Source organism: Pectobacterium carotovorum (genome assembly GCA_016415585.1).
GTDB classification, from domain to species: domain Bacteria; phylum Pseudomonadota; class Gammaproteobacteria; order Enterobacterales; family Enterobacteriaceae; genus Pectobacterium; species Pectobacterium carotovorum_K.
The window spans coordinates 3,229,596-3,460,281 of sequence record CP066552.1 but is presented as its reverse complement, the minus strand read 5'-3'; the positions used below and the strand labels follow the sequence as shown (position 1 = coordinate 3,460,281).

The following is a 230,686-nucleotide window of genomic DNA, read 5'->3' as shown; positions in this document are numbered from 1 at the left end:
CAGGCGGCTTTCCGGCAAGGGGTGAGTCAGCAACATTTCCGGCGGTCTGGACGCATAGCGTGATTGATCGGCCAGCTTCTGTAGGAAATTCGGCATGGCCTGTGGATCAAAGCCCGCGCGCTGCAATACCTGAATGCCGATGCGATCTGCTTCCTGTTCATTTGACTGCGTGAACGTAATCATACCCTGCTGCGCGCCCGCCAGCGTACCGCTGAGCGCCGCCATCCCCAACTGTGGGTTGGCCATCGCCAGCAGAATAGAGCCGAGCGCGCCGACCCAGGTAAGCGGGGCGCTACGCTGCTGTGATTCCATGCTGCGCGCCAGATGGCGCTGGGTAACGTGAGAGATTTCATGCGCTAGCACCGAGGCCAGCTCGCTTTCGCTGTCGGCATAGCGGAACAGCGCGGAATGCAGCACCACGTTGCCGCCGAAGAAGGCGAAGGCGTTGATGTCGTCATTACGGATCAGGTAAAAATGGAACGGCGTACGCACCGAATCAGCCTGTTTGACCAATCTGTTGCCGAGCTGATTAATATAATTGGATAACAGTGGGTCGTTGATAAGCGGTGCACCTGCCCGCAGCTGGCGGACGTAAAAATCGCCCATCGCCAGCTCCTGATTGATACTGAGCGTACCGCCTGCGGTGGTGCCGATATCCGGCAGCCGATCCTGCGTGTCGGCCTGAGCAGGAAGCAGGTTGCCAGCCAGTAATGTCCCAAACAGGACGGACATGACCGTTTTTCTTAACCGAATAGACATAACGGAAGATAACCTTATCAACAGCTAACGTGAAAGTATTCTGCTGACTATCTTAGCCAGCGATGGCAGACAAAGAAATGCCCGAGCGGGAAAAACGTGGTGAAGGTGGAAATCAGCATGGAAGAAATTTCATCTTACAGAGATAAATTCATCAGGACTGAAGCGGTTTCAATGCTTCCAGACGCTGTAGCCAGCCTTCAAAGTGAGGACATTGCCGACGAATCGTATCCAACCCGATATCAGCAGCAATCAGTGGCCCATGTAGCGTCTTTTGATATTCCGGTATTGCCGCAAGAATACGTTTTGACGGAGCCGTTTGTGGGCTATTGTTAATGCATTCAGGAGAATCAAAAGCGAGTTTAACATTATTAAGTTCTGTCACCCGTCTTTTGTCCTCAAGCCAGTCTGCGAATTTTTCTGGTTCGCAAAATAGCAACGCTTCAAATTCATGCAATAAAAAATTGGCGATAAAATTAGGTTGAGCGACATCATCATGAAAGGCGTTTTCTAAATTCGAAATCCATGAGTAAATATCGCCATTAGTTGATTTTCCCTGTGCAAGCAAAGGGAAGTCAGTTGGTAAACCATAATAATCAATTAATGTTGTCACCCAGGCTTTCTTATCTTGCTGACAAAGTTTGGTAATTTGATGTTTCACTTTTCCATAGCTGACAATTCCACCTTTATGTCCCCGGCTGGTTTGTGCCAGAATCGCATTAAGGTAAATACCTTGCCGCACAAAATAGGGGGCCAACGTATCGCGAACAAATGTTTCTTCCGTTTGTCCTTCAACAAAAACATTAATCCTCGTCATGATTATCGTTGTGGCCTCCCGCCAAGTATGTTTTTCTTCCACAGTTCTCCCAGACTGTAATCTTCCAGCCAGTCTTGCAGTGTGTCCTGATCTAAACGTTTAAACGTGGATGCACCAAGATGTTTATCGACGACAATCAGATCTTTGGCCTCAAATTCATTCACTAATTCTACAGATTGTGTTGAAACAATAAGCTGGCGCTGTTCACTGGCACTTCGGATAAGGGCTGCAAGTACGCTGATGGCATAGGGGTGTAGACCTAATTCTGGTTCATCAATAATGATGGTGCTGGGCATATAACTCTCAGGCTGGAGCAACACGGTCGCCAATAGAATGAAACGTAATGTGCCATCAGAAAGTTCATGGGCTTTAAACGGGATATCCTGAGCTTTTTCAACCCATTCGAGCTGAATACTATCGGGATTATCTGGCGTTGCCCGGAGATAAAAATCACCAAAAAAAGGGGCAACCATCTGGATCGTTTTAACGATACGTTGATAGTGCGCGATATGATTTTTTTGTAGCCGGAATAGAAACGCGGCCAAATTTGCACCGTCTTCCCGCAAATAGTCATTATCGTTAATACGGTGGATTTGTTTAACCCTGGCGCTTTCACTCGTGTCATTTAAATGATAAACCTCCACTGTTTCTAACAGAGGAAGTATATCATCAAGTTTGTTTGAGCCATTGTAAGAACGGTATGTCTTATGCTGTGATTCAAAATGACCACTGGTCATCACGGGCCCATGTTGTTGGAATATATCTTCAGATTGAAACATCATCCGGTTATCGTTCGTCGGCACCAAAGAGAAATGGTAGTTTGTGTCTGTAAAGAAGACATTTCCTTCCAAATAAGGGCTATTTTTACGCCCAAAGTGAAGTAGCGCATCAGGCCCACCACTTTTGCCAACAAAAAGTTGTAAGCGCTCAGCGAGTAGGTTCGTTACCAGACGAAAAAATCCCATGAAGTTGGACTTTCCGGCACCATTAGCCCCGATCAGAATGTTCAACGTGCGCATTTCCACATCACAGGCGGCAATAGATTTATATCCTTGAATCACAATACGGCTGATTTGTGTATTGCGAGCTGCTTTTTTTATCATCTGCGCGGTTCACCTCTTAGCGATATGAGCATGGCTATTGTGCATCAATAATATGGCTTACGGTGAGCAAAATTGCAGAGATGAGGGTGGAATGAAAACGACCAAATGGAAAAACGTGATGAAGAGGGAGAATAACAGGGAAAACCGGCACGTATGACGGTGCCGGTGGACGAGCTAAAGACCGCGAATCAGGCGTTTTTCAGATAATCGAGAACGATGTCGTGGTGGTTGCTGGTTTTGAAGTCGTCAAAAACCTTCTCTACCTTGCCGTTTTCGTCGATCAGGAAGCTGATGCGATGAATACCGTCATAGGTTTTCCCCATGAAGGTTTTTTCTCCCCAAACGCCAAATCCTTCTGAAACCTGATGATCTTCATCAGAAAGTAGCGTGAAATTTAAGACTTCTTTCTCGACGAAGCGGGACAGTTTTTCTGATTTGTCCGTGCTAATACCGAGAACTTCAACGCCATATTTTTTCAAATCATCCATATTATCGCGCAGGCCGCAGGCCTGAACGGTGCATCCTGGCGTCATTGCTTTAGGGTAGAAATACACCAACACTTTCTGTCCCTGGAAGTCGGTTAAATTTACTTGTTCGCCATCTTGGTCGGGCAAGCTAAATTTCGGTGCAATATCACCGGCTTTCAGTGTGTTCATCACGACTCTCCGTCTTGTTTCTCTTCATGCTGTGGATATACCCATTCTATTTGCAATAATAATGGCAGCGTTATGCTATTGGGCACAAATACTATTGGGCATAGTTAACGACGCTAATACTGCCTTGTGCGTGCAATTCTGTACATAGCTGATGAAAGGCTGGCTCAATAATTGAGCTATCAAGCGTGGCAGCGCTATGTGCGGCAATCTGAATATACAGCTGCGGCGGCTTGTCACCCTCGGCGGGCTGGGTTTTTGAAACCAGCTCAGCAATGTTTAACTGGTGAGAATCGAACAAATCGGTAAAACGTTCAATGATGTGAGGGGAGTCGGCAACGTCAACCTTCACCCAGACGGTTGAGGGCGTTGGCTGGCTGGCCTGTGACTCCGTTCGTTTCATCACGATCAGCAAATCCATCTCTGCGCCTTTCAGCGGCAGGGTCGATTCAATCAGCGTTATCGCGTTCCAACTGCCGGACAGCAGCATAATGAAGGTGAACTCTTTGCCCAGCATGGCAAGACGGCTATCTTCGATGTTACAGCCACAGCTACTGACGTGGCGGGTAATCGCATTGACAATACCGGGACGATCAACTCCCAGCGCGGTAATAACCAGATAGTGTTCTTGTGAGCTTGGCAACATCATGCTTCCTGTCTTTTTTCCCATTAATCACATGGTAAACATAAAAAATTGCCCGGAGCAATTTTTAACGCCGCTTGCGGCGGCCCGAAGGGCGGCGGGCAGGGATAGCCCGCCGTAAAAAACGGGAGCACTTTTAGCTATCCTTGTCAGCCTATTTCCCCAAAACGTCAGAAGCATTTTTAATTTCGTTTACTGCGTCATAAAAAAACCTGCGTCAAGCACCTACAACGCCCTTGTCCGCTTGCTTTTGCATAGAAGTCAAAAGTACCATGAAGCACTTGTTTGTGGAGGGGATGGCCAATGTTTACGGGAAGTATTGTTGCGCTAGTTACGCCGATGGACGCCAAAGGCGCCGTCGATCGGGCGAGCTTGAAAAAACTGATTGATTATCATGTCGCTAGCGGTACATCGGCGATTGTCTCTGTCGGCACGACGGGGGAATCCGCCACGCTGAGCCACGACGAGCATGGCGATGTCGTGCTGATGACGCTGGAACTGAGCGACGGACGTATTCCTATCATCGCTGGAACCGGTGCGAATGCTACCGCTGAAGGCGTTTCACTGACCAAACGCTTTCATGGCACCGGTGTTGTTGGCTGCCTGACGGTCACGCCGTACTACAATAAACCGACGCAGGAAGGCCTGTACCAGCACTTCAAAGCGATTGCCGAGCATACCGATCTGCCGCAAATCCTGTATAACGTACCTTCCCGCACCGGCTGTGACATGCTGCCGGAAACCGTTGCCCGTTTGTCCGAAGTGAAAAATATTGTCGCAATTAAAGAAGCGACGGGGAACTTAAGTCGGGTAAGCCAGATCCAAGAGCTGGTTAGTGAAGACTTCATTTTGCTGAGCGGCGATGACGCTAGCGGTCTGGACTTTATGCAACTCGGCGGTAACGGTGTGATTTCCGTGACGGCGAACATTGCTGCACGCGAAATGGCGGAACTTTGCAAGCTGGCGGTGCAGGGCAATTTTGTCGAAGCGCGCCGTTTAAATCAGCGCCTGATGCCACTGCATCAGAAATTATTTGTTGAACCCAATCCTATTCCGGTGAAGTGGGCCTGTAAGGAATTGGGACTCATGGCGACCGATACGCTGCGCCTGCCGATGACACCGCTGACCGATTCCGGCTGCACGGTGATGGGGCAAGCACTTAAGCAAGCGGGTTTGCTGTAATCGTTAGGGAGATTTAATGAGTTATTCATTACAAAAGTCGATGGTGGCGAAAGTCGTTGGCATATCACTCATGATGTTGCTTGCGGCTTGTTCCAGCGATCAGCGCTATAAGCGTCAGGTCAGTGGCGATGAATCCTATCTGAAGGCACCGGAGCTACATGCACTGAATACGCCTGCCGGGATGATTTTACCGGTGCAGAACGGGGATTATGATATACCGCCAGTGATCCTGAATGGCGCGGTTGGCAAGGCGCTGGATATTCGTCCTCCTGTGCAGCCATTGGCTTTGTTGAATGGTTCCCGTACCCAGATCTCAGGAGATACGGCAACGCTGTTGTTAGAAAACAGCGCGCAAAACAGCCAGCTCTGGTCGCAGGTTATCCGCGTGCTGCAAGATAAAGCATACACGATTGCCAGCCGTCAGGATGCCAGCCAAACGCTGACGACCGACTGGATCTCATGGCCGCGTGAAGATGAAAACGTACCGTATCAGGGGCGTTATCAGATTTCCGTGCAGCAGCAGGGTTATCAGGTTGCTCTGATTGTGAAACTGCTGGGATTACAGCTGAATGGTCAGCCAGTGACGACGAGCGATCAGGCTCAGCGCTACACTGGTCTGATGCTGAATGCACTCAGTAATGATCTGGATGCTCAGGCAACTGTTCGCGAAAACGCACTGGCAAACCGCACCATCGGTTCGCTGGATGTGCAGAGCGGAGCAGATGACACAGGCTTGCCACTGCTGATTGTGCGCGGCCCGTATACCGTTGTGTGGGATCGTCTGCCAACCGCGCTGAGTAAAATCGGAATGGAAGTTAGCGATCGCAGCCGTCCGCAGGGTTCGGTTTCTGTCAAGTATAGAGCGCCGAGCGGCGGAACCTGGGATGACCTGGGTGCGAAAAATCCTGAACTGCCTAACGGCGATTACAAATTGCAGGTCGGCGATTTAGATAACCGCAGCAGTCTGCAATTTATCGATTCCAAAGGGCATACGCTAACCCAGTCTCAGAACGATGCGCTGGTGGCCGTATTCCAGGCGGCATTCAGTAAATAACGCATAAACCAAGGGTCGGATTATCCGGCCCTTCTTCATTCAACAATCTCTACCCGAATTGACGGGCGCTATCGGCAACCGTTCGGGGAAGCGTTAAATATCGGGTCGTACTTGTTGACCCTCACTGTGTGGAGTAATTAAAGATGCAAAAGCTAGCTGAGCTGTATCGTGGAAAGGCGAAAACCGTCTACACCACCGAAGATCCCGATCTACTGGTGCTGGAGTTCCGCAATGATACATCAGCAGGAGACGGTGCACGCATTGAACAGTTTGACCGTAAAGGAATGGTGAATAACAAATTCAACCATTTCATCATGAGCAAACTGGAAGAAGCAGGAATCCCAACCCAAATGGTGAGCCTGCTGTCTGACAATGAAGTGCTGGTGAAAAAGCTGGAGATGGTGCCGGTCGAGTGTGTCGTGCGCAACCGTGCGGCGGGATCGCTGGTAAAACGTCTGGGTATCGAAGAAGGCATCGAGCTGAACCCGCCGTTGTTCGATCTGTTCCTGAAAAACGATGAAATGCATGACCCGATGGTGAACGAATCTTACTGCAAGACGTTCGGCTGGGTGAATGAAGAGAATCTGGCTCGCATGAAAGAGCTGAGCTACAAGGCGAACGACGTGCTGAGCAAACTGTTTGGCGACGCTGGGCTGATTCTGGTCGATTTCAAGCTGGAGTTTGGTCTGTTCAAAGGGGAAGTTGTGCTGGGTGATGAGTTCTCACCAGACGGCAGCCGCCTGTGGGACAAAGAAACGCTGAACAAAATGGACAAAGACCGTTTCCGTCAGAGCCTCGGTGGCTTGATTGAAGCGTATGAAGAAGTTGCGCACCGTATCGGTGTAAAATTAGACTAATTGCGCAATCGTTTACGTTCAGGTCGCCAGTCGGCGATAGGCTGACGGCCTGAATGTTTTATCTATTTTTCTCTCGAACAACAGCCTTTCTCTTCTCGTCTCTGGCTGAATGGTTTGCTGACCTACCTCTTATTTCGATTCCTGCCCTTGACGCCGATTAATGCTATCATCGCGGTTTGCTTAACGCGCAACCTGACTACTCTCTACAGACTCGCATCCATGGCTTACTTCGATCCGACATTGTTAATTCTGCTCGTCCTGGCGGGGCTGGGTATCATCAGCCACAACATGACCGTCACACTGGCGATTCTGGTTTTGCTGGCGATACGCATCACGCCTTTGAATAGCTATTTCCCGTGGGTGGAAAAATACGGCCTGAGCATCGGTATCGTCATTCTGACGATTGGTGTGATGGCACCGATTGCCAGCGGAAAAATTACCGCCAGCGAAGTGATGCATTCCTTCCTGCACTGGAAATCCCTGCTGGCGATCCTCATTGGTGTTGCCGTGTCCTGGCTCGGTGGACGCGGCGTGTCGCTGATGAGCAATCAGCCCTCCGTTGTGGCCGGGCTGTTGGTGGGAACGGTCATGGGCGTGGCGCTGTTTCGTGGCGTTCCGGTTGGTCCGCTGATCGCCGCAGGGCTACTTTCTCTGCTGATCGGCAAGACCTGATTGATTCGGCGCGTGTGATGATGTTGCGTGATTTTCTCCACAGCCAACGCCAGCAGCAGCGCTATGGTGTCCGGCGATTGCTGGTGCTGAGTGGTGAAGCGAACTGGTGTGAAGAACGGGCGTTGGCGCTCAGTGGTCAATTGTCCGGCGGCTGGCTGTGGGTTAGCGAACACGCGCCTGATTCCGTCACCGCACTGCCAGCCAGTCGAGTGCGGACGCTGCTGGGGCGGGAGTTTCTTCACGCGGTGTTTGATGCACGTAGCGGCGTGGATGTCGAAGCGCTGGCGATGCTGTCAGGCACGCTACAGGCCGGTAGCTGGCTGATTATGCTGGTGCCGTCGTGGCAGGCATGGCCGACACAGCCAGATCAAGACAGCCTGCGCTGGAGCGAACAAGAACAGCCGATTGCTACCCCGCACTTTATTCAACATTTCCAGCGCCAGCTGTTGGCCGATGAGGACGTCGTTCTCTGGCAGCAGGATCAGGCATTCGTGATTCGGCCATTGGCCGCGCGATCGGACTGGCAGCCAGCTAGCGGTGAACCGACCGCGCAACAGCAGCATATTTTGCATGAACTGAACGCCATCGAGTCCGGCGTATTGGTGATTACCGCCCCGCGCGGACGAGGGAAATCGGCGCTGGCGGGAATGCTGACGCAGCGGAGTCTCGGTGCCTGCTGGATCACCGCACCTTCCCGCGCGGCGGCGGATATCCTGCAACAGCATGCGCGTGCCGATGTGCCATTCTGGGCACCGGATGCGCTGCTGGAACACTGCCGCCTTCACGGTGCACCCCGTGTCGACTGGTTGTTAATTGATGAAGCGGCGGCGATCCCGTCTTCCGTGCTCTCCGCGCTGTTACCGTATTTTTCCCGTATTCTGATGACCACGACGGTGCAAGGGTATGAAGGCACTGGACGGGGATTTCTTCTCAAATTTTGTGCGACGCTGCCGCAGTGGCGGGCATTTACGCTGGACGAACCTTTGCGCTGGGCCGTTAACGATCCGCTGGAGCGGGTGTTGGATAAGGCGCTGCTATTCAGCGAGCCCGAAGCGTTTCATTCCCCGCAACAGCCCGATCGGCCTATTCCCTCTTCTGCGTTGGAAAGTCGAATCGAACGCGCTGACGACTGGCTGACACATCCTGACCGCCTGACGTGGTGCTACGCGCTTTTGTGCAGTGCGCATTACCGTACCTCGCCGCTGGATTTGCGCCGTCTGATGGATGCGCCGGGCATGCATATTGCCAGCGCACAGATGGCGGGCGAGATTGGTGGTGTACTGTGGCTGGTGGAGGAGGGTGGACTGTCTGCCTCACTGGCACATGAGGTGTGGGCCGGACGGCGACGCCCGCGTGGTAATCTGGTGGCGCAGTCGCTGGCGGCACACGCCGGGCTATGGTATGCACCAACGCTACGTGCTCGCCGCGTGAGCCGGATTGCGGTGGCATCGTCATATCGCCGACAGGGGATTGGTCGCGCGTTAATTGCTGAACAGATGTGTGAGGCACAGCGACAGGCGCTGGATTACCTGTCGGTTAGCTTCGGCTATCAGCCAGAGCTATGGGCATTCTGGCAGTCGTGTGGGTTTCAACTGGTGCGTATCGGTAGCCATCTTGAAGCCAGCAGCGGCTGTTACAGTGCGATGGCGATACTGCCGCTGAGTGAAGCGGGACATAGACTGGCGGAGCAGGGAAGCCGGCAATTGGCGCGTGACTGGTATTGGTTACAGCGCCTGATTCCGCTGAACCTTGCGCTGCCGCAGACAGAAAATACCGAGTTGGATGAAGACGACTGGCGTGAGCTGGCGGGGTTTGCGTTTGCGCATCGGCCGATGGAGGCCAGCTTCGCTGCGCTTTGCCGCCTGTTGAGTCACACTGCATTGCCACTGCCTGCGTTACGCCTGCTGGCGGAAAAGCCGGGTGAAAGCGAGCAGATAGCCACGACGCTGGGGCTGACTGGTAGGAAAGTACTCTTAAAACGCTGGCGTGAAGAAACCACCAGCGCTCTACATCACTATAATAAAGAGGTTGCTATCGCTGGCATCAATGGATGTTATAATATTTAACTGTAGAATAATAAGTAGGGTTTTCTTTAATTTTTTTCTATCATTTTTCCTTTTTTTCTCGAATTAATAATATATAAAAATGCGATAATAAAGATGCCAATGTCTTTCAAAATCCAGAATGGCAGTGTATTGGAAAAAATTCTCTTTCCGAGTATCAAAAATGGAAGGTTAAGTGCTGCCTGAGAAAGAGAACCAAATGCAATTGCAATTAACCCAACTTTATACCATCCTGATAATGTATATACGCTCCTATTTAGTGCTCCTGTAAAAATAAAAAAAGAAATGATTACGTCGATCAGTGTTAGCGTTAAAAACCCCCACCATTCTATACCCATGTTAGTTTTCCTCCTTTGGTGGATCAGTCGGTGAATTATCAGATGAATGATTATTAGATAGGTTTCCTTTCGTTACTTGTTTCAATTCACTTGCAACGTCTAGAATGTCTTTGTTTTCTCGATGGCTGAAAAAATTAGCTAAAAAAGCGATGAGGCCGACGCTTATTGCTCCAACGAGGTAGCCTAACCCCATTGCTGTATCTACATCACTGGCGTTCATACGGAGAATTTTTGCAGTCATACCTACAAGTGCAAGAGTGGCTGTAATGCTTATACAGCATATAATAACGCCCGCAATAAATGTTCCATACCTATATAATTTCTTTGGTTGCCAAAAAAAAGCAATGCTCAGCCCCCCAAATAAACCTGAAATAGCTGCCAGTAGTTCACTAATAATAAAATTATAAGTGTCTAATGTTACGGTGGAATCCATTTTTTATCCTTTTTTATTTCTTAATTTAAATGAAGTTTGACATGTAATTGATTCCGATTGGTAGCGTTGGTTTGTTTTATATAATTTATTTTTTTATCGAAATTTATTTGTTATGAATATTTTTCTTCGTTTCCATTTTTCTGCAATTATTTTATGTTTTTTTAAATTTAAAGTGTTAGGTTTTTAAAGAGAACCGTGATTTATAGTTTTGAAAATAATGTGTAAAAATTCTGATAGCAAGTTTTTATTACAATAATATAGATGTTCGCCTGTAATTTTTTATGAATATTTTTTCTATACCCAGATATAGTGTTTTTTAAGATATCTTTGGATAATTCTATCAGGTGAACATATCCTAAATTTTATTTTCTGATCGGATCGTGATTCTTAGTTAGCTTTAGCCTTGTCAATTTTTTATCAATCAATGCATAACATACGTAAGATCATGTAAATGCCGTCAAGTATCATCTTCTCCATAATGTGATTTCGATCATATTTTTGTGGCTATTTTATTGATTTATAAAAATAATTATGAATTGATGCATTACATTTTTATTTTTTTATGATGAAGGTACGTTGTGGGCATCAATTAATTTAGAGGTAGTGGATAAAAAAAACATCCGCCATTTGACTGACATTAGGGAGTAAATAGGCCCAGGCTGTTTTTTGATAGATTTTTTTGTAATAATGTTGTTGTTTTTCATATGAATAATGTTTTTACCTACAGGTTTTCTGATCCTAACAGGTACTGATGTCGCTCTTGCTTCTCATGCATACTTGCAAAAAATTCGTCGTCCTTGTGTGTAATTGCAGAAGGCCATTAATGAGATATTGGGCTGGTAAACGGTTCGGGAGGTATTGGTGGAATCCGTAACTGTGGCTATCGCAAGCGCTGGGGGGGCGGGGCTTACGGACAAGGCGTTTCCTCCAATATTTTGCGCAATGTGTTAAAAAAGCAACGAGTGAAATTCACTATGTCTTATGAAATCAATGTGAAAGAGGGGGGGGGGGCGTAAGAAATGTCAAATTGATATGGAATCATCCAAATTTCGCAATATTTCCGAAGTATGTTTTGATTTTTTTAAAATGCTGCGGATTGTTATCTGTTATGAGAACACTACCCAAAATTATCTTTCGATAGTGAAATGAGCCTGTATCCATATCTAATCAGAAGATTATATAACTGAGGGCATCCCTTGGTCCACACGGTTAAATTGGATTGATGGTTATATTTTTAATATTGTCCTATAGATAGTAAAAATGAATTAATGGGAGATGAAACGTACAAAATATAATTTTTTTTTGTCGTTGTCTATATGCCGAATGTCATATGCTGAATGTCGTTTTATGATTCTCCATTATCGTTAATACTCTTTAAGGTAGTTAAGCTAAATGTGGATTTAATTCAATAGACATATGTTTGTCGGGAGAGATGTATGAATGTTATCGTTGACGATAAATTATCAATATTTATTCAGGGTATGTCTTTTAGATTGAACAAGGTTATGCCTGAAATAAGAATGAAAGTTGCAGATGATCTATATGGCATATGGAGGGCGATAGAAAGCATGCCGGATGCTGTGCTATTGCTTGATGGTGATGTTGACTCAAAGACTTTTGTGTCAACACTAGACGAACTTTCATTAGCTAATCCTAATAACCACATTGTTGTTATGATGAATAGTGTAAATAAGAAACAGTTAGAGTTGTACTTGGCACATCGTGCGGTGGCCATTGTTCCTAAAAATCTTCCTGCTGAAATGGTAATTCAAGTCCTGAAAATGGCTGCTGCAGGAATGGTCTGCTTTCCTGAACGCACTTTTTTCAATAAAGATGATAATAAGCCTGATGTTAATAAGGTTGCTAATCTTAGCGATCGACAATTAGAAGTTCTGGAGCTCATTGCTGCAGGGAAATCGAATAAACAAATTAGCCGCTCACTTAATATTAGTGCAGGTACAGTTAAGTCCCATCTCGAGTCAATATTTAGACGGTTAAATGTTAATAATCGCACACAAGCTGCAATTATTTTCTCTAGTAATGATTAGTCTGTAATTTATTTAATTTGATTTAATTTAATTTTTTTTGAAAGGTATTTGTTAATTACTGATGCCAGGGATGTCAAATTTGTGTTGACAAGTTTTCATTTCTAATTGAGTTATATATAATGATATTATTATCATTGGTTATTTTTATCTTGATTATAATTACATGTAATTTGCTTTTTTTGGATTAAATTTCACACTGATGTTTTTCGTTTTTAGAGGTCAAATTTATAACAATATATAAATTTTATTACAGTATTAAGAGGGGCGCGTTTGTGGGTTTCCTTAAATTTTTCCTAAAAAATGTTCTACTTTGCATTGAAATAAGTGGCGATAAAAACAAGACGTATCTATTGATAGATAAATTGTAATTCTCCTGTAAGTGTGAATTACATTGTTCAATAAATTTAGTTTCCATATTTTTATGGAAACTATACGTCCAAACCACAGAGTTATAAAATTTAAGAATGAATGTTGTGAATAAAGTTCATTTACGTGAAAGTGATCCTACTGACTTTAAATGGACACAGCCCTAAGTGAGGTTATTGTTTTGACGCTGTTCCGGGCTGGTGCTACCACATACGTTAAATCCAGTGTGAAAAAAGCAGGCAGCATAAATTAACCTGGAGCGATAACTACCTTGAGGTTTACTTGGTTGACTGACAGAAAAATGCTCCTGAAGCGCTGGCGGGAAGAGGCCACCATCGTGTTGCTCGATCTCGATGCACAACGCTGTGAGTGTTGACGGCAGTGGGGCGTCCTGCCCATTAGATATAGTCTGCGCCTTATCCCTGAGACGCAGGCTGCGGTGTTAGCTCAATTGTGATTTGAAGGTCGGCGCATGGCGAAGCAATTCCCACAGCGTTTCCTGTAAGGGGATTTTCTGCGCTTCTAACAACTGTGGATAGCGCTGATAAAACGCGTCCTCTTTCGCGGAAAAATCCGGGTTCTCCTGAAGCCATTGCTTACGGAGCGCGGTAATTTGCTCATCCGTTAGCTGTTTGTTGGGCGTGGCGTCTTCTTGTTCTTTAAACCAGCGGAAGCGTTTATCCGGCGTTGCGCGTTCTTCTCTGTTCCATCCGTCGTTAATTTGCATGATCTGCGCCAGCGCGAATCCGAGCGTGACACTGATGCTTCGCCAGCTATCCACATCAGATGCGGTTGGAGGCGGCGATAGGCTAGCGAGTATTGCCGCAATATTTTTTTCCAGGCCGAGTTCGCCGGAGGCTTTCTCTTCCCAACTTATTGCCTGCTGATACAGGGTTGTCCATTCGCTTTCTGCCACGGTTTCTCCCGCTAACCGTTGCGAAATCGCACGAATCCACTGTTTGCGCAGCCCGTCTACAGTGCTGTCTGCCAGCCAGTCTGACCACGGATTGCCCGCATCGTCTAACCATTGCTGTAGCCATTGCAGTGCCACCCCTTCTACGGTTTTTCCCGGAGAGAGTGCATCAAAGAGGGCGTCAACCTGTGCAGGTGTGGTGCTCGGTAGTTTTTCCAACAGCAGGCCGAGAGCGGCAGGTAGCCCGGTGACGCGTTCAAAAATGCGAATGTCCTCGCTGTGCGTCAGCACGGCAGAGACAGAGCCTTTGTTGCCCTGCCAATAGGGTGAGAATGCGTGTTCTATATCGCCATCCGCTGCATGTTGACGCAGCCGCTGGTGGAGAAAACGGTGTAGCGACGCATCGCCATAGAACGCTCCCCACGTTACGCGGGGGGCTGCCAACGGCTGTGTGGTGTTTTGTATCGCAATCTGGTGCGATTCCAGCCAGCCGCGCAGCTGTGCCAGCGTTTTCACGCCGATCTGCCGTGAAATCTCCTGTCCGTTTTTAAACAGCAGCAGAGTAGGAATGCCGCGCACCCCAAACCGCTGCATGAATGCCGGATATCGCTCCACATCCAGCTTGACCACCGTCAGGTTATCGGGGGTGTTATCGGCAATGGTGTTCAGCAGAGGAGCCAATGTTTTACATGGCTGGCACCACGGGGCCCACAGGTCAAGCAAAACGGGCTTGTCGCTATGAGTGAGTAACGCATCCAGCGAGGTGTCGCTGGCAGTGATAATGGCATCTGACATGGTGTCTCCGTTCAGAGAAAATCGTGAGTAAATTGAGTAGGTAGCAGGCAATGCACCATGACGAAACGGCCTACTGCGAACCGCCTATGGTCATGTTGTCTATGCGAAGCGTTGGCTGGCCGACGCTGACGGGCAGGGATTGGCCTTCTTTGGTGCACGCGATATTGCCGTTATCCAAAGCCAGATCGTTGCCTACCATCGCGACGTGCAGCAGTGCTTCTGGCCCGTGACCAATCAGCGTCGCGCCCTTCACGGGGCGGGTGACGCGCCCGTTTTCAATCAGATAGGCTTCCGTGGTGGAAAAGACATATTTCCCGCTGCTGATATCAACCTGTCCACCGCCGAAGCCGACGGCGTAGAGCCCGTTTTTGACCGACGCGATCACCTCTTCGGCAGGGTACTGTCCTGCTAACATGTAGGTATTGGTCATCCGTGGCAGCGGCAGCGCGGAGTAGGACGCCCGACGTGCGTTGCCCGTCAGGGCGGTATTCATCAGTCTGGCGTTGAGGCTGTCCTGTAAATAACCGCGTAGTATGCCGTCTTCGATTAACGTTGTGCACTGCGACGGCGTGCCTTCATCGTCTACATGCAACGAACCCCGTCGGTTGGCGAGCGTGCCGTCATCCACGACGGTGATGCCCGGTGCGGCGACGCGCTCTCCCAATAGGCTGGAGAATGCGGAACTGCCTTTGCGGTTAAAATCGCCTTCCAGTCCGTGCCCGATGGCTTCGTGTAGCAAAATTCCGGGTGAACCAGCACCGAGGATCACGCTATAGGTGCCTGCTGGCACCGGACTGGCGTCTAGATTATTCAGTGCCTGATCAACAGCCTTATTGACCCAGTGGCTGACCGTCTCGTCATCAAAGAATCGGTAGTCGAGACGCCGCCCGCCACCGCTAGAACCATTTTCCCGACGGCCCTGCTGCTCGACGACGACATTGATGACCAGATTCACCAGTGGACGAATGTCGGTGGCGAGCTGACCGTCATGTCGAGCGATCAGAATGGTTTCATGTGAGGCATTCAAGTAAGCCGTTACCTGCATCACTCGGGGGTCGCGTGCTCGTGCCTGACGATCGATAGAAAGCAGCAACTGGCGTTTTTGTTCTTCCGTGACGGCAAGTAGCGGATTGTTTGATGGGTAGAGCGCGGTGGTGCCGTGTGGTAGCGATGCGGGTAATGCCACGCTAGCGCTTTGCCCCTGACGGCTGATTTCTCTTACAGTGCTGGCTGCTTGCAGAATAGCCTGCGGGCGGAGGTCATTAGTGTAGGAAAACGCGGTCTTTTCACCGCTGATGGCACGGACGCCAACACCTTGATCGCGGCTGAAACCGGTGGGACGCACAATGCCGTTTTCGATCTGCCAGCCTTCCTGCTGGCGGCGTTGAAAATAGAGATCGGCATAGTCTACCTGACGCTGCATGATGTGGTTCAGCGCGTGTGTTATCCCCGTCGTTTCCAGCGAAAATACCGACAGTGCAGGGGAGACTGGCGCTCTGGAAGCGTGTATTGCCATGATGGTGATCCTGTTTCTATGACGCGGTGTGGGAGGATTACTGCCCAGCGATCTGCATCTCTTCAATCAATAGGGAGCCGCAGGAGAGGTTGCCCTGCGTGTGGATATCCGCACCGAGTGCCACGCATCTCAGGAGCAGCGTTTTCAGGTTGCCTGCAATCGTGATCTCTTCGACTGGATACTGAATTTCGCCGTTTTCGACCCAAAAACCTGCAACGCCTTGGGAGTAGTCGCCCGTCATCGGATTCAGCCCACTTCCCAGCAGCGTGGTCACCAGCAGCCCTTTTTGCATGCTGCGCAGCAGCGCCGGCAAGTCATCATCGGGGCAGTTCTGGCTGCTACTGACGCTCAGGTTATAGGCACCACCCGCATGTCCCGTGGGAGATAACCCTAGCCGCCGTGCGCTGTAGCTTGATAAAAAGTAACCTTGTGCGATGCCGTCGTGAATGACGTGGCGGCGAGAGGCGGCGACGCCTTCGGCATCAAAGCAGGCGCTAGCCAGTGCGCCAGGAATAAACGGGTTTTCGTGCAGGCTCAGATGTGGTGCGGTGATTGCCTCACCGAGGCACTGCCCCAGAAATGACGTGGAGCGATAAAGCGCCGCGCCGCTCAGCGCGCTGACCAGATGGTGAATCAGGCTGTGCGCCATGGGGGCATCAAACAAGACCGGGCAGCGGCGGGTTGAGAGTTTTCGCGCACCTAACTGTGCTACCGCACGTTGCGCAGCGGTATGTCCGATAGCCTCTGGCGGAGCCAGCAGCGACGGCGCTCTGGCGGTGGTGTGCCAAAAACCCTGCTGGCGCTGTGTATCATTACGAGCAATTGTATGGCTCCACAGCGTGTGCAGCGACGTAGGGTAGCCTGCCGAAAAACCGGCAGAGTTTGCCAGAATAAAGTCTCCCAGCTGCGAGGTGATTTCCGTACTCTCGCTATAGCCATACTCATGTGCGGTATTGGCGGCCTGTTCGGCGCGCAGCGCCAGCGACAGCGCTTGTTCAACCGTCAGCGTATCAGCGTTATGCAGCGCAAGATCGTAAATATCACGGGCAAAATACTGCGTTTCCGGCAGGCCGCTACAAGGGTCTTCATCGGCGTATTTTGCCAGCGTGCTGGCGGCACCAACGGCATCCTGCAACGCGTCTTTGCTGAACAAGGTAGAAGAAACGGTGCCTGCGCGCTGGCCGAAATAGACCGTAACGGACAGGAAGCGACTTTGGTTTTGCGTCAGCGTATCAATATCTCCGTTCCTGACGCGGATCGTGCGGCGGTTTCCCTGCGAGACGCTAACGACTGCCTGACTCGCGCCTTTGGCGGCAGCGAAGTCCAGCACGTCTCCGGCCAAAGACTGAAGCGTATCGGTCTGCGGCATAGCAAGAGCGGGGGATTCATCAAGAGAAGGCATTATTCGGTATCCATGCGTGACAGTGTTCTACTCATGATGTGTAACGAAGAAAGAAAAGCGTCACCGTGCGACGAAACTTTTTTACGCAGGGGCTAGATGAGGGAGAGATGATAGGTTCTGGATGATGTGCCCTGATGCTGACAAGGCTGTAAGCATCAGGGAAAAAGAGGATATTAGGGCGTTTTGACGGGTTGCAGGACGAAATCAATCTTGCTCAGGCCGCGCTGTTGGGCGTTAGTCATGACATACGCGACCCGGCCATACTCGACGGCCTGATCGGCAAACAGCCGTATATTCGGGTGAGTGCCGTCGGCTGAGGCCGCATCGAGTTTGGCAATCAGTTGGGCATCATCAACCGCTTCTTTATTCCAGTTAATCTGCCCCGTCGCGGTAATCGCGATATCCACGGCCTGCGGATCTTTCTTGATTTTCTCGACGCTGGCGCGCGGCAGCTCCACTTTAACGGTGTGGTTAATGACCGGCAGGGTAATCATAAACACGATCAGCAGCACCAGCATGACGTCGATAAACGGTGTCATGTTGATGTCGTTAAGCAGCGCGTCTTCCTGACTTTCAAACGGGGATGACATACTCATGGCGGTGTTCCTCTTCAGGCGGAGCGTTCAACGGGGTGAGCCGCTTCATACCGCGTGGGGCTATTCAGGTCGCTAAGGCTGGTATCTACGCGCGCGCCCGTCAGCAGGTAAGCGTGGAGATCGTGTGCAAAGCGATTCATGGCATGCAGGACGATACGGTTGCGGCGGTTAATGGCGTTGAACCCTAATACGGCGGGAATCGCCACGAACAGGCCAAATGCCGTCATGATCAATGCTTCGCCGACCGGGCCAGCCACCTGCGCCAGATCGGGCTGGCCGATGGTGTTGATGGTTTGCAACGCGTGAAAAATCCCCCATACGGTGCCCAACAGGCCGATAAACGGTGCGGTGCTGCCGATAGAGGCCAGCGTTCCGAGGCCGGATTGCAGTTTCCCTGAGTTGGTGTCCAGCGTGTTGCTCAGGCCGCGTACCAGCCAGTCGCTGAGATCGACGTGTCCGCCCAGCGTGGAAGAGAATTTGTGCGGGTGTTTCAGCAGCGCATGTCCTTCGATCACCAGATCGCGGAACGGATTAAAACGCTGTTTGCCAAATTTCTCGACGCTTTCTTGCAGGCTGGTCGCCTGCCAAAAGGTATTGCGGCTGTATTGCACGCTCTTGTTCAATGCAAACAGCTGCCGTGCTTTGAGCAGCATGACCGTCCATGACAGCAGCGACATGATGAGCAGAATGATGGCTACCGAGTGAGTAACAAGATCGCCCTGCTGCCAAAAATGGTGGATATCTAACGTGTTCATGTGTGACCTCTTATGCAATAGCCTGATTCGGGCGTGTCGGCGAAACGGCGGATGCGCTATTTCAACGCGGATTCTTTCTTAATGAGTCAGCCGGAAATTGACTGGCTGAACCGTCATGACGGTAATGGCCTGTCCGTTTTCGCGGTAAGGCGTACAGCGCGCTTGCGCTACGGCGTCAATCGCGGCCTGATCGAGGGCGTCATAGCCGCTGCTGCGGGCAATGTCGTGCCGAATCAAGCGTCCCTCTGGGCTAATGACCAGACGAACCAGCACGTTGCCTTCCTGCTGGAGACGTTTGGCGCGGCGAGGGTAGTCAGGCTGCGGAACGACACAGCCGACGGAAGCGACCTGCTTGGGCTGTGCACCCGGACTGTTCTGCATCAGGTTGCCTTTGCTGGCGGTAGTCAGCGGGCCTGGTGTCGCTTCCGGCGCGGCGGGGGAAGGCTCCGGTGTAGAACGAGCCGCAGGCTGACGCTCGGCGATAGTTTTAGGTCGGACGGGCTGCGGTTTGACTACTGGCTTCACCGGCGGCTGGTGAACTTCTTTTTTGACCGTCGGGGGCGGCGTCTGCTGCTCCTCAACGATGGGCTTTTCAGGGACGGGTGCAATTTCACGTTCCCCCTGTTCTGATGTCAGCACGGGTGGTTCCGGCGACGGCTCGGGAATCGGTTCGGGTTCTGGCGCTTCAACCATCGTGGCCTGAATGCTGATGCTGGCTGCCGGATTAAGCAGATTGATCGGTGTGTATTCGGTGGTACGCGTGATGAGCAACGCGGCGACACCCGCATGGATCAGCGCGACCGTCAGAAAGCTGAGCGCGATCTTCCCCATTTCTCCCCGAACGGGGGCAGCCATCGTCACATTTCGCGACGGCTGTGCGGGGGCGACGTCACGCCGTGCGGCGGGAGCCGCGTCGACGCACGCGTTTAACGAAAGGTGTTGCACGGATGCCTGTTGCACATTTTCCTCTGCTGCTCTGGCTTACGGTGTCGGACGTTTCATCCAGTCCTGAACACGGAACTATGATGACCTCTATTAACGATGTGCAACGAGGCAGAAAAAGTGTCACCATGCGCGCGAAATTTTTTTGTGGCAACCGTCCTTGGTTGCCACCCTGACGGGCCGTCACGTCGTGACGTCAAAAAACGCTCCCGGCGTTTTTTTGTGGCTTACCGTTTATGTCGGTCTGGCGGCGCGGATATGTATCCAGTAATCGGTGGTATGCACAATTGCGATAGGCATGGTTTGCGCCAGCGAATCCAGCGTGTAGTTCAGATTATCGAGCGGGAAATTCCCGCTGACGCGCAGATCGGCGATAGCAGGATCCAGCCGGATGATGCCGGGGGTGTAATCACGTAGCGTACTGATGACGGAAGCCAACGAACGATCGCGTACTTCCAGCCGGCCGTGTAACCAGTCTGTTTCTGATTCCGGCGTAACGGCGACGTGATAGAGTGTGGAACGATCGAACCAGACACCCTGACCCGCGTGAAGGCGCAGGCTTTGTCCGGCGTGGTTGGTAATTTTGGCGATGTTGTCCAACACGCCGACATGGATACCACCGCTTTCATAACGCACGTTCACATTGGCCTGAAGGGCGACGATATCGCCCATACCAGTGGCGATCACGAAGGGGCGCTGCGTATCTGGCTGAATATTGGCGAAGATACCGCCGTTATGTAGCGCAACCTGGCGCACTGGCGTTTCTGGGTGCACATTGATATCGACAGCGGTACGCGCGTTCAACATGAGCATACTGCCGTCACTGAGTGGAACCTGTTGGCGCTGTGCCGTTGCGGTTTTTACGTCGGACAGAAGCGGTGACAGAGGGTAATGCTGATTAAACATCAGGCTGCTTAGCGACGCGACAGCCACCATCCCCAGCCCGTATTGCAGGACTTTCCGTCGGCCTGATGGTGCTAAGAGCGCCTGACGAATCGGCTCATGAGGCAGCGCGGCAAGCAGCGGCTGGAATTTCCCCAGCGTTCGCTCAATGCGTTGGCAGGCTCGCTCGTGCAGCGGGTTTTCGTATCGCCAGCGGCGGTACTCATCGTAATCGGTCTGGGTTGCTTCACCGGAGCGCAGCAGCACCATCCATTCAATTGCCTCTTCGGCAATCGGGTCGTCCATGTGTCGTCTTGCCATGCGGTTCACCTATAAGTCACTGCTGTCCTGCGTGGCCAGATAGCAGTTGGTCAGCGCTTTGGCGATATACTTCCTCACCATGCTGGCGGAGACATCGAGCTGTACGGCAATGTCGGCATAGGTCATGCCGTCAAGCTGGCTGAACAGAAAGGCCTGTCGTGCTTTGATGGATAGCCCATCCAGCGCCTGATCGATTGTGAGCAGCGCTTCCATCAAAAGCTGTTGCTCTTCCGGCGACGGATGGTGAAATTCAGGTTTACTTGCCAGCGCCGTGAGATAGGATTTTTCCAGATCGCGACGACGCCAGTTTTCATACAGTACGCGTTTGGCGAGCGTAGTGAGCATCGCACGCGGTTCTTGTACGTTGGCGAGATTCGGCAGAGACGCTAAACGTAAAAATGCCTCAGAGGCGACATCTTCCGCTTCACAGCCGTAGGCAATACGGCGGCGTAATTTTTCCGTTAGCCAGCGATAATCGCTGCGAAATATCAGCGACAGTAAGTCGGGTTTTTTAACAGCCTCTGTGTACATGGGCATCCTTAAATAGCGTAAATCACAACAATGCTTGAGCCGGGATACCCCAGGGCCGCAGAACAAAAGGAACGATGCGTCCTGTGCTGTTTTTAAGTCAAAATTTGCAGGAGCCAAACCACGTTTTTTTTCTATGGTTAGTTAGAAATGTTCTGTTGCTGATTGGAATGGGGAAATCGCTATTTCTGGGGGGCTTCGTGTTAGCGCTTCATTTTATGCCACTGCCTTAGAAGAGAGAGACGGGGAGCGTGATATGAGGCAAGTAAACTAGGCTGGCAATAAGCTGATTTCTTTTTTATTTAAAAATCACAAATAAAATTTTTATAAAATCAATCTCTTATATTGGTTTGAGAAATAATTACGGGAAAAAATGACTTCCTGCTGTCACTTTTTCATCGTCATTGCACAAATCATACGAAGACCAATAAAAACTGATTTGTTGAAGCAATTGACGAGGGAAAAATGAAAAAACGTAATGCTGCCTCTCCCGCTCTGGGGTTAAGTTTTAAGAAACGCTTATTTTTCACGAATATGCTGGCGATTCATTCTGCGCTATTCATGGGGGCGACGGCCGTTCCTGTTAGCGTCTACGCCGCCGGTGAAAATGACACGATCGCTTTTGCTATTCCGGCGGGCGATCTGCAAAAAGGCTTATTGGCTATCGCCAACCAAAGCAAACAAACGCTCTCTTTTAATCCTGCGCTGGTGGCGAATTACCAGAGTGCCGCGCTGAATGGTAATTATTCGACGCGCCAGGCGATTCTGAGTTTATTACAAGGCACGCCTTTATTACTGACGACGACGGACAATGGCACGCTGACCATTGTTTCTTCTCGTGCCAATGATGCAGAAGTGGCGCAGGCCAGCGACAAAACGCTGCCCGCGATTACGGTCAGTGCGGGGAGTGAAGATGAAACAGTATTGAACCCCAGCACGTCGTCTTCGGCATTACGCACCAGTACATCGTTGCAGCAAACGGCGCAGTCGGTGCAAGTGATCAGTAATAAGCTGATTAACGCCCGTCAGGCAACGTCGCTGGAAGATGCGTTAAAAAACTCAGGTAGCGTGGTCACCATTCAGTCAAACCGTGGCACGCCTACGTACTGGATGCGCGGCTATGCTGTGACGTCCGGTGCGACGGATGGCTTGTCGGGATCCAGCAATGCGGGTATCGGCCAGGGGACGGCGATTGAAGGCATCGAACGGGTAGAAGTGCTGAAAGGGCCGCAGTCGGTGCTGGCGGGGAGCAGTTCCGCCGCAGGGACGATTAACGTCGTGCGTAAAAAGCCGGTCACAGAGCCATTGCATGTTCTCAAGGTAGAAGCGGCGCGTTACGGAGAATTCAAAACGGCTATCGATCTGGGCGGCGCGATTACGGATGACAAATCGCTTAGCTACCGTTTGAACGCCTCAACCATGAAATCTCAGCATTCCTTTCCTGATTACAACGGCAACCACGGCGATTATTTAGCCCCCGCCTTGACCTGGCAGAATGACAAGACGCGGATCACGGTTGGCGCAGAAGTGAATCAGGCGCGTAAGTCGGGGCCAGCCGGGACGATTTACGCCAACGGGAGAATACAGAAGCTGCCGGAATATCGTCTGGGCGATAAAGACGATCATAACAAGACAAAAACGACGAATGCGTATTATGAGCTGGAGCAAAAGCTCGTCGGCGATTGGACGTTCAATAGCAAAGCCGGTTTTCAGAGCGCCGCGTCTCAGATGAAGATGAACGAAACGCTGCTGATTGCCGCTAATGGCGACAAAACCAGCCACCCGCTGGCTTATAAATCCACCAATCAGACGTGGAGCCAACAAAATGACATTCGGGGGAAAATCGAAACTGGGCCAGTCACCCAGACGCTGCTATTCGGTCATGACTATAAGCATGAACGTTATGCCAGCTATGACGGCAATTTCATCCTGATGACTAATGGCAATGTCTATAACCCGGATTCATTAGTGTTCCCCGGCATCGGTGAACCGAACAGCCGGACGTATACCTCCAAACTGATTCAAAGCGGTTTCTTGTTCCAGGATCAGATTGACGTCTTTGACCGCCTGCATTTCCAACTGGCCGTTAAACGTTCGACATGGGACAACAGCTATCTGGTGGGATCGCGTGCCTCGACGTATACCGCGACCAAATGGATCCCCAACTATGGCGTCAGCTTCGATATCACACCGGACGTGACGATTTACGCCAACTTGCTGAATAGCTTTAGCGGCAGTGCGCAGGTCTCGCGCTCTGGTGTCCAGCTTCCGCCAACAACGGGGCAGTCTAAAGAGGCCGGGCTGAAATTCAACCTGCTCGACGATAACCTGACGCTGACGACAGCCGTATTCAGCATTGAGCAAAAAAACCTGACGGTAACGGATAGTAGTGGTTTCCCGATTGCAACAACGGGACGCAAAAGTGAAGGTTTTGACGTGGATCTGAACGGCTCTTTGCTGCCGGGATGGGACGTCACGGCCAGCTATACCTATTCGGATAACAAGGATCCTACCACCGTTCGCAGCACGATTACGCCGCGCCACTCTGGAAACGTGTGGACGTCTTATGAAGTGCAGTCTGGGCGCTATCAGGGGGCGGGTGCCTCAGTCGGTATCAGCGGTTCATCGAAAACGCAGAACGGTCCGAGCAATAACGCCTTCAGTATCGGCAGCTCGGCGTCAACCGATGCATCGGTGTTCTATCGCCAGCCTGACTGGTCGCTGACGCTAGGGGTTAATAACGTCTTCGATCGCGATATCTACTACACCAGCACCACGCCACTGTATATCGGGGTGAAGGAAGGGCGGACGTGGCGTCTCACCGGGACGTATTCGTTTTGATCATCCGTTCGACCAATCCGTTCGACAAATGACGAGAACGGTCATTCACACGAATCAGCAGGTAGAAACGGCGCATGAACGCAAGTGAGACGAGTACGACAAGACCGGGCATCGGTCAGATTCTGATGCCCTATTGGCAGACGCCGGAGAAGTATCTGGCGCTGTTTATTCTGGTGGTGATTATTAGCATCAATTTGGGTACGGCCTACATCAGCGTGGAGGCGAACCGTATATCGGGGAAATTCACCGACGCGCTGATTGGGCTGGATTGGGAGCAAATAAAGCCACTGTTTATCTTCAGTTTCATCCTCGGTTTGAGTGCCATGATGCTGAGATGGGTAAACGTACTCGGTCAAGGCTATCTGGCGTTGCGCTGGCGTACCTGGATGACGCTCCACTATATCCGGCGCTGGACGGGGACATCGGCTTATTACGAAATAGAAAGGGACGGTGCGCTGTCGAATATCGATCAGCGTATTGCCGATGACGTTAATGAGCTGGTGTCCGCCTCGCTGAATTTTTTCCTCAGTCTTATCTCGGTCGTCATCAGTACCGTAACGTACACGGCACTGCTGTGGTCGGTGTCTGGGGTGCTGCGCTTCTCGTTTATGGGCAGCGACTGGGCGATATCCGGCTATATGGTCTATGCCCTTTATATCGAATACTTTCTCCAGATTTTGCTGTCGCACTGGCTCGGTAAGGCTTTGATCAAGCTGAACATGAACCAGCAGAATGCGGAAGGTGACTTCCGCTTTCTGGGCGTTCAATTACGTGAAAATGCCGAACAGATTGCTTTCTATCAGGGAGGGCCGCGCGAAGGCGAACGGCTTGCCCAGCGGTTTGCGCGCGTGCGTGACAATGCGCTGTCCGTGCTGCTGCGCGGCTTCAAGGTGTCGTTTGGTCAGAGCCTGTTTAGCCATTTCCTTTCACCGTTACCGACGCTACTGGCGCTGCCGCAGCTATTGCGTGGAGAGATCTCCTTTGGTGATTTGACGCGAATTCAGATGGCTTACGGCTCTCTTGGTGCGACGCTGAGCTATTTTATGCAGGCGTATCAGGCCTTCACGCGCTGGCTGGCGTTGACCAAACGTTTACAGGATATGGAAGAAGCGCTGAATAAAAGCGAACAGTCGCCATCGCCTATTCGGGTGACGGAACACGATGGATCTGAATTTTCCTGTCAGGGTTTACGGCTGCTCACGCCGGATGGTCGTGCGCTGACGGCATTATACGACTGGCAGGTTTTACCCGGCGAACGCTGGATGATTAACGGCGCGTCCGGCGTGGGTAAGAGCACGTTGCTGCGCGCCTGTGCCGGGCTATGGCATCACGGTAGCGGGGCGATTACGCGTCCTCGCCGCTGCCGCTCTCTGTTTTTACCGCAAAAAAGCTACCTTCCAACGGGATCGCTGAAAGCCGCGCTGTGCTACCCCGCTAACGAGCAGGACTTCACTGACGAGCAGTGTCGTCAGGTACTGATTGACAGTGAATTACCGGACATGGCCTCGCAACTGAATGTCGAAGATCGCTGGCAGCAGCGGTTATCCGGCGGCGAGCTGCAGCGAGTGGCGGTCGCCCGGACATTGCTGCATCGTCCCGACTTTCTTTTCCTGGATGAAGCGACGAGCGCGCTCGATCTTGAGACCGAGCAGCGGGTTTATCAGGCATTGGTCACTGGCTTGCCGGACAGCGCCATTATCAGCGTCGCGCATCGGGAAGCGCTGGCCGCCTTGCATACTCATCACCTGCATCTGACACCGTTAGCTGAAAGTGATAATCATGATGAATGGGAAACGCAAACAGGCTATGACGCGGCGCAGCATCAACGTGCTGATAGGGGTTTTGGCGAGCGTGGCCTTGCCGGGCGTGGCGAGTGATATTTTTAGGGCCCCCTGTCCGATCGGTTAATGCCTATGGTTTATCCACATGGTTACAGGATGCCCGATCGGCGTACCCAATAGGGATTGGATTACTGCGTCTCCAAGAGTCGGAAAACCAGAGGCACTTTCTTCTGTTTATCCGGGTAATCGGCAATGAGTGTGAGGTCGGTTTTTTTCTTTCCAGACCATAACTGGCAATCGACTCTCTTTCGCAGAGGGTCGGTGTCAATCTCGTAACTGCACAGGGGTATCCTGCCCGTTTTATCAGCGGTAAAGGCAACGTCATAAGGTGGAAGTGTCAAATCTGCCAGATTTTCTTGCGCACTATCCAGTTCTTCAAGAATCTCTTCGTAAATCGTGGGGCTTACGCCAAAAGCGAATAGAGCAACGGGATCGCCATGTTGAATGCCCCTCAACAGCTCGCCCACGAGCTGATAAATTTCATCTCTTTCACGTGTCATCTCGCTCTTCCTTATCTTACCCAGATCATCACACTTTACATTCTCGGGGGCGACCTACGAATTTTTGCAGCACATTATCAAAAAACCAAGCGGCATTCTTCCCCTCAAAAAGACGCCGACGCATGATGCCATCGGCGTCATGCGTTATCAGAAGGAAACGTCGACGCCGCCGCGCAGCACTTCTTCGTTACCACGATCGGCAAAGTGTTTGTCAGCACGCAGGAAGAAACGGGCATCCGCCGCTTTACCAACGTCCAGTCTCACGCCCGCCCACTGCGAATCTTTGTCCAGTCGAATGCCCGGAATATCGAGGCGTTCTCCTTCGCGGCCCAGTCCGCTCCAGCGGGCGGAGACATCAAGCGATGGGTTGGTGAACGCATGCTGATACTCGCCGCTCACGCCGACGCTGCTCCACCATCCCTGATTCCATTGCAGCAGGGCGCGCAGGTTAAGCCCTGTCAGGCCTACGGTACGGGAATAATCGTTGCCTTCGCCTGTCAGACCCAATGCGCTGCCGGTATCCGTAAAACCTCCAGTGGACAGGTAGCTGTACTTGAGTCCTGCATAGGGTTGTATGCTAAAGATATCGTTGAGCGCCAACGCGTAGCCGGTTTTGAGCAGGCTCTGCCAGCTATCGCTTGAGGTGCTGCTGGAAACGGCTTCGACATTGTTCAGCAGGATAGAGCGCTTCAGCTTATCGCGGCCGTGCTGATAGCTCAGGTTGCCCTGAACGTACCATTCTGGCGTGAGGTTATAGCGCGCATAGGTCATCACCCCGTGCAGTTCATTCTCACTGCTGCCGCCGCTACCGTCGTAGTCTGCTTTGATCTGGCTGTTGGTATAGGCAATCCCAGCGCGCAGCCCCGGCGTGTTGAAGTCGGTGTCCGTACCGATGGCGGTCAGGGTGATATCGTAATGGCTGCCCAGATAGCCTGATTGATTCAGGTCGCCGCGCAGCTTGCCGGTTTCAATCCACAGCCCGTAGTTTTTCCCGCTTCCTAACAGATCCAGTCGGTTGTTCAGGAGCTGGTTCTGATAATCCAGACTGTTAAACAAAATGGCGTTGCTGGAGGCGTGTGCCTGACCGGATAGCGAATCCAGCGCGGTAGCGGCGGCACTCGCGCTGCCTAACTGCTGGAAGGCGGCAGCTTTCGCCAGCAAACTGGATTGCTGCTCGTTGGTTGAGGACAAAGTTGACCAACGGTCGGCAACCTGTAGCGCCGATTCGATATTGGCAGCGGTCTGCAATTGTGCGGCGCTGTGCAAGCCGCTGCTGGTGGCTGCCTCTACGGTGTTCAGGCGGCTGAATGCGCCTGTGACATCGTTGCTGCCATAAGTCAGGTTCCCCGTCAGGAACAGCCCGAGATCGGTAGTGCGAAACGCGCCGCTGATACCCTGATTGCTGTGCAGCAGTGTTTCCTGCGTTTGGACGATGTAGGTATTGCTGGGCAGGCCAACGCGCAATGTGCCATCCAGTGCTGCACTGCCTTCCACGGTGAACGGATTCGCTAGCGTTACGCTCAGCAGGCCGTTGCTGCCCTGAGTGTAATTGCCGGCGACGGTCAGCCCGCCGTCTGCGGTAGTGGCAACAAGACCCGTGTTACTCACATTACCGCCAATGCGGCCTTTTCCTGCCAACGTGCCGGAGCCGGATACGCTGGCGTTGCCCGCAATGGAGCCGTCAACGTACAGGCTGTTAGCGGTGATTTGCGTATCGCCTTTATAGGTGTTGTTGCCAGTCAAATGCAGAACGCCTCCCGCATTGCTGGCACCGTTAACGATCAGGCCGTAATCGCCGCTGATATCGTTAGCGAACGTATAGTCGCCTGCGGTTAAACGCGCGGTGAAGTTATCGGCATAAAACATGGCCGGGCCTTTTACCGCTTTTTCGACGTTCAGATCGCCCCAGCCAAAGGTATCGTTATAAGGGCGTCCGTTGGCGGTGTCGGCTACCGAAATATAGGCCGGATGGAAAACACTTCCTGTGACGTTGCCGTCGCTGTCTCGGATGATTTCGTAGTAAGAATTCTCTGCGTCGTAGCGAGTATACCCATCGGTGTGGTAGGTCGCGGTAGTGAGCAACGTCTGTTGCAGGTTATATCCGGTCATCCACGGGTAGACGGCCTGTACCCGCGAAGCACCGCCTGCAACGCGTGGAGCCGCGAAGGAGGTACCGTGAGCTCGTTCTGAAGAACTGCTGTCCGAAACGGGATAATCAACATAGCCTGGCGCACTCATGCAATAGGCGGCAGCATTGCCACACTTATCAAAAAGATAAAGTTCAGCAGGGCGTTCAGTGCCTTCCTGCCCGACCCATTCGGGGATGTAGCCCGTAACGGCCAAAATGCCTTTTTGCAGCGAGGTCTCGCCAAAAATCAGTGGGATCTGGACATTGGGTGACGGCGTGGAGGTGGCATTGTTCCCCGTGGCGACAATGCTTAGCGCTTCCGCATCGACGATGCTTTTCAATTCGTTACGGATTAAAAGATAGCCAAAATTGTTTCTGGCGTTGCCCAGTTGTTCGGCGGTTGTCAGACGCTCATCGTTCGCATAGGACATGTTGATGATTTTCACGCCTGAATTGAGCAGCCAATTCACGGCGGAGGTAGTGTTTTGATAGTCAAAGCGGTTGTTCAACGATGTTTGCGCAATATAGAGTTCGCTGTCCGGTGCGACGCCTCCCGCATAGCTTTCCGTCGCCAGACCTGCCAGCGCCAGTGCCACCAGTGTGCCGTGGCCGTTAACGCCCTGATTATCGTTAAGCTGTGAACCGCCGACAAAAGAGGTGAAATGGAGATTGCTGTAATTAAATTCTGGGCGAGCCGCTTCCAGCCCGGAATCAATAATCCCGACTTTAACGGCGGATGCTGTCGGCGTTTCCGGCGTCGTAGGTGTGGTTGGCGTAGTCGGCGTAGTCGGTGTCGTTGTGGGCGGCGATGTTGGCGCGACGCTGGCGGTTTCACCGCCGCCACCTCCACCACTGCCGCAGCCTGCCAACATCAGCAATGCGAGACTGATATTGGCCGCGATGATTGATTGCCTGAATACGTGATTTTTTAATGAAACGGTTCTTTTTAATGAGAATCGCCGCGCTGCTGTCATTTTATTTTCCCTGTATTTTTAGAACATGGAACCGCCTCCCAAAGAAACAGGGATTTGGAAAGCCAATTGCCGCTAATGAGAGGCGTTATTCTGGTGAATAAACGTTATTTGCATGAAGGGCAGTTTCTGGTAGAAAAGAACTTCATTCCCCTTCACTGATCTTTGTGCAATAACCACAGGAAAGTGACAGCGAGAAACCCATTATTTTTGCTGAGTCAGGATAAGCCGATGCTGGAATTACGCCCTAACTGTGAGCACTGCGATTGTGATTTGCCGCCGGATGCAGAAACGTATATCTGTTCCTATGAGTGTACGTTCTGTCCTGACTGTGCGGATTCCGTCTTTCACCACGCCTGCCCGAACTGCGGCGGAGAACTGGTTAAACGGCCGGTACGCCCAGCTCGCTGCCTAGCGAACGATCCGGCCTCAACGATCCGGATTATCAAACCGCACTGACAGGGAGGGGCGAGCATCCCTGTCTGTCGTTGCAAAAAATGGAACATCTCGTTCAGTAATTCCCGATTTCTCCTGTTAGTGCACGGCGTATAGTGAGGATTAACCGTACCTTATGACGAATATCGGCAGGTGACGCCTTCGGCGCATGCCTTCAGGAGAGAAACGTGAGTCAAGATTATGTTGTTGTTCAGCAGCCTTCGGAAGCAAATCGGTTAATCCTGCTGTTTCATGGCGTGGGCGATACCGCCGCGGGTATGGCACAGATTGGGCGCTATTTTGCCGCCGCATTGCCGCAGGCGATGGTGGTCAGCATTGCTGGACCGTTCAGCAGCGGCTATGGCGACGGGCGACAGTGGTTTTCTGTTCAGGGAATCACGGAAGAGAATCGTATCTCCCGCATTGAAGCAAACCTGCCGCGCTTTGTTGATACCGTACGCCACTGGCAGGTGCAAAGCAGTATGAGTGCGGAACACACCGTGCTGGTGGGCTTCTCGCAGGGCAGTATTATGTCGCTGGAGGCGTTGAAGTCTGAATCCTCGCTGGCTGGGCACATTATCGCGTTCAGCGGCCGCTTTGCGGTATTGCCAGAAAAGGCATTTGCCGATGTCTCGGTACACCTGATTCACGGTGAAGCGGACGGCGTGATTGTGGTTGGACATGCTCACGCTGCCGCTCAGCGCTTTCAGGAACTGGGGACGTCGTTTACGTTGGATGTTGCTCCCGCTGTCGGACACGGCATTGATGAGCGGATGTTGAAACAGGCGTTGTCTTACCTCAAATAAAAATCTATCCCGCTATACCCGCCATACTTCAAGCTGCGTGTGCGTTGGTTCCCTTAAATGCCCAGTTCTTTATGGGCTGGCTTTAAAGGATCAACGCCTTGCGCTGTTCAACCCGTTCACGCTTTATCATTTCACTCGAATGACTTAATCTTTATTCCATCAAATTATCTTATTGCTCATTCTTTCACTTCTCTATTCAAAATGGAGACTCTATTTTTAGAAATGAGATTTTATCCATATTAAAAATAATATAGTCCATATTGGGATGTTAAATAATATAGGCAATGTTTTTATTTGTGTTGAGTGTTCAATATTTATCTTATTTTTTCAGATATAAATATCACATCCTTATGGAAAAAGAGGGTGTGCCATGTTTAAGCGTATTAAAGTCATTACCATCCTTGTTATCTTATTGTTTGTTTTGGGGATATCTCAATTCTTAACCGGTGCGCTATCCGTTCGCGCACTGATTAACGACAGAGAGGGATTCCTTGTCTCCCAACGCTCTAACCAGAATGTAGCTGCCTTTACCGATGCATGGATTATGATGAATCAGACGCGCATCGCTATCGGTTCTATTATACAAAACATGATGATGGGGAATGCGGATAAAGAGGCTATGCAGGCTCTTTTACAGCAAGCAAAATCGCAATTGGCCGCCTCAGAGAGTAGTTATAAACACTATTTGTCTCTGCCTAATACGCCTGGGCTGGATGAAGCGTTATCCAAAAAGCTTGAGGCGAGCTATACCGCTTACGACAAGCTACTGAATGATATCGTTGATTCGCTTTCCGGTGGGTTAGCGGGGGCGGCGATGAAATTAAGTAGCGGTGCGACGCCGCTGAACGTGGCTATGCAGGACGCCTATATTACGTGGCGAGCGGCGCAAAACCAGCTGTCAGATGACGGGCTACAGGAAAATCACGCGGCATTTGAAACGATGCTGTGGCTTCTGGGGGCACTCTCTGTGGTTGTCGTGCTGGTGATTATCCTCAGTTGGATCGGGTTGCAGCGTATTCTTTTGCATCCGCTGCGTACGCTCATGCGGCATATCAGCGCGATTGCTGAGGGCAATCTGACACATCCTATCGATGCGACCGGTCGTAACGAGATGAGCCAGCTTGCGGCAGGGCTACATCATATGCAGCAGTCATTAATCCGCACCGTCAGTCTGGTGCGCGACAGTTCCCACTCCATCCACGCTGGGGCCAGTGAAATTTCGGTGGGCAGTAACGATCTGTCTTCGCGCACGGAGCAACAGGCGGCATCGCTACAGGAAACGGCGGCTAGCATGGAGCAACTGACCTCAACGGTGAAGCAGAACTCAGACAACGCGCGTCAGGCTACGCTGCTGGCAAAAAATGCGTCGGAAACAGCCAATAAAGGCGGCACTGTCGTCGATAATGTTGTGAAAACGATGAATGAGATAGCCGACAGTTCACAAAAAATCGCCCACATCACCAGCGTGATTGATAGCATCGCCTTCCAAACCAATATTCTGGCGCTGAATGCGGCGGTAGAAGCGGCGCGTGCCGGGGAGCAAGGGCGAGGCTTTGCCGTGGTGGCGGGCGAAGTACGAACGCTGGCGCAGCGCAGTGCTCAGGCTGCCAAAGAGATCAAAACGCTGATTGATGATTCAGTGAGCCGCGCCAATACAGGGTCTTTGCAGGTGAAAGACGCGGGTGACACGATGAAAGAAATCGTCGGGGCCGTGAGCCGAGTGACGGATATCATGGGGGAAATCGCGTCGGCATCCGATGAGCAAAGCCGAGGGATCGATCAGGTTGGGCAGGCGGTCAATGAAATGGATCGCGTCACTCAGCAAAACGCCTCGTTGGTGGAGGAATCCGCGTCTGCTGCGGCGGCATTGGAAGAGCAGGCCAGATATTTACAGAACGCGGTAGCGGTGTTCAAGATTGACCAGGCCGCAGCGCGGGAACATCGTGCCGAGAGCGCACCTTCTCTTGCTGCATTACCAAAATCATTGTTACCTAAACCCGCTCATGCCGGGTCATCGAATGCGAATTGGGAAACGTTTTAGCAGACGTGAGCGTTTTAACGGAAGGGTAAACATCCAAACCGCCTGCCGCGCGGGGCTTAGCTCGCGCGCAGGCGGTTTGGCGATGATAGGTGTCAGGGTTTTTTCTTCGGCCAGTCTTCGTCTTCTTCCTTGTCCCACTTGTCGTTGTTGTCACGATGCGGGGGCAATTTCGGTTTGTTGAGCAGAAAACGCGTATGGTCAACGTTGCGCAATTCTTTGATGCCGTTAATCAGCATGCCTATCAGGACAATCAAAATTATCCACCAGTAATCAGCCAGCCATGCCATGGTTACGCCTCATCAACATTATGAATATAACGGGTAAACAGCTGCGGCAAGTTCTGGTAAAGCCAGTGGTAGCCTGCAATGTCTTCATTTTGCCAGGCGGCAAGAATGAGGTCGGGTGTCAGCTGTTCTTCCGCATACTGTGCTAGTGGATAATAGCTGATATGCCAGAGTTCGGCTGCGACACCGCCGAGATCGTGCGCATAAGGCCGATAAAAACCGTATTCATGCATGTGTGCACTCAGCCACGCGTTCAGTGCGGCAAAGTAACCGCCTTCTTCATATTCCCACGGCGCCAACTGGAGCGAACGGCCTGCGGGTAATAAATCGGGATCGTAGATATCGAGATCGCTGCCCCAATGGTGGCGGCTGGAACCGGGCATGGCGGACCAGCGCAGAATCGCTTCACAGCGCTCGCCTTCCTCCAGAGATAACACGTCCAGCGGCTGGCTGTTGGCATCCATAACAGGGCGCTCGCCGCGAAATTTGCCATTCCAGATCTGACGCTGGCGCTCGAAATCACGAAACGTACTGGCAGGCTGTAGGTTAAATCCCGCCGTTTTTGCCGCCTGCTGTAGCGCCAGAAACGCGGTTACCGCCTCCGGCTGAAGACGATGGTGGCCGTGTAAAGCGACCAGATGCTGGTCGCTTTTACCGGTTAACGTAGCTGGCGTCATCATGCGATGAGCTGCTCCATAATGCGCTGATACATGCGGCTCAGTAGCTGTAGGTCTGCTGCGCTGACGCATTCATCGACTTTGTGAATCGTGGCATTAACGGGCCCCAGTTCAACGACCTGCGCGCCCATGCGAGCGATGAAACGGCCATCGGAGGTGCCGCCAGTGGTCAGCAGCTCTGGGGTGACCTCGTTGTAATGTTTGACGGCATTCACCACGGCATCGACCAGATCGCCGCGTGCGGTGAGGAATGGCTGGCCGGAGAGCGTCCAGTCGATGGTGTAATTAAGCTGGTGGCGATCCAGTAATTCAGCCACACGCTGCTGGATTAAGACATCCGTCAATTCGGTGCTGAAACGGAAATTGAACTGCACAGACAGCTCGCCGGGGATGACGTTATTGCTGCCAGTGCCTGCCTGAATATTGGCGATTTGCATGGTGGTTGGCGGGAAGAAGGCGTTACCCTGATCCCACTCGGTTGCGATCAGTTCGTTAAGCGCCGGAGCTGCACGGTGAACAGGGTTGTCTGCCAGATGAGGATAGGCAACGTGCCCTTGCACGCCGTGTACGCGCAGATTCGCGGTGATAGAACCACGACGGCCGTTTTTTACCACATCGCCCACAACATGCGTACTGGACGGCTCGCCGACCAGACAGTAGTCCAGCCGCTCGTTGCGTGCCATCAGCGCCTCAACCACTTTTACGGTGCCGTTAACGGCGCTGGCTTCTTCGTCCGAGGTAATCAGGAACGCCAGACGCCCTTGATGATTAGGATGGGCGGCGACAAAGCGCTCGGCGGCAATCACCATCGCAGCCAGTGAAGCTTTCATGTCCGCCGCGCCGCGACCGTACAGCATGCCGTCACGAATGATGGGTTCAAACGGTGGATGCTGCCAGTGGCTTTCATCACCGCTGGGAACCACATCGGTGTGTCCGGCGAAGGCCAGCGTTTTCCCTGTGCCGCGCCATGCCCAGAAATTCTGGGTATCGCCAAAATCCATCGCTTCGACGGTAAAGCCAATCGCCGTCAGGCGTTCAATCATGAGCGCCTGGCAACCCTCGTCATTCGGGCTGAGGGAGGGGCGTTTAATTAACTGTTGAGCGAGTTCTATGACTGGGCAAGACACGTTATTTGTTCTCCGCAATAAATTTCTGGTAGCTATCGATACTGAAACCAAGCAGCGCGTGGCCGTCATCGGTCATCAGTAACGGCCGTTTAATCACCGCTGGTTGCTCCAGCATCAAGTTTTTGGCGGCCTCTGCGCTGTCGCTGGTATCGCTGTTGATCCGTTCACGCCATTCTTCGCTGAGCTTGCGCCATGTCGTTCCGCGCGTATTGAGTAAGGCCTGAAACCCCAATTTGTCGATAAAACGCTGGAGCTGTTGTTCATCCAGACCGTCGGCACGGTAGTCGTGGAAGCGATAGGCTACCTGTTGCTCGTCCAGCCAGCGGCGCGCTTTCTTTATAGTGTCACAGTTTTTGATGCCGTACATGGTCAGCGCCATAGGGATAAAATCCTTTCTGCTTATTGGGTTGCATGACGATTGCTGTTCAGGACAGCACAGCCTGACTGAGCTTAATCGTGCGATAGCCCAGCATGCCGAAAAAAGGCGGGGAGATCTACTGTGAACTGTGTTGCAGAAATGTGAGGAAGTATGATTTTTATACTTTCATAACACTTTTACCTGATTAAAAAGTGTGCATATAATGCGTCGCCGTTAATCACCAAGAGGTTCGCATGGTAGAAGTAGAAGTGAGTACTTGGAAAGATTTTATTGAAGCAATGTTACGTAAATAATAACGAGAAGTACTGTTAGTCATTGCATACCATACCAGGAATAAAATCATACGAATAAAGCAGTGTTGAGTCTCTCAATGCTGCTTTTTTTCTTTGTGAAAAGGGGAAACCTGAGTAAATAAAAGAGGCTATTATTAGTTTGCGTATGAATTTTATTTTATCTAACTAATTCATGACGATGGCTGGCTAAGCGCAAATTTCGCAGCGGCAATCGCGTGGAGCCTGCTGGTATCAAAAAGAGGAACCTTCGCATCCTGGGCACTGATTAATAGCGGGATCTCCGTACAACCCAGAATGATGCCTTCCGCGCCTTGCTGTTCAAGCTGCTGGATAATGTTCCGATAGACCTGCCTTGATGCGTCGTTAATGTTCCCCAGACACAGTTCGTCGTAAATGATGCGATTAACGGCTTCTTTCCCCTTATGGTCAGGAACCATCACCTCCACGCCAAATCGTTCCTGAATGCGCTGGCGATAGAAATCCTGCTCCATTGTGTAGCGGGTTCCGAGCAAACCGACTTTCTTCAATCCATGTTGTTTCAGACTGGTACCGGTAGCATCAGCAATATGCAAAAGGGGAAGCTGGCAGGCTCGTTCAACGTCATCGGCCACTTTATGCATGGTGTTGGTGCAGATGACGATCGCCTCTGCGCCTGCCTGACGTAATCCCACCGCGATATTGCCGAGTACGGCGGCTGATTGCTCCCAATCACCTTGTGACTGCAGCCGTTCGATCTCGTGGAAATCCACGCTGTGCAGGATGATTTTAGCGGAGTGTAGGCCGCCAAGTTGATTCTTCACATACTCGTTGATAATGCGGTAATACGGAATCGTGGATTCCCAACTCATGCCCCCGATCAGACCCAGCGTTTTGTTTACCATGGTGCCTTCCTTCATATCGTAAAAAGTGATGAATCGGCCAGAACTGAACTCTCTGCGTTCTGCATCGGGTTAAAATAGGACAGCGGAGTTGCGGGGTATACATTTTTAGCGACTTTTATCACTTTTTATCCAACTTCAACTGGACAAAAGGCCAATCTATTGCTGTACTGTACCTGACACAGATTTTGTGTCTTTCATTCATGTAAAGGTAAGTTTGATGTCTAAGATTAAAGGTAGTGTTAAGTGGTTCAATGAGTCTAAAGGCTTCGGTTTCATCACTCCTGAAGATGGTAGCAAAGACGTGTTCGTACACTTCTCTGCCATCCAGAGCAATGGTTTCAAAACTCTGGCTGAAGGTCAGCGTGTAGAGTTCGAAATCACTGACGGTGCCAAAGGTCCTTCAGCTGCTAACGTTAACGCTATTTAATTATACCGATTTCGTGAAAAACCCGCCTATGGCGGGTTTTTTTTGCTTCAATTTCCACGTGCTATCAATTTCCACATGACATCAGTGCGTTGTCACCCACGTGACCAGAGTAAACGCCAGTGCGGTCATGAGCAACGAACCCGCCAGATTCAACAACACATGCAACCCCGCCGCCGCTAGCTGCCCGCTTTGTAGGAACATGACGACTTCTGCAGAAAAGGTCGAAAACGTTGTTAATCCGCCGCACAGTCCGGTGGTAATCAATATTTTCCAGTCTTGATCGAGATGAGGATGGCGCAGGAAGAAGGCTAACGCGCCGCCAATAACGAAAGCACCAATCAGGTTGGCAAGCAGCGTGCCCAGCGGCAGCGTTGGATACAGATTGTTAAACTTCACACCCAACTGCCAGCGCGCCACGCTACCGACTCCACCACCAATAAATACCGCGAGTAATGTACTAAACATAGAAACCTTTCTTGGGTTGCTTTTACCTAGATTGTTTTTGCTATCTCGGAGAGTGTTGGGCAGGACGCTACGCCCTCTCTGCGAGGTGGACGTAGACATCATTAGCCGAGTGGCGGTTGTACCCTGTTTTTAAGGCTGTCAGCGTTTTGGCTGCGCGAGGGTAGGGAGGAATGTCATCTCCGCTTTAGTAGGGAAAGTGTACGCCGTCAGACGGGATTTTTGTAGTGATGTCGGGGCGAAAGTTGTAAAGCAATCTGAATGCGGGCGAAAGCACTTTTGCAGCGTCTTACTTTGTTACAGATGCTAATTGTGCCCTGCTGCGTAAGGTTTTACATATACTCGTCATACTTCAAGCTGCATGTGCGTTGGCTGCATTCACTCACCCGAATCACTTACTTGAGTAAGCTCATCGGGATTCCTTCTCTTGCCGCCTTCCTGCAACTCGAATTATTTAGAGTATAAAGCACTGAAGATTTTTTCTACAGCGTGCTTTGTAGAGAAGAGAATAGTCTCGTTTGCTGGCGTCTCCAGCCTCTGTAAATCAGGTAGGTTTGTATGGAAGGTATCAGTATTGCCAAGCTGTTGGTGATTGGCGCATTAATCATTCTGCTGTTCGGTACGAATAAACTTCGTAGCCTCGGCGGTGACTTGGGCGCGGCGATTAAAGGCTTCAAGAAGGCGATGAATGACGATCAACCGGCGAAGACGGATGATACGACAGCGCTGAATGATTCTTCTCGTAAAGAATCCTGATCGCATCTCACACAGCAAAACGGACGGCAATAGCCGTCCGTTTTTTATTCCACACAAAAAATGTGTAAATATGTATGAGCGCTTATTTTACTTCGATGCCCTTTGCCTGTAGGTCGGCATGGTAGGACGAGCGAACAAATGGACCGCAGGCAGCGTGGGTAAAGCCCATCGCCATCGCTTCGGCCTTCATCTCATCGAACTCATCCGGGCTGACGTAGCGCTGTACTGGCAGGTGATGGCGGCTCGGCTGTAAATATTGTCCCAGCGTCAGCATCGTCACACCGTGGCGGCGCAGGTCACGCATCACTTCCACGATTTCAGCATTGGTTTCCCCCAATCCAACCATCAGGCCAGATTTGGTTGGGATATCTGGATGCGCTTTTTTGAAGTTTTCCAGCAGCTTCAGTGACCACTCATAGTTCGCACCAGGACGAACCTGACGGTAAACGCGCGGTACGTTTTCCAGATTGTGGTTGAACACATCTGGCGGTGTGGCGGTCAGGATCTCTAACGCGCGATCCATACGACCACGGAAGTCTGGCACCAGCGTTTCGATGCGGATATTCGGGTTCTTGCGGCGAATAGCGCTAATGCAGTCTGCAAAGTGCTGGGCTCCACCGTCGCGCAGATCATCACGGTCAACGGAGGTGATCACGACATAGCGTAAGCCCATGTCATGGATGGTCTGTGCCAGTTTCTCAGGCTCATTGGCATCCGGCGTAAGCGGGCGGCCGTGGGCAACGTCACAGAACGGGCAGCGACGCGTACAAATGGCGCCCAGAATCATGAAGGTGGCGGTACCGTGGTTGAAACACTCCGCCAGATTCGGACAGGACGCTTCTTCGCAAACTGAGTGCAACCCGTTTTTGCGCATGGCCGCTTTGATTCCCTGAATACGGCTTGAATCCGCCGGAAGCTTAATCTTCATCCATTCAGGTTTGCGCAGAAGCTCTTGGCGTTCGGTGACGACGGTACGTACCGGGATTAGCGCCATCTTATCGGCATCGCGGTATTTGACGCCGCGTTCGATCTGAATCGGTTTACTCATGTTTGCGTAAGTTCCAGTTCTGAATCGTTTCTTTAAATTTGTAATTCAAATTCAAAGGATTATGTTTTTAGTTAAACTTTTTTTTAAAAAACTATAAAAATTATATCATCTTGCCTAACCACAATCAGCCTTTGCGCGATCAAAATGAAGAAATTATGTGAATAAAATGTAATTTATCAAAAAACGATCGTCTAACTGACTGATTTTTATTAACAGGATGAAATGCATTAACCAGGAAGTGGCTCACCCTGAACGTCCAGATTCCACGGGACAAATTCGGGTGCGGAATAGCCGACTAGCTGTAAAAAGGTATTCACCAGCACGGGGGCAGTGTCATCCAGCGTGACGCCCGGCACCAGATCGCTGAGTTGCGCCATCTCCATACCGGCGTAACCACACGGATTAATACGCAGGAAAGGGGAGAGATCCATGGCAATGTTGAGTGCCAGTCCATGGAAAGAGCAGCCTTTACGAATACGCAGCCCTAACGAGCAGATTTTACGTTCAGCCACATAGACGCCGGGTGCATCAGGGCGCGCATGGGCTTCAATCTGGAAATGTGCCAGCGTGCCAATCACGGTGTTTTCGATGGCGGTGACAAGTTGACGAACGCCGAGCTTGCGACGCTTCAGGTCAATCAACACGTACATGACCTGCTGACCGGGGCCGTGGTAGGTTACCTGACCGCCTCTGTCGCTCTGAATCACGGGAATGTCACCGGGCATGAGGACATGTTCGGCTTTGCCTGCCTGACCCTGCGTGAATACGCGGGGATGCTGAACCAGCCAGATTTCATCTGGGGTTTTATCATCACGTCGGTCGGTGAAATTATGCATCGCCAGAGAGACGGGGTCATACGGCTGTACGTCAAATTGGCGTACGATGATCTTATCCTGTAGCAAGTGTGTCATCTTCAGGTTAAGGAAAGGTGGGGGAGATTATAACGGCGGGAAGCGTCAGCGAACAGTCCTATGCAAAACTATGCGGTATAAAACTATGTAGTATAAAATTATTCCGCATTCGCCAATTTTCCCGCCCGTTCTTCTTACAGCTCGATGCTTACAGAACTATATGCCTTACAGAACCATGCGCACGATGTCTATGTTGCCCAGTTCTTCGTACAGCGTTTCCACCTGCTCAATGTGAGTCGCCGTGATGGTGATGGAAACCGAGTGATAATTCCCTTTGCTGCTGGGTTTGATCTGCGGCGTGTAATCGCCTGGCGCATGACGCTGTACCACTTCAACGACCAGATCGACTAACTCTGGTTTTGCCTCGCCCATGACTTTGTAGGTAAAAACACAGGGGAATTCAAGCAGTTCGTTTAATTTGGTTTTCATTTGCGCTCCAGAGAGGGTAATACATCGGTATTAGCACTGACATAACGACATTATACTAAAAAATATAACTCCCGCGTTGTGCGGGAGTTATGGATGGTATTTATATGGGGGCGTTTTGGCCCCATACAAGGGGGGATTAGCCGAACCAGTGATGGAACATCAGTTTGATGTAGTCGATCATGCGGCCAAAGATCCCGCCTTCTTTCACTTCGTTCATGACTACTAGCGGGCGCTGATCGATGGTTTTGCCATCCAGTTGGAAGTTGATAGAACCCACAACCTGATTTTTGGCTAATGGCGCATGCAGTTCCGTATTATCCAGAACATAACTGGCTTTCAGATCTTTCATACGGCCACGCGGAATGGTCAGGTAGGCATCTTTCTCAACGCCCAGCGCAACGCGGTCGCTGTCGCCAAACCAGACGGGCTCAGAAGCGAATTCTTTGCCTGCTTTCAATGGCGCGACGGTTTCAAAGAAGCGGAAGCCCCAGGTCAGCAGTTTCTTGCTTTCTGACTCGCGTCCTTTAGCGTTACGTCCGCCCAGTACCGCCGAAATCAGGCGCATCTGACCTTCTGTTGCCGAGGCGACCAGATTAAAGCCGGCTGATGACGTATGGCCCGTTTTGATGCCGTCAACATTCAGGCTGGAATCCCACAGCAAACCGTTACGGTTAGGCTGGCGAATATTGTTGAACGTGAACTCTTTCTCTTTGTAGGTCGCGTACTCTTCTGGCACATCACGGATCAGCGCCTGACCGATCAGGGCCATATCGCGTGCCGAACTGAACTGGCCCGGTGCATCAAGACCGTGCACGGTTTCAAAATTGGTATTTTTCAGCCCCAGTGCTTTCACGTAACCGTTCATCAGGTTAACGAAGGCATCCTGACTGCCAGCAACGTAGTCGGCCATCGCGACGCAGGCATCGTTACCGGATTGCAGGATAATGCCGCGGTTTAACTGGGAGACAGGAACGCGGTCGCCCGGCTTCAGGAACATCAGGGAAGAACCCTGGAAAGTCGGGTTGCCGGTTGCCCAGGCATCTTTACCGACGGTAACGATGTCATTCGGGCTGATTTTTCCTGATTTAATGGCCTGACCAATCACGTAGCTGGTCATCATTTTCGTTAAGCTGGCCGGATCGCGGCGCGTGTCGGCATTCATTTCCGCCAACACTTTCCCAGAGTTGTAATCAATCAGGATGTAGGATTCAGCATCGATTTGCGGGACGCCGGGGATCATCGTTTTAAGATTGATATCTTCGGCATAGGCAAAGGAAGAGGCGCTAATGGCGAGCAGTGCGCCAAGCGCAGTACGTTTAGTAAAACGAGACGTGTTTACAGTATTCATGATTGGAACAACAACATCCGTGGGTATGAGTTAAAAAACGAGCCACACTATAGCAGATGGGAAATAGGCAGGCATCAGACATTACGTTACGTGATTTTGCAAAAGGGCGGTATGTTCAATGCCATAGCCGCCTTTTTCGCTGCGTGAGTCTGCCGATTATCCGTTACTAGAGGGTGCTGGGTGCGGCGGTAATAAACGACTGCTGCTGAGCTTCGACTGACAAACGTTGTTGAAGTTCAGCGGCTTGCTGACGATTCTGGAATGGCCCCAGTTGAATACGATACAGGCCGCCGCTCGCCGTGACTTTCCCGGCCACGCGGAAGCGTTCGCTCAGGCTGCGCTGCCAGGTTTGCGCGCGCTGCTGATCGCTCAGTGCACCGACCTGAACCACATAGCGACCCGTGGCGGAAGGCGTTGCAGCCACAGGAGCAGTAACCGCAGCCGCTGCTGGCGCGACATTCATTGGCGCAGCGGATGATGATGGCGCTACCGCTGGCGTCACGCTGGATTCAACCACGCCAGCACGCAGAGCGGAAGGCGCACCCAAAAAACCGCCGCTGTGTGATGGTGTGCTGCTCTGCGGCTGAGCATCTTCTGTTGGTGTGCTCAGGCTGCTATTACTGATCGGGCGTACGGCGCTGTTGGGCGTGGGTGACGTCGTTTCCATTATCGGTGTACCCAGCCCGCTGGCGCCGAAGCTCGGGCGTTCCGGCAGGGCGAAGCTTTGCTTGGCGACGGTGGTGCCCACGGTTCCGGGACCGGAGAGCGTGCCGTCTGGCGCGACGTTGATGAAGTCCACTTTTACTTTGGTATTGTTCGAGATGTTCAGCCGATCGCCTGCGGCCTTCGACAGATCGATAATTCTGCCCGGCGTATACGGCCCGCGATCGTTCACACGTACCACCAGACGGCGACCGTTACTCAGGTTGGTCACGCGGACATAGCTTGGCAGAGGCAGCGTCGGGTGGGCAGCGGTTATTGCATTAGGGTCAAACGTTTCGCCGATTGACGTGCGGTTGCCGCTGGCTTCTTCGCCATACCATGCCGCTAAACCTGTCTCGCTAAAATTTTGCGGATTTTTGACAATCTTATAGATCTTGCCTTTGATGTTGTAGTCTTGCAGCGTGCCCTGGTTATAGGGTTCATAACGTGGTTCTGCGCCACCGATCTCTTCCGTCGGTCCGCTGTAAACCTGAGTCACGGGCGGCGTAGGTTGCCGTTGTTCCGTTGTGGTACAGGCCGCAAGCGCCAGAGTTGCTACGCCGACCCAAAGCCAATCCTTACGCATTGCTCACCTCGTGTTATAAATTCTTAGATAGCAGTTTGCGGTGAGTATGTATCGACATGACGATACCGAACCCCGCCATTAAGACGACCAGCGCCGACCCGCCGTAGCTGACTAGCGGCAGCGGCACGCCAACGACGGGAAGTATACCGCTGACCATCCCGATATTGACGAACACATAGAAAAACAGAATCAACATTAGCCCGCCGACCATGACCCGGCCGAACGAAGTTTGCGCATTCGCGGCGATGACTAGACCGCGCATGATCATGAACAGATACATGGCGAGCAGAATTAAGACGCCGATTAACCCGAGCTCTTCTGACAACACAGCAAAGATAAAGTCGGTGTGGCGCTCTGGCAGAAACTCTAACTGAGACTGTGTGCCATGCAGCCAGCCTTTCCCAGACAGGCCACCTGAGCCTATCGCAATTTTCGACTGAATAATATGGTACCCGGCCCCGAGCGGATCGCTTTCTGGATCGAGCAGCATCATGACCCTGGCGCGCTGATAGTCATGCATCAGGAAAAACCAGAGTATAGGAATAAAAGCGGCGAGTAGCAGTACGGCGATGCCAATTAACCGCCAGCTCATGCCTGCGAGGAAAAGCACAAATAACCCTGATAGCGCGACCAGAATCGAGGTACCTAAGTCGGGCTGTGCGGCAACCAGCAGCGTAGGGACAAAAATCAGCACCAGCGCGATTGCCGTATTTTTTAACGACGGTGGACACATATCACGGTTGATAAAACGCGCGACCATCAGCGGTACGGCGATTTTGGCAATTTCTGACGGCTGAAAGCGAATAAAGCCCAGATCCAGCCAGCGCTGTGCGCCTTTACTGATCTGCCCAAAAATATCCACGATGAGTAGCAAAATCACGCAGACGATGTAGAGGTAGGGGGCCCAGCCTTCGTATACGCGCGGGGGAATTTGCGCCATCACGATCATCACCGTAAACCCCAACACGATTTGAACGACTTTTCGTTCCATCATGCCGATGTCCTGCCCGCTGGCGCTCCATAAGACAAATAGGCTATAGCCCAGCAGAGCCAGGATGCAGAGAAGAAACGGGAGGTCGATATGGATTTTCGCCCAGAACGATCCCTTTTGTTGGCTATCGGTCATGACTGTCTGTTACTCACTCTCGCTACCCGGCGGCGCAGGAGGCGCACTAGGTAAATCGGTATTGTTATCACCCAGCAGAATATGGTCAAGGATCTGGCGGGTGATGGTGCCAACGGTCGGGCCTGCTCCACCGTTTTCCAGAATAATCGACATCGCTACTTTAGGGTCTTTATACGGGGCAAACGCAACCATTAATTTATGGTCACGCAGATGTTCTGCGATCTTGTGCGCATTATAGGTTTCGTTTTCTTTCAGGCCGAAAACCTGCGCCGTACCGGATTTGGCTGCAATTTTATAAGGCGCATCCTCAAAGCTTTTGCGGGCAGTTCCGTTAGGTCGATTAGCTACGCCATACATCCCATCCTTCGCCACTTCCCAATAGCCAGAGTGGATGTTGCCAATTTGCTGATTCTCTGTCTGCCGGAAAGGCACAATCTTGCCATTTTCCCGCGAGCTATAAAGCAGATGCGGCGTTTTGACTTGACCGTCGTTGATCAGCGTAACCAGTGCCTTATTCATTTGGATAGGCGTCGCGGTCCAGTAGCCTTGGCCAATTCCTACTGGAATGGTATCTCCCTGATACCAGGGCTTTTTGAACCGTCCTAATTTCCACTCGCGCGTTGGCATATTGCCTTTGCTTTCTTCTGAAATATCGATGCCGGTTTTCTCGCCGTAACCAAATTTGCTCATCCATTCAGACAGGCGATCGATACCCATGTCATAAGCGACCTGATAGAAGAAGGTATCCGCGGATTCTTCCAGCGATTTGGTGAGGTTAAGACGACCATGTCCCCACTTTTTCCAGTCACGGAAGCGCTTTTCGGAGCCCGGTAATTGCCACCAGCCAGGATCGAACAGGCTGGTGTTAGTGGTGATCACGCCAGCTGTCAGGGCGGAAACCGCGATATAAGGTTTAACGGTGGAGGCGGGGGGATAAATCCCCTGTGTTGCTCGGTTGATCAAAGGACGGTCGGGATCGTTTTGTAGTTTGTTATAATTTTTGGTGGAAATACCGTCAACAAACAAATTGGGATCGTAGCTGGGTGTGGAAACCATCGCCAGAATACCACCGTCGCGTGGGTCAGTGACGATCACTGCGGCGCGGCTACCTCCCAGCAGTTTCTCAATGTAGATTTGCAGGCTCAGATCCAGCGTCAGATAAATATCACGCCCAGCCTGCGGCGGCTGTTCGTGGAGCTGGCGGATCACGCGGCCACGGTTGTTAACTTCAACTTCCTCATATCCCGGCTTGCCGTGGAGCAGATCTTCGTAATGGCGTTCAATACCCAGCTTACCGATGTCACGTGTGGCGGCATAATCTGCAATTTTTTCTTCTTTGGTCAGCCGCTCCACATCTTTATCGGTGATTTTGGAAACATAACCTGTGACATGCGTCAGGGCAGAGCCATAAGGATAATAGCGGCGTTGATAGCCTTTAACTTCAACACCGGGGAAGCGATATTGGTTGACGGCAAAACGGGCGACCTGAATCTCATCCAGCCCGCTTTTTACAGGGATAGAGGTAAAACGGCGTGAGCGCTTGCGCTCTTTTTCAAAATTTTCCAGATCGTTATCGGTCAAATCGACGACAGGGCGCAGGGCTTCGAGCGTGTCTTTCAGGTTGTCGACTTTATCGGGTACCAGTTCTAACTGATAGATGGTACGGTTCAACGCCAGCGGGATGCCGTTACGGTCATAGATAATGCCGCGGCTGGGCGCGATCGGAACCAGCTTAATGCGGTTCTCGTTAGAACGTGTGCGGTAGTCATCAACACGCACAATTTGCAGATGATAAAGATTAGCGACTAATACACCAGAAAGCAGCAAAATGCCTAGAAATGCCACCAAAGCACGGCGCACGAACAAGGCGGACTCTGCCGTATAATCACGAAAGGGTTTACGTTCTACTTTCATCCAGCGTTATTTCACAGGTTTCATCGTATCGCCTTACTCCCGATGGTAAGGGTGATTAGTCGTAATGCTCCATGCTCGATACAGGCTCTCTGCCACCAGTACACGAACGAGCGGGTGCGGCAGTGTTAACGGAGAGAGCGACCAGCTTTGTTCCGCTGCGGCTTTGCATTCTGGTGAAAGCCCTTCAGGCCCGCCTATCAACAGACTGACGTCGCGCCCGTCCTGTTTCCAGCGCTCCAGCTGTTGCGCCAACTGCGGCGTCTCCCAGCGAGTCCCTGGAATATCCAGCGTAACAATGCGGTTGCCTTTGCCTACTGCGGCTAGCATCTGTTCGCCTTCGCGCTCCAGAATGCGTTTAATGTCCGCATTTTTACCCCGTTTCCCCGCCGGAATTTCGAGTAATTCGAAAGGCATGTCCTTTGGGAAACGGCGCAGATAATCGGTGAAACCAGTCTGCACCCAGTCGGGCATTTTGGTGCCAACGGCAACCAGTTGCAGTTTCATACTAGCCCCACAGCTTTTCTAATTCGTACAACTGGCGGCTTTCTTCTTGCATGACATGAACCATCACGTCACCTAAATCGACAACAACCCAGTCAGCAGCACTTTCGCCCTCGACACCGAGTGGGATCAGACCCGCGGCGCGTGAAGACTGCACAACGTGATCGGCAATAGACGCGACATGACGCGTAGAGGTTCCCGTACAGATAACCATGTAATCGGTGATGCTGGACTTACCCTGCACGTTAAGTGCAACAATATCTTGGGCTTTTAAGTCATCGACCTTATCAATAACGAAGTCTTGGAGTGCTTGGCCTTGCAAAGGTTCCCCCTCAATGGCGTTTTGTCAGCAACTGACGAACGCGTGTGGCGCTGAATGGTTTAAGAAAAAGGTGAATCACCGAGTAATTGCCGATAATTTCCGCTTTTCCTGGTGATTGAAACCAGCCGCGGAGTATATCACGCACTTTTACCGAGTGGTATAAAGCCCGTGGTTGATGGGCAGGAAAAGCGGCGTTATTGGTACAGGCCGCTTTCGTCGATGTAGCTGAGCACGGCGGGAGGTAATAAATCGTGACAGTCCAGACCTTGCTGGCGACGTTGGCGAATGTCCGTTGCGGAAATGGTGACCAGCGGCGTGTCTGCCAAAAAAATCCGCCCATGCGGTTGCTGATGAAGATCGTCCGGCGTGTGCGTCAGATGATCGTCCAGCCACTGTTGTAGCTCGGGCGTTTCCAGCGTCGAGCGATAGCCGGGCCGAGCGCATACCAGCAAATGACAAACGTTCAGCAGATCTTGCCAGCGATGCCAATGGTGTAGCGTCAGCAGAGAATCTTGCCCGATGATAAAGCCCAGCGGTGCATCACAGCCTTTTTCAGCCCGCAACGCCTCCAGCGTATCGGTGGTATAGGAGGGGGTTTGCCGTTTCAGTTCACGATCGTCCACGGTAAATAGCGGGTTGCCTTCAACGGCCAGCTCAGCCATATGAAAACGCTGTCGGGAACTGGCTTCGGGCTGCTGCCGGTGTGGCGGAACGTTATTGGGCATCAGGACGACTTGAGTCAGCCCCACGAGCTTTGCTAGTGCGGCCACTGGCTGAAGATGACCGTAATGAATGGGGTCGAACGTACCGCCAAAAAATGCGGTCAGCGATGGCGTAGCGGGTGACGTATTCAGATCAATGCCTCCGGCAAGGCTTTGCCGCACAGCAGCATGGCAAGCGATTCCAGTTCAGACCAAACGGACTGACCATAGTCTTGCTTTAAGGTTATTTCTACCTGCGTCAACAATCGTACGGCCTGTTGTAGCTGCTGAAGAGAGAGCCGCTGTAATGCCTGAGTGAGCAGGTCACGTCGGTTTTGCCACACTTTTTGCTGATCGAATAGCGTACGCAGCGGCGTGTCTGACATGCGCCGTTTCAGCGCCAGCAGCTGTAGCAGTTCACGCTGTAGCGTGCGTAGCAAAATGACAGGTTCGCAATCTTCCTGTTTTAGCTGCTGCAAAATGTGCCAGGCGCGTTTGCCTTTTCCTGCCAGTAATGCATCCAGCCAATGGAACGGCGTGAAGTGAGCGGCATCATTAACTGCGCTTTCCACACGCGGTAGGGTCAGCTTGCCATCGGGATAAAGCAGTGCCAGCCGCTCTAACGCCTGAGACAGCGCAAGCAGGTTGCCTTCATAGCAATAGCAAATGAGCTGCGTGGCTTGTTCATCCAGCGTCAACTTCATGGATTTGGCACGCTGGGCGACCCAGCGGGGAAGCTGTGCCTGTTCTGGTGTAAGACAATTGATATAGACGCTGTCTTGCGCCAGCGCTTTGAACCAGGCGCTGTTTTCCTGCGCTTTGGTCAGCTTATGACCGCGCAGAATCAGCAAAATATCGGGGTGCAATAATCCAGAGAGCTTAACCAGATTTTCACCCATCGCGGCATTTGGACCGTTCTCCGGCAAGACCAGTAAGAGCGATTGGCGCGAGGCGAACAGGCTGAGCGCCTGACAGGTGCTGAAAATCGCATCCCAGTCGGTATGAAGATCCAGGATGAAACTGAAATGCTCGCTGAATTCGTGCTGTTGAGCGACCCGTTTGATGCTGTCGAGACTTTCCTGCAGCAGGAGCGGGTCTGAACCAAAGACCAAATAACAACCGCGCAGCCCCTCATGGAGCTGCGCGGTGAGTTGTTCGGGGTAAAGCCGAATCATGAACGCGTGGCGGCAGTAGGTGAATCAGTGGACTGCAACCGATTTTTGACTTCCTGACTACCGTTGATGGTCAGCAATTTACGCACCAACTGCTGGGCAGCCTGCTCGCGCATTTCCTGACGGACGATGTCCTGTTCGGCATCTTTCGCCAGTGCAGCCAGCGGGTTATCAAAGAACGTGCGGAACACCGTCACGCTGAGCGGATAAATATCTTCACCCGGCATCAGCACCTGCGCCTGCAACGTCAGCACCATCTGGTACTCCGCTGTTTTACCGTCCTGAAAAATAGAGACGGTATCGCGCGTTTCGCTTGAGCCCAGTACCCGCAGAGACGGGATATCCTGACGCGTCGCATCGTCAACGATTTTTACATCGCTAAGACGGAGCTGCTCACGTACTGCACGCGTTAGCGGGCCATAAGGATCGCTGCTGTCGAGCACCAGTGTTTGTAACTGCGCAGGCACTTGTGTCGTGCCGCGCAGATGAAAACCGCAGCCCGCGGTGATTAACACCGCCAGCCCCAGCAACAACGTGAATAGACGATGTCGCACAGTTCCTCCTTGCCTTAACCCACAACCAGGTTAAGCAGTTTGCCAGGGACATAAATCACTTTACGAACCGTGACGCCGTCCAGATATTTCGCGACCAGCGGTTCCTGAGCAGCGCGTTCGCGAACCTGTTCTTCGCTCGCGTCAGCGGCAACGGTGATTTTACCACGTACTTTACCGTTAACCTGAACAACGACCAGCTTGGAATCTTCAACCATTGCGTTTTCATCTGCAACTGGCCACGGTGCAGTATCGACGTCGCCTTCACCTTGCAGCGCCTGCCACAGCGTGAAGCAGACGTGCGGCGTGAACGGATACAGCATACGAACGACGGCCAGCAGCGTTTCCTGCGTCAGTGCGCGATCCTGATCGCTGTCCTGCGGCGCTTTCGCCAGTTTGTTCATCAGTTCCATGATGGCGGCGATCGCGGTGTTGAAGGTCTGACGACGGCCGATATCATCGGTCACTTTAGCGATCGTTTTGTGCAGGTCGCGGCGCAGTGATTTCTGATCTTCAGTCAGTGTAGCGATATCCAGAGCCGTTACCGCACCTTTCTCGGTATGCTCGAAGGCTTGTCTCCAGACGCGTTTCAGGAAGCGGTTTGCGCCTTCTACGCCGGATTCCTGCCATTCCAGCGTCATTTCTGCCGGAGAAGCAAACATCATGAACAGACGAACGGTATCTGCACCGTATTTCTCTACCATGACCTGCGGGTCGATGCCGTTGTTTTTGGACTTCGACATTTTGCTCATGCCCGCGTAAACCACGTCACGGCCTTCGTTATCTACGGCTTTGACAATGCGTCCTTTCTCATCACGGTCAACGGTGACGTCGGTCGGAGAAACCCAGACGCGCTCGCCGTTATTACCGAGATAATAGAAGGCATCGGCCAGCACCATGCCCTGACACAGCAGGCGTTTGGCGGGTTCATCAGAGGTAACCAGACCAGCGTCGCGCATCAGTTTGTGGAAGAAGCGGAAATACATCAGGTGCATGATGGCGTGTTCGATACCGCCAACGTATTGGTCAACGGGCAGCCAGTAGTTGGCGGCAGCCGGATCCAGCATTCCCTGATCGTACTGCGGGCAGGTGTAGCGCGCGTAGTACCAGGACGATTCCATAAAGGTGTCGAACGTGTCGGTTTCACGCAGCGCTGGCTGACCGTTAACGGTCGTCTTCGCCCATTCCGGGTTAGATTTCAGCGGGCTGGTGATGCCATCCATCACGACATCTTCCGGCAGGATAACCGGCAACTGATCTTCTGGTGTCGGGATAACGGTACCGTCTTCCAGCGTCACCATTGGGATTGGAGCACCCCAATAACGCTGGCGGGAGACACCCCAGTCACGCAGGCGATAGTTGACTTTACGCTCGCCGATGCCTTTTTCGACCAGCTTATCGGCCATGGCGTTGAACCCGGCTTCGAAATCCAGACCGTCAAACTCACCAGAGTTGAACAGGTTGCCTTTTTCCGTCATCGCCTGAGCGGACAGATCAGGCTCGCTGCCGTCGGCATTCAGGATAACCGGCTTGATGGATAGATCGTATTTGGTGGCGAATTCCCAGTCGCGCTGGTCGTGGCCCGGAACGGCCATCACTGCGCCTGTACCGTATTCCATCAGGACGAAGTTGGCGACCCAGATAGCGACTTTCTCACCGTTAAGCGGGTGAATAGCATACAGGCCAGTGGCCATGCCTTTTTTCTCCATCGTCGCCATATCGGCTTCGGCGACTTTGGTATTACGGCATTCAGCAATGAAATCGGCCAGCGCTGGGTTGGTTGCAGCAGCTTGCGCAGCGAGAGGGTGACCGGCAGCAACGGCAACGTAGGTCACGCCCATGAATGTATCCGGACGTGTGGTATAGACAGTCAGTTTCTCTGCGCTGTCCGCCACGTCAAAGGTGATTTCTACACCTTCGGAACGACCAATCCAGTTACGCTGCATGGTTTTGACCTGTTCAGGCCAGCTTTCCAGCGTATCCAAATCGTTCAGCAATTGGTCTGCATAAGCGGTGATCTTGATAAACCACTGCGGAATCTCTTTACGTTCGACTTTGGTGTCACAGCGCCAGCAGCAGCCGTCGATAACCTGTTCGTTCGCCAGTACGGTCTGGTCATTCGGACACCAGTTAACGGCGGAGGTTTTTTTATAAACCAGACCTTTCTCGTACAGCTTAGTGAAGAACCACTGTTCCCAGCGGTAGTAGTCTGGTTTACAGGTCGCGACTTCACGATCCCAGTCATAGCCAAAGCCCAGCAGTTTGAGCTGGTTTTTCATGTAGTCGATGTTGGCGTATGTCCAAGGGGCAGGCGCGGTGTTGTTTTTAACTGCTGCCCCTTCTGCCGGCAGGCCAAAGGCATCCCAACCGATCGGTTGCAGGACGTTTTTTCCCAGCATGCGCTGATAGCGGGAGATCACGTCGCCGATGGTGTAGTTACGGACGTGGCCCATATGTAGTCGGCCAGAAGGGTAAGGCAGCATGGAAAGGCAATAGTATTTTTCCTTGCCGGGCTGTTCGGTGACTTTAAAGGTCTGCTTCTCTTGCCAGTGAAGCTGGACGTCCGCTTCTATCTCTTCTGGGCGGTATTGCTCTTGCATGGCTGCCAGGGGTCCTGTTTAGTGAAGAATCGCTACGTGAGTAGCCTGTTCTGATTCATAACAAAAGATCCGCATAGCATAGCCGTAAGCGACGCGGGCAACAACACCCAGCGCCCGGCTGAGGAATATTTCTGATTTGTGAGCGATAGACTGCGAGCTGTTGCGCAAATTAGCGACAATTCACCAGAAGAATGGCAAAAATAATCTAAAATAGAGAGAGATAGGCAACGTAGCGGTTTTTGGCCCGGTGTGCCAGACGGCGAATATGCGTTCTTTATCACCCTTCAACCCGCTTATTCAGGAGGAAGCATGAATAAACTAGCCCGCTATTACCGCGAGTTAATGGCTTCAGTGACGGCCCGGCTGAACAACGGTGAACGCGATCTCGACAGTCTGGTGCTGAGCGCCCGTAAAACCTTGCAGGAAAGCTCGGAGCTGACGCAGAAAGAAATAGAGCAGGTGATTCAGGCTGTTCAGCGCGATCTCGAAGAGTTTGCCCGCAGCTATAACGAAAGTCAGGATGAGTTTACTGACAGCGTTTTTATGCGAGTCATCAAGGAAAGCCTGTGGCAGGAACTGGCAGATATTACGGATAAAACGCAGCTAGAGTGGCGCGAGATCTTCAAAGATGTGAATCACCACGGGGTGTACCACAGCGGTGAAGTGGTGGGGCTAGGTAATCTGGTGTGCGAGAACTGCCATCATCATATTGCGTTCTACACGCCGGAGGTTTTGCCACTCTGCCCGAAATGCTCGCATGACCTGTTCCACCGTCAGCCGTTTCAGCCGTAGGCTGTTGGGGCGGCGAGCGGTGGTAATGGGTAGATCGTAAAGACGCTGCAAGTACGTCCCTGTACGCTCGAGCCGCGCGGATATGAATCTCATCCCTGAGATTCACCCTTTCAGGGCCGTCGCAAGCGACGTTCAAAGGCGTTCCTAACGCCTTTGTCCTTGGCGCGGACGCTTTACTCTTCTACCCCATTACCACCGTTCTCGTCCTGCAAAGCATGTCTGCAGATATTAATGCAGGATTTTCGCCAGGAAGTCTTTAGCGCGTTCGGACTGTGGGTTATTGAAGAAATCATCCTTGCGGGTGTCTTCAACGATTTTGCCCTCATCCATAAAGATCACGCGGTGCGCCACTTTACGGGCAAAGCCCATTTCATGGGTGACGACCATCATGGTCATGCCTTCCTGCGCCAATTCAACCATAACGTCCAACACTTCGTTGATCATCTCTGGATCGAGCGCGGATGTCGGTTCGTCGAATAACATCGCAATAGGATCCATGCACAGCGCGCGGGCGATAGCGACACGCTGTTGCTGACCACCGGAAAGCTGCCCTGGGAATTTGTTGGCGTGTGCTGATAGCCCAACACGCTCCAGAAGCTTCTGTGCTTTGGCTTTGGCGTCTTCACGCTTACGTTTCAGCACTTTTACCTGTGCCAGCGTCAGGTTCTCGATAATCGACAGGTGTGGGAACAGTTCAAAGTGCTGGAACACCATCCCGACTTTGGAACGCAACTGAGCCAGATTGGTTTTGTTATCGTTAACGGCAATGCCATTGACGGTAATTTCACCTTTTTGAATCGGTTCCAGACCGTTTACGGTTTTGATCAGGGTTGATTTGCCAGAGCCTGAAGGCCCGCAGACGACCACAACTTCACCTTTTTTTACTTCTGTGGAGCAGTCGGCTAGCACCTGAAATTGGCCGTACCATTTAGAAACATTTTTCAGGGAAATCATCAAACCGTCCTTTTTTTCAGGTAACTGACCAGCATTGAGGCAGTAATGCTGAAGAGAAAATAAATGAACCCAGCAAACAGGATCATTTCAACTTGTGTTCCGTCACGCTCGCCGATGGTTGAGGCGGTACGGAAGAAATCAGCGAGGCTGAGCACGTAAACCAGTGAGGTATCCTGGAACAGAACAATCCCCTGCGTCAGCAGCAGCGGCACCATAGCGCGGAATGCCTGTGGCAGAATAACCAGCTTCATGGATTGCCAGTGCGTCATGCCTAATGCTAACGCTGCGGAGGATTGACCGCGTGACACGCTGAGAATACCCGCACGAATGATTTCCGAATAATAGGCTGCCTCGAACAGCGAGAAGGCTACCATAGCTGAAATCAGTCGAATATCGGTTTTCGGCGATAGCCCAAGCACATTTTGTAATAAGCTAGGAACCACCAGATAGAACCACAGCAGCACCATGACGAGCGGAACTGAACGGAACAGGTTCACATACAGTTTGGCGAACCAACTGATGGGTTTGATCGGCGACAGGCGCATCACCGCCAGAATCGTGCCCCAGACAATCCCGAAGACCACCGCCGTTAGCGTAATTTTGAGTGTGACGACCATCCCCTGAATCAGGTACGGCATGCTTGGCCCAATTGAGCTCCAGTCAAATTCATGCATGATTTATTTGCTCCCCATATTGCCCGGCAAACGGGTTTTTCGCTCAACGACCTGCATAATCAACATAATGATGGCATTGATGCCAACGTACGCCAGCGTGATGGCGGTAAAGGATTCATACGCGTGGGCGGAATAGTCCAGCAGTTTCCCTGCCTGTGCAGCCATATCAACCAGACCAATCGTGGAAGCGATGGCCGAGTTTTTTACCAGATTCAGCATCTCTGACGTCAGCGGCGGAACAATCACGCGGTACGCATTCGGCAGTAACACATAGCGGTAGGTTTGCGGCAGCGTCAGTCCCATCGCCAGCCCGGCCGCTTTCTGTCCGCGTGGTAAAGACTGAATTCCCGCGCGCACCTGCTCACAAACGCGCGCTGCGGTGAAGAGCCCCAGACAAATCATCGATGACAGGAAGAATTGAATATTCGGGTCTAGCTCTGCTTTAAACCACATGCCGATGTTGACGGGAAGCAGCTCGGGGACCACCAGATACCAGGTAAAGAACTGGACAATCAGTGGGACGTTGCGAAATAGTTCGACGTAGCAGGTGCCAATGCCCGCAAGGAAACGATTTGGGACGGTACGCAGGATTCCAAATAAAGAACCAATGAGAAACGCGATAATCCAGGCACAGATAGATAATGTGACGGTGACTTGCAGACCGGACAAAATCCACCCGAGGTAGGTTGTGTTGCCGAAGGGGGCGGCTTGTAGAAATATGCCCCAGTTCCAATCTATTGACATAACGAACTCCGGTAAAAAAAGGGTAGCGAAGCTACCCTGAAGATTGATGAGCGGCCATATTCCCGTTCTGTTTCAAACTACAGGCGTATTGTTTATTTTCCTGTTTATCGAAATTTCTCGGGGCAACATGTGATGGGGAACGACCATCACATGCCTGTCTGTCCTGCCACGAATCAGCAATCAGAGGGCAGATGACTCTGCCCTTATTTTCATTATTAATTAGTTTAGTGCTTTGTCATTTGGCGCTTTGAACAAGGCCTTCATTTCATCTGACAGTGCAAAGTTCAGGTTAAGATCTTTTGGTGGAATTGGCTGTTTGAACCAGCGATCGAACCATTTTTCAGCTTCACCGGAGGTTTGAACTTCGGCGATGGTGTCATCAACCAGTTTCTTGAATTGCGGATCGTCTTTACGCAGCATACAGCCGTAGGCTTCTTCAGACTGTGCTTTGCCGACGATATCCCACTGATCGGCGTTTTTCGCTTTCGCACGTTCGCCCGCCAGCAGTGCATCATCCATCATAAAGGCGACAGCACGGCCGCTTTCCAGCGTACGAAAGGAGTCACCGTGGTCTTTCGCACTGATGATACGCATCTTCAGCTGTTTTTCTTCATTCAGCTTGTTCAGCAGAACTTCAGAGGTGGTGCCGGAAGTCACTACGACGGTTTTACCCGCCAGATCTGGGAAGTCTTTTACGCCGGAATCTTTTTTGGTTAACAGACGCGTACCGACCACGAAAATGGTGTTAGAGAACGCGGCTTGTTTCTGACGTTCCAGGTTGTTAGTCGTTGAGCCACATTCAAAATCAAAGGTACCGTTCTGCAACAGCGGGATACGATTCTGAGAGGTGATAGGGAGTAGCTTGACCTGCAGATTAGGCGCATCCAGTTTTTTCTTAACCGCTTCGACAATTTTGTCAGAGTAGGCTTGAGAGTAGCCGACCACTTTTTGCGTGTTGTCATAGTAAGAGAAAGGCACGGACGATTCGCGGTGTCCAATGACGATCACGCCATTATCTTTGACCTTTTTCAATGTACCGGCCAGATCTTCAGCCTGAGCTACGCTGGCGGCGGTGCCAAGCAGAAGCAGTGATAATGCCAGTTTACGCATTTGCATGTTCTAACTCCTTTGCTGTCGTTGCAGTGCAATAGTTATAGCGCTGTCATTAATAACCGTATGGTTAATGTGCCCGTTATCTTCAAGTTAGCATTGTCTTCAAGGTAAACAGCGTATCGCTGCATCACTCATAATGCTTTGCTACCTCTCAGTGATAACGCTGCACCGTTAAAGCGCGAAATTACTGTCTATACAGTTAAAAAGTAGCTGATTGTAAATAGATTGAAATAGAAATGTTTGTTTTTTGCGATATCCGCCGCACCAAATGGCAGCAATGTCAAAGGGTGGCACCAATTTGGTGCGTCACTTGCCCCAGTAGAGAGCTTTACGCCGACGTAATATCCAAAAAAATACAGAAACAACCATTTACAGGGTAATAAGAGGCAAATACCGTGCCATAAATAAAAAAAGGCATGCAAAAGCATGCCCTTAGGGATGTGAGGAGGGGACGATTATCGGCGACGCAAACCGAAGAAAGCGGCAGCGGCACCGCCCAGTAGCGTAATGATCCAGAGCGGCCAGGAACCGAAGCGCGCATAAGGCGTTATCCCCGTTGCTGGCACGACCTGCGTGCTCAGCACCGCGCGCGTAAACTGCGGCAGGCTAGCGCCGACCTCGCCATCTGGCGTAATGACCCCTGTGACGCCGTTATTGGTGCTACGCACCAGAGGGCGCCCTAATTCCAGTGCGCGCATGCGAGCCATCTGGAAGTGTTGCCACGGGCCGATTGAATGACCAAACCAGGCATCGTTCGAGATGGTCAGCAGCATATCGGTGTCTGGCCGGAAGTTATCACGCAATTGCTGGCCTAAGATAATTTCATAACAAATAGCGGCGTTGAGCTTGAAGCCATGAACAGAAAGCTGGGGCTGAACGTAGTCTCCTCGGCTAAATGACGACATCGGGAGATCGAAGAACGGTGCCAGCGGACGTAACAACGTTTCCAACGGAACAAACTCGCCAAAAGGCACCAGATGGTTTTTGTTGTAACGGTTCGTTGTGGGGTAGTGATATGGATCTTTGTCGCCCAAAACGATCACTGAGTTATAAAAATCGGTTTTATTTCCCTCACGCCTGATATCGACGATACCCGTAATCAGGCTGCTATTTCGGCTACGCAGGATATCGTCAATCTGCTTCAAATAGGCAGCCTGACGGCTTTCAATATCGGGAATCGCGGTTTCCGGCCAGATAACGATGGGCGCTTTGTCCATATAGGGCAGGCTGTTATCCAGATAAATCTTCAGCGTGTTCAGCAGCTCGTCTTGTTCCCACTTCATAGCCTGTGGGATATCGCCCTGTACCAGCGCGACATTGACGGCACGTTCTGTTTGCAGGGTGTACCACTGCACGTTGCGCAGCGGCCATGATAAAACGAAAACGCCGATAGCAATGGCCGCCGGTACGATTTTTCGTTGGCTGATGGCATAAACGAACAGCCCGCTGAGGCTCATCAGCAGGAAGGTAATGGTGTCGATACCCAGAATGGGCGCAATACCTTTCAGCGGGCCGTCAATTTGGCTGTAGCCGAATTGCAGCCATGGAAAACCGGTGAGCACCCAGCCGCGCAGAAATTCAGTTAACTGCCAGAGCACAGGGGCAGCAAGCGTCAGACGCCATAGCGTTGCCTTTGGCCACAGGCGTGAGAGCAAGGCAGAAAACAGCAGGGGATAGAGCGACAAATAGGCGGCGAGCAGGATAACCAGCGCAATATTGACAGGGCCCGGCATTCCGCCAAACTGCGCGATGCTGACGTAAACCCAGTTAACGCCGCTACCGAACAGACCCAATCCCCAGCAAAACCCTATCCAAGCTGACTGACGACTCGTACGGTTGAGCGTCAGCGCCTGTAGGCCCATGAGCGAGATAATCGCCGCGGGCCAGAAATCAAAGGGAGAAAATGCCAGCGTGCCACAGGCACCAAATAAGAGCGCCAGCAGGGCTTTAACCTGCTGGCGTTGTAGAAAAGAAGCGACAACCATTGCCAAATTATTCTTCCAATTTTGGTTGAGGGGCATTGTCAGGGATTCTGACATGAACCTGAATAATACGGCGGCTGTCCGCCATCGCAACCTTAAACAGGTAACCTTCTATGTCGATGGTTTCGCCACGGGCAGGAAGATGGCCGAAAGACTGCATAACCAAGCCGCCAATAGTGTCGACCTCGTCATCGCTGAACCGTGTGCCGAAAGCCTCGTTAAAATCTTCGATATCGGTTAAAGCACGAACGGTGTAGGTCTGGCGATTAAGCTGGCGAATATCTCGGTCTTCTTCATCGTCATATTCGTCTTCAATTTCGCCGACAATCAGCTCAAGAATATCTTCAATCGTGACCAGGCCGGATACGCCACCAAACTCATCGATGACAATCGCCATGTGATAGCGCAGCGAACGGAACTCATTCAGCATCCTATCAACGCGTTTACTTTCCGGCACAACCACGGCGGAACGCAGAACTTTATCCATACTGAATGGCTCGGAATCGCTGCGCATGAACGGCAGCAAATCCTTCGCCATCAGGATGCCTTCAATGTGGTCTTTATCTTCGCTAATGACGGGGAAACGAGAGTGGGCGGATTCGATAATCACGTCCAGACACTCTTCCAGCGTTTGATCGCGCTTGAGCGTAATCATCTGCGAGCGAGGGATCATGATGTCGCGTACACGCTGGTCGGCGATATCCATGACGCCTTCGAGCATATCTCGTGTTTCAGGATCGATCAGATCATTCTGTTCGGAATCACGAATCAGAGTGAGTAAACCGTTACGATCTTTTGGCTCGCCGTGAAAAAGCTGATTAAGAATAAGAGAAAAGAAGCCCTTTTTGGGACTGGGTGCATCGCTGTTTTGAGAATGGTCGTCGCTCATGCGTTTTAATTAACATCACTCTTGTTAAAGGATTATTGCCAGCAACTGGAAGCGGCACAGTGGCTGATATGTGAAGACAAATGCCCGATATCTTCCCGATCTCGAGCTAGACAAAATGTATTTCTATTTATTCGGTGAGGCCATCTTTTTCTGCAAGGTAGGGATCGGCATAACCCATGCCCTGCATAATCTCGGTTTCCAGCGCTTCCATTTCTTCGGCTTCGCTGTCTTCGATATGGTCGTACCCTAGCAGATGCAGGCTACCATGGACAACCATATGCGCCCAGTGCTCTTCTATGGTTTTTTCCTGCTCGGCGGCTTCACGCTCGACAACCTGACGGCAGATGATTAAATCGCCAAGCAAAGGAAGCTCGACTTCAGGCGGTGCCTCAAAAGGAAACGACAGCACGTTGGTTGGCTTGTCTTTACCACGATAGGTGTTATTCAGGTCGCGGCTTTCGGCCTCATCCACGATACGGATGGTGACTTCAGAGACTTCCTGAAACTGCGGCAGAACGCCTTCCAGCCAGCGCTGAAAGTCTTTTTCTTCCGGTAGCCCCTGTGCTTGCTCGCTGGCGATTTGTAAATCCAGAATCACCTGACTCATTTTTGCTCCTGATCTGATGCCGCAGCCTGTGCTTCACGCTTACGCTGTTCTGCTAAGGCGTCTTTACGTTTCTGTTCGGCATTTTCCCACGCTTCATAGGCATTCACAATCCGTGCGACCACTGGATGGCGCACCACGTCTTCGCTGTGGAAAAAGTTAAAGCTGATCTCTTCCACATCAGCCAGCACTTCTATCGCGTGGCGTAAGCCGGATTTCAGATTCTTCGGCAGATCGATCTGCGTGACGTCACCCGTGATGACCGCTTTTGAGTTGAACCCGATGCGTGTCAGGAACATTTTCATCTGTTCGATGGTGGTGTTCTGGCTTTCATCCAGAATGATAAAGGCATCGTTTAGCGTTCGGCCACGCATGTAAGCCAGCGGCGCGACTTCAATCACGTTGCGTTCGATGAGCTTCTCTACACGCTCAAAGCCCAGCATTTCAAACAGGGCATCATAAAGTGGGCGCAAATAAGGATCGACTTTCTGGCTCAGATCGCCAGGCAGGAAACCCAGCTTTTCACCCGCTTCGACTGCTGGGCGCGTTAACAGAATGCGGCGAATATCCTGACGCTCCAACGCATCTACGGCGGCAGCGACAGCTAAGTAGGTTTTCCCCGTTCCCGCAGGGCCAACGCCGAACGTGATGTCGTGATCGAGGATGTTGGCGACATACTGCGCCTGATTCGGTGTACGCGGTTTGATCACGCCGCGTTTGGTGCGGATGTTGACCACTTTGCCATAGTCAGGAACGTGTTCCGCAGACTGTTCCAGCACGCGGGATTCTTTAATCGCAAGGTGAATTTGCTCAGGATCGATATCACCAATGACGCCACGTACCGGGGCCGTATCGACATACAGACGTTGCAGGATATCGGCGGCAGCTTGCGTCAGCAGGCTTTTACCGACCAGTTTAAATTGATTATCCCGGCGGTTGATCTCTATGCCTAAGCGGCGTTCTAACTGTTTAATATTGTCATCAAACGGACCGCAAAGGCTGAGCAGGCGTTGGTTATCGGCGGGTTCAAGGGCAATCTCTTTTGTCGTTACGTTCAAATTATTCCTCTTGAGCGTTACTGTGCTGGCTCCATCCTGCCCGCACAAAGTGAACAGTTGTCAGACGGCCTGATGTGTCCGCCCTATGGATGAATTATTCATCGTGAATGCCCGATGGTGCAAGTCACAATCATGATATTGGGATGCTGCCTCGCAAAAGCAAATGTAAGCAGCATGAAATTGAAACGGATTATTGAATGGATAACCTGCCATAAAAAATGGGTGGCAAAGCCACCCACCATCATGCTGAGACGGGAATGAACGTCGGTTACGGCTGATAGAACCCGACGCCAATCTCATTCTCTTTGCGGGTACGCGCAATCACGGAAGATGGTGATTCATGTACGCGCAGATCCATTTGATCTTCGGTACGTACCACGATGCCGCGCAGCGAGTTGGTATAAACATCAACGATTTCCACATCGACGAATTTACCGATCATATCCGGCGTGCCTTCGAAGTTAACGACGCGGTTATTTTCCGTACGGCCAGACAGCTCCATCACACTCTTACGTGAGGTGCCTTCTACCAGAATACGCTGGATGGTGCCTACCATGAGGCGGCTAAACCGCATTGCCTGCTGAGTGATGCGTTCTTGCAGAAGATACAGACGCTGTTTTTTCTCTTCTTCTGGCACATCATCAACCATATCCGCCGCCGGTGTTCCTGGACGGGCGGAATAGACAAAGCTGTAGCTCATATCGAAATTCACATCGGCAATCAGCTTCATCGTCTGTTCAAAGTCAGCCTGCGTTTCACCAGGGAAACCGACGATAAAGTCAGAGCTAATCAGGATGCCAGGGCGCGCGTTGTGCAGCTTACGGATGATCGCTTTGTATTCCAGCGCGGTATGGCGGCGTTTCATCATCGTCAGCACGCGGTCAGAGCCGCTTTGCACCGGTAAATGCAGGAAGCTGACCAACTCCGGGGTATCTTCATAGACGCTGATAATATCGTCTGTGAACTCAATCGGATGGCTGGTAGTGAAGCGAACACGGTCGATCCCGTCAATAGCGGCAACCAGACGCAGCAGCTCAGCAAAGGAGCAGATTTCACCGTCATAGGTTTCGCCGCGATAAGCGTTGACGTTCTGTCCTAAAAGGTTAACTTCACGCACGCCTTGCGCGGCCAGCTGAGCGATTTCAAACAACACATCATCGCACGGGCGGCTGACTTCTTCGCCGCGGGTATAAGGCACAACGCAGAATGTGCAATATTTATTACAGCCTTCCATGATGGAGACGAAAGCCGTCGGCCCTTCGGCGCGCGGTTCTGGCAGGCGGTCGAATTTTTCGATTTCAGGGAAACTGATGTCAACGATGGGGCTACGCGTGCCCTGAACGTGATTAATCATTTCCGGCAGGCGGTGCAAGGTTTGCGGGCCAAAAATAACGTCAACGTAGTGCGCACGTTCACGAATATGCGCGCCTTCCTGTGACGCCACGCAGCCACCGACACCAATAATCAGGTTCGGATTGAGATCTTTCAGCGTTTTCCAACGGCCAAGTTGATGGAAGACCTTTTCCTGCGCCTTTTCACGGATCGAGCAGGTATTGAGCAGCAGGACATCGGCTTCTTCAGCGATTTCAGTCAGCTCATAGCCGTGCGTACTTCCCAGTAAATCAGCCATCTTCGATGAATCGTACTCATTCATCTGACAGCCCCAGGTTTTAATATGCAGTTTTTTTGTCATCGACTTACCATTACTCAGTGCGGATAAGAAAGATTCCCCTCATTTGGGGGGGTATTGTAATCGCTCGCCGACGTTGTGACCAGCGCCGGAAACCACGCTGATTTGATAACTCCTTACTTTCTATAAAAATGCGGCTTTTCTGAAAAGTTACCCGCAAATCCAGTACACTATTTTCATGCATTTTTACTGGTGTGAATAAACCAGAACCAGAGAGGATAAAGCCAATATGCATTACGATGCGATTGTGGTTGGCGGTGGCATGGTCGGTGCGGCCGCGGCGCTTGGGCTGGCACAGCAAGGATTTCAGGTTGCAGTCGTTGAGCAGGAAATGCCGACGCTGTTTGATGCCGCCAGTCCGCCAGATTTACGGATCTCGGCGATTGGTTATGCGTCGGTTGCGCTATTGAAAGAACTGGGCGCATGGCAGCGGGTACAGCAGATGCGCAGCGCGCCTTACCGTCGGCTGGAAACCTGGGAATGGGCGAATGCCAGAGTCGTTTTTGATGCTGCCGACATTCACCTGCCTGAACTGGGTTTTATGGTGGAAAACCGCGTGCTGCAACTGGCGCTTTGGGAAAGTTTGCAAGAAGAGGATCGCTGCCAATGCTATTGCCCAGCTACGCCGCAGAACTTGCAACGCACCGATGATGGTTGGTGTTTACAGCTTGCTGATGGGCAACAGCTGACGGCTGCGCTGGTGATGGGGGCCGATGGCGCGAATTCTCAGGTTCGCCAGTGGGCGGGGATTGGCATCAGCGGCTGGCAGTATCGTCAGTCTTGTATGTTGATCGGCGTAGAGACCTCTCAACCCCAGCAGGATGTGACCTGGCAGCAGTTTACGCCGAGCGGCCCGCGTGCGTTTTTGCCGCTGTTTGACCAGTGGGGATCGCTGGTGTGGTATGACAGTCCGCAGCGCATTCGTCAGCTTCAGGCGATGCCGCTTACACAGCTGGATAAAGAAATTGCGGCCGCGTTTCCTGAGCGATTGGGCGCGGTCAAGGCGCTCTCCGCCGGATCATTCCCGCTGGTCAGACGCCATGCGCAAACCTATATCAAGCCAGGCTTGGTGCTGCTGGGCGATGCCGCGCATACCATCAATCCGCTGGCAGGGCAGGGGGTTAATCTGGGGTATCGCGACGTTGAGGCGCTGCTGGATGTGCTAATTAACGCACGCAATGCGGGAGAAGAATGGGCTTCTGAGCGTGTTTTACGCCGCTATCAGTGCCGCCGTATGCCGGATAATCTGATGATGCAAAGCGGGATGGATCTCTTCTATAACGCGTTCAGTAATGCGTTACCGCCGCTGAGCTTTGCACGCAATATGGCGCTGATGGTTGCACAGCGCGCTGGCGTGTTAAAACAGCGCGCATTGAAATATGCCATTGGCGTCTGATGAATAATGAGGACGCCGCCCGCTACTGCACGGGCTCGGCGGTGAAGATAATATCGGTGTCCTCATTGGTTGTTGCGGTAAAGCGAACCTTTCCTATCTGCCGAACACTTTTGCCTGAGGCTTGGCTATCCTGAAGCAGGCCGAACATCATCTCGGTCAGCTCAGGGCTTTCCAGATTGTTCTCGCCCAATAGCGCAGAAAATGCGGCTGTGACGATTTGCAGATTCAGTCTTGTTGCTTCGGGGGATTCTGACGCGGCGTTGAGTATCACGAGTCCATTAAGCTGTTGGCCTTTACTCTCTACTGACCCAATTAATCCAACATGCTCGTTAAAAATGTGCTGAAAGTCATCGACGGAGCTTCCCTTTTCCAACTTAATGGTCAATTTAAGGGGGATATTGAGTTTCGTCAGATTGGCATTCATCCGATCAGCGAACGTTTGCGATGACATCTTAAAAGAAGAGACATTGGCGGCATAAGCTGACGTGATGAAGCAAAACAGCAACGCCACGCTGAGTAACAGTGTGGTTAACTGCGGGCGTCTGACAGACCATCGCGATTGACCGATGTTATTCTGCTGTGGCAGCACAACGTGGCTGAAACCATGAGTAACAGAGGATGTAGATAAAACCTTCATGCCCGCCCTTTTAGGAAAATCGAATGATTGGTTTGGATATATTAACACCAGACTATGTTAATACCAGACATAACAAAACGGGGCGACGTCTTTCGACTGTCGCCCCGTTTCTTTGCTGTTTTACCAGCTTTATTTGGCTGGGGTACGAGGATTCGAACCTCGGAATGCCGGAATCAGAATCCGGTGCCTTACCGCTTGGCGATACCCCAAAAATATGGTGGCTACGACGGGAATCGAACCTGTGACCCCAGCATTATGAGTGCTGTGCTCTAACCAGCTGAGCTACGTAGCCAAACTTATTGCTAATGTTACTTCACTTCAACAAATCTTCTACTATCAAGTAGATGGCTGGGGTACCTGGATTCGAACCAGGGAATGCTGGTATCAAAAACCAGTGCCTTACCGCTTGGCGATACCCCAACAGGACAACGAGTTTTCCAGCATATGTTTTGAAATGGCTGGGGTACCTGGATTCGAACCAGGGAATGCCGGTATCAAAAACCGGTGCCTTACCGCTTGGCGATACCCCAATCACTACAAAACACCAACAGGCTTCGAAAAGCGATGTCAGACCGAGAAGATGATAATGGTGCGGGAGGCGAGACTTGAACTCGCACACCTTGCGGCGCCAGAACCTAAATCTGGTGCGTCTACCAATTTCGCCACTCCCGCAAAAAATATGGTGGCTACGACGGGAATCGAACCTGTGACCCCAGCATTATGAGTGCTGTGCTCTAACCAGCTGAGCTACGTAGCCATCTTTTCCGCGTCACCTTCATCGGCGTTGCGGGGCGCATTATGCGTAGTTGGCCTAATTGCGTCAACTAGTTTTTTCCCGAAAAGTGCCCTCAATGTATCGTTTGTTTGGGTTGTGAACAGTATGGTGAGAAAAACGCCAAAAAGCACGCATTCCCAGTCAATTAAGCATACAAAAACGGGCCACGAAAGGCCCGTTGATTGAAGAAATTAAATCGAATTATTTGTAGGCGGACTGGTGTACGCCAACCGCGCGGCCTGATGGATCATCCAGTTTCTTGAAGGATTCATCCCACTCAATCGCTTTCGCAGACGAACAGGCGACGGATGGGCCACCTGGTACGCATTCTGCCGCGCTTGGAACTGGGAACAGCTCTTCGAAGATTTCACGGTACAGGTAGGCTTCTTTGGAGCCCGGCGTATTGTACGGGAAGCGGAAGCGTGCTGTTTCTAACTGTTGATCGGTAACTTGGTTAGCCGCCACTTCTTTCAGTGTGTCGATCCAGCTGTAGCCCACGCCGTCAGAGAACTGTTCTTTCTGACGCCATGCAACGCTGTGCGGCAGGTAGGATTCAAAGCACTCGCGCAGGATGTGTTTTTCCATCTTGCCGTTGCCACACATTTTGTCGCGTGGGTTGATGCGCATCGCGACATCGAGGAAGTTTTTGTCCAGGAACGGTACGCGCGCTTCCACGCCCCAGGCTGACATCGCTTTGTTGGCGCGGGCGCAGTCGTATTGGTGCAGTGCCAGCAGTTTACGCACGGTTTCTTCATGCAGCTCTTTGGCGTTTGGCGCTTTGTGGAAATAGAGATAGCCGCCGAACACTTCGTCAGAACCTTCACCAGACAGCACCATCTTGATGCCCATCGCTTTGATTTTGCGGGACATCAGGTACATCGGCGTTGAAGCACGAATCGTGGTGACGTCATAGGTTTCGATGTGATAAATCACGTCACGAATCGCATCCAGCCCTTCCTGCACGGTGAAGTGAATTTCGTGGTGCACGGTGCCTAAGTGGTTAGCGACTTCCTGCGCCGCTTTCAAATCTGGCGCACCTTCCAAACCGACAGCGAAAGAGTGCAACTGAGGCCACCAGGCTTCACTACGCTCGTCATCTTCTACGCGACGTGCCGCATATTTTTTGGTGATCGCGGAGATAACGGAGGAATCCAGACCACCAGAAAGCAACACGCCGTAGGGCACGTCAGACATCAGGTGGCTTTTCACCGCTTCTTCCAGCGCATCGCGCAGCGCTTCTTTATCCGTTTCGTTGTCTTTTACTGCGTCGTAATCAAACCAGTCACGCTGGTAATATTCGCGAATTTCGCCGTCTTTGCTCCACAGGTAGCTGCCAGCAGGGAATTCTTTGATGGTGCGGCAAACCGGCACCAGCGCTTTCATTTCAGAAGCGACGTAGAGGTTGCCGTGCTCATCGTAACCCATATACAACGGGATGATGCCGAGGTGGTCACGGCCAATGAGGTAGGCGTCTTTTTCGCTGTCATACAGGGCAAAGGCGAACATGCCGCGCAGTTCATCCAGGAATGCAGCGCCTTTTTCCTGATACAGCGCCAGAATCACTTCGCAGTCAGAGCCAGTCTGGAACGCGTAACGGTCACCGTATTGCTGACGCAATGCCTGATGGTTATAAATTTCACCGTTAACGGCCAGAATGTGGGTGCGCTCGGCGTTGTAAAGCGGCTGTGCGCCCGTGTTGACGTCAACGATAGACAGACGTTCGTGAGCCAGAATCGCTTTGTCGCTGGCATAAACGCCAGACCAGTCTGGCCCGCGGTGACGCATCAAACGGGATAATTCCAGCGCTTTCTTACGCAGTTCAACAGGATCGCTTTTCAGATCAAGCACACCAAAAATAGAACACATACATGACTCCCAGTAATGACAGATTCGAACTCAGTGCTATTGATTTAGCATCAAAGTGCCATAGGAATTCAATATTATTTAATGAAAAAAGCCATCGACATGGTTTTTCGTTAATTTATACGTTTTTTTGGTGTTGATTCGTCAAATTCATAGAAGGGAAAGGCCGGATTTTTAGTGATTACATAATCCGGCCAGAAAGGGAATCAGGCGTTTTCGAGCAATTGCTGTAGCAACACACCGTTTAGCATCGCCCGTTTGACCAACGCGAACGCGCTGATAGCAGAAAGATGGTTGAGGCTAGAGACCTCAATCGGCAGATTATGACGAAATTCTTTCAGCACTTGCGTGTTGATACAGCGCTGAATTGCAGGAAGCAGCGTCTTTTCTGCTTCGGTAATTTCACCGGCAATCACGACTTTCTGAGGATTGAACAGATTGATCGCGATGGACAGTGCTTTGCCGAGATTGAGCCCAGCCTGTTCGATAACTTCACGGGCGAGGGCATCACCTCGATTTGCCGCTTTGCAAATCGTAGAAATCGTACAGTTATCGGTAGAAAGCTTGCTGGGGTAGCCCTGACCCAGCAGGTGTCGTACGCGCTGTTCAATGGCTGCGTTGGCGACGACGGTTTCCAGACAGCCGAAATTGCCGCAGTGGCAGCGATCGCCGAGCGGATCGATCTGAATATGGCCGATCTCGCCCACGTTGCCGTTGCTGCCAAGAAAAATTTGCCCGTTGACGAGAATACCCGCGCCTGTGCCGCGATGGACGCGTACCAGAATAGAGTCCAGTGAATCGTGGGTGGCACCGAAATAGTGTTCTGCCAGCGCCAGGCTGCGGATATCGTGACCGACAAAGCTGGTAACATTGAATTGGCGTTGCAGGTTTTCGACCAGTTGCCAGTTATCCACGCTGATGTGCGGCATATAGCGGACGATGCCCGCAACGGGATCAACCAGCCCCGGCAGCACAACGGAGATCGCAATGAGCTCGCGAATGCGGCGTTGATGGCTGGCAATAAAGCCGCCGATGGCCTGAAAGAGTGCGGCTTCCAGCGACGCCTGCGTTTTTTCTTGCAGTTCGTAGTGCGCTTCTTCCAGCGTTTTTCCTTGCAAATCATACAGCGCAATAGTGGCATCGTAACGGCCAAGGCGTACGGCTATGGTATGGAAAGGGCGGTTTTCGGTAATAATCGAAATGGCGCGTCTGCCACCGGTGGAGGCCTGCTGATCGACTTCTTTGATGAGCCCACGTTCCAGAAGCTGGCGGGTGATTTTGGTGACGCTGGCGGGGGCAAGCTGGCTCTGTTCTGCTATCTGAATTCGTGAGATCGGACCCTGCTGGTCAATCAGGCGATAAACCACCGCACTGTTTAATTGTTTAACCAGATCGACATTCCCTATCTGCGCTTGTCCGCCTGTGGTCATTAAGAAGTTACTCGCTTAGGTTTCACTCAACGTTGGGTAAACCTTATCGCAGTTTACCCAACGTATTTCCGCTTTACCCCAAGGCGTTTCTCGTTTTATCCCCAAACAGGATTACCGTTAACAAACGTCTTGAGAATGTGATAGTCACGGTCAAAGACGGTCAGGTTGGCCACTTTACCGCTTTCAATACTGCCTAACTGCTTATCCACTCCGATGGCGCGAGCGGGATAGAGCGTTGCCATCCGAATTGCTTCATCCAGCGCGATACCCGCATGTTCGACGCTATTACGCACGGCTTCGATCATGGTCAGTGCCGAACCACTCAGAGTGCCGTGTTCATCGACACAAATACCATCACGGTAGTATATGGTTTTACCAGCAAAAATGAACTGGTCAATATCCGCACCGGCCGGTGCTGTGGCGTCGGTCACCAACACCAGTTTATCGCCCTTGATGCGTTTACTGTTGCGAATATTGGCCCAGTCAACGTGTCGTCCATCCGCGATAATACCGCAATAGACTTCCGGAGCGTCGTAAATCGCGCCGACCAATCCAGGTTCTCGGCCAGTCAGATACGGCATGGCGTTGAACAGGTGGGTGGCGAAACGAATACCGGCGGAAAAACCCTGCTTAGCCTGTTCCCAGGTGGCGTTGGAATGCCCAGCAGAGACGATAATGCCCGCGGCCGTTAGCTGACGGATAACCGACGGTTCGACTTCTTCCGGTGCCAACGTGATTTTCGTAATGGCATCCGCGTTGGCGCACAGAAAGTCGACCAACTCTTGCGTTGGTTTGCGGATAAAAGCAGGGTCATGCGTGCCTTTCTTTAGCACATTCAGCCACGGACCTTCGAGATGTAACCCAAGCGCCTGATGCTGATTCTGCGCCAGCCAGTCTCTCATCACGCTGATGCTGTGCTTCATAAAGGCATCGCTGGAGGTAATCAGCGTAGGTAAAAAACTGGTACAGCCTGAACGCTCATTTGCCTGCTGCATGATCTCCAATGTTTTGACGGAGATCGTGTCCAGCGAGTCGTTGAACTGCACGCCACCGCAGCCGTTCAACTGGAGATCGATAAACCCCGAGGAGAGGAATGCACCGCCCAGGTCGTGTTGTTCAATGCCGGCAGGAAGTTCGGCAAGTGGGCAGATTCGTTCGATCAGCCCATCGGCAATCACGACGGCGTGATTATCCAGAATCTGATGGCCGGTGAAAATCCGGCTATGGGTTAACGCGTACATCATCGACTCCCGCATCGGTTAGAGATTTTTCATACTTTCCGTTTCTAATTCACGGAAGTATTTAACGGTTTTTACCTTCAGCTCCATTGTTGAAGGCTCGTCACAAACCATGATGGCTTTGGCATGAAGTTGCAGGCAACTGATGGTCCACATATGGTTAACATTGCCTTCTACCGCAGCCTGTAGTGCCTGCGCCTTGTTACGACCGGTCACCAGAATCATCACTTCTTCGGCATCCAGCAGCGTACCGACACCCACGGTCAGGGCAAATTTAGGCACCAGACTGACGTCCCCGCCGAAGAAACGGGAATTGGCGATACGGGTTTCTTCTGTCAACGTTTTGATGCGTGTGCGGGAGGCCAGAGAGGAGGCGGGTTCATTGAAGGCGATATGTCCGTCATTACCCACGCCGCCCATGAAAAGATGAATTTTCCCGTAGGACTTTATTTTCTCTTCATAGCGGCGACATTCTGCTGTGGTGTCTTCTGCGTTGCCGTTCAACAGGTTAATGTTTTCACGCGGAATATCAACGTGATTGAAAAAATTCTGATGCATGAAGGTATGATAGCTTTCTGGGTGGTCGGTCGGCAGGCCGACATATTCATCCATATTGAAGGTGATGACGTGTTTGAAGCTCACCAGCCCCGCTTTGTGCATGGTGACCAGCGATTTGTAGGCCTCCAGCGGCGAACTGCCTGTCGGCAACCCCAGAATAAAAGGGCGCTCTGCACTGGGCTTGAAAGCGTTAATTTTCTCAACGATGTGGCGGGCGGCCCATTTTCCGACGTCGGCGGCGGTGGTTAAAGGAATGAGTCTCATCAGCGCTCTCCTGATTTTTAGTGGAATTAAATATGTTATTGCGCAAATCGCGCCAGCTGCGCGTTTTGTCTATGCATTAAAATTAGTCTACTCCGTTTTTTTTAATCTTGAAATAAGTTGGGGTTTTATTCAGGTATAAACTTTTTGTATGCAGTTTTTTGGTGATTTTTATCACATAATTACGGGGTTTAATTTGTGTAGCGAATTATTTTTCTTACACTCCCCCTAAGAACCACCGCTGCCACATTTTTTCGACAATGGCGTTTTTCGACAGCGATGTTCTTCGGCAGTGAAATTTATTGGCAGGTTTGTTTGCCCCACAACATTTCATTACCTCACAAAGGTAAGAGAGGGAAAAGTGAGTACTCTGAGCTATTTACAAAAAGTCGGTCGGGCATTGATGGTGCCTGTCGCGACGCTGCCTGCTGCCGCTATCCTCATGGGGATAGGTTACTGGATTGATCCGGTTGGTTGGGGAAGCGAGAATGCGTTGGCGGCACTCCTCATCAAATCGGGTGAGGCGATTATCGGGCACATGGCCGTGCTGTTTGCCGTTGGTGTCGCGTACGGTATGTCTAAAGATAAAGATGGTGCGGCGGCATTAACCGGTTTTGTCGGTTATCTGGTGCTGACCACGCTGTGTTCGCCGGCCGTTGTTGCCATGATCCAACGGATCCCTGTTGAACAGGTACCTGCTGCGTTTGGCAAGATTGAAAACCAATTTATCGGGATTCTGGTCGGTGTCATGTCCGCCGAACTGTATAACCGCTTTAGTCAGGTTGAGTTGCCCAAGGCGCTGTCTTTCTTCAGCGGACGCCGCCTGGTGCCGATTCTGGTTTCTTTCCTGATGATTCTGATCGCGTTCATTTTAATGTACGTCTGGCCGGTGATTTACAATGCGCTGGTATCGTTCGGCGAATACATTCAGCAGTTGGGTTCGGTTGGCGCCGGGGTTTATGCCTTCTTTAACCGCTTGCTGATTCCTGTTGGATTGCACCATGCGCTGAATTCTGTGTTCTGGTTTGATGTCGCGGGTATCAACGATATTCCTAACTTCCTTGCTGGCCAACAGTCTATCGACTCTGGCAAAGCTGTCGTGGGGATCACCGGACGTTATCAAGCGGGCTTCTTCCCGATTATGATGTTCGGCCTGCCGGGAGCGGCGCTGGCGATTTATCACTGTGCGCGCCCTGAAAACAAAAGCAAAGTGGCCGGGATTATGCTGGCGGCGGCATTTGCCTCCTTCTTTACCGGGATCACCGAGCCGCTGGAATTCTCCTTCATGTTTGTCGCGCCAGTGCTGTATTTCCTGCATGCGCTGCTGACCGGTTTTTCCGTCTTTATCGCGGCCAGCATGCATTGGATCGCCGGTTTTGGTTTCAGTGCGGGTCTTGTCGATATGGTGCTGTCCTCACGTAACCCGTTGGCTACCCAGTGGTACATGCTGCTTGCTCAGGGACTGGTATTCTTCGTCATTTACTATGTGGTGTTCCGTTTTACCATCACTCGCTTCAATCTGTTAACGCCGGGGCGTGAACTGGCTGTGAGCGGTAGTGAAGCCGATGGCTATGACGTGAGTACGGCATCTGCGGGCGAGAAATCAAGCGATGCAGCGGTGTTGGCGCGGGGCTATTTGCAAGCGCTGGGTGGAAAAGCCAATCTGACGGGCATTGATGCCTGTATCACACGTCTGCGTTTGAACGTGGCTGATTCCTCTCTGGTTGATGATGTTCAGGCAAAACGTCTTGGTGCGGCGGGCGTTATTCGTCTGAATAAGCAGAGCGTACAGATTGTTGTGGGTACGCAGGCTGAATCGATAGCGACCGCGCTGAAAGCCGAGTATGACAAGATATAGTACGACAAGGCGTAATATGACGGCGTTACTTGTTTAACGCGATGTTATGTCGATGAAAGCGGTGGGGCGAGATAGCAATCTCGCCCTTTTTTTTCGTTATGAATAATTAAATGAAACTAACGGTTGTTTCCCAGCGTAGCTTGTTGGATCATTGTCGGTTATACGTCGTTTTAGCATTGAGGAATGAAGAATGAGTGAGGCTGAAGCCCGCCCAACCAACTTTATCCGTCAGATTATCGATGAAGATCTGGCGTCCGGTAAGCATGACCATATTCAGACGCGTTTCCCGCCAGAGCCGAACGGCTATCTGCATATTGGGCATGCAAAATCTATTTGCCTGAATTTTGGTATCGCGCGTGACTATCAGGGGCAATGCAACCTGCGTTTTGACGACACCAACCCGGTAAAAGAAGATATCGAATACGTTGAGTCGATCAAACGTGACGTCGAGTGGCTGGGCTTTTCATGGAGCGGCGACGTTCGCTATTCTTCTGATTATTTCGATCAACTGCACGCTTATGCGGTTGAGCTGATCGGTAAAGGGCTGGCTTACGTTGATGAACTGACGCCCGAGCAGATCCGTGAATACCGCGGTACGCTGACGGCGCCGGGCAAAAATAGCCCTTACCGCGATCGTACCGTGCAGGAAAACCTGGCGCTGTTTGAAAAAATGCGCAACGGCGGGTTTGCGGAAGGTACAGCCTGTCTGCGTGCAAAAATCGATATGGCATCGTCCTTTATCGTGATGCGTGATCCGGTGTTGTATCGTATTAAATTTGCCGATCATCACCAGACGGGCAACAAGTGGTGCATCTATCCGATGTATGACTTCACCCACTGCATTTCCGATGCGTTGGAAGGGATCACGCATTCGCTGTGTACGCTGGAATTCCAGGACAACCGCCGTCTGTATGACTGGGTGCTGGATAACATCACCATTCCTTGTCACCCGCGTCAGTACGAGTTCTCCCGCCTTAATCTCGAATACGCGATTATGTCCAAGCGTAAGCTGAATCAGCTGGTTGTGGAAAACGTCGTTGAAGGATGGGACGATCCACGTATGCCGACCATCTCTGGTCTGCGCCGTCGTGGTTACAGCGCGTCATCTATCCGTGAGTTCTGCGTACGCATTGGCGTAACGAAGCAGGATAACAACGTGGAAATGGCTGCGCTTGAGTCCTGTATCCGTGACGATCTGAATGAGAATGCTCCGCGTGCAATGGCAGTGTTGGATCCGGTCAAAGTCGTGATCGAGAATTTGCCCGCCGAGCATGAAGAGTTTGTCGCGATGCCAAACCATCCGAACAAGCCGGAAATGGGCTCACGTCAGGTCGCATTTAGCCGCGAAGTTTACATCGATCGCGCTGACTTCCGTGAAGAAGCCAACAAACAATACAAGCGTCTGGTGCTGGGTAAAGAAGTGCGTCTGCGTAATGCCTATGTGATCAAAGCAGAGCGCATTGAGAAAGACGAGCAGGGCACCATCACCACGATTTACTGTAGCTATGATGCGGAAACGCTGAGCAAAGATCCGGCTGATGGCCGTAAAGTGAAAGGCGTTATTCACTGGGTTTCTGCGGCACACGCGGTACCAGCAGAATTCCGCTTGTACGATCGCCTGTTCAGTGTGGCCAATCCGGGGGCGGCGGACGACTTCCTGTCGACGATTAATCCAGACTCACTGAAAATTACGCAAGGTTTTGTGGAAGCGAGTCTGGCGCAGGCGGAAGTAGAGAAAGCGTATCAGTTTGAGCGTGAAGGCTATTTCTGTGCTGACCGTGTTTACTCCAGTGCAGAACATCTGGTGTTTAACCGTACGGTTGGACTACGAGATACTTGGGTAGGTTAAGGCCACCGGTAAGAAGACAAAAATAAAACCGCCTAGGCGGTTTTATTTTTTTATGCGGTCGATTTATCGTGTGGAATCATCGTGCAGGGTTTCATCCTCTCGGCAATCCCCTTCACTGCAATGCCCATAGAGATACAGACTGTGGTTGGACAGTTTGATGCCGTGTCTTTCTGCGATCTCGCGCTGACGTGCTTCGATATATTCATCGCGGAATTCAATGACTTTGCCACAGTCGAGGCAAATTAAGTGATCGTGATGATGCTGCTGCGTCAATTCAAAGACGGATTTGCCACCTTCGAAGTTATGACGGGTTACGATACCCGCATCATCAAACTGGTTGAGTACGCGATAGACGGTAGCAAGACCAATCTCTTCGCCCATATCAATCAGTTTCTTATATAAATCTTCCGCACTGACGTGATGGCAGACAGGGTCCTGTAACACTTCCAGTATTTTCAGTCTTGGAAGAGTGACTTTCAGGCCGGCCTTCTTTAATGCGGTATTGTTGTCAGTCATGCGGGTTTAATCCTGTTGCTTACTTATCAATGGAGGCTGCCTAGCCTATGACATCGGTCGGCTCAAAAAATGCAAAAGCGTCTCAATTATAGAACCGCGCATACAAAATGAAAACAAGCGAATGTTAACAATATTGTCCCCATTCACACTATTGGTATACAACGCAATTAGTTGTTGATGAATGAGGAAATGATGATGCACATACAAAGCCGATGGGATTATTGTACAGGTTTACTGATAGAAGTTAAAAAAATGTATCAATTATTATGAAAGGTTTTACCTATCAATGCTAATTTGAGCTCTGATAGGGATTATCAGAGCTCAAATGGCTTAGCCAACCAGTTCTTTCAGGTTCAGCTCATCGCTGATCTGTTTCACCCATGTTGTTACGCGTTCGCTGGTCAGTTCAGGCTGACGGTCTTCATCGATAGCCAGGCCGATGAAGTGATTGTCGTCGGCGAGTCCTTTAGAGGCTTCAAAGTAATAGCCCTCAGTTGGCCAGTGGCCGACAATCGTCGCGCCGCGAGGCTCAATAATGTCACGGATGGTGCCCATGGCATCACAGAAGTATTCTGCATAGTCTTCTTGATCGCCGCAGCCAAACAGGGCAACCAATTTTCCTGTGAAATCCACTTCTTCCAACGACGGGAAGAAGTCATCCCAATCGCACTGAGCTTCACCGTAATACCAGGTTGGAATACCCAGCAGCAGAATATCGAAACCTTCGAGGTCTTCTTTGCTGCTTTTGGCGATGTCATGAACATCAGCAACGTTGGTGCCTAACTGCTGTTGAATCGTTTTGGCGATGTTTTCAGTGTTGCCAGTATCACTGCCAAAGAATATTCCGATGAGTGCCATGAATTGAATAACCTCTTGATTCCTAATGGTATGGTGTAATATTTCACCCACTTATCTGTTAATAATAACAGACACTCACATCGGGAGAAACTCGTATCGATAAGGATGCGTAAATCAAGAGCGTATGAAATGCGAAGGTAAGTAAGAAAATGAAAGCATCCCTGCTGATGCTAAATTCCCTATAATGAATAGGGATTATGTTATCGTCTGAGATTGCACGCACATTTCCTTAATATCGTCGCGGCTATTTATTTATAACGCTGTTTCATTTTTTATGAATGCACTTTTTATTTTATAGTTTGTTTCGATTGTAATTAAAAGCAGGCTTCTGTTTGTGAAGAATAAAAATCACGGAGCGGTACATTGCTATTCGTGGGAATTAAAATGCGTACAAAAAATAATGTTTTTATAGAATTGAAGGTCTGTAACATTTTGCGGGAATATTCTTAATGAATGGAAATAAGAATTATAACCATTTGCAGCTGAAACGATGCGGAAGTGTGAGCGATGATTTTATTTATTTGATGTTAAAGAATAAAATGGAAACTCATCAAAAACTGCTATGCTGCCTGGGCTACTCTCATGCCGGTGCGCATGGTGCGTGGGCTAGCCGCACTTTTTTCGCAATCTTCTGATTAAAGAACTTATATTTATAAAAACAGGTGAGTTTATTCTCAGTCCGAAAAATTATATTAATAAATATAGAGAGAACGCTAAATATTCTCTGTATTTAGCCGATGAGTTAGCGTGGTTTTTGAGTTTTCAACTCGGTGAAATGTGAACGCTAGGGAGAAGTGACCTGTTTCATGGTGTGAATTTTCTGATTCATATCGGTTGATTAGCGATAAAAATCTTTTTAACCATTTTCCTGATTTGGAGTGAGCTATGAAACTTATAAAAAATATTGCCATCAGAACCGCGATGCTGTGGGTGCTGGGCATTTTTTGTGTTCTTTGGGGTGGCGTATCGATATATACCATGTTCTCTTTTAAAGAGATGACGGCGACCTCGAAAACCAGCACCTTGCTGGTCCAGAACATGAATTTTATCAACCAGGGCAACGATCAATATTTCCGTATGGTAACCCGTCTGGCGCGTGCAGTTGACGCTCGTCGCAGCGGTGATAATGCCACCGCAGATAAAGAGCAGGCTTCTGCACTTGTTGCGCTGGATAAACTCAAGTCTGATTTGGTGGCGTTTAACGCTATCGATCATGCGGGTCTGGATGCTGCACTGGTACAGGCCGTCAGTCGTGACTGGAATAACCTAGTTGTTCAGGGCGTTGAACCGCTTTACCAGAAGGCCGTTGCCAATGCGCTGGATGACTACCAAAATCAGGCCAAGAACGTTGTGCCGCCATTGAGCCGCCAGTTTGGTGCCTCTCTCTCCGCATTCAGTAACGCCAGCGCAGAGAAATTCGATGCCGCAGGTGTTCGTTTCGAACAAATCACCACGATTGGACAGAACATTTTGCTGAGCGGGTTGGTTATCGGCCTGATCATGCTGTTCCTGACCGACCGCTATCTGGTGGTGTGTCTGGTTCGTCCGTTAAACGATCTGCGCTATCACTTTAGCGTGATTGCTTCTGGTCACCTGGGCAAGCCGATTCTGGACTTCGGTAACAACTGCGTGGGTCGTCTGTTCCCACTGCTGCGTGAAATGCAGGGGAGTCTGGCTGGTACGGTTAGCACGATCAGAAACAGCACGGATTCCATCTATCAGGGCGCTTCTGAGATTGCTGCGGGTAACAACGATCTGTCATCACGTACCGAAGAGCAGGCTTCCGCACTAGAAGAAACCGCAGCGAGCATGGAGCAACTGACGGCAACAGTGAAACAGAACGCTGAAAACGCTAACCATGCCAGCCAATTGGCATTGCAAGCGTCAACAACGGCGAAAAAAGGTGGAGAGATCGTTGAGAACGTGGTGAAAACCATGGCGGAAATCTCTGGCAGTTCGAGAAAAATTGCAGAAATCACCACCGTTATTAACGGCATCGCATTCCAGACCAACATTCTGGCATTGAACGCAGCGGTAGAAGCGGCACGTGCGGGTGAACAAGGGCGTGGGTTTGCCGTGGTGGCGGGAGAAGTACGCAGTCTGGCGCAGCGTAGTGCGCAGGCGGCAAAAGAGATTGAAGGGTTGATTTCCGAGTCTGTTCGCTGTGTGGATACCGGTTCCAATCTGGTTAGTGATGCAGGAGATACCATGCAGGATATCGTCCGGGCGGTCACCAACGTGACGGATATCATGGGTGAAATTGCGTCGGCATCGGAAGAGCAAAGCAAAGGAATTGCACAGGTGGGTCAGGCCGTGGCGGAAATGGACAGCGTAACGCAGCAAAACGCCGCGTTGGTTGAACAGGCCTCGTCTGCTGCCTTGTCGCTGGAAGAACAGGCCGCGTTGTTGAACCAGACTGTGTCGCTGTTCCAACTGTCCGATACGCAGTCATCACTGCAAGTCACAGCAAAACCGGTGCAGAAAGCACAGGCGATTGCGCCGCGTGCCGGCAAAGCGCTACCACCGAGTAACGATAACTGGGAAAAGTTCTAAGCGTTGTTTTAATCAGAAAGTGAGCGTTCCATCTTAGATGGATGTTCGGGCGGCGTCAGAAATGGCGCCGCACAAGACGTGAATACTGCATTATGTGAATGTCGCGTTACGCCAATCAGGGCTGTTGTTCTGCCAACTGCGCCAGCAGCATCTCTTCAATCAATTCACTGCGGCTAATGTTCCGCTCTTCAGCAAGGCTGTTCAGGATATCGACGGCGTCGCTGTTAATCTTTAATTCAACACGGCGCAACCCACGAACTTTATCGCGACGTAGTTGATTACGCTTGTTAATTCTTAGTTGTTCGTCACGCGTGAGCGGGTTGGTCTTGGGGCGGCCCGGACGACGCTCGTCTGCGAACAGATCCAGTGTGGTGCGATCCGTTTGTTCTTTTGCCATAAGTAATGATACTGCAAGGTATTCGGACCAAAATACACGACCTCTGCCGCCTTGTTCTATAAATAAAACCGATGCCTATTCTCACCCTGCAACAGGATTGTCAGGTTATGGTTTTCCTCATGTGGAACATGCCGGGAAATTATGCGTGCATTTTGATGAAGTGGTTACAATGCTTGTGGCTGAATCAGCCGTCCCTCTACTGCGAGCGCCATCATACCCTAGCCGCACTGGCGGCGACAACGGTTAACTGCTGCCGTTATCGTGAATCCGCCAGTGTCAGTGTCGTCTGGTTAATTCGCATCCAGAAAACGGTGGATAGCGCGCAAAACCGCATCGGGTTTTTCTGAGTGAACCCAGTGGCCAGCACCACTGACAACATACGCACGTGCCGCAGGGAACTGACGCAGCAGCGAATCACGGTAGCGATCGTCCAAATAAGGCGAATCCCCACCGCGTATGAACAGTATTGGTCCGTGCCAGGCAGGAACTTCCTGCCAACCAACGATGTTTTTATACTCATCCCACAAAACCGGCACGTTAAAACGCCATTCTCCCTGCTGGAAGGATTTCAGCAAAAATTGGATCACACCTTCTTCTTTTGTATGCTGACGCATCAATGTTGTCGCTTCCGCGCGTGATGTCACGCCCGCTTCCGTTACGGCCCGCAGCGCGGCGAAAATGGTGTCGTGGCGGCGTATCTGATAATCCACCGGAGCGATATCAATCGCGATCAGTTTGTCTAGTCGTTCGGGAATCAGCGCGCTGAGTGCCATGGCCACTTTTCCGCCCATCGAATGGCCAATAACGATAGCGCGTTCGATGTTCAATTCATCCAGCAGCGCCAGCACATCCTGTACCATTGCAGGATAGCTCATCTGTGATGAGCGTGGCGACAAACCGTGATTGCGTAAATCGATTTGCAGAATGTCATGCGTATTTTGCAAATCCCGGCCCAATACGCCAAGGTTATCCAGTGTGCCAAACAGGCCATGAATCAGCACGACAGGGAGCTGATCTGTGGGCTGGTGCGCATTTTGCCAGCGATGGTTCAATTTCATGGTGAAGTTCATTCAGAGAGACATGGGCTTAGGGTATCATGACTTTAGAATTGATGTTGTCACCGAGGGGACAAGTCGCCACTCGAATGAATGTGAAAGACATTGGGGCATAGTCTGACTTTTGGTATTGTCCCACTATGCCGCTGTTCGATAATGTTTGAACGCCTGTATAATCCTTTTGATTTGAGTCATCTACCCATAGATGTCGGGTTACAGAAGGGGAACGTCTCTGTAATTTGCATGATAATGGGTAAAAACAGCACTGGATAAAGATGAAAACTATTGAAGTCGACGAAGAGCTTTATCGTTATATTGCCAGCCACACACAGCATATTGGTGAGAGCGCATCGGATATTTTACGGCGCATGCTGAAATTTACCGCTGGGCAGCCTGTCGCAACGCCTGCGGTAGAGGCGACGGCAACGGCGATGTCTCAACCTGCCGCTGCGCCGAGCCCGCGCGATCGGGTACGAACCTTGCGTGAGCTGCTGCTGTCGGATGAATACGCTGAACAGAATAAAGCCATCAATCGCTTTATGCTGGTTCTGTCCACGCTGTATACCTTATCGCCGCAGGAATTTGCTGTCGCGACAGAATCCCTTCATGGCCGCACCCGAGTTTATTTCGCGGGCGACCAGCAAACGTTGCTTCAGCATGGCACACACACCAAGCCCAAACATATTCCGGGCACGCCATACTGGGTGATTACCAACACGAATACCGGTCGTAAACGCAGCATGGTTGAGCACATCATGCTGACGATGCAGTTCCCAGCGGAACTGACAGAAAAAGTGTGCGGAACCATCTAATTATTTATCTATACCCTATATCAACCACTTATCTAACTACAGCGTTAGGGAGAAGCGCCAATGGCTAATCACCCAAGGGCCGGACAGCCTGCCCGGCAGAGCGATTTGATTAATGTGGCACAGTTAACGTCACAATATTATGTACTGCGCCCAGAAGTCGGCAACACAGCGCACGCGGTGAAATTCGGTACGTCTGGTCATCGCGGTAGCGCGGGCCGCCATAGCTTTAATGAACCGCACATTCTGGCGATTGCGCAGGCGATTGCTGAAGAGCGTAAAAGGCAAGGCATCAGCGGCCCATGCTATGTAGGTAAAGATACTCATGCGCTCTCCGAACCTGCGTTTATCTCTGTGCTGGAAGTGTTGGCTGCCAACGGCGTGGATGTGATCGTTCAGTTGGATAATGGCTTTACGCCAACGCCTGCGGTGTCTAATGCGATTCTGGTTCACAATCGTCAGGGCGGTGCGCTGGCGGACGGCATTGTGATCACGCCGTCTCACAATCCGCCGGAAGATGGCGGCATCAAATATAATCCACCAAACGGTGGTCCGGCAGATACCAACCTCACTAGCGTTATCGAGAAACGGGCTAATGCGCTGCTGGCGGATGAACTGCGTGACGTGAAACGTATTACGTTAGATCAGGCGTGGAAAAGTGGGCATGTGCACGAGCAGGATCTGGTTCAGCCATATGTCGAAGGGCTGGCTAGCGTGGTGGACATGGTGGCGATTCAGCGCGCGGGGCTGAAACTCGGCGTCGACCCGCTGGGTGGTTCTGGCATTGCCTACTGGCAGCGTATCGCAGAGCACTACAAGCTGGATTTGACGCTGGTTAACGATGCTGTCGATCAGACATTCCGCTTTATGTCGCTGGATCACGACGGTGTAATCCGTATGGACTGCTCGTCAGAATTCGCGATGGCTGGGCTGCTGGCGCTGCGTGACAAATTCGATCTGGCGTTTGCTAACGATCCTGACTATGACCGCCACGGTATTGTTACCCCGACAGGGCTGATGAACCCGAACCACTATCTGGCAGTGGCAATCAACTACCTGTTCCAGCATCGTCCACAGTGGGGGCAGTCTGTTGCCGTCGGCAAAACGCTGGTATCCAGCGCAATGATCGACCGTGTGGTCGCTGATTTGGGCCGTAAGCTGGTAGAAGTACCGGTTGGCTTCAAATGGTTCGTTGACGGTCTGTATGACGGCAGCTTTGGCTTCGGTGGGGAAGAAAGTGCGGGGGCGTCTTTCCTGCGTTTCGATGGCACGCCGTGGTCGACGGACAAAGACGGCATCATTCTGTGTCTGCTGGCGGCGGAAATTACCGCCGTGACGGGTAAAAACCCGCAGCAGCACTATGATGAGCTGGCACAGCGCTTTGGCGCACCGAGCTACAACCGTATTCAGGCTTCTGCGACACATGCACAAAAAGCGGTGCTGTCTAAGCTATCGCCTGAGCAGGTATCTGCCAGCACGCTGGCGGGCGATCCGATTACCGCACGCCTGACCGCCGCGCCGGGCAACGGGGCATCGATTGGTGGCCTGAAAGTGATGACGGAGAACGGCTGGTTTGCCGCACGTCCTTCTGGTACGGAAGAAGCCTACAAGATCTACTGTGAAAGTTTCCTCGGGGTGGAACACCGCGAGCGTATCGAGAAAGAAGCGGTAGAGATTGTTAGCGCGGTTCTCGCAACGGCTAAATAAGTGAAAGGCGCTGCGCTTGCAGCGCCTAAGACTATTAATCAACCGATTTACAGAACCAAAACGGTGGTAACGGAATAGAAGAGTAAAGCGTTTGCGCCAGGGATGGCGCAAGCCGAGCGCACAGGGAGGTGTTTACAGCGTCTTTACGATCTATCCGTTACCACCGCTCAGCGATGTTTGTCAGCAACTTCCGCAGAACGCCTTTATCCCAGCGCGACAAGCAACGCTCCTACAGAAATCAGCGCAACGCCAGCTCCTGCCATCAGCGAAATTTTTTCTCCCAGCAGTATGACCGCTAGCACGACGGCGAAGACCACGCTGAGTTTATCGATCGGCGCGACCTGTGCGACGTTACCGTTCTTCAACGCGACAAAATAAAACAGCCACGACAGCGCACCCGCGACACCGCTGAACACAATGAACAACAGTGCTTTTTTATTGGCGACAACTTCACCGACCAGCGCCAGCTTACCTTGCGCGACCACCACGCCCACCAGAAAAAGTGCCATGATGACGGCACGAATCGCAGTCGCCGTATTGGCGTCCAAATTCTGCAAACCCATCTTGCCAAATATCGCGACCATCGCTGCACATACAGCAGACAGCAAAGCGTAAATTAACCAACTACTCATGACGACGTATTCCTGAAGAAAAGACAAGCGCGTGCAGCGGGAGGGATTCTCCACGGACGTCACCTGATACAGAAAGATGATTTTACGGCATAAAACGGTAGCCGATAGCGGTTTCAGTCAAGAGATGACGCGGCCTTGCGGGATCGCTTTCCAGCTTCTGGCGCAGATGTCCCATATAAATACGCAGATAGTGGCTGTGCTCGACGGCGTTTGGCCCCCAGACCTGCGTCAGGAGTTGGCGCTGCGTTAGTACTTTACCGGGGCTGGCGAGTAATGTTGCCAGTAGACGAAATTCGATGGGCGTCAGGTGCAGTTCCTGACCCTCACGATTGACCTGCCGGTTAAGCAAATCGACAGTAATATTACCGAAGCTCACCAGCGGCGTTTCCTGCTGCGTATTGCTGTGGCGACGCAGCGCGACGCGCAACCGTGCCAGCAGCTCGCCGATGCCGAACGGTTTTGTCAGATAGTCATCGGCACCGGCATCCAGCGCGTCTATTTTATCCTGCTCGTCGGTACGGGCAGACAGCACAATCACGGGCAGGCTGCTCCATTGACGTAAATCGCGGATGTAGTCGATACCGTTGCCGTCCGGCAGGCCCAAGTCGAGAATAATCAGATCGGGTTTGCGCGTGGCCGCTTCCAGCAAGCCGCGCTGCATCGTTTCGGCGTCAAACACGCGACAGCCTTCGCCTTCCAGCGCCTGACGAACAAAACGACGGATCTCTTTTTCATCTTCAACGATTAAAATAGTGGCCTGCAATGGATTCAGTGCTCCTCAATATCTTCTGGTTCGAGATCCGGCGGTGCCGATAGTGGTAGCGTGAAATGGAAAGCGGCACCGCCACTTTCCGCATTCGTTGCCCAGATACGGCCACCGTGAATTTCCACAATTGCCCGACAGATCGCCAACCCCAGCCCCACGCCGGGAATCGATGACTCTTTGTGACCACGGGAAAATTTATCAAAAATCATGCTTTCCTGGCCGTGTTCAATCCCCGGGCCATTGTCCTGCACGATGATTTCCAGCGCGCTCTCCTGTGCATCGGGCTGCGAGGCCGTGCTCTCTGAAATAAGGCTTGCTGAAATCGCGATCGTGGCCTGCTCTCCAGCGTACTTCAGCGCATTCTCCAGCAGATTAATGAACACGCGCTCCACCAGCCCGGCATCACAATAAACCAGAACCATCTCATCAGGTAGATTAACCTGAATGGTGTTTTTTGCCAGTGCGCTTTCCAGCTGTTGCAGGGCACTGCCGATAAGCTCCTCTGGCGTTTGCCACTCTTTGCGCAGGTTAAAACCATCCGACTGAATGCGCGCCATATCGAGCAGATTATTCACCAGTCGCGTGGTGTTCAAAATATGCTGGCGAATCTGGTTGGCCTGTTGGGCATAAGGCGACCCCTCGCTTGCCAGATTCAACGTCAGAATCTCGGCCTGACCAAAAAGGACGGTCAGCGGTGTACGGAGGTCGTGCGAGAGTGCGGCAAGCAGCGAGTTACGCAACTGCTCACGTTCGGCATCCAGCCGGGCATTCTCCGTGCTTTGCACCAGATGCAGACGCTCCAACGCATTGGCAATCAGTACGGTAAAGGTTTCCAACAGGCGCTGCTGTTCGGGAATCATCAACTGCCGAGCGTTATTAGGCTCGATCGCCAGCACGCCGAAGATTTGCTGCGTGGTGGCGAGTGGCAGAATCTGGTACGACACGCCGGGCAGGGTGGATGTTCCCGCTCCGGCTGGCGCGCGGTGATCGAAGCTCCAGCGGGCGATAGCATGATCGACAATCAACTGCTGACTATCCCGTGCGGGCTGCGGTAACTCGGACGAGGTATGATGCAGGCTGTCGGCGAGCAGAACAGCGATTCTGGCCTGAAACGTCGTGCTGAGAAAGTGCTGGCTGGCTTCGACAATATCGGCACTGGACAGGCTGCGGTTCAGCGCTTTGGACATCTCATACAGATGGCGGACGCGCTGCTCGCGATAGCGGGCGACTCTAGCCTGATAGCGTACGCCAGCGGTCAGATTACCGACCAGCAGGCCGACGCCGAGCATCACGGCAAAAGTGACCAGATATTGTGCGTCCGACACGGCAAACGTACCGCGCGGCAGAATAAAGAAGAGATCGAAACTGGCGACGTTGATGACGGCGGCGAACACCGACGGCCAGCGACCAAAGAAAAGCGCAACCACCACCACGGCCAGCAGATAAATCATCACCAGATTGACCGGTTCCAGCATGGCGAACGGCGACCACGAGGCTAGCAGGGTAATAAAGGCGCACAGCAGCGTGGCTAACCCGCAGCCAAACAGCTGCATACGCCATTTTTCTACCAGCCCGCGGGCATCAGGCGTTTTAATCGGTGCGGCTGGCGTATCATCCTGCACGGCCACCACGACCAGATCGAGATCCGGCCCCAGCCTGCCGAGTCGTTCGGCAAAACGCGTGCGCCACCACCAGCCGAAGCGCTGCTCCACATGGCGACCAATGACGATTTTGCCGAGGTTGTGCTCACGCGCATAGCGCAGGACGGCAAGCTCTTCGTCGGGTTCGGACAGCGTAACGGTTTCTGCCCCTAAATCCTGTGCCAGCTTGAGCGCCCGCAAGATGGCGCGCCGCTGCGGTTCGGGCAAGCGGTGCAGACGCGGCGTTTCGACGTAAACGGCGTGCCAGGCGCTGCCCAACCGTGCGGCCAGCCGCGCTGCCGTACGCACCAGTTTTTCATTGCCCGTGCCGTGGCCGATGCATAACAGAATGGCATCGCGCGTATGCCAGACTTGCTCGCGGCCTTTCCCGGCACGCATGGCGCGCATTTGATCGTCAACCCGATCCGCCATGCGCCGCAGCGCCAGCTCACGCAGGGCGATCAAATTGCCTTTACGGAAAAAATTCTCGACGGCACGCTCGGCCTGAAGCGGCAGATACACTTTGCCTTCATTCAGGCGCTGGCGCAGATCGTCCGGCGGCAGGTCCACCAAAATAACTTCGCTGGCCTGATCGAAGATCGGGTCAGGCACGGTTTCCCGTACGCGAATCCCCGTAACGCCGCCGACCACGTCGTTCAGGCTTTCCAGATGCTGAACGTTCACGGTGGTAAAGACATCGATACCGGCATCGAGCAGTTCCTGCACGTCCTGCCAGCGTTTGGGATGGCGAGAGCCGTTGACGTTACTGTGCGCCAGTTCGTCGATCAGAATCAGCGCCGGACAGCGTGCCAGTGCCGCATCCAGATCGAATTCAACCGTGTGGCGACCGTGATGGCGAAAATGCCTGAGCGGCAGTAGCGGTAAACCCTCCAGCAGCGCGGCGGTTTCGCTGCGACCGTGGGTTTCGACCACGCCGACAAGAATATCTAATCCCTGCGCCCGCAGCCGCTGGGCTTCCTGCAACATGGCATAGGTTTTCCCGACGCCCGCGCAGGCGCCAAAAAAGATTTTCAGCTTGCCACGCGGTGGCGCACCGACCTGTGCCAACAGGCTATCGGGATCCGGGCGACGATCTTCACCGTCAATCATGTTCTATCCCTTATTAGCGCGGCCTGAACGGTGGTCAGGCCGTAGCAAAGACGGCGGGGAGTCTGGCTCCCCGTATAATAATTAATAGTAACGCACTGTTGATTACGGCAGAGGCTTTTCCTTATCCAGCGCCAAATTCAGCAACAGAACATTGACTGCTGGCTGCCCAATAAACGCGGGCTTGCTGGTCTCAGTAAAGCGGTCGATTAATTGCTGTACCTGCTGGAGCGACATCCCTCTGGCCTGCGCGATATAGAGTGCCTGATAGCGTGCTGCCTCTGGGGAAATCTGCGGATCCAGCCCGCTGCCGGAGGCCGTCAACAGTTCAACTGGCACCGGCTGCTGGTTGCCGATCGCCTGATGCCAGTGAGCGGCGCGTTCACCGATCAGTTTATCCAACGCCGGATTGCTAGCGGCCAGATTGCTACCGCCGGACGCCAGTGCGTTATACGCGGCATCTGACGTGGCCGACGGACGCCCCTGAAAATAGCCCGCCCGACTGAACGTTTGCCCGATAAGGGATGAACCGACGACGGCATTCTCACGGTAAATCAGCGATCCGTTTGCCTGTGTTGGGAACAGCCACTGTGCCAACACCGTTGTCAGCAGCGGGTAGGCCAGACCGGTAAACAGCAGCAGTAATAAGAATAAAAACAAAGAAGAACGTAAATAGCGCATAGCGTATACCCGTCAGTCCTTAAGCCAGATTCAGCCCGGTCAGTAACATATCGATGAGCTTGATACCGAGGAACGGCACCAGCAGCCCGCCAAGACCATAAATCCACAGATTGCGACTTAACTGTGCCGCCGCGCTCATGGGACGATAGCTAATCCCTTTGAGCGCCAGCGGGATCAGAAACACGATAATCAGCGCATTGAAGATCACCGCTGACAACATGGCTGACGTGGGAGAATGCAGTTGCATTACGTTTAGCGCATTGAGCTGCGGATAGGTGGCAGCAAAGGCAGCCGGGATAATGGCGAAATATTTCGCCACGTCGTTGGCGATACTGAACGTGGTCAGCGAGCCGCGCGTCATCAGCATCTGTTTGCCGATATGCACCACTTCGATCAGCTTGGTCGGATTGGAATCCAGATCGACCATGTTGCCTGCTTCTTTCGCTGCCTGCGTGCCGGAGTTCATAGCCACCGCGACATCGGCCTGCGCCAGAGCGGGAGCATCGTTAGTGCCGTCGCCGGTCATCGCCACCAGCCGCCCTTCGGCCTGATACTGGCGAATCAGCGCCAGCTTGGTTTCCGGCGTCGCTTCTGCCAGAAAATCATCGACGCCGGCTTCTGCGGCAATCGCTGCCGCCGTGAGCGGGTTGTCGCCGGTGATCATCACGGTTTTGATCCCCATGCTGCGCAGTTCGGCAAAGCGCGCCTTGATGCCGCTTTTCACGATATCTTTCAGCTCCACCACGCCAAGCACGCGTTTGCCTTCTGCAACCACCAGCGGTGTGCCCCCGCTGCGTGCGACGTTGGACACCGCTTCTTCGACCTGATGCGGGAAATCGCCATTGTTTGCTTCAATGTAGCGACGCAGGGCATCGACGGCGCCTTTACGAATGGCACGCTGCCCAAAATTGACGCCGCTCATGCGCGTCTGGGCGGTAAAGGGAACAAAGGTGGCGTCCAGCGACGTCAAGTCCTGCTCCGGCAGATTAAAACGCTGCTTTGCCAACACCACGATGCTGCGGCCTTCAGGCGTTTCATCGGCTAAAGACGCGAGGCGTGCGGCGTCAGCCAGCGCCTGTTCGGTCACACCCGGCGCGGGCAGAAAAGCGGAAGCCTGACGGTTACCCAGCGTAATGGTGCCGGTTTTATCCAGCAGCAGAACGTCGATATCGCCCGCCGCTTCGACGGCACGTCCGCTGGTGGCAATCACGTTAGCCCCCAGCATCCGGCTCATCCCAGCCACGCCGATAGCCGACAGCAGGCCGCCGATAGTGGTCGGGATCAGGCAGACGAGCAGAGCGACAAGCACGGTCACGCCGACGACATCGCCACTGTTATTCGCCTGTACGCCGAACCAGGAGAAAGGGTAGAGCGTGGCAGTCACCAGCAGGAAGATGAGCGTAAGCTCGATCAGCAGAATGGTTAAGGCGATTTCGTTCGGCGTTTTCCGGCGCTGTGCCCCTTCAACCATGGCGATCATTCGGTCGAGGAAGGTTTCGCCGGGATTGACGCTGCACTGAATCACCAGCCAGTCGGACAGCACGCGGGTGCCACCCGTAACGGAAGCGAAATCACCGCCGGACTCGCGGATCACCGGCGCGGATTCCCCAGTGATGGCGCTTTCATCGACGGACGCACCGCCTTCCAGCACCTCACCGTCGCACGGAATGGTTTCCCCCGCGCTCACCAGCACGATATCGCCTTTACGCAGGCTGTCTGCCGGTACCGATTCTGAACTGGCATCGTGATTCGGCGCGGAGAGCTTGTTAGCCCAACTGGTTTTCTTGACGCCTTTCAGCGCGTTTGCCTGCGCTTTGCTGCGACCTTCCGCCAGTGCTTCGGCCATGTTGGCGAACAGCACGGTAAACCACAGCCAGAGTGACACCAGTCCTGTAAACACGGCATTCCCTTCCGTTTTGCCTGCCAGAATAGTTAGCCAGACGAGGGTGGTCAGCATACTGCCGAGATACACCACAAACATGACCGGGTTGCGCCCCTGTATGCGCGGGTCGAGTTTCTTCAACGCATCTTTCAGCGCCGAACGGATTAACGTTCTGTCAAACAGCGTTTGCTGTTTACGTTTGCCAACCTGGCGGGAGGCCTCACCCTGTTGGGATGAGGTCGGTTCCTGTGTTGCCTGATGATTCATCGTGTGACGAGTCATAAAGAGTCTCCAGCCTTAGTGAGTCAGGCCGAACTGTAAATGTTCAGCGACTGGCCCTAACGCCAGTGCAGGGATAAACGTCAGCGCACCAATCAGCAGAACGATGGCGATGAGCATGCCGATAAACAGCGGGCTGCGCGTCGACAGTGAGCCTTTGCTTTCCGGCTGGCGCTTTTTCACGACCAACGAACCAGCAATAGCCAGCACGGGCACCATGACGGCAAAGCGGCCCAGCAGCATCGCGACAGCGAGCAGGACGTTATAGAACGGCGTATTGACGCTCAGGCCAGCAAACGCACTGCCGTTGTTGTTTGCGGCGGAAGACACCGCATAGAGCACTTCGCTAAAGCCGTGTGCGCCGGGGTTCAGAATGCCGCTGCGTCCCGCTTCCGTACTCAGCGCCAGCGCGGTGCCGAGCAGCACCAGTGCGGGCGGAATCAGAATCGCCAGTGCCGTCATCTTCATCTCATAGACTTCGATCTTTTTGCCCAGATACTCCGGCGAGCGACCAATCATCAGGCCGGCAATAAAGACGGTCAGAAGCACGAATAACAGCATGCCGTACAGGCCAGAGCCGACGCCGCCGAACACCACTTCGCCAATTTGCATCAGCCACATGGGAACCATGCCGCCGAGAGCCGTGAAGGAGTCATGCATTGCATTCACCGCACCTGTCGAGGTGGCCGTGGTGACAACGGCATACAGGCTGGACGTCAGGACGCCAAAACGCGTCTCTTTGCCCTCCAGATTCGCGGCGCTGTCCGCGCCTAAGGCCAGCAGATGCGGGTTACCATTGATCTCCATTTTCATCACTACGGCAGCGGCGACGATAAAGATCAGCGCCATCGCCCACAGCAGCGCGTGGCCTTGTCGCTTATCGCTGACGGCTTTGCCAAAGGCGAAGCACAGCGCAGTAGGGATCAACAGGATCGCCAGCATTTGCACGATGTTGCTCAGCGCCGTCGGGTTTTCAAACGGGTGCGCCGAGTTGGCGCCAAAGAAGCCACCGCCGTTGGTGCCCAGCAGTTTAATCGCTTCCTGTGAGGCGACGGGCCCCATCGGCAGCGTTTGGGCTGCGCCGTCCAGCGTGGTCAGATGCTGGTAAGGCAGCAGGTTCTGCAATACGCCCTGACTGACGAAAAACAGCGCTAACAGCAGAGACAGTGGCAGCAACACGTACAGCGTGATACGCAATAGATCGAGCCACGCATTGCCCAGCGTATCGACACAGCGGCGGGAAAACGCGCGGATTAACGCGAAAGCCACCGCAATGCCGCTGGCGGCGGAAAGGAAGTTTTGTACCGTTAGCCCGACCATCTGGCTCAGGTAGCTCAGCGTGTTTTCGCCACTGTAAGCCTGCCAGTTGGTGTTGGTCACAAAGCTGATTGCCGTGTTCAACGCCAAATGCCACGACAGTCCCGGCATATTTTCTGGGTTAAGCGGCAGAGCACCCTGCGCCATTAACAGCACAAACAGCACGACAATGCCGATGAGGTTAAGCGTCAGAATGGCCGCCGCATACTGCTGCCAGCGCATCTCCGTCGTATCCAAAGCGAAAAGGCGCGCAGTACCCGCCTCAAATTTTTGCAGGAACGTACTCGTTTCGCCCTCAATCAGACGGGCCAGTACGCTGCCCAACGGCTGGGCTACGATTAGCACCGTGAGCAGCAGACCAAAGATCAGTAAAAAAGCGTCAGCGGCCATCAGAATTCCTCCGCCTTCAACAAGGCATAAACCAGATAGGCCAGTAATAGCAGCACGAGCAGGCCGCCTAAGACGATGCTAAGCGTCACAACACACCTCCAGAACAGAATAGACAGCGTCAGAGTAGGAAAACGTAGGAAAAGAAGGTGCAAATTTCCCGTCTGTGGGCGTAAAAAAAGTATAAAAATGGGATGAAAAGTAGGCGGTGGAGGCCGTAAGGGCGTTGTGGCGCCAGCAACGCTGAAGGCAGTGAGAAGAGAGCATTAAAGAAGAGAGAGTAAAATGATCCAACCTAAAACCATAAATTAACCAATGGTGATTTTATTTTTAACGTCACTGTAACTTAATGACGTAATGACGAAAAAATTGGCGATTATTTCATCTTTTACTGGTCAGATGAGTAGTAAACTTTCAGAAAAGGCGGTAAAATTTTAACCAATGTCACAGTTCTTATTTTATCGTTATGAAAAGCGCCGCTGAACAAGGGTGCTTATCCCAGAGGAGGATCGTTATGTCGCTTTATACTACTTATCCCTTGCACCGTATTCTCCTGCGTCGCGCTGCCGTGGTTGCCATCGGCGTGCTGGCGTTACCAGTGATGCTGTTCCGCCGCGATCGGGCACGTTTTTACAGCTATTTACACCGCGTCTGGCTGAAAACCAGCGATAAACCGGTATGGATGGCGCAGTCCGAAGCCGCCGCCTGCGATTTTTATTAAGAATACCGCGTCAGGTTACCGTTGACCGCTCTGCGCGCGTAGTCGTGAATGTAGTCGTGAAGTGAATGTAGTAGTGAATAGTGACGCCAGTACGTTGTGCATACTGACGCCACGAGTTTGAAATATTCAACAGCACTGATTAAGCGCCATTTCCGCTACGGATCTGGCGCTTATTTTGTTTTTAGCGCATGAAATCGTAATGCCAGCAACATCACCGATAGGCTGATAAATACGGCAACGCTTGCCATCGCCATACCATCCCCGACGGAACCTTGCTCGAACTGACGCCAAACGAAAATGGACACCGTTTGCACGCCCGCAGGTGATAGCAGGAGTGACGTCACCAGCTCGCGCGATGCGACGGCAAAAACCAGCATCATTGCTGCCAGTAGACTAGGGAAGACCAGCGGGAACACAATCAGCCGTAATGCCGCCATTGCGCTAGCGCCGTGAACACGCGCGGCTGACTCCAGATTACTGCCGATTTGCGCCAATGCAGCGCTGCTATAGCGGACGGGGTAGGGTAGCAGCAGGCAACTGTATGACAGCAGCAAAATCACCCAGGTGTTATAGGGCGTGATCGGCCAGAAGCTTTGGTTCCAGGCGAGTATCAACCCTACTCCGACAACGATTCCTGGCAGCGCGGCAGGTAGCATCGATAGCCCATCCAGCACGGCGGCCCCCCGAATACGCTTGGCGACTACAAACCACGATGCGAGAAAGCCGACCGTTCCCGTCAGTAACGCACTGCCGACCGCCAGCCCCAGGCTGGTCGTCAAGGCGGGTAGCGCGTCGTTTTCGTAATCAGCCAACATGGTGAAGTGCTGCCACGTTAAATTTTGCCAGGAAATCGTGCTAGAGATAGTGGCAGAAAACGCGGTAATCAGCATGGACGCCAGTGGAATCCCGACGGCCAGCAGTCCGACGGCGCTAAATAGCATTAATACTGGCCAGCGCCATATTCCTAAGGGACGAGTGACAATGGCGGCGGGTTTGCCAGTGGTGGTTTCCACATTGTTACCAGCGACAATCGCCCGCTGTAGGGTAAATGCGCAGAGCGCGATAGCGACCAACAGCAAAGACAGCACCGCTGAACCGGAGAGATCGATCGGCCAGTCCGCCAGACGTTGCTCTATATTTGTCGTCAGGATCTGAATACCGGCGCGCGACCCCAGTGCAGCGGGTATGCCGTATTCTTCGATCGCCAGCGTGAAGGCAAGCAGCAGGCTGGCCGCTGTCGCAGGTAGCGACAATGGCAGCGTGACTCGCAAGAAGGCCTGCCAGCCGCTGGCGCCGTGAACGCGAGCGACATCCGCCAGACGGTTTCCGCTCGCGGCCATACTGCGCGAAACGGCGAAATAGACGACTGGGAAAATATTCAGCGTCATGACACCAATCATGCCAGGCAGTGAAAACAGGATCTCACCGAGTTGAATGGGGAATAGCTGTTCCGCGTAGCCTCGTGGCTGTAGCGCCAGCATCCACGACAGCCCGGCAATATAAGGCGGGATCAGGAATGGAATGAGAAACAGTAAATCCCAAAACCTTGCCAGCGGCAGCGCAAAGAGCCCGCGTAACGCACCGAGTGGAATAGCAATGACCGCACAGCACAGGGCAACACCCAGCCCAAGCAGCAGCGTATTTTTCAACAGGGCGAACAAGCGCGCCTGCGCGAAGACGTCTGCAAAGGCCGAGAACGGGTTCGCAAGGGAGCCTGAACCCAAATTTGGGAAAATCGCCTGTAGCGCAACGAACAATACGGGAATGCCAACCAGAGTAAAAAGTACTGCCACCGTAAGCAGTGGCAGTAAAGCAAACTTGTTCATCTGATACTCCAGCCTTGCTGACGGTCGTCAGCAAGGCATTATCTCGTGTTCTGTAATTCGAACTATCCAGAGGGTATGGCTGAACAGGCTTAGCGCTGACCAAATAAGGCAGCAAAGCGATCGAGAACGGCGGCACGGGACGCTGAGGCGCTATCGCCTTCTGGCAGTAATGTCAGGCTCTTAAACAGAGGGCGCTTGGCATCAACGTCCTGACGCGCGGGCATCAGCCAGGCTTCCGCCACTGCTTTTTGGCCTTCAGGCGACAACATATAGTTGATGAAGTCTTTTGCCTGCTGCTGGTTTTTGCTGCTTTTCAGGATCATCATCGGGCGAGGGGCAATGACGGTGCCACTGGAAGGGAAAATGACTTTAATGGATTCGCCAGACTCCATGCTGCCGTAAGAAACGTAGTCCACGGCACCAAAAACGGCGGCTTTCGCCCCTTGCTGCACTGGCGTTAATGCCTGGGCGTTCGGGCCGGCGATGATCATACCGTTGGTTTTTAAGCGATCGAACATTTCCCAGGCTTTATCTTTTTCCGCATTTTGCAAACCAATCAGCAAATCGAGTGAGGCACCGGACAGTGCGGGATCTGGCGTGGTGACTTTATCTTTAAATTCAGGCTTGGTGAGGTCGTTCCAGTCTTTGGGTTCTGGCGTGCCGCTCTTGCTGTTCCACACAATGCCCAGCGCGGAAATGCCCTGTGCCACATAGAAAGGCGTTTTGAACTGTGCAGGCACGGTGGCCGCATTCGGGCTATCAAACTCCAGCAGCCAGCCGCGTTGCTGCAAATCTGTCGCGGTATCCCAAGAGGCGGAAATCAGGACATCGGCACGTGGATTGGCCTGTTCGGCTTCCAGTCTGGCCATGACTTTACCGGTTGTTGCCTGAAAGACATCGACTTTCACGCCGGTCTGCTTTTCATAACCCGCCGCCAGTTTTTTTGCCAGTGCTCCCGGTCCGGCGGTGTACAGCGTCAGGGCCTGTGCGCTGCCCGCTACCGCTGCTAATGAGAGAGCTATACCCATAATGATGCCTCGTTGATTCATGGTAAACAGTGTGTTTTTCATTGCATTTTCCCCAACGTTAAAGAGTGGTGATATCAGTAATATGGCCTTGCGACATGTGAACAATACGGTGCGCCAGTATGTTGGCTTCGCCTCTGTCGTGGGTGACATACACGGCGGTGGTACCAAGATGGCGCAAGAGCGATGCCATCTCCTGACAAAGCGATTCACGTAGATCCCGGTCAAGATTGGATAGCGGTTCATCGAAGAGCAGGATGTTCGGTTCTGCGATGATGGCGCGCGCCAGTGCGACTCGCTGTTGCTGACCGCCGGATAAATCGGCCGGTTTGCGATCGGCAAAATCAGCCAGACCGACGCGCGCAAGCGTGACTTCAACGCGTTGGCGACAGAGATCGCGCGGAACCTTCCTCATCAGCAGCGGAAACCCGACATTTTGTGCAACGGTCATATGTGGCCAAAGCGCATAATCCTGAAAGACCATGCCCAGATTGCGCTGCTCTGGCGGCAGGGATAGCTGATGACCGGCAACCTGACGATCGCCAAAATGAATGGTGCCCGCATCCGGCTGTAACAGACCAGCCAGCAGCTTTAGCAACGTGCTTTTGCCGCAGCCGGAAGGCCCCAGCAGGGCCAGAATGGTGCCCTTTGGCACATCGAGGCTGATGGAATCGAGAACCGTTTTGCCTGCGAAAGCGTGGGACAATTTGTCGATCGCAATCGCGGCAGGCGTGGTGAGTTCAGCTGTGGTCATCATCACCTCCGTGCAATAACGGGAGGCGATATCCATTTTGATATCGGTGGATCGGACGGGCGCTTTCGTTCTGCCTGATTGAAGGCCATAGGAAAGCATCCCGCCAGTAAAGCAGGGGAAAAAACATGGGGTATCCTCTTTGGGACTCTATATCGGAATGGGGATTGTAGTGGGGGAATAAGGCTATTTGATGACAGACGAAACGATACCCGCGATGCGCGTTTGGGATATCAATACTGCTCGCAGAGAAAACCGTCTTATTTGATCGACATAATCCATCAATCTCATGATTTATTACTTTATTCTTCGCTGCGACTGCACAGAATCATGGTGAAATCCGCTATGCTGGTCAGAGGGTTTGCAGAATGCCAACGCACGTGCAATTTGAAATATGACGGGTATAAGGATAAATCATGACGCTCGAACTCATCCCTGTTGGTATCAGCGCCTGTTTGCTCGGTAATCCCGTGCGATTTGATGGCGGACACAAGCGTTTGACGTTTGCTGCTGAACAACTGGCACCCTATTTTCGTTTTGAACCTGTCTGCCCGGAAATGGCGATTGGTTTACCGGTGCCGCGTCCGGCGCTCAGGCTGGTGAGAGAAGGGGAAAGCCATATCACGCTGCGTGCCAGCAACGGTTCGCCGCTGGATGTCACCCAGCAGATGGCGGCGTTTTCCGCTGACAAAGTCAGCCAGCTTCAGCACTTATGCGGTTATATCGTCTGTGCCAAATCGCCGAGCTGCGGTATGGAGCGCGTGAAGGTTTACAATGAAACGCAAAAGGATGCGCGTAAAAGTGGTATCGGCCTGTTTACGCAGGAGCTGATGCGGCAAATGCCCTGGCTCCCGATTGAGGAAGACGGGCGCCTGCAGGATCCTGGCTTGCGGGAAAATTTCATTGAGCGCGTTTATGCGTTACACGAACTGAATCAGCTATGGCAAAACGGGCTGAGCCGTGGTGCGCTGATTGCCTTTCATAGTCGCTATAAACTCCTGCTGTTGGCGCATTCCCAGCCAGAATACCGCGAGCTGGGGCCGTTTGTTGCGGGGATCGATAAGTGGGAATCGCTGGAAGACTACATTATTGAATACCGGAAACGGCTAATGAAGCTGTTGTCGAAGCCTGCGACGCGGCGCAACCACACCAATGTGTTGATGCACGTGCAGGGCTATTTCCGACGCCAGCTTAATTCTCAGCAGCGACAGGAACTGGCGCAGCTCATCGATCGCTATCGACAGGGCTTGCAGCCGCTATTGGCACCTATCACGTTGCTAAAACATTACATGGCAGAATACCCCGATGCGTATCTGGCTCAGCAGCGTTATTTTGAACCGTACCCAGAGGCATTACGCCTGCGTTACGGACACTAGTTTGACCGCCCGAGGAATGTCATGACCACGCATGTAGTTACACATCATGTCGTTACGAATGTAGTCTGGCTACGCAACGACCTGCGCGTTACCGATAATCTGGCGCTGTACGCCGCCTGTCAGGATCCGAATGCCAGCGTGCTAGCGGTTTTTATCGCCACGCCTGTGCAGTGGGAAAAGCACGATATGGCACCGCGTCAGGCGGCCTTTCTGCTGGAGAACCTGACGCTGGTGCAGCACGCGTTAGCTGAGAAAGGTATCCCGCTGCATTACCACGAATGTGCTGACTTTGCGGCGTCGGTTGACTGGCTGGTGCAGTTTTGTGCGCAGCAGCAGGCCACCGACCTTTTCTACAATTATCAGTATGAAATCAACGAGCGCCTGCGTGATAAGCAGGTGAAAGATCGGCTGGCGGATAGCGTGGTTTGTCACGGCTATCATGACAGCCTGTTGTTACCGCCGGGTAGCGTGCTGACGGGCAACGGCGAGATGTACAAAGTGTTTACGCCCTTTCGTCAGGCCTTTATCAAACGCCTGCTGGAGTCGGATACGGCGTGCGTACCAGCACCGGATGCGCGCGGTGAGCCGATCGATAACACGGTGGAACTGGCGCCGTTCAGCTATCCGCAGCGCGAAGTGGATAGTGAGGATTTTCCTCGCGGTGAACGCGCGGCATTGCAGCAACTGCGGCGTTTTTGCCGCGAACAGGTGCAGGATTACGATCAGCAGCGTGATTTTCCGGCGCTACCCGGCACCAGCAAACTTTCTCCGTATCTGGCGCTTGGGATTGTATCGCCGCGCCAATGTTTTAACCGCCTGCGTGCCGAATGCCCGGATATGCTGGAACGGCGTGAGGGCGGGGCGTTTACCTGGTTTAACGAGCTGGTCTGGCGTGAGTTTTACCGCCACCTGATTGTCTCCTGGCCGCAGCTGTGTAAACACCGACCGTTCACCGCGTGGACGCAGTGGGTGAAATGGCGGGAATCACCGGAGGATTTAGCCGCCTGGCAGCAGGGGAGAACGGGCTACCCAATCGTGGATGCGGCGATGCGTCAACTGAATGAAACGGGATGGATGCACAATCGCTTGCGTATGATTTGCGCCAGTTTTCTCGTCAAAGATTTACTGATCGATTGGCGCGAAGGCGAACGCTACTTTATGTCGCAGTTGCTGGATGGCGATCTGGCGGCGAATAACGGCGGCTGGCAGTGGGCGGCGTCGACAGGCACCGATGCGGCACCTTATTTTCGCATTTTCAACCCGACAACGCAGGGCGAGCGCTTCGACCCTGAAGGTCGGTTTATTCGTCACTGGCTGCCCGAACTGGCCGCCGTGCCGGATAAAGATATTCATCAGCCCCATCGCTGGGCTGACAAACACCACCATCAGCTGAACTATCCACTGCCAATCGTCGACCATAAAACCGCGCGTCAGAATACGCTGGCGGCGTTTGAGGCGGCCAAAAATATCGGTATGGCGGATAACGATCGAGAAGAGAAAAGTAAGTATGCGTAATGTGGAACTGGAAAGAATCATTAACGAGAAACTGAGCACGGCGACGTTTCAGGACTACGCACCGAACGGTTTACAGGTTGAAGGGCGTGCAGAGGTAAAACGTATTGTGACGGGCGTAACGGCCTCACAGGCGCTGCTGGATGCGGCGGTAGAAAAGCAGGCCGATGCGATTCTGGTTCACCACGGTTACTTCTGGAAAAACGAACCGCAGATTGTCTGTGGTATGAAGCGTAACCGACTGAAAACGCTGTTGCTCAATGATATCAACCTGTATGGCTACCATCTGCCGCTGGATGCACATCCGGAACTGGGGAATAACGCACAGCTGGCGGCGCTGCTGGAGATTCAGGTGCAGGGCGCGATCGAACCGCTGGTTCCGTATGGCGAACTGGCACAGCCCATGACGGCAGATGCCTTTTGCCGCCGTGTAGAAAAACGACTGGGGCGTAGCGTGCTGCATTGTGGGGATAATGCACCGCAACAGATACAGCGCGTGGCCTGGTGTACTGGCGGCGGTCAGGGTTTTATTGAACAAGCGGCGCGCTTCGGGGTCGATGCGTTTATTACCGGTGAAGTGTCTGAGCAAACGATCCATATCGCGCGTGAGATGGGGCTGCATTTCTTTGCTGCCGGACACCATGCCACCGAACGCGGCGGCATCAAAGCGTTGGGCGAATGGCTGGCGGCACAGCATGGTTTTGATGTGACATTTATTGATATTCCTAACCCCGCGTGATGGGGTGAAAGTCTCTGCACCACACAGGAATAATGTCACATTTTTGATATTGGCATCGTTGTTGCTTAGCTGTTGAGAAGAAAATAGAACAGTAAGCCACGCTAATCATTTAGCCATGTTCACCATGACGGATAAAACGCGATTCAGGAGGAAAGATTGCAACGAGCACGGTGTTATCTTCTGGGCGAGAGGGCTGTCGTTCTGGAACTGGAACCGCCAATGTCGCTGGAGAGCCAGCAGCGGATATGGGGGCTTGCCGAGCGCCTGAACCATCATGAAGAGGTGCTGGAAGCAATTCCGGGCATGAATAATCTGACAGTGCTGCTGGCACATCCACAGCAGGTGGCGCTGGATGCGATTGAACGCTTGCAGCGCTGGTGGGAAGAGAGCGAATCGCTGGTGTTTGATCCACGCGATATCGACATTCCCGTCGTGTATGGCGGAGAAGCAGGGCCGGATTTGGTGGAGGTTGCCGCTCACAGTGGCCTGACAGTGAGTCAGGTTGTGGAAGCACACGCAGCCGCACAGTATGTGGTCTACTTTTTGGGCTTCCAGCCGGGTTTTGCCTACCTCGGCGGATTAAACGAGAAACTGCATATGCCGCGTCGCGCTGAGCCGCGCCTGCGCGTGGCAGCAGGATCGGTCGGGATTGGTGGCGCACAGACGGGGATTTACCCGCTGGCGACGCCGGGTGGCTGGCAGCTGATTGGTCGCACCTCGCTGAAATTGTTTAATCCACAAACGATGCCGCCCACGCTGCTGCGTCCTGGCGATAACGTTCGGTTTCTGCCACAGAAGGAGGGCGTATGCTGAAGGTTATCCATGCCGGATTACATACTTCGGTGCAGGACGGCGGCCGCGTCGGCTTTCGCCGTTTGGGTATCAGCCAGTCAGGCGCGCTCGATCTGCCTGCACTGACAATGGCCAACCTGCTGGTGGGCAACGCGGAGAATGCTGCCGCGCTGGAAATTACGCTGGGCAAGTTTACCGCAACATTCACCACTGCCTGTTGGGTGGCGCTGACCGGTGCGGACTGTCATGCCGACTTGGATGGAAAACCACTCTGGACAGGCTGGTGTTTCGCTGTGAAGCCGGGACAAACGTTGAAAATGCGCATGCCGCGTAACGGAATGCGCAGCTATCTGGCGCTGTCCGGTGGCGTGGATGTGCCGGAAGCGCTTGGTTCGCGCAGTACCGATTTGAAAGCCGGTTTTGGGGGCTTTGACGGACGTTTGCTGATGGATGGCGATGAACTTCCGCTGGGAACGCCGACTCGTGAACTGACGCAAGAAGTCGGTATCAAGCAGTTGTTATTCAGCAATCGCGTGCGGGCCTTGCCGGGGCCGGAGTATCAGGAATTCAGCGAGGAAATGCAGGAACTGTTCTGGCGAACTTCTTGGCAACTGAGCCCGCAAAGTAACCGTATGGGTTACCGTTTGCTGGGTGCTGAGCTACAGCGCGCTGCATTGCCGGGCAGCAAACCGCGCGAGCTGCCATCGCATGGGCTGCTGCCGGGCGTGGTGCAGGTTCCGCATAATGGTCACCCTATCGTACTGCTGGCAGATGCGCAGACGACCGGTGGTTACCCGCGTATTGCGACGGTGATTGAAGCGGATTTATTCCATCTGGCACAAATCCGACTCGGCGAGCCGATACATTTTATTCACTGTACGCAGGCACAGGCGCAAAAAGCGGCCGAAGAACAGCGACGTTACCTCGAACAGCTGGCGTGGAGGCTGCATGATTATTGATCTGAATGCCGATTTGGGCGAAGGCAGTGAGAACGATGAAGCGCTGCTCAAGCTGGTGACGTCTGCCAATATTGCCTGTGGGTTTCATGCTGGTGATGCACAAACCATGCGTCAGTCGGTGCGTTGGGGAATTGGCTATGGGGTCGCGCTTGGCGCACACCCGAGCTTTCCCGATCGTGAAAATTTTGGCCGCAAGGAGATGAATGTGCCTGCGGAAATTGTCTTTGCACAGGTGGTGTATCAGCTTGGCGCACTCAGCGCGATCGTCGCTGCTGAAGGGGGCACGTTGTCGCACGTTAAGCCTCACGGCATGCTTTACAATCAGGCGGCATGCGAACCAGCGCTGGCTGATGCGATAGCCAAGGCGGTGAAAGTGGTGAATCCGGCGTTGCGCTTAGTCGGGCTGGCGGGAAGCGAATTAATCCGCGCTGGGCAACGGCTGGGGTTGGAGACGCGTCAGGAAGTGTTCGCCGATCGTTGCTATCTGCCTGACGGATCGCTGGTGCCACGCACTCAGGCGGGGGCACTGATTAACAGTGATGAGCTGGCGCTGGCGCAGACGCTGGAGATGATTCAACGTCAGCGGGTTAGGGCGATCGACGGCTCCTGGGTTAACGTACAAGCGGATACCGTATGTATTCACGGCGATGGACAACACGCACTGCTGTTTGCCCGCAAACTGCGTAACTGCTTTAGCCAGCATCAGATCGCTGTTGCGGCGGCATAATCATTATTTTTGTATGACGGGGATAACCGATGAAAACCGTTTTGATCACGGCGTTTGAACCTTTTGAGGGCGAGGCGATTAATCCCTCATGGGAAGCGGTAAAAGACCTTCATCAGCGGGAAGTTGGCGGTGCGCGCGTGGTGGCCTGCCGTTTATCTTGCGTCTTCGATCTGTCGCTGGAGCAGCTTTACCGCGCGATAGCCGAATGGCAGCCGGAAGTGGTGATCGCGGTGGGGCAGGCGGGCGGTCGTACTGATATTTCTGTTGAACGCGTGGCGATTAATATTAATGACGCTCGAATCGCGGATAACCGAGGTAACCAACCGATTGATACGCCGGTGGTGGAAGGCGGGCCTGCGGCATATTTTTCGACGCTGCCAGTGAAAGCGCTGGTGCAGGCATTACGTGTGGCGGGTATTCCCGCGTCGGTGTCGCAAACCGCAGGGACGTTTGTCTGCAATCATGTGATGTACGGGCTTTTACACCAGTTACATCAGCAGGGCGATGTGGTGCGCGGCGGATTCGTTCACATTCCCTATTCGCCAGAACAGGCTGCACGACACCCCGGTGAACCGAGTATGCCCACGCCGTTAGTCACGGCGGCGCTGGAGGTGATGATCAAGCAATCGCTGGTGCAGCAGGTTGATGTGGCGGTGACTGGCGGCGCCCTGCACTAGTCTAGTTAATCGCACAATACGTCTGATTTTCAGGGAGTAAGGTATGCCGGAAGGACCGGAGATTCGCCGGGCGGCCGATAAGCTGGTTGAGGCCATCGTGGGCAAAACGCTGACGCGTGTCTGGTTTGCATTTCCAGAATTGAAGCTATACGAAGCAGAATTGGTCGGGCAGCAGGTCAGGCAGATTGAAACGCGTGGGAAGGCGCTGCTGACCTATTTTAGCAACGATCGGGTGTTGTATAGCCACAATCAGCTCTATGGCGTGTGGCGAGTCGTGAATGCGGGTGAATCACCGGAAACGAAGCGGGATTTGCGCGTCCGACTGGAAACACAGGATCGCGCCATTCTGCTTTACAGCGCGTCCGATATTGAAATGCTGACGCTGGAGACGCTCTCGACGCATCCTTTCCTGCAACGTATTGGCCCTGATGTCTTGGATCTTTCACTGACACCGGAACAGGTGTGTGAGCGTCTGTTATTACCGCGCTTTCGCCGTCGCCAGTTTAGTGGTTTGCTGCTGGATCAGGCATTTCTTGCTGGACTGGGGAATTACCTGCGCGTCGAGATTCTCTGGCAGGCACAGCTTGCACCCCAACACACGGCAGCGCAGTTGAATGAGGAACAGTTACAGACGTTAAGTCACGCGCTGCTGGAGATTCCCCGTTTGTCCTACAACACGCGTGGCACCGTTGATGAGAATCGACATCACGGGGCGATTTTTTCGTTCAAGGTTTTCCATCGAGAAGGGGAACGCTGCGAGCGCTGCGGTGGGATCGTTGAAAGAACGATGCTGTCATCACGCCCGTTTTATTGGTGCCCGCACTGCCAGAAGTAATAATGTGAGTGATTTATGCGCAAGATGAATACGTTAATTCCAGAAATGATTGTCTCTGACTTACAAAAGAGTCTGGTGTTTTATTGCCACGTTTTGGGATTTCAGATTGAGTACGACAGGCCTGAAGATAAGTTCGCGTTCCTTTCTTTTCATGGGAGCCAACTGATGCTGGAACAGGATTATTTAACCGAATCGCCCTGGCGTGTGGAGCCTTTAGAACCGCCGTTTGGACGTGGTATGAATTTATCGATTGAGTGCCCGGATGCTCAGACGCTGGCGGCGACGATTGAACGTGCGGGTTATACGCTACGCAGACCCGTAGAAACGTGCTGGTATCGCGATCATGAGGTGTACCACGGGGAAAGTAATTTTCTGGTACAGGATCCAGACGGCTATTTATTGCGATTCACGCAAAGTTTAGGTTGTAAGTCATCCCTTTAGTACCGTTATAAAAAAGGCCGGATGTGATATCCGGCCTTTTTGCATGTACTTGAATGGATTATTTCAGATTGGACGTAAAGTCACGTTTGTCGTAGCCGGTATACAGCTGACGTGGACGGGCAATCTTGATGCCGTCGGCGTGCATTTCGCTCCAATGCGCAATCCAGCCCACGGTACGCGCCATCGCAAAGATAACGGTAAACATGGAAGACGGAATACCCATCGCTTTCAGGATGATGCCGGAGTAGAAGTCCACGTTCGGGTACAGTTTCTTCTCAATGAAATACGGGTCGTTCAGCGCGATATGCTCCAGCTCCATCGCCACTTCCAGCAGGTCGTCTTTTCTGCCCAGCTCTTTCAGCACTTCATGGCAGGTTTCACGCATGACGGTAGCGCGCGGGTCGTGGTTTTTGTACACACGGTGACCGAAGCCCATCAGGCGGAAGGAGTCGTTCTTGTCTTTTGCACGTTCGATAAACGCAGGGATGTGCTCCACGCTGCTGATTTCTTCCAGCATACGCAGGCAGGCTTCGTTCGCGCCGCCGTGTGCCGGTCCCCACAGCGAGGCGATCCCCGCGGCGATACAGGCAAACGGGTTCGCACCTGATGAACCTGCGGTACGCACGGTAGACGTCGAGGCGTTTTGTTCGTGATCGGCATGCAGGATCAGAATACGGTCCATGGCACGTTCCAACACCGGATTCACAACATATTCTTCACAAGGGGTGGAGAACATCATGTGCAGGAAGTTACCCGCGTAGGACAGGTTGTTTTTCGGATAAACAAACGGCTGACCCAGAGAGTATTTGTAGCACATCGCTGCAACGGTCGGCATTTTGGACAGCAGGCGGTAGGCCGCGATTTCGCGGTGGCGCTCAATGTTAATGTCCAGTGAATCGTGATAGAACGCCGCCAGTGCACCCGTGACGCCGCACAATACGGCCATTGGATGTGAATCACGACGGAAACCGTGGAACAGACGAGTAATCTGCTCATGGATCATGGTGTGACGCGTCACGGTGGTCTTGAAGGTTTCATACTGTTCTACCGTCGGGGTTTCGCCGAACAGCAGGATGTAACAGACTTCAAGATAATTCGATTTTTCAGCCAGTTGGGCAATCGGGAAGCCACGGTGTAGCAGGATGCCTTCGTCGCCGTCGATATAGGTAATCTTGGATTCGCAAGATGCGGTAGAGGTAAAGCCGGGGTCAAATGTGAAGTAACCTTTAGAACCGAGGGGACGAATATCAATCTCATCATACCCCAATGTACCTGATAGGACATTTAGCTCAATTGGATCTTTACCCTCTAGAGTAAGTGTTGCTTTCTTATCAGCCATTTACAGTCTCCTTAGCGCTTTAATTTTAAAAATTCTCACTGAAGAAATACCGTCATGCCTGTGCACCGGCGAGTGAAGAATGACCGATGAAACTCTGTCGTGACACAGTCGTCAAATAGGATACAGAGTAAGGCGGATAGCCGCATTCAGGATGAAAAATTCGTTCTCCAGGTAATTAACAATCTTCAGGTAATTAGCGATCTTCAGGCAATTAACTATGCTCTGAATAGATTGTAGTCATTACCTATGATTTTTACGTGGACTCTCCCCACTGTTACATAAGTTACGCCAGTGTGGAAGTGTCGCCGTTGTGCTTTAACACATCATAAGGAATTCAATCCCCTAGTTGTAATTGAAATGTTGAACTTTTGTCAAATCAGATAATTAATTTTATATAAATTGTGAAGTTCGTGATCTAAATCACTGTTCGGGGCAAATGTCACCAAACAGTTTGTATGGGAATTGTAATGGGAATGTGAAGTACCTATACTGCCGACAGGTCTCCGGAATCACCCTGCAGTAGGAGCACCCAGTATGAAAGGATCATGCGCTGTTTAGACACCGGAATGTCGATGTTTGAGCGCGTATCGTAAACCCACTTTTCAGGGCCGTAACTTTCATGCTGTCTGACCTCACATCAGGCCCGGAGGAAGAAACAATAATAAAAGCTGTGTGGGCAAATCCGTGAAAAAACAAAGACCTGTCAATCTGGAATTGCAGACGATCCAGTTCCCCGTTACTGCGATAGCATCTATTCTTCACCGCGTCTCCGGCGTTATCACCTTTGTCGCTGTCGGTATTTTACTGTGGCTGTTAGGCACTTCTCTTTCTTCTGAGGAAGGGTTCCTGCGCGCTGCGGAAATTATGGATAGCTTCATCGTCAAGTTTATCGTTTGGGGCATCCTCGTCGCGTTGGCTTATCACATTGTTGGTGGTATACGTCACCTGTTGATGGATTTTGGCTATATAGAAGAAGACTTTGCCGTAGGTAAGCGTTCTGCAAATATCTCCTTTATTATTACTGTCGTGCTTTCAATTCTGGCTGGAGTCCTCGTATGGTAAGCAATGCTTCTGCGTTAGGACGCAATGGCGTACACGATTGGTTACTGATTCGCGCTTCCGCCATCGTCATTGTTCTGTATGTAATTTATATTATTGGTTTTATTGCTACGGCTGGCGACATCACGTATGAAATCTGGCGTGGTTTCTTTGCGATGGCCCTCACCAAAGTATTCACACTGCTAACGTTATTTTCCATTCTGGTTCATGCCTGGATAGGGATGTGGCAAGTGCTGACCGACTACATTAAACCGCTGGCCTTACGCCTGACTTTACAGTTGGCGATTGTGGTAGCGCTGTTGGTGTACGTCATTTATGGAACTATTGTGGTGTGGGGTGCGTGATGAATTTGCCAGTCAGAGAATTTGATGCAGTTGTTGTGGGTGCGGGTGGCGCAGGTATGCGCGCCGCGCTGCAAATTTCCCAAATGGGCCTGTCCTGTGCCCTGTTATCGAAAGTGTTCCCAACCCGTTCCCATACCGTGTCTGCGCAGGGCGGTATTACCGTTGCGCTGGGCAACACCCATGAGGACAACTGGGAATGGCACATGTACGACACCGTAAAAGGGTCGGATTACATTGGCGATCAGGACGCCATTGAATATATGTGTAAAACCGGCCCGGAAGCGATTCTGGAACTGGAACACATGGGGTTACCGTTCTCCCGTCTGGATGATGGCAGCATTTATCAGCGTCCATTCGGTGGTCAATCCAAGAATTTTGGCGGCGAGCAGGCTGCGCGTACTGCGGCGGCGGCCGACCGTACTGGGCATGCATTGCTGCATACGCTGTATCAGCAGAACCTGAAAAATCACACCACTATCTTCTCCGAATGGTACGCCCTCGATCTGGTTAAGAATCAGGATGGCGCGGTTGTCGGCTGTACGGCGATCTGTATCGAAACCGGTGAAGTGGTCTATTTCAAAGCGAAAGCGACCGTGCTGGCAACTGGCGGCGCAGGCCGTATCTACCAGTCCACCACCAACGCACACATTAATACGGGTGACGGCGTGGGCATGGCGCTGCGTGCTGGCGTTCCGTTGCAGGACATGGAAATGTGGCAGTTCCACCCGACCGGTATTGCTGGTGCGGGTGTGCTGGTGACAGAAGGCTGCCGTGGTGAAGGCGGTTACCTGCTGAACAAGCACGGTGAGCGTTTCATGGAGCGCTATGCGCCGAACGCGAAAGATCTGGCCGGCCGTGATGTGGTTGCCCGTTCCATTATGATCGAAATTCGTGAAGGCCGCGGCTGTGAAGGCCCGTGGGGACCACACGCCAAGCTGAAGCTGGACCATCTGGGTAAAGATGTTCTGGAATCCCGTCTGCCGGGCATTCTGGAGCTGTCCCGCACGTTTGCGCACGTTGACCCAGTGAAAGAGCCCATTCCGGTTATCCCAACCTGCCACTACATGATGGGCGGTATTCCGACCAAAGTGAGCGGTCAGGCGTTGGCGGTGAATGAGAAAGGCGAAGATGTGGTGATCCCTGGGCTGTTTGCCGTGGGCGAAATAGCCTGCGTCTCGGTTCATGGTGCCAACCGTCTGGGCGGTAACTCGTTGCTCGACTTGGTGGTATTCGGTCGCTCAGCGGGTATTCACCTGCAAGAGTCGTTGAACGAGCAGGGCGAAAGCCGTGATGCCAGCGAATCCGATATTGAAGCCTCGCTCGACCGTCTGAACCGCTGGAACACTACCCGTTCAGGGGAAGATCCGGTTGAAATCCGCAAGGCGCTGCAATCCTGTATGCAGAACAACTTCTCGGTCTTCCGTGAAGGCGATGCGATGGCGAAAGGGCTGGAAGAGCTGAAAGTGATCCGTGAACGCCTGAAAAATGCGCGTTTGGATGACACATCAAGTGAGTTCAACACCCAGCGTATCGAGTGTCTGGAACTGGATAACCTGATGGAAACCGCGTATGCAACGGCGGTATCGGCCAACTTCCGTACCGAAAGCCGTGGCGCGCACAGCCGCTTCGACTACCCAGAACGCGACGATGAAAATTGGCTGTGCCATTCGTTGTATCTGCCGCAAACCGACAGCATGACGCGCCGTGAGGTGAACATGCAGCCTAAACTGCGTCCGGCGTTCCCGCCGAAAGTACGTACTTATTAATTGCGGAGATCAAACGATGAAACTCGAATTTTCTATTTATCGTTACAACCCGGATGTTGACGATGCTCCGCGGATGCAGGATTACCAACTGGAGGCGGAAGAAGGCCGCGACATGATGCTGCTGGATGCGCTGATGCTGCTGAAAGAGCAGGATCCGACGCTGTCATTCCGTCGTTCCTGCCGTGAAGGCGTCTGCGGTTCCGATGGCGTCAACATGAACGGCAAAAATGGGCTGGCCTGTATTACTCCTGTTTCTGCGTTACGTCGCGGAAACAGCAAAATTGTTATCCGTCCTTTACCTGGATTACCGGTTGTGCGTGATTTGGTAGTGGACATGGGACAGTTCTATGCTCAATATGAGAAAATAAAGCCTTACCTGTTGAATAATGGGAAAAATCCGCCGGCGCGTGAGCATCTGCAATCGCCTGAACAACGTGCCAAGTTGGATGGGTTGTATGAATGCATCATGTGTGCCTGCTGTTCAACGTCTTGCCCGTCGTTCTGGTGGAACCCGGACAAGTTTGTCGGACCTGCGGGGCTGCTGGCAGCGTACCGCTTCCTGATTGACAGTCGTGATACGGAAACCACGCCACGACTGGACGATTTGGACGATGCATTCAGCGTTTTCCGCTGCCACGGCATCATGAACTGCGTCAACGTGTGTCCGAAAGGGCTGAACCCGACCAAGGCTATTGGTCATATTAAATCGATGCTGTTGCACCGTAGTGCGTAATGACTCGTCAGTACGTAACGTGTTATTGCATAAAGATTAAGTAGTAAAACATGTATCTCCCTCTGAAGTTGCTATTCTTCAGAGGGAGCGCAGGAAACCTTTAAAAACCGGCTTACGCGCCCGAACCGGTTTTTAAAGGTTCCTTAGGGGGGATGGATACCCTAAGCGCGTACCGAAGTACGACAAGTGAACCGTTTTTACGGCGAACAATATACGGACACTAATTACATGTTAACCACGGCGAAAACTGAAGCTTATTAGCTTAAGGGATCATAATGCAGAACGGCGCGATGAAGGCCTGGCTGGATTCCTCCTATTTGGCGGGTGCGAATCAGTCCTACATAGAGCAACTCTATGAAGATTTTTTAACCGATCCTGACTCGATCGAACATAGCTGGCGCTCGATCTTCCAGCAATTGCCTACGAGTGGGGTCAAACCGGATCAACTCCATTCCAAAACGCGTGAATATTTCCGCCGTCTGGCGAAAGACTCTTCGCGCTTTACCTCGTCAGTCACCGATCCCGATATTGATGCTAAGCAGGTCAAGGTATTGCAGCTGATCAATGCGTTCCGCTTCCGTGGACATCAGCAAGCTAACTTGGACCCGATCTTCCTGCGCCCGCAGGAACCTGTTGCAGAATTGGATCTGGATTACCACAACCTGACGCAGGATGATCTGCAGGAATCTTTCAACGTGGGGTCTTTTGCCATCGGCAAAGACACCATGAAGCTGGAAGATCTGTATGACGCGCTGAAACGCACCTATTGCGGTTCTATCGGTGCAGAATATATGCACATGACCAGTACGGAAGAGAAACGTTGGATTCAGCAGCGTATCGAATCGGTAATGGGGCAGCCGTCATTCTCTCTGGAAGAGAAACGTCGTTTCCTGCAAGAGTTAACCGCAGCTGAAGGGCTGGAGCGGTATCTGGGTGCCAAATATCCTGGCGCCAAGCGTTTCTCGCTGGAAGGCGGTGATGCACTGGTTCCGATGCTGAAAGAGCTGATTCGCCATGCGGGTGCAAACGATACTCGCGAAGTGGTATTGGGGATGGCACACCGTGGCCGTCTCAACGTGCTGATCAACGTATTGGGCAAAAAATCTCAGGATCTGTTCGACGAATTTGCCGGTAAGCATAAAGAACACTTGGGCACCGGTGACGTGAAATATCACCAGGGCTTCTCGTCTGAATTCGAGACGGCTGGCGGTCTGGTGCATTTGGCGCTGGCGTTTAACCCATCGCACCTGGAGATTGTCAGCCCGGTAGTGACGGGCTCGGTACGTGCGCGTCTCGATCGTCTGAATAGCCAGAGTGGTCCACGTGTTCTGCCAATCACCATTCACGGCGATGCGGCAGTCAGTGGTCAGGGTGTGGTTCAGGAACTGTTGAATATGTCGACGGTGCGTGGCTACGAAGTTGGCGGCACGCTGCGTATTGTTATCAACAACCGTATCGGCTTCACCACGTCTAACCCGCTGGATATCCGTTCCACCGAGTACTGTACCGATATCGGTAAAATGGTACAGGCACCAATTTTCCACGTTAACGCAGACGACCCGGAAGCGGTGGCGTTTGTTACGCGTCTGGCGCTGGATTTCCGTAATGAGTTTAAGCGCGATGTGTTCATCGATCTGATTTGTTATCGCCGTCATGGTCATAACGAAGCTGACGAGCCAAGTGCAACGCAGCCGATGATGTACCAGAAGATCAAGAAACACCCGACGCCGCGTAAGGTATATGCCGATCGTCTGGAGCAGGAAAAATCCATCACGCTGGAAGATGCCACCGAGATGGTTAACCTGTACCGCGATGCGCTGGATGCGGGTGAATGTGTGGTGGAAGAATGGCGTCAGATGGATATGCAGTCCTTTACCTGGACACCGTACCTGAACCATGAGTGGGATGAGCCTTATCCGCACGCCACAGAAATGAAACGTTTGCAGGAACTGGCGAAGCGTATCAGCGAAGTGCCAGAAGGGATTGAAATCCATCCTCGTGTTGCCAAAGTCTATACCGACCGTGCCGAAATGGCTGCGGGCAACAAACCATTTGACTGGGGCGGGGCAGAAACGCTGGCTTACGCCACGTTGGTCGATGAAGGCATTCCGATTCGCTTGTCTGGTGAGGACAGTGGTCGCGGTACGTTCTTCCATCGCCATGCTGTGGTGCATAACCAGAAAAATGGTTCCAGCTACACGCCGTTGAACCACGTACACAACGGGCAGGGCGAGTTCAATGTTTGGGACTCCGTATTGTCTGAAGAGGCGATTCTGGCGTTTGAATACGGCTATGCGACCGCAGAACCACGCACCCTGACCATCTGGGAAGCGCAGTTTGGTGACTTCGCCAACGGTGCGCAGGTCGTTATCGACCAGTTCATCAGCTCCGGTGAGCAGAAGTGGGGCCGGATGTGTGGTCTGGTCATGCTGTTGCCGCACGGTTACGAAGGTCAGGGCCCAGAGCACTCGTCTGCTAGACTGGAGCGTTATCTGCAATTGTGCGCAGAGCAAAATATGCAGGTTTGTATTCCGTCAACGCCAGCACAGGTGTATCACATGCTTCGCCGTCAGGCGCTGCGCGGTATGCGTCGTCCGCTGGTGGTCATGTCACCGAAATCGCTGTTGCGCCATCCGCTGGCGATATCTTCACTGGATGAACTGGCAAATGGTTCCTTCCAGCCGGCGATTGGTGAAGTAGAGGAATTAGATCCGGCAGCCGTGAAGCGTGTCGTGCTTTGTTCCGGTAAGGTCTACTATGATTTGCTGGAAAAGCGTCGCAAGAACGAGCAAAAAGATGTCGCGATCGTCCGTATCGAACAGCTTTATCCGTTCCCGCATCAGGCCATCCAAGCTGCGCTGGAATCGTTTGCCCATGTTCACGATTTCGTGTGGTGTCAGGAAGAGCCGCTGAATCAGGGAGCCTGGTATTGCAGTCAGCACCATTTCCGTGAAGTGATTCCGTTTGGGGCTTCTTTACGTTACGCAGGACGCCCGGCGTCTGCATCACCCGCCGTTGGCTATATGTCCGTACACCAGAAACAACAGCAAGATCTGGTTGATGACGCGCTGAACGTTGATTAAATAAAAGGATAGATAATGAGTAGCGTAGATATTCATGTACCCGACCTGCCTGAATCCGTCGCTGACGCCACTGTTGCTACCTGGCATAAAAAACCAGGCGATAGCGTTCAGCGCGATGAAGTACTGGTTGAAATTGAAACTGACAAAGTTGTGCTGGAAGTGCCTGCCACTGAAGCCGGCATTCTGGATACCGTGCTGGAAGAAGAAGGCGCGACCGTAACGTCTCGCCAGCTATTGGGCCGTATCCGCCGTGGCGATAGCTCCGGTAAAGAAACCAGTGAGAAGTCACAGAGCAAAGAATCAACGCCGTCACAGCGCCATACCGCTGGGCTGGAAGAAGAGAACAGCGATGCGCTTAGCCCGGCAATCCGTCGTCTGATAGCAGAGCACGATCTCGATGCAGCTGCGATCAAAGGCAGCGGCGTAGGCGGTCGAATTACCCGTGAAGACGTGGATAAGCATTTGGCTGCCCAGAAGAAAGAGCCTGCTAAAGCGGCTAAGTCCGAGGCACCTGCGGCTTCTCCGGCACCTGCTCTGGGCGCACGCAGCGAAAAACGCGTACCGATGACGCGTCTGCGCAAGCGCGTTGCAGAGCGTCTGCTGGAAGCGAAAAACAGCACGGCAATGTTGACGACGTTCAACGAAATCAACATGCAGCCAATCATGGATCTGCGCAAGCAGTACGGCGACGCATTTGAGAAGCGTCACGGTGTGCGTCTGGGCTTCATGTCCTTCTACATCAAAGCTGTGGTCGAAGCGCTGAAGCGTTATCCAGAAGTGAATGCGTCTATTGATGGCGAAGATGTGGTTTACCACAACTACTTCGATGTCAGCATCGCGGTATCTACCCCGCGTGGTCTGGTTACACCAGTGCTGCGTGATGTGGATGCGCTGGGCATGGCCGACATCGAGAAGCGTATCAAAGAGCTGGCTGTGAAAGGCCGTGACGGCAAACTGACGGTTGAAGAACTGCTGGGCGGTAACTTCACGATTACCAACGGCGGCGTCTTTGGCTCTCTGATGTCTACCCCGATCATCAACCCACCGCAGAGTGCGATTCTGGGTATGCACGCCATTAAAGATCGTCCGATGGCGGTTGATGGTCAGGTCGTTATTCTGCCAATGATGTATCTGGCACTGTCTTACGATCACCGTTTGGTCGACGGCCGTGAGTCCGTTGGCTTCCTGGTGACGGTGAAAGAGATGCTGGAAGATCCAGCGCGTCTGCTGTTAGACGTGTAGTCCGACAGGTAGACTTTCGGGCGGTAACCCTGACGGTTTCCGCCCGAAATACACAGATTATGTGCTATGCAGGCCGCTTCTTCTCAGCGGCGTTATCCAAATATATCAGAGAGTTAATGGCGCTTTTCTCTACCGAAAGACTCGGTGATGAAAAACCGTCTGCCGACTTATCTCCAAACCTAAATGGATAGAACATCATGAATTTACACGAGTATCAGGCAAAACAACTCTTTGCTCGATATGGTTTACCGGCACCGACCGGCTATGCCTGTACCACACCGCGTGAAGCGGAAGAAGCCGCGTCTAAAATTGGTGCGGGTCCGTGGGTCGTAAAATGTCAGGTTCACGCTGGTGGCCGCGGTAAAGCGGGCGGCGTTAAAGTCGTCAGCAACAAAGAAGATATCCGCGCCTTTGCTGAAAACTGGCTGGGTAAAAAACTCGTTACTTATCAAACTGACGTACAGGGTCAGCCGGTTCATCAGATTCTGGTTGAAGCTGCAACGGATATCGACAAAGAGCTGTATCTGGGCGCGGTTGTTGACCGTGGCACGCGTCGCGTGGTGTTCATGGCGTCCACCGAAGGTGGCGTAGAAATTGAAAAAGTGGCGGAAGAAACGCCGGAGCTGATTCATAAAGCGGCGATCGATCCACTGGTCGGCCCACAGCCTTATCAGGGCCGTGAACTGGCCTTCAAACTGGGTCTGAGCGGTAAGCAAGTGGCTCAGTTCACCAAAATCTTCATGGGTCTGGCGACGCTGTTCCTTGAGCGCGATCTGGCTCTGGTAGAAATCAACCCGCTGGTTATCACCAAGCAGGGCGATCTGATCTGTCTGGATGGCAAGCTAGGTGCGGACGGCAATGCCCTGTTCCGTCAGCCTGAGCTGCGTGAAATGCGTGACCCAAGTCAGGAAGATTCTCGTGAAGCGCATGCGGCGCAGTGGGAACTGAACTATGTTGCGCTGGACGGTAACATTGGCTGTATGGTCAACGGTGCGGGTCTGGCTATGGGCACGATGGACATCGTGAAGCTGCACGGCGGTTCTCCTGCTAACTTCCTCGATGTAGGTGGCGGTGCGACGAAAGAACGTGTTACTGAAGCGTTCAAAATCATCCTGTCTGACGACAAGGTAAAAGCCGTCTTTGTTAACATCTTTGGTGGCATCGTACGTTGTGATTTGATCGCTGACGGTATCATCGGTGCGGTAGCCGAAGTGGGTGTTAACGTACCGGTTGTTGTACGTCTTGAAGGAAACAATGCGGAACTGGGTGCCAAGAAACTGGCGGATAGCGGCCTGAATATTATTGCCGCGACCAGCCTGACGGGTGCAGCTCAGCAGGTTGTTGCAGCAGTGGGGGATAAATAATGTCCATTCTGATTAATAAAAATACCAAAGTTATCTGTCAGGGTTTTACCGGTAGTCAGGGGACATTCCACTCTGAGCAAGCACTTGCTTACGGTACGCAAATGGTCGGTGGTGTGACGCCGGGTAAAGGCGGCACGGAACATCTGGGTCTGCCCGTATTTAATACGGTGCGTGAAGCGGTAGAAGCGACGGGCGCAACGGCATCGGTTATCTACGTTCCCGCTCCGTTCTGTAAAGACTCCATTCTGGAAGCGATTGACGCAGGTATTGAGCTGATTATCTGTATCACCGAAGGTATCCCGACGCTGGATATGCTGACGGTGAAAGTGAAACTCGATCAGAGCGGCGTGCGGATGATCGGCCCGAACTGCCCAGGTGTGATCACGCCGGGCGAATGTAAGATCGGTATTATGCCGGGCCATATTCACCTGCCGGGTAAAGTCGGTATCGTTTCTCGCTCCGGTACGCTGACGTATGAAGCCGTGAAGCAAACGACCGATGCTGGTCTGGGTCAGTCCAGCTGTGTGGGGATCGGCGGTGACCCGATCCCAGGCTCTAACTTCATCGATATTCTGAAGCTGTTTGAACAAGATCCACAGACGGAAGCCATCGTGATGATCGGTGAAATCGGTGGTACGGCAGAAGAAGAAGCGGCGGCGTACATTAAAGAGCACGTGACGAAACCAGTTGTCGGTTACATCGCGGGTGTGACGGCACCGAAAGGTAAGCGCATGGGCCACGCTGGCGCCATCATCGCGGGTGGTAAAGGTACCGCTGACGATAAATTCGCAGCGTTAGAAGCGGCGGGTGTTAAAACCGTTCGCAGCCTGGCGGATATCGGCGATGCAGTAAAAGCGATATTATCGCGTTAATCGATGAGTCGATTAAATATACCAGCCACCTTCGGGTGGCTTTTTTTATTCCAATTTGGCTGTCTGGGATAATTGGCATAATTGAATTACGCATGACTTCTACGGGGTTTTATTGGATAATTCGCGCGCCTGTAAAGGCGCTGTTAGCGATAAACAGAAGTGATGATTATCTCATTTTTTATGTGTAAGCAGGGAATGATTAATTAATTTGCCTTAAGGGGATGTTGTGTGAAAGGAAATATAAAAGCGCTAGTTCTGGCACTATCTGCATTTACCTGTGCAGTCAGCGCACAGTCTATTAATATTGAAGTGCTAAGTGCGACTGTCAAAGATAAAAAAATTGATGATGCAACGGTTATTTTACAGAAGAACGGTGCGCAGTCAGTGACTGCACGTTCTGATGTCGCGGGCCGTGCGGCGCTTAACGCACCATTCGACGTCGATCAAGACAGTCTGCTGATCATTAAAAAAGCAGGGTATTCCGATCTGGTAGTGAAATGCCCGTGTGATGGTATGACCTATGCGATTAGTCCAGTAATGAAAAGCCTGGACGGGATGCGAATTGTATTAACCTGGGGTGAAAAACCTGACGATTTAGATTCCCACCTTATTTATCCGGGTAATCATATTTATTTCAGCCACAAAAATGGACGCGATGCTAATCTTGATGTCGATGACACAGATAGCTTTGGCCCAGAAACGATCACGATTGATAAAAAGCGTTTAGGCGAAAGTTATATTTATGCCGTCCATGATTATTCAAATAGTGAGAAGGCGAATTCATTAGCGCTTTCCGCAAGCCGTGCAAAAGTATTTGTCTATGTTGGCAGCTCACAGGTACGTTCATATTCCGTCCCACTGAATAAAGCAGGGAATATCTGGACGGTTTTCCGTCTTAACCCTAACGGTGATTTTGAAGATATCAATGCGGTTGGCGAGGCGGATTTCACCAAAGTGAAGGACAGCGATGTGCTGCCAATGGTGCTTAACCCGGCGCAGACGGCAGCTTCTGTTACTGGGAATACCGCGCTGGCAAAAAGCCTCAATCGTGACGGCGAAGCCGCCTATGGGCGCGGTGAGCTAGAGCAGGCCACCACACTCTTTCTGGCAGCGATCGATCAGGACAGCGCGTTTGGTCAGGCATATAGCAACCTGGGCCTGACCTATCAAAAACGCGGCAACATTGCCGAAGCCATTTGGGCCAACCGTAAAGCGATTGCGCTGGCAAATGGTAGCAACGCGGCAACCACGCGTGCCAGCTCGTACTACAATATTGCAAAAATCTACGAGAATGCGGGTCAGTTCAGCGATGCACTCCAGCATTACGAGCTTGCAAGAAGCGAGAAAAGTAACACGGTTTACGATAACGCCATTGAACGGATGAAAGCGAAGCAGTAAATCGCAGCATCTTGCTACGTGTCACTTAGCCTGCAACCACAGCGGAGACCTTTTGGTCTCCGCTGTGGCATGGCGCGTTACAAGCTGGCGATTCATAGGGGGGAAGGGCAGGGGAATTCATGGCGAAAATACAGCGCGGTTGTCAGCAATAAAAAATAGAAATTTGACATAAAATAGAAGATAAAAACACATGTGAATAATCGATAACGGAAAGTAAAAATTATATTGCCGAATTAATTTTAATTAAACCTAAAAGTCACATTGCATTAACAATGAGTGTAATAAGGAAATTAATGCAACGCGACAATCACGAGAAAAGCGTTAAATTGTTTTAGATCAAAAAACGCCTCTGGATATAATTTCTGAAATAGGCTTAAATTGCGCGAGGTCAATTATCGTCTTTCACGCCGTCTAGTGGAAAAGTTGATTTGAAGCCAAAAACCTAGTCTGGGTCACGTAAAAACCTATTTATTGTAGGGGATTACAGGCGTAATATACGGCTACCTCCCTATGGGGTACGCGATTTGTAATACTTGTGATTTATCTTGAGCTTGCTGTCGGGGTATCGCGATGCGACTGCCCTGGTGAACGGTATTTCTAGCGTTCATTACAGCCTGTGTTAAAGCAATTCTTGTTGTGTTCTTTTTGGGTGTAATGGCCGGATGTTTGGCAGCTTGTCAGCGTTTGCAAGCTAATCCCTTCCTGCGAGGAGCAAGGAGTCAAAATGTTTGATGTAGTCGAACTGTCACGTTTACAGTTTGCCTTAACTGCAATGTACCATTTTCTATTCGTACCATTAACGCTGGGGATGGCGTTTTTGCTGGCGATTATGGAAACGGTATATGTGCTGTCCGGCAAACAAATCTATAAAGATATGACCAAATTCTGGGGCAAGTTATTTGCAATTAACTTCGCTCTGGGGGTCGCTACCGGATTGACCATGGAGTTTCAATTTGGGACCAACTGGTCATATTTCTCTCACTACGTCGGGGATATTTTCGGCGCGCCGTTAGCGATTGAAGGCCTGATGGCATTCTTCTTGGAATCGACCTTTGTTGGCTTGTTCTTCTTCGGCTGGGACCGTTTAGGAAAAGTGCAACATATGGCCGTGACCTGGCTGGTTGCGCTGGGCTCTAACTTCTCTGCACTGTGGATTCTGGTTGCCAATGGCTGGATGCAGAACCCCATCGCATCGGATTTCAACTTCGAAACCATGCGTATGGAAATGGTGAGCTTCGCCGATCTGGTACTGAACCCGGTTGCTCAGGTGAAATTCGTTCACACGGTAGCGGCAGGTTACTGTACGGGCGCGATGTTCATTCTGGGTATCAGTTCTTACTATCTGCTGAAAGGCCGCGACATTGCGTTTGCCAAGCGTTCATTCGCTATTGCTGCAAGCTTCGGTATGGCTTCTGTCCTGTCCGTTATCGTACTGGGTGATGAATCCGGTTATGAAATGGGTGACGTACAGAAAACCAAACTGGCAGCAATTGAAGCAGAATGGGAAACGCAACCTGCACCAGCATCCTTTACGCTGATCGGCATCCCCAATCAGGATACGATGGAAAATAACTATGCCATCAAGATCCCTTATGCTCTGGGGCTCATTGCCACGCGTTCTACTGACAAAGAAGTAACGGGTCTGAAAGAACTGCTGGCGATGCATGAAGTGCGTATTCGCAATGGTATGAAGGCTTACCAGTTGCTGGAAGAATTACGCGCGGGCAACACCGACCCGGCAGTAAGACTGGCGTTCGAACAGTCCAAACAGGATCTCGGTTATGGCATGCTGCTGAAGCGCTATACGCCGAAAGTCTCTGATGCGACAGAAACGCAGATTCAACAGGCTGTTAAAGATTCTATCCCGCGTGTTGCACCACTGTATTTCTCTTTCCGTATCATGGTGGGCTGTGGCGTTCTGATGCTGTTAATCATCGGCCTGTCTTTCTGGTCTGTTCTGCGTAACAAAATTGGTCAGAAACGTTGGCTGCTCCGTACGGCGTTGTACGGTATTCCGCTGCCGTGGATTGCTATCGAAGCTGGCTGGTTTGTGGCTGAATACGGCCGTCAGCCTTGGGCTATCGGTGAGATTCTGCCGACAGCTGTTGCAGCGTCATCATTGACCGCAGGGGATATTCTGTTCTCCATGGGGCTGATCTGTGGTCTGTATACGCTCTTCCTGATTGCAGAAATGTATCTGATGTTCAAATTCGCACGTCTGGGGCCAAGCAGCCTGAAAACAGGACGCTACCATTTTGAACAACCTATAGCGGCTGCGCAGGAAGCACGGTAAACAGGAGTCCACTATGTTTGAATATGAAGTCTTACGTTTTATCTGGTGGCTGTTGATCGGTATTTTGCTGATTGGCTTCGCCATCACTGATGGTTTTGACATGGGCGTGGGCATTCTGGTGCGTCTGATGGGACGTGGTGATACCGAACGTCGCGTTATGATTAACAGCATTGCGCCGCACTGGGATGGTAACCAGGTCTGGCTGATCACCGCCGGTGGTGCGCTGTTTGCTGCCTGGCCGATGGTTTATGCCGCTGCGTTCTCTGGTTTCTACATTGCCATGATCCTGGTGCTGGCCTCACTGTTCTTCCGTCCTGTCGGCTTCGATTACCGTTCAAAAATCGAAGATCCGCGCTGGCGTGGCATGTGGGACTGGGGCATCTTCATCGGTAGCTTTGTCCCACCGGTGGTGATCGGTGTGGCATTTGGTAACCTGTTGCAGGGTGTACCGTTCCACGTCGATGAATATTTGCGTCTGTACTACACCGGAAACTTCTTCCAACTGCTGAACCCGTTTGGCTTGTTGGCGGGTGTGGTTAGCCTGACGATGATCCTGACTCAGGGTGCAACCTACCTGATGATGCGTACCACGGGCGATCTGCACGTGCGCTCTAAATCCGCCGCGCAGATTTCCGCGCTGGTGATGATGGTGACGTTTGCTCTGGCTGGCGTATGGGTGGTTTACGGTATTGATGGCTATGTGGTGACGTCTGCGATCAACACCGCGGCTGAGTCTAACCCGCTGCGTAAAGAAGTCGTTCATCAGGCGGGTGCCTGGCTGATCAATTTCAATAACCATCCGGTATTGTGGGCTATCCCGGCTCTGGGCGTCGTACTGCCCGTGCTGACTACCCTTATGGCGCGTGTAGAGAAAGGGGCTTGGGCATTCCTGTTCTCTTCTCTGACTATCGCGTGTGTGATTCTGACCGCAGGGATCGCTATGTTCCCGTTCATCATGCCGTCAGTGACTGTGCCTAACGTCAGCTTGACGGTATGGGATGCGACATCAAGCCTGCTGACGCTGAAAGTAATGACAGTGGTTGCGATGATTTTCGTTCCTATCGTGCTGTCTTATACCGCATGGTGTTACTACAAGATGTTCGGTCGCATTACCAAAGAGCAGATTGAGCAAAACACTCACTCTATGTACTAAGTAAGGAGCTTAATTTATGTGGTATTTTGCCTGGATACTCGGAACGCTTCTTGCTTGCTCACTGGGGATCATCACGGCCCTGGCTATTGAGCAGAGTGAGGCAAGCAAAGCGGCTGAAGAAGATAAGAAATGAGTGATCTGGTCGATAAACTCTATCGCCTAATGGATAAGAGCCCGTTAAGGGCTCTTTCCCTTATCATGGCGTTGCTGCTGGCTGGCTGTGTATTCTGGGATCCGACGCGCTTTGCGGCACGAACCAGTGAACTCGCGGTTTGGCAGGGGCTGCTGTTGATTTGGGCCGTTTGTGCTGGCGTTGTTCATGGCGTTGGTTTTCGCCCATATCGCCTGCTCTGGCGTGCGTTTTTCGCACCACTTCCCGCCTTTGTGATCCTGTGCGCAGGATTGTACTATTTCTTCGGTTAAAATAGCCTCCTATTCCATTTAGTTATGGGTTGCTTGCAGCCCATAATTATTTTCTTCCCGCTGTCACAATCCATTCCAAACCTCATTTCTCTTGCGTATAGTAGCGAGGTTTAATGCATTACTGGGATGTAGAGTGAGTAATTCGTTGTTTCGCTGGCCAGTTCGAGTCTACTTTGAAGACACTGATGCAGGTGGCATTGTCTACCACGCTCGCTATATTGCCTTTTATGAAAGGGCAAGAACCGAGGCGTTGCGTGAGCGCAACTTTCACCAGCAAGCCTTGCTAAGTGAGCATGTCGCGTTTGCTGTTCGTCGGATGACGGTGGAGTATCTTGCTCCTGCGCGCCTCGACGACATGCTGGAAGTGCAAAGCGAGATTATCTCGCTGCGTGGTGCTTCTCTGACTTTCGCCCAGCGTATTCTTAATGCTCATGGTACCCTGCTAAGCCATGCTGAAGTTTTGATCGCATGCATCGATCCACATCAAATGAAGCCAATTGCGCTTCCTAAGTCTATTGTCGCGGAGTTCAAGCAGTGACTGACATGAACGTTTTTGATTTGTTCCTGAAGGCAAGCCTTCTGGTTAAACTAATCATGCTGATTTTAATCTGTTTTTCTATCGCTTCCTGGGCGATCATTATTCAACGTACCCGAATTTTGAACGCGGCGACGCGTGAGGCTGAGGCGTTTGAGGACAAATTTTGGTCGGGCATTGAACTGTCGCGCCTCTATCAGGAAAGTCAGACTCGTCGCGATAGCCTGACGGGCACTGAACAAATCTTCCATTCAGGTTTCAAAGAATTTGCACGGTTGCATCGTGTCAACAGCCATGCGCCGGAGGCCGTGGTGGAAGGGGCGTCCCGCGCAATGCGTATTTCAATGAATCGTGAATTGGAAACGCTGGAAACGCACATTCCCTTTTTGGGAACCGTTGGTTCTATCAGCCCGTATATCGGCTTGTTCGGTACCGTTTGGGGGATTATGCATGCCTTCATCGCGCTGGGTGCAGTGAAACAGGCCACCTTACAAATGGTTGCCCCTGGTATTGCCGAGGCTTTGATTGCAACGGCAATCGGTCTGTTTGCGGCGATCCCTGCGGTCATGGCGTATAACCGTCTTAACCAACGGGTGGGCAAACTGGAGCAGAACTACGACAACTTTACGGAAGAGTTTATCGCTATCCTGCACCGTCAGGCGTTCTCCAGCGACAACAGCAAGTAATCAGGGGGGAGCATGGCACGAGTACGCAGAGGCCGTCGTGAGCTGAAATCCGAGATCAACATTGTTCCGTTACTGGACGTGCTGTTGGTGCTGTTGCTGATTTTTATGGCGACAGCCCCGATTATTACGCAGAGCGTTGAGGTGGATCTACCGGATGCGACCGACTCAAAAACGGTCTCCAGCAATGATAATCCGCCCGTGATCGTAGAGGTTTCAGGCATAGGGCAATATAGCCTGGTTGTTGAACAAAACCGTATGGAGCAGCTTCCGGCAGAACAGGTGGTTGCTGAAGCACAATCACGGCTGTCAACCAATCCCAAGACGGTCTTTTTGATTGGTGGCGCGAAGGATGTTCCTTATGATGAGATCATTAAAGCGTTGAATTTGTTGCATCAGGCTGGCGTTAAATCCGTTGGTTTGATGACACAACCGATTTAAATGAGCGCATCACGGTAATGATCGTTAAGCCTATTTCTGGCAACACTGTTTTTGGGAATCGCTTGTGCTAAAGGCAAACGAACAAAACGATAAGCTAAAACGCGCCGTTATTATTTCGGCTGTTTTGCACATCATACTGATTGCTTTGCTGCTTTGGAGTTCGTCGACGCAAACGATGGATGCCAGCGGGGGCGGCGGAGGCTCGTCAATTGATGCCGTAATGGTCGATCCGAGCGCAGTGGTGGAGCAATATAACCGCCAACAGCAGCAACAGACCGATGCGAAACGTTCTGAACAGCAGCGTCAAAAGCAGGCTGAACGGCAGGCCGAAGAGCTCCAGCAGAAGCAAGCGGCTGAACAGCAGCGGCTGAAAGAGTTAGAAAAAGAGCGTCTGCAAGCGCAGGAAGAGGCGAAAAAGCAGGCTCAGGAACAGGCTGAACAGCGTAAGCAGTCTGAAGCGGCGGCTCAGCAGGCAAAAGAACAGCAGAAGCAAGCCGAAGCTGCAGCGGCAAAAGCGAAGGCTGAGGCTGAACAGCAGGCGAAAGCGGCGGCAGACGCTAAGAAGAAAGCTGAAGACGAAGCGAAGAAACAAGCTGCTGCGGCCGCAGCTGCTAAGAAGCAGGCAGAAGAAGAGGCTAAAGAAAAAGCCGCTGAAGCCGCTAAGCAGAAGGCAGCAGAAACCGCTAAAGCAGAAGCTGCAAAGGCAGCCGCAGAGGCTGAACAAGCTAAACAAAAAGCAGCAGCCGAGGCGGCTAAGCAAAAAGCCGACGCTGAAGCAGCGAAGAAAGCAGAAGCAGCCGCAGCAGCTAAGAAAGCCGCTGATGATAAAAAGAAAGCGGCAGCAGAAGCGGCTAAGCAGGAAAGCGCCGTTGATGATTTGCTGGGGGGGCTGGCTTCATCGAAAAATGCGCCGAAGTCTGGCGGTGGTGCACCTGCGGGCACAGGTAACAATAAGAAGAGCGGTGCATCAGGTGCAGCGCTTGATAGCTATGGTAGTCAGGTGCGTTCAGCCATTCAGAGCAAGTTTTATGACTGGCAGCTCTACAAAGGTCGCACCTGTACATTACGGATTAAGCTGGCGCCAGATGGTCTGCTGATTGACGTCACTGCTGAAGGCGGCGATCCGGCGTTATGTCAGGCGGCTATTGCGGCTGCCAAACAGGCCAGAATACCGAAGCCACCAAGTACGGATGTTTATGAGGCTTTTAAAAATGCGCCAATAGACTTTAAACCGCAGTAACCGGGCTGTTTACCCCAATAGATTTAAGATTATTACGATGGTAAATAAACCAGGTTATGTTGTTTTGTTGACATTGGTTTGTTTTTGTTAAAATTCTGCTAATTTATCGTAGACTTCGCGTCTGGATAAGGGAGATGAGATGAAGCAAGTACTGAAAGTTGCATTAAGCTTTTTAATGCTGTGGACTGCGGTTGTTCACGCGGAAGTACGTATAGAGATTACCCAAGGGGTAGACTCTGCACGTCCTATCGGTGTGGTTCCGTTCAAATGGGCAGGTCCGGGCGCTGCGCCTGAAGACGTCGGCGGCATCGTGGGTGCTGACTTACGTAACAGTGGCAAATTCAACCCGATCGACGCAAACCGTATGCCTCAGCAGCCTGCAACAGCATCCGAAGTGACGCCTGCTGCATGGACGGCGTTGGGCATCGATGCGGTTGTGGTTGGTCAGGTTCAACCGAGTGCTGATGGCAGCTATCTGGTTTCTTACCAACTCGTCGATACCTCCGGTAACCCGGGTAACGTATTGGCGCAGAACCAGTTCAAAGTGACTAAACAGTGGTTGCGCTATGCTGCGCACACCGCCAGTGATGAAGTGTTTGAAAAACTGAGTGGTATCAAAGGGGCATTCCGTACCCGTATTGCTTACGTTGTTCAGACTAACGGTGGTCAGTTCCCTTATGAACTGCGCGTTGCGGATTATGACGGTTACAACCAATTTGTGGTTCACCGCTCACCACAGCCGCTAATGTCTCCGGCCTGGTCCGCAGACGGCAGCAAGCTGGCCTATGTAACGTTTGAAAGTGGCCGTTCTGCGTTGGTTATTCAGACACTGGCAAATGGTGCAATCCGTCAGGTTGCTTCCTTCCCACGTCACAACGGTGCGCCTTCTTTCTCTCCTGATGGCAGCAAACTGGCTTTTGCTCTGTCTAAGAGCGGTAGCCTGAATCTGTATGTGATGAATTTGGGATCTGGGCAAATCAGCCAGGTGACTGATGGCCGCAGCAACAACACGGAACCAACCTGGTTCCCAGACAGCCAGACCTTGGCCTATACTTCAGACCAGGCTGGTCGTCCTCAGGTTTACAAAGTTAATGCTAACGGCGGTGCGCCACAACGTCTGACCTGGGAAGGTTCTCAGAATCAGGACTCCGACGTGAGTGCCGACGGGAAATTTTTGGTAACGGTGAGTTCTAATGGTGGAGCTCAGCATATTTCCAAACTGGATCTGGTAACGGGTGCCGTACAAGTATTGACGGACACGTTCCTGGACGAAACGCCAAGTATCGCACCGAATGGCACGATGGTGATCTACAGTTCCAAACAAGGGCTGGGTTCAGTGCTACAGTTGGTTTCGACAGATGGGCGTTTCAAAGCGCGTCTTCCGGCTACTGATGGACAGGTTAAATTCCCTGCCTGGTCGCCGTATCTATAAGTACAGATATGTACAATAAACTCGTCAAAGGACATAAGAAATGCAATTCAATAAAGTGCTGAAAGGCCTGATGTTGGCTCTGCCGGTACTGGCAGTGGCCGCTTGTAGCTCTAACAAGAATGCGGACAATGACCAATCTTCCATGGGTGCTGGCAACAACGGCATGATGGACGGCGGCAACATGTCTTCTTCTGAGCAAGCTCGTTTGCAGATGCAAGAATTACAGCGCAACAACATCGTTTACTTCGGTCTGGACAAGTACGATGTGAGCTCTGAATTCGCTCAGATGCTGGACGCACACGCTGCATTCCTGCGTAGCAACCCGTCTTACAAAGTGACTATCGAAGGTCACGCGGACGAACGCGGTACGCCAGAATACAACATCGCTCTGGGTGAGCGTCGTGCCAACGCGGTACAAATGTACCTGCAAGGTAAAGGCGTTTCTTCCGATCAGATCTCTATCGTTTCTTACGGTAAAGAGAAACCAGCTGTTCTCGGTCATGACGAAGCGGCTTATGCCAAAAACCGTCGTGCCGTTCTGGTATATTAAGAGAATCGCATGAGCAGTAACTTCAGACGTCACATGTTGGGTCTGTCGTTACTGGTTGGCGTAGCGGTCCCTTGGGCCGCTACTGCCCAAGCGCCAATCAGTAATGTCGGCTCAGGCTCGGTCGAAGACCGCGTCACTCAATTGGAGCGTATTTCTAACGCTCACAGTCAGCTTTTAACCCAGCTTCAACAACAGCTCTCTGATAATCAGCGTGATATTGACAGCCTCCGTGGGCAGATTCAGGAAAGTCAGTATCAGTTGAATCAGGTTGTTGAACGACAGAAACAGATCTATCAGCAGATTGATGGATTAAGTTCGCAATCATCTTCTACACCGACGACAGACAGCGCACCTGCCGCTGCGGCGGGTACTGATACGGGTGCTGCCAATACGGCGGCACCGGCCAGTACGGGTGATGCGAATACGGATTACAATGCCGCAGTCGCGCTCGTGCTGGAGAAAAAACAGTACGATCAGGCTATCAGCGCATTTCAGGCATTCGTCAAAAAGTACCCAGATTCAACGTATCAACCTAATGCTAACTATTGGCTTGGTCAGTTGAATTACAACAAGGGGAAAAAGGACGATGCGGCGTACTATTTCGCCAATGTAGTCAAAAATTATCCTAAGTCACCAAAAAGTTCCGAGGCGTTGCTGAAGGTTGGGGTGATCATGCAGGAAAAAGGTCAGGTTGATAAAGCCAAGGCCGTTTACCAGCAAGTTGTAAAAATGTACCCCAATACGGAAAGTGCAAAGCAGGCACAAAAACGTTTATCTGCATCGTAACCCCGTCTTAATTGGCACAAAAATTGCGCATCATGAGCGATTTTTGTGCCTAAACGTCTTAAGAGTAAGCAATTAAACAATTTTTTAAGAAAATAGGTTGCGCTGAAAATTTAAATCAGTAATATGTGCCGCCGTTGCCAAGGCAAACAGCGAAACGCTAAAGCAGCATGAAATTGGGTCGTTAGCTCAGTCGGTAGAGCAGTTGACTTTTAATCAATTGGTCGCAGGTTCGAATCCTGCACGACCCACCAATTTCAAGCTCAGTTATAACAGCATTAAGTATCAAAGTAGTTCCGCATTGCGGGTCGTTAGCTCAGTCGGTAGAGCAGTTGACTTTTAATCAATTGGTCGCAGGTTCGAATCCTGCACGACCCACCATATCCTAGCAATTCAATTCAACATTATACAATCGCTATTCCTCTCGTTATTCACATAGCAAGTATCTTGACTTTTAATCGATTGGTCGCAGGTTCGAGCCGAGCGAAGCGAGACAACAACGCGTTAGCGTTGACCCCGAAGGCCGAGTTATCCTGCACGACCCACCACTTCGGCAGTAGATTTCCTTCCTCGAATAAATTCATTTTAAATTATATATCGCACATGCCACGTCGGTGAGATAAAGCCCATCATCATTCCCTACTCGTTAAGACTTTGCGGTATATTAGGTTTTTGCCCCTCTCTATGGACTATATAACCCGTCAGGAACTGTTTTCTAATCCTATCGAGCAGGGATGGAGTCATTGCCACAGGGAGCGCGTGTAGCCCTGTTTAGGAAGATATATGATTGGTCCGTTGATTAATGGCGCCGCTATCTTGATTGGTAGTGGTCTGGGTATCGCTTTGCGTCGTTTTATCCCTCAGCGTTTGCAAGATGGCCTTCCGCCAGCATTTGCGATGGTGTCGATTGCAATGGGGGTGACGCTGGTTGTGAAAGTCCAGCAGTTGCCTGCGGTGGCGCTGGCTATCGTGATTGGTGTGGCATTAGGCGAACTGCTACGCATGGAATCCGGCGTGCAGTGGGCTGGTATGATGATTCAGAAGGGATTAAATCGCGTGCTGCCTGCACAGGAGCACCGTTTGCCACAGGATGTCTACACTCAGAATTTTACCGCGTTAATCGTCCTGTTTTGCGCCAGTGGAACCGGCGTGGTTGGAGCGTTGACGGAAGGACTAACCGGTGATTACCAGCTGTTGATCATCAAATCTGCTTTGGATATTTTCACCGCGCTGATTTTCTCCATCACGCTTGGCCTTGCCGTGATGTCGATTGCGATACCGCAGGTTATTGTCCAGACGCTGTTGTTCTTCTCCGCCAAATTGATTATGCCCTTTATGACAGAGATTACGATGGGCGATTTTTCTGCCTGTGGCGGGATTATCATGATTGCGGTAGGGCTACGGATCGCGCAGATCAAATCATTTGCGGTGGTGAACTTCCTGCCTGCGTTGGTTCTGGTTATTCCTATCTCTCTGTACTGGCACCGCTTCTTCGCTTAAAGCGCATCGTCTGATTAGCGGCTGACGATCGAAGGCATGTCGCCGCTAAAAATTTGTATCACTTCCTGATCGGTTAGCGGTACATTTTTGCTACAGACATAAATATGCTTTCCTTGTGGGCTGATGCTCTTGGCTAGCTCTATGTAGCTGGCAAACTCGACCTGGCTGTGTCCGCCTTCATTCATCTCCATAGCATGGATGATAACGTTGTGTGACGAGAACAGATCGATCAGTCGTTTGGGGGCTACCTTGCGCGCGAGTCGATCTAATAGCTTCATTGCCGGGATCATCTGCCCGAGCAGTAAGCGCGTGGTGGTAAAAGGCGTTTCTGATTGCTCTGTTACCTCTTGTTTCGTGTCCACGTTTCTGACGGTCAGGGTATTGCGATAGATTCTGATATAGAGGCTGGCCATGCCATTTCTCTCCTTGTCTCTTTTCTACTTTCTACAAGTCATGCTACTTACGCATTTCACCTCACCATTTTAAGCATATTAAACAGAATGGCGGGTAATATGGAAAAAACACCGCGACTTCAGGGCGGATTTTCGGTATTTTGTTTAGGATAAAAAACGTCGATACTGAGCATTAATTAGTATCAGGTGTTACAACCCGAGTTGTCATCGTGGAAATTTATAATGAGTATCCTTTTTGATAGCAATGAGACCATTTATCCCTTTCCGCCGAAGCCCAGACCCTTATCGGCTGATGCAAAACAGCACTACCATAGCAGGATAAAAACGCTGCTGCGGGAGAGAAATGCTGTCATGGTCGCGCACTATTATACCGATCCTGAAATTCAGGCGCTGGCGGAAGAAACTGGCGGCTGTGTGGCGGACTCGCTGGAAATGGCGCGTTTCGGCAGCACCCATTCGGCATCAACGCTGCTGGTAGCGGGGGTCCGCTTTATGGGAGAAACCGCCAAGATACTCAACCCGGAAAAGACGATTCTGATGCCTACGCTGGAAGCAGAATGCTCGCTCGATCTCGGTTGTCCCGTCGATGAGTTCAGCCGTTTTTGCGATGCGTACCCGGACCGAACGGTGGTGGTGTATGCCAATACCTCCGCAGCAGTGAAAGCGCGTGCTGATTGGGTGGTGACATCCAGCATCGCGGTGGAATTGATCGAACATCTGGATAGCCTGGGAGAAAAGATTATCTGGGCACCGGACCGTCATCTGGGAAGCTATGTACAAAAGCAGACAGGGGCGGATGTACTGTGCTGGCAGGGCGCGTGCATTGTGCATGACGAATTTAAAACGCAGGCGCTGCAGCGCATGAAGATCCTGTACCCCGATGCGGCAATTTTGGTTCATCCAGAATCGCCGCAGAGCGTGGTAGAGATGGCTGACGCCGTTGGGTCAACCAGCCAACTGATTCAGGCGGCGAAAACGCTGCCACAGCGCGAACTGATTGTGGCGACCGATCGCGGTATTTTTTACAAGATGCAGCAGACCTGCCCAGAGAAAATGTTGCTGGAAGCGCCCACCGCGGGCGAAGGGGCAACCTGCCGCAGCTGCGCCCACTGTCCGTGGATGGCGATGAACGGGCTGGAGGCGATTGCTAACGGCCTAGAACAAGGCGGTGACGCACATGAGATTCATGTTGATGCAGCCCTGCGAGAAGGCGCGTTAATCCCGCTGAATCGCATGCTGGATTTTGCGGCTTCACTAAAATTACGTGTGAAAGGGAATGCCTGACGGAGATCCAGGGCATCTTAATAGAAATTTCTTACAATAATTGAGACAGGGTGATGAGATGGATTTTTTGAGTACCAGCAATATGTTAATTCATATCCCTTTGGGGGAAGGGGGATACGATCTTTCCTGGATTGAGGCGATTGGCACGCTGTTTGGCCTGTTGTGTATCTGGTTCGCGAGTCAGGAAAAGACCATCAACTATCTGTTTGGGTTGATTAACGTCACGCTATTTGCCGTGATCTTTTTCCAGATTCAGCTTTACGCCAGCCTGTTGCTGCAAATATTCTTTTTTGCCGCCAACATTTATGGCTGGTATGCCTGGACGCGCAAGACAGATTCGCAGGAAGTGGAGTTGCGCATCCGCTGGTTACCGGTGCAGAAACTCATTGGCTGGTCGGTGGCGTGCGTTGTCGCGATTGGCTTGATGACGTTCTACATTGACGCAGTGTTTGCTGTGCTGACGCGTATTGCCGTTTCCGGTATGCAGGGGCTAGGGTTGTCTGTGCAGATGCCGAACCTTCAGCCGGATGCGTTCCCATTCTGGGATTCCACCATGATGGTGCTGTCGATTGTGGCGATGATCCTGATGACGCGCAAATACGTCGAGAACTGGCTGCTGTGGGTGGTGATTGATGTGATAAGCGTGGTGATTTTTGCTTATCAGGGCGTGTATGCGATGGCGGTAGAGTACGCGATCCTGACGCTGATTGCCCTGAACGGCTCCTGGCTGTGGATTAAGAGCGCACAGGAAAACCGCGTCAGCGCGGTTTCACACGGCGCGTAATCCAAATTTAATGCTTGTGGTGGTGGCCTTCTGCATCATGGCTTTCATGATGATGGCTTTCCTGATGGTGGAAAGCGCAGTGGTCATCATCACAGCGTTGATATTCCATCTGAACCGTCGCGTGTTCAATCTGGTAATGCTTCAGTAAATATTCCTGAATACGTCTTAACAGCGCATCGTGATCGTGAGGCGGAACCACCTGTGCATGCAGCGTCATCATCGGTTTCTCGCCCACCTGCCATAAATGCACATGGTGAATGTTCCTGACCTCGGGAATATTCAGCGTCAAATCTTTCTGTAGAACCTCAACGCTGAGCTGGCTCGGCGTACCTTCCAGCAACTCGTGAATGCTCTCTTTCAATAGCGCCCATGCACTGCGCAGCACCAGACACGACACCAAAATAGAGAGAATCGGGTCGATAGGTGTCCAGTTGGTATAAAGAATGATAATGGCGGCGGCAATCGCGCCAACGGATCCGAGCAGATCGCCCAGCACATGCAGGGCCGCTGCGCGGACGTTAATATTTTTCTCTTCGCTGCCGTGGTGTAACAGCCAAAATGCCACGATATTTGCCACCAACCCGGCAACGGCGACAAGCAGCATAGGGACGCCAGCGACGGGCTGGGGATCATAGAAGCGCTGGATGGCTTCCCAGAAGATGAAGGCGGTAATCAGCATCAGCGTCAGCGCGTTCACAAAGGCGGCGAGGGTAGTGAGCCGCAAATAGCCAAAGGTATGGCGAGCATTGGGCTTACGCTGTGCGAAACGTACGGCAACAAGCGCGACAAACAGCGCGGCGGCGTCCGTCAACATATGGCCAGCATCCGCCAGCAGGGCAAGTGAGCCGGACAGCAGGCCGCCAATGACTTCTGCCACCATAAACGTGGCGGTAATGATAAACGCGGCCAGCAGACGTTTACTGTTGCCTGATTCTGTGTGGCTGTGGTTATGTGCCATAGATCACCCTGAGTTGCGGTTTTATCCCACTTTACTGAAACCCACAGAGAAAACCTATTCTGTCATTCATCCGATCTGTCAGTTGAGCTATTTTCTGGCGAAAATAGGACGGATGCGGCATCTGAGAGCATTTGATCGCGTAAATCCCGCTGATTTCAGCGCTCTGACAACACCAGCTTGACATATAATAATCAATCTTCAATATGAAACATCCCGTTTCTCAGGCGACCCGTATAGGCGGGATGGCGCGTATTGGATGGGGCTAACATACCGTTTCGGAACCGATGGATTTATTTATGAATTACCAAAATGATGATTTAAGAATTAAAGAGATTAATGAACTTTTGCCGCCGGTTGCTTTGCTAGAAAAGTTTCCAGCCACGGAGAAGGCCGCGGAAACGGTATCGTTCGCGCGTACTGCCATCCATAAAATTCTTAACGGCAATGATGACCGCCTGCTGGTGGTCATTGGGCCTTGCTCGATCCACGACACGAAAGCAGCAAAAGAGTATGCCACGCGTCTGCTGACGCTGCGTAACGAGCTGAGCGACGATCTGGAAGTGGTTATGCGGGTTTACTTTGAAAAACCACGCACCACGATTGGCTGGAAAGGGCTGATCAACGATCCGCACATGGACAATAGCTTCCAGATCAATGACGGCCTGCGCATTGCACGCCAACTGCTGCTGGAAATTAACGACATCGGTTTGCCGGCTGCGGGTGAGTTTCTGGATATGATCACTCCGCAATATATGGCGGATCTGATGAGCTGGGGCGCTATCGGCGCACGTACGACAGAATCTCAGGTACACCGTGAATTGGCATCTGGCCTGTCATGCCCTGTCGGTTTTAAAAACGGTACCGATGGTACGATCAAGGTCGCGATTGATGCGATCAACGCCGCCAGCGCACCACACTGCTTCCTGTCTGTGACCAAATGGGGCCATTCTGCTATCGTGAACACCAGCGGTAACAACGATTGTCACATCATTCTGCGCGGTGGTAAAACGCCGAACTACAGCGCTGAGCACGTGAAAGACGTGAAAATTGGTCTGGAAAAAGCGGGCCTGACACCGCAGGTCATGATCGATTTCAGCCATGCGAACAGCAGCAAGCAGTTCAAAAAGCAGATGGATGTCTGTACTGACGTCTGCGGGCAGATCGCGCAGGGCGAGAAAGCGATTATGGGCGTGATGGTGGAAAGCCATCTGGTCGAAGGCAACCAGAATCTGGAAAGCGGTGAGCCACTGGTTTATGGTCGTAGCGTGACCGATGCTTGTGTTGGCTGGGAAGACACAGAATCTCTGTTGCGCCAGTTAGCATCTGCTGTACGTGAACGTCGTAGCAAGTAACGCTGAGTGACGTGCTAACTAACTGGCACGTCATAAAAAACGTAGGGAACGTTTTTCAATGTCGCTTGCGACGGTTCTAAGGGAGGAAGAACCGCTACAAACTCGGTGCTAATAAATCAAAACCCTACTTTTTCAGGTTCTGCTCAACGGGGAATGTCTCAGGATATTCCCCGCTAATATCAGATATGGGGAGCGCATCGCGTGCTTTCACCGTATCAACCTAGCCTATACAGTCTTAAGTATCATTTTAACAGAACACGCACCACGCTAGCTTTCAGCCTATTGAATCCTAAATGAAAATCATAGCAGTTCGGTAGAATAGAATGGGAAGCGCATTGTCTCTTTTTTATCTCTTTATAATCAACTGGTTATAAATATATAGCGGTGTTGGAAAATCGGTGGGATTCTTTACACTGAAAAAAGTGTTATAAAACAAATCTCTATATTTAGAGTGTTCCCCGCACACGCGGGGATAAACCGGGATAGATTAGCTTTATTAAACAGGATTACATGTGTTCCCCGCACACGCGGGGATAAACCGCACACGATCAGTGAATAACGAAAGCAATTCTTGTGTTCCCCGCACACGCGGGGATAAACCGCGGTGTGAAAAAAGACATAGAGCGGCTGGAAAGTGTTCCCCGCACACGCGGGGATAAACCGGATAGCCCTGACCGCCTGCCGTGGCGTGCGCAGTGTTCCCCGCACACGCGGGGATAAACCGAATTTACTTATTTCTTCGTACTCTTCTTCTTTAGTGTTCCCCGCACACGCGGGGATAAACCGCTGGTTCGCCAGTTTGCGCAGCTCACGCCAGAGTGTTCCCCGCACACGCGGGGATAAACCGCACCTGTTCGCCCACTGACAGCGGCCACCACGGTGTTCCCCGCACACGCGGGGATAAACCGCTGTTCTTTCAGCTCGGTTAATGACTTACTCAGTGTTCCCCGCACACGCGGGGATAAACCGAACTCGCGGTTTTTGCGGCGCTGCTCCTGCCAGTGTTCCCCGCACACGCGGGGATAAACCGGCTACAGTAAACCATGAGCGCGATAATATTAGGTGTTCCCCGCACACGCGGGGATAAACCGAACTATCGACCATGCGCGGTGCTGATTCCGGCGTGTTCCCCGCACACGCGGGGATAAACCGTATGCAGGAGAAAAACGATGGCTGAACGGCACGTGTTCCCCGCACACGCGGGGATAAACCGTCGTCCCAGTAGCAAACGAAAACCGCCCCCGTGTGTTCCCCGCACACGCGGGGATAAACCGGTTGGCATGGCTTAAATCCAGATGGAGGTGATGTGTTCCCCGCACACGCGGGGATAAACCGGCACCGCCGATGCGGCCAGCGTGGAATTTATCGTGTTCCCCGCACACGCGGGGATAAACCGCGATCTCGACATACTTGTCGATACGACACCTAGTGTTCCCCGCACACGCGGGGATAAACCGGTGGCTTGGATGGCACTCGCATCTTTCTCGACGTGTTCCCCGCACACGCGGGGATAAACCGTTACTTAATGCCATTTCACACCCCCGGCGCTGGTGTTCCCCGCACACGCGGGGATAAACCGTGTGGTTACCCACTCCAGCTAACAGTATTACGCCCGGGGTGAGCGAGGAATTCTGTAATAGTCTGAAAGTAGTGGGTGCACCACGGTGTAGAAAGGTATTTACTCAGCAGGTGGTTGATGCGTTTTATTTTGTCTTTTACCGGTGCAGTTTCAGAAAGGTATTGTTCGATACAGGTAAGTGAGCGATGCGTCATGCGTTAAAGCCGCGTTAGCGTCGAGAGTAGATGGTATAACGCTATGCCTGTTTTTTACCCGGCCATTACTATAGACCGCCAGTAATGGCCGGGTTTTTCTCATTCAGGGGAAAATTATTTCGCTTTACCCTGATTCGCTACTGCGGCAGCTTTTGCAGCGATTTCGTCTGCGTTGCCCAGGTAGTAACGTTTGATAGGCTTGAAGTTCTCGTCGAATTCATAAACCAACGGCACGCCAGTTGGGATATTCAGTTCCAGAATTTCGTCTTCGCCCAGGTTGTCCAGGTATTTTACCAGCGCACGCAGTGAGTTACCGTGAGCCGCAACGATCACACGCTCACCGCTTTTGACGCGCGGCAGGATGGTTTCGTTCCAGTAAGGCACAACACGTTCGATGGTCAGCGCTAGGCTTTCAGTCAGCGGCAGCTCTTTGTCGCTCAGAGCAGCGTAACGCGGGTCGTGACCTGGGAAACGTTCGTCATCACGCGTCAACTCTGGAGGCGTAATCGCAAAACCACGACGCCATTGTTTAACCTGCTCGTCACCGTATTTCTCAGCGGTTTCGGCTTTGTTCAGACCTTGCAGTGCACCGTAGTGGCGCTCATTCAGTTTCCAGGATTTCTCAACTGGCAACCAGGCTTGATCCAGCTCGTCCAGTACATTCCACAGTGTATGAATGGCACGTTTCAGCACGGAGGTATACGCGAAATCAAAGGCAAAACCTTCGTCTTTCAGCAGCTGACCTGCGGCTTTGGCTTCTGAACGGCCTTTGTCAGATAGATCGACATCGTACCAGCCTGTGAAGCGGTTTTCGTTGTTCCACTGGCTCTCACCGTGTCTTACCAGTACCAGCTTAGTTACAGCCATAGCTAAACTCCTTCCTATCCTAAGATTTCTGTGATAACTGATTTCATTATAGGGGTGTAGAACGGTTATCGGCAATCGATAGTCGATGGCAAGCGTGATTTATCCGCAGGTTGTTTGCGTAAAATCACGCTCTGGCTTTACCGTTTCAGCAAACCGGAATCCCCCTTGTGCAATAACAAGTAGACCGCTGGAATCACCAGCATCGACAGCAGGGGGGCACTCACCATCCCGCCTATCATCGGCGCGGCAATCCGCTGCATGATTTCGGATCCGCTGCCGCCCCCCCACATGATGGGGAGCAGCCCTGCCATAATCGTAGCCACGGTCATCATTTTTGGCCGTACGCGCATAACTGCCCCTTCGTGGATGGCATCCATCAATTGCTGGCGTGATAGCGCCTGACCTGCCACATGGTGTTTCTCTACTGCATGGTTGAGGTACAGCAGCATGATGACGCCGAATTCCGCCGACACGCCCGCCAGTGCAATAAAGCCCACTGCACCCGCTACAGAAAGATTATAGCCAAGGAGATAGAGCAGCCAGACGCCGCCAATCAGCGCGAAAGGTAACGTTGCCATAATCAGCAACGCATCTTTGATGCGGTTGAAGGTGACATACAGCAGTACGAAAATGATCAGCAGCGTAAAGGGCACGACGACTTTCATTTTTTCCGTGGCGCGTTCCAGATACTCAAACTGACCTGACCAGCTCAGTGAAACGCCTTCCGGCAGCGTGACCTGTTGGGCAACGGCCTGTTGCATGTCTTCAACGGCAGATTTTAGGTCGCGTCCACGTAGGTCGACATAAATCCAGTCCGACAGGCGGCTGTTTTCACTTTTCAGCATCGGTGGCCCTTCGCTGACGCGAATATCAGCCAGCTCAGCCAGCGTCACTCTGCTGCCGTTGGCCGTCACGATGGGCAGGTCACGCAATTTTTGTAGCGAATCGCGTAATTCACGCGGGTAGCGGATGTTGATGGGATAACGCTGGCGGCCTTCAATGGTTTCGCCGATGTTTTGCCCGCCGATGAGCGTAGCGACCACCGACTGAAGCTCCTCGACGGACACGCCATAGCGTGCGGCGCGCTGACGATCGATATCAATATCGATATAGCGCCCGCCCGCTAGCCGTTCCGCCAGTGCGGACGTCACGCCCGGAACCCGTTTAACCACCTGCTCGATTTGTGCAGCAGTACGTTCTATGTCTTCCAAATTATTGCCGTTAACCTTAATGCCCACCGGGCTTTTGATGCCGGTGGCCAGCATGTCCAGACGGTTACGGATAGGGGGAACCCACACGTTCGCGATACCCGGCAGGCTGACGGTACGATCTAACTCGGCCACCAGCTTGTCCATGGTCATGCCCTCGCGCCACTGATCGCGCGGTTTCAGCCGAATGGTGCTTTCTAGCATGGTTAACGGTGCTGGGTCGGTTGCCGTTTCGGCACGGCCCGCTTTGCCGAAGACCGACTCGACTTCGGGCACGGTTTTAATCAGCCGGTCTGTCTGTTGCAGCAGTCGGCCAGCTTCCCGTGCAGAGATGCCGGGCAGGGTGGAAGGCATATACAGCAGATCGCCTTCATCCAGCGGTGGCATAAATTCGCTCCCAAGACGGCTGAGCGGAAAGAGCGTCAGTAGCAGCAGCAGGCCGGAAATCAGCAGCGTGGTTTTCGGGTAGCTCAACACCTTTTGCAACACCGGGTGATAGGCTGCAATCAGCCAGCGGTTAATCGGATTCGCCTGTTCGTCCGGTATCTTGCCGCGTACGAAATATCCCATTAATACCGGCACCAGCGTAATCCCTAATCCGGCGGCGACGGCCATGGCATAGGTTTTGGTAAAGGCCAGCGGGGAAAACATGCGGCCTTCCTGTGCCTCCAGTGAGAACACTGGGACAAACGACAGCGTAATGATCAGTAAGCTGCAAAACAGCGCGGGACCCACTTCCACCGCAGCCCGTTCTGCTAGCAGCCACCACTCGTTATTCTGCGGCTGCTTCCCAGGGTTTTCATGCCGCCACTGTTCAATGACTTTATGCATGTTTTCTATCATCACAATCGCAGCATCCACCATCGCGCCAATGGCAATCGCGATACCGCCCAGCGACATAATATTCGCGTTCACGCCCTGATAGCGCATGATGATAAACGCCCCCAGAATCCCCAACGGCAGGCTGATGATCGCTACCAGCGCTGAGCGGAAGTGGAACAGAAACAGGGCGCAGATGATCGCGACGACAACAAACTCTTCCAGCAGCTTGAAGCTGAGCGTATCGATGGCGTGTTCAATCAGCTGTGAGCGGTCGTAGGTTGGGACGATTTCTACACCCGCTGGCAGGCTTTTTTGTATTTCCTGTAACCGCGCTTTTACGGCATGCAGCGTATTCAGCGCATTCTTGCCATAGCGCAGGACGATGATGCCGCCCGCCACTTCGCCTTCGCCATTCAGTTCTGCGATGCCGCGACGCATCTCCGGCCCTTCTCTGAGCGTCGCCACATCCTGCAACAGCACAGGAATACCGTTGCGGGTAGTCATTACCACCTGGTTGAAATCTTGCGCGGTTTTCAGGTAACCGGTGGTGCGCACCATGTACTCCGCTTCGCCCAACTCCAGCACGGAACCGCCGTTTTCCTGATTGGCTGCTTGAACAGCGCTGACGATCTGCTGATGGGTGATGCCCTGCGTTCGCATGCGTTCTGGGTCGACGACGATCTGATATTGTTTGACCATACCGCCCACGCTGGCGACTTCTGCTACATCGGGAACGGTTTTCAGTTCATATTTCAGCAACCAGTCCTGAAAGCCACGCAGATCGGCCAGACTGTATTTGCCGCTGCGATCGACCAGTGCGTATTCGTAGATCCAGCCGACGCCGGTGGCATCTGGGCCGAGCGAGGTTTTCGCATCGGCAGGCAGGCTGGATTGCACCTGACTGAGATATTCCAGCACGCGGGAGCGTGCCCAGTAAGGATCAGTTCCATCTTCAAACAGCACATAAACGTAGGCATCGCCGAACATGGAAAAGCCCCGTACCGTTTTGGCACCCGGCACGGAAAGCATGGTGGTCGTCAGCGGGTAGGTCACCTGATTTTCCACCACCTGCGGCGCTTTCCCCGGATAGCTGACGCGAATGATGACCTGTACATCTGATAAATCGGGCAGAGCATCCAGCGGCGTTTTTTGTAGAGACAGCAGGCCCCACGCCGCCATGAACAGCGCGGCCAGTAAAACCAGAAGACGGTTTTTGAGCGACCAGCGAATGATGTAGGCAATCATGGATGACCTCCGTGGCCAGCATGCGGATCGTCAGCGGGTAAAAAATGCAGGACGTGAATCCCACTGTCGTCCATGCTGAACTGGAAACTGACGGTGCTACCGATCCCGGCTCCCTGTGGCAGCCCTGACGATGGCAGCGTGAAGTCCATCGTCATTGGCGACCAGTTGAGTGCCGGAACCGCTTCGTGTTCGATGGTGGCCTGATTGCCGTTTATCGCTCTGATGACTCCCTGAGTGCGATAGCCCGCGGGGGCAGTCGGCGTTGCTGGGTTTTCCGATGTCTCCGCATCAAACTGCGGTAAGGCGCTGCGCAGGCTGGCTTCGGAATCAATCAGGAACTGGCCTGAAGTGACTACGTTGTCGCCTGCTTTCAGTCCATCGATGATTTCGACCCAATCTCCCAAGGTTGCACCAGCAGTGACGTTGCGTGGGGTGAAATGGCCGTTGCCATCACTCAGCAAGACCCGGTTTTGGCTACCGCTGACCAATAGCGCCTCCTGCGGGATCGCCAGGCGCGGCTGTGCCTGAGCGTGAGAAAGCTGCACGGTCAGGTACATGCCGGGTTTAAGCTGCTGTTGCGGGTTATCCAGCACGACACGGGCTTTTAGCGTGCGTGTGGTACTGTCCAGTATGGGTAGCAGTTCGCTGACTTTGCCGTGGAAGGTTTTGTCCGGCCAGGCACGGCTGGTTGCGCTGATGTCGCTGCCAATCGTTAGCTGCGCCGCCTGCGCTTCGGGATAATCGACATCGACCCAAACCGGGTTCAGACTGGCAAGCTCGAATAACGGCTGAGCAGGGCTTAACTGCATGCCTTGCCGCACCTCAAGCTTATTCACGTAGCCGTTTTCTGGTGCGGTAATCGCGATCCTGTCCTGTGGTTTGCCGCTCCGCTCGACCTGCCGAATAATCGCTTCCGGCATAAATAACAGCGCCAGCCGTTGGCGGGCTGATTGAGTCAGCATGTCGTCGCCCAACTGCCGTACCGCCAGATATTCGCGCTGTGCCGCCGCCCAGGTCGGGTTCCATAATGTGGCTAGCGTTTCGCCTTTCTTCACCTGTTGTTGCAGCGCATTGACCGTGAGTTTCTCGACAATGCCGCCGCTAGGCGCGACCAGCGTGTGTAAACCGCGTTCGTTGAGGGCGACGGTGCCATAACCTGTGGTGCGGTCAGTCAGTTCGCGCATTTCCGCGCGGGTGGTGCGAACGCCGAGATTTTGTTGCTGACGAGCGCTGACGATGACTCCGTCGTCCTCCTGCACGTCATCGGCGTAGCGGGGCACCAATTCCATATCCATAAAGGGCGATTTCCCCGGTTTGTCGAAACGTTTATCCGGCACCATCGGGTCATACCAATAGAGAACGGCACGTTCTGGCTCTGCGATAGAAGGCGAGTGCGGCGTTTGCTGTTTGCCAACCAGATAGCCCACGCCACCTGCGCTGAGAATAGCCAGTGTCATCAGGCTAACCATCAATGATTTGTTCGTGACTGTTTTGCTCATCGCGTAGGGCTTCCTTGTGGTGTCAGATAACGGATGGCAGCCCAATATTGCGCCATCTCCCGAGCGGTATCCTGAACGGCAATCCGGCTTTCGAGTAACGCCCGACGGGCATCCAGTACGGCGGAAAGATTACTGCTGCCGGATTGATACTGAGCCTGAATCAGTTTGATGCGCTGCTGTTGGAGAGGGAGAACCTCGTTGTTCTGGCGCTGCCAGCGAGACTGTGCGGCTTGATATTGAGCAATCAGCGTATTGAGTTGCGCCTGATGCTCTCGTTCGGTGAGCAACACTCTGTCGCGAGCTTCCATGCTGCGCGAGACGTCTGCGGCGTAGTCCTTATCCTGACGTTTGGATGTGAAGAGCGGCAGATCGACTGTCACCATCATGCCCGCCATGTCGTCGTAATCATCTCCACGTTTCGCGTAATAGACTTCAACATCAACATTGGGGATGGCGGCAACGGCTGATTGTGCGGAGCGAGCTTGAGCCAGTTCGGCCTCACGCTGCGCCAGTTGCATTTCTGGATGCTGATGAATGGTGTTGCTCAGCACCTCCCGTGAGGCAGGCAGCCGTTCAAAGCGGGGAAGATCGCCGTTTACATTGATATCTGCGATGCCGGTAAGCTGTACCAGCCGGGCATGTGCGATGCGCGTGTCCCGTTCTGCATCAGACTGCCTGTCTTGCATGGTTGCCAACGTCAGGCGGGCATCCAGCACGCTACTGGCTTCACTACCTGCCGCCACACTTGCTTTTTGCGACGCGATCTGCCGCTGACTTTCTGTGACCAGCGCGGTTACCTCGCTCAATGCTTTTCGTGAGAGTGCCAGATCCAGCCATGCCTGTGCCGTTTCCCGTTGCAGACGAGCACGAATGCTCTCGCTATTACTTTGCAATGCATCAGCTTCAACCCGAATGGCCTGCGCTTTGCTATCACGCTTACTGCTGCTGACGTAGGTCTGCATGATGCCGATACGCTGCATCGTCATCCCTTCTCGCGTGAGTCGGCTACCGTTGTTACCGCCTAATGGCAGATTTTCGACGCCAAATTTCAACTTAGGGTCGGGAAGCTGTGTGGCAGAGTCGGCCATGTTCTGAAGCGCGTTAATCTGGTGTTGATTGGCTGACAGGTCGGCGGAGTAACGTTCCGCCGCCTGTAAAGCCTGTTCAAGACTCAGATCTGCCGCAAAGACAGCGGCAGGCAGCCACAGCAACATCGCCAGACACGCGCACGCGGCGTCGTGTTTGGATAAATTCATGTTGTGCTCCGGTTAAGGCTGTTGTGGCGTAATCGCGGTCAGGATGTAGCCGCTCTCGTTCTGGATAAAGCTGAACGTGACTTGCGTGTTGACAGGCAATGGCGTTATTTCGCCGCTGGATGGCAGCGTGAAGGCCATCGTCATGGCGGGCCATTTTAGGGCGGCAATCGGCGCGTGGGAGAGCGTGACGCTGTTGGCGTTCCACTGCTTAACAACCCCAGTAGTCTGATAAACGGCTGTCGTGGCCGCTGGGGGAGTGGTCGGCATCATTGCATGATGCTGGTGGTCGTTGGCCCACACGGGGAAGGTGAAGGAAGAAACAGAAAAAATCAGGCTGCTAATCAGCGCCATATAAGTAATACGCATAAAATAATCCCAATATACTCGTAATACTTCAAGTTGCATGTGCGTTGGCCGCGTTCAGTCACCCGAATCACTTACCAATGTAAGCTCATCGGGATTCCTTCTCTTGCCGCGTTACGAGGTGCATAAATGAGCCTCGCCCTACGGGTCAACGCCTTGCGTTGTTCAAAACGCTAACGTTTTGTCCTGAAACTCGAATTATTTGGAGTGTAAAAATAATTGATAAACAAGACGTTGCGCCCGCTGGCGCAGGGGTTATCAATCGCTTGGGTTATTCTCTAAATCGGCAGAAACGGATTTCAGCCGGAGGGCCGACCGCTGGGGGGGAGAGCCAGACATCAGAGGCTGGGGTGAGGTGGACAGGGTTATCCGCTAAGACCAGCTCACCGCTCACTGGCAGCGCTAGTAATGCCAGCGAGCCATTATCCTGCTTCACACTATCCGGCACGCAGTGTTTTTCGCACAGCGGCGTTTGCTGGTCGGCAGCGTAAGACGCTGTAGCCGTATGCTGAGCGTGAGATGATAACGGCTGAACGTCAGCCTGTTGCAGATGTGCCTGATGCTGGATAGCGGGGGAGGTCTGGCTGAGTGTCATGTCGCATTGATGACCTGCGATAGCCAGTTGTGCATTTAGGAAAAGCCAGCACAGCGCCAATAGCCATCCCCATCTGCCTTTATGGCGCAGATGATGAATGAATAATGGAGACCGTGATGATGCGGACATGGCGTTTCCTTTTTGGACGTCATGGCAGTGTAAGCGTCTGAGTTGGAACGCGGCAAGCAGGGAATAGCATAGTTTTGTAAATTGGCAGATAGCTATCTGCCAATGTTATCAATGGGTTAATTATCTTTTGCTGTTCGGTTACTGGGTGAGGAACTGGTATGTGGTATCCGAGCGATAGACTTTCCCCGGTTTCAGCCAGCAGTCGGGCTGCGGCCAGTCTGGGTGATTTGGGCTGTCCGGCAGGAATTCGCTTTCCAGTGCGACACCGGCATAGTTTTCATACTGACCGCCGTCACGCGAGGGTGTTCCGGCCAGAAAGTTGCCGCTGTAGAGCTGTAAGGCGGGGGCGCTGGTGAAAACGCTCATCAGCACGCGGCCATCGGATGACCACAAATTGGCAGCAGGACTTTCGCTGGAACCGCAGGTGCGATGCAATAAATAAGCGTGATCGTAGCCACCAACGGCCATTTGATCGCTGTCGCGCAGGAAATCTTCTTCCAACGTTTTTGGCTGACGGAAATCCATTCCGGTCGCGTTTACTGGTGTTAGATCGGCGTTGGGAATGCCTGCGCTATTGACCGGTAAATAATAGTCGGCAAACAGCTGCAATTGGTGCTTACGTACGTCAGTCAAATCGCCATCAAGGTTGAAATACGCGTGGTTGGTCAGACAAACGGGGCAGGCTTTCTCTACGGTCGCCTGATACGAGATTTCCAGCGAATTATGTTCGGTCAGCGCGTAGGTCACCTGTACGTTGAGGTGCCCTGGATACCCCTGATCGCCATCCGGTGAATGCAGTTGGTAAGTTACCTGTGTTGCGTCCTGACTGACAATCCGCCAGCGGCGGGCATGAAAGCCTTCTGGACCGCCATGTAACTGGTGCTCGTTCTGGTTTGGAACCAGATGAAAGGTTTCGGTTTCTCGACTGAACGTGGCTTGGGCTATGCGGTTGGCATAGCGACCAATCGACGCGCCGAGATAAGCACTTTGCTGCGGATACTGGACGGGTGAGGCACAACCCAGTAGCACTTCACGAACTTCCCCCTCCGGCAAAGGCAGTTCACAGGAAAGCCAGGTTGCACCCCAGTCCATCAGGCACACGCGCATACCTGCCTGATTCTGCAAGGTCGTTAACTGAAACTGCTGACCATCTGGTGCCAGCGTGCTAAGACTTTCATTCAACATGACTTGCTCCTGTAGAGGCCGAGAAGATAGAGAGGGTTGGCCGATGTCTGCAATGTTGGGAAATTAAGCAGAAAGGCGTTTGCTGACAAAGTACGCCGAGCGGTGATAATGGGTAGATCGTAAAGACGCTGCAAGTACATCCCTGTAAGCTCAAGCCGCGCAGATATGAATCTCATTCCTGAGATTCACTCTTTGAGGGCCGTCGCAAGCGACGTTCAAAAACGTTCCTGACGCTTTTGTCCTTGGCGCGGACGCTTTACTCTTCTATCCCATTATTACCGTTTTCGTTCCGTAAATGGGTTTGTCAACGGTCTGAATCAGTTCTGTTTATCTTCCCTTAATCTGTCACTTGGCGTAAAAAAGCGCCGTCATTCTTCGTCGTACCCATTGGGGTGGTTGGATTGCCAGCGCCAGGTGTCCTGCGCCATTTCTTGCAGTGAGCGTGTGACTTTCCAGTTAAGATCGTTTGCTGCACGTTCAGTATCTGCCCAATAAGCAGGCAGATCGCCCTGACGACGTGGGGAAAAATGGTAAGACAGTGGTTTACCACAAGTCTGACTAAAGGCTTCAACGACCTGTAATACACTGTAGCCTACGCCCGCGCCCAGATTGTAAATATGCACTCCAGCACGATTTTGCAGGGTGTTCATGGCGGCGATGTGACCGTCAGCCAGATCGACGACGTGGATGTAATCTCGTACGCCAGTGCCATCGGCGGTAGGGTAGTCATTACCGAAGATCGCCAGTGAGTCGCGACGGCCTACCGCAACCTGGGCGATATAAGGCATCAGGTTATTAGGCACACCTTGCGGATCTTCGCCCATTTCACCCGATGGATGGGCACCCACTGGGTTGAAATACCGTAACAGCGTAATACTCCATTCCGGTTCAGCATGCTGTAAATCTTGTAGGATTTGTTCGACCATCAGTTTGCTGCGGCCATAGGGGCTGGCAGGGTGACCTGTGGGGAAACTTTCCTGATAGGGCGTGCGTGGTTGATCGCCATAGACAGTGGCAGAGGAGCTAAAAATCAGGTTTTTCACGCCGGCTTTCTTCATCGCCTCTACCAGTACGAGCGTACCGTAGACGTTATTGTCATAGTAGCTCAGCGGCTCACGCACTGATTCGCCCACGGCTTTTAAGCCGGCAAAGTGGATGACGGAATCGATTGAATGCGTAGCGAAAATATCGTCCAGTAGCGCGCTGTCGCGGATATCGCCTTGATAAAAAACGGGTGCCTTATCGGTTAAGCGCGTAATGGTTTTAACGACGCTAGCCTTGCTATTGCACAAGTTATCGAGAATAACGGGTGTATGCCCGGCAGCGAGTAATTGTACGCAAGTATGGCTTCCTATGTAACCGCTACCACCTGTAACAAGAACGTTCATAATGACCTCTATTATCGCAATACTGCAAAATAACATGGCTGGATGCTGAAAAAGGTGATCTACAGCGAGAATCCGCCTCTGTTATCGATGATTTTTTTACGAATAAACTTAGTGAAGCGTAGATTACAGTGTAAATGAGCCCGGCTTTCTACCCTACATTTTATTTTGTGGTAGCGTTATCATCCCTGTTTTCAGGCGTTATTTACATAACGCGTCAATTTGGTAGCCATAGATATCATTTTGCGGGACGAAAGTGAGTCGATGCGTGATGCACTCGGGCGCGTCCTCCGCATGGTGAGAGACAAAGAGTAGCTGCGTTTCGCCCTCGCCAATCAAGATATCCAGCCAGCGACGCACCAGTTGGCGATTGAGCGGATCAAGCCCCTGTAGCGGTTCATCGAGAATGAGTAGGGCGGGGTGTTTGACTAATGCGCGGGCAATCAGCGTCAGACGCTGCTGGCCCCAAGAGAGCGACTGAAACGGCGTATCGGCGATAGCGCCATTGAGCCCAAGCAGAGTGAGCCACTGTTCGGTCAGGTGGCGCTGACGGTCAGAGACAGCTTGATAAATCCCAATAGAATCAAAGAATCCTGACAGGATAACGTTGCGCACGCTGGTGCTGACGCGGTAATCCAGATGGAAGCTGCTGCTGACATAACCGATGTGGCGCTTGATGTCCCAAATGGTTTCACCGCTGCCGCGTTTACGGCCAAACAGCGTGAGGTCGTTACTGTAGCCTTGCGGATGGTCGCCTGTAATCAGACTGAGTAGCGTCGATTTCCCCGCGCCATTTGGCCCGATAATCTGCCAATGCTGACCGGGTAATACTTCCCACGTCAGCTCGTGCAGAATAGGGCGATCATTGTACTGCACCACGCCGTTACGCAGCCTAATGCGTACCTCGTCAGCGGGAAGCGTCATATATCGCTGCGGATCTTCCGGCTCTGGCAGCGAACTTCCCGACAGTTTTTCGCTAAATGCGAGCTGGGCCACAAGCGCTTCAGAGAGGATCGTTTCACGCTCGCCGACGCGGGTCAGCGTACAGTCTGCCAGCACACCGACATGGTTGATAAAATCAGGAATGTCGTCAAAGCGGTTCAGAATAAGCACCAGCGTATAACCAGTGCCTGCCAGTTTCCTCAGCTCATCGGCAAGTTGCTGGCGGGAAGCTACATCCAGTCCGTCAAAAGGCTCATCGAGAATCAGTAGGTCAGGTTGGGGCATCAGCGCCTGACACAGCATCGCTTTACGTGTTTCCCCTGTAGAGAGGTACTTGAAGCGCCGCTCCAGCAAATGCGCAATGCCAAACTGGTGTGCCAACTGTTGGCAACGCGCGGGATCGTTGAGGCTATCCTGAATCACTTCTGCCGTGGTGCGGCCAGTATCGTCTTCACCTTCACTGAGCAGATCGGTGTTATTGCGCTGCCACTCGTCGGAAACCAGTTTTTGTAATTGTTCAAATGACAGGCGAACAGGGCGTTGGAATCCCGTGGTTCGTTCACCACGCAATAGCGGCAATTCGCCGGATAGCGACCGCGCCAGTGCAGATTTACCACTTCCGTTGGCCCCGACAAAGGCCCAGCACTGGTTTTGTTCGAGCGTCAGGTCGTCCAGACGCAGCATGCGGGTGTCGCTGAGACGAAATAACCCCTGAGTGATGTTTAACAATGACATTTTCTATCCTTCGTCAGACGGCAATAGCGCTAAAGCGACATTAACAAAGCGTGGCGATGATAACCCGGTCAGCATTGAAGCAAGCCTTCACGTCCGTTCCCTGTTGCAGCTTTTGCTGCTCAAGCAAGGCATTCGGCACCATTGCACACAGGGTTTCTCCCCCGGTCAGCGTAATCAGAATTTCGCTGTTTTCTACGCCGTGCTGAATGGCCTGAATTTTCCCTGATAAGACGTTATCGGCTGTGGGGGCGTTGGACGTTGCCGCGTACACATCGATCCACGGTGCTTTAATCAGTGCCAACACCTCTTTCCCTTTCTGCAATTGCAGGCGCTCGGCGCTTTGTTGCGTAATCAGGGCTCTGATCGTTGTTTTACCATCGGCGAGTAAAATATCCAGATGTTGTTGCACCTGTTCTTCGCCGCGTGCGAGCACGGTTCCAAAAAACTGATTACGGGCGCTGGTTTGCAGCGAGAAACGCGCGATGGCCGCCAGCAGGCTATCTAACGGCAGGCCGTCTTCCTGCAAGACATCGAAGGCTTTTTGCTGAATCTGCGCGAGCAAATCGTACAGTTGGAGAAGACGTTCACCATAGCGGGTGAGCTGAGCACCGCCACCGCCTTTGCCGCCGGTCATGCGCTCGACGATGATCTGTTCGGCTAGCTGGTTCATCTCATTGATGGCATCCCAGGCGCTTTTATAGCTAATCCCCGCCAGCTTGGCCCCCTGACTGATTGAACCGGTATGACGAATTTGCTTGAGCAATTCAATACGCCGCGGGTCGGCGAATAAACGCTGTTGGAGTTTCAGGGTGAGGAGAATTTCAGCCTGCATAGTGAGGGCACCGTCGGTGAGTTTACTTCTCTGTATTGTCGCTATTTTCTTCATCTGGGGCAAATCGCACAAATAGACGCACTATTTTCTATTACTGCGGTAGACTACGTGGCAATTACGACGATCTCGGTTTACAGTGAAATAGCGCAGTGTGCCCTAGATAATTCGGGTTGCGTGAAGGCGGCAACCGCGCGAATCCTCAGGAGCTTACACAAGTAAGTGACTGGGGTGAGTAAGGGCGCCAACGCACAAGCAGCTTGAAGTATGACGGGTATAGACGGGCTAAAGTAGCGGTAACCGTTGCAACAAGTGAGGTAAGCATGTTGGAGTTATTGAAGAGCCTGCTGTTTGCAGTTGCCATGGTTCCTGTGATGATGGTGATTATCATGGGCTCGATTTATTGCCTGGGCGAAGTGTTTAACGTGTTGTCCCGCATCGGTCATGCCGACGGTCAGCGCGCAAAGAATCAGCACTGATTCACGATCCTTTCCTATTTTGATGTCCGGCTTCTGGCCGGACATTTCTTTTCTACCCCCATATCTACCCTAAATAATTCGAGTTTCAGGCAGGCGGCAAGAGAAGGAATCCCGATGAGCTTACTCAGGTAAGTGATTCGGGTGAGTGAACGTAGCCAACGCACATGCAACTTGAAGTATGACGGGTAATATACCTCTTTAAAGCGCATGACACTGCTTCATCATTCGTTATATCATTATTTACACAACGATAATTGTCAGGAGACAAGAATGAAGCAGCAATGGTTAAAATGGTTTGCCGCACTAACCCTCAGTGCAGGAATGGCGTTGCCCGCTGTAGCAGAAGATAAAGTCACGGTGTTCGCCGCGGCATCACTGACCAATGCGTTGCAGGAAATCGCTACGCAATATCAGAAAGAGAAAAACGTCGCTGTCGTCGCGTCTTATGCCTCATCCTCAACGTTGGCTCGCCAGATTGAGCAAGGTGCACCTGCCGATCTGTTCATCTCCGCTGACCAACAGTGGATGGACTACGCGCAGGATAAAAACCTGATGGATACCGCGACGCGTCACACGCTGCTGGGCAATGAGCTGGTGGTGATTGCACCGAAGGCGAGTGCGCAGAAAGACATTAAAATTGACGATAAAACCAACTGGAAAAGCCTGCTGAAAGACGGACGTCTGGCCGTTGGCGACCCAGATCACGTGCCTGCTGGGATCTATGCCAAAGAAGCGTTGCAGAATCTGAAAGCCTGGGATGAGCTTTCCCCACTGATGGCGCGCGCCAACAACGTACGTGCAGCGATGGCGCTGGTGGAACGTGAAGAAGCTCCGCTGGGCATCGTTTACGGTTCTGATGCGGTTGCCAGCGACAAAGTTAAGGTTATCGGTACATTCCCAGCGACGAGCCACAAGCCTGTCGAATACCCGATGTCGATAGTAAAAGAGCATAAAAACGCGGCGGTTACCGGTTTTTATGACTACCTGAAAACGCCGGAAGCAGCAGCAGTATTTAAACGTTACGGCTTCGCGCCGCGTTAATGATGCTGAGTGATTACGAATGGCAGGCGGTTGAGCTGAGCCTCAAAGTTTCCGTTGTGGCTGTGGCATGCAGCTTGCCGTTTGGGATACTGATGGCGTGGATTTTGGTGCGCTGTCGGTTCCCCGGCAAATCACTGCTGGATAGCATTATCCATTTACCACTGGTGTTACCGCCAGTGGTCATTGGCTATTTGCTGCTGGTGGCGATGGGAAGACGCGGCGTAATCGGTTCCTGGCTCTATGACTGGTTCGGTTTCAGCTTTAGTTTTAGCTGGCGCGGTGCTGCACTAGCGTCGGCGATTGTCGCGTTTCCGCTGATGGTTCGGGCGATCCGTCTTTCGCTTGATGCTGTCGATAAGCATCTGGAACAGGCTGCTCGGACATTGGGTGCCTCGCCCTGGCGCGTGTTTTTCACCATCACATTACCTCTCTCTTTTCCTGGGATTGTTGTTGGAACCGTATTGGCGTTTGCCCGTTCGCTTGGCGAGTTTGGCGCGACCATTACGTTTGTTTCCAATATCCCCGGCGAAACCCGAACCATTCCACTGGCGATGTATACCCTGATTGAAACGCCCGGCGCGGAGGCTGATGCAGCAAGGCTATGTATCATTGCCATCGTCTTGTCGCTGGCTGCGCTGTTAGCATCGGAATGGCTAACAAACTGGAGCCGCAAACGGTTGGGGGGATAATGCTGCAACTCGATTTTCATCAACAGCTGGGTAGCCTCGAACTTTGCGTTCAGTCTGAACTGCCTGCGAACGGTATTACCGCTATTTTCGGCGTATCCGGGGCAGGGAAAACGTCGCTGATCAACGCTGTTGTTGGCCTGACCCGGCCAGATGGCGGGCGGATTGTGCTCAATAATCATGTGCTGGTGGATACGCAGCAGCGTATTTTTCTTCCGCCTGAAAAGCGGCGAATCGGTTATGTATTTCAGGATGCTCGCCTGTTTCCGCACTATCGCGTGCGCGGTAATCTACGCTACGGTATGGCGGAGACAATGGAATCGCAGTTCGATGATATCGTCAGTTTACTGGGTATCGAACCGCTGCTGAATCGCTATCCACGGACGCTGTCCGGTGGAGAGAAGCAGCGTGTCGCGATTGGCCGTGCCTTGCTGACCGCACCGGAATTGCTGCTCATGGATGAACCGCTGGCGTCGCTGGATTTACCCAGAAAGCGCGAGCTGTTGCCGTATTTGGAACGTCTGGCGAAAGAAGTCAATATTCCGATCCTGTATGTCAGCCACAGTCTGGAAGAGATTGTCCGGTTAGCCGATCATGTTGTGGTGCTCGATAAAGGCAAAGTGAAAGCGCAGGGTCTGCTGGAAGAGGTGTGGGCTAGCAGCGCGCTACGCCCGTGGTTACCAAAAGACGAACAGAGCACTATTTTGAGTACGCGCGTGTTGGCTCAGCATGCGCATTACGCGATGACGGCGCTGGCATTAGGCAACCAGCAGGTGTGGGTTGGAAAAGTCGAACTCCCTCAGGACGCCGCATTGCGCATTCGTGTGAATGCCGCCGATGTTTCTCTGGTGCTACAGCCACCGGAAAAAAGCAGCATCCGTAATGTGCTGTGTGCCAGCGTGGTAGAGTGCATTAATGTCGATGGACAGGTTGAAGTGAAGCTTGCGGTCGGCCAGCAGACGCTGTGGTCCCGTATCACACCGTGGGCTCGGGACGATCTCATGCTTCATCCCGGGCAAACGATCTACGCGCAGATTAAGAGCGTGTCGATTACGGCGTAAGCACAGGCCGAGTGATAGAACAGTTGTTCACATCGCTCGGTCTATCTCGTGAATCAGTCGATATTCTGTGACCAAGATAACAAAATGAGTATTGAGAGTGATTTTCAATTCGTTTTTTCTACCGCGTGAACAAGGTAGTCAGATAAATTATCCCCGCGTTATTATTTTTTCATCATAAAAAGTAATCGATTACTTTTTGTTTTCATCTGTGCAACGGGATAAAAATAGGAGAAGGACATGCCTTGTATGACGTTATTGCGCCGTGCGTTCGCTATACCGCTATTGTTGATGGTTTCATCGGGTTTGGCGCTTGCCGAACGTCCAGCAGAAAACCAGAAAATAGCCTTGCAGATGTATACGCTGCGCAGCTTGAATACGCTTGATGAGCAATTTTCCATGGCGCGAGACGCTGGATTTAAGGCGGTTGAGCTGGTGGGGACGCATGACATTAGTGCGTCAGAAATGAAGGGGTTATTAGGAAAGTATCAGTTGAAAGCCATTGCTGCGCATGTCCAGTTTGGCGAACTGAAAAGCAATATGGCTGAGGTTGTAGCCTTTAACAAAGCTATCGGTAACAGCATGATTATCGTGCCGTGGCTCAATGTTGAAGACCGCCCGGATAGCGCAGAGGGCTGGAAGCGCTTTGGCCTGGAAATGAACGATCTTGGCCGTGAATTGAATAAGCAGGGCATGAAGCTGGCTTATCACAACCATAATTTCGAGATGAAGAAGTATCGCGGTAAAACGGCGCTGGAAATCATGATGGATGCTGCAGAGCCAGAGAACCTGATGCTGGAAATGGATGTAGCCTGGGTATCTCGCGGAGGACAGGATCCTGTGCGTCTCCTGCGCCAGTACAAAGGGCGTATTTACTCAATTCATGCGAAAGACAATACATCCATCGGCATCCGCGATGATGAAATGAACTTTGCCCCACCGGGTGAGGGTATTTTGGCGTGGGAAGAGATTCTCCCTGCGGCGTCCAAAGCGGGTGCCCAGTGGTTTGTTGTTGAACATGACTTGCCGAAAGATCCACAGGCCATTGTTTCCGCAGCTTACCAATCGCTGTATGAAAAACTGAGTAAGATAAAAAGTAAGTAATAGCTATCAACCTGCGGTCAGCGGACCGCAGGTTGTCAGACATGAAAAAGGATTGGTTTTATTCTATTCAGGTTAGCTGGATGCTCGTTCGACAAACGTCCATTCCAGTAGGCGCTTTTCCGTTTCGCTGTCCGGCTGGTCGATTTGTTGTAATAACAACTTCACGGCCTCTCTGCCGATATGTGCGGATGGCTGCTGAATCGTGCTGAGCTGGGGCGAGGTGATGTAACCCAGCTCCGAGCCATCGAAACCGATCACCGCAATATCCTGCGGTGCACTTAGCCCCGCCTCACAGATTGCAGACAGCGCGCCCGCAGCTAATGTATCGGACACTACAAAGACGGCATCTGGCCGCTCTGGATCGTTAAGCAGCGCGGTCATTGCGGCTTTTCCGCCTGCATAACTCAGCGTGCTGGCGTATTCGACTTTACCGTAATCAAGCGCATTTTCTGCGATAACATCGCGGTAGCCTTTCTCTCGCTGCTGGGCATAGAGATAATTCATATCGTGGTTAATCATGGCGATACGGCGGCGACCTTTGCCAATAAAGTGATTAATCACAAAGCGGGATGCCTCTGCGTTATCAATTCCAACGGAGGAAATAGCTGATGTATCGTCATGCTCGGCGCACTGTACCCAAGGTGCTGCACCAATCATGTCCTGAAGCGCAGAAAGCGTTGAAATGGCATCCATGGTGATCACGCCATCGACCATTTTACCGGACAGCAGTTGCAGGCTGGAGTGGGCGCGAACAATATCGGCGCCTGAATTGCATAGCAGAATACGATAGCCGTTTTCTTCCGCTTCTGCCTCAATGCCTTTCACGACATCGGCACAGAAGGGGTTGGCAATGTTGGAAACCATGACTAATAACATCTGGCTGCGTGCAGTACGTAGCTGTCGTGCCAGCAAATTTGGCTGATAATTACTGCTTTTTATCGCATTGAGAACTCGTTCCCGGTTTTGCGGCTTCACGGTATCAATGTTGTTCAGCACTCGTGAAACGGTGGCGACCGAGACTCCAGCTATCCGTGCTATTTTTTGAATCGACATAATTCAGAAGGCACTCACGCTACTTATTGCTTGGCTGAGCAGATTACCATAAATATCTCTGGCTGCATCCCGCAGACGTCGCACCTGCGGGATGAATACCGTGAGAGAATGAGCGGTTTGATGCCTTAATTGGCGACCTTCACCCACGTTTGCTGCTGATGGCTTTGCACGATGGCGTCAATAATGAACATGACGTTCGCACCGTCGTAGAAGGTGGCGAAGGTGAACGGATCGACGCCCGGCTGTTTGCCGTCGCGCAGATAGGTATAAAAGTTCGCCATCATGTTCTTGAACGCATCTGGCCAGCCTTCGATATGCCCACCGGGGAAGTGGACCGCGGCGGCGGCTTCTGGGTTCAGCAGTCCAGGATCGTCCGACAACACCTGATTCGGTTTATCTCGATGGCCGATCCACAGCTGCTGCGGGGTTTCTTGATCCCAGGCCAGCGACTGTTCACTGCCATTCACTTCAAACGTCAGGCGATTTTTCCGGCCAGCGCTGACCTGAGAAACGGTAAAGGATCCGCGGCTGCCATCCTCAAAGCGCAGTAAAACGGTCGCGTAGTCTTCGGTTTTGACCGGTTTGTCGTCGTACTCTGGCGGCGCGTCGGATGATGAGAATGTGGCCGTACCGTTCCGATTGGATTTTCGGATCGGGTGGACGATGGCTAAATCGGCGAAGACTTCGACAATTTTCCGACCGGAAATAAACTGCACCGTGTCGCACCAGTGCGAGCCGATGTCAGCCACCGCGCGGGAAACGCCGCCGTACTCCGGTTCAACACGCCAGTTATAGTCGGTGTCGCGCAGCATCCAGTCTTGCAGATAGCCACCGTGTACGGCAAAGACGCGGCCGATCTCCTGGTGCTTAATCATGCTGGCTGCCTGCTGCACCATGCCAAATTGGCGATAGACAAAGCTGACCCCGTGAACAACGCCTTTTTCTTCCGCCAGCGCCACCAGCTCACGCGCTTCTTCGCTGGTCATACACAGCGGCTTTTCTGAAAAGACGTGCTTGCCTGCCTGAATAATCTGCTTATTGATCGCCGCATGGAGATGGTTCGGCGTGCAGTTATGGATCGCATCAATACCGGGATGAGCCAATAAATCAGCGACGCTGCCGTAGGCATGGGGAATGTTGAGCTGACGCGCTTTTTGCTGCGCCAGATCGAGCGAATTTTCCGCCAGCGCCACCACCTCAACGAAACCAAGGCGACGAATAGCTTCAATATGTGCTGGGCCAATAAAACCGGAACCAATAATGCCAACGCGAATCATTCTGCGCTCTCCTCTTTTAATCCCAACATTTTTCTTACTAACGGACGATCGTCGCTGGTCGCGGCGAAATCGTCAAAAGCGCGTCCTGCGACAGGAATAATATGGCGGTTGATGAACGCGGCCCCTTCTTTCGCACCGCAGTTGTTGTCTTTCAGGCAGCATTCCCACTCCAGCACTGCCCAGCCGTCGTAATCGTATTGGGCAAGTTTGCTGAAGATGCCGCCAAAATCGATCTGGCCATCTCCCGGTGAGCGGAAGCGTCCGGCGCGTTCAGCCCATGACTGATAGCCGCCGTAGACGCCGCTTTTGCTCGACGTGACAAATTCCGCATCTTTCACATGGAACGCTTTGATTCGTGCATGGTAGCGATCGATAAAGCCGAGGTAGTCCATCTGCTGCAAATGCATATGGCTAGGATCGTAAAGAATGTTGGCGCGCGGGTGATGATTGACGACATCCAAGAAGCGTTCAAAGGTCACGCCGTCGTGTAAATCTTCTCCCGGATGCAGCTCGTAGCACACATCCACGCCGTGCTCATCAAAACAGTCGAGGATCGGCGTCCACAAGCGACCAAGCTCTTTAAAGGCCTCCTGAATCAGGACTTCTTTACGCGGTGGCCAGGGGTAAAAATAGGGCCAGGCCAGCGCACCGGAAAACGTAGCGTGGGCGTTTAGTCCTAAGCGTGAAGAGGCTTTTGCTGCCTGCTTGATTGCCGCGATAGCCCACTCTTGGCGAGCCTGCGGATTGCGGCGGTAAGCCGGTGGTGCGAAATCGTCAAAAGCATCGTCATACGCAGGGTGGACGGCAACAAGCTGACCTTCCAGATGGGTTGAGAGTTCGCTGATGGTCAGCCCATGCTGTGCCAGTAGGCCTTTCACATCATCACAGTAAGTTTGGCTGTCGGCGGCCGTAGCCAGATCGAAAATGTGCGGGTGATTGCAGGGGATTTGTAGCGCTTTAAAGCCTAATCCGGCTGCCCATTGCGCCAGATTTTCCAGCGTGTTAAAGGGAGCCTGATCGCCAATATACTGGGCGAGAAAAATACCCGGTCCTTTTAACGTTTTCATTATTACCTCCTTTGGCAACAGGTGTGCTCATGAATACCGTTGCACGATTGTGATAGCTATAGCGGAGAATGCACTGGGATGAGGTGCCATAGGCGACCTCATCCCGTTTTCTCCTTAAATAATCCGTCTCAAATGGTTAAGCCTGCTCTTCTTTATATTTGAAGGAGAAGAGGAAAATGACGGCGATGATGGCGGCAGCAACCGCTGGGATCCACCAGAAGGTCGCCCAGATTTCAGGCGCGTTTAACGTACCGTTGTCGAAGAGGCGGTTATAAATGGCACCGGAAACCTGTGAGCCCAGCAGCATGCCGATACCGTAGGTGAACAGGACCACCAGACTTTGTGCCTGACCTTTGATTTTCTCTCCCGCGATGCGGTCGGTATAGATGAAGCCGATGACGAAGAAGAAGTCATAGCAAATACCGTGCAGCAGGATACCGATATAGAGCAACCAGCGCGTTTCTTCATTCACACCCATCGCGAAGAGGGCATAGCGTACGAACCACGCCAACATGCCGATGAACAGCATGTATTTCACGCCCAGTTTTCTAAACAGCAGCGGAATGATCAGCATGAAGACAATTTCGGACATCTGACCAAACGACATGGCGGTGCTGACGTCGCTGATACCCGCATTGCTCAGGAAGGAGGCGGTGTAAGCGTAGTAGGTGCCCAGCGGAATAGAGATCAGCATGGCGCAGATGGCAAAGACCAGGAAGTGGCCTTTCTTCAGCAGCGCGAACGCATCAGCACAGAACAGATCGCGCACTGCCAGCGGCAAACCTTTGGCCGGCGCTGGAGTATGCGGTAGCGTCAGGCTGTAAGCTGCCAGAATGGCAGAGCAGGCGGCAGCAACGTAGAAAATATTGACGCTTGCGGAGATGCCCGCTGTCCCGATGCAGACACCGGCAACGATCCAACCAATGGTGCCGAAGACTCGCACAACCGGGAAGCTCTTCTCGCTGTTAGTCAGATTATGGAACGCGATGTTGTTGGTTAACGCCAGCGTTGGCATAAAGCACAACGTGTAGGCGAACAGCAGGATCAGCAGCTGTGAACCATCTTCGTTGATTAACGCGGTGGGCACAAACCACAGGATGACCGCGCCGATCAGGTGCAACAGCGCCATGACTTTTTGTGATGGGAAGAAGCGGTCAACCACCATGCCCAGTACAAACGGCGACAGGATTGAAGCGATTGGCCCAGCAGAGAAGGCGTCGCCAATCATGGCGGCCAAGTTGTGCTGTGTCATAACCAGACCCAGGGTGACTGACCATGAACCCCAGATGAAAAACTCTAAGAACATCATGAGGGACAGTCTGGGAACCACGAAGGCCGGTTGTAACGATTTGGTAGCTGTGTTTTCAGATGAAGAAACCATGTGGTATCCCTCTTAAAAGTAATCGATTACAATTTGTGTTTTCTAAATGTAATCGATTACTTTTAACTTAACCGCAGCTTTTAGCCATAAATGAGATCCTTATCACTAGAAAGTTATATAGCCATAGCGTAGCTGGCTGTTTTCGCGCAATGATCGGATATCTGCTTTGTTTGAGGGGAAAAGAAGAATGACGCACTTTGTTTTAGTGGGCGATGTCGGCGGCACCAATACGCGTTTGGCATTGTGTGATGCCACAACGGGCGAATTATCGCAAACCGAGACCTATTCCGGGCTGGATTTCCCTTCTCTGGAAGGGGCAATTCGTGATTATCTCGATTCGCGACAGGTCACGATACAGGATGCCTGTATCGCGATTGCTTGCCCGATTACCGGTGACTGGGTGGCAATGACGAATCACACCTGGGCATTTTCCATCGCTGAAATGAAAGCGAGTTTAGGTTTACGCCACTTTGAGCTCATCAACGATTTTACTGCTGTTTCCATGGCGGTGCCGGTGATGACTAACACGGATTTACTCCAATTTGGCGGCGGGGAGCCCGTGCCAGGTAAACCGATAGCTGTGTATGGTGCAGGCACGGGGTTAGGCGTCGCTCATCTGGTGCATGCCGCCAATCAATGGATTAGCCTGCCGGGCGAGGGCGGTCACGTGGATTTTGCGGCGAATAGCGATGAAGAAGACAAAATTCTGGTTATTTTACGTCAATCGTTAGGACATGTTTCTGCGGAGCGTTTGCTGTCCGGGCAGGGGCTGGTGAATATTTACCGTGCCGTGGTGCTGTCTGATGAACGTACGCCGGAGGCGCTGGAGCCAAAAGATATTACCGAACGTGCCGTCGACAATACGGATGTGGATTGCCGCCGCGCGCTGTCGTTATTCTGCGTCATCATGGGACGCTTCGGCGGCAATCTGGCATTAAATTTAGGCACATTTGGCGGCGTGTATATTGCTGGCGGCATTGTTCCGCGCTTTCTGGAGTTTTTTAAAGCCTCCGGTTTTCGGGCGGCTTTTGAGGACAAAGGGCGGTTCAAAGGCTACATGCAGGATATCCCTGTGTACCTGATTACCCATGAGCAGCCGGGATTAATGGGGGCGGGCGCTTATCTGCGACAGGTGCTGGGCAGCGCGTTGTAAGTCAGTTTGGTCGTTGAACGCAATCAGGTAAAGCGGCAGCTCTCTCCTGCCTGATTGCGTTACTGCTGGTTATGCCAGAATGCGGGTACGGATAACGTCGGCGATGCTGGGTTCTTCATTGCTGCCAATCACCAGATCGGCACGTGCTTTGATCTCATCGGCGCTGTTGCCCATCGCGACGCCTAACCCTACGCCTTCCAGCATACTGATGTCGTTAAAGTTGTCGCCGAATGCCACGACGTCCTTCATGCTGATGCCCTGTTCGCCAAGCCATTGCTGGAGCAGCTTGCCTTTGCTGTTGCCGGTTTGGGCGATATCAACCTGATCCTGCCATGACCACTCGCAGGCCAATCCGAGCTGCTTTTCCACTTCTGCGGCGAAATGGTTCAGTGTGGGAACATCGGCGTGCGTGGTCGCGAATTTCCAGATAGCGTGGGACGCTTCTGTTTGACGCACCAGATTTTCCACCTGAGCGAAACGAGGACGCTGCTGTTCCGGCAGGTTAGCCGCCCATGCCAGCGTGCGGACTACGTGCCCGGTAGGATACTGGTAATACATGTCGTCATCGGCATACATCAGCCCATGAATATCAAATTCTTCTAACAGCGTGATGACATTTTTTGCTTGTTCGACAGAGAGCGGATTGGTGTGGGACGCTTGGCCCTGCTGGTAATCATAGACGTAGGTGCCGTTACAGCAGATAGCGGGCGTATCCAACTGCAAACCCTGATAGAAAGGATGAATTGCCGAGTGGTGGCGTCCGGTGACGATCATCACTTTTATGCCTTGCTGACGGGCCAGCGCAAGTGCAGTAAGTGATTCGGGCAGGATTTTTTTCTGTTGATTCAGTAGCGTACCATCAAGATCAAGTGCAATTACTCGGTAGGTCATCGTTATCTCGCAAATAAAAATGTGGGTATCAAATGAGTCTTACGATAAAGGACGCGGCGAAAAATAGACAGACAACAGCGAGATAAAATTGTCTGAGGTTCATTTGATGACGAAGGATTCAGCGCGGCGGTGGGAAATAAGGCTAAACGGACGGTTTTACAGCGGCATTGTTGATTTTCTATGCTTTCAACGGCTTATCATCTATTTTTTAAGCAGTTGATCACAACGCTGCTTTACAATGTGCGGCGTACTGTTTATAGTGCGCGTCATTGCGGAGGAGTGGCCGAGTGGTTGAAGGCACCGGTCTTGAAAACCGGCGACGCGAAAGTGTTCTAGAGTTCGAATCTCTACTCCTCCGCCACACATTCAATAGAGTCAATGGGTCGTAAATTATTTTGATTCTATCCTGCATAACATGCAGCATAAAAGCCTCCTTAGTTGGAGGCTTTTTTGTTTGTAGTTTTATGTAGAACCTTATCCCGCCGCAGCCCAGCAAATAAATTGTAACCTCTCAGCAGTGATTCAAGGTCTAGCATTTCTAAATCTCTCCCCCTAAACGCGTTTGGTACAACAACACAAGTAACATGCCCATCTACTGAACTGATTTCTGATCCACTGGATGGCTGTAACAGGATTTGCATCAACACCAGCGTGCTTTGCGGAATCAGACCTCATTTTGATATGGGTCAAAAGCACATCTGAAAAAGTAATGGTTTACAGGATAATTCTTGAATTTCGACAAAATAGTGAGATAGTTTCGTTAGTTTTTAGACGATCGGTCAATATTTTTATTATACTCCTGAATACTGACGGTCATATAACCGGATATACGAGGTGAAGATGTTTAAATCTTTATTAATCAATAAGAAAGAAGATGTTTATACTGCAATGCTCGCTGAAGTCACAGAAAACGAACTGCCTGAGGGGGATGTGACTGTCAATATTGACTATTCATCAATCAATTATAAAGATGCTCTGGCCATCACTGGGCGTGGCCCGATTGTCCGCCATTTCCCGATGGTGCCGGGTATCGATCTTGCCGGTACGGTGTCTGAAAGTTCACATCCTGATTATCAGGTTGGTGATAAGGTTCTGTTGACTGGCTGGGGTGTTGGGGAAAAGCACTGGGGCGGGTTGTCCGAAAAAGCTCGAGTGAAGGGTGACTGGCTGACGCCGCTTCCGGCTGGTGCAAACAGTAAACACGTAATGGCAATCGGGACTGCTGGCTTTACCGCGATGTTATGCGTCGACGCGCTGCTGAAACATGGCGTGAAGCCTGAAGATGGCACGGTACTGGTTACGGGCGCCAGCGGAGGCGTTGGTAGCATTGCCGCCATGATCCTTGCATCAATGGGTTACCACGTGACTGCATCGACAGGTAGACCGGAAGAAGCTGAATGGCTTTATAAAACCGTCGGGGTTAATGACATCATTAATCGTACCGAACTTTCCAGTCCAGGCAAACCGTTACAGAAAGAACGTTGGGCTGCTGCTATCGATACGGTAGGTAGCCACACGCTCTGCAACGCCTGTGCTGGAGTACGTTATGGCAGTATTGTTGCGGCCTGTGGGATGGCGCAGGGTATGGATCTGATGAGTAATGTGGCTCCGTTTATTCTACGTGGTGTCACGCTGAAGGGGGTCGATAGTGTCATGTTCGCGAAAGAGAAAAGAGCAGTGATATGGCAACAGGCGTTACAGTATTTGCCTGAGTCCAAACTGGATAGTCTGACCAGCGTCTACCCGCTCAGTGAGGCCATTAATGTAGCCGAAAAACTTCTGAGTGGTGGCGTTCGCGGTCGAGCCATCATTCAGTGTAACTAAACAGATTCAGGTTAAAAATCTCGTGGGGGACCGGCATCGGCCCCTATTTTCACTTTTCAACTGCCGCATTGTGTGACGGCAGACAGCGTACAGACGTTTTGAAATAGCGCCAGAAATCGTATACAGGCTGGGTTGAACAATAAAGTTTGGCGCGCATCACGGCTCCTTCCCAGCCACTCCAGAAAATAGCCGCCAGTTGTTTATCATTCATATCTGAGCATATTTCGCCTGAAGATAATGCATCTGACAGACAGGCCGCAACAAGTGACTGCCAGTTCTCAAGAATATCCTGTAGCTGTTTGATAAAGGATGGCGGAAGCCCTGGGCTCTCCTGCATCATATTTCCAACCAGACATCCCCGAGTGAAATTGTACCTTTTAATCCCGTCGCAGGCATCGTGGATAAAATTTTCCAGACGTAACATGGGGGTGCAAAATGGTGCATGCAGATGTTTTTTTAATTTATGTTCGAAGAAGCTGTCATAGGCATTCAGAACGGTCTGGGCATATTCCTCTTTGTTCTTGAAGTAATAATAAAATGAGCCTTTAGGGACTCTGGCATTTTTGACAATCGCATCGACACCCGTCGAAAGAAATCCATTCTGCGTCAGAAGTTCAAGCCCACTGCGGATCAGATCATTACGAGTATCTGCATAGGTACTTTCTATTTTTCGTGGTCTTCCTCGACCGCGAGGTTCGCTGGTCATGACTCATCTCCTGCATATTCAAACTAGAAAGAATCGGTGATTCTATGAGTGTGATCTTACCCATGTAATGTGGATTCGGCTTTAAGCCCGATTCTGGTTTCAAACTGTTCTGGGCTGAAACCGCTACGCATACTGTCGTAACGCAAGCGATTGTAATCGCACTCTATATAATTAAACACCGTTGTCTTCATGATTTTACGGCGGATAAAGCGTTTGTCGTGGCTCCATTCCATTTCCAGCAAATGAAAATACTTTCTACGCGGACGTTATCATAACCGGATCCTTTAGTGCCTATGCATCCATGTCCGTACTGCCGCCATTACTCAAATCAATAGTAGCCTTGCGATGTCTCTGTAGAATAAAGTGATGGGTCATTTATGGTATACCGTGCGTCAGGTTGAGCAGGTTCATTATCCTTCTGATGAACTTCTTTTGAGCCTTCCTGTGCCGCCACATTCGCGTGAAAAATAAGGAGAATACGATGCAGCAAGTGGTTTATGTCGCCAGCCCGGAAAGCCAGCAGATTCATGTTTGGCAACTCGGTGCTCAGGGAAATCTGACATTATTGCAAACCGTTGATGTTTCAGGGCAAGTTCAGCCGATGGTGATCGCACCGAACAAGCGTCACCTGTATGTTGGGGTTCGTCCTGATTTCAGGGTTCTGAGCTATCGTATTGATGAACAGGGTAAATTGACGGAAGCGGGTGTCGCGTCTTTACCGGGCAGCCCGACGCATCTGTCTACCGATAAAGACGGACGTTTCCTGTTCAGCGCGTCTTATAGCGGTGCCTGCGTTAGTGTTAGCCCGATTGGTGCGGATGGCATCGTCGGCGAGCCGATCCAACAACTGGACGGACTGGAAGGGTGCCACTCTACCAATATTGATCCAACCAATTCTGTTGTGTGGGCACCGTGCCTGAAAGAAGACCGCATCCGTCTGTACGATCTGGGTGCGACGGGCGAATTGAGCGTACACCGTCAGGCTGAAATGACGACGGTCGCGGGTGCCGGACCACGCCATATGGCTTTCCACCCGAATCAACGCTTTGCCTATTGTGTGAATGAACTGGACAGCTCGGTAGACGTATATCAATTGGATGCAGCCAGTGGGGAATTGCAGAAAGTGCAAACGCTGGATGCTATGCCAGCAGGCTTCAGCGATACGCGCTGGGCGGCAGATATTCACATTACGCCGAATGGTCGCTTCCTGTACATCAGCGATCGTACTGCCAGCCTGCTGAGTGTTTTCCAGGTATCAGAAGACGGCAGCACGTTAACGCTGGCGGGTCATCAGCCAACCGAAACGCAGCCGCGCGGTTTCAATATCGACAACACCGGTGAGTTCCTGATTTCAGCAGGCCAAAAATCCCAGCACATTGAGGTGTATCACATCGACCAGAACTCGGGCGATCTGCAACCGCTGGCGCGTTACGCCGTCGGTCAGGGGCCAATGTGGGTGTCGGTGCTGGCGCTGGACTAAGTAAACCAAGCACAACAGTAAGCCCTGCATTGATCAGCAGGGCTTTTTTTTCGATTAACCTCGGTATTCGATAATCGATAAACCCGCGTTGTAGTCCGTGCTGTAGATGATTCCGTTGGCATCAACAAACACATCGCAAGACTGAATAATTTGCGGTCTGCCGGGACGCTTATCGACCATTTTTTCTGGCGCAGCAGGTACCAGTGCACCCGTTTCCTTTGGCTGATACGGGTTACTGATGTCGTAAGCCCGTACCCCTGCGTTTTGGTACGTGGCGAAAATCAGCGACGAACTGATGAAGCTGCCGGGCCGATTTTCATGCAGGTTATGTGGGCCAAAGTGTGCACCTTTCTTCACATAGTCCGCCTCTTTCGGCTGCGGAAAGGTGGCAATGCTCACCGGATGACTCGGTTCACGAATATCGAACACCCAAATCAACTTCTCGCCATCTTCCTGATTATCTAATACCGCTTCATCCAGCACGATTAGCAGATCGCGATCCGGCAGCGGTAGCGCTGTGTGTGTGCCACCGCCAAACGGTGGGCTCCAGTTACGGTGGCTGATGAGCTGCGGGTTGGTACGATCGCTCACGTCCAGCAGCGTCAATCCACCATCGCGCCAGCTTCCATAGGCGGTGTCGCCGCTGATGATGGCGTGATGCAGGGCGTAACGCTTGCCTTCCGGCCAGCTTGCGGTTTCTCCGCCAGCGGTATGCATGCCGGGTAGCCAATAGCGGCCAGCAACCTCTGGGCGCTGCGGGTCGGCCAAATCGATAGTCAGAAAGATGTAGTCGCTGTAGCCATCGAGCAGAGCGGAGACATAGGCCCAGCGTCCACCTACGTACCAGATGCGGTGAATGCCGATACCGTTCAATGGCAGGAAGCTGATTTCGCGGGGTTTATCTGGCGTCGAGATATCGAAAATCCGTAATCCAGCGCTCCAGCTTTTGTCCTGCTGTTTGGTACTGACCGTGTCGGCGACGGAGCGGGTGTAATAGACTTTTTCCTCGGCGAAGCTGGCGTCGGCAAACAAATCGCGCGCGTTGACGACAAGCAGCAGGTCATCGTGCGTTTGCAGGTGGATATTCCAGGTGCCGGGCGGGGCAGCAATAAACCCCGCCGGCTTGGGATTCTTGGCATCGCGCACATCCACAATCGACACACCTTGTGAAACCATATGCCCGATGTAAGCGTAGCCGCGATGAACCATCACCTGTACGCCGTCGGGTCTGCCACCCTGATCGCTGTGCCCAATCAGCCGCATATTGCGGCTGTAATCGGGGGTGGGCAGAGGGGTCGATGCCATGAGTTATCTCCGTGTTATTTCGCCTGTTTGGCTTCCAGTGTAGCAAACCACGGTGCGATAAAATCATCCGTGTGGCCCCAGCCTGGGATGATTTTCGCCAATCCGGCGACATTGACTGCCCCCGGCTGGCTGGCTAACAGCGCCTGTGGAATCGCAGCAGCACGGAACTCGTAGGTTGCAGGTGTCGCTTCACCGGCAATCTTGTTGGCAACCAGACGCAGGTTCACTTTACCGATCAGCTTAGGATCGACAGCCACGCTGACTTTCCACGGGCTGTTTGCTTCGCGCATCAGTTGTAAATCCTGATTAGAGATATCGATGCTGTAAAGTTTGATTTCTGTCCGGCCGTTTTCTTTCAATGCTTTATAAGCACCCTGGCTGAAGGCATCCCACGATCCCCAGATTGCATCGATTTTGCCTTTCGGGTATTTCGCCAGCACCGCACCGACTTTGTTGGCGGTATCGCCCTGAACGTCAGAGGACACGGCACCAATCGATTCGAGTTCCTTGATGCCGGGGTTAGCTTTCAGGATCTGTTGATAAGCAAGCTGGCGGCGTTCCATCGGCGGGAAGCCGGCAACCCACAGTTTGATGATGTTGGCTTTACCGTTGAAATCCTTCACCAGTTGGCCGAATGATTCGTTAGTCAGTGAGGCGTCATCCTGCTGGGTGACGGTCACGCCTGGGATTTCGCCGTTCACGGCGGTATCAAACACGGAAACGGCAATGCCGCTGTCGACGATGCGTTTAATCAAATCGGTAGAGTAGGGGTCGCGGCCCTGTGACAGTATGATGCCATCATATTTCTGGCTAATCGCCTGATTCACGAAATCCTGAAAACGGGCATCATCGCCGTTGCTCAGAAAGGTGCTGACCTTAAAGCCCAGCTTTTTGCCTTCTTCGAGCACGCCGGAAACAAACTGCGTGGTGTTATCGTCTGAACCCAGATTGCGGATAACTGCGATGCGAACCGGGCCGTCATGATTGGCGATAGTGGCCGGAACGGGAGCAATGGTGGCATTCTGATTAGCCAGTGCCGGTAACGCAGTCAGTAAGCTCAGTGCAAGCAGGGCGGGCGTAAATTTCTTCATTATCAGCTCCATGGCGTTTTATAAATTGATGTCGTGTCGATTGCAGTATTGTTATGTTCTCTGCGTTATTACTTTATAGCTGTCTTTATGTCTGGATGTCTATTTAAAAATGATACTGCATCATAGCCGTTGAGCGATAGGCGAGAAAGAGGGGAGCATTATGACTTTTGGGTTTAAGTTATAACGACTCGTGCTGACTGCGGATAAAAAGAAAAATGCCCGCGGGGCGGGCATTTCAGGCCGTTGACAAACCTATTTGTCGAACGAAAACGGGAGTAACGGAATAGAAGAGTAAAGCGTTTGCGCCATGGATGGCGCAATCCGAGCTTACATGGACGTACTTGCAGCGTCTTTACGATCTATCCGTTACTACCGCACTACGGACTTTGTGAAGGCGGTTAGATGAAAAGCGAGTGAATTATTTCTTCGCTTCTTTCTCCTCCATTTCACGTGCCCAACGTGGGTGGTGTTTACGCGCCCAGCGTTTGGAGACTTTGCCTTCAATCATGCCCTTGATCGACCCTTTAACCCAGAATGCCATGTACATATGGATCAGGATGGCATGGATGAGGACGATAGCCGCAACCGCATGAATCAGAATGGCGTAGCGCACGACATCAATCGGGAACAGGTGGGTAAAGTAAGGACGCCACATGATTACCCCGGTGATCAGCAGCACCAGCGTCAGCCCCATGATGCTCCAGAACATCATTTTCTGGCCTGGGTTGTATTTACCCACTTCAGCGACTTCATGCTCATTGCCTTTCAACACTTCAATAATGTTGAGGAACCACGGTAGATCGCGCTTCTTCGGGATGTTATGACTAACGAACCGGAAGAACATCGGGATCAGACAAATGACGATCAGTACGCCAAAAAACGGGTGCAGAATACGTCCCATCTGCGGCGTACCAAACGTCTGCGTCAACCATTGCAGGGTTGGGAAAAACAGGGCAATACCTGAGAGCGCGACCAGGAAAAAGCTAATCACCACAATCCAGTGACAGATGCGATCGATAAACTTGGTGCGCAAAATCATTTTTGATTTACTCATGTTTGTCTCCCCCTTCTTTGTCTTCTCCCTCGTGTTCATGCTCCATTTCTTCTGTGTTCGGACCCACACCGATGTAGTGGAACATTAACCCGGCGAACGTGGCGACAAACCCTAACGCAGATAGCGGCTTCAGAATGCCTTTCCACAGGTTGACCGGCGTGGAAATCTGCGGGTCATCCGGCAGATTGTTATAGAGCGATGGTCTGTCTGCGTGGTGCAGAACATACATCACATGTGTGCCACCCACACCCTGCGGATCGTAGAGGCCTGCGTTCTTATAACCACGGCTTTTCAGATCGGCGATGCGTTCTTCTGCCAGATGCTTCATCTCTTCTTTCGTACCGAAACGAATGGCACCCGTCGGACAGGTTTTCACGCAGGCGGGCTCTTGCCCAACGCTGACTCTGTCGACGCACAGCGTACATTTATAGACGCGGTTATCTTCTTTATTCAGACGCGGAATATTGAACGGGCAGCCGGCGATGCAATAGCCGCAGCCGATACAGTGTTCGGACTGAAAATCGACGATACCGTTGGCGTACTGGATAACTGCACCAGCGGAAGGACAGGCTTTCAGGCAGCCCGGATCGCTACAGTGCATGCAGCCATCTTTACGGATCAGCCATTCCAGACGATCGTTCTCTTCCACTTCGGAAAAGCGCATCAGCGTCCAGGATTTGGCGCTCAGATCCGCCGGGTTATCATAAACGCCGAAGTTATGGCCGACCTCGTCACGAATGTCGTTCCACTCTGAACAGGCCACCTGACAGCCTTTACAGCCGATACAGGTGGTGACATCGATCAGTTTTGCCACTTCGCTTTTGTCATTACGCACATGCGGAGGCGGTGTAAAGCCGTTGGTGGCCGAACGTTTAATAATATCTTGTGATTGCATTGACATAGTTGGCTACCCTTACGCCTTCTCTACATTAACCAAAAACGCTTTGTACTCAGGCGTTTGTGAATTAGCGTCGCCGACGCTCGGGGTGAGTGTGTTAGCCAGGAACCCTTTACGCGTGGTTCCCTCAAAGCCCCAGTGGCAGGGAATACCAACGGTTTCCACGCTGCGTCCGGCAATTTGCAGCGTTTTGATACGCTTCGTAACCACCGCTTTGGCTTTGATGTAGCCACGCTGGCAGGAGACTTTGACTTCATCGCCTGCTTTAATGCCTTTGCTCTTCGCCAGATTTTCACCGATCTCAACAAACTGTTCTGGCTGCACAATCGCGTTCAGACGCGCGTGTTTTGTCCAGTGACGGAACAATTCGGTAATCGAGTAGGTGGTCGCCACGTAAGGGAAATCCTTCGCGGTGCCCATGGTTTTCGCATCACGAGCAAACAAACGCGCGACCGGGCTGGAAATCACCGACGGGTGCAGCGGGTTGGTGCCAATAGGTGATTCGATAGGCTCGTAGTGTTCAGGGAACGGCCCGTCTACCAGTTTGTCCACGGAGAACAGACGTGCCAGACCTTCCGGCAGCATGATGAATGGCCCGGTGTCTTTGCCCGGCGGTACGGTTGCGGCGAAGTCAGGCACATCAATGCCTTGCCACTTCTGACCGGTCCATTCCAGCAATTTACGCTTGCTGTCCCACGGTTTCCCTTGCAGGTCGGCGGAGGCGCGGTTGTAGAGAATGCGGCGGTTTTGCGGCCAGCACCATGACCAGTTCGGCGTACAGCCCAGACCGGCATCGGCGTTGTCACGCTTATCCATCTGGTTACCGGCTTCGGTCCAACTTCCGGCGTAAATCCAGCAGAAGCTGGACGTGGTACCGTCATCACGCAATTGTGAAAAATCGGCGAGCTGCTGGCCTTTTTTCAGGATCAGTTTGCCGCTGTCGTCGTAGATATCAGCTAGCGCCGTGCCGTTGGCTTCGCGGGCGATCTCTTCTGGATGCGGGTCTTCCGGGTCTTTGTAATTCCAGTTGATGTTCATCAACGGATCCGGATAAGTACCACCTTCTTCGTTATACAACTCACGCAAACGCATCAGCAGCTTACCGAGAATTTTACCGTCGTGACGGGCTTCTCCTGGTGGCTCAGCCGCCGCCCAGTGCCATTGCAACCAACGACCAGAGTTGGCGATAGAACCATTTTCCTCGGCAAAACAGGAAGAAGGCAGACGGAAGACTTCAGTCTGAATAGACTTCGTATCCACGTCATTGAATTCGCCATAGTTCTGCCAGAACGTGGAGGTTTCCGTGACCAGCGGATCGATGATGACCATGTACTTGAGTCTGGAGAGCGCTTCAGTCGCTTTGTTCTTGTTAGAGAACGCGGCAACGGGGTTAAAGCCCTGAACGATGTAGCCGTTCATTTTGCCTTCCACCATCAACTCGGTTTGCACCATGACGTCGTAGCTACGATCCCACTTCGGCAACCAGTCATAACCCCAGTTATTTGCCGCCTGTGCGTGATCGCCGTAGAAACTCTTCATCATGCTGATAAAGAATTTTGGCGTGTTTTTCCAATAGTTAACCTGATCGGGTAACACGGCGGTGGGTGTGATTTGGCTCAGATAGGTATTCAGATCCGGCTGTTTTTCTGACGGCAGTGGCATATAGCCCGGCAGATTTAACGACAGCAGACCCAGATCGGTATACCCCTGAATGTTGGAGTGACCGCGCAGGGCGTTGATGCCGCCGCCTGCCATACCGATATTTCCCAGCAGAAGCTGGATCATGCCAGCGGAGCGGATGATCTGTGCGCCGTTGGTGTGGTGTGTCCAACCCAGTGCATACATGAAGGTTGCGGTTTTATTCGGTACGCAAGTTTCAGCCAGCGTACGGCAAATCTCTTCATAATCTTTGGCTGAGGTACCGCACAGGGATGTCACCATGTCCGACGTATAGCGGGAGACGTGTTCTTTCAGCAGGTTCCAGACGCAGCGCGGATGGGACAGCGTGTTGTCGCGTTTGGCGAAACCGGCTTCATCCAGCTCATACTGCCAGCTGGATTTGTCATATTGACGTTTTTGTTCGTCGTAGCCGCTGAACAAGCCTTCGTCAAAGCTGAAATCATCACGCACGATCAGGCTGGCGTTGGTGTAAGACACCACGTATTCGCGATGAATTTTATCGTTCGTAATAAGATAGTTAACGATACCTAACAGGAAAGCGGCATCTGAACCCGCGCGAATTGGCGCGTAGAGATCGGCAACGGCAGCGGAGCGGTTAAAGCGTGGATCGACAACAATCAGTTTCGCATTGTTGTGCGTTTTCGCTTCAACGGCCCATTTGAAACCGACCGGGTGCGCTTCTGCCGGGTTGCCACCCATCACGATGATGACGTTGGCGTTTTTGATATCAACCCAGTTGTTGGTCATCGCGCCACGGCCGAATGTCGGTGCCAGTGCGGCAACGGTAGGTCCGTGACACAAACGCGCCTGACAGTCGATGGCAACCATGCCGAGTGCGCGGGCAAATTTCTGGTCGAGAATACCGGTTTCGTTGCTGGCGGCAGAAGAGCACAGCATACCGGTAGTCAGCCAGCGGTTGACGGTTTCGCCTTTGGCGTTGGTGCGTTCGAAGTTGGCATCACGGTCAGCTTTCATCAGGCGCGCGATGCGTTCAATCGCGTCTTCCCAGCTGATTCGTTGCCATTTGTCTGAGCCTGGCGCGCGGTATTCAGGGTAGAGCAGTCGGTTTTCGCTGTGGATGTAGTCAACCAGGCCCGCACCTTTCGGGCAAAGGGAGCCGCGGCTGACTGGGTGATCCGCATCACCTTCGATATGAAAAACGGAAGGCTTCGCATTTTTGGCGCCATCGCCCAGGCTATACATGAGCACACCACAACCAACTGAACAGTAGGTGCAGTTGTTACGCGTCTCTTTTGCCCGTAACAGCTTATATTGACGTACTGATGCCATTGCTTCCGTGGGTGTAAAGCCTAATACCGCGAGAGTGGTTCCAGCCATCCCCCCCGCGCAAACTTTAAAGAAACCTCTTCTATTCAGTTGCATTAGTTTCCCTGTGTAATTATGTGTCATTTTTGTTGCGAGCAATTTAACAACACATAAATTGTGGGCTTTGCGCAAAATCAAAATTTAAGTATTTAAACCCCCATAACACCTATAAAGAGGTATATTTTTTATTCGTTATATATTGTAATGCATAACGAATTTGTTATTTCATGGTTACAAATAATGTGGAGCGATAAGCCAATCGAAGAGAAATACGCGGGGTTTGTGGAGGAATTGTTGCAAAAAAAAGCCGGATTAAAATCCGGCTTGATGTGGTGATTATTTGACCTGCATACCCGGCTGAGCGCCGCTGTCTGGGCTCAGGAGGAAGATATTTTTTCCGCCTGGGCCTGCTGCCATCACCATGCCTTCTGATATGCCGAAGCGCATTTTACGCGGAGCCAGATTGGCGACCATCACGGTTAAACGGCCTTCCAGCTTCGCCGGATCGGGATAAGCTTCACGAATGCCGGAGAAGACCTGACGGGTTTCGCCGCCCAGATCTAACGTCAGACGTAAGAGCTTGTCAGAACCGTCAACCAGTTCAGCCTGCTTAATCAATGCGATACGCATATCAACTTTGGCAAAATCGTCAAAGTTAATGGTGTCCTGCACCGGGTTGTCTGCCAACGGACCGGACACGACTTTTTGCGCGGTGATCATGTCTTCTTTAGATGCGTCAACCATTGCGTTCACTTTATCCAGATCGATGCGGTTAAACAGCGCTTTGAATGGGCTAACCTGATGGCTCAGCAGCGGCGTGGCGATAGCATCCCAGCTCAGTTCCGTGTTCAAAAACGCTTCTGTCCGCTGGGACAGCGAAGGCAGAACCGGTTTCAGGTAGGTCATCAGTACGCGGAACAGGTTGATGCCCATTGAGCAAATGGCTTGCAGATCTTCATCCCGACCTTCTGCTTTCGCCACAACCCACGGAGCTTGTTCATCAACATAGCGGTTGGCGATATCCGCCAGCGCCATGATCTCACGAATGGCACGCCCAGATTCACGGCTGCTATAGGCTTCGGCAATGCTGGCTGCGGCATCGGTGAAGGTTTTGTACAGCTCGGCGTCGGCCAGCTTGTCCGCCAGTTTGCCGTCAAAGCGCTTGTTGATGAAACCGGCATTACGTGATGCCAGATTCACGACTTTGTTAACGATGTCCGCATTCACGCGCTGAACGAAATCTTCCAGATTGAGGTCGATGTCATCAATGCGAGAAGACAGTTTTGCTGCGTAGTAGTAACGCAGGCAATCGGCATCCAGATGTTGCAGGTACGTACCCGCTTTGATGAAGGTGCCGCGTGATTTAGACATCTTGGCGCCGTTGACTGTGACGTAGCCGTGCACAAACAGGTTCGTCGGTTTGCGGAAACCGCTACCTTCCAACATAGCCGGCCAGAACAGGCTGTGGAAATAAACGATGTCTTTACCGATGAAATGGTACAAATCCGCGTCGGAGTCTTTCTTCCAGAAATCATCAAAATTCAGATCGCCACGCTTGTCGCACAGGTTCTTGAACGACCCCATGTAGCCGATTGGCGCATCCAGCCAGACGTAAAAATATTTGCCCGGTGCATCGGGGATTTCAAAACCGAAATACGGTGCGTCGCGGGTAATGTCCCACTGTTGCAGGCCGGAATCGAACCACTCCTGCATCTTGTTAGCGACTTGCTCCTGCAATGCGCCGGAGCGCGTCCAGGCTTGCAGCATCTCACTGAATGCAGGCAGATCGAAGAAAAAGTGTTCTGTTTCACGCATTTCTGGTGTGGCACCAGACACCACTGATTTTGGTTCGATCAGCTCCGTTGGGCTGTAAGTCGCGCCACAGACTTCGCAGTTATCGCCGTATTGGTCAGCAGCCTTACATTTCGGGCAGGTGCCTTTGACGAAACGATCTGGCAGGAACATGCCTTTCTCTGGATCGTACAACTGAGAAATGGTGCGATTTTTAATAAAGCCGTTCTCTTTCAGCCGACTATAAATCAGACCTGACAGCTCACGGTTCTCTTCACTATGCGTGGAGTGGTAGTTGTCATAGCTGATATTGAAACCGGCAAAGTCCTGCTGATGCTCCTGACTCATCGCCGCAATCATCTGTTCCGGCGCAATCCCCATCTGCTGTGCTTTCAGCATAATTGGCGTGCCGTGGGCGTCGTCCGCACAGATAAAGTGAACCTGGTTGCCGCGCATTCGCTGGTAACGAACCCAAATATCGGCCTGAACGTGTTCAAGCATATGACCGAGGTGGATTGAACCATTAGCGTAAGGCAGCGCGCACGTTACCAGGATTTTCTTTGCGACTTGAGTCATGAGGAACTTGCTTTCTTTTGTGAATAGAGGGAGATCGATGTTAACCGATAGCGCCTTGCTGCGTAAACCGCTGGCGTGAGTAAAAACGGCAGTAAACCACATGGCAGATTTTATTTTGCGTAGCGTTTCCACGTTTTTGACGCCGAAGGGCGTCAGGCTTCCCTCGCTCTGGTATGCTATATACGGTCTCAACGGTCAAATATGAGAATTTCAAGGAGCCGGAATGAACGCGACAGTCCCCGAACAACGCCCTGAAGCACTGCGTGCGATGGTCACCGGGGTTTTATCTACTTTTCAGCACCCGACACTGAAAAATAACCTGACGACACTGAATGCACTGCGCCATTGTGCGCTGCTGGACAACGTGTTGCACATCGACCTGACGATGCCGTTTGTCTGGCTGAGTGGCTTGGCAGTATTAAAAGAAACGGTTAGCGATGAGCTATTACGTTTATCAGGTGCAAAGGTGGTCGAGTGGCGCTTAACGCACGATATCGCTACGCTGCGCCGGGTTAACGATCAGGCCGGTGTGAAGGGCGTGAAAAACATCATCGCCGTCAGTTCCGGGAAAGGCGGGGTCGGCAAATCGAGCACGGCGGTCAACATGGCGCTGGCGCTGGCGGCTGAAGGCGCGAATGTAGGCATTCTGGATGCCGATATTTACGGTCCTTCTATTCCGACTATGCTGGGTTCAGCCAGTGAGCGCCCAACCTCGCCGGACGGTCAACATATGGCACCGATTATCGCGCACGGCCTGGCAACCAACTCAATTGGTTATCTGGTCACGGACGATAACGCTATGGTGTGGCGTGGGCCGATGGCTAGCAAAGCGTTATTGCAATTGCTACAGGATACGCTCTGGCCGGATCTGGATTATCTGGTACTCGATATGCCGCCGGGCACGGGAGATATTCAACTGACGTTGGCACAGAGCATTCCTGTCACTGGTGCGGTCGTCGTGACGACGCCACAGGATATCGCGCTGATGGATGCGATGAAGGGCATCGCAATGTTTGAAAAAGTCAGCGTGCCAGTACTGGGCATCGTTGAAAATATGAGCGTACACATCTGTAGCAACTGTGGTCATTTGGAGCCGATCTTTGGCACGGGCGGCGCGCAGAAGCTGGCAGAAAAATACCACTGTTTTCTGTTGGGTCAGCTTCCGTTGCACATCTCTCTGCGTGAAGATCTTGACCGGGGTGAACCGACGGTGGCCAGCCAGCCGGACAGCGAATTTACCTCTCTGTACCGCGAACTGGCAGGGCAGGTTGCCGCTCAGCTCTACTGGCAGGGTAGTGTTATCCCCAGCGAGATTTCTTTCCGGGCGCTGTAGCCTGCTATATACCCTAAATAATTCGAGTTTCAGGACAAAACGTTAGCGTTTTGAACAACGCAAGGCGTTGACCCGTAGGGCGAGGCTCATTTATGCGCCTCGTAACGCGGCAAGGTAAGGAATCCCGATGAGCTTGCTCAGGTAAGTGATTCGGGTGAGTGAACGAAGCCAACGCACATGCAACTTGAAGTATGACGGGTATAAAAGCCGGGCTCTGGCCCGGCTTGATCCTACGCCAGCATGCGATTTCCCTCGGGCGCAATACGTGGAAAGGGTAGCGTGAAGGGGGGGAACTCCCTATAATTGCCGCGTCAAAGCGCCTGTTGGCGCGTTCCCCTCTCTTTTATTTATGTTAATCAGGTCGTTAATACCATGACTGATCAGTCTCACCAGTGCGTCATCATCGGGATTTCAGGAGCATCCGCTTCGGGTAAAAGTCTTATTTCCAGCACCTTGTATCGGGAATTGCGCGATCAGGTTGGTGATCAGCATATCGGGGTGATATCTGAGGACAGCTATTATAAAGATCAAAGCCACCTGACGATGGAAGAACGGGTAAAAACCAACTATGACCACCCGAGTTCGATGGATCACAGTCTGCTAATCAAACATTTGCAGATGCTTAAGGCTGGTCAGGCGATTGAAGTGCCACAGTACAGCTATGTCGAGCACACCCGCAAGCAGGAAACGGTGCATATCGAGCTGAAAAAGGTCATTATTCTGGAAGGTATCCTGCTGCTGACGGATGCGCGTCTGCGTAATGAGATGAATTTCTCCATCTTTGTCGATACGCCGCTGGATATTTGCCTGCTGCGTCGTATGCGTCGCGACGTTAATGAGCGCGGGCGTTCAATGGATTCCGTGATGGAACAGTATCAGAAGACCGTGCGCCCGATGTTCCTGCAATTTATCGAGCCCTCTAAGCAGTATGCCGACATTATTGTGCCGCGCGGTGGGAAAAACCGTATTGCGATTGATATTTTGAAAGCCAAGATAAGCCAGTTTTTTGAGTAGTCGCTACCCTGGATAATCCGCGTTGCATCACTAACGTGGAGGCAACGTGAAGCATGACGGGTAGATGAGGTTTATCTGATAGATACCGGCGTCGAATGGAGAATAAGATGAGACTGTGTGACCGTGACATTGAAGCCTGGCTGGATGATGGCCGACTGGTGATTACACCCCGTCCGCCTACTGAGAGGATCAGTGGCGCGACCGTTGATGTTCGTTTGGGAAATCAGTTTCGCGTCTTCCGCGGACACACTGCGGCCTTCATTGACTTAAGTGGTCCGAAAGATGAAGTCAGTGCGGCGCTGGATCGCGTGATGAGTGATGAAATCAATTTGCCTGAAGGCGAGGCGTTTTTCCTGCACCCGGGAGAATTAGCGCTGGCAGTAACGTTTGAATCCGTTACGCTGCCGGATAACTTGGTTGGCTGGCTGGATGGTCGCTCTTCGCTAGCCCGCCTGGGATTGATGGTTCACGTCACCGCACACCGTATTGATCCAGGCTGGCAAGGAAGAATTGTGCTGGAGTTCTATAATTCAGGTAAGTTGCCGTTGGCGCTACGCCCCGGCATGATGATTGGCGCTCTGAGTTTTGAACCGCTTTCCGGGCCGGCTGCTCGTCCTTACAACCGCCGTCAGGATGCCAAATATAAAGATCAACAGGGTGCGGTAGCGAGCCGGATCGATAAAGACTAAGCGTCTGGCAACAGGCCTGTAAGGTAAAAAGCAGGTGGCCGTGCGTTTCGCAATGAGGATGGCATGAGAAGATTTCTGACGACGCTGGCAATTCTGCTTGTGGTGCTGGTGGCAGGAATGACGGCCTTGGTCGTACTGGTTAATCCCAATGACTTCCGCGCCTACATGGTGAAGCAAGTTGAGGAACGTAGCGGCTATCGCCTTCAACTGGATGGCGATCTGCGTTGGCATGTGTGGCCGCAACTGAGCATATTATCTGGTGGGATGTCGTTAAGCGCGCCGGGATCCAGTGCGCCGATTGTCAGCGCCGAGAACATGCGTCTTGATGTGCAACTGTGGCCGCTGCTGTCACACAAGCTAGCGGTCAAGCAGGTGATGCTGAAAGGTGCCATTATTCGCCTGACGCCGGAAAGTGAAGCCAAACAGGCCAACAATGCGCCCATTGCCCCTGCGGGATCGCAGACCCCATCTGAAGAACGGCACTGGCGGCTGGATATTGATAAAATCAAAGTCGCCGATAGCCTGTTGATTCTGCAACGCAGCAATAATGAACAGATTAACGTGCGCGACATTAATCTTGCGATGGAGCAGAACAGCGACCGTCAGGTCAACATCGAATTATCAAGCCGTATCAATCGCGATCAGCGCGATATCGCCTTCTCCCTTGCCGCCGATGTCGATTTGCTGCATTTCCCCCAGCAGGTCAATGCCAATATTACCAAGCTAGATTACCAGCTTCAGGGGGCAGGAATACCAGCAAACGGTATCAGCGGAACGGGGAGTGTTCAGGCAAGTTATCAACAGCAGCCTGAAAAAATCACGTTTAGCCAGCTTTCACTCAATACCAATAATAGCCAACTGTCGGGTGCCGGTAGCGTGACGCTGGGGGATATCCCCCATTACGAATTGGATCTGTTGTCTGAGAAGCTGGATTTGGATTCCCTGCTGGGGATCGCGTCGGTGAAAGAGAACAATGCCTCTGTCGTGCCAGCTAAATCATCGGCCCCTGTGATTTCAAATGAAAGTGGGTTAACCAAACCAGAAGACAGCTTACAGACATTCACGGCACGTCTGTCGCTACAGGCCGCGACGATGATCTATCGTGGACTCGATGTCCGCCAATTTACACTACGGGCAGACAATCAGCCGGGGCTGCTGGATGTGACGACCTTGAGCGGTGAACTGGGCGGTGGACATTTCTCATTACCCGGTAAAGTTGTGACGAAGTCATCGACCAACATCACGTTACGGCCAGATCTCAAGGATGTTGAGTTATCCCAGTTGATGTCCGCATTTGCGCCGCCCGCTGAGACGGTCAGTGGGAAATTGTCGATGGTGGGGCAGTTCAGCGGCAATAGTTTTGCGCTACCTGCGTTGCTCCAGCAGTGGCAGGGGACAGCGACGCTGCAAGGCAATAACGTTCGTCTACAGGGTTTGAATATCCAGCAAATGGTGCAGATGGCTGTTGCGCGTAGCAATGGGAATGTCCGAGGACAAGAGCGCTACGAGCGCTATACCGAACTGCAACAGCTGACTGGGAAAGTACAATTGAATGCGGGTAAGTTACGCCTTACCGATCTCAATGGCCGCTCAGAGCTGCTGTCGCTAACGGGTGCTGGCCAATTCGATTTGCCAGCCCAGACGTGTGACGTCAACTTGAATGTCTCTATCACGCAAGGGTGGCAGGGGGATGAGCAGCTAGTCAGCGTGCTGAAAAACACAGCGATTCCGTTACGTATCTATGGCGAATGGGATAAATTAAATTACCAATTACAGGTAGATCAACTGCTGCGTAAACGCCTGCAGGACGAGCTGAAAAAACGCCTGAATGATTGGGCCAGCCAAAATCAGCAAAGCCAGAAGGGTAAGGATCTGAAGCAACTCCTCGATCGTCTTTAATTTTCTAAATACGCCGTTTTAGCTGGTTTGCTGACTCCTGTCAGCAAACCAGCAGCGTCTCCCTAACGTTTTCCTCTGGTTTGTCATCCTTCGCCAGACCGGCTTTGTGCTCGGTGTCTCTTTTTTAATGCTACATGTTAATATTTTTCTCTTTTTTTATTTTCTAAAGCAGTAAACTTCGCTCCCTATTTTCGGTGCGGCGTTACTCCGTTACCGGGGAATTTTCTGTCAGATAATTTATTACTCAGGTATCGAACCCACTATGCTCGAACTTTTGATTGGTGTTGCTGTAACGATTCTGGTTGGTCGTTACATTATAAAAGGGTACTCCGCGACTGGCGTGTTGCTGGTGGGGGGCCTCTTACTTTTGGCAATCAGTGCCATGCTGGGGAAAAACGTATTGCCAGCCAGCGCGAAGGCGACAGGCTGGAGCGCAACGGATATTGTTGAATACGTAAAAATTTTGCTGATGAGCCGCGGTGGCGATCTCGGCATGATGATTATGGTGCTGTGTGGTTTTGCCGCTTATATGACGCACATCGGTGCCAATGATGTCGTCGTCAAGTTGGTTTCCCGTCCGCTGAAAATGATTAACTCACCTTACTTACTGATGATCGCGGCCTATTTTGTCGCTTGTCTGATGTCGTTGGCGGTGTCATCGGCCACGGGACTCGGTGTGCTGTTGATGGCAACGCTGTTCCCCGTCATGGTGAACGTCGGTATCAGTCGCGGTGCCGCTGCTGCAATCTGTGCTTCCCCTGTGGCGTTGATCCTGTCGCCGACGTCGGGCGACGTGGTACTTGCTGCACAGGCATCACAGATGAAATTAGTGGATTTTGCCTTTAAGGCCACGCTGCCTATTTCCATCATGGCGATCGTGTGTATGGCCGTCGCGCATTTCTTCTGGCAGCGCTATCTGGATAACAAAGCGAATGTTAGCCATGAGATTCTGGATGTCAGCGAGATCACGACGGATGCCCCGCGTTTTTACGCCATTCTGCCGTTTACGCCGATCATGGGTGTGCTGGTGTTTGATGGCAAATGGGGGCCGGAACTCCACATTATCACTGTACTGGTTATCTGTATGGTGCTGGCCGCGGCGCTGGAATTTGTCCGTTCGTTCAGTGCGCAAAAAGTGTTTGATGGGCTGGATGTGGCTTACCGTGGGATGGCCGATGCCTTCTCTAGCGTCGTCATCCTGTTGGTCGCTGCGGGTGTCTTTGCCCAAGGGCTTGGCACTATTGGCTTTATCAGCGGTTTGATTGGCCTTGCGCAGTCATTCGGTAGCGGCGGGCTGGTGATTATGTTAGTGCTGGTTGCGATCACAATGTTGGCTGCGATGACTACGGGCTCGGGTAATGCGCCGTTCTATGCGTTTGTTGAGCTGATTCCAAAGCTGGCGTCGCAAATGGGCATCAACCCTGCTTATCTGGCGATTCCGATGCTTCAGGCTTCCAACTTGGGCCGTACCATTTCTCCGGTATCCGGCGTAGTCGTTGCCGTTGCTGGGATGGCGAAAATATCGCCGTTCGAGGTAGTGAAGCGCACATCAGTTCCCGTTCTGGTTGGGCTGATTGTGGTGGTGGTGGCCACCGAAATTATGGTGCCTGCCTGATAGCAGAAATTAGGTAAACAGCAGCACCTTTAGGCTATGTGCTCTAAAGGTGCTGGCTGTCGCTGTACCGGGCTATTTGTTTGATAAAATGTTCAAAGTCGCTTAAACGATGAGAAATAACGTGGATGACAATATCCAGATTGAGCGCCTGATAGTCATGCACGGCAATATTTCTTAATCCCACCATTTTTTGCAAGTTATCAGACAGATCAACCGTAATAATCTGGTTTGCAGCAAGAAGCGCGAAGCTATCGCGGCTACTTTGTGGTATGCCTAGCTGCTTGATACGGATAAGATAATTAGCGATATCAATAGCGGCTTCGCAGGCACGCTGTATGTTAAGTATGACGGAATCTTGCTTGGTGAAGTTTTGACGAAACCCTTCCTCAGTATCGAATTCCTCACGAATACGACGTAGGCATCTTTGTATGGTGCTGCTTTTGTTGAGCAAAATATCTGTCATGCTTTTAGATCCTGATTAAAGCTACGAATGATATCCGCACGCTCTTTTTGCAGATGCTGGTACATTGAAAGTGTTGTCATTTCAAATTCCCCCGCTGCTGTTTCCGCATCATAAAGCAGCTTGCCGTTACGAACGATCTCCATTTTTAATACCGTTGAAGCCTGCAATAAATCGATAAGATCGACGTCATGACCCACTTCTTTTGCTAATTGATTAGATAGCTCCCAGCGTTCAATGGGAGCCAGTGCTCTCGTAGCCATGATGGCGATATCAATGTCGCTGTCCGCTCTGGCATTGCCTGTAGCCTGGGAACCAAAGAGATAAATAATTTTGATGTCGGGCATCTGTTTTTTCAGTGTCAAAACGATCTTATCGAACATGTGATAGCCCCCGTTCCTACGATTCTCTTATTGTCTGATAGGATTGCTCGAACATCAATGTATTGCCCGTCAGGGGAGGGGAACAGATAAGTCATCCCCCAGCCCCTATTTCATCACACTTCAAAATCAGTCTGTGGTTCGTCGTTCGGTGTGATACGGACCTCCACAATACGATGACTTTCCACTGCCAGAATGGTGAATTGATAGCCATCGATTGATAGTGTATCGCCCACCTGTGGAACCCGCTGTGCGTGCTCCATTAACAGCCCTGCCAATGTGTAGTATTCGCGCTTTTCATCCAGCGTCAGCGGAACATACATCGTTAAGTCTTCCAGTGGAATATAGCCATTTACGATCCAACTGCCGTCGTCATTCTGCTGAATGCTATGGCGTGCATCGCGATCTTCTCCTTCGCGCGGGAGGTTGCCTGCAATGGTTTCCATTACGTTGCTTAATGTGACAATCCCTTCCATGGAACCAAACTCATCAACGACAAATGCAAAGTGTGTCCTGCCTTCTCTAAACTGTTCCAATGCCTGTAAGAGTGAAAGTTGTTCAGGGAAAACCAGTGGCTGACGAATCAGAATACGCAGGTTAAAGGGGTCGCGGTTTAGCTGCTGCTGGAGTAAATCGGCAACATGTACGATACCCAACGGTTCGTCGGAGGTATTGCTGTCGGTTACTACGAGCCGGGAATGTTGATGACTCGTTAACAGCTTAGCGAGCGCATCCTGCATAATATCCAGCTCAACCGACTCGATATCATGCCGCGATGTCATGATGCTGCTAATGGTTCGCTGTGCCAGCCCCAATACTCGCTTTATCATCCGGCGTTCCTGAAGGTTGAAGACTTCCTGACCAGCACGGGTGTTATCCGCGATCATCGATGAGGTTTGGTTGTCCAGCTCAGCTTCTTCATGGTTGCCGCGCAAAATACGCAAAACGACCTCCGCAGTACGCTGGCGTAGCGGCACCGAGGAAGACAGGAAGCGTCGGCGGTTGAACATAGAAACCTGATTCAACATCTCAATCATCACCGAGAAACCTATCGCGGCGTAGAGATAGCCTTTGGGGATGTGATAACCAAACGCGTCCGCGACCAGACTGAAACCAATCATCAGTAGGAAGCTGAGACACAGGATAACGATGGTCGGGTGTTCAGCGACAAAGCGGGTCAGTGGTTTGCTGGCCAGCAACATAAGCAAGATGGCGATGGTCACGGCGGACATCATGACCAGCAGATGATCGGTCATTCCGACGGCGGTAATCACGGAGTCCAGTGAGAATATGGCATCCAGTACCACGATCTGTGCCACTACCGGCCAGAAGCGTGCGCCTTTACGTTGAGCTTGCTGCTCCTCATCTTTTCCTTCAAGGCGTTCGTTGAGCTCCATAGTGGCTTTAAAGAGTAGAAATAACCCGCCAACCAGCATAATGACATCACGAGCGCTGAAGGTGTGCTCAAGGAACGTGAAGAGGGGGGTAGTCAAAGACACTAGCCACGAAATGGACGCCAGCAGGCCCAGGCGCATAATCAGGGCAAGTAACAGACCGACGACTCTGGCTTTATCGCGTTGCTCTTTTGGTAGTTTTTCCGCCAGAATGGCGATAAAAATAAGATTATCAATGCCCAGAACCAGTTCCAGGACAACCAGCGTGGTCAACCCGGCCCATATCGTTGGATCAGCGATCCACTCCATATCTATTTTTTCACCTTTAAATGAACATAACCTCGATAGCGTATCAGGGCATGCGCAGATGAACCAGAATTTGCAGGGATATTCTTTGCTATGGGATAGGGCTAGCAGAAGTTAGGTCATATTTTTGTCTTTTTGTGCACAGCACATTGGGGGCGTTACTGACATTACAAAATAATGTAATAGATCTTAAGCAAAATTTTATGCGGCATAGCAGAGATACAGGTCGTAACATTTGATTACGCTATGTATCCGAGCATAGAATGGCGCCCAGTTGCGAATAGCCACACAATTCTGTGGTTTTACGTTCCATACCGCTGCTTTTATGACTGAAATAGACTGGTTTTGTTCTTTTAGTTGATTTTTTATACTTATGGAGGTTTTTACACAATGGATACCCGTAGTCTTATTCCGAAAAAACCTCTCCCTAAACACCTTATCCTTGTGCTCCCGCTTGAGTGGTTAATACTATGTTAGTTGTTTAGGCTGGGTTTAGTATTGCCTTTCACATTGAGGATATGGAATGGCAGGTCTGTCAACTGCCGTATGTTTGCTGCTCGAGAGGGGGCACGTCGATGGTTTACTCTCTCTCTAAAATAAAAACCATAATAAATCTGTAGCTTAACGATTTAAAAATGTAAACCACAGGACTGGGGCCGTACTTTGATAGTGCATTGGTAGCTACAAGCCAAGGGCGGTAGCGTGCCTGGTGCAGAAACATACAACGGTTGATGATGGTGTAAAAATGCAAGAATTTATAGTGATATTTCTAAGCGCTTTTGCCGCACTGTTCTTAGCTAGAAAAGTGGCAATCAAAGTGGGTTTAGTTGATAAACCTAACATCCGTAAGAAACACAAAGGCCATATTCCCCTTGTTGGAGGGGTATCGATCTATCTTGCCCTATGGGTTTTATACGTCTTGCAACCAAATTGGTTACCCGATTTTTCTCTCTATATGGTTTGTGCCACCGCGCTTTTGGCTGTTGGGGTGCTGGATGACCGTTTTGATCTCCCCGTGTTACCCCGAGTAGGGCTGCAAGCTGGCGTCGCTGGATTAATGATGTATGCAGGGTTGTATTTAGAGACATTAGGGCACGTTCTCTTCGGATATGAGCTTTTCCTCGGCATCTTTGGCTACACGGTGACATTATTTGCCGTATGGGGAGCCATCAATGCCTTCAATATGGTTGACGGCATTGATGGCTTACTGGGAGCGCTTTCCTGCGTAACATTTGGAGCGCTCGCTATTGTGTTCTACCTTGGTGGCCATAATGAATTAGCGCTCTGGAGCGCGTGCCTGCTCGCGGCAACGTTGCCTTATATTTTCCTTAATTTAGGCATAGTGTGGGGGAGTAAATTCAAGGTATTCATGGGCGACGCGGGCAGTACGCTGATCGGCTTTACGGTGATATGGCTACTGACGTTGGCGACACAGGGTGAAAATGCGGTTATTCGTCCGGTGACTGCGCTCTGGCTTATCGCTATCCCACTCATGGATATGGTGACAATTATGGTTCGCCGTGTTCGACGTGGCGATAGCCCGTTTAAACCTGACCGTGAGCATTTGCACCATATCTTAATGCGCGCAGGCCTTACTCCGCATCAGGCGCTGGTCGCTATTCTTCTTGTAGCGATGCTATTTTCAGCGATAGGAATTCTTAGCGAGCGTATTGGCATCGCTGAGTCTATTATGCTTAGTGTATTCCTCATGGTTTTTTGCGGTTACTTCTGGATGATTAGTCGGATATGGCGTGTGTTGACATGGTTTCGGAAAACCACTCGCGATCCGCATTCTGCTGTAACGATCGTGGAAAAAAATGGTACAACACCGTTAAAACGGTGAATTGTCAGCATTTAACACCGTAGACCATGGGTTAATCTAATAACTTATTCTCTATAATAATGAGCTATTTTGTAGGGATTTGCGCAATATTCAATCAAGAGCGATGGCATAGACAGGATGATGAAGCACAAACGAAAATTGATGCCCTTGATGGTGTCGGTAGCGCTATTGAGCGGTTGTACCCTAGTTCCTGGTTCCCACCTTTCTACTAGCGGTAAAAACGTCGTTGAACAGCAAGATGCAGATTTCAATATCGATAAACTGGTCAATGTTTACCCACTAACCCCTTATTTAGTGGAGAAGATGCGACCTAAACCACTAATAGCGCAAGCTAATCCTGCTTTGGAAAAGGAATTGCAGGGGTATGAATACCGCATCGGTATTGGTGATGTCATCATGGTCACCGTGTGGGATCATCCAGAATTGACGACCCCAGCAGGGACGTACCGGACTGCAGCAGATACCGGTAACTGGGTACATTCCGATGGTACGATTTTTTATCCTTATATTGGTAAAGTGAGCGTCGCGGGTAAAACGGTCACTGAAGTTCGCGATCAAATAATGGGTCGTTTAGCGCAATATATAGAGTCCCCGCAGGTAGATGTCAGCATTGCCGCCTTCCGCTCACAGAAAGCCTACGTGACGGGTGAAGTGACGACATCAGGCCAACAGCCCATTACCAATGTGCCATTGACGGTGCTGGATGCAATTAACAAAGCGGGCGGGCTAACGGAAAATGCCGACTGGCGTAATATTGTGCTAACCCACAATGGCAAAGAACAACGGCTCTCCCTTCAAGCGCTGATGCAAAACGGCGACCTTTCACAAAACCATCTGCTTTACCCTGGCGATATCCTCTATATTCCCCGCAATGACGATCTGAAAGTCTTTGTGATGGGGGAAGTGAAAAAGCAAAGTACCCTCAAAATGGACCGCAGTGGTATGACGCTGACGGAAGCCTTGGGTAATGCGGAAGGGATAGATCAGACATTTTCTGATGCCACGGGCATTTTTGTAATCCGTTCACTACGTGGCACGCAAGGCCCAAAACTGGCAGACATCTACCAGCTTAATGCCAAAGATGCCACAGCGATGGTAATGGGCACAGAATTCAAGCTGCAGCCGTATGACATCGTGTATGTCACCACGGCGCCGCTCGTTCGCTGGAACCGCGTTATCAGCCAACTTGTACCGACCATTTCCGGCTTTAATGAATTGACCGAAGGTACATTACGTATTCGTAACTGGCCGTAGAGAACATTATGTTTGATTCAATATTGGTGGTGTGTGTGGGCAATATTTGTCGTTCTCCAACCGGAGAACGACTGTTGAAACAGGCGTTGCCAACGAAAAAAATTGCGTCTGCTGGGTTAGGGGCATTGGTGGGAAAGCCGGCTGATGGCATGGCAACCGAGGTGGCAAGCGATCACCTCCTTTCCCTCAAAGGCCATGAGGCACAGCAGTTAACTTCTGCCTTATGCCGTCAGTACGATCTGATTCTGGTGATGGAGAAAGGGCATATTGATGGGGTAAGCCGCATCGCACCAGAGGTGCGAGGTAAAACCATGCTATTTGGTCACTGGCTGAATCAGCAGGAAATCGCCGATCCCTATCGTAAAAGCCGCGAAGCATTTGAATTCGTTTACTCACAACTTGAGCAGTCTGCGCAAAAATGGGCGCAGGCATTAAATCGTTAATCGTCAGAGAATCCGATGACAGAGAAAACCTCAGTAAAAGTATCTGAAACCAATTCAGATGAGATCGATTTAGGGCGTTTATTAGGGACATTGCTGGATAACCGCTGGTTGATTATTGGTGTGACGGCGGTGTTTACCGTTTTAGGCATTATGTATGCCATGCTGGCCACGCCCGTTTACAAAGCCGATGCGTTGATTCAGGTGGAGCAAAACTCTGGTAATTCGCTATTAAATGATATTTCCAGCATGTTGCCGGATGCCAAGCCGCAATCAGCTGCAGAGATTGAACTGATTAAATCCCGTATGGTGATCGGCAAAACGGTAAACGATCTGGCGTTGGATATTAGCGTTCGGCAAAAGTATTTTCCGTTAGTCGGTAAGGGTATCGCTCGGTTGGTGGGCAATGAACCGGGAAAAATCGCCGTCTCTCGGCTTGATGTACCGGCGTCCTGGCAGGATGAAGTCTTGTCACTTGAAGTGTTGCCTAACCAACAATACGTCGTGCAAGCGGGCGATACGGTGAAATTCACTGGCAGCATCGGTCAGTTAGAAAATTATAATGGCATTACATTATTAGTCAGTGATATTGAAGCTGAGCCGGGTACTATTTTCCGTATTCAAAAGCTGAATCAGTTAACGGCGATTAATGGTTTGCTAGATAATTTCAGCGTAGCGGATAAAGGAAAAGACACGGGCGTATTAGCGCTTAGTTTGGAAGGTGACGATCCGACACTGACGACCAAAATACTGAGCAGCATTAGCCAAAATTACCTGCAACAGAACGTAGAGCGTAAATCCGAAGAAGCAGGCAAGAGTTTAGAGTTCTTAAAAGAGCAGTTGCCGAATGTACGTAGTTCACTTAATGAGGCTGAAAATAAGCTCAATCAGTTCCGCCAACAGAATGAATCGGTCGATCTTTCCTTAGAAGCAAAGGCGGTACTGGATACGACTGTCGCAGTTGAAGCGCAGTTGAATGAACTGACGTTTAAAGAAGCAGAAATTTCAAAGCTCTATACCCGCGAGCACCCTGCCTACCGTGCTTTGATGGAAAAGCGTAAAACGCTGGAGCAGGAACGCGATAAACTTAATAAGCGTATAGGGGCAATGCCGAAAACCCAGCAAGAGATCTTACGTTTCACGCGGGATGTTCAGGCTGGGCAAGAAGTGTATATGCAACTGCTGAATAAACAGCAAGAGCTCAGCATTAATAAGGCCAGCACCGTCGGTAACGTACGTATTGTGGACAATGCTGTTATTCAGCCAAAGCCGGTGAAGCCTAAAAAGGCCTTAATTGTTCTACTGGCAATGATCTTGGGGGGAATGGTATCAACCGCTTTTGTCATACTGAAAACGCTATTGCATAAAGGCATAGAAAGCCCCGAACAACTGGAAGAGCTAGGTATTAATGTGTATGCCAGTGTGCCACTTTCCGAATGGCAACAGAAAAAAGACCGAGCTTTACTAGGCAAAAAAAATAAGAAAGGCAATACGCGGGCAACGGATTTGCTGGCAGTCGGTAATCCAGCGGACTTGGCGATTGAAGCGATTAGAAGCCTGCGTACCAGTCTGCATTTTGCCATGATGGAAGCGAAAAACAATGTGCTGATGATCTCCGGCGCCAGCCCAGCAATCGGTAAAACATTCGTCAGCGCTAACTTGGGGGCGGTAATTGCGCAGTCGGGACAGCGTGTGCTTATCGTTGACTGTGATATGCGTAAAGGTTATGCCCATGAGCTAATGGGAACCCATGGTACGGATGGCCTGTCTGATATTTTATCCGGCCAGTGCGATGTGACAAAAAGCGTGCGCAAAACCGCTGTGGAAAACATGGATTTTATTCCCCGTGGGCAGGTGCCACCGAATCCTTCTGAATTATTGATGCATAGCCGCTTTGCGGAGTTCATCAAATGGGCAGGAGAGCATTATGATTTGGTGTTGTTGGATACGCCCCCAATCTTGGCAGTCACTGATGCTGCGGTTATTAGTCGTCATGCAGGGACTTCGTTGCTAGTGGCGCGTTTTGAGATGAATACGGTAAAAGAAATTGAAGTGAGCATTCGTCGCTTTGAACAAAATGGTACTGAAATTAAAGGTGTGATCCTTAACGCCATTGTTAAGCGTGCGGCGAGTTATTATGGGTATGGTAATTATCATTATTATACTTATGATTATAAATCTGAAAAATAATTGAGTTACATGGCATCCGCTAAAATATTTAGCAGGTGCCATAATTAATAAATATTTATATTTTTCAATCATTGTATTTGCCTTGTTTTTCCGCAATTATATATTTTATTACTCTTGAGTGTTGATGTTTTTAATATCAAACACTGATAAGTCGCGTTTGATATTTATACGCTTATGTAATTTAATAGTGATTAATTTTTTGTTATAGAATAGTAAATGATGAAATGTAGCGATATGGGTGATGAATAATTAATCTCTCGTAAATGCTTATATTCAGGAGATAACTAGTGAAAGGTATTATATTAGCCGGTGGATCAGGTACACGCCTTTATCCTATTACGCTTGGTGTTTCAAAACAGCTTTTACCTGTTTATGACAAACCAATGATTTATTACCCGCTGTCGACACTAATGCTTGCTAATATCCGTGATGTATTAATTATTACAACGCCAGAAGATAGCAGTTCTTTTATTCGCCTGTTAGGTGATGGTTCAAAATACGGCATCAATATCGAATATGCAGTCCAACCGAGTCCAGATGGATTAGCACAGGCTTTCATTATTGGTGAATCTTTTATCGGTAATGACACATGTTGCTTAGTCCTCGGAGATAATATTTTCTATGGACAGTCATTCTCTCGCACCCTTGCTCAGGCTGCTAGTCACGGCAGTGGCGCTACTGTGTTTGGTTATCGTGTGAAAGATCCAGAACGTTTCGGTGTTGTAGAATTTGATAGTAGCAATAAAGTGATTTCTATCGAAGAAAAGCCCAAAAATCCAAAATCAGATTGGGCAGTTACTGGGCTTTATTTCTACGATAATCGCGTAATTGATTTTGCAAAAGCGGTTAAACCATCTAGCCGTGGTGAGCTTGAAATTACTGCTGTGAATCAAATGTATCTGGATGATGGCAGCCTTAATGTAGAATTATTAGGGCGCGGTTTTGCGTGGCTTGATTCTGGTACGCATGAAAGCCTGCATGAGGCATCTTCCTTTGTTGAAACGATCGAACATGTCCAGGGACTAAAAATTGCTTGTCTGGAAGAGATTGCCTGGAGAAAAGGATGGTTAAGTGCTGAAGAACTGGTCAAACGCGCTGAACCTATGCTCAAAAATGATTACGGAAATTATCTGATATCTTTGCTTAAACCTATTATTTCTTGAGAGTCAAAATGAAAATATTAATTACAGGTGCACACGGGCAAGTGGGGACCCGCTTGGTCGAGCACTTAACTGGCAATGCTGACATTTTGGCTATTGATCGCGATGTATTAGATATAACAAATCGAAACGCAGTTTTTAAAACCGTCACAGATTTTAAGCCTGATGTGATCATTAATGCTGCAGCGCATACTGCCGTCGATAGAGCAGAACATGAAGTTGAACTGTCGTACAAGATTAATCGTGATGGTCCATTATATTTGGCTGAAGCTGCACACAGTATTGATTCTACGATACTACACATTTCTACTGATTATGTATTTAATGGCGAAAGCGATGTTCCTTATGTTGAGTCAGATTCTGTTGACCCTAAAAGTGTATACGGAAAAAGTAAACTCGAAGGTGAGTTATCTGTTGCTGCCGCATGTCAGCGCCATATTATATTAAGAACTGCTTGGGTATTTGGTGAGGATGGAAATAATTTTGTCAAAACCATGCTAAGGCTTGGAAAAGAGCGTGAGTCATTAGGTATTGTTGCTGATCAGTTTGGCGGACCGACCTATGCGGGCGATATCGCTGACGCATTAATCCTTATAGCTGAAAAAACACAGTCTCCTGATTTTAATGCCTGGGGTATTTTTCATTTTAGTGGAATGCCTTATATCAGCTGGTTTGGATTCGCAGATAAAATTTTTGACTTAGCAATTGAAAAGAAAATTTTAAATAATAAGCCTGTATTATCTCAATTGACTACGCAAGATTATCCTACCCCAGCACAGCGACCTAGTTATTCCAAACTTAGCTGTGAAAAAATAAACCAAGTTTTTGGCATTAAACCAAGTCATTGGATTAATGCTCTGGAAAATGTTCATTTATATAATTAAGTGATAAATTATGAAAATTATTGATACAAAAATCACCGATCTGAAAATTATTGAACCAGCTGTATTTGGTGACGAACGCGGTTTTTTCTTCGAAAGTTTTAATAAGAAAAAATTTGAAGAAGCAATTGGCTATTCAGTTGATTTTGTACAGGATAATCACTCTAAGTCAACTAAGGGGGTTCTTAGAGGGTTACACTATCAACTAGCACCACACGCACAAGGTAAGTTGGTCAGATGTGTTGAGGGAGAGGTTTTCGATGTAGCAGTAGATATCCGTAAGTCGTCTTCAACCTTTGGTCAGTGGGTCGGAGTTCATTTATCTGCAGAAAATAAGCGTCAGTTCTGGATTCCCGAAGGATTTGCTCATGGATTCGTTACACTGAGTGAGTCGGCTGAGTTTCTTTATAAGACTACAAATTATTATGCTCCTCAAAGTGAAAGAAGCATTAGATGGAATGATCAAGACTTAAATATAATTTGGCCCCTAAGAAGTGTTCTATTATCTGAAAAAGACAAAAATGCATCTTTCATAAAGAATACGGATTGCTTTAAATAGTGTTTAGCCTAAGGAAGTAATTCTCTATGCAGATTAAAATAATTCAGCTTCAGACTCATGGTGATGACAGAGGTTCTTTGATTGCTTTAGAACAGGATCAAAATATTCCTTTTGAGATTAAACGCGTTTATTATTTATTTAGCACGAAAAAAAATGTTAGACGTGGCTTTCATGCACACAAAGAACTTAAACAGGTGGCAGTAGCGGTACGAGGCTCGTGTCGATTCTTACTCGATGATGGCAATGAAAAGATAGAGTTATTATTAGACAATCCAGCACAGGGGTTGTTAATTGAATCTTTTGTGTGGAGGGAAATGTATGATTTTTCAGAGGATTGTGTACTACTGGTATTAGCTGACAGATTCTATGATGAATCAGATTATATAAGGAATTATGATGAATTCATCGATTTAGCTAAGGTATAGAATAATGTTTATTCATCCTCTCAGCGATGTTTACTCGAATAATATCGGCGAAAGAACAAATTTTTGGCAGTTTTCTGTTATATTAAAGGGCGCTGTGATTGGAACGAATTGTAATATCTGTGCCCATACTTTTATAGAGAATGATGTAATTATTGGTGATAATGTCACTATAAAGTGTGGAGTATATCTTTGGGATGGGATACGTATAGAGGACAATGTCTTTGTGGGGCCTAGCGTGAAATTTACTAATGATAAAAGACCACGTTCAAAAAAAAACTGAAAAATTTTTGAATACAATAATAAAAAAATGAGCATCAATAGGGGCGAACGCAGCAATATTGCCTGGCTTGGTTTTAGGTGAGCATTGTATTGTGGGCGCTGGTTCCGTGGTTACTAATAATGTCCTTCCAAATAGTGTTGTTGTTGGTAACCCAGCTCGAGTGATTAAGATGATGGATGATATAAATGATTAATTTTTTAGATTTAAAAAACATTAATGAACAATATAAAGATGAATTAAAAGAGGCATGTGCAAGAGTAATTGATTCCGGTTGGTATATCAATGGTTCTGAGCTAAATGATTTTGAAAAATCATTTGCTAAATATTGTGGTACAAAACATGCCATTGGGGTAGCTAATGGGTTGGATGCATTAATCCTTGTATTTCGGGCTTGGAAAGAACTTGGGAAACTGAATGATGGCGATGAGGTGATCGTTCCAGCTAATACTTATATAGCATCTATTCTGGCAATTACTGAAAATAACTTATCGCCAATTCTTATTGAACCTCATCCCGTAACTTACAATTTATGTCCAGATAATGTCCGAACGGCTATTAGCTCTAAGACTAAGGCTATTTTACCTGTTCATTTATATGGGTTGATATCCCCTATGCCAGAATTAATAGATATAGCAAATGAATACAATTTATTAGTTCTAGAAGATGGTGCTCAGGCCCATGGTGCTAGTATTAGCGGCCGTAAAGTTGGTAACTGGGGGGATGCGGCGGGATTTAGTTTTTACCCTGGTAAGAATTTAGGTGCATTAGGAGATGCAGGTGCTATTACAACTAATTGTGATGAATTAGAACAAACAGTTAGAGCACTGAGAAACTATGGTTCTCACAAAAAATATGAACATATATATCGTGGTGTTAATAGCCGCATGGATGAAATTCAAGCAGCTATGTTACACGTAAAACTCAACCATTTGGATAAAGAGAACTCTAGAAGGAAAGAAATTGCTAATATGTACATGAATGGCATTAGGAATGCTCATGTAACATTACCATCTTCTCCTAATGATGCTGCACATGTATGGCATTTATTTGTTGTGAAATGTCAATGCCGAGATGAAATTCAATCCTATCTGGAAGAAAATCAGATACAAACACTAATCCACTATCCAATCCCTCCCCACAAACAAAAAGCATATCCTTGTTTTAACAAGAACTCTTTTCCTATCACAGAGAGTATTCATCAGGAAGTATTATCGTTACCAATAGATCCGACAATGCAGAACGACCAAGTCAATTATATTATTGAAAAAATTAACGGTTTTCTGTATGAAAAAAATATTTAAAGTCACCGCGATGACTGCTGGACTTACCATGATGAGGATGTTAGTGGGATTCGTAATTGCTAAAGTTGTAGCAGTGTATACGGGGCCTACAGGCATTGCATTGTTAGGGCAAGTGCAAAGTACGGTTGCATCACTTACAGGGATAGTTAATGCCTCAACTGGCGCTGGAGTAATACGTTATACAGCTGAGTATAAAGATAGAGGATTTGATGCTTGCGCCCCTTGGTGGAGCGCAAGTTTACAGTGGGCTTTGCTCCTGTTGGGAGTAATCATGCCGTTAGGATTGTTGCTATCTGAGTATTTTTCTCAATGGCTATTTTCCAATAGCGGATACTCTTGGCTAATAAGCGTTACAGTTATAGCGCTTCCTTTTGCTGTTATAGGAAATTTAATTAATTCAGTAATTAATGGCCAGCAATTATATATACGCTATGTTCTTATGGGAGCTGGAGCTGTATTTATATCTGGTGTTGTGATGGTAACCCTTATAGTTCAAAAGAACTTGCAGGGCGCTTTGTTAGCTGCATCAATGCAAACAGGCCTTATCGGTGTTGTCATGTTGTTTTCATCATTACGCCAGCCTTGGTTGAAAGTTCGCTATTGGTGGCAATGGAACGTAAGCACACAGCGTAAGGCTATCGGTGGTTATATTCTGATGGCGATCACCACTGCGCTAACGGTACCGATCGCATTAGTGTTGGTTCGCAAAATTTTAGTTGCAGAGGTAGGATGGGAACAAGCTGGGCAATGGCAGGCAGTGTGGAAGATATCAGAAGTATACCTCGGGGTTATTACAATGGCATTGGGTACGTATTATTTACCAAAGTTATCGTCTCTCAAAGATCCTGCATCTATACGCAATGAAATTAACCAAACCGTAAAAGTAATTTTACCACTTGTTGGGGTAATGGCATTTTCCATTTACCTGCTACGAGATTTTGTTATTACAATATTATTTACTGAGGCATTTCGCTCATCTCGAGATCTTTTCGCAGTTCAGCTAATAGGGGATGTGATTAAAATAATTAGTTGGTTGTATGCCTACCCTATGTTGTCTCGTGGTTGTACTAAATGGTTTATTTCAACCGAAATTATTTTTTCTATTGTTTTTGTATCTTTGTCATGTGTCCTTGTTCCTATGTTCGGTGTTCTAGGAGCTAATTTAGCTTATTTGATTAATTATACTATTTGCATGTTATATATTATCTTTTTTGTAAAACCATGGTTGCGATAAATGATATGAAAAAAAACATCCTTAAGTTAAAGGAAAAAATAAAGAATTTAAAGGTAAATCATATATTATTTTATTTTTTTATATTAACTCTCAAAGAGAAACCAGTGATGGGAGTATTTATATTTATGTATAAGTATATTTATTCGTGGTATATAAGTATGCATCTTTTTGGGCTTACTCTATATCCCCGGGTTTTTTTTTCAAAAAATGTATTTAAAGTAGTAGTTAATAAATCTAGTAACTGTGTAATAAAATCAACTGAAAAGGTAGCAATAATATTTGAAGATTTTTTCTCTGGTAATAATACGACTGTACTTTCCTTTTCTGATAACTGTCAGGTCAATTTTAACAAAAGGTTTTTTTTAGGGGATGGAGTTAAGATAATTGTTGAAAAAGGCGCAAATTTATATATTGGTGGTGGTGGTGATGGAAAGGTTTCTGGAATAACTTGTAATTCTATAATAATATGTTCCAAGGAAATCAGTATAGGTGAGAGTACTATTATTTCTTGGGGGTGCTATATCACGGATACCTCAAATCATAAAATAAATGGGAAGATAAAATCACAAGCTATTGCTATCGAGAATAATGTTTGGATTAGTGAAGGTGTAACTGTCTCCGCAGGAAGTGAGGTCGGAAGTGGTTCAATTGTAGGTGCGAAATCATATGTTAATAATAAATACCCTCCAAATTCACTCATTGCTGGCTGTCCAGCGCGGATTAAAAGGGTAAATGTATTTTGGGATAGATGATAAATAAAACTGTATTTTCTAATCCTAACACCTTTTCCATTGTTTTAATCAGGTTTTAAATATGAAGATTAGTGTTTTGGTTCCTGTCTACAATCATTCATTATATGTTGAAAAATGTTTAGTAAGCATATGTGATGCTTACAGCGGTAATATAGAGTTAATTGTCTGTGATGATTGTTCAGCTGATGATAGTTATGATGTCGCTGATAGAGTTTTAAGGAAATTAAAAGAAAAGAATTCAAATAGACTGGATTACAAACTATTAATAAATGATACAAATCAAGGTGTCTGTTTAACACTAAATCGCTGTATTTCAGAAATAACCTCTGAATATAGTTACTTAATAGCAAGCGACGATTTCTTGATAGATAACTCTCTAGATTATGCAGTTGAAGAAATAAAAAAAAATAAATATGATGCTTTAATTAGTGATTGTCATGTTATAGATATGGATGGGGAAATATTATTCCATAGTTCTTTCTTTGATTATAGAAAAGCCTTTAAAACTGGAATGAAATCTAAATATATTCACGATGAATTGGTCATGAATTGGACGGTTCCGGGACCGGCACTATTATTAAAAAGTTCAGTATATCGCGCTATAGGATATTACCAAGTAGGTTTGAAAGCAGAGGATCGAGATTTTTATCTTCGACTAATATCAAAGTGCAATGTTGGTTTTTCGGAGAATACGATAGCATGTTATAGGATCCATGGTGACAATGCTTCATCAACGCCGGTTTATTTAAAGGGAATTGAAAATGAAATGACAAAGGTTAATTTTAAATATAAAGATGATTTCCATGGAATATCAAAATTGTACCTTAAATCATATGCGTATGATTTAAGGTATGGGCGAAATATTCTGAGTAGAACATATAGGAAATTATTATATTATTTTTTTCGAATGAAATTGATATTTTTAAAAATCGTTAAACTTATTTGACCTTGATTTTATTCTTTAGTATTCGTTAAATATTACAAATAATATTTCCATCTTTATGTTATCTCAAGGAAAATGAACATATGATGCCGATTAGTCGGGTGGTTAGGCCTCTATTGTTTTTAATGCTGATTTTTTTTATCATTCCTGCAAAAATCAATTTATTTAGCATTGAAATAACGACTCCTTATATATCAATATTTCCTTTTTTATTTTTATTTTTATTCAATACATTACGTACTTCACCAAGCAAGAGTGAGTTTTTTATATTATTCTCTTTTTTAATCGCTATATTTTACTCTTTAATAGTTATTATCTTATATGGTGCCGTAGAATGGTTTGTTTTGAAATTAATCCTTATTGGATCTGCTTTGTTCGTTTCGTCAATGCAGATAGTGCGGTTATATTTCAAAGTTTATGGTGCCGAAGCTGAAAATATTCTAGTTAGTGATTTAATTTTCATTGGAGTAATAAACTCTTTTATCGCAATACTGATGTTACTCTTCCCTAAGGTATCTGATTTTTTTTATAATTTTATTTCTACTAACGAAAATAACATAACACACCTACAACAAGGATACAGATCATCTGGGCTTTTTTATGCTGGAGCTTCTATATTGTCGGTGTTTAATGCAATGATTTTTTTATTATGTATTTTCCGTTTCGCAAATACTTCGCCTCATAACAACATAAAAAATTATATGTTAGGTGTTATATGTTCTGCAATTTTACTATTGGGAACGTTAATTTCGGGGCGATTGGGAATAATGTTAATTATTGGTGTTGTTGTGGCTATTTTTTTTATTCCCAATAGCCCCGTAAGCTTTAAAAAGATGATTTTTATACTTTTCTCTGTTCTTTGTATTAGTATGACTACTGTTTTAATAATAGTGCCATGGGAGCAAATCACTGGTATCGCAGGATGGGCTTTAGAAATATTCATTAATATGTATAAGTCAGGAAAAATAGAATCTGGTTCTACAGGGGTTTTATTTGATACAATGTATTTTCTTCCCAAAAACCCAATAGATATACTTTTTGGTATGGGAACGTTTGGTCGCGGAGATAATGTTGAGTATATAGATTCTGATGTTGGTTACGTTTTAATGATATTTTTTGGTGGCTTTATTGCTATCCCGATTTTATTTCTACCCTATGTCACTTGCTTCATTATTGCGAAAAAACTGAAAGATAAAAAAATAAAACATATTGTTTTTTTTGTCTTGTTTTTTATTTTTGTTGGTAATTTTAAAGATGTATATCTTTATGGTATTAATGGTGTTACACAACTTTTGTTTATATTGGTTTCTGCTTTTATAATAAAGGGTAAGTATGCAAACATCGATCGTGATAGTTAATTGGAACTCAGGCAAACAGTTACTCGATTGTGTTAATTCTATTTTTGAATATGGAATGAATTATGTAGATAAGATAGTTGTCGTTGATAACAACTCAACAGATGACTCTATTTCTTATTTACCAAAAAATGAAGAGAAACTGAGTGTGATTTTATCTGATACTAACCTAGGCTTTGGCAAAGCATGTAACCTTGGTGCTTCGAATTTAAAATCAGATTTTATTCTTTTCTTAAATCCTGATGCGAAGTTGCTAGACGATACCCTACGGAAAACAATGGAATTTATGATGTCACAATTTGCTAAAGATAAAAAAATAGCAGTTTGTGGCGTTAGACTTAGTAATGAAATTGGTTTAATACAAAAGTGCTGTACTTATTTCCCCTCTTTAATTACTTATTTCGGTCACTCTACTGGGTTGTCGAAAGTATTCCCTAGGACATTCCCTTATATTGTTATGCGAGATTTTGATCATCTTTCCAGTAGAGAAGTTAATCATTGCATCGGAGCATATTACTTCATGAGGAGAGATGTCTTTGAGAAACTAGAGGGATTTGATGAAAGATTTTTTGTTTATTTAGAAGATCTTGATTTATCATTAAGGATATCAAACGCCGGATGGAAGGTTTATTATTATTCAGAAGCTACAGCCTTTCATAAAGGAGGGGGGACTTCGGAAAAAGTTAAAGCCCTACGTTTATTTTATTCCTTACAGAGCAGGATCATTTATAGTTTTAAGCACTTTTCTAAGCTCGATGCACTATGGGTCATTTTGTTAACTATGTTCGTAGAACCGTTCCCTAGATTAATTTTTGCTATTTCTCACTTTTCTAAAAAAGAAATAAAAGACACTCTGTTAGGCTACCAAATGCTTTGGGGGAATTTACCAACTATAATAAAAAAAGGTTTTAAAAATGACTGATAAGAAATTATTGATATTATCTCGATATGATATCAATGGTGCCAGTAGTCGTTTAAGATCATTTCAGTATATTCCATTTTTTTCAGAGAATGGATACGAAGTTACGGTCTCGCCGTTGTTCGATGCTAAATATTTAGATCAACTCTACAAATATAACACACGCTCATTAATAACAGTTTTTTATTCTTACGTGCGTAGGATCTCTAGGCTGTTGAGGTTAAATAAATTTGATGTTTTATGGATAGAAAAAGAAACCTTACCGTTATTGCCTGCCTTTTTCGAACGTATCTTAATATCATCTAAAATACCATATATAGTTGATTATGATGATGCTATTTTTCATAATTATGATCTTCATTCGGTACCATTCATTAGGAAATTACTGACTAATAAATTAGATTCTTTACTTAAGAATTCTTATTGTGTTCTTGTTGGGAACAGTTATCTCTATGATTATATGAAAAGTCATGGTGCAAAAAACATTGTCTATGTGCCAACCGTGATAGATATAGATAAATATTCCTTTTCCTCTGTTTCTCAGAATGTTGATGAATATAGGATTGGCTGGATCGGTTCTCCTAGTACCAGTAAATATCTTCAACCAATGATGAACGTGCTTGATAGATTGCCTAAAGAACTTAATGTTCGATTAGTAACAATAGGTGCTCCTTATTTGAATAATTGTCCTGTTCCGTTGGAACAGCATCAATGGTCAGAAGAAAGTGAAGCTGAGTTATTGGCTTCAATAGATGTTGGAATTATGCCATTACCTGATGAACCATGGGAAAGAGGTAAGTGTGGTTATAAGTTAATTCAATATATGGCCTGCGGGCGTCCCGTTGTTGGATCACCTGTCGGTGTTAATAAAGATATAGTTACGGCTGATGTTGGTTTTTTAGCAGAAAACGATACAGATTGGAGTGCTAGTTTGGAAACTTTAGGGCGCGATACTTCTCTAAGGACTAGAATGGGAACCAATGCTCGCATGAAGGTTGAGAAATTATATAATACATCAGTCACTGCTCCAGAAATATTTAAAATATTAAATTCAATATCTTTTCATAAAGTAAATTGTATTTGATATTATATTCTTGTTAAGGTAAATGTTATGAATTTATTGAAAAATATACATATTTGCATCGTGGGTTTAGGTTATGTTGGATTACCATTAGCTGTTGAATTTGGTAGAAAATACAGAACGTTTGGTTTTGATATAAATAAGAGTAGAATATTGGAGTTGAATGAAGGTAACGATTCAACACTAGAATGTTCTTCTGAAGAAATAAAAAGTGCTGAGAAATTAAAATACACCTCTAGTATAGATGATGTTAAGGAATGCAATGTATATATTGTAACAGTACCAACTCCTATTGATGACTACAAAAGACCTGATTTGAGTCCCCTTATTAATGCATCTAAGTATTTGGGGGGCGTGATCTCAAAAGGTGACATAGTGATTTACGAGTCAACAGTATACCCAGGTGCTACAGAGGAAGAGTGCATCCCTATTATTGAAACAGTGTCTGGATTGAAGTTTAATGTAGATTTTTACGCAGGATACAGTCCGGAAAGAATAAATCCAGGTGACAAAACTCATAGGGTAACTACGATAAAAAAAGTAACCTCTGGATCGACACCTGAAGTCGCTGAGTTTGTAGATTCTTTATATCGTTCTATCATTTCAGCTGGAACTCATAAGGCTAGTTCAATAAAAGTTGCGGAAGCAGCAAAAGTTATAGAAAACACGCAAAGGGATCTTAATATTGCGTTGATTAATGAGCTTGCAGTAATTTTTAACCAGCTAGGAATAGACACTGAAGAGGTTTTAATTGCAGCAGGAACAAAATGGAACTTTTTGCCGTTTCGTCCAGGGTTAGTTGGGGGGCATTGTATTGGTGTTGATCCCTATTATCTGACACATAAAGCACAAGCAATCGGCTATCATCCAGAGGTTATTCTAGCTGGGCGTCGTATTAATGATAATATGGGGAAATATATTGCTTCCCAGTTAGTAAAAGGAATGCTTAAGAGTAATATAGATTTTAGCAAGGCTAATATATTAATTATGGGATTGACATTTAAAGAAAACTGCCCTGATATTAGAAATACAAAAGTTGTTGATATTATTAATGAGTTAATTGAATATGGTATTTATCCTGATATCTATGATCCCTGGGTAAATAATGAAGAAGCTTATGATGAATATAATGTAAAATTAAAAGCTAATCCGATTGTAGGTCATTATGATGCAATAATCTTGGCCGTCGCACATGATGTTTTTCGGGAGTTAGGTGTGGATGGGATAAAAAAATATGCTAAACCTAACCATGTGATTTACGATTTAAAATATATTCTGAATTCAAACGAATCCGATTTGCGTCTTTAATCTGGGATAGAGGTAGCATATTATGAAATATGAGATTGTTCTGGCCACATTGGTAAAACATCCCAAGGTTTGGTTGGTTACTGGTGTGGCTGGTTTTATTGGATCTAATTTATTGGAGCATTTATTAAAGCTAGATCAAATCGTTGTTGGATTAGATAATTTTTCTACTGGACACCAGCATAATTTGGATGAAGTAGAAAGATCGGTTAGTCAAAAGCAGTGGGGGAATTTTAAATTTATAAAGGGAGACATCCGCGATCTAACAACCTGCCAGCAGGCTGTTGTTGGTGTTGACTATATACTACATCAAGCTGCCTTGGGGTCCGTACCTCGTTCGTTAAATGATCCCATTAATACCAATTCAGTAAATATTACTGGTTTTTTAAACATGTTAGTGTCTGCAAGAGATGCGCGGGTCAAAAGTTTTACCTACGCAGCTAGCAGTTCTACCTATGGTGATCATCCAGCGTTACCAAAAGTAGAGGAAAATATTGGTAACCCACTATCCCCATATGCAGTGACAAAATACGTTAATGAGTTATATTCTCAAGTTTTCTCTAGATGCTATGGCTTTAAATGTATTGGATTACGTTATTTCAACGTATTTGGTAAACGCCAGGACCCTAATGGGGCCTATGCGGCAGTGATCCCCAAATGGGTATCAGCTATGATCAAAGATGAACCTGTTGTTATTAATGGTGATGGAGAGACGAGTAGAGATTTTTGTTATATTGAAAACACTATTCAAATGAATATACTGGCTGCGGTTGCATCTGATGAAGCTAAAGATCAGATTTATAATGTTGCTATTGGTGACAGAACATCTCTGAATCAATTGTTTTATGCGATCAAGGATACCCTAAAAAAAAACAATATCATTGTTGGATTACAACCTAAGTATGCTGAATTTAGAATAGGGGATGTGCGCCATTCACAAGCCGATATTTCTAAGGCGAAGAGATTGCTTGGATATGAGCCAATGTATGTTATAAAAGACGGGCTTGAACAAGCCATTCCTTGGTATATATCGTTCTTCAAATAATGAGTATGGTTTATTTTTGATTTTTATTGCCCCTTCACCACTATTTTAGTGGTGAAGGCAGCTTTATTTTTTACGCTAAATTTCTTCCCTTAACTAACGATTTATTCACGTTAAGATATATATTGAGTTTATGGTTAATATGAGTCAGAAAAAAACGATTGTTTTAACGGCAAATACATCATGGTATCTTTATAACTTTAGACGTAGTACAATAAAAAAATTAATAGATTTAGGGTACCGTGTTATTTGCGTTTCACCCGTTGATAGTTATTCTGAGAGATTTTCATCATTAGGTGCAGAATTTCGAGAACTAAAAATTAATGGGAAAAGTATATCCATTAAAACGGAGTTTTTTACATTTATTAATCTTTATTTCCTTTTAAAGAAAATAAAACCTTTTTTTGTGTACAATTTCACCATTAAACTTAATATATACTCTGGTTTGGCTTGTCAAGTTATTGGTTTACCCTATGCAAATAATGTTTCAGGGCTTGGTACTGCTTTTATGCATGACGGGGTTCGTTATAAATTAGCTAGGCATCTTTATGGTGTAAGTAACAAGACCGCCTTGGAGATTTTTTTTCAGAATGATGATGATATGCAGTTTGCGATCTCTAACGGGTTAGCAAATAAACATAATTCTACTTTGCTACCTGGTTCTGGTGTTAATGTGAATGATTTTTCATACCAGAGAAAGGTTATATCTTCTGGGAAAGGGTTGTGTTTTTTAATGATAGCTCGTGTAATTGCGGACAAAGGTGTTAGAGAATTTGTCGGTGCGGCTGGTTATATTAAATCAAAATATCCCAATTGTCGATTTGTCTTAGTTGGGGATTGTAATAGCAACAATAAAACATCCTTCAGTAAAGAAACTATTAACGAGTGGCGCAATCAAGGTGTTGTTGAGATTGTCGGACATCGCGATGATATAAAAAATTGGATCTATACCTCTGATATCGTAGTTTTACCCTCTTATCGTGAAGGAATGCCGCGTACTATTCTTGAGGCTGCTAGCTGTGGTCGACCAGCTATTGTTTCTGATGTTCCTGGGTGTAGACAAGCAGTTGTCAACAATGAAACTGGCTGGCTGTGTGAGCCCCATTCGGTGCAAAGCTTGGCTAGTTGCATTGAGCATTGCCTTCGTCTTAAGGAGGAAGATATTATAAAATTTGGCCATAATGCACGGAAGCATGCAGAAATATTTTTCTCAGAGGAAATTGTTATTAATAAAACAACTAAAGTGTTGTCAAATTTATGATGATTAATTCTTAATCCTCGGTGAAAAATAAGCTAGATGAAAAAGCAAAGGAAGATTGCCTATTCTGGCCAATTTCAGTGTGATGTAAAGAAAGCACAACGGCGACAGAAAGACATGAAGGTGCTTAAACGCTTATGCGGTTTTGCTTGAAGATAAACTAACACAGGTCGATGACGTTTTGAGCGTACAGGGACGCATTCTGACCTTTTCTCAATAGACCCTACGGATGATTTTGGTACTAATATACCTTGTTGGCCTCGTGCTTAAAAATAGAGCATTTCAACATATCAGAAAAAGTCAGAGACATGAGATCGCTTTGTATCAGATTGGGTGTAATCTTAGTGTCATGCATGGCGTTGTGGGATTACGCTGCTAAGTGAAAAGTGATCGATAAAAACAGAATCGTTCTCCAGATAAAAACCATCAGATTGAAGAGAGTCAATCCATGACATCATTGAAAGCTATTATCCCTGTAGCAGGTTTAGGGATGAATTTGTTACCAGTGACCAAGGCAATTCCTAAGGAAATGTTGCCACTGGTTGACCGCCCGGTGATTGAGAAGATCGTCAACGAGTGTGTGAGGGCGGGGATTAAAGAAATTGTTCTGGTGACGCATGCGTCGAAAAACGCAATTGAAAACCACTTCGATACTTCGTTTGAACTTGAATCTCTGCTGGAAGAACGTGCCAAGCGTCAACTGCTGGCCGAAGTTCAGTCTATCTGTCCGAAAGGCGTAACGATCATGAACGTTCGTCAGGGGGAAACGCTGGGGTTGGGGCATGCGGTCTCTTGTGCTCGCCCAATTATTGGCGATAGTCCATTTGTGGTGGTGTTGCCGGATGTGGTGCTGGATGAAAGTACGGCCGATCAGACGAAGAAAAATCTGGCGCTGCTGATCTCCCGCTTTGAAGAAACTGGGCGTAGTCAGGTGCTGGTGAAACATCGTCCTTATGAAGTGTTGCCCGAGTACTCTGTCGTCGATTGTGACAAACCGCTGGTGAACCCGGGCGATGCCGCAGCGATTACGTCTATGGTTGAAAAACCTGAGGCACCATCTGAAACGGGGTCTGACCTTTCTGCGGTTGGGCGCTATGTATTAACTGCCGATGCCTGGCCACTGCTGGATAAAGCCGTCCCTGGTGCATGGGGACGTATTCAGTTAACGGATGTGATTGCTGATATGATCGCGACTCAGCAGGTTGATGCTGTGCAAATGTCAGGCAAGAACTTTAACTGCGGCCGTAAATTGGGTTATGCGCAGGCATTTGTGTCCTATGGATTACGTAATCCTGAGTTTGGTGCCGAATTTAAAGAAAGTATTAAGGCGCTGCTGAAAAAGTAATATTGAGTGATAACTCGCTGTAAAACCGCAGATCGTTGAATCGTTCTGCGGTTTTTTCTTTTTCCCGCCATACGTTCCGATTGGGTGAGCTTTCGCTATCAAACCAATCACTACCCACTCACGCAAAGCTGAGTTACCATGTCGGCCTGTTTTTAAATTGCTTGCGAGGTCGCAACGCGAGACGTTGTCGCCGTTGCAGGCAGGTTATCCTTCAGACAGGAGTTGCTTTAATGTCCAAACAGCAAATTGGCGTTGTCGGTATGGCGGTGATGGGGCGCAATCTGGCGCTGAACATTGAGAGCCGTGGCTATAGCGTTTCCATCTTTAACCGTTCTTCCGATAAAACTGATGAAGTTATCGCGGAAAATCCGGGTAAAAAACTGGTGCCTTCTTACACCGTTGAAGAGTTTGTCGAATCCCTGGAAAAACCACGCCGTATTCTGCTGATGGTGAAGGCCGGTGAAGCAACCGATAAAACGATTGAATCGCTGAAACCTTACCTGGAAAAGGGCGATATTCTGATCGATGGCGGTAACACCTTCTATAAAGATACGATTCGCCGTAACCGCGAACTGTCCGCTGAAGGGCTTAACTTCATCGGTACAGGCGTATCCGGTGGGGAAGAGGGCGCGCTGAAAGGGCCTTCCATCATGCCGGGTGGCCAGAAAGAAGCGTATGAACTGGTTGCGCCGATTCTGGAACAGATTGCGGCGCGTGCTGACGGCGAAGCCTGTGTGACCTACATTGGCGCTGATGGCGCAGGTCACTATGTCAAGATGGTGCATAACGGCATTGAATACGGCGACATGCAGCTTATTGCTGAAGCCTATGCATTGCTCAAGCAGGCATTGAATCTGAACAACGACGAGCTTGCTACGACGTTCTCTGAGTGGAACAAAGGCGAGTTAAGTAGTTACCTGATTGAAATCACTGCCGATATCTTCAAGAAAAAAGATGAAGACGGTAACTATCTGGTTGACGTGATTCTGGATGAAGCGGCTAATAAAGGTACCGGTAAATGGACCAGCCAAAGCTCTCTGGATCTGGGCGAACCGCTGTCTCTGATCACGGAATCCGTTTTTGCCCGCTACCTGTCTTCACTGAAAGATCAGCGTGTTGCGGCCTCTAAAGTGCTGACGGGCCCAACGGCTCAGCCATTCGGTGGTGATAAAGCCGAGTTTGTTGAGAAAGTGCGCCGTGCGTTGTATCTGGGTAAAATCGTTTCTTATGCTCAAGGCTTCTCACAGCTGAAAGCGGCATCAGACGAGAACAATTGGGATCTGAACTACGGTGAAATCGCCAAGATTTTCCGCGCTGGCTGCATCATTCGTGCACAGTTCCTGCAGAAAATCACCGATGCGTACGAGCAGAAAGCAGATATCGCTAACCTGCTGTTGGCCCCTTATTTCAAGAAAGTGGCTGACGAATACCAGCAAGCGCTGCGCGACGTGGTATCTTACGCGGTTCAGCAAGGTATCCCGACGCCAACGTTCTCAGCGGCCATTGCTTATTACGACAGCTACCGTTCAGCCGTGTTGCCTGCTAACCTGATTCAGGCTCAGCGTGACTATTTCGGTGCACATACTTATAAGCGTACGGATAAAGAAGGCGTATTCCATACCGAGTGGCTGGAATAGCCGTTTCTTATGCTTAAATAGCGCTGTTTGTTAATAAAACGCCAGATTAGGAAATATCTGGCGTTTTTTGTATTGATGAATCAGTGGATTGATATCGTTAAGATATCTATGACTTTTTTTCTGGAATACTGTAAATTTCATTAAAGAAATCTGCTTTTTTACCGAGATCATTGCTGTTTATTACATTGGGATCTTGCTATTTTTAACGGTGTTGCAAAAATTGAGTTGTAGTTTGCTTTCTGGTGTTGTTTGTCAGAGGTGGTTTTATCTCATAGAGGGGTTGTTTCCTCATTGATAGTTTCATCGCCATTGAACTGTAACTCATTACTGGGAGGATCCCAGTAACGGTCGGTAACGGCACAAAACTCAATCGGTTTGCTGTTGTGCTGGCTGAAATGAAGGACGGGGTATGGTCTTTTCGACGGTACCCCACCCTGAAGTATTTCATGTTAAAAAGGAAATCGTAATGAAGAAAACGTTAATCACGCTGGCTGCGGTACTGGCCATGTCGTCAAACGCGTTTGCTGTTGATGGCGTCTCTAGCAGCACTGCTGCTGGTACCTCTACCACCACGACCACCAGCGCTGCTGCTGCTGGTGCCGCTGGTGCTGGTGGTGCTGGCTTTGCTGCTGGTACTACTGCTCTGATTGCTGTCGGTGCTGCTGCTGCGATCGGTGTTGCTGTTGCAGTTGCTGTTTCCAGCAACGATGACAGCTCTCCTGCGGGAACAACGACGGCAACTACTGGTACTCGTAGTTAATTTCGTTTTAATTCTAAGGCCACTTCGGTGGCCTTTCTTTTTCCGGGCTACGCTGTTCAACGAGAACTGCATTCCATGACAAAAATAAAACGAATGGCAAAGGTGAGAGCGCTAATTGCCATACCTCTTTTATCGATTGTGCTGACTGGCTGTTCCCAAAATGTGGATCAAGTGGGGAAAACCTTCAAGCTGGCATTTTTCGGCCAGGATGACACCCATGTGACGGCTAAACAGGTTGCCAATACGCCCTATGCATCGGCCTATCTGAAAGTGGGTAAAGCGCCACAGGCGTTTGTTGTGCTCGCTTTCGCCGAGCAGAATCAGTTGAAATGGATCGGGGCCGATAAAAATATGGTATCGACCCAACATGGTCGTTTGGTGAAAACGCAGGGCTTCGGCGAAGACATTACCTATGTGGATAACCTGCAACACGATCCCCTGGCGTTAGGCCTATTGAAGACATCAACGCCAATGACATGGCAGAGCCGGATTGAATGGGCTCAGGTCTTCCGTGGTGGTTACACTACTACGTCTGTTTTTCAGTCCCGCGGCAAAGAAAGCGTAAAGATTCTGGATACCTCGCGTGAGTTGTTGCGCTTCGATGAACAGGTGACCGTTCCCACTTTGAATGAATCTTATACCAATAGCTATTGGCTGGATCCGGCTAACGGAAGTGTGGTGCAAAGCCAGCAGTACATGGGACCGGGTATGGCATTGGTCACATTCACCGTATTAAAACCCTACGTACAATAAGGGGCTGAAATGTTGGCACTCAATCGTATCGCGACCTTGCTGCTGCTGGTTTCCGGTGTTGCGACGTCTGCGCAGTTGACTGTGAAATCGCCTCAACAGACGATAGCCGTCGTCAAATTGGATGATGGCACGCGTCTTGAAAAATTTTACGAACAGGTTCCCTGGCCACAGAATATCAACTGGCAAACGGCGTTTATTTCTGATTTTGCGACGACAGAGAAGGTTCGTGCGCAAGGGGATGTCTTGCTGCAAAAGCTGGCTGAACTGGAAACGCGCTGGCGTAATTCAGGCGATGGCGATCTGGCGATCTCCGCCTGGCTACTGAGAAAGACCATTAACCCGATTAACGTTGCGGGTCGTATCCGCACCGATCTGGATCCTGACCGCGTGCGTGTCTATGTAGAAAATAATCGCCCTCTGGTGGGAGAATATGCACTGTATGTGGCGCCTCATGATGACAAGCTGTCGCTGATCGGTCTGGTGAATACCTCCGCTGATGTGGGAGAACTGGAGACATCGGGGAAAGTGGCGCTGCGTGCCGGGTGGTCGGTCGAAAATTATCTCTCTGGACGCCGACTTCTCGCGGGAGCGGATAACAGTTATGGCTATCTGATTGCGGGAAATGGCAAGTGGCGCAAAGTGCCGCTGGCGCTGTGGAACCGCCAGCATGTTGAACCCGCCGCGGGCGAAACGCTCTTTATTGGCTTTAATCCCTCAGTTTTGCCACAGGATATGTTATCACTCAACGATCAACTTGCTGACTACCTTGCTAACCGGACGCCACTCGAATGACAAAGAATAGAAACGTTAAACTAGGCTGTCTGTCGTTGGCGATTGGCAGCATCTTGAGTGCACAGGCGATGGCGGCTGAAACCGAAAGCGACCGTACTGCGACAAACCCGAATCTGCGCTTTCAGCCGGTGGGGGTATCACAGTCTGATTTCGGTGGTACAGGTCTGTTGCAGATGCCTACGGCGCGTATGGCGAAAACAGGCGAGTTTAGCCTTAATTACCGCGACAACGAAGAATATCGGCGCTACTCCATATCGCTCCAGCTCTTTGACTGGCTGGAAACGACGGTGCGTTATACCGATATCCGTACTCGTCCTTATAGTTTTGATTCTAGTTTCAGCGGTAGCCAAACCTACAAAGATAAGTCATTCGATGTCAAAGCGCGTTTGTGGCAAGAAAGCTACTGGATGCCGGATGTTTCTGTCGGATTGCGTGATATTGCCGGTACAGGCCTGTTTGATAGCGAATATCTGGTGGCCAGTAAGCGTATGGGACCCTTTGATTTTACGCTGGGTATGGGCTGGGGCAATATGGCTGAAAGTGGCAATATTAAAAACCCTGCCTGTTCGCTGAAAGCCAGCTTCTGCCAGCGTAATGACAGCTTTTCAGGTGGCGGTGGGGAATTTGAGGTCGATAACTTCTTCCATGGTCCTGCCGCGTTGTTTGGTGGCGTTGAGTATCAGACACCCTGGGATCCCCTGCGCTTAAAGCTTGAATATGACGGCAACGATTACAGTGCAGAAAGAACGTCATCCAATGGTGTGCCACAGAAGCTGAAACACGATTCTCCTTTCAACATCGGTGCGGTCTATCGCGTCGGCGATGTGTTGGATACCACGTTATCGTGGCAGCGTGGCAATACCCTGATGTGGGGCTTTACACTACGCACTAATTTCAACGACCTGAAGCCGAACTATTTAGATGATGCGCCACCGGTCTATGCGCCAGTGCAGGATGGCAAAGGCACAAACTGGCAGCTCGTCTCGAAAGAGCTGAATGATAAGGCTGGCTTTAAAGACGCCGATATTTACACAGACCAAAAGCAAGTCACCATTGTTGCCGATCAGACAAAGTATCGTGATAGTGAACAGGCTACGCAGCGTGCGGCTACGGTATTGGCAAACCATGTACCGGGCAGTATTGATGAGTACCACATTGTTCAGCGCAGCCAGCGTTTACCGATTGCCAGCACGGAAGTCGATGCCAAACCTTTCCATCAGGTTAAACAGGCGGCTATTCCACTGGGGCAACCGGAACCTGTCACGCATCGCAAAGAGCCGGTATCTGACGTGCGCGGTCAGCAGGTGCTGCTCGCAGAACCCGATCGTCTGACGTATTCATTAGATCCGACACTGACGCAGTCTTTCGGTGGCCCTGAATCCTTCTATATGTATCAGGTCGCATTGAAAGGTAACGTGGACTACCGTCTGAGCGATCACTGGAGCGTAGGCGGAACGGCAACACTGAATCTGGTGAATAACTACGACAAGTTCAACTATAAAACACCACCAGCGGATGGCGCTGCGCTGCCGCGTGTCAGAACCTGGGTGCGTGAATACACTACTTCTTCCGATCTGTTATTGACCAATCTGCAATTGACTCGCAGGGATAATCTCGCGCAGGACTGGTATACCCAGGTCTACGGCGGCTATCTGGAAATGATGTATGCGGGTGTCGGATCTGAAGTGCTGTATCGTCCGTTCGGTAAAAGCTGGGCGCTGGGGATGGATGTGAACTATGTCAAACAGCGTGACTGGAACGATATCATGCGCATGGCCGATTACGATGTGGTGACTGGTCATCTGACCGCCTACTGGGAACTGCCGTTTGTGGAAGGTGCGGTAGCGAAGGTGAGTGTGGGTCGTTATCTGGCAGGGGACAAAGGGGTAACCCTCGATCTGTCTCGCCGCTTTGATAGCGGAATTATTGCAGGTGCCTTTGCGACCAAGACTAACGTCAGCGCTGCTGAATATGGTGAAGGAAGCTTTACTAAAGGCTTCTACGTCTCAATACCGTTTGATCTGCTGTTCACCGAACCGACGGTGAAACGTGGTGCGGTCGGTTGGGTACCGCTGACGCGTGACGGTGGTCAGATGCTACAGCGCCGCAGCTCACTGTATGGCCTCACCGAACACTAATCGATCCCCATTCGTTTAGGGTGTTAATCAAGCCCGTCATCGCCGAGTGCCGTGACGGGCTTTTTTGTGCGTGTTTACTTTGCGAAGTAAAACTATTTGAAAACTAACATGAACTATTTTACTTGGTTATCACGACCGCGACGACTGACACGAACGGTGAGTTTGCATGCCTGTGATGGCTGGCGCAGGGGGCAGATCATCGTCAGGTGAGGACATTATCGGTGATATTCATCACAGATTGCCTGACTTCGGTTTGAGCCTACGGCGGTTAGCGGATATAACCCGGTAAGAAGGACGTGATCGGGTTAAGGCTCGAGCGAAACCTGATACGACGCATGCGATTAAAACATGTTCGTATCAGGTTTTTTTTTGCCTGAATACAGCCCGATCGCGCACTACCCATAACATCAGTAATGTCTCGCTGGCATTGTCTTGTTGAGAAATAGTCTCGTTAAGGAAAGGAGAAAAACGTTGAAATACCATCATCTTAAACGCTTCCCTGAGGGTTTTTTATGGGGCGCTGCGACATCGGCTTATCAGGTTGAAGGGGCATGGAATGAAGACGGCAAGGGGCCGTCGGTGATTGATGCCAGAATGTCCTACCCTGAGGGCACCACAGACTTTACCGTCGCCAGCGACCACTATCACCGTTACAAGGAAGATGTCGCGCTGTTTGCTGATATCGGCTTTAAAACCTACCGTTTTTCTATCGCCTGGAGTCGCGTTATTCCTGATGGCAGCGGCGAGGTAAACCCGGCAGGTATTGCGTTTTATCATAATCTTATCGATGAGTTGCTGCATTACGGTATTGTACCGATCGTCACGATGTACCATTTCGACCTGCCACAGGCGTTACAGGCAAAAGGCGGCTGGTTCAACAGGGAAACGGTGGACGCGTTTGAACGTTTTGCCAACATCCTGTTTGATGAATACGGCGACAAAGTGAAGTACTGGCTGACCATCAACGAGCAGAACATGATGATTTTGCACGGTTCGGCATTGGGCACACTGGATCCTACGCTGGAAAACCCGAAGCAGAATCTCTATCAGCAGAACCACAATATGCTGGTGGCGCAGGCAAAAGCGATGAATGCGCTGCATGAAAAAGCGCCCGATGCAAAAATTGGCCCGGCACCCAATATTGCGTTGATCTATCCAGCGTCATCAAAGCCTGAAGATGTGATGGCGGCGTTCAACTATAACGCGATCCGCAACTGGCTGTATCTGGATATGGCGGTGTATGGGCGTTACAACACGGCGGCCTGGCGCTATATGGAAGAGAAAGGCTATACGCCGGAGATCCAGCCCGGCGATATGGATATTCTGGCATCGGCCAAACCTGATTTTATCGCGTTTAACTACTACACCTCGCAAACGGTTGAGGCCAGTAAAGGTGACGGTTCGGATGAAATCGCACGCGGGGGCGATCAGCACCTTAAATCGGGTGAAGAGGGCGTACATCGCGGTGCAAGTAATCCGTGGTTGCAGAAAAATGCCTTTGGCTGGGAGATAGATCCGATTGGCTTCCGTAATACGCTGCGTGAGCTACACGATCGCTATCATTTGCCGCTGATCATTACAGAAAATGGGCTGGGCGCGTTCGATACGCTGGATGAAAACGGTGAGATTCACGATGATTACCGCATCGATTATCTGCAACGCCACATTGAGCAAATTCAGCTGGCGATTACCGACGGAGTCGATGTCTTCGGCTATACCCCATGGTCAGCGCTGGATCTCATTTCCACCCATCAGGGATGCTCGAAACGTTATGGCTTTATTTACGTTAATCGTGAAGAGTTCGATCTGAAAGATCTGCGGCGTATCCGTAAAAAAAGCGCATACTGGTATGCTGATGTCATTAAAAACAATGGGCTGGATAGCTCAGAAGCGTAATCGAACCTTAAACGAACGACATTGAAAAGACGCCCATCGATACTACGTTCGAGGCGTTAAACGGTAGGGAAGGCCGTGTGCCTTCCCGTCAGACAGGGCGGCTGATGCGATGATAATAAAAAAGATACTGAGCAATAATGCTGTGCTGGTGCTGGCTGATGACCGACGGGAAATTGTGGCGATGGGTAAAGGTGTCGGCTTTGGCAAGAAAGTGGGTGACCCTATCGATCCACTGCGTATTGAAAGCCAGTTCGTGAAGAAAAGTGACGGTATAGCTGATGTGTTGTCACAACTGCTAGCGGACATTCCCTCTGATTGTCTGGCGGTGACGCAGCAAATCATTACTCTGGCGCAAAAAACGTTGCGGCTTGATGTACAGGACACGCTGTTTCTGGCATTAAGCGATCACATCAATTTTGCTATTCAACGCCACAAGAAAGGGCAGACGATCAAAAATCTAATGCTATGGGATATTCGCCAGTTCTATCGCAGTGAATTTGCCATTGGGCTGGAGGCGCTGGAACTGATTCGTACCAGACTGGATATTGATTTACCGGAGGATGAGGCGGGGTTTATTGCGCTGCATCTGGCGAATGCGACGAACAACAGCGATATGCAGAGCACGATGCAAAGTGCGAGCATCATTAAAGATATTTTGACCATCCTGAAGTATGACTTGCACATCACGTTTGATGAGCGCTCTCTCAATTATCAGCGTTTGATTACGCATCTGAAGTTCTTCGCCCTGCGTCTGTTAAATCGGGAAACGGTAAGTCACGGTGATGATTCTATCTATCAGGGGATTACCGAAATGATGCCGCGGGCCTATGCCTGTGCGATGAAGGTGTATGAGTATGTGGAAAAAAACTACAGCTGCCAGCTAACTACTGATGAAATTATGTTTCTGACTATTCACATCAACCGCTTACAACCCTCCCCATCTTAGTCATACAAGCTATCGTGACAGGCATATCGGGATAATTCTCGGTGAGGAACACAGCGCACGGGTAAGACCACCGCGAGTTAACGCTTGTGTTACTCTATTTCGCCTTTACGGTGTCTGTTCGTTATGTAACAAAATAAATTCAAAAATGGCTCACTGTTACTGGCCGATTTTCAGCCATAATGTTCTTTTTTCTCGCTATTTGTTAGTGAACCGTATAGGAGGTCGTTATGTCAGCCTCGCCGCCGATGTTTTTGACGGTAGATGTACGTCGCTCAGGGCTACGCTTTTCCCAGCGAGTCTATATTCCACGGATTGTCGGTACGATACTGTGCGCTCTCTTTATTTCCTCGGTGCTAATTACCCGGCCTGTCCCGACGCTCTTGTGGGTGTTGCTCTTTCTTAACACCTTTATCTGGCCTCACATTGCCTACGCGCTGTCCCTGCGGTCACGCGACCCGATGCAGTGCGAGAAGCGTAATTTATTGATTGATGTGGCGTTTGGTGGCATCTGGATTGGGTTTATGGGCGTTAATCTTCTGCCCAGCGCCCTGATTGCTGCGATGGTAGGGATGAACGGTACGGCTGCCGGTGGGATAAAGCTGTTTGTGCAGGGCATCGTATTACAGTGTGTCGTCTGTGTGATGATTCTTGTGCTGTTTGCTGTGCCTGTTTCTCTGAATACGACATCGATACAGCTTTATGCCTGCCTGCCGATGTTGTTGGTCTACCCCATTTTTCTCGGCTATGTCACTTACACCACTGCGCTGAAACTGGCGGAACACAAACGGATGCTGATGGAAGTCAGTATTCATGACGGTATGACCAGCCTCTATAACCGTCATCACTGGGAACGCTTGCTGAAACACGAATATGACATTTGTCAGCGTTATAAGCGTACGGCGACGTTAGTTCTGTTTGATATCGACCATTTTAAAGCCTTTAACGATAACTTTGGGCATAACGTCGGCGATCAGGCGATATTGCTGCTGGCGCGTGAGTTGACATCTGGTTTTCGGGAGACGGATGTGATTGGACGATTTGGTGGAGATGAGTTTGCCGTTATTTTACCGCAGACTAGCGCGGGAGAGGCGTTAGACGCCGTGAACCGCATTCGGGAGAGCTTATCGCTGAAATTCCTGAACCAAACGCCGCAGCTGGCGGTGTTTGTCAGCGTCGGTATTGCGGAGATTTCACCGGAAATGGGTCAATATATTGACTGGTTAAAGACCGCCGATATGGCACTTTACCGGGCAAAAAACAAAGGCCGTCGCCGAACTGAAGTTGCCTGAATATGCAAAGAAACGGTGGGAGCTCCCGTCGTTACTTTCAAAATAGGTTGATAGCCAGCGAGCGGCGCAGCGTTACTCAAACGGATCCATCAGCAGGAAGGTGCACTCGGCCCGCTGGTGGCTATTGATCATCGGAACCAGACGCTGGAAGTGTTCGGTCTGGCAGTGAGTGTCCAGTGCGGCTTTATCCGGCCAGGTTTCGATAAAGGTGAAATGCCCCGGATCTTTCTGATTGATAAAAAGCTCATAGGAGATGCACAGCGGCTCCTGTCGGGTTTTCTCTACTAATTCGCGGTACAGCGGCATGACGATTTCAATGTACTCAGGCTTAATAAAATCCTGTGCGATCACTTTAAGCATAAAACGGCTCTCCCTCTCTGTGAGTCCTGCTAATTAAACGATTCCGACTAGCCGCGCTGCTGTTTTTCACTCTGATCTGCGCCGTTTCCCTGCCGGTAGGCCAGCGACACCATCAGCGATTGCACCAGACATAGCGTGGCGGACTGTGAACGGAACGCATCAACCTGCGCCTCCTTCACGACAAAGCAAACGTCGCTGAGCGTCGCCAGCGGGCTAATTTGACTGTCGGTAATCACGATTTGCCGCGCGCCGGCTTTCGCTGCCATTTCACTGACCATCACGGTTTCCTGTGAATAGGGCGAGAAGCTGATGGAAACCACCACATCGCGCGAGCTGACTCGGCTGAGCTGTTCGCGAAACATGCCTCCCAATCCGTTGACCAGAATCGGGCTGCTTTCCAGATGACTGAGCGCGTAGGTGAGGTAAGTGGCGACGCTGAACGAGCGCCGCAGCCCGACGATATAGATGGTCTCAGCCTGTGCCAGCAGATCGACGGCTTTTTGCAGATCCTCTGGCGGGGTGCGTGCCGCCAACTGCTGCATTGCCTGCGCGTTTGAGCGGGCAAACTCATGCAGAATATCCAGCGGCGTTTCTGGCACGGCGTCAGCTTCCATCGCCCGAAACAGCCGCGCCCGGTCGGTATAGCTGGCGGTTTCCTCCACCAGATTCATACGGAACAACTGTTTCATTTCGTTGAAGCCGCTGAAATCAAAGGCGTTGGCGAAGCGAATCAACGTTGAGGGAGGAACGTCAGCTCGTTCGGCGATCACCGCGACGGTATCGAACGCGATGCTGTTGGTATTATCCAGCACATAGTGTGCCACCTGCTGCAAGCGCTTGCTGAGCGAATCATAACGCTCGCGGATCTGTTCCTGTAACTCTCTCAGGCTGGTTGCCATGGGCATATCGGGTTATCTCCCAAAGACGTATAAGAATCTATCCCATTAGGGCGATTTCATGACTGGCGCCTGAAACGGAACAGAAAATTCATTTCTGGATACGGTTGTTTTATCTGTACGACATTTTGGCGGCACACCTTTTATCGATACGGCTATTTTCAGAGGCTGCTCGCCTGTCTTTATGGACGGCTGTCTTCAAGTTTACATAAAAATTCGCAGCGGATCACAATAATCAACATTTATTTTATTTTTACGTTAAATGGAATATTCATTTCATATACTGTAATCCGATGTCAGCCGTTTGTCTCCTCAAAACCCACAAAGGTGTAAACATGGAAACCGTATCTAACTTCATTCAGGGGGCGATTGCCTCCAGCAACAGCCAACGCTACGCCGCGGTGTATAACCCAGCGACGGGCGAGCAGATTCGCCAGGTTGTGATGTCTGATAAGGCGGAAGTCGAGCAGGCTATTGCCAGCGCGGCGGCGGCATTCCCTGCGTGGTCAAAGCACTCTCCGCTACGCCGTGCGCGCGTGCTGTTTCGCTTTAAAGTGCTGCTGGAAGAACGCATGGATACGCTGGCCCGGCTGATTTCACAGGAGCATGGCAAGGTCTATTCCGATGCCGTGGGGGAGGTGACGCGCGGTCTGGAAGTCGTTGAGTTTGCCTGTGGTATTCCCCATTTGCAAAAAGGTGAACACTCGGCGAATGTCGGTACTGGGGTGGATAGTCATTCACTCATGCAGCCGCTCGGCGTGTGCGTCGGGATTACGCCGTTCAACTTCCCGGCGATGGTGCCCATGTGGATGTTCCCGATTGCGCTGGCGACCGGCAATACCTTTGTGCTGAAACCGTCGGAAAAAGATCCGTCGCTCTCGCTGCTGTTAGCGCAACTGCTGAAAGAAGCGGGCCTGCCGGATGGCGTCTTTAACGTCGTTCAGGGTGACAAAGAAGCGGTGGACATCCTGCTGACCGATCCGCGGGTACAGGCGGTGAGTTTTGTGGGATCAACGCCGGTGGCGGAATACATTTATCAGACGGCGTCGGCACATGGCAAACGCTGTCAGGCGCTGGGCGGGGCGAAAAACCACTGCATCCTGATGCCGGATGCCGACATGGACATGGCTGCCAGCGCGATCATGGGCGCGGCGTTTGGTGCGGCAGGCGAGCGCTGCATGGCGCTGTCAGTGGTGGTGGCTGTTGGTGATGACACGGCGGAAGCGCTGCATCAGCGTCTGAGCGCACAGATCAAAGCAATGCGCGTCGGGCCAGGTCTGGTTGACGGGCAGGAAAATGAAATGGGGCCGGTGATCAGCGCACCGCACCGGGCGAAGATTGCCGACTATATTCAAAGTGGCGTCGATCAGGGCGCGACGTTGCGCATCGATGGCCGCACGCTGTCTGTACAGGGGCACCCGCAAGGCTACTTCATCGGGCCGACGCTGTTCGATAACGTCACGCCGGAGATGAAGATCTATCAGGAAGAAATTTTTGGCCCGGTGCTGTCCGTAGTGCGTGTGCCGGATTACCAGACGGCGGTGACGCTGATTAATAACCATGAATACGGCAACGGCACCGCTATTTTTACCCGCGATGGTGAAACAGCACGCCAGTTCTGCGAAGAGGTGCAGGCAGGCATGGTCGGCGTGAACGTACCGATTCCGGTGCCGATGGCATTCCACAGCTTCGGCGGCTGGAAGCGCTCCATTTTTGGGCCGCTGAACGTTCACGGTAATGACGGCGTGCGCTTCTACACCCGCATGAAAACCGTCACCAGCCGCTGGCCCGCCAGCGTCCGTCTGGAACACCACACCAGCAGCTTCGTCATGCCCACGCTGGAGTGAGGATTTGACCGCTAACGGGCGATGAATGGAGTGCACTGGTTTTGCTCTTCCGGCGTCAAAAATTATGCTGAGGTAGGGGACACCGCCGAAAGAGCGACAAGGATGTCGCGAAAGGCAGTGCCGTGCTGGGAGCACGTCACTGGCGGTTCGGATGACGGTGGCGCATATCGAAGGGCCCGCGTAGCGGCATAATTTATCGCCATAAGCCTGGGTTCTCAGGGCGGCGGCGATTGAGCGCCCTGAGTCGGGCGCGTGCTACGACGCAGCATAAAAATGGCTAAATTTTCGCGCACGAAATGCTCGCTGAATATACATAGTTCATTATAGAAATCAGATCCTTATTTAAGGAGTAGATCAATGGATACGTGTCGCATCACCATGGCGCAAGCGCTGGTCAGGTTCCTCAACCAGCAATACCTCAGCGTAGACGGTGAAGAATCCCCCTTTGTTCAAGGCGTTATGACCATTTTTGGTCATGGTAATGTGCTGGGTATTGGTCAGGCGCTGGAACAAGAGGCGAACCGTCTCACCGTGCATCAGGGGTGCAACGAACAGGGAATGGCGCATATCGCCGTCGGATTCGCTAAACAGCACAAGCGGCGGAAAATCTATGCGGTGACCTCATCGGTGGGGCCGGGGGCGGCGAATATGGTGACTGCGGCGGCGACCGCCACCGCCAACCGCATTCCGGTGCTGCTGCTGCCCGGCGATCTCTTCGCCTGCCGCCAACCAGATCCGGTATTGCAGCAGGTCGAGCAGTATCACGATCTGTCGATCAGCACCAATGACTGCTTCAAACCCGTTTCCCGCTATTGGGATCGCATTAATCGCCCTGAACAACTGATGAGTGCGCTGATTAACGCCATGCGCGTGCTGACCGATCCGGCCGATACCGGCGCGGTGACGCTATGTTTACCGCAGGATGTGCAGGCGGAAGTCTGGGATTATCCGGCATCGTTTTTCCGTAAGCGCGTCCATCACCTCGAACGACGCCCGCCGGATGCGGCACGATTGGATGAGGCGGCAGCGCTGATTGCGAAAAAGCGTCGTCCGATGCTGATTTGTGGCGGCGGTGTCCGTTATTCCGGCGCACATGATGCGCTGGCGCAATTTGCCGAGCGGTTTGCGATTCCGTTTGGCGAAACGCAGGCAGGCAAAGGCGCGATTGTGTCATCACATCCGCTGAACTGCGGCGGTATTGGCGTGACGGGCGGGCTGGCGGCGAATCGGCTGGCGCACGAGGCGGATCTGATTATCGGCGTCGGGACGCGTTTAACCGATTTCACCACTGGTTCCAAGTCGCTGTTTCAGAACCCGAACGTTGAATTTTTACTGCTCAACGTTGCCGAGTTCGATGCACTAAAACTGGATGCGCTGCCTCTGATCGCCGATGCGCGTGTCGGGTTGGAAGCGCTGTCTGAACGGCTGGCGACGGCATCGTATCGTAGCGGCTGGCAGCAGGCCGTCGAACAGGCTCGTGCTGAATGGGAACGCGAGCTACAGCGGTTGTTTACCGTGCAGGATAGCGGTGAACTGGTGCCAGAAGTGGTGGATGGTCTGGAAGACAAGCTGGATGAATACCGCCAGATGCTGAATACCCACCTGACGCAAACGCGTGTGTTGGGCATTCTGAATGAGAAACTGGAAGACAACGCGATTGTGGTGGGAGCGGCGGGTTCGTTACCGGGCGATCTACAGCGCGTGTGGCAGGTGAAAACGCCGGACAGCTATCATCTGGAATATGGCTATTCCTGTATGGGATACGAGATTGCGGCGGCGATTGGTGCACGCCTTGCGGCACCGCAACAGCCGGTCTACGCGATGGTCGGCGACGGGTCTTATTTAATGCTGCATACCGAACTGCAAACGGCGGTACAGGAGGGCATCAAAATCACCGTGCTGCTATTCGATAACGCGGGCTTTGGTTGTATTAACAACCTGCAAATGAGTCAGGGAATGGGGAGCTTCTGTACGGAAAATCGCTACCGCGATGCGGAGTCGGGGCAACTGCGCGGCGCACTCATTCCGGTGGATTTCGCCAAGAATGCGGAAAGCTACGGCTGCAAAGCGTGGCGGGTGCATGATGAAGACTCGCTCAGGCAGGCGCTGACGGAATCACGTGAACATCCGGGACCAGTACTGCTCGATATCAAAGTACTGCCGAAGACCATGACGCACGGCTACGAATCCTGGTGGCGCACCGGTACGGCACAGGTTGCCGACAACCCGGAGATCGAGGCTGCTGCCAATAGCGTGAAAGCCGCGCTCTCCCGCGCACGGCAATATTAGGTGATCTCCCCTTAGTGGCTATTTCTGAGTCACAAATAATGTCGGGACGTAAGTGGGATTTGGGCGTTACTCGGCGTAAAAATTATGCAGCGGTGGGCGTGAGCATCGAGTGAGCGGCATGGATGCCGCGAAAGCCAGTGCCGCGTAGGACAAAAACGTCAGAGACGTTTTTGAACAGCACTTGTGCTGGCCCGAAGGGCGAGTCCCATTTATGGGGCGAGTAAACGCGTCACTGGCGGCTCGAATCGTGCTCATGAACACCGATGGCATCGCGCAGCGACATAATTTAGCCGGAAGCCTGGGTTCGCAGGGCGGCGGCGACTGAGCGCCCTGCGTCGGGCGCGTGCTACGAGGTAGCATGGAATGGCAGCATTGTGGCGCACGAAACCGTCTCCTCGTTCGCATAAAATTTGACGAAGGGACAGCCTGTGCAGATGACGTTTGAGATCTTTAGTGCTGCCTAATCCTCCCTCTAGACTCCCAAATTAAACTGAAATATTCATTTCATTTTCAAACCGTAGTTTCATTTTCTCTCCTATTGCGTTCCTGTGCTGCTTCGATCCGCTGACAGCCTTGTATACCTCCACAGACGTACGCACACGATGTGTGATTGGGGTTGCAGAAAACAGCGAAGATGTCATGAAAATGTTAACTGGCACGCAAAAACATAATTTTCAATTTATACAAAACTGAAATAAATGTTTTATTTTATCTATCAGGATTCGCGGTAAAGAGCGGGTGATGGGGCTGGGGAGAATGCGACTAGCCGTTATCCGTCACTTTTTCAGTCTGGCATTACACGCCACTCAGGCAGCAAGGGAGCATCTATGTTTAACATCGCTTTACTGGGCGCGGGCCGCATCGGTCAGGTCCATGCAGTGAACATCGCGGCACACAAAGAAACCAACCTGTACGCGGTGGTCGATCCCAACCCAGCAAATGCCACGGCGCTGGCAGAACGTCATCATACCAAAGTAAAAACGGTTGACGAGGTCATGAACGATCCGGCGGTGCACGCCGTCCTGATTGCCTCCGCAACCGATACGCACGCCGACCTGATTGAGCTGGCTGCCAAACACGGCAAAGCCATTTTCTGTGAAAAACCGGTGCATCTGGATATTGCTCGCGTTCGCGATTGCCTGACCGTCGTCAAACAGCAGAACGTGCCATTGTTTGTCGGCTTCAACCGCCGCTACGACCCGCAATTCCGCCGCGTCAAAACGCTGGCGGGTGAAGGTCGCATTGGCAAGCCGGAATCTCTCCTGATTATCTCCCGCGATCCGTCGCCGCCGCCTGCTGAGTACGTCCGCGTTTCCGGCGGTATGTTCCGCGATATGACGATCCATGATTTCGATATGGCACGTTTCATTATGGGCGAAGAGCCGGTGTCGGTCTTTGCACAAGGCAGTAATCTGGTCGATCCGGCAATTGGTGAAGCGGGCGACATCGATACTGCGTTTATCGTGCTGAAATTTGCTTCTGGCGCGATGGCGACCATCGTCAACAGCCGCCGCTCTGGCTACGGCTACGATCAGCGTCTCGAATTGCATGGCGCGAAAGGCGTGCTCAGCGCGGGCAACATCCGCGAAAACGTGGTCGAGCAGTGGACCGACGACGGCTGTCTGGCGGCGAAACCCGAATACTTCTTCCTGCAACGCTATCACGCCGCCTACGCGGCAGAGTGGCAGCACTTTGTCGATGTACTGAATGGCCGCACGCAGCCGGAATGCTCCGGGCTGGACGGTGAGCGTGCGCTAAATCTGGCGGATAAAGCCTTTGAATCATTGGCTCAAGGCAAGGAGGTCGCCGTGTAACCGTATCGGCATCGGCACATCGCGTTTTACCTGCTTTCAACCCTACACCCATACCTATTACAGAAGCAGAGAAAAGACATATGAAAAAGATCATTAGCGTTTCCGCAATCGCCATCGCACTGGGTCTGTCTGGTTTTGCTCAGGCTCAAAATGAACAAATCGTTTTCAGTACGCCGAATCTCGCTATGCCGTTTGAAGTACACATGCAGCGCACCGCCGTTAAAGCCGCCAAAGAACTGGGCGTGAATTTGCAGGTGCTGGATGGGCAGGGTAGCTCACCGAAGCAGGCCGCCGACTTGGAAAATGCCATTACGCGTGGGGCACAGGGCTTTGTGGTGTCACCGAATGACGTCAACGCGGTGTCCAGCGCGGTTACCGATATTCAGGATGCCAAACTACCGGTGGTGACGCTGGATCGTTCGGTAAAAACGGAAAAAGCGGTGCCGCACTTTGGGGCCAATAACTATAAAGGCGGCCAGGCGATTGCCGACTATGTCAAAACCAAATTCCCAGATGGCGCAGAGATCATTCTGCTGACCGGTCAGCCAGGTTCTTCTTCTAACATCGAACGTACGCAGGGGATTCGCGACAGCCTGAAAGCAGGCGGGAGCAAATACCACATCGTCGCAGACCAGACGGGGAACTGGATGCGTTCCGAAGGGATGCGCATCGTTGAAAGTGTGTTTCCTTCGCTGCCTAAACGCCCGCAGGTGATCCTCTCAGCAAACGACGACATGGCGCTGGGCGCGATTGAAGCGTTACAAGGGCAAGGTCTGAAACCCGGCGACGTGATGGTGACTGGCTTTGACGCCGTGCCGGAAGCGCTGGCTCGCGTACGCGACGGCTGGTTGGCGGTAACTGCCGATCAACGTCCGGGTTACGCGGTGACCACTGCGTTGACTCAGTTGACCAATAACATCCGCAGTAAAGCGCCTATCACTGGGGCCGACTACCAACCGACCATGATTACCAAAGATAACCTGAACGATGCCGAGCGTATTGGCGAAGCGGGTAAATAAATCGCTCTCTACATAACAGGTATTCAGCAGGCCGCGTCCGCGCGGCCTTGCCGGAGGAAGGTAAACATGACGGAACCCCTACTGAACATTACCAATTTGGCAAAGAGTTTCTCCGGCGTTTGGGCGCTGAGCAACGCGCAGTTGACCGTACAGCCGGGAGAGATTCATGCGCTATTGGGAGAAAACGGCGCGGGCAAATCGACGCTGTTGAAGGCGCTGGCAGGGGCGCAGCCGCAGACCAGCGGCGATATCTGGTTTGGTGGCGAGACGCTATTACCGCTCGAATCACCCGTTGAGCGCCAAAAGCGGGGGATTATCACCATTTATCAGGAATTTAATCTGCTGCCAAATATGAGCGTGGCGGAGAACATGTTCCTGGGACGTGAGCCGCAGCGTAGCAGCGTATTCGTGGACGCGCTGGCGGTGAATCGCGAGGCGAAAGCGGTACTGGATTATCTGAAATTGAACATTGCGCCGACGACGCAGGTCGCGCGTTTGAGCGTGGCGCAGCAGCAGATGGTGGAAATCGCCAGAGCGCTAACGCTGAACGCCAAGCTGATTGTGATGGACGAACCGTCGGCGGCGCTGAGCGACAGCGAAGTCGACAGCCTGCACCGCGTGGTGCGCGAGCTGAAAGGGCGCGGTGTGAGCGTGGTGTATGTCACACACCGGCTGCACGAAGTCTTCCAACTGTGCGATCGGTTTACCGTCTTTCAGGACGGCCGCTATACCGGTTCCGGGGATGTCGCCAGCACGAATGTGCAGGAGATTATTCGCCTGATGGTCGGCCGTGACGTGGTGTTTAACCGCCGTCCGCCTGCGGAAACGCATCATCAGGATAAGCCGGTACGACTGGCGGTCAAGGGCTTAAGCCGGGAAAAACCGCCGCTGGATGCGCACGGCATTGCGCTAAAGGACATCAGCTTTCAGGTGCATGCGGGCGAAGTGCTCGGTATTGCTGGGCTGGTGGGCGCAGGACGTACGGAAATCGCGCGCTGCCTGTTTGGTGCCGACGCGTTCTCTACCGGTGAATTTGTGCTGGATGACGAACCCTATTATCCCTCCACGCCGCTGCATGCGTTATCGCAAGGCATCGCGCTGGTGCCGGAAGACCGTAAGAAAGAAGGTGCGGTGCTGGGGTTGTCGATCAGGGAAAACATCTCGCTATCTAATCTCTCGTCGCTGATGCGCTGGCGTTGGTTTGTCGACGTCCGTAAGGAGGACGACCTGATTGAGGCCTACCGTCAGGCGCTGCACATCAAGATGGTGAACAGCGAGCAGGAAGTGCGCAAGCTGTCGGGCGGTAACCAGCAAAAAGTGATTCTTGCCCGCTGTATGGCTCTGAATCCCAAGGTATTGATTGTGGATGAGCCCACGCGCGGCATCGATGTTGGCACCAAGTCCGAGGTGCATCAGGTGCTGTTCGATATGGCGAAACGGGGCGTCGCCGTGATTGTGATTTCCTCCGACCTGCCGGAGATCATGGCGATTTCCGACCGCATTATCACGCTCAGCGAAGGGCGGATCAGCGGGGAAATTCATGGCGATGACGCCACAGAAGAAAAACTGATGACGATGATGGCCATTTGCCACGACGCATTACACGCAGCATAACGGAGGTGACGCATGTCCCAGCAGCCGCTTTCTAAGAGCATTACGCCGTCCAATCCGCGTGGACGTTTTGACCCGATTGCCTTTTTTGAACGCTTTGGCGTGTTTATTTTCATGATTCTGCTGCTGATCTTCTTTCAGTCGCAGAACAGCAATTTCCTGTCTGAACGCAACATCACCAACATCCTGACCGAAGTCTCCATCTACGGGATCATGGCCGTAGGGATGACGTTCGTCATTTTGACAGCCGGGATCGATCTGTCCGTCGGTTCGATTCTGGCGGTGTGCGCCATCACCGCCGCCTCGGTGATTAAAGGCGACAACTTCACCACCGTCGATCCGGATGCCTGGTATGGCTTGAGCTGGCTGGTTGCATTGGGCGTCTGTCTGGCGATGGGCACCTTCATTGGTTTCCTGCATGGGTTGGGTGTCACCAAACTGCGTCTGCCGCCGTTCATTGTCACGCTGGGCGGAATGACGATCTGGCGCGGGTTAACGCTGGTGATGAATGACGGTGCGCCAATTGCCGGTTTCGACCCAGGCTATCGCTGGTGGGGACGAGGCGAGATCCTGGGTATTTCGGTGCCGATCTGGATCTTCGCGCTGGTCGCCTTGCTGGGTTATCTCGCGCTGCATAAAACCCGCTGGGGTCGCTTTGTGTACGCCATAGGCGGCAACACCGAAGCCGCACGGCTGGCCGGGGTGAATGTGCAACGCGTACTGGTCAGCGTCTACGTCGTGATTGGCTGTCTGGCTGGGCTAGCGGGCTTTATTCTCAGCGCCCGTCTCGGCAGCGCCGAAGCGGTCGCGGGGATCACCTTCGAGCTGCGCGTTATCGCCTCGGTGGTCATTGGCGGTACATCGCTGATGGGCGGCTACGGCCGGATTAGCGGCACGATTATCGGCTCGATCATCATGGGGATCCTGATTAACGGACTGGTGTTGATGAACGTATCGGCTTACTACCAGCAGATTATCACTGGGTTAATTATCGTGCTGGCCGTGGCGTTCGACACCTACGCCAAGAGCCGTCGCGGCGCTATCTAAGCCGCACCTGTACCGACTCTTTTTTCGCACCGAGGTGGATATGAAGGATGTACGCATTGGGTTAATCGGCACCGGCTATATCGGTCGTGCGCATGCCATCGCCTACGCGCAGGCGCCGACGGTCTTCCCGCTGAAAGGCAATCTGGTGAAGGCGATGCTGGCAGAAGTGTCGCCGGAACTGGCGGCCAAACGGGCACAGGAGTTTGGCTTCCAGCGCTCAACGGGGGACTGGCGTGCGCTGGTGGCGGACCCAGACATTGACGTAGTGGATATCTGCGCGCCGAATTTTCTGCATAAAACGATGGCGATGGCGGCTATCCAGCACGGCAAGCACGTTTACTCGGAAAAACCGCTGGCGCTGAACGCGCGTGATGCCCGAGAAATGGTCGATGCCGCGCAGCAGGCCGGTGTGAAAACGCTGGTGGGCTTCAACTACATGAAGAACCCGACCTCACAGCTGGCCAAAGAGATTATCGCCAGCGGCGAGATTGGCGAAGTGGTGCATTTTTACGGCACGCATAACGAAGATTATCTGGCCGATCCGAATAAACCCGCCGACTGGCACTGTTTTAAAGAAACGGCAGGGCTGGGGGCGCTGGGGGATCTGGCGGCGCATATCGTCAACATGGCGCAGTATCTGGTGGGCGATATCGCCAGCGTCTGCGGCGATTTGCAAACGGTGATTACGCAGCGTCCAACGGCACCGGGCAGCAGCGAGCAGGTGCAGGTGGAGAATGAAGATCAGGCGCATGCGATGGTGCGGTTTGTCAGTGGCGCACGCGGCGTGATTGAAACCTCACGCATTGCCTGCGGCCGCAAAATGGGCCTGACCTACGTGGTCACTGGCACCAAAGGCACGCTGAGTTTCACGCAGGAACGTATGGCAGAGCTGAAACTCTATCGGCATGACGATCCAGAGAACCGGCAGGGATTCAAAACGCTGCTGACCGGGCCGCAGCATCCTGACTATGCGGCCTTCTGCGCCAGCGCCGGACACGGTATTGGCTTTAACGATCAGAAAACGGTAGAGGTGCGCGATCTGATCGACGGTATTGCGGCTGACGTCCCCATGTGGCCGGATTTCGAAGAGGGCTGGAAAGTCTCGCGAGTTCTGGATGCGATCGTGCAGTCACACGAAACGGCGCGTTGGGTGAATGTGGACGAGGTGGGCTAATACGCCAGCTGACGTGATTTCTTCTTTTTATACCCGTCATACTTCAAGTTGCATGTGCGTTGGCCGCGTTCAGTCACCCGAATCACTTACTCAAGTAAGCTCATCGGGATTCCTTCGCTTGCCGCCTGCCTGAAACTCGAATTATTTAGGGTATATAAGGCTTTTTTACGCGACTTTTTTACAGGATTGGCCGCTATGAGTAAGGAAAAGACGTTTGATGTGATTTGCATGGGGCGCGTTGCTGTCGATCTGTACGGGCAGCAAATCGGCGCGCGTCTGGAAGATATGGGCAGTTTTGCCAAGTATCTGGGTGGGTCGTCCGGCAACGTGGCTTACGGCACGGCACGACAGGGGCTGCGTTCTTCTATGTTGGCGCGGGTGGGCGACGAACATATGGGGCGCTTCCTGCGTGAAGAGCTGAATCAGGTCGGTTGCGATACCAGCCATTTGATTACCGATAAGGAACGTCTGACGGCGCTGGTGCTATTGGGCATCAAAGATCGTGATACCTTTCCACTGATTTTCTACCGCGACAACTGCGCTGATATGGCGATCTCGTCGGAGGATTTCACCGAGGATTACATCGCGTCGTCACGCTGTCTGGCGATTACCGGCACGCATCTTTCCCACCCTAACACGCGTGAAGCGGTGCTGACGGCGCTGCAATACGCGCGGCGCAACGGGGTGAAAACGGCGCTGGATATCGACTACCGTCCGGTGCTGTGGGGGCTGACGTCGCTGGGCGATGGCGAAACGCGTTTTGTTGAAGCGCAGGTGGTCACGGAGCAGTTGCAGCAGGTGCTGTCGCTGTTCGATGTGATTGTCGGCACCGAGGAAGAGTTCCATATTGCGGGCGGCAGCACGGATACCTTGCAGGCGCTGCGCACGGTGCGGCAGCACACGCAGGCGGAGCTGGTGTGCAAACGCGGGGCGCTGGGCTGCTCGGTGTTTAGCGATTCGATTCCCGACCATCTGGATAAAGGCATCACGATCAAAGGCGTGCGCGTGGATGTGCTGAACGTGCTGGGGGCGGGCGATGCGTTTATGTCCGGCCTGCTGCGTGGCTATCTCAACGGTGAAGGCTGGGAGAAAGCCTGTGCGTACGCCAATGCCTGCGGCGCGCTGGTGGTGTCACGCCACGGCTGTGCGCCAGCGATGCCAAGCAAGATCGAACTGGATAACTATTTAGCACGGGCGGCTAGCGTGCCGCGTCCCGATCTGGACGAAGAGCTTAACCATCTGCATCGCGTTACGACACGGCGTAAACAGTGGCATGAACTGTGCGTGATCGCGTTCGATCACCGTAGCCAACTGGAAGACATGGCGCTGAACTGCGGTACGGAAATCAGCCGTATTCCGGCACTGAAAAAGCTGATTCTGCGTGCCAGCTATGACGCGGCACAACAGGCGGGGCTGGAAGGTAAAGCCGGTCTGCTGTGTGACGGCACGTTCGGGCAGGATGCGCTGAACGACATCACCGGAAAAGGCTGGTGGATTGGCCGACCGATTGAGCTACCGGGATCGCGCCCGTTAATGATGGAGCGCGGCAATATTGGCTCACAGCTGGTGAGCTGGCCGCTAGAGCACGTGGTGAAATGCCTGGTGTTCTTCCACCCAGAAGATGCCCACGCGCTGCGGCGCGAGCAGGAAATGAAGGTGATAGAGGTCTATCAGGCCTGTCGTCAATCCGGCCATGAACTGCTGCTCGAAGTCATTCTGCCCGCGGGGATGCCGCACAGCGATGCGCTTTATCTACGTGCGATTCAACGCTTCTACAACCTCGGCGTGCGGCCAGACTGGTGGAAACTGCCGCCACTGTCCTCCGAAGGTTGGGAACAGCTTACGCCGCTGCTGGCACAGCGCGATCCCTACTGTCGGGGCGTGGTCATTCTGGGGCTGGATGCGCCGCTGGAAACGTTACAACAAGGCTTCAGCGCCGCCGTGGGTTTCCCGATTGTGAAAGGCTTTGCCGTCGGCCGTACCCTATTTGCCCAGCCCGCGCAAAAGTGGCTGCGTAACGAGATCGATGACGCCGAATTGATTGAGCAAGTTAAACATAACTACCTGCAACTGATCGCCGTTTGGCGTCAGCGCGGTTAACCCATTCCTCTGTGTTTGAATAAGGGACATAACATGACTGTTCAACTTGGTATTAATCCACTCACCTGGACCAATGACGATCTGCCTTCTCTGGGCGCGGACACCCCGCTGGAAACCTGCCTGAGTGAAGGACGGCAGGCCGGTTTTACCGGTTTTGAATTAGGTAATAAATTCCCGCGTCAGGCCAGCGTGCTGGGGCCAATCCTGCAAGCGCACGACTTGCGCTTAGTCTCCGGCTGGTACTCAGGCGAACTGCTCACGCGTTCAGTAGAAGAAGAGATTGAGGCGGTGCAGGGACATCTGGCGCTGTTACGCGATCTCGGTGCGACGGTGTTGGTGTTTGCCGAAGTCACGGGCGCGATTCACGGCGACCAACAGAAACCCGTTCATCTGCGCCCGCGTTTCCCCGAAGAGCGCTGGCCGGAATACGGTAAAAAGCTGACTGAATTTGCGCGCTACACGCAAAGTCAGGGCGTGCAGATTGCCTATCATCACCATATGGGCACGGTGATTGAAAGTGCGCAGGATGTGGATAATCTGATGGAACATACCGGGCCGGAAGTCGGGCTGCTGCTGGATACCGGGCACTTTACGTTCGCGGGTGCCGATCCGGTGGCGGTGGCGAAGCGCTGGATTCACCGCATCAATCACGTTCACTGTAAAGATATTCGCCCTGATGTGCTGAAAGACGTCAAAAACCGCAAGACCAGTTTTCTGGACGCAGTGCTGAGCGGCGTCTTTACCGTGCCGGGCGACGGCTGTGTCGATTACCCAGCGGTGTTCAGCATCCTGAAAGCCCATAACTACAGCGGATGGTTAGTAGTCGAAGCGGAACAGGATCCGGCTGTCGCGCATCCGCTGACGTACGCGACGCTAGGCTACAATAACTTGCAACGTTTCGCCCAGCAGGCGGAATTGATCTGATTCGTGGTGATATCCCCCGCATCTTCAAGCTGCCAGTAGATCAACGTGCAGGCAGTTTGAAGTCGGGGGAGATAAAGGAGGCAAAAGATGTCCCGACTATTATCACGCCATCGCGTCCCTGACGAACACGGACGGACGCAGCACATCACACCGGAAACTGCGGGTTGGCGCTACGTGGGGTTCGAGGTATATCAATTGGCACCGGAACAAGTGCTATCGCTGCCCGCCAGCGATAACGAACGCTGTCTGGTGCTAGTCAGCGGCAAGGCAACGGTGGTCACGCCAGGTGAGCGCTTTGAGCAGATTGGCGACAGAATGAGCCCGTTTGAGCGCAGAAAACCCTATGCGGTTTATGTCACGTCTGGAGAGACGATTACGGTGACGGCACACACGGCGCTGGAGCTGGCGGTTTGCGCCGCACCGGGATTCTGCACGCATCCGACCCGGCTGATTGCCCCGCAGGATATCGATGCCGAGCAGCGTGGCGTCGGCAATAACCAGCGCTATGTGCATAATATTTTGCCGGAGGACAAAGCGGCCGACAGCCTGTTGGTGGTCGAAGTGTACACCGATGAAGGCTGCACCAGCTCTTATCCCAGCCACAAGCACGATGTCGACAGTCCGCCGCAGGAAACCTATCTGGAAGAAACCTACTACCATCGTTTGAATCCAGAACAGGGATTCTGCCTGCAACGTGTCTATACCGATGACCGTTCATTAGATGAATGTATGGCGGTCTACGATAGGGACGTGGTGCAGGTGCCGCGTGGCTATCACCCGGTTGCCACCATTGCAGGCTATGACAGCTACTATCTGAATGTGATGGCAGGCCCGACGCGCCAGTGGCGTTTCACCTGGGAAGCGGATCACCAGTGGATCAACAGTCCCGAGTATGCGGATAAGCATAGGCAGGGCAAGGTGTAGCGATACTGGCAAACGAACATAAGAATGGGCAGTGGCTTATAGATAAGCTGTAGGCCGCTGACCTATTATGTCGGGGGATGTTACCCCACCCTGTAATCCATTACTCTTCTCCGGTCATCTTCCTGAACTCGGCTTTTAATCTGTTCCTAATGTCGCTACTGCTGAGGCTTTCTGTTTCACCGCGTTGCAGCGCGTTCCAGGCGGGAACGACTTGTTCCTGCAGCCAATTCTCTACTGCATTATCGCGTGCAATCAGCGCTCGAAGTCCTTCCCGAATAACCTCACTTTCTGACGCGTATTCACCGCGGGCAACTCGGGCTTTCACCTGCGCAGCCATTTCATTTGGCAGCGTTATACTCATCTGCTGTGTTGTTCTCATTGTCTACCCCTTTAACATACCGATAGGATTTAATCATACTCATTATTTCCCATCTTGTCAGGGGTGAACCACCTGAATCAGACGTCTCGGTTCACCGAAATATTATCGAGCTTGCCTGCTTTCAAATAGCCAATATGGCTGGCCATTAGCTCGGCTTCCTGTTCGCTGTGTGTGACTAAGAGTGCGGTTTGTCCGGCGTTGTGCAGGATGTCGCGTACTTCCTGTCCCAGCCGTTTTCGGCTGTCGGGATCGAGGCTGGATAGCGGTTCATCGAGCAGCAGCACGGCGGGCTGCGGAGCCAGCGCCCGCGCGAGTGCAATACGCTGCTGTTGTCCGCCGGACATTTCATGCGGATAGCGCTGTGCCAGTGAGACGAGATCGACCAGTTCAAGCATGGCGCGCACGCGCGACTGCTGAAGATCTTTCGGCTGTTTTCTCAGGCCAAAGGCAATATTCTGCGCGGCGGTCAGGTGGGGAAACAGGGCATAGTCCTGAAACACCATCCCGACGTTGCGCTGTTCCGGCGGCAGATGCACGGCCGGGCCCGCCACGCAGCGCCCACCGACGTGAATCGTTCCCTGAGTCAGGTGCTCAAAACCCGCAATTGCGCGTAAAGCCGTGGTTTTACCGCATCCTGATGCCCCCAGCAGGCAGGCCAGTTCGCCCGCGGCAACTTCCATAGAAAAACCGTTCAGCACATGATGAACATTATGCTTGTGCCCGTAGGCGACGTGGACATTATTCAGAACGAGTGTAGCCTCAGACACCTTGACTCTTCCTCATGATTTTCATTCTTTCTCAACCGACGTTTTTAGCTGGCTGCGAGCCAGCAGGACAACGGGGAGCGTACCCGCCAGCACAATCAGCAGTGCGGCAATCGCGCCTTCTTCGTAGGTGCCTCTGGCGGCTTCGGCATACAGGACGGTTGC

General features: G+C 51.0%; 203 protein-coding genes, 9 tRNA genes, 1 other RNA gene, 2 pseudogenes and 1 CRISPR repeat array (2 of these 216 only partly in view). Of the genes and pseudogenes, 111 read left to right on the top strand and 104 right to left on the bottom strand.

Features of this window, described 5'->3' with window-relative positions; all coding sequences use genetic code 11:
* From JFY74_15475 to JFY74_15455, 5 genes are all read right to left on the bottom strand, one after another.
* A protein-coding gene (locus tag JFY74_15475) for a M48 family metallopeptidase (GenBank protein QQG27481.1) crosses the window boundary here: on the bottom strand, nucleotides 1-759 show its 5' portion. 705 nt of this gene lie to the left of the window's left edge; only the first 759 of its 1,464 coding nucleotides appear in the window; its start codon is at nucleotides 757-759; the stop codon falls past the left edge of the window.
* Nucleotides 760-910: 151 nt separating this feature from the next.
* Nucleotides 911-1,573: a DUF4276 family protein gene (locus JFY74_15470; GenBank protein QQG30558.1), complete on the bottom strand. Its 663-nt coding sequence runs from the start codon at nucleotides 1,571-1,573 to the stop codon at nucleotides 911-913.
* Between the two features lie 2 nt (nucleotides 1,574-1,575).
* Nucleotides 1,576-2,676, bottom strand: coding sequence for an AAA family ATPase (locus JFY74_15465; protein QQG27480.1), 1,101 nt, complete (start codon nucleotides 2,674-2,676; stop codon nucleotides 1,576-1,578).
* Nucleotides 2,677-2,864: 188 nt separating this feature from the next.
* Entirely contained in the window at nucleotides 2,865-3,332 is a 468-nt protein-coding gene (bcp, locus tag JFY74_15460) for a thioredoxin-dependent thiol peroxidase (protein ID QQG27479.1), read from the bottom strand.
* 91 nt (nucleotides 3,333-3,423) lie between these two features.
* Nucleotides 3,424-3,975, bottom strand: a complete 552-nt coding sequence (locus tag JFY74_15455) for a glycine cleavage system transcriptional repressor (protein QQG30557.1) — start codon at nucleotides 3,973-3,975, stop codon at nucleotides 3,424-3,426.
* Nucleotides 3,976-4,275: 300 nt separating this feature from the next.
* Between JFY74_15455 and dapA the strand changes: the two genes are divergently transcribed.
* From dapA to JFY74_15430, 5 genes are all read left to right on the top strand, one after another.
* Nucleotides 4,276-5,154: a 4-hydroxy-tetrahydrodipicolinate synthase gene (dapA, locus tag JFY74_15450; GenBank protein ID QQG27478.1), complete on the top strand. Its 879-nt coding sequence runs from the start codon at nucleotides 4,276-4,278 to the stop codon at nucleotides 5,152-5,154.
* A gap of 16 nt (nucleotides 5,155-5,170) precedes the next feature.
* A complete protein-coding gene (gene bamC / locus JFY74_15445; protein ID QQG27477.1) occupies nucleotides 5,171-6,208 on the top strand; it encodes an outer membrane protein assembly factor BamC in 1,038 nt (345 codons plus the stop codon).
* A gap of 143 nt (nucleotides 6,209-6,351) precedes the next feature.
* Nucleotides 6,352-7,065, top strand: coding sequence for a phosphoribosylaminoimidazolesuccinocarboxamide synthase (gene purC / locus JFY74_15440; GenBank protein ID QQG27476.1), 714 nt, complete (start codon nucleotides 6,352-6,354; stop codon nucleotides 7,063-7,065).
* A 219-nt stretch (nucleotides 7,066-7,284) separates the two neighbouring features.
* Entirely contained in the window at nucleotides 7,285-7,737 is a 453-nt protein-coding gene (locus tag JFY74_15435) for a DUF441 domain-containing protein (protein ID QQG27475.1), read from the top strand.
* 17 nt (nucleotides 7,738-7,754) lie between these two features.
* A complete protein-coding gene (locus tag JFY74_15430; GenBank protein ID QQG27474.1) occupies nucleotides 7,755-9,803 on the top strand; it encodes a tRNA(Met) cytidine acetyltransferase in 2,049 nt (682 codons plus the stop codon).
* Nucleotides 9,804-9,829: 26 nt separating this feature from the next.
* Here the strand turns inward: JFY74_15430 and JFY74_15425 are convergent, their stop codons facing one another.
* A complete protein-coding gene (locus JFY74_15425) occupies nucleotides 9,830-10,138 on the bottom strand; it encodes a hypothetical protein (GenBank protein ID QQG27473.1) in 309 nt (102 codons plus the stop codon).
* A 1-nt stretch (nucleotide 10,139) separates the two neighbouring features.
* Entirely contained in the window at nucleotides 10,140-10,571 is a 432-nt protein-coding gene (locus tag JFY74_15420) for a hypothetical protein (GenBank protein QQG27472.1), read from the bottom strand.
* A 1,436-nt stretch (nucleotides 10,572-12,007) separates the two neighbouring features.
* On the opposite strand from JFY74_15420, the gene JFY74_15415 reads away from it, so the two are divergent.
* Nucleotides 12,008-12,619: a response regulator transcription factor gene (locus JFY74_15415; protein QQG27471.1), complete on the top strand. Its 612-nt coding sequence runs from the start codon at nucleotides 12,008-12,010 to the stop codon at nucleotides 12,617-12,619.
* Between the two features lie 808 nt (nucleotides 12,620-13,427).
* On the opposite strand, the gene trxA is transcribed toward JFY74_15415, so the two are convergent.
* The 8 genes from trxA to JFY74_15375 all read right to left on the bottom strand — a co-directional run bounded on the left by trxA (nucleotide 13,428) and on the right by JFY74_15375 (nucleotide 21,638).
* Entirely contained in the window at nucleotides 13,428-14,693 is a 1,266-nt protein-coding gene (gene trxA / locus JFY74_15410) for a thioredoxin (protein QQG27470.1), read from the bottom strand.
* Nucleotides 14,694-14,763: 70 nt separating this feature from the next.
* Complete coding sequence (tldD, locus tag JFY74_15405) at nucleotides 14,764-16,209, bottom strand: metalloprotease TldD (protein ID QQG27469.1); 1,446 nt, start codon at nucleotides 16,207-16,209, stop codon at nucleotides 14,764-14,766.
* Between the two features lie 37 nt (nucleotides 16,210-16,246).
* On the bottom strand, nucleotides 16,247-17,611 hold the full coding sequence (locus tag JFY74_15400; protein QQG27468.1) for a peptidase U62: 1,365 nt from the start codon (nucleotides 17,609-17,611) through the stop codon (nucleotides 16,247-16,249).
* 173 nt (nucleotides 17,612-17,784) lie between these two features.
* Nucleotides 17,785-18,207 carry a biopolymer transporter ExbD gene (locus JFY74_15395; protein ID QQG27467.1) on the bottom strand — a complete coding sequence of 141 codons (423 nt, stop codon included), beginning with the start codon at nucleotides 18,205-18,207 and terminating at the stop codon, nucleotides 17,785-17,787.
* Between the two features lie 14 nt (nucleotides 18,208-18,221).
* A complete protein-coding gene (locus tag JFY74_15390) occupies nucleotides 18,222-18,962 on the bottom strand; it encodes a MotA/TolQ/ExbB proton channel family protein (protein QQG27466.1) in 741 nt (246 codons plus the stop codon).
* A gap of 78 nt (nucleotides 18,963-19,040) precedes the next feature.
* A complete protein-coding gene (locus tag JFY74_15385; protein QQG27465.1) occupies nucleotides 19,041-19,922 on the bottom strand; it encodes an energy transducer TonB in 882 nt (293 codons plus the stop codon).
* Nucleotides 19,923-20,138: 216 nt separating this feature from the next.
* Nucleotides 20,139-21,092 (bottom strand): FecR family protein, encoded by a 954-nt coding sequence (locus JFY74_15380; protein ID QQG30556.1) that lies wholly within the window; start codon nucleotides 21,090-21,092, stop codon nucleotides 20,139-20,141.
* Between the two features lie 24 nt (nucleotides 21,093-21,116).
* Nucleotides 21,117-21,638 carry a sigma-70 family RNA polymerase sigma factor gene (locus tag JFY74_15375; GenBank protein QQG27464.1) on the bottom strand — a complete coding sequence of 174 codons (522 nt, stop codon included), beginning with the start codon at nucleotides 21,636-21,638 and terminating at the stop codon, nucleotides 21,117-21,119.
* A 462-nt stretch (nucleotides 21,639-22,100) separates the two neighbouring features.
* On the opposite strand from JFY74_15375, the gene JFY74_15370 reads away from it, so the two are divergent.
* Together JFY74_15370 and JFY74_15365 are read left to right on the top strand one after the other, a co-directional pair.
* Nucleotides 22,101-24,476 (top strand): TonB-dependent receptor, encoded by a 2,376-nt coding sequence (locus JFY74_15370; protein ID QQG27463.1) that lies wholly within the window; start codon nucleotides 22,101-22,103, stop codon nucleotides 24,474-24,476.
* A 74-nt stretch (nucleotides 24,477-24,550) separates the two neighbouring features.
* Nucleotides 24,551-26,353 carry an ABC transporter ATP-binding protein/permease gene (locus JFY74_15365; protein QQG27462.1) on the top strand — a complete coding sequence of 601 codons (1,803 nt, stop codon included), beginning with the start codon at nucleotides 24,551-24,553 and terminating at the stop codon, nucleotides 26,351-26,353.
* Between the two features lie 92 nt (nucleotides 26,354-26,445).
* Here the strand turns inward: JFY74_15365 and JFY74_15360 are convergent, their stop codons facing one another.
* Both JFY74_15360 and JFY74_15355 read right to left on the bottom strand, forming a co-directional pair.
* Nucleotides 26,446-26,817, bottom strand: coding sequence for a hypothetical protein (locus JFY74_15360; protein QQG27461.1), 372 nt, complete (start codon nucleotides 26,815-26,817; stop codon nucleotides 26,446-26,448).
* Nucleotides 26,818-26,964: 147 nt separating this feature from the next.
* Nucleotides 26,965-29,919, bottom strand: coding sequence for an autotransporter domain-containing protein (locus tag JFY74_15355; protein QQG27460.1), 2,955 nt, complete (start codon nucleotides 29,917-29,919; stop codon nucleotides 26,965-26,967).
* A 228-nt stretch (nucleotides 29,920-30,147) separates the two neighbouring features.
* On the opposite strand from JFY74_15355, the gene JFY74_15350 reads away from it, so the two are divergent.
* The 3 genes from JFY74_15350 (at nucleotide 30,148) to JFY74_15340 (ending at nucleotide 33,198) form a co-directional block, all read left to right on the top strand.
* The gene (locus tag JFY74_15350; GenBank protein QQG27459.1) at nucleotides 30,148-30,375 is read left to right on the top strand and encodes a DUF1272 domain-containing protein; all 228 of its coding nucleotides are present in this window, start codon (nucleotides 30,148-30,150) and stop codon (nucleotides 30,373-30,375) included.
* A gap of 164 nt (nucleotides 30,376-30,539) precedes the next feature.
* Nucleotides 30,540-31,157 carry an esterase gene (gene ypfH / locus JFY74_15345; protein QQG27458.1) on the top strand — a complete coding sequence of 206 codons (618 nt, stop codon included), beginning with the start codon at nucleotides 30,540-30,542 and terminating at the stop codon, nucleotides 31,155-31,157.
* Between the two features lie 370 nt (nucleotides 31,158-31,527).
* Nucleotides 31,528-33,198, top strand: coding sequence for a Tar ligand binding domain-containing protein (locus JFY74_15340; protein QQG27457.1), 1,671 nt, complete (start codon nucleotides 31,528-31,530; stop codon nucleotides 33,196-33,198).
* Between the two features lie 92 nt (nucleotides 33,199-33,290).
* Here JFY74_15340 and JFY74_15335 read toward each other — a convergent pair whose 3' ends face one another.
* Genes JFY74_15335 through JFY74_15320 form a run of 4 tightly spaced genes read right to left on the bottom strand, consistent with a single transcriptional unit; the run spans nucleotide 33,291 to nucleotide 35,665 of the window.
* Nucleotides 33,291-33,485, bottom strand: coding sequence for a YpfN family protein (locus tag JFY74_15335; GenBank protein ID QQG27456.1), 195 nt, complete (start codon nucleotides 33,483-33,485; stop codon nucleotides 33,291-33,293).
* Nucleotides 33,486-33,487: 2 nt separating this feature from the next.
* Complete coding sequence (locus tag JFY74_15330; GenBank protein ID QQG27455.1) at nucleotides 33,488-34,162, bottom strand: M15 family metallopeptidase; 675 nt, start codon at nucleotides 34,160-34,162, stop codon at nucleotides 33,488-33,490.
* On the bottom strand, nucleotides 34,159-35,286 hold the full coding sequence (gene dapE / locus JFY74_15325) for a succinyl-diaminopimelate desuccinylase (protein ID QQG27454.1): 1,128 nt from the start codon (nucleotides 35,284-35,286) through the stop codon (nucleotides 34,159-34,161). Before dapE ends, JFY74_15330 begins: the two co-directional genes overlap by 4 nt.
* Before the next feature lies 1 nt (nucleotide 35,287).
* A complete protein-coding gene (locus JFY74_15320) occupies nucleotides 35,288-35,665 on the bottom strand; it encodes an ArsC family reductase (protein QQG27453.1) in 378 nt (125 codons plus the stop codon).
* 233 nt (nucleotides 35,666-35,898) lie between these two features.
* Here JFY74_15320 and ypfM point away from each other — a divergent pair, with 233 nt between their 5' ends.
* Complete coding sequence (ypfM, locus tag JFY74_15315) at nucleotides 35,899-35,958, top strand: protein YpfM (protein ID QQG30555.1); 60 nt, start codon at nucleotides 35,899-35,901, stop codon at nucleotides 35,956-35,958.
* 170 nt (nucleotides 35,959-36,128) lie between these two features.
* Here ypfM and JFY74_15310 read toward each other — a convergent pair whose 3' ends face one another.
* Entirely contained in the window at nucleotides 36,129-36,839 is a 711-nt protein-coding gene (locus JFY74_15310) for an aspartate/glutamate racemase family protein (protein QQG27452.1), read from the bottom strand.
* Nucleotides 36,840-37,056: 217 nt separating this feature from the next.
* Between JFY74_15310 and cspE the strand changes: the two genes are divergently transcribed.
* The gene (gene cspE / locus JFY74_15305; protein QQG27451.1) at nucleotides 37,057-37,266 is read left to right on the top strand and encodes a transcription antiterminator/RNA stability regulator CspE; all 210 of its coding nucleotides are present in this window, start codon (nucleotides 37,057-37,059) and stop codon (nucleotides 37,264-37,266) included.
* 81 nt (nucleotides 37,267-37,347) lie between these two features.
* Here cspE and crcB read toward each other — a convergent pair whose 3' ends face one another.
* On the bottom strand, nucleotides 37,348-37,731 hold the full coding sequence (crcB, locus tag JFY74_15300) for a fluoride efflux transporter CrcB (protein QQG27450.1): 384 nt from the start codon (nucleotides 37,729-37,731) through the stop codon (nucleotides 37,348-37,350).
* Nucleotides 37,732-38,286: 555 nt separating this feature from the next.
* Between crcB and tatA the strand changes: the two genes are divergently transcribed.
* A complete protein-coding gene (tatA, locus tag JFY74_15295) occupies nucleotides 38,287-38,484 on the top strand; it encodes a Sec-independent protein translocase subunit TatA (protein QQG27449.1) in 198 nt (65 codons plus the stop codon).
* Between the two features lie 82 nt (nucleotides 38,485-38,566).
* On the opposite strand, the gene lipA is transcribed toward tatA, so the two are convergent.
* The 13 genes from lipA to leuS form a co-directional block, all read right to left on the bottom strand.
* Complete coding sequence (gene lipA, locus JFY74_15290; GenBank protein ID QQG27448.1) at nucleotides 38,567-39,532, bottom strand: lipoyl synthase; 966 nt, start codon at nucleotides 39,530-39,532, stop codon at nucleotides 38,567-38,569.
* A gap of 227 nt (nucleotides 39,533-39,759) precedes the next feature.
* Entirely contained in the window at nucleotides 39,760-40,443 is a 684-nt protein-coding gene (gene lipB, locus JFY74_15285; protein ID QQG27447.1) for a lipoyl(octanoyl) transferase LipB, read from the bottom strand.
* 165 nt (nucleotides 40,444-40,608) lie between these two features.
* A complete protein-coding gene (locus JFY74_15280; protein ID QQG27446.1) occupies nucleotides 40,609-40,872 on the bottom strand; it encodes a YbeD family protein in 264 nt (87 codons plus the stop codon).
* A 136-nt stretch (nucleotides 40,873-41,008) separates the two neighbouring features.
* On the bottom strand, nucleotides 41,009-42,220 hold the full coding sequence (dacA, locus tag JFY74_15275) for a D-alanyl-D-alanine carboxypeptidase DacA (protein ID QQG27445.1): 1,212 nt from the start codon (nucleotides 42,218-42,220) through the stop codon (nucleotides 41,009-41,011).
* Nucleotides 42,221-42,386: 166 nt separating this feature from the next.
* Nucleotides 42,387-43,508 carry an endolytic peptidoglycan transglycosylase RlpA gene (gene rlpA / locus JFY74_15270; protein QQG27444.1) on the bottom strand — a complete coding sequence of 374 codons (1,122 nt, stop codon included), beginning with the start codon at nucleotides 43,506-43,508 and terminating at the stop codon, nucleotides 42,387-42,389.
* A gap of 13 nt (nucleotides 43,509-43,521) precedes the next feature.
* Nucleotides 43,522-44,634 (bottom strand): peptidoglycan glycosyltransferase MrdB, encoded by a 1,113-nt coding sequence (mrdB, locus tag JFY74_15265; protein QQG27443.1) that lies wholly within the window; start codon nucleotides 44,632-44,634, stop codon nucleotides 43,522-43,524.
* 9 nt (nucleotides 44,635-44,643) lie between these two features.
* Nucleotides 44,644-46,548, bottom strand: a complete 1,905-nt coding sequence (mrdA, locus tag JFY74_15260) for a peptidoglycan DD-transpeptidase MrdA (protein ID QQG27442.1) — start codon at nucleotides 46,546-46,548, stop codon at nucleotides 44,644-44,646.
* A 33-nt stretch (nucleotides 46,549-46,581) separates the two neighbouring features.
* A complete protein-coding gene (gene rlmH, locus JFY74_15255) occupies nucleotides 46,582-47,052 on the bottom strand; it encodes a 23S rRNA (pseudouridine(1915)-N(3))-methyltransferase RlmH (protein ID QQG27441.1) in 471 nt (156 codons plus the stop codon).
* Nucleotide 47,053: 1 nt separating this feature from the next.
* Nucleotides 47,054-47,371 carry a ribosome silencing factor gene (gene rsfS / locus JFY74_15250; protein ID QQG27440.1) on the bottom strand — a complete coding sequence of 106 codons (318 nt, stop codon included), beginning with the start codon at nucleotides 47,369-47,371 and terminating at the stop codon, nucleotides 47,054-47,056.
* Between the two features lie 194 nt (nucleotides 47,372-47,565).
* The gene (gene nadD / locus JFY74_15245; protein QQG27439.1) at nucleotides 47,566-48,255 is read right to left on the bottom strand and encodes a nicotinate-nucleotide adenylyltransferase; all 690 of its coding nucleotides are present in this window, start codon (nucleotides 48,253-48,255) and stop codon (nucleotides 47,566-47,568) included.
* Nucleotides 48,222-49,247 carry a DNA polymerase III subunit delta gene (gene holA, locus JFY74_15240; GenBank protein QQG27438.1) on the bottom strand — a complete coding sequence of 342 codons (1,026 nt, stop codon included), beginning with the start codon at nucleotides 49,245-49,247 and terminating at the stop codon, nucleotides 48,222-48,224. Before holA ends, nadD begins: the two co-directional genes overlap by 34 nt.
* Nucleotides 49,244-49,798, bottom strand: coding sequence for an LPS assembly lipoprotein LptE (gene lptE, locus JFY74_15235; GenBank protein QQG27437.1), 555 nt, complete (start codon nucleotides 49,796-49,798; stop codon nucleotides 49,244-49,246). The genes holA and lptE overlap by 4 nt, the downstream gene beginning before the upstream one ends.
* A 14-nt stretch (nucleotides 49,799-49,812) precedes the next feature.
* The gene (leuS, locus tag JFY74_15230; GenBank protein QQG27436.1) at nucleotides 49,813-52,395 is read right to left on the bottom strand and encodes a leucine--tRNA ligase; all 2,583 of its coding nucleotides are present in this window, start codon (nucleotides 52,393-52,395) and stop codon (nucleotides 49,813-49,815) included.
* Nucleotides 52,396-52,704: 309 nt separating this feature from the next.
* Between leuS and JFY74_15225 the strand changes: the two genes are divergently transcribed.
* Nucleotides 52,705-53,187, top strand: coding sequence for a zinc ribbon-containing protein (locus tag JFY74_15225; GenBank protein QQG27435.1), 483 nt, complete (start codon nucleotides 52,705-52,707; stop codon nucleotides 53,185-53,187).
* A 228-nt stretch (nucleotides 53,188-53,415) separates the two neighbouring features.
* Here the strand turns inward: JFY74_15225 and JFY74_15220 are convergent, their stop codons facing one another.
* The 9 genes from JFY74_15220 to miaB all read right to left on the bottom strand — a co-directional run bounded on the left by JFY74_15220 (nucleotide 53,416) and on the right by miaB (nucleotide 62,898).
* Nucleotides 53,416-54,141 (bottom strand): amino acid ABC transporter ATP-binding protein, encoded by a 726-nt coding sequence (locus tag JFY74_15220; protein QQG27434.1) that lies wholly within the window; start codon nucleotides 54,139-54,141, stop codon nucleotides 53,416-53,418.
* Nucleotides 54,141-54,815 (bottom strand): glutamate/aspartate ABC transporter permease GltK, encoded by a 675-nt coding sequence (gene gltK / locus JFY74_15215; protein QQG27433.1) that lies wholly within the window; start codon nucleotides 54,813-54,815, stop codon nucleotides 54,141-54,143. Before gltK ends, JFY74_15220 begins: the two co-directional genes overlap by 1 nt.
* Before the next feature lie 3 nt (nucleotides 54,816-54,818).
* Entirely contained in the window at nucleotides 54,819-55,559 is a 741-nt protein-coding gene (locus JFY74_15210) for an amino acid ABC transporter permease (GenBank protein QQG27432.1), read from the bottom strand.
* Between the two features lie 219 nt (nucleotides 55,560-55,778).
* Nucleotides 55,779-56,675, bottom strand: coding sequence for an amino acid ABC transporter substrate-binding protein (locus JFY74_15205; GenBank protein QQG27431.1), 897 nt, complete (start codon nucleotides 56,673-56,675; stop codon nucleotides 55,779-55,781).
* A gap of 452 nt (nucleotides 56,676-57,127) precedes the next feature.
* Nucleotides 57,128-58,657, bottom strand: a complete 1,530-nt coding sequence (gene lnt, locus JFY74_15200; GenBank protein ID QQG30554.1) for an apolipoprotein N-acyltransferase — start codon at nucleotides 58,655-58,657, stop codon at nucleotides 57,128-57,130.
* Nucleotides 58,658-58,664: 7 nt separating this feature from the next.
* On the bottom strand, nucleotides 58,665-59,543 hold the full coding sequence (corC, locus tag JFY74_15195; protein ID QQG27430.1) for a CNNM family magnesium/cobalt transport protein CorC: 879 nt from the start codon (nucleotides 59,541-59,543) through the stop codon (nucleotides 58,665-58,667).
* Nucleotides 59,544-59,670: 127 nt separating this feature from the next.
* Complete coding sequence (gene ybeY, locus JFY74_15190) at nucleotides 59,671-60,150, bottom strand: rRNA maturation RNase YbeY (protein ID QQG27429.1); 480 nt, start codon at nucleotides 60,148-60,150, stop codon at nucleotides 59,671-59,673.
* The gene (locus tag JFY74_15185; protein QQG27428.1) at nucleotides 60,147-61,205 is read right to left on the bottom strand and encodes a PhoH family protein; all 1,059 of its coding nucleotides are present in this window, start codon (nucleotides 61,203-61,205) and stop codon (nucleotides 60,147-60,149) included. The genes ybeY and JFY74_15185 overlap by 4 nt, the downstream gene beginning before the upstream one ends.
* A 268-nt stretch (nucleotides 61,206-61,473) precedes the next feature.
* Entirely contained in the window at nucleotides 61,474-62,898 is a 1,425-nt protein-coding gene (miaB, locus tag JFY74_15180) for a tRNA (N6-isopentenyl adenosine(37)-C2)-methylthiotransferase MiaB (GenBank protein QQG27427.1), read from the bottom strand.
* 226 nt (nucleotides 62,899-63,124) lie between these two features.
* Between miaB and ubiF the strand changes: the two genes are divergently transcribed.
* Nucleotides 63,125-64,291, top strand: a complete 1,167-nt coding sequence (gene ubiF / locus JFY74_15175) for a 2-octaprenyl-3-methyl-6-methoxy-1,4-benzoquinol hydroxylase (GenBank protein ID QQG27426.1) — start codon at nucleotides 63,125-63,127, stop codon at nucleotides 64,289-64,291.
* A gap of 22 nt (nucleotides 64,292-64,313) precedes the next feature.
* Here ubiF and JFY74_15170 read toward each other — a convergent pair whose 3' ends face one another.
* The 11 genes from JFY74_15170 to nagB form a co-directional block, all read right to left on the bottom strand.
* Nucleotides 64,314-64,928, bottom strand: coding sequence for a hypothetical protein (locus JFY74_15170; protein QQG27425.1), 615 nt, complete (start codon nucleotides 64,926-64,928; stop codon nucleotides 64,314-64,316).
* Between the two features lie 134 nt (nucleotides 64,929-65,062).
* Nucleotides 65,063-65,137: transfer RNA gene (locus tag JFY74_15165), tRNA-Gln, on the bottom strand.
* Nucleotides 65,138-65,143: 6 nt separating this feature from the next.
* A tRNA-Met gene (locus tag JFY74_15160) sits at nucleotides 65,144-65,220 on the bottom strand.
* 53 nt (nucleotides 65,221-65,273) lie between these two features.
* A tRNA-Gln gene (locus JFY74_15155) sits at nucleotides 65,274-65,348 on the bottom strand.
* A gap of 35 nt (nucleotides 65,349-65,383) precedes the next feature.
* A tRNA-Gln gene (locus JFY74_15150) sits at nucleotides 65,384-65,458 on the bottom strand.
* Between the two features lie 57 nt (nucleotides 65,459-65,515).
* Nucleotides 65,516-65,600, bottom strand: a tRNA-Leu gene (locus tag JFY74_15145).
* Between the two features lie 8 nt (nucleotides 65,601-65,608).
* Nucleotides 65,609-65,685 (bottom strand) — tRNA-Met (locus tag JFY74_15140).
* Nucleotides 65,686-65,904: 219 nt separating this feature from the next.
* Nucleotides 65,905-67,569, bottom strand: coding sequence for an asparagine synthase B (gene asnB / locus JFY74_15135; protein QQG27424.1), 1,665 nt, complete (start codon nucleotides 67,567-67,569; stop codon nucleotides 65,905-65,907).
* 203 nt (nucleotides 67,570-67,772) lie between these two features.
* Entirely contained in the window at nucleotides 67,773-68,996 is a 1,224-nt protein-coding gene (locus tag JFY74_15130; protein QQG27423.1) for an ROK family protein, read from the bottom strand.
* Between the two features lie 95 nt (nucleotides 68,997-69,091).
* Nucleotides 69,092-70,237, bottom strand: a complete 1,146-nt coding sequence (nagA, locus tag JFY74_15125; protein ID QQG27422.1) for an N-acetylglucosamine-6-phosphate deacetylase — start codon at nucleotides 70,235-70,237, stop codon at nucleotides 69,092-69,094.
* Nucleotides 70,238-70,255: 18 nt separating this feature from the next.
* A complete protein-coding gene (gene nagB / locus JFY74_15120; GenBank protein QQG27421.1) occupies nucleotides 70,256-71,056 on the bottom strand; it encodes a glucosamine-6-phosphate deaminase in 801 nt (266 codons plus the stop codon).
* A 358-nt stretch (nucleotides 71,057-71,414) separates the two neighbouring features.
* Between nagB and JFY74_15115 the strand changes: the two genes are divergently transcribed.
* Both JFY74_15115 and glnS read left to right on the top strand, forming a co-directional pair.
* On the top strand, nucleotides 71,415-72,911 hold the full coding sequence (locus JFY74_15115; GenBank protein ID QQG27420.1) for a PTS transporter subunit EIIBC: 1,497 nt from the start codon (nucleotides 71,415-71,417) through the stop codon (nucleotides 72,909-72,911).
* A gap of 190 nt (nucleotides 72,912-73,101) precedes the next feature.
* On the top strand, nucleotides 73,102-74,760 hold the full coding sequence (gene glnS / locus JFY74_15110; GenBank protein ID QQG27419.1) for a glutamine--tRNA ligase: 1,659 nt from the start codon (nucleotides 73,102-73,104) through the stop codon (nucleotides 74,758-74,760).
* Between the two features lie 63 nt (nucleotides 74,761-74,823).
* Here the strand turns inward: glnS and fur are convergent, their stop codons facing one another.
* Together fur and fldA are read right to left on the bottom strand one after the other, a co-directional pair.
* The gene (fur, locus tag JFY74_15105; protein QQG27418.1) at nucleotides 74,824-75,276 is read right to left on the bottom strand and encodes a ferric iron uptake transcriptional regulator; all 453 of its coding nucleotides are present in this window, start codon (nucleotides 75,274-75,276) and stop codon (nucleotides 74,824-74,826) included.
* Between the two features lie 330 nt (nucleotides 75,277-75,606).
* Entirely contained in the window at nucleotides 75,607-76,134 is a 528-nt protein-coding gene (fldA, locus tag JFY74_15100) for a flavodoxin FldA (protein ID QQG27417.1), read from the bottom strand.
* A gap of 885 nt (nucleotides 76,135-77,019) precedes the next feature.
* Here fldA and JFY74_15095 point away from each other — a divergent pair.
* Entirely contained in the window at nucleotides 77,020-78,687 is a 1,668-nt protein-coding gene (locus tag JFY74_15095) for a methyl-accepting chemotaxis protein (GenBank protein ID QQG27416.1), read from the top strand.
* Nucleotides 78,688-78,802: 115 nt separating this feature from the next.
* Here the strand turns inward: JFY74_15095 and ybfE are convergent, their stop codons facing one another.
* A complete protein-coding gene (gene ybfE, locus JFY74_15090; GenBank protein QQG27415.1) occupies nucleotides 78,803-79,084 on the bottom strand; it encodes a LexA regulated protein in 282 nt (93 codons plus the stop codon).
* 290 nt (nucleotides 79,085-79,374) lie between these two features.
* Complete coding sequence (gene ybfF / locus JFY74_15085) at nucleotides 79,375-80,142, bottom strand: esterase (protein QQG27414.1); 768 nt, start codon at nucleotides 80,140-80,142, stop codon at nucleotides 79,375-79,377.
* 272 nt (nucleotides 80,143-80,414) lie between these two features.
* Between ybfF and seqA the strand changes: the two genes are divergently transcribed.
* Both seqA and pgm read left to right on the top strand, forming a co-directional pair.
* On the top strand, nucleotides 80,415-80,951 hold the full coding sequence (gene seqA, locus JFY74_15080) for a replication initiation negative regulator SeqA (GenBank protein ID QQG27413.1): 537 nt from the start codon (nucleotides 80,415-80,417) through the stop codon (nucleotides 80,949-80,951).
* A gap of 60 nt (nucleotides 80,952-81,011) precedes the next feature.
* On the top strand, nucleotides 81,012-82,655 hold the full coding sequence (gene pgm, locus JFY74_15075) for an alpha-D-glucose phosphate-specific phosphoglucomutase (GenBank protein QQG27412.1): 1,644 nt from the start codon (nucleotides 81,012-81,014) through the stop codon (nucleotides 82,653-82,655).
* Between the two features lie 203 nt (nucleotides 82,656-82,858).
* On the opposite strand, the gene JFY74_15070 is transcribed toward pgm, so the two are convergent.
* The 7 genes from JFY74_15070 to kdpF form a co-directional block, all read right to left on the bottom strand.
* A complete protein-coding gene (locus JFY74_15070; protein QQG27411.1) occupies nucleotides 82,859-83,287 on the bottom strand; it encodes an EamA family transporter in 429 nt (142 codons plus the stop codon).
* A gap of 82 nt (nucleotides 83,288-83,369) precedes the next feature.
* Nucleotides 83,370-84,050, bottom strand: a complete 681-nt coding sequence (kdpE, locus tag JFY74_15065) for a two-component system response regulator KdpE (protein QQG27410.1) — start codon at nucleotides 84,048-84,050, stop codon at nucleotides 83,370-83,372.
* Between the two features lie 5 nt (nucleotides 84,051-84,055).
* Complete coding sequence (kdpD, locus tag JFY74_15060) at nucleotides 84,056-86,803, bottom strand: two-component system sensor histidine kinase KdpD (GenBank protein ID QQG27409.1); 2,748 nt, start codon at nucleotides 86,801-86,803, stop codon at nucleotides 84,056-84,058.
* Between the two features lie 102 nt (nucleotides 86,804-86,905).
* Nucleotides 86,906-87,481, bottom strand: a complete 576-nt coding sequence (gene kdpC / locus JFY74_15055) for a potassium-transporting ATPase subunit KdpC (protein ID QQG27408.1) — start codon at nucleotides 87,479-87,481, stop codon at nucleotides 86,906-86,908.
* Nucleotides 87,482-87,500: 19 nt separating this feature from the next.
* Nucleotides 87,501-89,645 carry a potassium-transporting ATPase subunit KdpB gene (kdpB, locus tag JFY74_15050; GenBank protein ID QQG27407.1) on the bottom strand — a complete coding sequence of 715 codons (2,145 nt, stop codon included), beginning with the start codon at nucleotides 89,643-89,645 and terminating at the stop codon, nucleotides 87,501-87,503.
* 15 nt (nucleotides 89,646-89,660) lie between these two features.
* Entirely contained in the window at nucleotides 89,661-91,349 is a 1,689-nt protein-coding gene (gene kdpA, locus JFY74_15045) for a potassium-transporting ATPase subunit KdpA (protein ID QQG27406.1), read from the bottom strand.
* Nucleotides 91,349-91,438, bottom strand: a complete 90-nt coding sequence (kdpF, locus tag JFY74_15040) for a K(+)-transporting ATPase subunit F (protein QQG27405.1) — start codon at nucleotides 91,436-91,438, stop codon at nucleotides 91,349-91,351. Before kdpF ends, kdpA begins: the two co-directional genes overlap by 1 nt.
* A 422-nt stretch (nucleotides 91,439-91,860) precedes the next feature.
* Here kdpF and JFY74_15035 point away from each other — a divergent pair, with 422 nt between their 5' ends.
* Nucleotides 91,861-92,067 (top strand): YbfA family protein, encoded by a 207-nt coding sequence (locus JFY74_15035; protein QQG27404.1) that lies wholly within the window; start codon nucleotides 91,861-91,863, stop codon nucleotides 92,065-92,067.
* A gap of 170 nt (nucleotides 92,068-92,237) precedes the next feature.
* Here the strand turns inward: JFY74_15035 and JFY74_15030 are convergent, their stop codons facing one another.
* From JFY74_15030 to JFY74_15020, 3 genes are all read right to left on the bottom strand, one after another.
* Nucleotides 92,238-93,893: an iron ABC transporter permease gene (locus JFY74_15030; GenBank protein ID QQG27403.1), complete on the bottom strand. Its 1,656-nt coding sequence runs from the start codon at nucleotides 93,891-93,893 to the stop codon at nucleotides 92,238-92,240.
* Between the two features lie 89 nt (nucleotides 93,894-93,982).
* A complete protein-coding gene (locus JFY74_15025; GenBank protein ID QQG27402.1) occupies nucleotides 93,983-94,963 on the bottom strand; it encodes an ABC transporter substrate-binding protein in 981 nt (326 codons plus the stop codon).
* Nucleotides 94,964-94,979: 16 nt separating this feature from the next.
* Nucleotides 94,980-95,672: an ABC transporter ATP-binding protein gene (locus tag JFY74_15020; GenBank protein ID QQG27401.1), complete on the bottom strand. Its 693-nt coding sequence runs from the start codon at nucleotides 95,670-95,672 to the stop codon at nucleotides 94,980-94,982.
* A gap of 413 nt (nucleotides 95,673-96,085) precedes the next feature.
* Here JFY74_15020 and JFY74_15015 point away from each other — a divergent pair, with 413 nt between their 5' ends.
* The 9 genes from JFY74_15015 (at nucleotide 96,086) to JFY74_14975 (ending at nucleotide 103,727) form a co-directional block, all read left to right on the top strand.
* Nucleotides 96,086-97,045, top strand: a complete 960-nt coding sequence (locus JFY74_15015) for a DUF1722 domain-containing protein (protein QQG27400.1) — start codon at nucleotides 96,086-96,088, stop codon at nucleotides 97,043-97,045.
* Between the two features lie 21 nt (nucleotides 97,046-97,066).
* Entirely contained in the window at nucleotides 97,067-98,560 is a 1,494-nt protein-coding gene (phrB, locus tag JFY74_15010; protein QQG27399.1) for a deoxyribodipyrimidine photo-lyase, read from the top strand.
* Entirely contained in the window at nucleotides 98,553-99,296 is a 744-nt protein-coding gene (locus JFY74_15005; GenBank protein QQG27398.1) for a type 2 GTP cyclohydrolase I, read from the top strand. Before phrB ends, JFY74_15005 begins: the two co-directional genes overlap by 8 nt.
* 156 nt (nucleotides 99,297-99,452) lie before the next feature.
* Nucleotides 99,453-100,109, top strand: a complete 657-nt coding sequence (pxpB, locus tag JFY74_15000; GenBank protein QQG27397.1) for a 5-oxoprolinase subunit PxpB — start codon at nucleotides 99,453-99,455, stop codon at nucleotides 100,107-100,109.
* The gene (locus JFY74_14995) at nucleotides 100,103-101,047 is read left to right on the top strand and encodes a biotin-dependent carboxyltransferase family protein (protein ID QQG27396.1); all 945 of its coding nucleotides are present in this window, start codon (nucleotides 100,103-100,105) and stop codon (nucleotides 101,045-101,047) included. Before pxpB ends, JFY74_14995 begins: the two co-directional genes overlap by 7 nt.
* The gene (gene pxpA, locus JFY74_14990) at nucleotides 101,037-101,774 is read left to right on the top strand and encodes a 5-oxoprolinase subunit PxpA (GenBank protein QQG27395.1); all 738 of its coding nucleotides are present in this window, start codon (nucleotides 101,037-101,039) and stop codon (nucleotides 101,772-101,774) included. The genes JFY74_14995 and pxpA overlap by 11 nt, the downstream gene beginning before the upstream one ends.
* A gap of 29 nt (nucleotides 101,775-101,803) precedes the next feature.
* A complete protein-coding gene (pcp, locus tag JFY74_14985; protein ID QQG27394.1) occupies nucleotides 101,804-102,451 on the top strand; it encodes a pyroglutamyl-peptidase I in 648 nt (215 codons plus the stop codon).
* Nucleotides 102,452-102,494: 43 nt separating this feature from the next.
* Nucleotides 102,495-103,286: an endonuclease VIII gene (gene nei / locus JFY74_14980; protein ID QQG27393.1), complete on the top strand. Its 792-nt coding sequence runs from the start codon at nucleotides 102,495-102,497 to the stop codon at nucleotides 103,284-103,286.
* Nucleotides 103,287-103,301: 15 nt separating this feature from the next.
* Nucleotides 103,302-103,727: a VOC family protein gene (locus JFY74_14975; GenBank protein QQG27392.1), complete on the top strand. Its 426-nt coding sequence runs from the start codon at nucleotides 103,302-103,304 to the stop codon at nucleotides 103,725-103,727.
* Nucleotides 103,728-103,785: 58 nt separating this feature from the next.
* On the opposite strand, the gene JFY74_14970 is transcribed toward JFY74_14975, so the two are convergent.
* Nucleotides 103,786-105,066 (bottom strand): citrate synthase, encoded by a 1,281-nt coding sequence (locus JFY74_14970; protein ID QQG27391.1) that lies wholly within the window; start codon nucleotides 105,064-105,066, stop codon nucleotides 103,786-103,788.
* A 672-nt stretch (nucleotides 105,067-105,738) separates the two neighbouring features.
* Between JFY74_14970 and sdhC the strand changes: the two genes are divergently transcribed.
* The 24 genes from sdhC to JFY74_14850 all read left to right on the top strand — a co-directional run bounded on the left by sdhC (nucleotide 105,739) and on the right by JFY74_14850 (nucleotide 127,960).
* On the top strand, nucleotides 105,739-106,128 hold the full coding sequence (sdhC, locus tag JFY74_14965; protein ID QQG27390.1) for a succinate dehydrogenase cytochrome b556 subunit: 390 nt from the start codon (nucleotides 105,739-105,741) through the stop codon (nucleotides 106,126-106,128).
* The gene (sdhD, locus tag JFY74_14960) at nucleotides 106,122-106,469 is read left to right on the top strand and encodes a succinate dehydrogenase membrane anchor subunit (GenBank protein ID QQG27389.1); all 348 of its coding nucleotides are present in this window, start codon (nucleotides 106,122-106,124) and stop codon (nucleotides 106,467-106,469) included. The genes sdhC and sdhD overlap by 7 nt, the downstream gene beginning before the upstream one ends.
* Complete coding sequence (gene sdhA, locus JFY74_14955; GenBank protein ID QQG27388.1) at nucleotides 106,469-108,235, top strand: succinate dehydrogenase flavoprotein subunit; 1,767 nt, start codon at nucleotides 106,469-106,471, stop codon at nucleotides 108,233-108,235. Before sdhD ends, sdhA begins: the two co-directional genes overlap by 1 nt.
* 16 nt (nucleotides 108,236-108,251) lie before the next feature.
* Nucleotides 108,252-108,968, top strand: coding sequence for a succinate dehydrogenase iron-sulfur subunit (locus JFY74_14950; GenBank protein QQG27387.1), 717 nt, complete (start codon nucleotides 108,252-108,254; stop codon nucleotides 108,966-108,968).
* 275 nt (nucleotides 108,969-109,243) lie between these two features.
* On the top strand, nucleotides 109,244-112,051 hold the full coding sequence (gene sucA, locus JFY74_14945; GenBank protein QQG27386.1) for a 2-oxoglutarate dehydrogenase E1 component: 2,808 nt from the start codon (nucleotides 109,244-109,246) through the stop codon (nucleotides 112,049-112,051).
* 15 nt (nucleotides 112,052-112,066) lie between these two features.
* Nucleotides 112,067-113,293, top strand: a complete 1,227-nt coding sequence (gene odhB / locus JFY74_14940; protein ID QQG27385.1) for a 2-oxoglutarate dehydrogenase complex dihydrolipoyllysine-residue succinyltransferase — start codon at nucleotides 112,067-112,069, stop codon at nucleotides 113,291-113,293.
* 197 nt (nucleotides 113,294-113,490) lie between these two features.
* Complete coding sequence (gene sucC, locus JFY74_14935; protein ID QQG27384.1) at nucleotides 113,491-114,657, top strand: ADP-forming succinate--CoA ligase subunit beta; 1,167 nt, start codon at nucleotides 113,491-113,493, stop codon at nucleotides 114,655-114,657.
* The gene (gene sucD / locus JFY74_14930) at nucleotides 114,657-115,529 is read left to right on the top strand and encodes a succinate--CoA ligase subunit alpha (GenBank protein ID QQG27383.1); all 873 of its coding nucleotides are present in this window, start codon (nucleotides 114,657-114,659) and stop codon (nucleotides 115,527-115,529) included. Before sucC ends, sucD begins: the two co-directional genes overlap by 1 nt.
* A gap of 228 nt (nucleotides 115,530-115,757) precedes the next feature.
* Nucleotides 115,758-116,927, top strand: coding sequence for a tetratricopeptide repeat protein (locus JFY74_14925; protein QQG27382.1), 1,170 nt, complete (start codon nucleotides 115,758-115,760; stop codon nucleotides 116,925-116,927).
* 724 nt (nucleotides 116,928-117,651) lie between these two features.
* On the top strand, nucleotides 117,652-119,220 hold the full coding sequence (gene cydA, locus JFY74_14920; GenBank protein ID QQG27381.1) for a cytochrome ubiquinol oxidase subunit I: 1,569 nt from the start codon (nucleotides 117,652-117,654) through the stop codon (nucleotides 119,218-119,220).
* A 13-nt stretch (nucleotides 119,221-119,233) separates the two neighbouring features.
* Nucleotides 119,234-120,373, top strand: coding sequence for a cytochrome d ubiquinol oxidase subunit II (gene cydB, locus JFY74_14915; protein QQG27380.1), 1,140 nt, complete (start codon nucleotides 119,234-119,236; stop codon nucleotides 120,371-120,373).
* Nucleotides 120,374-120,389: 16 nt separating this feature from the next.
* The gene (gene cydX / locus JFY74_14910; GenBank protein ID QQG27379.1) at nucleotides 120,390-120,506 is read left to right on the top strand and encodes a cytochrome bd-I oxidase subunit CydX; all 117 of its coding nucleotides are present in this window, start codon (nucleotides 120,390-120,392) and stop codon (nucleotides 120,504-120,506) included.
* The gene (gene ybgE / locus JFY74_14905; GenBank protein QQG27378.1) at nucleotides 120,503-120,796 is read left to right on the top strand and encodes a cyd operon protein YbgE; all 294 of its coding nucleotides are present in this window, start codon (nucleotides 120,503-120,505) and stop codon (nucleotides 120,794-120,796) included. Before cydX ends, ybgE begins: the two co-directional genes overlap by 4 nt.
* Nucleotides 120,797-120,929: 133 nt before the next feature.
* Nucleotides 120,930-121,334 carry a tol-pal system-associated acyl-CoA thioesterase gene (gene ybgC, locus JFY74_14900; protein ID QQG27377.1) on the top strand — a complete coding sequence of 135 codons (405 nt, stop codon included), beginning with the start codon at nucleotides 120,930-120,932 and terminating at the stop codon, nucleotides 121,332-121,334.
* The gene (gene tolQ / locus JFY74_14895; protein ID QQG27376.1) at nucleotides 121,331-122,017 is read left to right on the top strand and encodes a Tol-Pal system protein TolQ; all 687 of its coding nucleotides are present in this window, start codon (nucleotides 121,331-121,333) and stop codon (nucleotides 122,015-122,017) included. Before ybgC ends, tolQ begins: the two co-directional genes overlap by 4 nt.
* Nucleotides 122,018-122,029: 12 nt before the next feature.
* Nucleotides 122,030-122,455 (top strand): colicin uptake protein TolR, encoded by a 426-nt coding sequence (gene tolR / locus JFY74_14890; GenBank protein ID QQG27375.1) that lies wholly within the window; start codon nucleotides 122,030-122,032, stop codon nucleotides 122,453-122,455.
* 64 nt (nucleotides 122,456-122,519) lie between these two features.
* The gene (gene tolA / locus JFY74_14885) at nucleotides 122,520-123,695 is read left to right on the top strand and encodes a cell envelope integrity protein TolA (protein ID QQG27374.1); all 1,176 of its coding nucleotides are present in this window, start codon (nucleotides 122,520-122,522) and stop codon (nucleotides 123,693-123,695) included.
* A gap of 139 nt (nucleotides 123,696-123,834) precedes the next feature.
* Nucleotides 123,835-125,127, top strand: coding sequence for a Tol-Pal system protein TolB (gene tolB / locus JFY74_14880; GenBank protein QQG27373.1), 1,293 nt, complete (start codon nucleotides 123,835-123,837; stop codon nucleotides 125,125-125,127).
* 40 nt (nucleotides 125,128-125,167) lie between these two features.
* Nucleotides 125,168-125,677, top strand: coding sequence for a peptidoglycan-associated lipoprotein Pal (gene pal / locus JFY74_14875; protein ID QQG27372.1), 510 nt, complete (start codon nucleotides 125,168-125,170; stop codon nucleotides 125,675-125,677).
* Nucleotides 125,678-125,686: 9 nt separating this feature from the next.
* Nucleotides 125,687-126,463, top strand: coding sequence for a cell division protein CpoB (cpoB, locus tag JFY74_14870; GenBank protein QQG27371.1), 777 nt, complete (start codon nucleotides 125,687-125,689; stop codon nucleotides 126,461-126,463).
* Nucleotides 126,464-126,638: 175 nt separating this feature from the next.
* Nucleotides 126,639-126,714: transfer RNA gene (locus tag JFY74_14865), tRNA-Lys, on the top strand.
* A gap of 51 nt (nucleotides 126,715-126,765) precedes the next feature.
* Nucleotides 126,766-126,841, top strand: a tRNA-Lys gene (locus tag JFY74_14860).
* 47 nt (nucleotides 126,842-126,888) lie between these two features.
* Nucleotides 126,889-127,008, top strand: a non-coding RNA gene (locus JFY74_14855) — RtT sRNA.
* Nucleotides 127,009-127,243: 235 nt separating this feature from the next.
* Nucleotides 127,244-127,960 (top strand): DUF554 domain-containing protein, encoded by a 717-nt coding sequence (locus JFY74_14850; GenBank protein QQG27370.1) that lies wholly within the window; start codon nucleotides 127,244-127,246, stop codon nucleotides 127,958-127,960.
* Between the two features lie 14 nt (nucleotides 127,961-127,974).
* Here the strand turns inward: JFY74_14850 and JFY74_14845 are convergent, their stop codons facing one another.
* Nucleotides 127,975-128,373: a hypothetical protein gene (locus JFY74_14845; GenBank protein ID QQG27369.1), complete on the bottom strand. Its 399-nt coding sequence runs from the start codon at nucleotides 128,371-128,373 to the stop codon at nucleotides 127,975-127,977.
* A gap of 222 nt (nucleotides 128,374-128,595) precedes the next feature.
* On the opposite strand from JFY74_14845, the gene nadA reads away from it, so the two are divergent.
* Together nadA and JFY74_14835 are read left to right on the top strand one after the other, a co-directional pair.
* Nucleotides 128,596-129,657 carry a quinolinate synthase NadA gene (gene nadA / locus JFY74_14840; protein ID QQG27368.1) on the top strand — a complete coding sequence of 354 codons (1,062 nt, stop codon included), beginning with the start codon at nucleotides 128,596-128,598 and terminating at the stop codon, nucleotides 129,655-129,657.
* 58 nt (nucleotides 129,658-129,715) lie between these two features.
* Nucleotides 129,716-130,441, top strand: a complete 726-nt coding sequence (locus JFY74_14835; GenBank protein ID QQG27367.1) for a nicotinamide riboside transporter PnuC — start codon at nucleotides 129,716-129,718, stop codon at nucleotides 130,439-130,441.
* 7 nt (nucleotides 130,442-130,448) lie between these two features.
* Here the strand turns inward: JFY74_14835 and zitB are convergent, their stop codons facing one another.
* Complete coding sequence (gene zitB / locus JFY74_14830; protein QQG27366.1) at nucleotides 130,449-131,399, bottom strand: CDF family zinc transporter ZitB; 951 nt, start codon at nucleotides 131,397-131,399, stop codon at nucleotides 130,449-130,451.
* Between the two features lie 296 nt (nucleotides 131,400-131,695).
* On the opposite strand from zitB, the gene aroG reads away from it, so the two are divergent.
* Nucleotides 131,696-132,751, top strand: a complete 1,056-nt coding sequence (gene aroG / locus JFY74_14825) for a 3-deoxy-7-phosphoheptulonate synthase AroG (GenBank protein ID QQG27365.1) — start codon at nucleotides 131,696-131,698, stop codon at nucleotides 132,749-132,751.
* Nucleotides 132,752-133,202: 451 nt separating this feature from the next.
* A CRISPR array of direct repeats spans nucleotides 133,203-134,330; the repeat unit is 29 nt; unit sequence GTGTTCCCCGCACACGCGGGGATAAACCG.
* A gap of 308 nt (nucleotides 134,331-134,638) precedes the next feature.
* Here the strand turns inward: aroG and gpmA are convergent.
* From gpmA to modE, 10 genes are all read right to left on the bottom strand, one after another.
* A complete protein-coding gene (gene gpmA / locus JFY74_14820) occupies nucleotides 134,639-135,391 on the bottom strand; it encodes a 2,3-diphosphoglycerate-dependent phosphoglycerate mutase (protein QQG27364.1) in 753 nt (250 codons plus the stop codon).
* Between the two features lie 137 nt (nucleotides 135,392-135,528).
* Nucleotides 135,529-138,666, bottom strand: coding sequence for an efflux RND transporter permease subunit (locus tag JFY74_14815; protein QQG27363.1), 3,138 nt, complete (start codon nucleotides 138,664-138,666; stop codon nucleotides 135,529-135,531).
* On the bottom strand, nucleotides 138,663-140,165 hold the full coding sequence (locus tag JFY74_14810) for an efflux RND transporter periplasmic adaptor subunit (GenBank protein QQG27362.1): 1,503 nt from the start codon (nucleotides 140,163-140,165) through the stop codon (nucleotides 138,663-138,665). The genes JFY74_14815 and JFY74_14810 overlap by 4 nt, the downstream gene beginning before the upstream one ends.
* Nucleotides 140,162-141,421 (bottom strand): TolC family protein, encoded by a 1,260-nt coding sequence (locus JFY74_14805; protein ID QQG27361.1) that lies wholly within the window; start codon nucleotides 141,419-141,421, stop codon nucleotides 140,162-140,164. Before JFY74_14805 ends, JFY74_14810 begins: the two co-directional genes overlap by 4 nt.
* A 12-nt stretch (nucleotides 141,422-141,433) precedes the next feature.
* Nucleotides 141,434-141,787 (bottom strand): copper-binding protein, encoded by a 354-nt coding sequence (locus JFY74_14800; GenBank protein ID QQG27360.1) that lies wholly within the window; start codon nucleotides 141,785-141,787, stop codon nucleotides 141,434-141,436.
* 268 nt (nucleotides 141,788-142,055) lie between these two features.
* On the bottom strand, nucleotides 142,056-142,508 hold the full coding sequence (locus JFY74_14795) for a hypothetical protein (GenBank protein QQG27359.1): 453 nt from the start codon (nucleotides 142,506-142,508) through the stop codon (nucleotides 142,056-142,058).
* A 138-nt stretch (nucleotides 142,509-142,646) separates the two neighbouring features.
* Nucleotides 142,647-143,693: a galactose-1-epimerase gene (gene galM / locus JFY74_14790; protein ID QQG27358.1), complete on the bottom strand. Its 1,047-nt coding sequence runs from the start codon at nucleotides 143,691-143,693 to the stop codon at nucleotides 142,647-142,649.
* 368 nt (nucleotides 143,694-144,061) lie between these two features.
* Entirely contained in the window at nucleotides 144,062-145,081 is a 1,020-nt protein-coding gene (gene galE, locus JFY74_14785; protein QQG27357.1) for a UDP-glucose 4-epimerase GalE, read from the bottom strand.
* Nucleotides 145,082-145,279: 198 nt separating this feature from the next.
* A complete protein-coding gene (gene modF, locus JFY74_14780; GenBank protein QQG27356.1) occupies nucleotides 145,280-146,755 on the bottom strand; it encodes a molybdate ABC transporter ATP-binding protein ModF in 1,476 nt (491 codons plus the stop codon).
* 40 nt (nucleotides 146,756-146,795) lie between these two features.
* Entirely contained in the window at nucleotides 146,796-147,587 is a 792-nt protein-coding gene (gene modE / locus JFY74_14775) for a molybdenum-dependent transcriptional regulator (GenBank protein QQG27355.1), read from the bottom strand.
* Nucleotides 147,588-147,907: 320 nt separating this feature from the next.
* Between modE and JFY74_14770 the strand changes: the two genes are divergently transcribed.
* The 5 genes from JFY74_14770 to JFY74_14750 all read left to right on the top strand — a co-directional run bounded on the left by JFY74_14770 (nucleotide 147,908) and on the right by JFY74_14750 (nucleotide 151,952).
* A complete protein-coding gene (locus JFY74_14770) occupies nucleotides 147,908-148,063 on the top strand; it encodes an AcrZ family multidrug efflux pump-associated protein (GenBank protein QQG27354.1) in 156 nt (51 codons plus the stop codon).
* Nucleotides 148,064-148,333: 270 nt separating this feature from the next.
* Complete coding sequence (gene modA, locus JFY74_14765; GenBank protein QQG27353.1) at nucleotides 148,334-149,104, top strand: molybdate ABC transporter substrate-binding protein; 771 nt, start codon at nucleotides 148,334-148,336, stop codon at nucleotides 149,102-149,104.
* Nucleotides 149,104-149,793, top strand: coding sequence for a molybdate ABC transporter permease subunit (gene modB, locus JFY74_14760; protein QQG27352.1), 690 nt, complete (start codon nucleotides 149,104-149,106; stop codon nucleotides 149,791-149,793). The genes modA and modB overlap by 1 nt, the downstream gene beginning before the upstream one ends.
* Complete coding sequence (gene modC, locus JFY74_14755; protein QQG27351.1) at nucleotides 149,793-150,851, top strand: molybdenum ABC transporter ATP-binding protein ModC; 1,059 nt, start codon at nucleotides 149,793-149,795, stop codon at nucleotides 150,849-150,851. Before modB ends, modC begins: the two co-directional genes overlap by 1 nt.
* A 237-nt stretch (nucleotides 150,852-151,088) precedes the next feature.
* On the top strand, nucleotides 151,089-151,952 hold the full coding sequence (locus JFY74_14750) for a sugar phosphate isomerase/epimerase (protein QQG27350.1): 864 nt from the start codon (nucleotides 151,089-151,091) through the stop codon (nucleotides 151,950-151,952).
* Between the two features lie 72 nt (nucleotides 151,953-152,024).
* Here the strand turns inward: JFY74_14750 and JFY74_14745 are convergent, their stop codons facing one another.
* The 4 genes from JFY74_14745 to JFY74_14730 form a co-directional block, all read right to left on the bottom strand.
* Nucleotides 152,025-153,005, bottom strand: a complete 981-nt coding sequence (locus JFY74_14745; GenBank protein ID QQG27349.1) for a LacI family DNA-binding transcriptional regulator — start codon at nucleotides 153,003-153,005, stop codon at nucleotides 152,025-152,027.
* A gap of 125 nt (nucleotides 153,006-153,130) precedes the next feature.
* Nucleotides 153,131-154,282, bottom strand: coding sequence for a Gfo/Idh/MocA family oxidoreductase (locus JFY74_14740; protein ID QQG27348.1), 1,152 nt, complete (start codon nucleotides 154,280-154,282; stop codon nucleotides 153,131-153,133).
* Nucleotides 154,279-155,349 (bottom strand): sugar phosphate isomerase/epimerase, encoded by a 1,071-nt coding sequence (locus JFY74_14735; GenBank protein ID QQG27347.1) that lies wholly within the window; start codon nucleotides 155,347-155,349, stop codon nucleotides 154,279-154,281. Before JFY74_14735 ends, JFY74_14740 begins: the two co-directional genes overlap by 4 nt.
* 136 nt (nucleotides 155,350-155,485) lie before the next feature.
* Nucleotides 155,486-156,730: an MFS transporter gene (locus JFY74_14730; protein QQG27346.1), complete on the bottom strand. Its 1,245-nt coding sequence runs from the start codon at nucleotides 156,728-156,730 to the stop codon at nucleotides 155,486-155,488.
* A 187-nt stretch (nucleotides 156,731-156,917) separates the two neighbouring features.
* Between JFY74_14730 and glk the strand changes: the two genes are divergently transcribed.
* The gene (gene glk, locus JFY74_14725; protein QQG27345.1) at nucleotides 156,918-157,883 is read left to right on the top strand and encodes a glucokinase; all 966 of its coding nucleotides are present in this window, start codon (nucleotides 156,918-156,920) and stop codon (nucleotides 157,881-157,883) included.
* A 69-nt stretch (nucleotides 157,884-157,952) separates the two neighbouring features.
* Here the strand turns inward: glk and JFY74_14720 are convergent, their stop codons facing one another.
* Nucleotides 157,953-158,774, bottom strand: coding sequence for a pyridoxal phosphatase (locus JFY74_14720; GenBank protein ID QQG27344.1), 822 nt, complete (start codon nucleotides 158,772-158,774; stop codon nucleotides 157,953-157,955).
* 273 nt (nucleotides 158,775-159,047) lie between these two features.
* On the opposite strand from JFY74_14720, the gene JFY74_14715 reads away from it, so the two are divergent.
* Both JFY74_14715 and JFY74_14710 read left to right on the top strand, forming a co-directional pair.
* Nucleotides 159,048-159,135: transfer RNA gene (locus tag JFY74_14715), tRNA-Ser, on the top strand.
* A 479-nt stretch (nucleotides 159,136-159,614) separates the two neighbouring features.
* Nucleotides 159,615-160,598: an oxidoreductase gene (locus tag JFY74_14710; GenBank protein ID QQG27343.1), complete on the top strand. Its 984-nt coding sequence runs from the start codon at nucleotides 159,615-159,617 to the stop codon at nucleotides 160,596-160,598.
* A gap of 49 nt (nucleotides 160,599-160,647) precedes the next feature.
* Here JFY74_14710 and JFY74_14705 read toward each other — a convergent pair whose 3' ends face one another.
* Nucleotides 160,648-161,304 carry a TetR/AcrR family transcriptional regulator gene (locus tag JFY74_14705; protein ID QQG27342.1) on the bottom strand — a complete coding sequence of 219 codons (657 nt, stop codon included), beginning with the start codon at nucleotides 161,302-161,304 and terminating at the stop codon, nucleotides 160,648-160,650.
* Between the two features lie 56 nt (nucleotides 161,305-161,360).
* Nucleotides 161,361-161,546 carry an IS3 family transposase gene (locus JFY74_14700; protein QQG27341.1) on the bottom strand — a complete coding sequence of 62 codons (186 nt, stop codon included), beginning with the start codon at nucleotides 161,544-161,546 and terminating at the stop codon, nucleotides 161,361-161,363.
* 239 nt (nucleotides 161,547-161,785) lie between these two features.
* On the opposite strand from JFY74_14700, the gene pgl reads away from it, so the two are divergent.
* Complete coding sequence (gene pgl / locus JFY74_14695) at nucleotides 161,786-162,784, top strand: 6-phosphogluconolactonase (protein ID QQG27340.1); 999 nt, start codon at nucleotides 161,786-161,788, stop codon at nucleotides 162,782-162,784.
* Nucleotides 162,785-162,838: 54 nt separating this feature from the next.
* On the opposite strand, the gene JFY74_14690 is transcribed toward pgl, so the two are convergent.
* From JFY74_14690 to metG, 6 genes are all read right to left on the bottom strand, one after another.
* Entirely contained in the window at nucleotides 162,839-164,089 is a 1,251-nt protein-coding gene (locus JFY74_14690) for an LVIVD repeat-containing protein (protein QQG27339.1), read from the bottom strand.
* A gap of 14 nt (nucleotides 164,090-164,103) precedes the next feature.
* Nucleotides 164,104-165,180 carry a sugar ABC transporter substrate-binding protein gene (locus JFY74_14685; GenBank protein QQG27338.1) on the bottom strand — a complete coding sequence of 359 codons (1,077 nt, stop codon included), beginning with the start codon at nucleotides 165,178-165,180 and terminating at the stop codon, nucleotides 164,104-164,106.
* 418 nt (nucleotides 165,181-165,598) lie between these two features.
* Nucleotides 165,599-166,234: a formate dehydrogenase-N subunit gamma gene (gene fdnI, locus JFY74_14680; GenBank protein ID QQG27337.1), complete on the bottom strand. Its 636-nt coding sequence runs from the start codon at nucleotides 166,232-166,234 to the stop codon at nucleotides 165,599-165,601.
* Complete coding sequence (gene fdxH / locus JFY74_14675; GenBank protein ID QQG27336.1) at nucleotides 166,227-167,135, bottom strand: formate dehydrogenase subunit beta; 909 nt, start codon at nucleotides 167,133-167,135, stop codon at nucleotides 166,227-166,229. The genes fdnI and fdxH overlap by 8 nt, the downstream gene beginning before the upstream one ends.
* Nucleotides 167,136-167,147: 12 nt before the next feature.
* Nucleotides 167,148-170,195, bottom strand: coding sequence for a formate dehydrogenase-N subunit alpha (gene fdnG / locus JFY74_14670; protein ID QQG27335.1), 3,048 nt, complete (start codon nucleotides 170,193-170,195; stop codon nucleotides 167,148-167,150).
* 279 nt (nucleotides 170,196-170,474) lie between these two features.
* Nucleotides 170,475-172,505, bottom strand: a complete 2,031-nt coding sequence (metG, locus tag JFY74_14665; protein QQG27334.1) for a methionine--tRNA ligase — start codon at nucleotides 172,503-172,505, stop codon at nucleotides 170,475-170,477.
* Between the two features lie 223 nt (nucleotides 172,506-172,728).
* Here metG and apbC point away from each other — a divergent pair, with 223 nt between their 5' ends.
* The 5 genes from apbC to dcuC all read left to right on the top strand — a co-directional run bounded on the left by apbC (nucleotide 172,729) and on the right by dcuC (nucleotide 179,055).
* Nucleotides 172,729-173,838, top strand: a complete 1,110-nt coding sequence (gene apbC, locus JFY74_14660) for an iron-sulfur cluster carrier protein ApbC (GenBank protein QQG27333.1) — start codon at nucleotides 172,729-172,731, stop codon at nucleotides 173,836-173,838.
* A 372-nt stretch (nucleotides 173,839-174,210) separates the two neighbouring features.
* Nucleotides 174,211-174,852, top strand: coding sequence for a uridine kinase (udk, locus tag JFY74_14655; GenBank protein ID QQG27332.1), 642 nt, complete (start codon nucleotides 174,211-174,213; stop codon nucleotides 174,850-174,852).
* A gap of 107 nt (nucleotides 174,853-174,959) precedes the next feature.
* Entirely contained in the window at nucleotides 174,960-175,541 is a 582-nt protein-coding gene (gene dcd / locus JFY74_14650) for a dCTP deaminase (protein QQG27331.1), read from the top strand.
* A 63-nt stretch (nucleotides 175,542-175,604) separates the two neighbouring features.
* The gene (gene asmA / locus JFY74_14645) at nucleotides 175,605-177,440 is read left to right on the top strand and encodes an outer membrane assembly protein AsmA (GenBank protein ID QQG27330.1); all 1,836 of its coding nucleotides are present in this window, start codon (nucleotides 175,605-175,607) and stop codon (nucleotides 177,438-177,440) included.
* Nucleotides 177,441-177,702: 262 nt separating this feature from the next.
* Nucleotides 177,703-179,055: an anaerobic C4-dicarboxylate transporter DcuC gene (dcuC, locus tag JFY74_14640; GenBank protein ID QQG27329.1), complete on the top strand. Its 1,353-nt coding sequence runs from the start codon at nucleotides 177,703-177,705 to the stop codon at nucleotides 179,053-179,055.
* Nucleotides 179,056-179,098: 43 nt separating this feature from the next.
* On the opposite strand, the gene JFY74_14635 is transcribed toward dcuC, so the two are convergent.
* The 3 genes from JFY74_14635 to JFY74_14625 all read right to left on the bottom strand — a co-directional run bounded on the left by JFY74_14635 (nucleotide 179,099) and on the right by JFY74_14625 (nucleotide 181,598).
* A complete protein-coding gene (locus tag JFY74_14635; GenBank protein QQG27328.1) occupies nucleotides 179,099-179,518 on the bottom strand; it encodes a DUF86 domain-containing protein in 420 nt (139 codons plus the stop codon).
* Nucleotides 179,515-179,898, bottom strand: coding sequence for a nucleotidyltransferase domain-containing protein (locus JFY74_14630; GenBank protein QQG27327.1), 384 nt, complete (start codon nucleotides 179,896-179,898; stop codon nucleotides 179,515-179,517). The genes JFY74_14635 and JFY74_14630 overlap by 4 nt, the downstream gene beginning before the upstream one ends.
* A 113-nt stretch (nucleotides 179,899-180,011) precedes the next feature.
* Nucleotides 180,012-181,598, bottom strand: coding sequence for a TerC family protein (locus JFY74_14625; protein QQG27326.1), 1,587 nt, complete (start codon nucleotides 181,596-181,598; stop codon nucleotides 180,012-180,014).
* A gap of 742 nt (nucleotides 181,599-182,340) precedes the next feature.
* Here JFY74_14625 and wecA point away from each other — a divergent pair.
* From wecA to adrA, 28 genes and pseudogenes are all read left to right on the top strand, one after another.
* Nucleotides 182,341-183,438, top strand: coding sequence for a UDP-N-acetylglucosamine--undecaprenyl-phosphate N-acetylglucosaminephosphotransferase (gene wecA / locus JFY74_14620; GenBank protein QQG30553.1), 1,098 nt, complete (start codon nucleotides 182,341-182,343; stop codon nucleotides 183,436-183,438).
* A 117-nt stretch (nucleotides 183,439-183,555) separates the two neighbouring features.
* Nucleotides 183,556-184,692 (top strand): polysaccharide export protein, encoded by a 1,137-nt coding sequence (locus tag JFY74_14615; GenBank protein QQG27325.1) that lies wholly within the window; start codon nucleotides 183,556-183,558, stop codon nucleotides 184,690-184,692.
* Nucleotides 184,693-184,700: 8 nt separating this feature from the next.
* Nucleotides 184,701-185,135 carry a protein tyrosine phosphatase gene (locus tag JFY74_14610; protein QQG27324.1) on the top strand — a complete coding sequence of 145 codons (435 nt, stop codon included), beginning with the start codon at nucleotides 184,701-184,703 and terminating at the stop codon, nucleotides 185,133-185,135.
* Nucleotides 185,136-185,150: 15 nt separating this feature from the next.
* The gene (gene wzc, locus JFY74_14605; GenBank protein QQG27323.1) at nucleotides 185,151-187,322 is read left to right on the top strand and encodes a tyrosine-protein kinase Wzc; all 2,172 of its coding nucleotides are present in this window, start codon (nucleotides 185,151-185,153) and stop codon (nucleotides 187,320-187,322) included.
* Nucleotides 187,323-187,609: 287 nt separating this feature from the next.
* Nucleotides 187,610-188,485 carry a glucose-1-phosphate thymidylyltransferase RfbA gene (rfbA, locus tag JFY74_14600; protein ID QQG27322.1) on the top strand — a complete coding sequence of 292 codons (876 nt, stop codon included), beginning with the start codon at nucleotides 187,610-187,612 and terminating at the stop codon, nucleotides 188,483-188,485.
* 8 nt (nucleotides 188,486-188,493) lie between these two features.
* Nucleotides 188,494-189,366 (top strand): dTDP-4-dehydrorhamnose reductase, encoded by an 873-nt coding sequence (gene rfbD / locus JFY74_14595; GenBank protein ID QQG27321.1) that lies wholly within the window; start codon nucleotides 188,494-188,496, stop codon nucleotides 189,364-189,366.
* Nucleotides 189,367-189,376: 10 nt separating this feature from the next.
* Entirely contained in the window at nucleotides 189,377-189,922 is a 546-nt protein-coding gene (gene rfbC / locus JFY74_14590) for a dTDP-4-dehydrorhamnose 3,5-epimerase (GenBank protein QQG27320.1), read from the top strand.
* A gap of 26 nt (nucleotides 189,923-189,948) precedes the next feature.
* Nucleotides 189,949-190,347, top strand: a complete 399-nt coding sequence (locus tag JFY74_14585; GenBank protein ID QQG27319.1) for a WxcM-like domain-containing protein — start codon at nucleotides 189,949-189,951, stop codon at nucleotides 190,345-190,347.
* 4 nt (nucleotides 190,348-190,351) lie between these two features.
* Nucleotides 190,352-190,820: pseudogene (locus JFY74_14580) on the top strand (N-acetyltransferase).
* Nucleotides 190,813-191,928: a DegT/DnrJ/EryC1/StrS family aminotransferase gene (locus JFY74_14575; protein ID QQG27318.1), complete on the top strand. Its 1,116-nt coding sequence runs from the start codon at nucleotides 190,813-190,815 to the stop codon at nucleotides 191,926-191,928. The pseudogene JFY74_14580 and the gene JFY74_14575 overlap by 8 nt, the downstream one beginning before the upstream one ends.
* Nucleotides 191,912-193,162 carry an O-antigen translocase gene (locus JFY74_14570; protein QQG27317.1) on the top strand — a complete coding sequence of 417 codons (1,251 nt, stop codon included), beginning with the start codon at nucleotides 191,912-191,914 and terminating at the stop codon, nucleotides 193,160-193,162. Before JFY74_14575 ends, JFY74_14570 begins: the two co-directional genes overlap by 17 nt.
* Before the next feature lie 5 nt (nucleotides 193,163-193,167).
* Complete coding sequence (locus JFY74_14565) at nucleotides 193,168-193,914, top strand: acyltransferase (protein ID QQG27316.1); 747 nt, start codon at nucleotides 193,168-193,170, stop codon at nucleotides 193,912-193,914.
* A gap of 61 nt (nucleotides 193,915-193,975) precedes the next feature.
* Entirely contained in the window at nucleotides 193,976-194,860 is an 885-nt protein-coding gene (locus JFY74_14560; protein ID QQG27315.1) for a glycosyltransferase family 2 protein, read from the top strand.
* An 80-nt stretch (nucleotides 194,861-194,940) separates the two neighbouring features.
* Complete coding sequence (locus JFY74_14555; GenBank protein QQG27314.1) at nucleotides 194,941-196,215, top strand: hypothetical protein; 1,275 nt, start codon at nucleotides 194,941-194,943, stop codon at nucleotides 196,213-196,215.
* Nucleotides 196,190-197,134 carry a glycosyltransferase family 2 protein gene (locus JFY74_14550; protein QQG27313.1) on the top strand — a complete coding sequence of 315 codons (945 nt, stop codon included), beginning with the start codon at nucleotides 196,190-196,192 and terminating at the stop codon, nucleotides 197,132-197,134. Before JFY74_14555 ends, JFY74_14550 begins: the two co-directional genes overlap by 26 nt.
* Nucleotides 197,127-198,215, top strand: a complete 1,089-nt coding sequence (locus JFY74_14545) for a glycosyltransferase family 4 protein (protein ID QQG27312.1) — start codon at nucleotides 197,127-197,129, stop codon at nucleotides 198,213-198,215. The genes JFY74_14550 and JFY74_14545 overlap by 8 nt, the downstream gene beginning before the upstream one ends.
* A gap of 27 nt (nucleotides 198,216-198,242) precedes the next feature.
* Nucleotides 198,243-199,520, top strand: a complete 1,278-nt coding sequence (gene tviB / locus JFY74_14540; protein ID QQG27311.1) for a Vi polysaccharide biosynthesis UDP-N-acetylglucosamine C-6 dehydrogenase TviB — start codon at nucleotides 198,243-198,245, stop codon at nucleotides 199,518-199,520.
* 22 nt (nucleotides 199,521-199,542) lie between these two features.
* A complete protein-coding gene (gene tviC / locus JFY74_14535; GenBank protein QQG27310.1) occupies nucleotides 199,543-200,562 on the top strand; it encodes a Vi polysaccharide biosynthesis UDP-N-acetylglucosaminuronic acid C-4 epimerase TviC in 1,020 nt (339 codons plus the stop codon).
* Between the two features lie 139 nt (nucleotides 200,563-200,701).
* Nucleotides 200,702-201,820: a glycosyltransferase family 4 protein gene (locus JFY74_14530; protein QQG27309.1), complete on the top strand. Its 1,119-nt coding sequence runs from the start codon at nucleotides 200,702-200,704 to the stop codon at nucleotides 201,818-201,820.
* Between the two features lie 445 nt (nucleotides 201,821-202,265).
* Nucleotides 202,266-203,162, top strand: coding sequence for a GalU regulator GalF (locus tag JFY74_14525; protein QQG27308.1), 897 nt, complete (start codon nucleotides 202,266-202,268; stop codon nucleotides 203,160-203,162).
* 230 nt (nucleotides 203,163-203,392) lie between these two features.
* Nucleotides 203,393-204,799 (top strand): NADP-dependent phosphogluconate dehydrogenase, encoded by a 1,407-nt coding sequence (gene gndA / locus JFY74_14520; protein ID QQG27307.1) that lies wholly within the window; start codon nucleotides 203,393-203,395, stop codon nucleotides 204,797-204,799.
* Nucleotides 204,800-205,265: 466 nt separating this feature from the next.
* Complete coding sequence (locus JFY74_14515) at nucleotides 205,266-205,559, top strand: hypothetical protein (GenBank protein ID QQG27306.1); 294 nt, start codon at nucleotides 205,266-205,268, stop codon at nucleotides 205,557-205,559.
* A gap of 75 nt (nucleotides 205,560-205,634) precedes the next feature.
* Entirely contained in the window at nucleotides 205,635-206,312 is a 678-nt protein-coding gene (locus JFY74_14510) for a YjbF family lipoprotein (GenBank protein QQG27305.1), read from the top strand.
* Nucleotides 206,313-206,321: 9 nt separating this feature from the next.
* A complete protein-coding gene (locus JFY74_14505) occupies nucleotides 206,322-207,104 on the top strand; it encodes a capsule biosynthesis GfcC family protein (GenBank protein ID QQG27304.1) in 783 nt (260 codons plus the stop codon).
* Nucleotides 207,101-209,242: a YjbH domain-containing protein gene (locus JFY74_14500; protein QQG27303.1), complete on the top strand. Its 2,142-nt coding sequence runs from the start codon at nucleotides 207,101-207,103 to the stop codon at nucleotides 209,240-209,242. The genes JFY74_14505 and JFY74_14500 overlap by 4 nt, the downstream gene beginning before the upstream one ends.
* 471 nt (nucleotides 209,243-209,713) lie before the next feature.
* A complete protein-coding gene (locus JFY74_14495; protein QQG27302.1) occupies nucleotides 209,714-211,138 on the top strand; it encodes a glycoside hydrolase family 1 protein in 1,425 nt (474 codons plus the stop codon).
* A 109-nt stretch (nucleotides 211,139-211,247) separates the two neighbouring features.
* Nucleotides 211,248-212,084 carry a PRD domain-containing protein gene (locus JFY74_14490; GenBank protein ID QQG27301.1) on the top strand — a complete coding sequence of 279 codons (837 nt, stop codon included), beginning with the start codon at nucleotides 211,248-211,250 and terminating at the stop codon, nucleotides 212,082-212,084.
* Between the two features lie 227 nt (nucleotides 212,085-212,311).
* On the top strand, nucleotides 212,312-213,373 hold the full coding sequence (adrA, locus tag JFY74_14485; protein ID QQG27300.1) for a diguanylate cyclase AdrA: 1,062 nt from the start codon (nucleotides 212,312-212,314) through the stop codon (nucleotides 213,371-213,373).
* Nucleotides 213,374-213,445: 72 nt separating this feature from the next.
* Here adrA and JFY74_14480 read toward each other — a convergent pair whose 3' ends face one another.
* Together JFY74_14480 and JFY74_14475 are read right to left on the bottom strand one after the other, a co-directional pair.
* Nucleotides 213,446-213,733 carry an antibiotic biosynthesis monooxygenase gene (locus JFY74_14480; protein QQG27299.1) on the bottom strand — a complete coding sequence of 96 codons (288 nt, stop codon included), beginning with the start codon at nucleotides 213,731-213,733 and terminating at the stop codon, nucleotides 213,446-213,448.
* Between the two features lie 47 nt (nucleotides 213,734-213,780).
* Nucleotides 213,781-214,638, bottom strand: coding sequence for a MurR/RpiR family transcriptional regulator (locus JFY74_14475; GenBank protein QQG27298.1), 858 nt, complete (start codon nucleotides 214,636-214,638; stop codon nucleotides 213,781-213,783).
* A 326-nt stretch (nucleotides 214,639-214,964) separates the two neighbouring features.
* On the opposite strand from JFY74_14475, the gene JFY74_14470 reads away from it, so the two are divergent.
* From JFY74_14470 to iolB, 11 genes and pseudogenes are all read left to right on the top strand, one after another.
* On the top strand, nucleotides 214,965-216,476 hold the full coding sequence (locus JFY74_14470; GenBank protein ID QQG27297.1) for a CoA-acylating methylmalonate-semialdehyde dehydrogenase: 1,512 nt from the start codon (nucleotides 214,965-214,967) through the stop codon (nucleotides 216,474-216,476).
* A 357-nt stretch (nucleotides 216,477-216,833) separates the two neighbouring features.
* Nucleotides 216,834-218,765: a 3D-(3,5/4)-trihydroxycyclohexane-1,2-dione acylhydrolase (decyclizing) gene (gene iolD / locus JFY74_14465; protein QQG27296.1), complete on the top strand. Its 1,932-nt coding sequence runs from the start codon at nucleotides 216,834-216,836 to the stop codon at nucleotides 218,763-218,765.
* Nucleotides 218,766-218,883: 118 nt separating this feature from the next.
* A pseudogene (locus JFY74_14460) lies at nucleotides 218,884-219,090 on the top strand (hypothetical protein).
* A 502-nt stretch (nucleotides 219,091-219,592) separates the two neighbouring features.
* Entirely contained in the window at nucleotides 219,593-220,579 is a 987-nt protein-coding gene (gene iolG / locus JFY74_14455) for an inositol 2-dehydrogenase (protein QQG27295.1), read from the top strand.
* A gap of 80 nt (nucleotides 220,580-220,659) precedes the next feature.
* Entirely contained in the window at nucleotides 220,660-221,598 is a 939-nt protein-coding gene (locus JFY74_14450) for a substrate-binding domain-containing protein (protein QQG27294.1), read from the top strand.
* Nucleotides 221,599-221,664: 66 nt separating this feature from the next.
* A complete protein-coding gene (locus tag JFY74_14445) occupies nucleotides 221,665-223,212 on the top strand; it encodes a sugar ABC transporter ATP-binding protein (protein ID QQG27293.1) in 1,548 nt (515 codons plus the stop codon).
* A gap of 12 nt (nucleotides 223,213-223,224) precedes the next feature.
* Nucleotides 223,225-224,256, top strand: coding sequence for an ABC transporter permease (locus JFY74_14440; protein ID QQG27292.1), 1,032 nt, complete (start codon nucleotides 223,225-223,227; stop codon nucleotides 224,254-224,256).
* 40 nt (nucleotides 224,257-224,296) lie between these two features.
* On the top strand, nucleotides 224,297-225,430 hold the full coding sequence (locus JFY74_14435) for a Gfo/Idh/MocA family oxidoreductase (GenBank protein QQG27291.1): 1,134 nt from the start codon (nucleotides 224,297-224,299) through the stop codon (nucleotides 225,428-225,430).
* A gap of 195 nt (nucleotides 225,431-225,625) precedes the next feature.
* Nucleotides 225,626-227,530, top strand: coding sequence for a 5-dehydro-2-deoxygluconokinase (gene iolC / locus JFY74_14430; GenBank protein ID QQG27290.1), 1,905 nt, complete (start codon nucleotides 225,626-225,628; stop codon nucleotides 227,528-227,530).
* 33 nt (nucleotides 227,531-227,563) lie between these two features.
* Nucleotides 227,564-228,454: a myo-inosose-2 dehydratase gene (gene iolE, locus JFY74_14425; protein QQG27289.1), complete on the top strand. Its 891-nt coding sequence runs from the start codon at nucleotides 227,564-227,566 to the stop codon at nucleotides 228,452-228,454.
* Between the two features lie 87 nt (nucleotides 228,455-228,541).
* Nucleotides 228,542-229,378 (top strand): 5-deoxy-glucuronate isomerase, encoded by an 837-nt coding sequence (iolB, locus tag JFY74_14420; GenBank protein QQG27288.1) that lies wholly within the window; start codon nucleotides 228,542-228,544, stop codon nucleotides 229,376-229,378.
* A gap of 100 nt (nucleotides 229,379-229,478) precedes the next feature.
* Here iolB and JFY74_14415 read toward each other — a convergent pair whose 3' ends face one another.
* The 3 genes from JFY74_14415 to JFY74_14405 form a co-directional block, all read right to left on the bottom strand.
* Nucleotides 229,479-229,757 (bottom strand): type II toxin-antitoxin system ParD family antitoxin, encoded by a 279-nt coding sequence (locus JFY74_14415; protein QQG27287.1) that lies wholly within the window; start codon nucleotides 229,755-229,757, stop codon nucleotides 229,479-229,481.
* Nucleotides 229,758-229,834: 77 nt separating this feature from the next.
* Nucleotides 229,835-230,524 (bottom strand): ABC transporter ATP-binding protein, encoded by a 690-nt coding sequence (locus tag JFY74_14410; protein ID QQG27286.1) that lies wholly within the window; start codon nucleotides 230,522-230,524, stop codon nucleotides 229,835-229,837.
* Nucleotides 230,525-230,545: 21 nt separating this feature from the next.
* Nucleotides 230,546-230,686, bottom strand: partial view of an iron ABC transporter permease gene (locus tag JFY74_14405; protein QQG27285.1) — the final stretch only. The gene runs 1,557 nt beyond the window's last position; the window shows 141 of its 1,698 coding nt (coding positions 1,558-1,698); its start codon lies off the right edge, out of view; it ends in the stop codon at nucleotides 230,546-230,548.

Coding starts and splice junctions, on each gene's coding strand:
- JFY74_14705 (QQG27342.1), bottom strand. CDS start 161,304: ATGACCAGCGAACCTCGCGGTCGAGGAAGACCACGAAAAATAGAAAGT.
- JFY74_14560 (QQG27315.1), top strand. CDS start 193,976: ATGAAGATTAGTGTTTTGGTTCCTGTCTACAATCATTCATTATATGTT.
- JFY74_15380 (QQG30556.1), bottom strand. CDS start 21,092: ATGGACGACCCGATTGCCGAAGAGGCAATTGAATGGATGGTGCTGCTG.
- JFY74_15340 (QQG27457.1), top strand. CDS start 31,528: ATGTTTAAGCGTATTAAAGTCATTACCATCCTTGTTATCTTATTGTTT.
- JFY74_15400 (QQG27468.1), bottom strand. CDS start 17,611: ATGCCTTCTCTTGATGAATCCCCCGCTCTTGCTATGCCGCAGACCGAT.
- tolR (QQG27375.1), top strand. CDS start 122,030: ATGGCACGAGTACGCAGAGGCCGTCGTGAGCTGAAATCCGAGATCAAC.
- JFY74_15070 (QQG27411.1), bottom strand. CDS start 83,287: ATGAGTAGTTGGTTAATTTACGCTTTGCTGTCTGCTGTATGTGCAGCG.
- cydB (QQG27380.1), top strand. CDS start 119,234: ATGTTTGAATATGAAGTCTTACGTTTTATCTGGTGGCTGTTGATCGGT.
- kdpC (QQG27408.1), bottom strand. CDS start 87,481: ATGCGCTATTTACGTTCTTCTTTGTTTTTATTCTTATTACTGCTGCTG.
- bamC (QQG27477.1), top strand. CDS start 5,171: ATGAGTTATTCATTACAAAAGTCGATGGTGGCGAAAGTCGTTGGCATA.
- fldA (QQG27417.1), bottom strand. CDS start 76,134: ATGGCACTCATCGGAATATTCTTTGGCAGTGATACTGGCAACACTGAA.
- fur (QQG27418.1), bottom strand. CDS start 75,276: ATGACTGACAACAATACCGCATTAAAGAAGGCCGGCCTGAAAGTCACT.
- JFY74_14690 (QQG27339.1), bottom strand. CDS start 164,089: ATGGCATCGACCCCTCTGCCCACCCCCGATTACAGCCGCAATATGCGG.
- JFY74_14805 (QQG27361.1), bottom strand. CDS start 141,421: ATGAATTTATCCAAACACGACGCCGCGTGCGCGTGTCTGGCGATGTTG.
- JFY74_15035 (QQG27404.1), top strand. CDS start 91,861: ATGTCGCTTTATACTACTTATCCCTTGCACCGTATTCTCCTGCGTCGC.
- cpoB (QQG27371.1), top strand. CDS start 125,687: ATGAGCAGTAACTTCAGACGTCACATGTTGGGTCTGTCGTTACTGGTT.
- holA (QQG27438.1), bottom strand. CDS start 49,247: ATGATTCGGCTTTACCCCGAACAACTCACCGCGCAGCTCCATGAGGGG.
- trxA (QQG27470.1), bottom strand. CDS start 14,693: ATGTCAGATGCCATTATCACTGCCAGCGACACCTCGCTGGATGCGTTA.
- kdpA (QQG27406.1), bottom strand. CDS start 91,349: ATGGCCGCTGACGCTTTTTTACTGATCTTTGGTCTGCTGCTCACGGTG.
- nagA (QQG27422.1), bottom strand. CDS start 70,237: ATGTACGCGTTAACCCATAGCCGGATTTTCACCGGCCATCAGATTCTG.
- JFY74_14810 (QQG27362.1), bottom strand. CDS start 140,165: ATGAGCAAAACAGTCACGAACAAATCATTGATGGTTAGCCTGATGACA.
- modF (QQG27356.1), bottom strand. CDS start 146,755: ATGTCATTGTTAAACATCACTCAGGGGTTATTTCGTCTCAGCGACACC.
- dcuC (QQG27329.1), top strand. CDS start 177,703: ATGCTCGAACTTTTGATTGGTGTTGCTGTAACGATTCTGGTTGGTCGT.
- JFY74_15395 (QQG27467.1), bottom strand. CDS start 18,207: ATGAGTATGTCATCCCCGTTTGAAAGTCAGGAAGACGCGCTGCTTAAC.
- JFY74_15225 (QQG27435.1), top strand. CDS start 52,705: ATGAATAAACTAGCCCGCTATTACCGCGAGTTAATGGCTTCAGTGACG.
- adrA (QQG27300.1), top strand. CDS start 212,312: ATGTCAGCCTCGCCGCCGATGTTTTTGACGGTAGATGTACGTCGCTCA.
- purC (QQG27476.1), top strand. CDS start 6,352: ATGCAAAAGCTAGCTGAGCTGTATCGTGGAAAGGCGAAAACCGTCTAC.
- iolC (QQG27290.1), top strand. CDS start 225,626: ATGAGTAAGGAAAAGACGTTTGATGTGATTTGCATGGGGCGCGTTGCT.
- cydX (QQG27379.1), top strand. CDS start 120,390: ATGTGGTATTTTGCCTGGATACTCGGAACGCTTCTTGCTTGCTCACTG.
- JFY74_14435 (QQG27291.1), top strand. CDS start 224,297: ATGAAGGATGTACGCATTGGGTTAATCGGCACCGGCTATATCGGTCGT.
- miaB (QQG27427.1), bottom strand. CDS start 62,898: ATGACAAAAAAACTGCATATTAAAACCTGGGGCTGTCAGATGAATGAG.
- sucC (QQG27384.1), top strand. CDS start 113,491: ATGAATTTACACGAGTATCAGGCAAAACAACTCTTTGCTCGATATGGT.
- JFY74_15005 (QQG27398.1), top strand. CDS start 98,553: ATGCGTAATGTGGAACTGGAAAGAATCATTAACGAGAAACTGAGCACG.
- kdpD (QQG27409.1), bottom strand. CDS start 86,803: ATGATTGACGGTGAAGATCGTCGCCCGGATCCCGATAGCCTGTTGGCA.
- JFY74_14525 (QQG27308.1), top strand. CDS start 202,266: ATGACATCATTGAAAGCTATTATCCCTGTAGCAGGTTTAGGGATGAAT.
- JFY74_14570 (QQG27317.1), top strand. CDS start 191,912: ATGAAAAAAATATTTAAAGTCACCGCGATGACTGCTGGACTTACCATG.
- phrB (QQG27399.1), top strand. CDS start 97,067: ATGACCACGCATGTAGTTACACATCATGTCGTTACGAATGTAGTCTGG.
- JFY74_14630 (QQG27327.1), bottom strand. CDS start 179,898: ATGTTCGATAAGATCGTTTTGACACTGAAAAAACAGATGCCCGACATC.
- fdnG (QQG27335.1), bottom strand. CDS start 170,195: ATGCAACTGAATAGAAGAGGTTTCTTTAAAGTTTGCGCGGGGGGGATG.
- ybgE (QQG27378.1), top strand. CDS start 120,503: ATGAGTGATCTGGTCGATAAACTCTATCGCCTAATGGATAAGAGCCCG.
- iolE (QQG27289.1), top strand. CDS start 227,564: ATGACTGTTCAACTTGGTATTAATCCACTCACCTGGACCAATGACGAT.
- JFY74_15425 (QQG27473.1), bottom strand. CDS start 10,138: ATGGGTATAGAATGGTGGGGGTTTTTAACGCTAACACTGATCGACGTA.
- tatA (QQG27449.1), top strand. CDS start 38,287: ATGGAAGGTATCAGTATTGCCAAGCTGTTGGTGATTGGCGCATTAATC.
- iolG (QQG27295.1), top strand. CDS start 219,593: ATGTTTAACATCGCTTTACTGGGCGCGGGCCGCATCGGTCAGGTCCAT.
- rlpA (QQG27444.1), bottom strand. CDS start 43,508: ATGCGTAAGGATTGGCTTTGGGTCGGCGTAGCAACTCTGGCGCTTGCG.
- nei (QQG27393.1), top strand. CDS start 102,495: ATGCCGGAAGGACCGGAGATTCGCCGGGCGGCCGATAAGCTGGTTGAG.
- glnS (QQG27419.1), top strand. CDS start 73,102: ATGAGTGAGGCTGAAGCCCGCCCAACCAACTTTATCCGTCAGATTATC.
- JFY74_14835 (QQG27367.1), top strand. CDS start 129,716: ATGGATTTTTTGAGTACCAGCAATATGTTAATTCATATCCCTTTGGGG.
- JFY74_14440 (QQG27292.1), top strand. CDS start 223,225: ATGTCCCAGCAGCCGCTTTCTAAGAGCATTACGCCGTCCAATCCGCGT.
- sucA (QQG27386.1), top strand. CDS start 109,244: ATGCAGAACGGCGCGATGAAGGCCTGGCTGGATTCCTCCTATTTGGCG.
- metG (QQG27334.1), bottom strand. CDS start 172,505: ATGACTCAAGTCGCAAAGAAAATCCTGGTAACGTGCGCGCTGCCTTAC.
- sdhD (QQG27389.1), top strand. CDS start 106,122: ATGGTAAGCAATGCTTCTGCGTTAGGACGCAATGGCGTACACGATTGG.
- fdnI (QQG27337.1), bottom strand. CDS start 166,234: ATGAGTAAATCAAAAATGATTTTGCGCACCAAGTTTATCGATCGCATC.
- modA (QQG27353.1), top strand. CDS start 148,334: ATGAAGCAGCAATGGTTAAAATGGTTTGCCGCACTAACCCTCAGTGCA.
- JFY74_14615 (QQG27325.1), top strand. CDS start 183,556: ATGATGAAGCACAAACGAAAATTGATGCCCTTGATGGTGTCGGTAGCG.
- JFY74_14950 (QQG27387.1), top strand. CDS start 108,252: ATGAAACTCGAATTTTCTATTTATCGTTACAACCCGGATGTTGACGAT.
- JFY74_14635 (QQG27328.1), bottom strand. CDS start 179,518: ATGACAGATATTTTGCTCAACAAAAGCAGCACCATACAAAGATGCCTA.
- ybeY (QQG27429.1), bottom strand. CDS start 60,150: ATGAGTCAGGTGATTCTGGATTTACAAATCGCCAGCGAGCAAGCACAG.
- JFY74_14445 (QQG27293.1), top strand. CDS start 221,665: ATGACGGAACCCCTACTGAACATTACCAATTTGGCAAAGAGTTTCTCC.
- JFY74_15095 (QQG27416.1), top strand. CDS start 77,020: ATGAAACTTATAAAAAATATTGCCATCAGAACCGCGATGCTGTGGGTG.
- JFY74_14550 (QQG27313.1), top strand. CDS start 196,190: ATGCAAACATCGATCGTGATAGTTAATTGGAACTCAGGCAAACAGTTA.
- dapA (QQG27478.1), top strand. CDS start 4,276: ATGTTTACGGGAAGTATTGTTGCGCTAGTTACGCCGATGGACGCCAAA.
- JFY74_15355 (QQG27460.1), bottom strand. CDS start 29,919: ATGACAGCAGCGCGGCGATTCTCATTAAAAAGAACCGTTTCATTAAAA.
- lnt (QQG30554.1), bottom strand. CDS start 58,657: ATGGTTGTCGCTTCTTTTCTACAACGCCAGCAGGTTAAAGCCCTGCTG.
- dcd (QQG27331.1), top strand. CDS start 174,960: ATGAGACTGTGTGACCGTGACATTGAAGCCTGGCTGGATGATGGCCGA.
- iolB (QQG27288.1), top strand. CDS start 228,542: ATGTCCCGACTATTATCACGCCATCGCGTCCCTGACGAACACGGACGG.
- JFY74_15375 (QQG27464.1), bottom strand. CDS start 21,638: ATGTACACAGAGGCTGTTAAAAAACCCGACTTACTGTCGCTGATATTT.
- pxpA (QQG27395.1), top strand. CDS start 101,037: ATGATTATTGATCTGAATGCCGATTTGGGCGAAGGCAGTGAGAACGAT.
- mrdB (QQG27443.1), bottom strand. CDS start 44,634: ATGACCGATAGCCAACAAAAGGGATCGTTCTGGGCGAAAATCCATATC.
- JFY74_15020 (QQG27401.1), bottom strand. CDS start 95,672: ATGACCACAGCTGAACTCACCACGCCTGCCGCGATTGCGATCGACAAA.
- odhB (QQG27385.1), top strand. CDS start 112,067: ATGAGTAGCGTAGATATTCATGTACCCGACCTGCCTGAATCCGTCGCT.
- JFY74_15170 (QQG27425.1), bottom strand. CDS start 64,928: ATGAAGGTTTTATCTACATCCTCTGTTACTCATGGTTTCAGCCACGTT.
- JFY74_14510 (QQG27305.1), top strand. CDS start 205,635: ATGACAAAAATAAAACGAATGGCAAAGGTGAGAGCGCTAATTGCCATA.
- JFY74_14850 (QQG27370.1), top strand. CDS start 127,244: ATGATTGGTCCGTTGATTAATGGCGCCGCTATCTTGATTGGTAGTGGT.
- JFY74_14970 (QQG27391.1), bottom strand. CDS start 105,066: ATGGCTGATAAGAAAGCAACACTTACTCTAGAGGGTAAAGATCCAATT.
- JFY74_15335 (QQG27456.1), bottom strand. CDS start 33,485: ATGGCATGGCTGGCTGATTACTGGTGGATAATTTTGATTGTCCTGATA.
- dacA (QQG27445.1), bottom strand. CDS start 42,220: ATGAATACTGTAAACACGTCTCGTTTTACTAAACGTACTGCGCTTGGC.
- gltK (QQG27433.1), bottom strand. CDS start 54,815: ATGCATGAATTTGACTGGAGCTCAATTGGGCCAAGCATGCCGTACCTG.
- modC (QQG27351.1), top strand. CDS start 149,793: ATGCTGCAACTCGATTTTCATCAACAGCTGGGTAGCCTCGAACTTTGC.
- sucD (QQG27383.1), top strand. CDS start 114,657: ATGTCCATTCTGATTAATAAAAATACCAAAGTTATCTGTCAGGGTTTT.
- JFY74_15205 (QQG27431.1), bottom strand. CDS start 56,675: ATGCAAATGCGTAAACTGGCATTATCACTGCTTCTGCTTGGCACCGCC.
- JFY74_15465 (QQG27480.1), bottom strand. CDS start 2,676: ATGATAAAAAAAGCAGCTCGCAATACACAAATCAGCCGTATTGTGATT.
- cspE (QQG27451.1), top strand. CDS start 37,057: ATGTCTAAGATTAAAGGTAGTGTTAAGTGGTTCAATGAGTCTAAAGGC.
- JFY74_15280 (QQG27446.1), bottom strand. CDS start 40,872: ATGAAAACCAAATTAAACGAACTGCTTGAATTCCCCTGTGTTTTTACC.
- JFY74_14800 (QQG27360.1), bottom strand. CDS start 141,787: ATGCGTATTACTTATATGGCGCTGATTAGCAGCCTGATTTTTTCTGTT.
- nadA (QQG27368.1), top strand. CDS start 128,596: ATGAGTATCCTTTTTGATAGCAATGAGACCATTTATCCCTTTCCGCCG.
- leuS (QQG27436.1), bottom strand. CDS start 52,395: ATGCAAGAGCAATACCGCCCAGAAGAGATAGAAGCGGACGTCCAGCTT.
- rfbC (QQG27320.1), top strand. CDS start 189,377: ATGAAAATTATTGATACAAAAATCACCGATCTGAAAATTATTGAACCA.
- JFY74_14490 (QQG27301.1), top strand. CDS start 211,248: ATGATAATAAAAAAGATACTGAGCAATAATGCTGTGCTGGTGCTGGCT.
- asnB (QQG27424.1), bottom strand. CDS start 67,569: ATGTGTTCTATTTTTGGTGTGCTTGATCTGAAAAGCGATCCTGTTGAA.
- JFY74_15435 (QQG27475.1), top strand. CDS start 7,285: ATGGCTTACTTCGATCCGACATTGTTAATTCTGCTCGTCCTGGCGGGG.
- JFY74_14500 (QQG27303.1), top strand. CDS start 207,101: ATGACAAAGAATAGAAACGTTAAACTAGGCTGTCTGTCGTTGGCGATT.
- pgl (QQG27340.1), top strand. CDS start 161,786: ATGCAGCAAGTGGTTTATGTCGCCAGCCCGGAAAGCCAGCAGATTCAT.
- udk (QQG27332.1), top strand. CDS start 174,211: ATGACTGATCAGTCTCACCAGTGCGTCATCATCGGGATTTCAGGAGCA.
- pgm (QQG27412.1), top strand. CDS start 81,012: ATGGCTAATCACCCAAGGGCCGGACAGCCTGCCCGGCAGAGCGATTTG.
- JFY74_14745 (QQG27349.1), bottom strand. CDS start 153,005: ATGTCGATTCAAAAAATAGCACGGATAGCTGGAGTCTCGGTCGCCACC.
- JFY74_14995 (QQG27396.1), top strand. CDS start 100,103: ATGCTGAAGGTTATCCATGCCGGATTACATACTTCGGTGCAGGACGGC.
- JFY74_14480 (QQG27299.1), bottom strand. CDS start 213,733: ATGCTTAAAGTGATCGCACAGGATTTTATTAAGCCTGAGTACATTGAA.
- modB (QQG27352.1), top strand. CDS start 149,104: ATGATGCTGAGTGATTACGAATGGCAGGCGGTTGAGCTGAGCCTCAAA.
- JFY74_15455 (QQG30557.1), bottom strand. CDS start 3,975: ATGTTGCCAAGCTCACAAGAACACTATCTGGTTATTACCGCGCTGGGA.
- JFY74_15390 (QQG27466.1), bottom strand. CDS start 18,962: ATGAACACGTTAGATATCCACCATTTTTGGCAGCAGGGCGATCTTGTT.
- JFY74_14730 (QQG27346.1), bottom strand. CDS start 156,730: ATGGTTTCTTCATCTGAAAACACAGCTACCAAATCGTTACAACCGGCC.
- apbC (QQG27333.1), top strand. CDS start 172,729: ATGAACGCGACAGTCCCCGAACAACGCCCTGAAGCACTGCGTGCGATG.
- JFY74_14565 (QQG27316.1), top strand. CDS start 193,168: ATGAAAAAAAACATCCTTAAGTTAAAGGAAAAAATAAAGAATTTAAAG.
- tldD (QQG27469.1), bottom strand. CDS start 16,209: ATGGCAATACACGCTTCCAGAGCGCCAGTCTCCCCTGCACTGTCGGTA.
- kdpB (QQG27407.1), bottom strand. CDS start 89,645: ATGACTCGTCACACGATGAATCATCAGGCAACACAGGAACCGACCTCA.
- JFY74_15220 (QQG27434.1), bottom strand. CDS start 54,141: ATGATTTCCCTGAAAAATGTTTCTAAATGGTACGGCCAATTTCAGGTG.
- JFY74_14475 (QQG27298.1), bottom strand. CDS start 214,638: ATGCCCATGGCAACCAGCCTGAGAGAGTTACAGGAACAGATCCGCGAG.
- JFY74_15470 (QQG30558.1), bottom strand. CDS start 1,573: ATGACGAGGATTAATGTTTTTGTTGAAGGACAAACGGAAGAAACATTT.
- tviB (QQG27311.1), top strand. CDS start 198,243: ATGAATTTATTGAAAAATATACATATTTGCATCGTGGGTTTAGGTTAT.
- JFY74_14545 (QQG27312.1), top strand. CDS start 197,127: ATGACTGATAAGAAATTATTGATATTATCTCGATATGATATCAATGGT.
- iolD (QQG27296.1), top strand. CDS start 216,834: ATGGATACGTGTCGCATCACCATGGCGCAAGCGCTGGTCAGGTTCCTC.
- bcp (QQG27479.1), bottom strand. CDS start 3,332: ATGAACACACTGAAAGCCGGTGATATTGCACCGAAATTTAGCTTGCCC.
- corC (QQG27430.1), bottom strand. CDS start 59,543: ATGAGCGACGACCATTCTCAAAACAGCGATGCACCCAGTCCCAAAAAG.
- tolB (QQG27373.1), top strand. CDS start 123,835: ATGAAGCAAGTACTGAAAGTTGCATTAAGCTTTTTAATGCTGTGGACT.
- JFY74_15360 (QQG27461.1), bottom strand. CDS start 26,817: ATGACACGTGAAAGAGATGAAATTTATCAGCTCGTGGGCGAGCTGTTG.
- lipB (QQG27447.1), bottom strand. CDS start 40,443: ATGACACACTTGCTACAGGATAAGATCATCGTACGCCAATTTGACGTA.
- pal (QQG27372.1), top strand. CDS start 125,168: ATGCAATTCAATAAAGTGCTGAAAGGCCTGATGTTGGCTCTGCCGGTA.
- galE (QQG27357.1), bottom strand. CDS start 145,081: ATGAACGTTCTTGTTACAGGTGGTAGCGGTTACATAGGAAGCCATACT.
- JFY74_15430 (QQG27474.1), top strand. CDS start 7,755: ATGATGTTGCGTGATTTTCTCCACAGCCAACGCCAGCAGCAGCGCTAT.
- JFY74_14515 (QQG27306.1), top strand. CDS start 205,266: ATGAAGAAAACGTTAATCACGCTGGCTGCGGTACTGGCCATGTCGTCA.
- JFY74_14555 (QQG27314.1), top strand. CDS start 194,941: ATGATGCCGATTAGTCGGGTGGTTAGGCCTCTATTGTTTTTAATGCTG.
- tviC (QQG27310.1), top strand. CDS start 199,543: ATGAAATATGAGATTGTTCTGGCCACATTGGTAAAACATCCCAAGGTT.
- seqA (QQG27413.1), top strand. CDS start 80,415: ATGAAAACTATTGAAGTCGACGAAGAGCTTTATCGTTATATTGCCAGC.
- JFY74_14720 (QQG27344.1), bottom strand. CDS start 158,774: ATGACCTACCGAGTAATTGCACTTGATCTTGATGGTACGCTACTGAAT.
- JFY74_14610 (QQG27324.1), top strand. CDS start 184,701: ATGTTTGATTCAATATTGGTGGTGTGTGTGGGCAATATTTGTCGTTCT.
- JFY74_15015 (QQG27400.1), top strand. CDS start 96,086: ATGACGCTCGAACTCATCCCTGTTGGTATCAGCGCCTGTTTGCTCGGT.
- wecA (QQG30553.1), top strand. CDS start 182,341: ATGCAAGAATTTATAGTGATATTTCTAAGCGCTTTTGCCGCACTGTTC.
- JFY74_14415 (QQG27287.1), bottom strand. CDS start 229,757: ATGAGAACAACACAGCAGATGAGTATAACGCTGCCAAATGAAATGGCT.
- wzc (QQG27323.1), top strand. CDS start 185,151: ATGACAGAGAAAACCTCAGTAAAAGTATCTGAAACCAATTCAGATGAG.
- JFY74_14770 (QQG27354.1), top strand. CDS start 147,908: ATGTTGGAGTTATTGAAGAGCCTGCTGTTTGCAGTTGCCATGGTTCCT.
- JFY74_15365 (QQG27462.1), top strand. CDS start 24,551: ATGAACGCAAGTGAGACGAGTACGACAAGACCGGGCATCGGTCAGATT.
- JFY74_14710 (QQG27343.1), top strand. CDS start 159,615: ATGTTTAAATCTTTATTAATCAATAAGAAAGAAGATGTTTATACTGCA.
- JFY74_15370 (QQG27463.1), top strand. CDS start 22,101: ATGAAAAAACGTAATGCTGCCTCTCCCGCTCTGGGGTTAAGTTTTAAG.
- ubiF (QQG27426.1), top strand. CDS start 63,125: ATGCATTACGATGCGATTGTGGTTGGCGGTGGCATGGTCGGTGCGGCC.
- glk (QQG27345.1), top strand. CDS start 156,918: ATGACGCACTTTGTTTTAGTGGGCGATGTCGGCGGCACCAATACGCGT.
- nagB (QQG27421.1), bottom strand. CDS start 71,056: ATGAGACTCATTCCTTTAACCACCGCCGCCGACGTCGGAAAATGGGCC.
- mrdA (QQG27442.1), bottom strand. CDS start 46,548: ATGAAAGTAGAACGTAAACCCTTTCGTGATTATACGGCAGAGTCCGCC.
- JFY74_14505 (QQG27304.1), top strand. CDS start 206,322: ATGTTGGCACTCAATCGTATCGCGACCTTGCTGCTGCTGGTTTCCGGT.
- JFY74_15130 (QQG27423.1), bottom strand. CDS start 68,996: ATGACCACAGGCGGACAAGCGCAGATAGGGAATGTCGATCTGGTTAAA.
- JFY74_15420 (QQG27472.1), bottom strand. CDS start 10,571: ATGGATTCCACCGTAACATTAGACACTTATAATTTTATTATTAGTGAA.
- JFY74_15330 (QQG27455.1), bottom strand. CDS start 34,162: ATGATGACGCCAGCTACGTTAACCGGTAAAAGCGACCAGCATCTGGTC.
- JFY74_14625 (QQG27326.1), bottom strand. CDS start 181,598: ATGGAGTGGATCGCTGATCCAACGATATGGGCCGGGTTGACCACGCTG.
- JFY74_14845 (QQG27369.1), bottom strand. CDS start 128,373: ATGGCCAGCCTCTATATCAGAATCTATCGCAATACCCTGACCGTCAGA.
- gndA (QQG27307.1), top strand. CDS start 203,393: ATGTCCAAACAGCAAATTGGCGTTGTCGGTATGGCGGTGATGGGGCGC.
- aroG (QQG27365.1), top strand. CDS start 131,696: ATGAATTACCAAAATGATGATTTAAGAATTAAAGAGATTAATGAACTT.
- JFY74_14585 (QQG27319.1), top strand. CDS start 189,949: ATGCAGATTAAAATAATTCAGCTTCAGACTCATGGTGATGACAGAGGT.
- JFY74_14470 (QQG27297.1), top strand. CDS start 214,965: ATGGAAACCGTATCTAACTTCATTCAGGGGGCGATTGCCTCCAGCAAC.
- JFY74_15320 (QQG27453.1), bottom strand. CDS start 35,665: ATGGCGCTGACCATGTACGGCATCAAAAACTGTGACACTATAAAGAAA.
- JFY74_14750 (QQG27350.1), top strand. CDS start 151,089: ATGCCTTGTATGACGTTATTGCGCCGTGCGTTCGCTATACCGCTATTG.
- JFY74_14450 (QQG27294.1), top strand. CDS start 220,660: ATGAAAAAGATCATTAGCGTTTCCGCAATCGCCATCGCACTGGGTCTG.
- JFY74_14740 (QQG27348.1), bottom strand. CDS start 154,282: ATGATTCGCGTTGGCATTATTGGTTCCGGTTTTATTGGCCCAGCACAT.
- JFY74_15210 (QQG27432.1), bottom strand. CDS start 55,559: ATGTCAATAGATTGGAACTGGGGCATATTTCTACAAGCCGCCCCCTTC.
- ybfF (QQG27414.1), bottom strand. CDS start 80,142: ATGAAATTGAACCATCGCTGGCAAAATGCGCACCAGCCCACAGATCAG.
- crcB (QQG27450.1), bottom strand. CDS start 37,731: ATGTTTAGTACATTACTCGCGGTATTTATTGGTGGTGGAGTCGGTAGC.
- JFY74_14530 (QQG27309.1), top strand. CDS start 200,702: ATGAGTCAGAAAAAAACGATTGTTTTAACGGCAAATACATCATGGTAT.
- modE (QQG27355.1), bottom strand. CDS start 147,587: ATGCAGGCTGAAATTCTCCTCACCCTGAAACTCCAACAGCGTTTATTC.
- zitB (QQG27366.1), bottom strand. CDS start 131,399: ATGGCACATAACCACAGCCACACAGAATCAGGCAACAGTAAACGTCTG.
- rfbD (QQG27321.1), top strand. CDS start 188,494: ATGAAAATATTAATTACAGGTGCACACGGGCAAGTGGGGACCCGCTTG.
- lipA (QQG27448.1), bottom strand. CDS start 39,532: ATGAGTAAACCGATTCAGATCGAACGCGGCGTCAAATACCGCGATGCC.
- JFY74_15030 (QQG27403.1), bottom strand. CDS start 93,893: ATGAACAAGTTTGCTTTACTGCCACTGCTTACGGTGGCAGTACTTTTT.
- JFY74_15025 (QQG27402.1), bottom strand. CDS start 94,963: ATGAAAAACACACTGTTTACCATGAATCAACGAGGCATCATTATGGGT.
- asmA (QQG27330.1), top strand. CDS start 175,605: ATGAGAAGATTTCTGACGACGCTGGCAATTCTGCTTGTGGTGCTGGTG.
- JFY74_14685 (QQG27338.1), bottom strand. CDS start 165,180: ATGAAGAAATTTACGCCCGCCCTGCTTGCACTGAGCTTACTGACTGCG.
- cydA (QQG27381.1), top strand. CDS start 117,652: ATGTTTGATGTAGTCGAACTGTCACGTTTACAGTTTGCCTTAACTGCA.
- JFY74_15310 (QQG27452.1), bottom strand. CDS start 36,839: ATGGTAAACAAAACGCTGGGTCTGATCGGGGGCATGAGTTGGGAATCC.
- rlmH (QQG27441.1), bottom strand. CDS start 47,052: ATGAAACTGCAACTGGTTGCCGTTGGCACCAAAATGCCCGACTGGGTG.
- gpmA (QQG27364.1), bottom strand. CDS start 135,391: ATGGCTGTAACTAAGCTGGTACTGGTAAGACACGGTGAGAGCCAGTGG.
- JFY74_14735 (QQG27347.1), bottom strand. CDS start 155,349: ATGAAAACGTTAAAAGGACCGGGTATTTTTCTCGCCCAGTATATTGGC.
- JFY74_15415 (QQG27471.1), top strand. CDS start 12,008: ATGAATGTTATCGTTGACGATAAATTATCAATATTTATTCAGGGTATG.
- JFY74_14575 (QQG27318.1), top strand. CDS start 190,813: ATGATTAATTTTTTAGATTTAAAAAACATTAATGAACAATATAAAGAT.
- JFY74_14795 (QQG27359.1), bottom strand. CDS start 142,508: ATGTCCGCATCATCACGGTCTCCATTATTCATTCATCATCTGCGCCAT.
- galM (QQG27358.1), bottom strand. CDS start 143,693: ATGTTGAATGAAAGTCTTAGCACGCTGGCACCAGATGGTCAGCAGTTT.
- JFY74_15350 (QQG27459.1), top strand. CDS start 30,148: ATGCTGGAATTACGCCCTAACTGTGAGCACTGCGATTGTGATTTGCCG.
- fdxH (QQG27336.1), bottom strand. CDS start 167,135: ATGTCAATGCAATCACAAGATATTATTAAACGTTCGGCCACCAACGGC.
- JFY74_14815 (QQG27363.1), bottom strand. CDS start 138,666: ATGATTGCCTACATCATTCGCTGGTCGCTCAAAAACCGTCTTCTGGTT.
- sdhA (QQG27388.1), top strand. CDS start 106,469: ATGAATTTGCCAGTCAGAGAATTTGATGCAGTTGTTGTGGGTGCGGGT.
- ybfE (QQG27415.1), bottom strand. CDS start 79,084: ATGGCAAAAGAACAAACGGATCGCACCACACTGGATCTGTTCGCAGAC.
- pcp (QQG27394.1), top strand. CDS start 101,804: ATGAAAACCGTTTTGATCACGGCGTTTGAACCTTTTGAGGGCGAGGCG.
- JFY74_14975 (QQG27392.1), top strand. CDS start 103,302: ATGCGCAAGATGAATACGTTAATTCCAGAAATGATTGTCTCTGACTTA.